The following is a 230,686-nucleotide window of genomic DNA, read 5'->3' on the forward strand; positions in this document are numbered from 1 at the left end:
GTGGAAGAAGTATTAGGTCTTCAAAGAATGCAGTTTACTACACAGATTGAACATTATGATTCATTAGCTGCCCATTTTGATGCATTAAAAAGAATCAATAATATTTTAATTGATTTATGCAGAGATATCTGGACCTATATCAGCATGGATTACTTTAAGCAACAAACCAAAAAAGGGGAAGTTGGATCTTCTGCGATGCCACATAAGGTAAACCCAATTGATTTTGAAAATGCAGAGGGTAATCTTGGGATTGCGAACGCTTTATTGGAACACTTAAGTGGTAAGTTACCTATAAGCAGATTACAAAGGGATTTAACAGATTCTACTGTTTTAAGAAATATGGGGGTGCCTATTGGACATATTAGTATTGCCATTGAATCATTAGAGAAAGGATTATCAAAACTCATATTAAATGAGCAAGCCATTAAAGCTGATTTAGAAAATAATTGGCCAGTTGTTGCTGAAGCCATACAAACGATCTTAAGAAGAGAAAACTATCCGAATCCTTACGAGGCATTAAAAGACTTGACTAGGGGTAAACAAAAGATAGATAAAGCGGCAATTCATCAATTCATCAATTCTCTTAAAATAAGTACGGCATTAAAAAAAGAACTAAAGCAAATCACCCCTTCCAACTATACAGGGGTTAATCCAGCCTATTAATCAAATGGATGGATTCATTTTTTTAATCAACTAATTTTATCACACTGGCAAAATTCTTTACCATATTAAGAAAGATTGTACTGATTCTATTAACAGTACTTATTTTACTTTTTCTAGCCATTCAAACAGATTGGGTACAGAATAAGTTGGTAAAATTTGCCACCAATAAAATTAGCAAGGCACTTGAAACTGAAGTCAGCATTAAACGAGTAAGTATTTCGTTTTTCAGCAAACTAAGTCTGGATGGCACCCTTATAAAAGACCTAAAAAAAGACACTGTTCTTTATGCTGGCAGTTTAAAAGTCAATATTACGGATTGGTTTTTCTTAAAAGAAAGGGCGGAACTAAAATATGTAGGATTAGAAAACGCCATAATCAAATTACAAAGGAGCGATTCAATTTGGAATTATCAATTTATTGCTGATTATTTTAGTACACCTTCAATTTCTAAAAAGAAAAAGAAATCATTTGAGTTGAATCTAAAAAAAGTTGACCTAAAGAATGTTCATTTTTTTCAAAACGATTTATGGATTGGCTCACAAAATACCATTAAAGTTGGGGCCTTAATAATTGACGCAGATAAAATAGATTTTATCAAGCATCAATATTTGATAAATGAAGTCATAATTACTAAACCATCTGTAATACTTCAAAATTTAGAAGGATTAAGGCCTTCTAAATTAAAGCGGATTACCCCTTACTACAATGGCAAGGAAATGTATTTTAACGAAGCAGGCATAGGTGTTAAAGTTAAAAGGATTCAAATCAAAAACGGGTCATTATTTATTGAAGGAAACACCAATCAAGCAAGAAAAGGATTTGACGAATCGCATATTGAGCTTTTTAATTTAGAAGGTGTAATGTCTTTTGAAATGCGCAAAGACACTATGTTATCTAAGGCCAATTTGAGCGTAAAAGACCGAAGTGGATTTGAATTGAAAAAATTAGCAGCTAATATTCGATTCACTCCACAAATAATGGAGTTTAGGAATTTAGACTTACAAACCAATAAAAGCAAGCTAGGCAATTACTATGCTATGCTCTACAAAGATTTCAACAAAGATTTTGCCGACTATATTAATAAGGTAAAAATGGTTGCGCAATTTTCGAATTCAAAAATCCATAGTGATGATATTGCCTATTTCGCCAATGAATTAAAAGGCTGGAATAAACAATTGCAATTAGGAGGAAATTTTGTTGGCACCGTTTCAGACTTTAAAGTTTCTGCTCTAAATGCAAGTATTGGAGCGAATACCCAACTGAATGGTAATTTAACCATGAAGGGATTACCCAATATTAATACCACACAGATTGATTTTAGTAATGGAACGCTATCAACCAATGCCTACGATTTAGGGATTTTTATTCCAGCAATGAAAGGTATCATTAATCCAGACTTAGCGGCATTAGGGAGTATCATTTATAGAGGAAATTTTAAGGGTAGCATTCAGAATTTCAATACCTCTGGTGTTTTTTCCACCAAATTAGGTGGAGTACAAACCAATATTAGTTTAGTCTTACCCAATAAAGGAGAGCCCAGTTTTGATGGCTTTATGAGTACGAAGCGATTTGATCTTGGAAAGTTTTTAAAAGTAGACTCATTAGGTTTAATCAATTTTAGTGGCAAATTAACAGGAAGTAGTTTTAATATAGACCGATTAAAGACCAAGTTTGATGGAGTGGTTCATTCTGTTGAGTACAATAATTATTTGTATTCGAATATTATTGCAAATGGAACCATTCAAAGAAAATCATTTAATGGGGAATTGGAGATTGACGATCCTAACTTAGGGTTTACCAGCAATGTAGAAGTAGATTTTAGTAAAGAAGAGCCTCTTTTTAATATTGTGGGAGACTTATCAAAAGCTGATTTACATGCACTAAAATTAATCAAAGATGAAATTAAAATAGCTGGACTGCTAGATGTTAATTTCACCGGTAGTAATGTTGACCAATTTATAGGCTCAGCTAAATTATTAAATGCCAGTATACAAAATCCCAATACGAGTATACAATTTGACTCACTAAATATAAGTTCATCTTATCGTGATTCAATTAAAACGATACATGTAGGCAGTAATGATTTTAATGCAACAATAGAAGGAAAATTTAATATTAAAGAGTTACCCTCCAGTTTTCAAGCTTTTTTACATAACTATTATCCTGCTTATGTAAAATCTCCATTAAATACCCCAAAAAATCAGCAATTCAATTTTAGCGTTAATAGCTTTTATATAGAACCATATTTTAAAATTTTCACCAATAGGATTAGTGGATTTAACGATGTTAATTTTAAAGGTTCAATTGATACCAGAAATGTTGCGTTGAGTGTTAGTGCCTATATCCCCTATGGAAAATACGACCAATATGCAGCAACAGGTTTTCAACTAGATGGCAAAGGCGACTTTGACTCTTTGGCTATTACAACCAACATTAAAAATATTGAAATCAGTGATAGTTTAAATTTACCTAATTCTGTTATTAATATTACGTCTGCTAATGACCATTCGATCGTATCAATTAATACTAGTGCCAATAGCACACTAGATGATGCAGCATTATTAGCCGACCTATATACTTTAGAAGATGGCGTTAGGGTTCAGTTTAAGCCTTCGAGTTTTGTATTAAATGAAAAACGCTGGTCTATTGAAGAAAAAGGAGAACTAATTGTTAGAAAAAATTTATTGCGTGCAAACAACCTTAAATTTTCTCAAGGAGACTTCCAAGAAATTGCGGTTGAAACCGAAGAAGAAGATGGGGGAAATACGAGCAACCTAATTGTAAAATTGAAAAATATAATTTTAGGAGATATTACTTCCCTTTTCATGAAAAAAGAGACTTTGGAAGGAGTAGTAAGCGGAGAGGTAAAATTGTCTGATTTTTTTGGCCAATTTATAGCAGACGCCAAATTAAAAGCAACTGAATTTACTTATGAACAAGACTCAATTGGAGTGGTAGAAATTGATGCTTCCTATGACAGCAAATCTGGTTTAATTCCATTTAAAGTAAAATCTCCAAATACCAACTATGATTTAATAGCAGATGGATCATACAACACTAAAGACACAACAGGAAATTCTTTCAATACGAATATTCAATTAAATGAAACTAAGATTGATATTATAGAAAGTTTACTTAGTGGCCTTTTCAGCAATTTAAGTGGTATTGCAAAAGGAAATTTGCAAATTAGTGGAGACTTGAACGCTCCCCAATTGATTGGAGATATAAGTTTAAGAAATGCAGGTCTTAAAGTCGAATTTACTCAAGTTGAATATAAAATAGATTCAGCAGAACTTAAGTTTAGAGATGATGGAATAGACTTTGGCAGATTCACAATTAAAGATATTTATGGGAACACTGGTTTGGTAAATGGCAAATTAATAGAAAAGGGATTTAAGAATATGGCTTTTGATTTTGATCTCAGAACAGATAAGTTATTGATGATTGATACCAAAGCTAAAGACAATGAACAGTTTTACGGAAAAGCAATTGGAAAAGCATCTTTAAGTTTTAAGGGTCCTGAGTCAGATTGCAGAATGACCATTATAGCAGAAGCCAATGACAGTTCACATATTACCATCCCAAATAAGCAAAGCAAAGAAAGTGGTTCAGCAGATTTTATTGTTTTTAAAACCTATGGAACAGAATTAGCATCAACAGGTAAAAAAAGCAATTTCAATTTAACAGTAGACCTTGATGTAACAGCAAATAACAAAGTATTAATAGATGTTGTTTTAGATGAAATCAACGGAGATATAATTAAAGCAGTTGGAAATGGGAGATTAATTATTAAAGCAGGAACGATTGAACCTTTAACTATAAAAGGAAGGTATAATATAGAAAGGGGTAATTATGATTTCAACTTTCAATCCTTATTAAAAAAACCATTTGAACTCTTACCCAATTCTAACAACTACATTGAATGGAATGGCGATCCTTTCAAAGCTTTTATGAGCATTGATGCCCAGTATACTGCGGAGAGAATTTCCTTATCCGATTTAATAGGGAACAATATTTTTAGCGGATCAGTTAAGGGATACAGAGGAGACGTATATGTAATTGCTGAATTAAGAAATCAATTGAGCAAACCCGACATTGGATTTAGATTAGATTTCCCTCAAGGAAGCCCGGTTAAAAACGACAATGAGTTCGCGGCATTCTTAAATAGAATACAAAGAGACGAGAATGAAATATTAAAACAAGTATCATTTCTAATTGTGTTTGGCACATTTGCCCCCCCAGGAGAGTTTAGCAATAGAAGTGGCAGTAATCCCTATAATATTAGTTCTTTAGGAATTAATACATTGTCACAGGTATTAACAAATGAAGTAAATAAAGCACTCTCTGGTTTATTATACAAATTAACGGGAGATAGAAGTTTACGTTTTGACCTAGGTGCTTCTTTGTACAATAGCTCTAGTATTTTTGGGACTACCGGAGGCAATGTTCAATCCAATAGTAGTGTATTAGATCGATCTAGGGTAAATTTCAAATTCGGTAAAAGTTTCTTAAATAATAATGTAACGGTCACTTTTGGTGGAGACCTAGACTTTAATTTAGGTGCAAGTTCAAGTGTTCAAAATGGTAATTTCCAATGGTTACCAGACTTGAATATTGAAATCGTTTTAACCAAAGACCGTAAACTAAGAGCAATTATTTTTAATAAGAATAGCTTAGATATTAGTGGCTCTAATTTTGGGAGACGTAATAGAACAGGGGCAAGTATATCTTACCGTAGAGATTTTGAAAAGCTATGGGGCAATAAGGAAAAAGAAATTATGATTCAATCACCCGTTCAAAAAAATTAATGGATTAATGGATTTGGAATTTTAATGCAGTCCTTCAACTGGTAAACATAAAAATACCTAACAACACCCCCACCCCTTTGCTGCAAAAGTTTTTCTGGTTTTTGAATGGTTTTAAAATAAGCTCCATAAGCATCCGTTACATTTAAAGGTAAATTAGAGGGAACAATTGCATAAGCATCCATTCCTAATCTTAATGTAGGTCGCTCTTTGTTTAACCAAGCAAACTGATGAAGGTCTTGTAACTGACCAATACCTATTAATGGCATATTCAATGGTCTAGAAATATAAAATTCTAAATGTCCCCCTGGAAACCATTTATTAGTAAGTAGCACCGCATTTTTATTCATCTCACCATTTTGAACATCATCTGTTACCATCAGCTTAAAGTTTTCACCCAAATTTTTCCAGCCTGAAAGATCAAGAGTAGGACAATACTCTCCATAAGACTCAGGAGACTTTGAGCCAAAATTGACAGGAGAAAATTGAACAGCCCCAATTGCAACAACTAAAACAGCAAATACCAACGCAAAAGCTATTTTAAAAATGAATGGAAAAAAGACTGGTTTACCTTGTTCAAACCAACAAGCAACAAAAAAATAGAGTGGAATATAGGCAGGCCCCGACCAGTGTGGTAATGTAGGATTAAATAAAGCAATGCCCCAAAAGATGAATAGCATGGGCAAACTCATACAAATTAACCAGGTACCAATTCGATTTAACTTAAATCTGAATTTTTTTAATAAAAAAAACACAACGGCAGTCCAAACCAATACAAATACAATTGGATTTTGGTAAAGTAATTCTCCCCCAATCTCCTGAAAAAATGAATCTATTTGAATACCCGTATTGCTGACTCTTTCAGAATGAAAACGATAGGTAATAAAGTCGTATTCAATGTTCCAATATAAAATGGGGGTTAAACATAAAATGGTTATTAAAGCAGCAATATATAAACGTGGATTACTCAACCAATCTCTTTTTTGAATCAGAATAAATAATCCAAAACCGGCCCATAAAAACAATGCATGTACTTTACAGAGCGCAGCTAATCCAATGACAAGACCCAATAATATCCATATACTCCAATTATTTTGATCAGCCTTTCGAAGTATTAAATGCCCCATAATATATAAAGCTCCAGTCCAGAAAGGCATTTGAGGAGAATCGGGCAAAACAAAAAAACCAGCTATAAAGCCAGTGTAAATGGATGCAGAATATAAAATAGCTGCATACCATCCCATTCGCTCACTTGATAAAAGCTTCCCTATTTTAAAAATGAACCAAGTTGAAATGGCGTATGAAATGATACTACCTAAGCGAAGAGATATCTCTGAAGCCCAAAAGCCATTAAGACTAAATAAACGCATCATCCATCCCACCATTGGAGGATGATCAAAATAATTCCAATCAGGTCTGAGCAAATAAGTCCAATAATATACTTCATCGTTGCCTAACTCTAAAAATGGAGCCAAGAACAATTTAATTATTATGTTTATACCTATCAGGTATAATACAGGCTTAGTATAAGATTTGGCCAACAGCATGGGAGGCTGGATAATTTAAGTACAAAAGTACATAAAAAAGAGGGGATCGGTTTTTAAGCCAATTGGTCCTGTAAAAACCAACTGATGGCTAAATCATACCCTTTCAATCCAAGTCCTGCGATAGTACCAACTGCTTTAGCAGAAATATGGGAGAGTTTTCTAAAATCTTCCCTCGCATGAATATTACTGATATGCACTTCAATAACAGGAACCGTAATAGCCGCAATAGCATCCCCGATAGCAACACTGGTATGCGTATAACCACCTGGATTGATAATAATTCCGTCTGAATTAAAACCGTATAATTGCAAAGCATCAATTAATTCTCCTTCAATATTCGATTGAAAATGCACTAATTGAATTGCAGGATATTTTGCTTGAAGTTGAGCAAAAAAAATATCGAATGATACATTTCCGTACACTTCAGGCTCCCGCTTACCCAGCAGATTTAAATTAGGTCCATTGATGATGGCTATTTTCATATATTGAATTTACTGCATCATTTCAACAAAACGATCAAATAAATATCGGCTATCATGAGGACCAGGCGTACTTTCAGGATGGTATTGAACACTAAAAGCAGGACGATCTTTCAATCTAATTCCTTCAATGGAGTCATCATTCAAATTCACGTGCGTGACTTCTACATTGGGATGATTTTTGACTGCAATAGGATCAACCCCAAAACCGTGGTTCTGGGTAGTTATTTCGCACTGACCTGTAATTATATTTTTTACTGGATGATTAAGACCTCTATGTCCGTGGTGCATTTTAAAGGTTGGAATATCATTAGCCAAGGCTAATAATTGATGCCCCAAACAAATACCAAAAACAGGCTTATTTTCGGCTAAAATAGCTTTGACTGTAGTAACCGCATAAGGCATAGCGGCAGGATCACCAGGACCGTTTGAAATAAAATAACCATTGGGATTAAACTCTTTCAGCCTACTGAAAGGAGTTTTAGCAGGATGCACTCGAATATGCGCTCCTCTATCAACTAAGCATTGTAAAATATGTTTTTTCACACCAAAGTCTAACACAGCTACTTTAACGGATGAACTTTCATCCCCCATTTCATATTCAACAGGTGTACTAACTGTGCTTGCCAGTTCTTGTCCATCCATATTGGGAACAGCTTTCAATTGTTCCTTCAACTGCTCAACTGAAATAGCTTCAGAAGAAATAATGCAATTCATTGCACCCTCTGTTCTAATATGTGCAACCAATGCCCTCGTATCGATCCCATCAATTGAAACAATATTATTATCTACTAAATAAGCATTCAAGTCTTGATTAGCTTGATGTCTACTAAATTGTTCTTCTAAATTTCTGGCAATTAAGCCGTGAATTTTAACTGAACTACTTTCTACATCTGTATCTTTTACTCCATAGTTCCCAATATGAACCGTATTCATAATAAGGACCTGACCTGTATAACTTGGATCAGTGAATACTTCTTGGTATCCAGTCATTCCTGTGTTAAAACAAATTTCGCCAGTTGCAGTACCTATTTTACCAAAGGATAAACCATGAAAAACATGACCGTCTGCGAGAACTAATATTGCGGGTTTTCTAGAAGTAGTAGACTGTGGCATAGTAGCTTTTATGAGTGCAAAAGAAAATCAATTTTATTAAAAAAACCAATGAAGTTGCTAACATTGATTTTATGAAAAAAGGCAAAACCGAAACGATTTTGCCTTTTATTTTTAATACCACTTCATATATTATTCAGCGGTTTTTTCTTCAGTTGAAGTAGCTTCTGGAGCAACTACAGTTTCTTCGTTTTCCGCTTTTTTAGGAGCGCGACTACGACGAGTTTTCTTAGCAGGCTCGGTTGCAGTAGCAACAGATTTACCGTAAATTTCATTGAAATCTACTAATTCAATCATTGCTTTTTCTGCGTTGTCACCCGGACGAATACCGAGTTTCAAAATACGAGTGTAACCACCCGGACGTGAAGCAACTTTAGGACCTACAACAGTAAAAAGTTCTTTCACTGCAGCTTTATCTTGTAACTCAGCAAATACTAAGCGGTGATTGTGACTGATCTGTGTTGCAGAATCATTCTTTTTAGTCTTAGTAATCAATGGCTCAACATAAGTTCTTAATGCTTTAGCTTTTGCTAAAGTAGTAACAATACGCTTATGCGTGATTAATTGGCTTGCAAGGTTTTGCAATAACGCTACTCTATGTGCCTTTTTACGGCCTAGGTTGTTGATTTTGTCTCCGTGACGCATGACATTTAAGTTTTATCTCCACACCGTGTCAGGATATGTGGAGGGTGTTCTTCCGAAAAATTCAGAAAAACGTGATGAATTAATTATCTAAATTATCTAGTCCAAGTTTACCAAGATCCATTCCGAAGCTTAGTCCTCTCTCTGTTAAAACTTGTTCAATTTCAGATAGAGATTTCTGACCAAAGTTTCTAAACTTCATCAAATCTTCTTGCTCATACTGAACCAATTCGCTCAAGCTGTTAATTTTAGCAGCTTTCAAGCAATTGAATGCACGTACAGAAAGATCTAAATCTTCTAGAGGAGTCTTTAATACTTTACGCAATTGTAACACGTGCTCATCTACTACATCTTCTTTCTTATCTTCTTTGTTGTCAAAAGTGATGTTTTCATCAGTAATGATCATCAAATGTTGAATAAGAATACGAGAAGCTTGCTTAACAGCATCTTCAGGATGAATAGTACCATCGGTAGCCACATCTAAGATTAATTTCTCGTAATCGGTTCTTTGTTCTACACGATAGTTCTCAATGGCGTATTTAACGTTCTTGATTGGTGTGTGAATAGAATCGATAGCGATATAACCAAATGGAGCATCTTTAACTTTATTTTCTTCAGCTGGAACATAGCCACGACCTCTTGCGATAGTCAATTCAATGTCTAGCTTAGCGGTAGGATCCATAGTACAGATCAACAAATCTGGATTCATTACTTGGAAACTAGGAGACTGCTCTCCTATCATTCCTGCAGTGAATTCGCTGCGACCTTTAATAGACAAGTTAATTTTTTCAGAAGTCAACTCAATTTCTGCGTTTCTTTTAAAACGAACCTGCTTTAGGTTAAGGATCATTTCAGTAACGTCTTCTGTGATGCCTTTGATAGTCGCAAATTCATGGTCTACACCATCAATTTTGATTCCTACAATAGCATAACCTTCTAATGAACTCAACAGTACTCTGCGAAGTGCATTACCAATGGTTAAACCGTATCCTGGCTCAAGAGGGCGAAATTCAAACTGACCTTCAAAATCAGTTGCTTTCTGAAGAACGATTTTGTCTGGCTTTTGGAAGCTTAATATTGCCATTTTAAAACGTGTTTTACTTATTAGGTGAATAGAAAAAATTACTTAGAGTACAATTCTACGATCAACTGCTCCTTAATGTTCTCAGGAACGTGCTCGCGCTCTGGCATAGTAATGAACGTACCTTTCTTCTCAGTTTCGTTCCAATCTAACCAGCCAAACTTAGGGTTCTTACCACGGGTTTTGCTAGTAATGCCAGAATTGTCAGCACTTTTAGGACGATAAGCAATAATATCCCCTGGCTTACAAGTGTAAGAAGGTACATTCATGATTTCGCCGTTAACAGTAATATGTTTATGGTTAACTAACTGACGCGCTTCAGGGCGACTAGCAGTTAATCCCATACGGAATACTGTATTATCTAAACGTGCTTCTAATAATTTAATCAGGTTTTCACCGGTAACACCTTTTAAACGCTGAGCTTCTTCAAAAGTCTTACGGAACTGGCGCTCCAATACACCATAAGTGTATTTAGCTTTTTGTTTTTCTCTTAACTGTAGTGCGTATTCGCCTAAAGTTTTGCGTTTGCGGGCAGCACCATGCTGTCCGGGAGGGTTTGAGTTTTTACCTAACCACTTTGCGTTTCCTAAAATAGGTTCGCCAAAGATTCTGGAGATTTTGGTCTTAGGACCTGTGTAACGTGCCATAGTTTAAATTTTCATTTCGATTTTTTTAGAATTCGTTGCTTCGATCGGTTAAAAATCGTAAAAAATGAATCGGGCAACCTTTTGATAAATGAAACCTTGTGGCTCAATATTATTTCCACTACCCCTATTGGGGCTTAGGGTTGTTATACTCTTCTTTGTTTTGGAGGACGACAACCATTGTGTGGCATAGGAGTAACGTCTTTAATAGAAGTAACTTCAATACCTGATTGTGCAATAGAGCGAATAGCTCCTTCACGTCCTGCACCTGGTCCTTTAACAAATACATCAACACGCTTTAAGCCCGCATCCAATGCAACTTTAGCAGCATCAGCAGCAGCCATTTGTGCAGCGTACGGAGTGTTCTTTTTAGAACCTTTGAAACCCATTTTACCAGCACTGCTCCAGCTAATTACTTGACCGGTTTTGTTGGTAAAACTGATAATGATGTTGTTGAAAGTAGCAGAGATTCTAACCTCACCGGCTGCATCTACTTTTACTACTCTTTTCTTGGCAGCAGCTTTTGCACTGTTCTGCGCTTTTTGTGGTTTAGCCATTTTTGCTTTTTTAGGTAGTCTTCCCCAAGGGGATGGTTAAAAAAAATCCGTTGTTACGGAACCTTTGCATCTCCCTCTCCTAATTAGAAGAGATCCAATACAAAGGATTTATTTATGTAAGAAAGCCCGAAGCGATTACTTCGGGCTAACTATTTATTTTTTAGCAGCTTTCTTTTTGCCAGCAACTGTTTTACGTTTACCTTTTCTTGTACGGCTATTAGTTTTGGTTCTTTGGCCACGAACAGGAAGTCCTTTACGATGACGTAATCCTCTGTAACAAGCAATATCTAACAAACGCTTGATACTCATAGACACTTCACTTCTAAGTGCACCTTCTACCTTAAACTCATTGTTAATGATATTACGGATAGCAGTCTGCTCTTCGTCGTTCCATTGGTTTACTTTCTTATCAAAGTCAATACCCGCTTTTTCAAGGATATACTGAGCTGTTGAACGTCCAATACCAAAAATGTAGGTTAAACCAATCTCACCTCTTTTGTTTTTTGGCAAATCAATACCGGCAATACGAGCCATATTATAGTTGTTTTATGCTGTTAATTTGATTAATCGAATTACCCTTGACGCTGCTTAAAGCGAGGATTCTTTTTGTTAATCACAAATAATTTACCCTTGCGCTTCACGATCTTACAATCGGCACTGCGTTTTTTAATGGAAGCTCTTACTTTCATTGTTTGGTTGTTTAACTGTTATATTCCTGTTACGTTCCGTTTCTTTAAATTATTCAGCTACTTATTTGTATCTGAAAATGATTCTTCCTCTACTCAAATCATAAGGGCTCATTTCAACCCCTACTTTATCCCCTGGCAAAATTCGGATATAGTGCATCCGCATCTTTCCTGAAATAGTGGCCAATATTTCATGACCGTTCTCTAATTTAACCCTGAACATAGCATTACTTAATGCTTCCAGAATTACTCCGTCTTGTTTAATCAATGGTTGTTTCGACATACTATTTTTGGGGCTGCAAAGATATTAGAATACAACCGAATTATGAAAAATAAGGGGAAAAAACTCTTGAAAATGTGGAAAAAAATTAAAAAAAATAGGTTTTCCACAGCCTTAAAGGCCAAATCTAACCATTTTCAACTGCAAAATTATGAAAAACGCCAGCAGTTGAGTGCCAGCGTTTAATTTTTTGATAGACTAAAATTGAATATTAAAATGACTATTTCAGCTGAATAGTTCACTTTTACATTGGATCCCTAGTTAAATGAATTTTTACCATATCATGGTATTGATTTTGTAACTGATGTACAAAGTGAACATTTGGATGATGCCTTCTGTCTTCTCTGTACCACATTTCAATAGAAGAAAAATCTCCTGCTTTTGGTGTTACCAGCCTAAAAGCGCCTTTAGAATACTTCACAGAGCCATCATCTGAACCCTGTTTAGAAAATTGAAGGTTTAGGAGCGCATTTTCATCCAAAGGAATAGGATGTAGATGATCAGTAGAAAACCAAAACTCTTGAACGGATGTAAGTAAACACACTTGCTTTTCATCCCCATTTAACCTGGTTACTTCTCCTTCCCATAGCTTGCCTTCAAACTCACCCATCATGTAATCTCCAATTTTGATGTCGTTGAATTTAATCATATAGCAATCGTTTAAGCCATAAGTTAAGGATTTTTTGGGATTATTCTGCCCAACTCATCGTATAACCTTGATTTTCGATTCGCAAAGCTTCTTCAGTTAATTGTAACGGATGAAAAGTATCTACCATCACTGCCAACTCATGGGTTTCCTTTTTCCCAATACTTTTTTCTACAGACCCGGGATGAGGCCCATGTGGAATACCTGCAGGATGAAGGGTAATCATCCCCCTCGTAACATTCTTCCGACTCATAAAATCTCCATCTACATAATACAATACTTCGTCACTATCAATATTACTATGATTATATGGAGCAGGAATTGCATTGGGGTGATAATCATATAAACGAGGACAAAAACTACATACAACAAAATTATGTGCATCAAATGTTTGATGAACAGGAGGAGGTTGATGAACACGACCAGTAATTGGTTCAAAATCATGAATACTAAAAATATAAGGGTAGCAGCATCCATCCCAACCTATTACATCAAAAGGATGTGTTCCGTAATGTAACCCGTATAAAACTCCTTTCTTTTTAGTTTTTATTAAGAAATCTCCTTTTTCATCTATAGTTACCAAATTCTCTGGCCCTCTAATATCACGTTCGCAATAAGGCGAGTGTTCCAATAATTGACCATGTCTACTTAAATATCTTTTAGGGTATCTAAATGGGCTAAAGCTTTCAACTATAAATAAACGGTTTTCAGGCGTATCAAAATGAATCTGATAAATTGTACCTCTAGGAATTACAATATAATCGCCGTAAGAAAAAGAAAGTTGACCATATTGGGTTAACAACTTGCCTGTTCCTTCATGAATAAAAATTAATTCGTCTGCATCCGCATTCTTATAAAAATAACTGGTTAAACTTTGCTGAGGTGCGGCCAGTACAATATGACAGTCGTTGTTAACCAGAACTGCCTTTCGACTATTTAAATAGTCTGCTTCAGGTATTACATTAAAACCTTCAAAGCTTCTATGCTTTAACATTTTCTCTTCCGCTACTTTAGGAGCAACTACAATTGGTTCATCAGTATGAATGATTTGAGTTGGCGGATGAATATGATATAACAAGCTATAATCGTCGTTAAACCCTTCTGTAGAAAACAATTGCTCAGAATACAAGCCTCCATCTGGCTTTCTAAACTGTGTATGACGCTTATGGGGAACTTCACCTAATTTAATATAATGAGGCATGATTTTTTATTTAAATCTTAACTGCAATTATGCACCTGGGAAAAGTGGTCTTCCAATAATTTCTCCACGGAAAGGCCAAGGAACGCCTGCCAACAATAATAAAGCAGCGATCAAGAAAAAATAAAATGCTTTTTTATATTTTACTTCATCTGCTACTGATTTCTTTGCCATTCCATGGGCAAGGGTAATAAAGAGGATAGCGCCAATCATTGTTATTGGGTGTTCCATCCAAAAGAAACGATAGAACTTATCTTTCATGAAAGAAGTTCCTTCTGGCAATGTAGTAGTAAAAATACCATACCTACCCAAAGCAACTTGATACAAACCCAATAGAAGGGTGATATGAGAAGCAATCATGGTAAATAACCATGTTTTTTTATCCCCTGCAGCAAATACTTTTTTTGATGTCCACCCGGTATATGCTTTTACTAATGAAATCAATAACAACACAACAATAACCCAACGAAGTAAATTATGAAGATGTACAAATCCTGTTTGCATAAAAAATATTTTAAGCAGCAAGATACAACAGAAATGGTTTACGCTTGCGCGTAAACCACTCTAACCAAACAAACAAACAAACAAATTTTCCTATTGCTTAACCCAATCTGCTACAAACAAATTGGTGTCTCGAGTACCCCCATTATTTCTGTTAGAACCAAATACAATTCGCTTCCCATTAGGACTTACCATAGGGAAAGCATCGAAACCTTGGTCTCTACTGATCTTTTGTTTATTATTCCCGTCTAGATCAACTAAATACATATTAAAGGGGAAACCTCTTTTATATTCATGATTACTAGAAATAATAATCCCTTTACTATCCGGAGTAAAATTGGGAGCCCAATTGGCTTGCCCCCAACTAGTGATTTGTTTGGCGTTTGATCCATCCGCATCAGCAACCCAAACTTCCATATTGGTAGGAGCCACCAAACCTTCTTTCAACAATTCTTTATATTCTTTTATTTCAGCATCCGTTTTAGGTCTGCTTGCACGCCAAACAATTTTCTTCCCATCAGGACTAAACCAAGCACCTCCATCATACCCTAAATCGGTTGTTATTTGTTTTTCTTTACCCGAAGCCAAGTCCATTATATATAATTCTAGATCACCACTTTTATCACTACAATAAATCATCTTTTTTCCATCATAAGAAAGTGTTGCTTCTGCATCATATCCTTTTGCATTCGTTAACTTTTTTACGATTTTCCCATTTAAATCGGCCATGTAAATATCGTAGCTACTATACAAGGGCCATATATACTTGTTGCCATATTTTGTTCTATCTGGTACTGGCGGACAATCGCTCCCTCCTTCATGCGTAGAAGCATAAATAATATGCTTCCCATCAGGCATAAAATAAGCACAGGTAGACCTTCCCTTTCCTGTTCCAACTAATTTATATTCAAATTTTTCTCCCAATTTGGTCGGAACTTTACCCACAAAAATTTGATCGCAATTAATCCCTTCTTTTGGATTCGTTCTTTGAAAAACAATATGCTTGCTATCAAAACTCCAATAAGCTTCCGCATTGTCTCCTCCAAAAGTCAACTGTTGTACATTTTTGAAATATTTTTCTCCTTCGAAACGAAGCGTATCTCCTGGTACAGTAGGCACAGAAGTCATAGCCGGTTGAGCCATCGCAGCTGAAGCCATTAAAAGACTGGAAAAGACAATGATAATTTTTTTCATATTTAAAGAATGATTCGCAAAATTAGTTTGAACGATGCTTAATTTTGTCAGGAAACTGTCACAGAATACAAGGTTTTTAGAAATTCCTTATAAAAGAATATACTTTTGCAACATCGGTAACAAGGCTCTAAAGATCAATTCATTTAAATTTAATTCATGCCCATAATAGCCCCTTCCCTCTTAAGTGCAAATTTTTTGAATTTAGCAGAAGACTGCGCCTTTTTAAATGAAAGCCAAGCAGATTGGTTTCATTTGGATGTGATGGATGGTAGATTCGTTCCTAATATTAGTTTTGGACTCCCAGTAATTAGTCATATTAGAACAGCCACTAAAAAAGTATGCGATGTGCATTTAATGATAGAAGAACCGGAAAAATATACTGTTGCTTTTAAAGAAGCAGGAGCAGATATTTTAACGGTTCATATTGAAGCTTGCAATCATTTACATAGAAATATTCAACAGATTAAATCATTAGGGATGAAAGCGGGTGTTGCAGTAAATCCGCATACTCCAGTGCATCTTTTACAAGATATTATTCAAGACCTAGACTTGGTTTGCTTAATGAGTGTGAATCCCGGTTTTGGTGGACAACATTTTATTCCACAAACCCTTGAAAAAATTAGGTCTTTAAAAAAATTAATTGTTGAAAAAAACAGCCATTGCCTCATTGAAATTGACGGCGGAGTGACCCTCGAAAATGCACCCAGTATTTTAGCAGCAGGCGCTGATGTATTAGTCGCTGGAAATACTGTCTTTAAGTCGAAAGACCCAGTTGCTACCATCGCCGCTTTGAAAGCCTTGTAAAGACAGATTAGGGAATCGTTAAACTTTATTCTTTCCACAACTGTTAATAAGAATCATTAGGATTTAAGTATTGCTATTTATTAAATTTGAGAAAGGCGATAATTAAATCCCCTGTTTTTAATTCTATCACTAAAACCGTAAAGATTGACAGAGACAATCATTAGCCTAGAGTCGGTAAACCCCATTGAATTTTTTGGCGTAAATAACGGCAAACTAGATTTACTTAAGAAAAAGTTCCCCTTACTAAAAATCTTATCGAGAGGCACTCAGTTAAAATTGAGCGGAGCACCCGAACAAATTGACACTGCCCGAGAAAAAATAGACTTAATTGTTCAGTATTTGCAGCGAAATGGACATTTAAGTGAAGGCTATTTTGAACAAATTTTAGGAGGAGATGATGCAGAAGCGGTAGATAATTTTATTGATCGTAATCCCAATGATATCTTGGTTTTTGGACCTAATGGAAAAACGGTTAGAGCAAGAACGCAAAATCAGAAAAAATTGGTACACGCTGCAGATAGAAACGATATTGTATTTGCAATAGGACCAGCGGGCACAGGTAAAACCTATACTGCTGTTGCATTAGCGGTAAGAGCACTTAAAAATAAAGTAGTTAAAAAAATCATTTTAACCCGACCTGCAGTAGAAGCTGGAGAAAGCTTAGGCTTCTTGCCTGGAGATTTAAAGGAAAAAATTGATCCATATTTAAGACCATTGTACGATGCACTAGACGATATGATACCAGCAGACAAATTGGGTTATTATATGAGTACTAGAACCATTGAAATAGCTCCATTAGCCTATATGAGAGGTAGAACATTAGACAATGCATTTATTATTTTAGATGAAGCCCAAAACACCAATGACCTCCAGTTAAAAATGTTCTTAACTAGAATTGGTGCGAATGCTAAAGCAATCATTACTGGAGACCCAACACAAATTGACTTACCAAGGAATATGCGCAGTGGATTAGATAAATCTACTCGAATCTTAAAGAATATAGATGGAATAGCGCATATAGAATTAACTGAAGAAGATGTAGTTAGACATCGATTGGTTAAAGCTATAATCAAGGCTTACGACAAAGAAAAAGAAAGGGAAGATGCTGAACATCCACCTCATCACAGATAAGTAAAAGGCGTCCAAGAGGGCGCCTTTTTAGTTCATCCCAAAAATCAGCACACTAATTTTGCAATAATTTCGTTATTAACTCGATCAAGCATTTTTTATATGAAAAGAGTTTTGCTACTTTCAGCCGCATTTTTGTTAGTTCATTTGACAGCAAAAGCACAAAGACCCACCACAAGCGGTAAACCCAAAACGGCAACAGCAACTGTTGATGAAAATGCAGCCGCTACAGGCGATAAACAAAATGTATTTCCCGAAGCAGGATTTGTTGGAATTGGCATTTTAAATCCTGGGGCACCATTGGAAATAAAAAAAGCAGCTGGCAATACCAGAAATAAGAATATTTTATTAAAATTAAGTAACGAGTGGGCATCAGGTGGACAAAACGAGCCCTCAATTATGTTCTCGAATGGGGATGTATCCAATCCTAAAAACTTAAGTTATTGGACCATTGGTGCAAGGGTTTCCGGAGACGAAGTACTTAAAACCCCACAGACATTTAAAATAAGTCATAAAGCAGGATCAGATGCAATAGAAAAAGAATTTTTCTCCATTGATTCATATGAAGGAAGGGTAAAAATAGGTGACGTTAATACACTAGTAGACGGCTATAAATTATATGTAGAACAAGGTATACTAACCGAGAAAGTAAAAGTAGCTATAAAAAGCTCAAAAGACTGGTATGACCATGTATTCCATAAGGATTATAAATTAATGCCTTTGAACGAATTGGATCAATACATTAAAACCAATCAACATTTACCTGAGGTACAAACCACCGATGAAGTAATGAAAGATGGCTTAGATCTTGGTAAAATGAATGCATTACTCTTAAAAAAAGTAGAAGAGCTTACGCTTTATACTATTCAATTGAAAAAAGAATTAGACGAAACAAAGCAATTGATTAAAAAGAGAAGAAAATAATCATTTATTCTCCTAAAATAGCATGGCCCAGTTTGTCTCTTTTGGTTTCTAAATATTTTTCATTGTGTGGATTAGGAGCTACTTCAATGGGAACAGTCTCAACAATTTCTAAACCATATCCTTTTAAACCAGCTCTTTTGCGGGGATTATTGCTCATCAATTTTAGTTTGGTTATCCCTAATGAACGAAGAATTTGAGCCCCCACCCCATAATCTCTTTCATCCATCCCAAAGCCTAATTTAATATTCGCTTCAACAGTATCCATTCCTTGTTCTTGCAATTGATACGCACGCAACTTGTTAATTAATCCAATGCCCCTGCCCTCTTGATTCATATATAGAATAACTCCTGCACCAGCAGCATCCACCATTCGCATAGCTTTATGCAATTGCTCACCACAATCACACCGCAAGCTTCCTAAAATGTCTCCAGTAAAACAACTGCTATGTACCCTAGTTAATACGGGCTCATCTTTTTTCCAAGAACCTTTTATTAAAGCAAGATGTTCCGCACCAGATAAATTTTCTTTAAAGGCTACCAATTCAAATTGACCAAATTTAGTAGGCATATTTACCCTTACTAATTCTTCAATTAAAGAATCAGAAGTTAAGCGGTAATCTATCAGGTCTTTAATGGAAATAATCTTCAACCCGAATTTTTTCGCAATTTCTAACAGTTGAGGTAAGCGCGCCATAGAACCATCTTCATTCATGACTTCAACCAAAACACCAGCAGGCTCCAATCCTGCTAATCTTGCTAAATCAACCGTAGCTTCAGTATGGCCACTTCTTCTCAAAACCCCACCAGATTTAGCTTTGAGAGGGAAAATATGCCCAGGCCTTCCAAAGTCAGCAGCTTTGGCATTAGGATTAACCAAAGCTTGAATTGTTTTGGAACGATCATGAGCAGAAATACCTGTAGTAGTTCCTTGACCAATTAAATCAATAGAAACCGTAAATGCGGTTTCATGTAATGAAGTATTGGAACTAACCATGGGCGTTAATGCTAACTCATTACAACGTTCTTCCGTTAAAGCTGCACAAATCAATCCACGGCCTTCCTTACTCATAAAATTAATCGCTTCAGGAGTTGCAAAACGGGCAGCCATAATAAAGTCACCTTCATTTTCACGGTCTTCGTCATCTACCACAATAACCATTTTCCCATTCCTGATATCTTCTATTGCAGCTACTATACTATCTAACATATAATGAATTGAGGTGCAAAATTACAAAAATCAACTCAAGCAACCGCTTTAAAACAATGTACAATGGTATAAATACGCATCAAATTAACAAATGATCGTAGTAGCATTGAATACAAATCATTAGAGATGAAATGGATTATGATTGTATGGGGCTTTATTTTGATTCCTATGGGATTAAAGTCGCAGCATACCACTGGCTCAATAAGCGGCAAAATCAGCTTTAACAATAAAGCCGCAATTGGGGCAGTTTTGATATTAACCGATCAGGGCACTAATCAACAAATAGAAACAATCAGTAATAAAAGCGGGGCTTATGGATTTTATCAAGTAAAACCAGCAAGTAATTACCAACTTAAAGTAATCTACCCATTAGCTGATACTATGCAAATTAATTTCATTACCGTTATTCTTGGTGAAGATGTATTAATTAATATTCCATTACAAGCTTCCATAAATTATTTAAAACCCATTCTAGTAAGCAGTTCTAGCAGAACAAATAATAATGGTCAACCTATTAATTTATTGGATCAAATGCCAATAAGAGGAAATGGACTAAGTGGTTTAATGATACACCAACCGCAAGCATATATAAAAAATGATCAAACTGGAGCAGTGTCATTTTCAAGTCAAAATTATCGATTCAATTCTTTTTATATAGATGGGGTTTTACAAAATGATTTATTCGGATTATCACCTACTGGAACAATCATGGGCGAAACAGGAATATTAGTTGCAGCACCGGAAAGTTTTGAGCAAATGCAATTATTAGTTTCGCCATATGATGCATCCTTAGGCAGTTTTACTGGAGCAGCATTGAACATGACTACTCGATCTGGGAAAAATAAAGCATCACAAGAAATATATACTACTAGCAGAAGTAATGCGCATCAATACTGGCACTCAGGAGTTAATATTAGCGGACCTATATCAACGAATAAATCATTTTATTTTATCAATATAGATCAAGTAAATGAAAGTATTACAAGACCTTTTAATACCAACGAATATATCGGTGAAACCAATCGCATAGAAAAACTTAACCGTTTTAGACAAACGATGAAAGATCGGTATGGCTATGATATTGGCAGTTTTGATCAAACAGAAAATAATAATTCGCAAAAAATAGCCCTTCGGCTGGATGTATTATTCAAGAAAAAACAAGCCATAACTATCAATGTAAAATGGTCCAATGGATTTCGTAGCAACAACCAATTAAGCTCTTCAGCCATCTTACAATTTTCTAATAATGGAAAAATTCAATCACACCAATATTTTGCTACAAGTGTTGAATGGAAAAAAAGCATCAACAACTTTAAGCAGCACAAATTACTCTTTGCATTTATTCACCATAGCACTGTTACAGAACCTAGATTACAGTCATTTCCAAGTTTAAGAATATTAGATGGAGAAGGCATGCTTATGTTGGGGGCGGGTGAAGAAACTTTCCAAAATTTTCTCACACAATCCAATTTTAATGTAACCAATCGCTGGAGCAAACTAAACAGCAGGCATTGGATTGAATGGGGATACGACGTTGATTATAGCATCCTAAATAACCGTTTTATAACCAACGGACACGGTCAATTTTTTTACTATAGCATCAGTAATTTTTTACAAAATAGAAATACAGTTGATTTCAGCATTAATCAAAGTAGGAACAGTCATGCAGCTAATGACCCATTAGCCCAATTAAAAATAATGAAGGCTGCTGCTTATTTTAATTATCATACTACGGTATTTAAAAATATTAACCTTTATGCAGGTATAAGGCTGAATGGAGAAAATTTTTTAAATGAAACAGAGGCGGATGCTTTCACCCAAGACACAGCACTACCTGTTTTACAACAGTATCATACTATATGGGGTGCACAATCAGGGAAGCTACCTAAACTAAGTTCTGCAGCTTCCCCTAGAATACATATCAAAACATTTATTCCATTAATCAATTCAACTATTAAAATTGGTACGGGCATTTTTTCTGGAAGAATACCCTACGCATGGCTATCTGGAATATTGAGCAATAATGGGAATAAAATACAACACCATTATGCGAATAATCAACAATTAAAGGGGTTTGTATTAAATACAATAAATAACAATGGCCAAACTGCATTCCCTTCTCAGTACAGTACTAATAAAGGAACGGTTTATGTAGGCGCTGAAAAAATAAAAATGCCCACTATTTGGAGAACAACATTAGAAACTGATACTAAGCTAAATGATTATAATAAAATAGGAACGAATTGGATGTACTTTCAAAACCTTAGTGAAATAGGATTTGAAAATATTAACATCAACCCCACACAAGTACAATTACAAGGAGTTGATCAGCGGTGGATTCAATCCCCCAATCAACCCTTGAATATACCAATCTTGCCAAATGGTTCTAATCCATATAATGAAATCATTCTAATTAAAAATATGGAACACCAAAATGGATATGGTTACAGCGCTAGTATCCATTGGGTAATGCAACACAAAAATAATAGGTGGTTAATGAATTATTCTTACAGTAACGCATTTTCTATATATGATGGAAATTTTTCCATCCCATTAAATCATTGGAAATTAAATGAACAAATCAACGGAAGAAATAATACTACCCTTGCCATTTCAGATTTTAGTAGAGGGCACTTAATTTATGCAGAATACCAGGTAAATAAAAAAAGCATAAAACAAAGACAATTCAATTGGTCTGTTCATTATACGGGTCAATCAGGCAGTCCATTCAGTTTTGTTTACGATGGAAATACATTATCAGGTGATGCACCCAATACGGGTGGTTACGATCTCATTTATATACCCTACCCCAATGAAATAGAAAATATGTATTTTATTCCGCTCAAAAAGAAAGATAGCTATTATACCATTGAACAACAAAAAGAAGCATTAGCCTACTTTATTGCAAACAATTCTTATCTACAAAATAGAAGAGGTCAATATGCAGAGCGAAATGGAAGCAGGTCTCCGTTTAGTCATCGATTTGATTTAAAATTTCATTTCCAATTCCCATTTAAAATTGCTACTCAATCGGTCAGGTGTTCACTTGCACTTGAATTACTGAATGCTGCCAATTTATTGAATAAAAATTGGGGAGAACAATTATTGGTTCCTGGAAATAGAAAACGACTAATAAAATTTGAAGGTTTTATAAACAACCAAACTTTGGTACCTACTTATTCATTTGATCCAGACATCTTAGATCAGCCTTTATTTGAGCTAAATCAACGCTTTAATCCTGCTAGAAGCAGTAATTGGATGTTGCAACTTGGATGTAGGTTAAGTTTTTATTAACAAACACTGGTTTACTAATGCCCTCTTAAAATCATCAATAACACGCATAATAATATGACTATCAAATACTTAAAAAATATTCACTTATAAAAATTCACTTGGTAATGTTCATAATTAGGCCAAAAAAAGGTCTTTATTTTAACAAGATTTTGGGTACATACGGCTTTAGTTGGATATTTGCCGCACAAAACCAAGATTATGAGAATTTTTAAACGAATTTCAATGATTATGGTTGCTGTCTTAGCAACTTTGATCACAACCGCCCAGGTTACTACAAGTAGTATCACAGGGGTTGTAAAAACTGCTGATGGGCAACCCATTGAAGGTGCCAGCCTTGTTGCTGTACACACCCCATCTGGTACTCAGTATTCTTCTTTAGCAAAAAAGGGTGGTGTTTTCACATTACCAGGTTTAAGAACTGGTGGCCCTTACACACTAAAGATCAGTTTTACTGGTTTAAAGGCCGAAACAATAAATGATATTTATCTTTTATTGGGTGAGCCTTATGTAATTAACCCTACCTTGATAGACGAGTCTAAGGTACTAAGTGAAGTAGTAGTTAATGCTTTGAAGAAAAAATCCAGCGGAGACAAGTCTGGCGGTGCTTCAACTGTTATTAACCAGCGTATGTTAAATACCATGCCTACTATTAGTCGTAGTATTAACGATTTTACCCGTGTAACACCTCAAGCAAACGGAACTAGTTTTGCTGGTAGAGATGGTAGATTTAACAATACCCAAGTTGATGGTGCAAATTTAAACAACAACTTTGGTTTAAGTTCTGATCCATTACCAGGCGGTGGTGCAAGCCCTATTTCAATTGATGCAATTGAAGAGGTTTCAGTAAACATTGCCCCTTTTGATGTAAGACAATCAGGTTTTACTGGTGCTGGTATTAACGCTGTTACCAAAAGCGGTACCAATACTCTAAGAGGATCTGTTTATGGATTATACAGAAACCAAGATTACAATGGTTTAAATGTAGGAGATACCAAATTACCTCCACTTGTTCAATCAAGCAATAAAATCTTTGGTGCTACTTTAGGTGGAGCAATCATTAAAAATAAATTATTCTTCTTTGCATCTTATGAAGAAGAAGAAGGTAACAGACCAGGTATCACATTCAGCCCAAGAGGCGGTTCTGGTGCTGGTAACGTGAGTAACACCAGTGTAGATTCATTAGCAAAATTTGCTAATCATTTAAGGACTGCTTACGGATATGATCCAGGTGCTTTTGATAACTTCCCGAACTTCCTTTCTAAGAACACTAAAATTTTGGCTAAGATTGATTGGAATATCAATAATAATCATAAGCTAACATTAAAGTATAGTGATTTAAGCAGCTTTAACGATCAGGCTTTAAACGGATCAAGTATCCCAAATAACCCATCGTTTACTCCTGCAGGAGGCGGTTCAATTTCACGTTTACCGAATAACCGTTTTAGCTTAAACTCAATGTCTTTTGCTAATTCTAACTACCAATTTAAAGATGTAGTAAGAACAGGTTCTATTGAATTAAACTCAAACTTCAATAGCAAATTCTCCAATCAGTTTATTGCTACCTTCTCTAAAATTCAAGCAACCCGTTCTGTTGCAGGTGGCATATTCCCAACCATCGATATCTTCAACAACAATGGACAAAACTATATGTCAGCTGGTTCTGATCCATTTACCAGAAACAACGATGTAAAGAATGATGTATTTACCATTACCAATAACTTCACTTACTATGCTGGAAAGCATACCATCACTGGTGGTGCTACTTATGAGTACCAAAGTGTAGGTAATATGTTTATGCCAGGATCTGCTAGTTACTATGCATTTAATTCATTAAATGATTTTATTACTAACAGACCTCCAGCAGCCTTCTCTTATACTTTCTCTTTAGACCCAGCTAAGCCTGCCGTATATGCAGCAGACTTAAAAGTTGGTCAATTGGGCATTTATGCTCAAGATGAGTTTAACGTGAACGAAAACTTTAAGTTAACTTATGGTTTACGTGTAGATAAAATAATGTTCCCGGAAGCACCATTAGAGAATCCAAACGTTTCTGCCTTAAGATTCCCTGATAGAAATGGGGTTCCAACTCAATACAAAACAAGCGAGTGGCCTACACAGAGCACTTTATACTTCTCTCCTAGAGTTGGATTCCGTTACAAGGTTGACAACGAAAATTTAGTAGTAAGAGGTGGAACAGGTTTATTCACTGGTAGAATTCCTTTTGTTTACTTGACTAATATGCCAAGTAATAGCCAAATGTACCAAGCAAGTCAGGCAGTTACCAGCCCTGCATTGTTAGGCAACTTCTTATTCAATCCAAATCCAGATGCGTATCGTGGAAGCTTTAGCCCAACCCCTGGTGTTTTAGGCAACAATGCGAACATCGTCATGATGGATCCTAATTTCAAATTCCCTCAAGTTTGGAGAACAAATATTGCTGTAGACAAGAAATTAGGTAATGGATGGAGTATTACTGCAGAAGCTTTGATTACCAAAGATATCAATGCAGTAATCATGAGAAACGCTAATGAGCGTGCCACTAATGCTGTATTGAATGGTGGTTTAGATGCAAGACCTCGTTTTGCGGCTGCTGCAGACAGAAGATTATACAGTAATTTAGGTTCTGCAATTATCTTAGAAAATGCGTCAAGAGGTAATAGTGGATCATTAACTTTACAAGTAACGAAGACTTCCACAAAAGGATTCTTTGGAACAATAGCATACACTAGAAGTTTTGCAAATGAATTAACTGCTAACCCTGGTAGCCAAGCAACTTCAACTTGGCAGAGTAATCCAACAACTGCTACGCAAAATGCTCAGCAGTTATTTAACTCAGCTTATGTTACTCCACACAGAGTCATCACTTCATTGTCTTACAAATTTGAGTATGCTAAAAACTTTGCAACTACCATTAGTTTATTTGGTGAAATTGCAAAAGGAAACAACTATAGCTACACTTACAATGGAGACTTAAACAATGATGGAAATAACGCATCTGATTTAATGTTCATTGATTATACTCCAAACTTTGTTGCACAAGCTGCATCTGGCGGAAACCCTGCAAGAACTGCTGCTGAGCAATTGGCTGCATGGCAACAATTTGTTGACGCAACTCCTTACTTAAGACAAAATATTGGTCAATATGCAGGACGTAACGAAGCTTATTTACCAATGGTAAGCCGCTTCGACTTAAGAGTTGTACAAGATATCTTTACAAATATTGGTGGTCGTAAGCATACTTTACAAATCACTGCTGATATCTTCAACTTTGGAAACATGTTGTTCAAGTCTTCTGGTTTAAGACAAATTACTACTACCAATCAGCCTTTGATCTTCAGAGGATATGATGGAACTGGTCGTCCAACCTTTAACTTACAACAGCAAAGTGGTCAGTTAGTAAACAAGCCTTGGGTAGATAACTTAAGCTTGGCTAGTACCTGGTCTATGCAATTAGGCGTACGTTATATTTTCTAATAACCTACTTAATACATAAAAAAAGGTCCCGAAAATTCGGGGCCTTTTTTTTAATAAGAAGCATCAAGGGTTCTATTGATTTTTATACCACAATCACAAGATTGATTTACTTACCCCACCCCCATTTTAAAAACTGAGGCATAGCTTTTTCCCATGTAGCAATATCATGCTTACCATCTTCTATCTGCAAATATTCAATATGTTGATGGGTATATCCTTTTGCTTTTAATGCAATAATTAAATCTAGCGCATCATCAATTGAATCAATGATGCCGTTTTTATTTCTATCAGCTGTTTCATCTAATGTGCCACACTCAATAAAAAATTGTAGCCAAGGATGAAAAGTTCCATTTCTTACTTGTAAGTGCATTAAACGATCTTGTTCATCATCATATCCATCATCATAGGCTTTTCTACGCCACCAAAGAGATGGACTAAATAAACCCACTTTTCTAAATTCACTAGCATGATTCCAAACAATATCCATTGCACTTAATGCCCCTAAAGAAAAACCTGCAAAAGACTTATCCTTGAAAGAAGGAGCACTGTATTTCTTTCTAATAAAAGGCAACAATTCATCAAAAATAAATTTGGTGTACAATCCTGCATGAGCTCCTCGCCCTTCAAAGTCTGCAGAAAATGCAGTACCATATTCCATTTTGCGTTGTGGTCCACAATGAATGCCAATACATACCAAAGGCTCAATTCGATCTTCGGTAATTAATTGTGAAAGTGTATTAGCAAAAGACATTTTTAATAAATCTTGTCCATCATTAATCAGCAGTATACTTACTTGATCTAAGTGAATAGTTTGATGAGGCAAGTAGATATCAATGGTTACGGGTCTTTCTAAATATTCAGAATGTACTTGAACTGATTCAACTTTTATATCAGCTGATAAAGGAGTGTTATTAAGACGCATAAGTTCAAAAATAGGGGAATGCCATAATAAAGTAGGCTGAAAATTAGATTATTTGAAACATATAGTATAAAAAATAATCAAGTAGATTTTTTTATTTATGCAAGGATAGCTTAAATTACAAATCAAGACTAAAATTTGTACTCATGAAAAAAATTGGTATCCTCTTTGGACAAGAAAGAAGTTTCCCCAATGCATTTATCGAAAGAATAAATAGTAAGCAAGTAAAAGGCATTACTGCCGAAGCTGTTAAAATTGACAAAGTAATTCAGGGAGAAAACAGCGGTTATGCTGTAATCATAGATCGTATAAGCCAAGACGTACCCTTTTATAGGGCGTATTTAAAAAATGCAGCCCTTTGTGGAACAGCAGTTATCAATAATCCATTCTGGTGGAGTGCAGATGAAAAGTTTTTTAATAATTGTTTGTCTACTAAAATTGATGTTCCTGTTCCTAAAACAGTAATACTTCCTTCTAAAGATTTACCTACTGATACAGCTGAATTATCTTTCAGTAATTTATCGTATCCATTAGATTGGGAGGGAATTTTTAATTATGTTGGATTTCCTGCTTATATGAAGCCTTTTGCTGGAGGTGGCTGGAAAAACGTTTACAAATTAACAGACATGAATGATTTCTTTGAAAAGCATGCTGAAACGGGACAGTTGGTTATGCTTTTACAAGAAGAAATAATTTTTGAAGAATATTATCGCTGTTATTGTATTGGAGGAAAGCATGTTCGTATTATGTCTTACGAGCCAAGAAATCCACATCATTTAAGATATGCAGCAGATTTTAAACCATCAGCGGAAAAAATAAAAATGATGACTGATATTGTCATCAAAATCAACCAGTATTTAGGGTACGATTTCAATACTGTAGAATTAGCATTAAGGGACGGAGTACCTTATGCAATCGATTTTTGCAATCCGGCACCAGATGCAGATATTAAAAGCGTAGGCCAAGAAAATTTTGATTGGGTAGTAGAAACAGCAGCCAATTATGCCATTGAGAAAGCATTAGCGCAAGAAGAAGGCAAGGACAATTTAACTTGGGGAGCGTATATCAAAAGAAGCGCAAACGGTCAGCCATTATATTAAAAGCCATCTCGAAAAATATATGTCTAAATTAAGTTACAAGCATTTTACTTTAGGAGTAGAAGAAGAATACATGGTGATAGATCCCATTTCTAGGGAGCTTAAGAGCCATGAACAAAAAATTGTACAGGTGGGTCAATTAACCATGAAAGACAAGGTTAAAGCAGAAATGCACCAAGCTGTGGTAGAAGTAGGAACAGATATTTGTAAGGATATTGATGAAGCTTTTAAAGATGTGGCCTCTTTAAGAGGCAATATTGCGCAAATAGCTGGAGACCTCGGATTATGGGTTGGGGCATCAGGCACGCATCCTTTCAGCCACTGGGAAAACCAATTAATTACCGACCATGTTAGGTACAATCAAATCGTAAATGAATTACAGGAAGCGGCAAGAAGTAATTTAATTTTTGGACTACATGTTCACGTAGGTATGGAAGACCGAAAAATGGCAAACCATATAGCTAATACAGCCCGTTATTTTTTACCCCATGTGTATGCATTAAGTACTAACTCCCCTTTTTGGGAATCTAGAGATACCGGATACAAATCTTTTAGAACCAAAGTATTTGATAAATTTCCCAGAACAGGAATCCCCGACCATTTTGAGAGTTTTGAAGCATATGAAAACTATGTTAACCTCTTAATCAAAACCAACTGTATAGACAACGCAAAAAAAATATGGTGGGATTTAAGAGTACACCCCTTCTTTAATACCGTGGAATTCAGAATCTGTGATGTCCCTATGAATATCATGGAAACCATGACTATTGCAGCGCTTTTTCAGGCAATCTGCGCCAAAATTTACAAGTTGCGCAACCAAAACTTGAATTTCATGATATACCAACGGTCGCTCATTAATGAGAACAAGTGGAGGGCAAGTAGATATGGAATAGACGGCAAACTAATTGATTTTGGTAAAGAAACAGAAGTTGATACTAAGGCACTCATTTATGAATTACTTGATTTTGTAGACGATGTGGTAGACGAGTTAGGAAGCAGGCATGTAGTAGAACATGTGGCCAAAATTTTTGAAGTAGGTACCGGGGCAGATCGCCAATTAAAAGTTTTCAAAGAAACTGGTAGTTTAGTCAGTGTGGTAGACTATATACACGACCAATTTTTAAGGTTGTAAATATTAAATATTTGATAAATTAAAGAAGCCCCTTAACATTTAGGGGCTTTTTTATTCAAATTTGACTTGTTCTAGATGATTAGGCAGCATTTTTGTCTTAGTTGTCGTCTATATATTGTCAACCCTAAATAACCCTCATTTGACAGAGCACGAGTTGATAAAAGGCTGTATTAAGCAGGACCCAATCTGCCAGCGTATGCTATTTGAGCAACATGCTGGTAAGATGATGGGCGTATGCCTTAGATATGCCAAAGACAATATGGAAGCAGAAGACATGCTTCAGGATGCATTTATAAAAGTTTTTCAATATATAAGCCAATTCAAATTTGAAGGCTCATTCGAAGGATGGATCAGAAGAATTGTGGTCAATACTGCCATCAGGCATTTAGAGCGAAAGAAAATGAGTTTCAAAGAAATTGATGACCATCACGCAGATTTACCATCCATCGATCCAAGTGCTTTTAATTATTTAGGGGAAGAAGATTTATTAAAACTAATTAGTGCTTTACCAGAAGGATATAGAATGGTTTTTAACCTAAGTGTAATTGAAGGGTATAGTCACGATGAAATAGCACAAATGTTGAACATTCAAGCAGGCACCAGCAGAAGTCAATTGGTGAAAGCAAGAAAAATGTTGCAGACACAAATCTTGCAACTACAAAAGATTGCAGTTTAATGACCAATAAGGAATTTGATATCATTTTTAACCAAAAACTACAGCAATATAGTAGCCCAGTGTCTACTACGACGTTATGGGATAAAATTGCTGCGCACGACTTATCTGAGCCACGCGAAGGTTTTGATGATTATATTCAAGATAAATTATATCACTATACTGCACCGGTTCCGTCTCATTTATGGAACAAAATAAAACCTGATGAAGAGGATAAAAGAAGAGTAATTGCATGGTTTCCCAAAAAATACATGGCTGCCGCTTCAATCCTATTACTCTTTTTTGTTGGATCTATAGCTGCTTATTTGTATTTACGTATTCCTGATATAAATACAACCCCAGCAGCTACAAAAACAACAGAACCAATTGTTGACGAAACTCCTGAGGCAGCCACAAAAGAGGGATTAATCAGGAATGAAAAAACAGGAATGGAAACTAAAACTCAATGGAAACTAAATCGTAAAAATATTACCCGCTCTTTTAAACAGGATCAATCCATATTTCCATTTGATCAAACTATCGAAAACAATAAAGCGGAAAATAATGCAGGCATCAATAGCAATAATATTATCATAGATTCTATAAATACAGAAGCAAGTTTTGAAGGCTATGAACTATCTGAAAAAGCTGGAAATGCATATATTAAACAGCAAAAAAAATGGAATACATTATTCACTAAAGAGGTCAATAAATACAATCATGCATCAAGTTTTAAAAATGTTGTGATTTGCCCTACTGATAGAAAAATGAGAAACCCCGATTGGGATTTAGAAGTGTTTTTTTCACCTGATATACCGTTTAAAACAGTTACGAATAATACAGCAAGTACTCAATTAATGAGCAGGAAAGACAGTAGTGAATCATTAAGACCAGGATTTACAGCAGGATTTAGAATTGTAAAACCGCTTAATGATCATTTCTCTATTAAAACTGGGCTTCAATATTCGCAAATTAATGAACGATTTACCTATAGAACAGAAAATGAAACCAGAACAACAACGGTAATATCAGTTAGGGCAATTATTAGAGCCCCAGGAGACACTTTATTGGTAAGAGATACTAGCACACTCACTCAAATTGGATTCAAAACTAATACTGTAACAAATAGGTATAGAAGTTTAGACATCCCTATTTTAGCTAGTTATCAAATGGGCAACGACGATTTGAGAATTGGGTTAACAGCAGGAGCAATAATTAATATTTCAAGCTGGTACCAAGGAGTAATGCTAGATAGTAGCTTATCTACTGTTGCACTGAATAAAGAAACGAATATGGCTTATAAAAGCAATATTGGGCTTGGTCTTTATGCTGGTATAAGCGTTACTAAGCGAATCAATTATACTACTCAATTATTTTTTGAACCCTACTTTAGATATAATTTATCGAATATGACCAGGCCCGAAGCTTCTTTTAATCAAAGATTTAGTATTGGAGGGTTGATGATGGGTTTAAGATTCAATTTAAACAAAAGATAGGCAACAATAAAACCAATACTAGTATCTAATTAAAAATGCGAATTAAAATCAGAAAATATGGACTTTTTGCAATGCTAGGTTTCATACTATTAGCATCATGTAAGAAAGAGATTTCTGAAGGTAATTTCACTTTATACTCGGGAACTGATATGAATGATACGAGTTGGTCTGCGTCTGTCCCAACCTATGCTGCCATCAATAGAATAATAGATTCTACAGCTGTTTATGAATATAAAGATAGTTTAATAGGGGCAGCAGGCAAGACCATCACATTCTCTGATCGACTAAAAATATTTTTTCCAGCCAATGCCTTTATCAATAGTACTGGAAATTTGATTCCGGGAAAAGTAGAAGTTAAGGTATTAGTGATGAGAGAAAAATCTGCTTTCATAAGAACACTAAAATCAACCCATAATAATACTGAATTACTAGAAACAGATATGGGCATTTGCATTCTCGCCTCTTCTAATGGCCAATCACTCGAAATTGCCCCTACTATTTCCTACGAAATAAGATTAGGCAATGAAGACAATAAGGTAATGCAACAAATGCGAATTTACAGAGGGGACGAATCTGGCGTTCTATCTACGCAATTACAAATGGATCCACTATTTAATTGGAATGAAGCAAGCTCTAATCAATTTCAATTAGCCATTTTTAAACAACCAGGAATCGGTGGATCAAAAGATATTGAACAATATGCTATAACTACCAATCAATTAAGATGGATTTTAATAGCACGACCCATGCAAAATATTGGCATCGTAGGCAAATTGAACGTCATTCTGCCACCTAACTTTACGAATAAAAACAGTTTGGTATTTATGACTACTGATGATTACAATTTGTCAATTGAATTAAAACCTGAACTCAATTCAAGAAGTTTCTCTTCCAATTTAGTACCACTTCAAAAAAAGGCCCATTTAATTAGTATCTCGTTAATTGGAAATCAATTTTATTACAGTGAAACAAATGTAAAAACACTATATAATACACCAGTGATTTCTCTGAAACCACAAAAGAAATCATTAAATCAAATATTAAATGAATTAAAGAAACTTTAATTTGTTACTAAGCATATCGGGGGATATGCTGGCCCTGTTTTAAACAGGGCCATTTTATTTCTTGATCTTTTTTATATGTAAAGCGTTGTACGCCCAAATTAAGCTACATAACATAAAAATTGCCCCTAATAAAAAAGAAGCACCGGGGAAGTAAAATGGAGCTGATTGACTCGTAAAATAAGCAAAAGAACCTGTCATAATAAGTGGTCCAATGATAGAAGTAGCACTAATTAAACTAGTTAAAGCACCTTGTAACTCGCCCTGTTCATTGGCAGGTACATTACCAGAAATAATTGATTGTAAAGCAGGACCAGCAATCCCTCCCAAACAGTAAGGAACTAAAAATAAAAACATCATCCAGCTTTGCGTTGCAAAAGCAAAAAACAGTAAACCAAGAGTATATAAAGTAAGTCCTAAATAAACACTTTTTTCATTCCCAATTTTGGGATTAATGACTCTAATTAATAACCCTTGAACTAAGGTCACTAAAAGGCCAACAATTCCTAAGGAAATACCAATCATTTTAGGAGACCATTTGAATTTTTCAATATTTACAAAACTCCAATTGCTTTGAACAGCATGAGCAGCTAAATAGATTAACACCAGCGAACCTATCAAACCAGCCACTGCGGGATATTTTTTTAACTGCAGCAAAGAACCTAAAGGGTTAGCCCGCTTCCATTCAAAAGGCCTGCGATGGGCTTTATCTAAAGATTCTGGTAAAACAAAATAACCATATAACCAATTGGCTAAAGCAAGTGCAGCTGCTACAAAAAAAGGAACCCTTGAACCATATTCTCCCAATAATCCGCCTATCATTGGACCAATAATAAAGCCTAATCCAAAAGCAGCTCCAATCATCCCAAAATTTTGTGCCCTATTTTCAGGAGTGCTTATATCAGCCATATAAGCTGAAGCTGTTGTAATGCTTGCACCAGTAATACCAGCAACAATTCTACCAACAAACAACCAAGTGATGGTAGGCGCAAAGGCAACAAATAAATAATCTAACCCAAACCCAAATAATGAAAATAATAGTATGGGCCTTCTACCATATTGATCACTTAAATTACCTAAGACAGGTGAAATTAAAAACTGCATAAATGCATATGAAAAAGTGAGCCATCCGCCATACTGTGCAGCTAAACTAGCACTATTATTATGCACCAATTCTTCAATCAGTTTAGGAACTACCGGAATAATCAAGCCAATGCCAATCACATCTATTAAGATCGTAATAAAGATAAACCCAACTGCTGCCTTTTTATTTGAAGCCATTATATACAATTAAACAACAAAGACCTACCTGCCTTTATCAATGCAATATTAATTGATGCTTCTGGTAACCCCATCAATTTCTAACACTAAATCTGCCCCATAACAAGCTGCAGGTGTTTGATAACCTGTTTTAAAATTTCCAGAAAGCACTTTTTGTGTGATGATCAGACTACTAATAGCAGTTAACGTATACCCCTCAGGCCCCTGAAGAGTAGCTACAAGGGTTTCATTTTGATCATTCCTAACTTCACCCCAAACCAAAGACTTTGCTTTTAAACGCATTTGCTCATCTGGTCCAGCGGGCATTTTTTTAATCTTCTTTTTATAATAATTTCTAACAATAGAAAGCTGGAGTAACCAATTAAACCATTTTTGCCATTTTAGTATGGAAAAAGTTTTGGGCGACGCGGCAGTATATGTTTCAATATTAGGAATTAAAGTAGTGGTATATGCGGTTGAAATATCCCCCCAAGGGATAGTCATCACAAACATTTTTTTCACACCAAAATCAACCCAAAAACCTTTATGACCGAGTGGCTTTCTAACAATTTTCCCATTTTCTCTAACAGCGCCACCCTCCCCCATTCCTTCAGCCATGGTGGTTGCAGTACCATGAGATAATTTGCCCCCAATCGTTGCAAAAGCTAATTTTAAATGAGTGGCATTGGGCATTTTATCATGTAAAAATTTAGCCATACAATCGGTGGGTACAACATCAAATCCAACACCGGGCATGATCATAATTCCTTTTTCCTTAGCAAGTCCATCCATTTTTTTTAATAACTCAAAAACAGCAATTTCACCAGTGATATCTAAATAATGAACACCTGTTGCTAAACAGGCTTTGGCCATTTTTTGTGCAGTAAATTTGAAAGGACCAGCTGCATGCAAAACCAGGGGAAAGTTTTTTAATGTTGATGCTAACATAGTAGCATCATCTAAATTGACTACTACAAATTCAAGCGAAAGTTCTAATGCCATTTCTTTTAAGGCAGTTGAATTTCTTCCAGCTAAAACAGGAATCAAATTGAATTGACTCGCCATTGAAGCAATCAATTTGCCAGTGTACCCATTAGCACCGTAGAGTAGAAATTTATTTTGCATAGCGTAAAATACAAAATCCCGACAACATAGTTGACGGGATTTGCATAATCGAGGGATTTATAAGGCAAATTATTTTTTGAGTGTAATTAAACCCAATTGTGCTTCTTTAGTTTTAGAAACTACTACATTCCGTATCGTAGTATCTGCATAACCGTTGGATGCATTTACAAAAACAGCATAATTACCGTCTTTTAGTCCACGAATTTTAAAAAATCCTTCATGATTAGGAAGAGCATATGCTGTATCGGTATTATTAAATACTGTGATGACCGCTTGCGCTTCTTTTGGGGTTACTTTTCCCGAAATACCCGCAGTTGATTTTACTGTAAAAAATTTAATATACGGTTTCAAATAAAATTGATTGTTCTTTTCTACAATAGATCTACTGATATCAAAATCTAACCAGAGTCTAGATTTATTAGGCAAATATTCATCCCATTCATTGCCTTTTAATTTGATTAACACGTAAGGTTTCTCATTAGAAGGAATATTTAAAGGATAACTAACACTATCCTTAATTAGCGAATGTGAAGTACCTAATTCAATTTTAATTAATCGAATGGCTCCTTTGTAAACAGTACTCGTAGCTAATAATGTATCTACTCCGTTGCGTAGCTTTAAGATATCATACACACCAGCTTTTACACCAAGGTCTTGCCATACCAATGATGAATCATTTTTAGCATGCCTTGAACTACCTATGCGATCCCAATCACAGGTATCTTTTCTACGAGTATCTTTACTCGTATCTATTAATAAGGAAACCGATTTGATATCAATAAAAACGTTATCAAAAACACCAGGAGCATCAGTTAATAAAACCGATACAGACTGCATTCCTACTGGTGTTTCTACAGACGAGGTTTTATTACAAGCTGTAAACACAATGGATACTGAAATTGCTAATAAAGCAATCAACTTAAAGGGGGTTGTTTTTTTCATGGTTGAAGGTTTTAGTGTAGCATTATTCCATTGATAACATTTTATACATAGATGCTACCAAATAACGTGCCGTTGCCTGTTAAATAAACTTTAACAAAAAGCCCCCCTTTACAATGCGGCTATTATGGAACTAATTTCTTGAACACTTAACCTTTTACTTTTTTTAAACTTTGGAAAAAGTTGAGCTGCTCTATCTATATCTTTTGGAAACAACTCTTCAAAAGATTTCCCTTTTATAGGATTAATAAGATTATTGTTGACATCTAAAAGAAAAAAATCATTGAATAATTGAAACGACAAATTAGTAGAAGATTTGCCGTAGTCATAATTCTCAACTACTTTTTTATGTATGCGATTAATCAAACTATAATTTAATCCCTTAGCTTTTACTTGATACAATAATGAATCATAAGCAACCAATTTGATGAATTGCGTAGAATCATCCCTACCCTCTTCGCTGTGATAAATGGTCACTTTTTTGATTGGTTCTGAAAATTCAAATTCCTTATTATTTTGAATGAAATTAATTTTTCCATTCACTAGGTTAACAAGTACACTTATATTTCGATGAATTCTACCATTAAATAACTCAACAGTTGCAGTACGCGATTCATCCTTCCACAGAGGGCTACCCTTTACACCTGGAACATTGCTACTTAAAAGTTTACCATGCTCATCGTATACTTCTATGAAATGGTGAGTTGGCCTAGCAACTGTCACGTTTTGTGCTATTAAAAAATTGCTGAAATTGGCAAGCAAACAACAGAGTATAAAACGCATACAATAGTTTTCTTAAAGTTACCAATTTCAGCAATTTTTTACAACTTTACCTCAAAGCTATTCATTTCTGAATACGACTAATCCGTCGAACACATCTACCAAAACAGGTTGAGATTTATCTATATCACCAGATAATATTTTTTTACTTAAAGCATTCACAATTAATTTTTGAATTAATCGCTTTAAAGGTCTTGCTCCTAACTGTGCATCAAATCCTTGTTCAATCAAGTAATCAACTAAGTAATCACTAAACTTTAAAGTAATATCGTTCTCTGCAACTAATTTTTTAAGTCCTTCTAATTGTATACCAACAATTCCTCGAAGCTGTGTTTTATTTAAAGGACTAAACATAATTATCTCATCAACCCTATTTAAAAACTCAGGTCTAATCGTTTGCTTTAAAAGTTGCATGACTTCTGACTTCGCTTTTTCGGTTGCCTCTTCAATTCCGGTTTCCATAACACCTTCAAAAGCATCCTGAATTAAATGACTACCAATATTACTTGTCATGATAATAATGGTATTCTTGAAATTGACCATTCGCCCTTTATTATCTGTTAAGCGACCATCATCTAATACTTGCAACATAACATTCCAAACATCTGGATGCGCTTTTTCAATTTCATCCAATAAAACAACACTATAAGGTTTTCTTCTTACTGCTTCTGTTAATTGACCACCCTCATCATAGCCAACATAACCTGGAGGCGCTCCTATTAAACGAGATACCGTATGTTTTTCTTGATACTCACTCATGTCTATTCGAGTCATCATCGTTTCATCGTCAAACAAATAATCAGCTAATGCTTTCGCTAATTCTGTTTTACCCACACCAGTGGTACCTAAAAAGATAAATGAACCAATTGGTTTTTTGGGATCCTGCAATCCTGCTCTACTTCTTCTGATGGCATCCGATACAGCGCTAATGGCTTCTTCTTGCCCTACCACACGACGATGCAATTCGTCTTCTAAGTGCAATAGTTTTTCTCTTTCGCCCTGTAACATTTTTGCAACTGGAATTCCAGTTGCTTTAGCAATACTCTCTGCAATATCTTCTGCATCTACTTCTTCTTTCAATAATCGCTTCTCAGAAGAATTCAATAATTGTTCTGTAACAGAAGTGATAATTGTTTCCTGCTCTTTTACTTTTCCGTAACGAATTTCTGCAACCTTACCATATTCTCCATTTCTTTCAGCTTGTTCAGCTTCCTGTTTTAATTGTTCAATTTGAGCTTTAGCTGTTTGCACTTTTTCTACCAGCTCCTTTTCTTGGGTCCACTTAGCTTTTAAAGTATCCCGTTCAACAGCCAAATTGCTTATCTCGATATTGAGTTCTTTTAATTTATCCTCGTCGTCTTCCCTTTTGATTGCTTCACGCTCAATTTCAAGTTGTCTAATTTGTCTTTCTAGCTTATCTAATTCTTCTGGCATCGAATTCATTTCGAGTCTCAGTTTAGCAGCACTCTCATCAATCAAGTCGATTGCTTTATCAGGTAAAAAACGATCGGTTACATAACGATTTGACAATTCAACAGCAGCAATAATCGCTTCATCTTTAATACGAACATGGTGATGTGTTTCGTAACGATCTTTTAATCCACGCAATATAGAAATGGCATCTTCAACAGTGGGTTCATCAATTACTACTTTCTGGAATCTTCTTTCTAAAGCTTTGTCTTTTTCAAAATATTTCTGGTATTCATTTAAAGTAGTTGCACCAATTGCTCTTAACTCTCCTCTTGCTAAAGCTGGCTTTAAAATATTAGCTGCATCCATTGCCCCTTCACCACCGCCTGCACCAATTAGGGTATGTATTTCATCAATAAACAGAATAATTTCTCCTTCACTAGAAGTAACTTCTTTAACCACTCCTTTTAGTCTTTCTTCAAACTCCCCCTTATATTTTGCACCAGCAATTAATTGACCCATATCTAAACCGTAAATCACTTTTGATTTTAGGTTTTCGGGAACATCGCCATTTACAATACGCATTGCCAAGCCTTCTACAATGGCCGTTTTACCTACACCAGGTTCTCCAACTAAAATAGGATTGTTCTTAGAACGTCTGGTCAAGATATGAAGGGTTCTTCTTATTTCTTCATCTCTACCAATTACAGGATCTAACTTACCCTGCCTTGCCATATCATTCAAGTTTTTGGCAAACTTGTTTAACATGTTTAGCTGAGTTTCTTGAGCCTGTGATTGAATAGTATCACCCTTTCGCAAATCTTTAATTGCAGTAGTTAATCCTTTCTCGGTTAATCCTGCACTTTTTAGCAACTTACCAGTAGCATCATTCATTTGAACCAATGCCATCAATAAATGCTCAGGCGTTATGAATTCATCCTTAAATAAACTCATTACAGCATTCGCTTTTAACAAGGCATTGCTAAAATCTCTACCAGCTGTTTGCGCTGGTTCTCCATCTTGAATTTTGGGCAGTTTGTTAATTTGCTCTAATAACTTTGCTTCTAAAAAAGTAGGATTCACATTATTCTTCTTTAATAGAAAATCAATTGCTGAATCCTTTTCGGCTAACAAGGCTTTTAACAAGTGATCTGTTTCAATAGATGGATTGCTATTGGAATATGCAACTTGTTGTGCTGCCTGAATAGCTTCTTGGGCTTTGATGGTATAATTGTTCAGATTCATATTTGTGTTGATTAACTTAACTTTATTGCATTAATCAAACTACAATCCAAGCCAATAATTCGGAAAATATGTCGCTAAAAAAAACAAAAACATGCGTAAAAGTCATTCTAGTTACGGCTTTCCTGCTAATATTACAGCATAGCAACGCACAATTTAATTTTCAAACCCTTGAAGCGGCAATAGCTGCTTCAAATAAAGAATTGGGTAAAGAGTTTGTTGTATTGGTATATAAAGACGGTAAAATTATTTTCTCGAAATCAGCGGGAGAGTTTACCCCGAAAACACAAGCGCCCATCGCAAGCAGCAGCAAATGGTTAACAGCGGCTTTAATTATGGCATTAGTTGATGAAGGCAAAATCTCTCTTGATGATAAAATCAGTAAACATCTTCCCATTTTTACTAAATATAGCAAAGGCTTTATTACGATTAGGCAATGTTTAAGTCACTTAACAGGTATAGAATCGGAACCCATTAAACTAGCCAATTTTGTTAAGCGAAATAAATACAATAGCCTAGAAGAAGAAATAGAAGAGTTTGCATCTAAAAGAGAAATAGTATCCAACCCTGGCTTAGAATTTAGGTACAGTAATGTTGGAATGAATATAGCAGGCAGATACATTGAAGTGGCACTAAGAAGAGGGTTTGAACAATTGATGCAAGAAAAAATTTTGAGACCTTTACAAATGAGAGGCACTAATTTTTCTAGCTTAAATGCGATTAACCCTTCGGGTGGAGCACAATCAACTGCAAATGATTTAATGAATTTTTGTTCGATGCTATTAAACAAAGGCATGTTTAATGGCAAGCGCGTTTTATCAGAAGAATCCGTAAAATTATTATTGCAAACACAAACTACTTCTTCTATGATTAAGTATGCACCAAAATCGGCAGAAGGATACAATTATGCGTTAGGTTCATGGGTTCTTCAAACAGACCAAAATGGAAATGCAACAGTATTAGCTAGCCCTGGTTTATTTGGAACATGGCCTATGATTGATTTGTGTAGAAATTATGCAGTGGTATTTTTTGCTAAAGAATTATTGTCTGAAGAAAAGAAAGAGCAGTATTTAAAATTGAAAAATATTATTGACGAACAAATAGTGGCTAACTGTAATTAATGTTGCAAATACAATCAAATACACAATTTGTAAAATCACTCGCATATGAGTTGGGATTTTCCTATTGTGGTATTGCTAAAGCAGCGCAACTTTCAGAAGATGCCAGAAAATTAGAGCAGTGGCTTAACAAGGGAATGCATGGCAAAATGCAATACATGGAAAACCATTTTGATCTTAGAACAGATCCGAGAAAATTGGTGCCAGGAGCCAAATCGGTTATTACATTATTGAAGAACTATTATCCCACCGAACAACAAAAACCATATGCACCACTTATTGCTAAATATGCTTGGGGAAAAGATTATCATGAAGTAATTAGAAATACGTTAAAAACATTTTTAGCATCCCTTCGGCAACAATTAGGAGATATCAATGGAAGAGGATTTGTAGACTCAGCACCCGTTTTAGAAAGAGCATGGGCAGTAAAATCTGGATTGGGATGGGTTGGCAAAAATGGGAATCTTATCCATAAAAATGCAGGCTCCTTTTTTTTTATTGCCACATTAATTGTAGATATATCCTTGGAATATGATGACCCAATTGTAAAAGATTATTGCGGCACTTGTACAAAATGCATAACAGCTTGCCCAACGGAAGCTATTTTACCCGACAAGCAAATTGATGGCAGTAAATGCATTAGTTATTACACCATTGAATTAAAAGACGCCATGCTAAATGAAGGCATGAAAGATCAATTTAAAAACTGGATATTTGGTTGTGATATCTGTCAGGATATTTGCCCATGGAATCGTTTTAGCAAGCCGCATCAAGAGCCGGCATTCGAACCAATTCCTGCAATATTGAATTTAAGTACCAGTGAATGGGAAGAACTAACAGAGGAAACTTTTAAAACCGTATTCAGAGATAGTCCTTTAAAAAGAGTAAAATTTAGCGGCATTAAAAGAAATCTTCGGATTATTCAGGCAGATTAAACCTAAAAGCAGCAGTTTTTTGCGGTTTTCCCCGAATTATTCACCGTTTATATAAACAAAAACAAGATATTCCCGCACATATTATATATTTATACTGTTTTTCAAAACCCAAAACGATACGCATATGAATGTTAACATTGGCAAGGCCAGTGTTTTATCGAAGTTGTGCTTCCTTCTCTTCGGTATTACATTGACAATTGGCTTGCAAGCCCAAACAACCATTAAAGGAAAAGTGACGGACAGCAAGGGACTTCCAGTACCTGGCGCATCAATCACTATCAAAAACTCTGGTGCTGGAACAGCTTCTGCTGTTGATGGTACTTATCAGTTTGTAGTTAACTTAAAGCAAGGTAAATATGAGGTAGTGATTTCTTCTGTTGGATTTAGGTCTGCAGAAAAGAGTTTAAGCATTACTTCTACCACTGGCAGCTTTAGTTTTGATGCTTCCTTAAAAGAGGACGCTACTGGATTAGATGAAGTAGTGGTAACTGGTACTTCTCAGGGTACCACTAAAAAGCAATTAGGAAACTTTATTGGTACTGTTAAAGGAAGTCAAATTAACAATGCAGGTTCTCCTAATGCAATTGCTTCTTTACAAGGTAAAGTTCCAGGAGCGCAAATCACTCAAAACTCTGGTGACCCAGCAGGTGGCATGAGTGTGAAACTGCGTGGTGTTAGCTCAATCTCTGGTTCTTCAGATCCTTTGTACATCATTGATGGAGTTATTTTAAACAACTCAAATGCAAGAGTAACCAATGCACAAAGTGACTATGACACTTATGGTAGTGTTGGTCAAAACAGAATGGTAGATATAAACCCAAATGATATTGATCGTATTGAAGTATTGAACGGTGCTGCAGCAGCTGCTATTTATGGTAGCCGAGCAAATGCAGGGGTTATTCAAATCTTTACTAAAAGAGGATCTACTGGCGCGCCAAAAATTACATTTAGTTCTAAGGTAAATACCAATTCATTGAGAAAGCGTTTGGTATTTAATAATGCTACTACCAAGTTTGGCGGACCTACAGATGGACCAGGTGCTTTAACACAAGATATCATAACAGCTCCTTTCCAAACCACTACTACTCCTGTTACTCGTTACGATTACCAAGATGATATTTTCAGAACAGGAATGGGTACCGATAACAATGTATCTATCACAGGTGGTCAAGATAAAATGCGCTATTTTGCTTCTTTAAACTACAATACCAATCAAGGTATTATTAGAGGAACAGACAATACTCGATTTGGTTTCAGATTAAACTTAGACAACAAAGTAAACAACTGGTTTAGTTGGAATGCGGGTATCAATTATACCAATAATGCAACCAATGAAAAACCAGACGGAAACAGCTTCTTCTCTCCTATTAACTCAATGACGATTATTGGAAACTTTCACAATATCCGTGCAAGAGACGTGAATGGTAATTTACTAGGAGTAGGTGAAAGAGGACGTGTAAATCCTTTAACAATTATCAACGATATCAAACAAAGAAACGTAACCAATAGAACCGTTTCTAATGTAGGATTTAAGTTGTTCCCAGTAAAGGGATTGGTAATAGACTATACAGCAGGTTTAGACAATATTGCACAAAACGGAACCACTTTTATTCCTCCATTTCCATACAATGCTAGTCCTGGATTTTATGGCGGCGGTGCAACATTAGACCCAACATTAAATGGTTATGCTAGTGCAGCAAGTTTTAATTCTACGTTCTTTAACCACGATTTAAACTTCACCTACACTACACAACTAACCAATAAATTGTCTTCTGTAACACAGTTTGGATATTCTGAGCAATATGAGAAAGCGCAATACATTTTAGCACAAAGCCGTGGATTATTACCAGGTATTTCTACAGCAACAGGTGGTAGCACTTTGTTGCCTAACTCAGATGGAAGAAGTGAAAGATCAATTCGTGGTTTCTTCTTACAGCAAAACTTCAAATTCAATAATCAATTATTTGTAACCGTTGCAGGTAGAATTGATGGATCATCTGTTTTTGACAAGAATAATAGAAACTTCTTCTACCCTAAAGTAAGTGGTAACTATATTATATCTGAAACAGAGTTCTTCAAAAATTCATCTTTGGCAAAAACAGTGGATGTTTTTAAGATTCGTGCAGCATATGGTGAAAGTGGAAACTTAACTGGTATTGGAGCGTACGATCGTTTCAATATCTACAATATCTCTCCTTTCTTAGGAAGAACAAGTTTAACTTCTCCTTCTGCAACAATTAGTTCTGATTTAAAACCAGAGCGTCAGAAGGAACTTGAAATTGGAACAGACATCGCTTTATTAGGCAACCGCTTACAAATTACTGTTAACTATTACAACAAAAAAGTAACAGATTTATTGGTACCGAATATTACCAATGCACCAAGTTCTGGTTTCCCTACAGCAACTAAGAATGTTGGATCTTTAAGCAACAAAGGTTTTGAAATTATGGTTACTGCAGTTCCTATTAAGAACAAAGACTTTTCATGGGAAATCACTGGTAACTTTAATAAGAACAAAAACAGAATTGAAAACTTAGGCGTTCCGTTCATTTCATTTGCAGCGCCAACAGGTGCAGTATTTGCATTGATTCCAGGATATGATGCCCCAGTATTTTATTCAACTTTCTTTGCAAGAAATGCAAATGGAACAGAAGTTAAAAATGCTGCAGGTATACCACAAACAGCAAGAGGTCCTATTGCGAATGGTCAACCATTTGGAACACCAACTTTAGACCCTGCAACAGGCTTGCCATATACTACAGGACCTAATTCTACTATTCTAAGATCTGTACTAGGTTCGCCTAACCCAACTTACACTGCAACTTTAATTAACAGCTTCACTTACAAAAAATGGAATTTTGGTTTCCAATTAGACAGAGTAGCTGGAGCAGAAGTATTTAATGCAGATTTCAGAACAAGACAAGGAGTTGGTAATGGTAGTGAATTTGCACAAAGAGAACATAAAGGAGAACTTCCAAGAGGCTATATCAGCGGAATTTATGGAATTGAAGAGTGGAGAGTAGACGATGGCTCTTTCACTAAATTACGCGAAGTATCTGTAGGTTATTCATTTGGCAAAGTGACCAATTTATTCACCAACTTAACCGTAACGCTAACAGGAAGAAACTTAATATCATGGGACAACTACAGAGGATACGATCCTGAAACCAACTCTACCGGACAAAGCAGTTTGTTCAGAGGGGTTGACTTTGGTAACGTACCTATTCCGAAGACTTTCCAATTCGGTGTTGTAGCAAATTTCTAAACCCATCAAACTAGTTAACATGAAAAAATTATTATTGATTATTTTATCCGGATTAAGTTTGGTTGGATGCAAGCAAGACTTTACCAACCCCGGAGCAATTGGCGATACAGATGCATTTTCTACGCCAAGAGGATTAGCAGGTGTTGCTGTTGGATTACAAAACGTTTACAGCAACGGAAGACTTAGTCCGGTATACAACGGTATTACAGCGGCTGGAGCACTTACCAACGAATTCAGGCTAATGAACGCAGGTAATACGGATGAGTTTCAATTATTCACCGGAGGTGCGGTAGTAGACAATTTAAATGGCATTGTAGGCAATATGTGGACTTGGAATAATAAGATCATTTATGATGCAGACAATGTGATTAATGGTGCTAATAAATTAGGAGATAAAGCATACGCAGCTGGCTTAATTGCTTATGCAAGTATTTTTAAAGCATTGGCAATAGGTAATTTATCTATGTTCTTTGAACAAATCCCTGCAGCTCCAGGAACACTTGCAACACCAGCAACATTCCAAAGCAGAGCAGATGGATTTAGAAGAGCAGTAAGCACTTTACGCGCTGCACAAACTGCATTAGGAGCCAATGCCCCAAATGCTGCATTTTATGCAAATGTTCCAACCACGGTAAATGCTGCATTCTTTAATAATACTATTAATGCGTTAATTGCACATTACAGTTTGTTTGCAGGAGATTTTGCGAGTGCAACAACTGCAGCAAATGCAGTAGACTTAAACTTTAATGGTGCTGTTTTAGGGTACGATGCCATTGTAACCAACCCTATATTTACCACAGCAACTGCAACCAATAACGTGTTTCAAATATTGGATTCAACCTTAGGTTTACCTACAGCGTTAGCACCAGATTTAAATGATCAGCGTATTCCATTTTATACAGCAATCAATCCTACTATACAACCACGCTATAGAATTAGGGGTTTCTTTAACGCACCTACACAGGCAATTCCTGTATATTTACCAGACGAAATGCGTTTGATTAGAGCAGAATGTTTTGTAAGACAATCAGCCCCTAATTTAACGGCAGCCGTTGCAGAAATAGACGCAGTAAGAACGCAGTTACCAAGTGCCGATCCTTTTGGCGTAGGTGGTGGATTAACTGCATACAGTGGACCAGTTACTACTGCTGCATTGATTGATGAAATTTATCGTCAACGCTGTATAGAGTTATGTATGAGTGGAATGAGATTAGAAGACAACCGAAGACTAGGCCGTCCTGCAGGAGAAAGAAAAAGAACCTTCTTCCCTTACCCTAGCAGAGAACGAGATAACAACCCGAATACACCGGCAGATCCTGCCAACTAATGATGTTGTATCCCAATTAGTTCGTAACAACAAAAAGCCCCGATCGATTTATCGATTCGGGGTTTTTTAATTAGAGTAACTTTTATTTTTCTAGATTCTTCTTAAGGGATTGTAAGTTCTGCTCCATCATTGTTCCCAAAATCTTATCGTTCATCATCGAAGAAAAACGTTCCCAAGGATACCATCCAATTTGTTGTACAAATTGCCATTGTACCACCACAAAGTCTTGACCTGGATTTCCCCCAATTAAGCGCATGGTACTTATTTGTTGCTGCCCATTTAAGCTAGTCCAAGAAGATACAACAGTAGAATCAGTGACTTGTGTTATTAGCACCAAAGAATTTCCCAATTTTGCTTTACTAGCAGATTCTATGGAAACTGAAGCGTCATTCATTCCATTTACCCACGAAGCCCATTGTTGAATATCAGTAATTTTATTCTTAACAGAATCCTTTGGGGCTTTAATATCCACCGCTCTTGAAACCAACACAGTAGATGGGAACAATAACCCAATGGAAGTAATTATTACGCCCAATACCAAAACACTAATCAATCCTAATTTTATTAATTTCATCTTACTCCCATTTAAAGGTTTTAAACGCAACGATATAAACAATTACAATCCAGATACCTAATACACCTAGTTCAAAACCACAGTCTTTTAAGCCAGCGCCTTCAAAAGCAATATTGCGCATGGCATTGTTAAAATGAGTTAACGGAAGCATGCGCGAAATGGGTTGCAACCATGTGGGAAAATTATCAATCGAGAAGAATGTACCCGCTAATAAAAACTGAGGCAAAGTAATCAGGTTGGCAAATGGAGGAATAGTGCTTTCACTCTTGGCAACACTACTAACAATAAATCCAAAGCCCATAAATAAAATCAAAGCAATAAAACTTAGGACCATGATTTCGGCAAACGTAACTAAGCCATTCACTAAAGTAAAATGAAACGCATAGTGCCCTACTAAAATAATGATAACAGCAGTTATCATTTGAAAAATAACCCTGCTCAATGCCTCCCCTAAAACAATATAAGAACGTTTGATGGGCGTAGCATAAAAACGCTTCAGCACCAGTTGTTGCCTTAAATTAAAGAACAAAAATGCCACCCCAAAAACACCCGCACTTAATAAGGAAAAACCCAATTGCCCAGGCAAAATAAAATCGATTGTTCTGTAAACTCTACCAGGTATTTTTTTAACTTCTTTATTAATGGTAGCAATTGTAGGGGTAGATGGAAACTGTTGTTGATTGATCCCACTTATTACCGCATTCAAAATGGATTGAAGCACTTGAATATTTTGTGGATTAGCTGCTTCAGAACTAGTTAATTGAATACTATAAGGCGGAACTGCACTAGTTGGTTGTTTTACTATATTTATGACAGCGGTTATTCTCCCTTTTTCTAAGTCTTCTTTTAAGGGGATGCCTTTTTTATTAGTTACTTTAATTCCCGAAATCTGTTTAAGACTTTGATAAATAGGATTTAAAGTATCAGAACCTTCGGCAAAAGCGATATTAACGTTTACCTTCCCTCCACTACCAATAAAACCAAACACCAAAATAAAAATCATGGGAAAAGCAATACTGAAAATTACTGCTGAAGGACTTCTGAAAATAGACCTTAAACTCCCTTTGGTAATGGCCATCATGGCCTGCAATTGGCTATACGGTTTACTCATCCTACTTGTTTTGGGCAAATCTATTGTATATTAACCATAAAGGGAATCCTTGCTTGAGGAATACCCACCATTTGCTTCACTTGTTTTAATTCATTCAGTATTGGTAAAACCGCAGGATCAATTTGTTCTTTCATTAATTGAGTAGATACCGACTTTTTGTATCCGCCCATTATTTGCTCTATGAAAGATTTTTTTTCGGGATACTCTTTTAATTTAATGTCGCTCTTTTTAATATCCGCCATGCGAGCAGCACAATCAATTGCATCTTGTAAACCTCCTACTCTATCTGTTAAGCCAATCTTTTTAGCGCTGGTACCAGTCCACACACGTCCTTGTGCAATGCTATCTACCGCTGCAATTCCTAAGTTTCTACCATCAGCAACCCTAGCTAAGAAAGTAGCATAAATACTGTCTACCGAAGACTGAAAATACCTTTTCTCATTATCGTTTAAAGGCTTACTAATATCACCCATATCAGCATATGGTGCAGTTTTAACTCCATCAAAAGTGACCCCAATTTTATTCTTAAAAAAAGATTGCATATTGGGCACCACACTGAAAACACCAATTGAACCCGTAATGGTATTTGCATTGGCAAATACAGAATCAGCATTACAAGCAATATAATAACCACCAGAAGCAGCCACATCACCCATACTTACCACTACTGGCTTTTCTTTTTTAATTAAAGAAATTTCTCTCCAAATCACTTCGCTGGCTAAAGAACTTCCACCCCCAGAATTGATTCTGAAAACAACCGCTTTGATAGATTTATCAAAACGAATTTTACGCAAAATATTTTTGTAACTATCACTTCCAATCATTTCATCATCCCCCTGGCCCGAAACAATATCTCCATTAGCAAAAACCACTGCGATTTTTTCACTACCTACAGATGCGTAATCAGCCGCTTGTGCATAGTCTGAAAGACTCACAAAATTGATCTTGGTTTTTATTTCCTGTCTTAATTTCTTGCTAATACCAGCTTTAATTTGATCATCATATTTTAAATCGTCTACCAAACCATATCGTTTAGCATCATGTGCGGTTTGTACTAACCCTTTTAAAGCCAGATTTCTTAATTCGGCCGTGTCTTTATTTCTAGACATAGCAGCAGCCTGCAAAAAATGGGTATATAATTCACCCAACCAAACACCAGTTTGTAATTTATTAGCCTCGGTCATTTTAGTTTCACGCAGTGGTTCAGTAGCACTCTTAAATTTACCTGCATAAAAAATTTGGGGTTGAATCTCTAGTTTATCCAACATCCCTTTTAAGAAAAATAAATTAGTAGAGAATCCACTCCAATCTACCCCACCTTGCGGATTACAATATAATTCGTTGGCAGCACTACCAATATAATATCCTTTTTGTGAAATCACTTCACCATGAGCAACTACAAATTTCCCACTGTTCTTAAAATCAACCACTGCTTTACGCAATTCTTCGCTTGCAGCAAAACCATTGGCATTATCAGCACATAGAATATATAATCCCTTCACAGCAGAATCTTTCTGTGCGTATTTCAATAATTGAATCACTTGAAACAAAGAGGGAGCTTCCTCTTCTCCTTCGTTAAGCAAGGTAGCAAAAGGATCTTCTTTAAATTGTTCCTTAAGTGGAACAGCGAGGTCTAATACAAGGACCGCTTTAGATCCAATAATGGGTTTATCTGAAGATGCAGCACTTGTAGCAATGCCGATTAAAACGAATACGCCAATAAGCGTAAAAAGTACCAACGCAATAAATGTTCCCAATACTATTTTTAAAAATCCTCTCATATTAATTGATTAACCGATTATTAATTAAAGATATTTGATGCTTAGTACACTACCAATTTATGCATATAGCCTATTTATTAATCGGAAGCAACTTAGGAGACAAATCAAGCTACCTAAAAAATGCCAGTTCATATATACAACAACAATGTGGGCAAATAGTTAAACAATCTGCTTATTATGAAACCGCCCCATGGGGATTTACGGATCAGCCAGGCTTCTTAAACCAAGCATTGATGCTAGAAACAGCGCTAGACCCAGGAGAATTAATGAGACGATTGCTAGCGATTGAAACAACTATGGGACGTACCAGAACCATCAAAATGGGGCCGCGCATTATAGACTTAGATATATTACAAATTGATCAAATGGTATTGGATACGCCCCTTTTACAATTACCACATCCCGCCATGCATCAACGAAGATTTGCCTTAATACCCCTGGTAGAAATAGCCTCCGAATTGGTGCATCCAGTTATACAAAAAACCATGGCTGAGTTATTACAAGAATGCCCTGACCAAGGGGATGTGCAAAAAAAAATGATATAAGGAACGCATCAGCGTTTAATTTTGACCGCTCAGTAGCAAATTCATGAAGCATCAGTTTATTACGATAGAGGGGAATATTGGAGCAGGCAAAACCACGTTGGCAAATATTCTAGCCAAGCAACTCAACGCAAGAATTATCCTAGAAGAATTTGCAGACAATCCATTTTTGTCTAAGTTTTACGATAATCCAGGGCAATATGCTTTTCCATTGGAATTGTTTTTTATGGCTGAACGCTATAAGCAATTGAAAGAATTAGTGCATACCAAAGATTTATTTCAAAGCATTACAATTTCAGATTATTTATTTACCAAATGCTTATTATTTGCCAAGGTTAATTTACCCGAGGAAGAATTTAGGTTATATCAAAAGCTATTTGATATAATACATCAACAATTGGTATTTCCAGACCTGTTAATTTACTTGCATGCACCCGTTAATAAGTTGCAACAAAATATAAAAAAAAGGAACCGGCCATTTGAGCAAGCCATCCCAGATGAGTATTTGTTTAATATACAAGAGACATATACCCATTATATAAAACAGCACCATATTAAAACCATTTTCATAGACGCAAGTAATGCAGACTTTATAGGAAACCCTGCACATGTGCAAGTGGTTTTAGATGCATTAGAAAAAGATTTAGACCACGGACAACATTATTTTACCCTACCCTAGAAAAATCCAATGCCCCCAGTAACAAAGCAACAAAACGAAACATTCAAGGTATTGGGGATACCCGAATTCAGGCATCTATTAACGGGACGATTTTTATTTATCATGGGGTTAAGAATGTTAGGCACATTAACTGGATGGTGGATATACGAATTAACGAATGAGCCATTTGCCATTGGATTGATTGGACTAGCCGAAGTAATACCAGCGGTATCATTGGCATTGTATGCAGGATATATTATTGATATAAGCGAAAAAAGAAAACTCTTACTCAGAGGAATATTATTCTATTTAAGCTGCGCCATTGCCCTGTTATTACTAAGTACCCATTATTCGTTGGAGCAATTGGGAAAAAATTGGGTAGCATTTTCCATTTACATCGTCATCTTTTGTACGGGAATTATCCGTGCATTCACCGGGCCTTTATTTGGAACCATGTTGGCAGCAATCGTACCAAGGGAACAATTGCAAAGTGCCACTACTTGGAATCAAGGCATTTGGTTATCGGCATCGGTAACAGGCCATGCAGTAGCAGGATTTTTAATTGCGGGTATTGGCAATACCGGCGCCCTACTCATCATAGTGAGTTTCATAGCAACCGGATTTATTTTTCTATACCAGCTCAAAGCCAAACCAGCATTGAATAAGAAAGGGGAAAAGACCGGATTAGAAAGTGTGAAAGAGGGCTTACAATTTGTATTTAAAACCAAGGAAGTATTGGGTGCTTTATCCCTAGATTTATTTGCTGTGTTTTTTGGTGGAGCAGTAGCCATGGTACCCGTATTTGCCAGAGATATTTTAGCAGTAGGCCCCATTGGATTTGGTTGGTTGAATGCAGCCACCGATATAGGTGCCATCTGTATTATTGTATTAGCAACCATCTTTCCATTAAGAACCAATCAAGGAAAAATATTGCTATGGGCCGTGGGAGGATTTGGCGCTTGCATCATTGTATTTGCGCTCTCCAAATTATTTTGGCTCTCTTTCTTTGCGCTCCTATTAAGCGGCATACTAGATGGCATTAGTGTAATCATCAGAGGAACAATAGTACAAATGAAAACACCCGACCATATGCGCGGAAGGGTCATGAGTGTAAACTCGATGTTCATCAACAGCAGCAATGAATTGGGCCAGTTTGAAAGTGGATTGGCAGCAAAAATAATGGGCGTAATACCATCGGTTGTTTTTGGAGGATCAATGACCATACTAGTGGTAGTAGCTACTTGGTTTAAAGCACCCGCACTTAGGAAAATGAAGTATTAGCAATAAGCCTATTTCACAATTGCCATTAAATTCTCCATAACATGATAAACGGCAGGACAGAAACTGGAATTTTTTAAAGTAATCAGCGGCCGCTTCAACAATACATCTTCATCGGTATAAGGGAAACGAGCACAATCAGAAGGTCGCTCATCATAAATGCTGCACATATTATCCTGCCCTAAAAATGGGCATGGTGTAGACTTAACTACATAATCTCCATCCGAATCTAGGTTGAGGTATTGATCAATAAAGGCCGTTTCCTTCATACCCAGGTACTTACTGATTCTTTTGATATCAGGCTGTTTAAACCTAGGAGAGTAATTCTTACAACAATTGGCACATTCCAAGCAATTGATTTGCTCAAAAGCCTTTTCATGCAAATCGGGCAGTACTTTTAATACTTTGTTCTTATTCGCTTTCTTTAAAAACTGCCCGTACTTTTTTTGGTGCTCGGCAGATTTTTTTTCCCAATTAATCATCAAGTCTTCCACAAGTATCCATTAAACATATTAAGAAATTAATCACAACGCAGTAAAATTATGCTATTCGCTCAACAAAGCAGTTAAATTGATGTTCATACTTATTACCTTTGCGCCACCAAAAAAGCCCGTTGAGTATGAATTTATTTGAGCAACAATCCACCGAATTTCAGAGAAGACATATTGGACCCAATGCATCAGATTTGAATGCAATGTTAAAAACCATTCAGGAGCCTAGTGTTGAGTCTTTAATTAGCAAAACCATACCAGATAGCATTAGAATTAAAGGGAACCTAAATGTACCTGCAGCTATTGGAGAGTTTGAGTACTTAGCAGCATTGAAGAAAGTAGCTGAAAAAAATAAATTATATAAAAACTTCATAGGGCAAGGATATTACGGCACTATTACACCAAGTGTTATCCTAAGAAATATTTTTGAAAATCCAGGATGGTATACCCAGTATACCCCTTATCAGGCAGAAATATCACAAGGCAGATTGGAAAGTCTATTGAACTTCCAAACCATGGTAACCGACCTAACCGGATTACCAATGGCCAATGCATCTTTATTAGATGAAGCAACAGCAGCAGCGGAAGCCATGGCGATGTTGTTTCATATTGCTAATAAAACAGATAATATTACCAAGCCCAAATTATTTGTAGACAACAATATATTTCCACAAACCAAGCAAGTATTAATCACGCGCGCGGAACCGATTCAAATAGAATTGGTATTTGGGGACTATCAGGCAGCAAGCATTGACGAAACCTATTTTGGCGCCATTCTACAATATCCGGCTAATAATGGTTCAGTAGAAGATTATAAAGCATTCATTCAAAACGTACATTCGGCCAATGCATATGTCATCATGGCCACCGATTTATTGGCGTTAACCGTACTAACTTCTCCAGGAGAATTAGGTGCAGACGTGGCCGTAGGATCGGCACAACGTTTTGGTGTACCAATGGGATACGGTGGACCACATGCTGCATTCTTTGCCACCAGCGACGAATTCAAAAGAGGTATGCCAGGAAGATTAATAGGCGTAAGTATTGATGCACAAGGAAATCGTGCCTTAAGAATGGCATTACAAACCAGGGAACAACATATCAAACGCGAAAAAGCGACTTCTAATATTTGTACCGCACAAGCATTGTTGGCTAATATGGCTGCTATGTATGCAGTGTACCATGGACCAGCAGGATTGAAAAATATTGCATCCAGGGTTCACCTATTAGCTAATGCAACAGCAAAAGCATTAACCAGCTTAGGCATACAACAAAATAATACCGCATTTTTTGATACCCTACATATTAGTGGAGTAGATGCAACGCAGTTAAAAACAACAGCAGAAAACGCAGGCATTAATTTCCGCTATTTTAATGATGGAACAGTAGGCATCAGTATAGATGAAACCACTACAGTAGCTGATGTACAAGCATTGGTACACGTATTTGAACAAGTAACCGGCAAAACGGCAACAGCATTAGATTTAAGCGCAAATAGCAGCGCATTGCCGAGCAGTTTAAGTAGAACCAGCCCTTATTTAACTCATCCCGTATTTAATACGCATCACAGCGAAAGCCAAATGATGCGTTACATCAAATCTTTGGAGAACAAAGATCTTTCGTTGAATACCAGCATGATCAGTTTAGGAAGCTGTACCATGAAATTAAATGCAGCAACAGAAATGATCCCAGTAAGCTGGCCATCATTTGGAGGCTTACATCCTTTTGTACCGATTGATCAAACAGCAGGATACCAACAAATATTAACCGAGCTGAATCAATATTTATGTGCAGTAACCGGATTTACTGCATGTAGTTTACAACCGAATAGCGGCGCACAAGGAGAATATGCTGGCTTATTAACGATTAGAGAATACCATAAAAGCCGCAATGAAGCACATAGAAATATTGTATTGATTCCAATTAGTGCACACGGTACTAACCCCGCAAGTGCAGTAATGGCGGGCTTTAAAGTGGTGGTAGTAAAATGTGACGAAGCGGGAAATATTGACGTAGCCGATTTAAAAGCAAAAGCAGAACAATACAAAGATACCCTAGGAGGCTTAATGGTTACTTACCCATCAACCCACGGAGTATTCGAAGAAACCATTAAAGAAATTTGTGCATTAATTCACGAGAATGGTGGATTGGTTTACATGGATGGAGCCAATATGAATGCACAAGTTGGATTAACTAGTCCAGGGATGATTGGAGCCGATGTTTGCCACTTGAATTTGCACAAAACATTTGCCATCCCGCATGGTGGTGGTGGCCCAGGAATGGGACCTATATGTGTGAATGATAAATTAGCCCCATTCTTACCAGGGCATTTATTAGGATATGAAAAAACAGGATTAGAAGTAAGTGCTGCCCCATTTGGATCAGCGAGTATTTTATTAATCAGCTACGCTTATATTAAAATGTTGGGCGCAGATGGTATTAGAATGAGCACGGAATATGCTATTTTAAATGCCAACTACATGAAAGCAAGGTTAGAAAACTACTACCCTATTTTATACACTGGAAAAAATGGAACCTGTGCCCATGAATTCATTGTAGACCTAAGACCATTCAAGCAATCAGCCGGCATAGAAGCAGAAGATGTGGCCAAGCGATTGATTGATTACGGCTTCCACGCTCCTACCATGAGTTTCCCAGTTGCTGGAACTATTATGATAGAACCAACAGAAAGCGAGGACAAAGCAGAATTAGATCGCTTCTGTGATGCATTAATTGCCATTCACGGAGAAATCAAAGACATAGAAACAGGAAAAGCAGACAAATTGAATAACCCGTTGAAGCATGCCCCACATACACAAGCCGTGGTTTGTGCCGATGAGTGGACACGACCATACAGCAGACAAGAAGCCGCTTTTCCATTGTATTATGTAACCTTAAATAAATTCTGGCCAAGTGTAGCAAGAGTAAATAATACACATGGAGATAGAAACTTGATTTGCACCTGCGAACCAGTTTCATCTTATGCAGAAGAGAATGCATAAAACAAAGCATAGATTAATATCAGCCAAAACTAAACTGCCAAAGCGCTCCTTTTTAAGGGGCGCTTTTTTTTGAGCAAATGAATCAATTCATTTTTATCGGCCAAAGATTTTTCGAGTAGGGCAATTTGTTCTTGCAACAATAATACCATGGCTGCATCAGGCTCTTCATCTACGGTATAAGGCAAAACCTGCCGAATCATTTTACCTTTCCCGGTAAGTAGCCAATGAATATTTAAATCGGTAAAACATTCTTGTATTTTAAGTAAGACCGCCGAGCCCATGGTACCCTTGGCACGGAACTGCTTACCCAAATAACCATTACTTAATTGGCAACGCTGTTCAAAAGCATAAGCGCTTAAAGCATGGAATTCTAAGTATTGATACAAACGGTCAATAATGCGCATAATAAATTTTTTTACGGTTGGATTGATACCACCGAAAATAAATAAGGGCCTATTACGGGACAATGCGGCAAATACGTAAATTTGTTATTTTATGACGGTTTGTTGCAACAAAATCGGAAAGCTTCTACCAACTGGTAGTGATTTTAACGGATTAAATTGAATTAAACGGCAGTAAATCAAGCTTTAACTAAAATATTCACTTAAAATATCGGAACTTGCTAAACAAATTAAAAACTAAAGATATGTCTCGTTCACTAACAGGCATCGTGATTATTGGATTAGGTTTACTTACTGGCTGTGCTGGTAGTGTAAACAGTGGTAGTAATACCAAAGGGTATTTGAAAAGTAGTGCACAACAAAATACACCAACCAATTTCAATGCGGGAACCAACCTAGGCAGCAATACCAATAGTGGTACCCTATATAATAACAGTGGTACATTATACAATAACCCACAGCTCAACAATAATCAACCGCTTAACAACATTCCACAGTACAATAATTCGCCTGTTAACATCCCCAATACAAACAACAAAAGCGAATACGTACCCTTCACGCGTGAATTGCAAATGAAGTTGATGGCGTATAATGTAGATATTAAAAGGGTACAATTTTATATAGATCAAAAGCTCACATTAACAAGGGCATTAGATAGTGCAAAAGCAGAAGTAGCTTCTGGAGGCGTACGCTTTATCAATGGCAAACTAATTAATGAAATTGTAATACCCGCATATACTCCAGGTATAGCAGAGTCTGGCGATATGAATGGCGTAAGAGTTAGCTTCGAGAATGGTAATTCTTTCCTTTTTGTTCCAGCAGAAAGCGAGGATAAATTTGTAATTGCAGGAAATAACTGGGACAATGGCACAGTAGAAATTCCTTACGATAGAAATATATACAGAGCATCTGCAGGAGACGGTAATGGCAATGTAGCCGATGTAAGGTTGGTGGTTAAATTAACTGATATCAATAAGATTGATAAAAAGACCAGGGTACTACCAGGAAGAAAATTAAATTAAGCCATTAATTACGCTTGAAGTCGAATAGCGTGGCAGTAAATATTGCCCTTTCACGCTTCTTAAAGATCACATCCCAATTTCCTTTGTAACGAAGTGTTTTGGGAACAATGAGATTATTGCCTAGGTTGGTCATTTCTACTTCCATGCTCACATCAAAATCATACACACCCGCTTTATAGCTTAATGCATAATTGCGCGCCAATACCGCCATGGTTTTCATATTAAACCAAGTAACCATTTGGTCTACCACAATGCGATCATTTTTAATGAACCCTAAATTGGCTTTAGGCATAATAGAAAATACATAACAGAGTTCCCCCTTGTATTCTTCGATATCTAAGCGATAATCGTAATATTTATGTGCGGTTTCGTCGTAGAGGTCTAGCTTGTCACCAATAAAAGGAATACCCGATATTTTTTTACCCGGGTTAAAGAACAACATTTTCAATTGTTCTTTGTGTTTCTCTATCCCTTTTTTACCCGCAACAGACCGCTTCTTACCTGCCACAATATTGTTTTCACCGCAAATAGTACCTTTGGTAAAAAACAGACTCGCGTACAATTCAGGAGTCATATAATTATATTCCCCAGAACGATCGTAAAAATCGCCCGTAACGGTTTCTTCTAACACGTCCATGGTTCTGCAACCGTTGATTCTATTTTGACGCGTTTTGCTAGACAAAGAAGCCACCACAGTGCCTTTCTTGTCTTTCATTTGAATATCGTTGTACGAGCTGAAACCCAGTATGCGTAAGTTCTTGAAGGCTTTGTAAAAAGTAGTGTCTTCCTTAATTTGCTCTAAGAGCATTTTATAATCGAGGTTATTTCTAACAACTACTTCCGATAAAGTGAAACGCTTTTCATCAATGATCAAGGTACTGTCTTGCGCCAATACCATTGAAGACAATTGCAAAAAGCAAAAGGAAAAAACCAATCCGAAAATCAGTGAAGGCCTCATTTGGCAAAGCTCATTTTATAATCCACTTTAATCTTGCCCTTACTGATATCATTGAGTTTACCCTGCAACATTTTCTTGCGCAAAGGCTTTAAATAATCAATGAATAATTTGCCTTCAATATGATCATACTCGTGTAAGATAACCCGAGCGGTAATACCAGAAAAAGTAGAACGGAACTGCTTAAAATTTTCGTCGTAATAAGTCATGGTAACCGCTTCGCCACGCATAATGTCTTCGCGAATTTTAGGAATGCTTAAACAACCTTCGTTGTAGGCCCATTCTTCGCCATGAATTTCTTCAATTTGCGCATTGATGAATACTTTCTTAATACCGGGCGCATCATTGTATTTGCCCTGCTCATCTTCTTCTAAGTTTTCAAAAATTTGCTCAGAGTCTACCACAAACAACCGAATATCACGGTTAATCTGTGGAGCAGCCAAACCAACGCCATTGCTCGAATACATGGTTTCCCACATATCTTCAATGAGTTTAGAAAGACCAGGATATTCATTGGTAATGGGTTGTGCTATCTTTCTTAACACAGGTGCACCATACGCTACAATAGGAAGAATCATGCTAATTTAATTATAATGGGGGCAAAAGTACCCCGAAACAACGAACCAACAAAGCCAGTTAACGGTTTTGCAAAAACTCTTGCAATAACATGGTAGCCGCAATCTGATCAATATTCCCTTTTTCGCGGCGGTCTTTTTTCTTCATGCCCATATCTACCATGGCTCGAACCGCCAGTTTAGAACTGTAACGTTCATCCACTGTTTGAATAGGAATAGCGGGAAAAGCTTTTGTTAAATCTTGAATGGCTTTCTTGACCAAGGGCGTACCATGGGTAGGGCTATCGTCTAAATTAAGCGGCTCCCCGATTAGGATTAATTCTACGGGTTCAGTAACCATATAATTTTTCAAAAAAGGAATCAGCTCTTTAGAAGGAATAGTGGTAAGTGCAGTGGCAATGATTTGCATAGGATCGGTTACTGCCAAGCCCGTGCGTTTACCACCATAATCAATACAAATAATTCTAGCCATAATTTTTAGTTATTGGGGGGATTATACCCGCCGCAGACTCAATCTGTACTCACCAGCCGTACTGCAAAAACAAAGCAGCGATGACAAAAATAGCAAATACCACAGAAGCAATACCGTTACTCGTCATGAAAGCCAGGTTCACTTTACTCAAATCATTGGGTTTTACTAAGCGATGTTGATTAATGAGCATGCCCACAAACACCCCATAACCGATAAAATACAACCAATGAAAACCACCATAGATCCCAGCAATGGTAACACAGGCAGCACTGCAAACATGCAACAAACGAGCTACCCATAACGCCCGCTCTTTACCCAATGCAGCAGGAATAGAATTCAATTGATGCGATTGATCAAAGTCTACATCTTGTAAAGCATAAATAATATCGAAACCACTCACCCAAAAAATAACGGCAAAAGAAAACAACAAAGGCAATAGAGCAAAACTGCCCGTAACAGCTAAGTAAGCCCCGATAGGAGCCAGTGATAATCCCACCCCTAATACCAAATGACATAAAGCTGTGAAACGCTTGGTATAACTGTAAAACAACACGACAAACAACGCCACAAAAGACAGATAAAAACAAAGCGGATTAATGAACCAAGTAGCAATTACAAAAACAATACTATTGCCAATCACAAAACGCAAAGCCGACTCCGCCGATAAAATGCCCGCAGGTATTTCACGAATAGCCGTGCGCGGATTGAGCGCATCAAAATGACGATCTAAATACCGATTAAACGCCATGGCCGCATTACGAGCCGTAACCATACAAACCAATACCAAACCAAATTTCTGCAACAAAATCGGCGACAATATACCAGACATGGTGCCCGGCATAATAATGCATCCACCAGAAGCAGTAAACATTGGAATGGCCAAAAAGAACCCAATAAAAGCAAAGGGCATGGCAAAAATGGTATGAGAAAATTTTACGAGGCTGAGGTATTTTTTAACAGTAGTCAAATTGAATTATTTTAAAACGGTGCGTTCGGTAATCGCCCAGATAATAATGCCCGCAGCCACCGAAATGTTTAGGGAATGTTTAGAACCCAGTTGCGGAATTTCAATACAACCATCGCAAATATCAAGCACTTCATCTGCGACCCCTTCAACTTCATTGCCCATCACGATGGCGATTTTTTGTGCGGGGAGATTAAACTGATCTAGGTACACAGCCCCCTCCGCTTGTTCAACAGCATACACTTTGTAGCCCTGTTCTTGCAATGCTTTCACTGCTTCTACAGTAGTTGGGGTATACTCCCAAGCAACGGTTTCCGTAGCACCTAAAGCAGTCTTATTGATATCTCTATGCGGCGGTTGGGGCGTATAGCCACATAAGTACATTTTTTCTACCAGAAAAGAATCGGCTGTTCTAAATACCGAACCCACATTGTGCATGCTTCGGATATTGTCTAATACCACTACCAGCGGGGTTTTAGGGGCTTCTTTAAAATCGGCAATCGACTTTCTCCCCAATTCTTGCATAGACCATTTGCGCATGGTGCAAAGGTAAACCCATCCATTCAAATAATCTTTAGCAGTTTGTTCTAGAAAAAAACTACATTAACAAACTCTTTTTAAACAAACCAATTTCACCAAACAGAAACAAAACAGGTATGAGAAAATTTGTTCAGCATTCCTTGCTATTAGCCCTAGCCAGCCCCATCATGGCTTTTGCCCAAAGCACCGAGCCAGTAGACCAGGCCGTGATCAATCGAATCCGCAAAGAAGGATTAGAAAATTCCAAAGTGATGGAGATTGCTTTTAACCTAACCGATATGAGTGGCCCAAGATTGGCCAATTCACCAGGCTATAGCAGAGCTGCCAATTATGCCATCAATACCCTAAAATCTTTCGGAGTAGAAAAAGCGGAATTAGATGCATGGGGTGAATTTGGAAAAGGTTGGGAATTAGAAAAATCTTATATGGCCATGACAGCGCCTTATTATAGACCCATCATGATTTATCCAAAAACTTGGACAGCGGGCAACAAAAAATTACAAAATGCAGAAGTATTGGTGATCAGCGCTAAAGACAGTGCAGATTTGATGAAATACAGTGGCCAGTTAAAAGGCAAAGTAATCATGATGGATCAATTGGTTACTTATAAGCATTCATTTAAAGCAGATGCGGTACGATATACCGATGAAGAATTGGCTAAAATGGAAGCCGCCACCATGGCTCCTCCAAGACCAGTAGATACAGCCGCACAAAGAAGACAAATGCAAGCCATGCAACAACAACGTGGTCCAGGCGGTGCAGCCCGTATGATGGCCATCTTAAAAGAAATGGCCAAGGCAGAAGGTGCAGTAGCGTTATTAAGTAGCGGAGGCCCTAGAAGCCATGATGGCACTGTGTTTGCGCAAGGTGGTGGTGCATACAAAGGAACCGATCCAGAAAACTTTTTAGACATTGCGGTAGGCATTGAAGACTACAACAGCATTTTACGTATTGCTAAAACAGGCACCCCTGTTAAATTAGACGTGGATGTAAAAACCAAGTTTCACACCAAGGATTTACAAGGCTATAATGTGATTGGAGAAATACCAGGCACAGACCCTGTATTGAAAAATGAAATCGTAATGATTGGTGCACACTTAGATTCATGGCAGGCAGGAACCGGTGCAACCGATAACGCATCAGGTTCAGCAGTGATGATGGAAGTAATGCGCATTTTAAAAGCCTTGAATATTTCAACTAAGCGCACCATCCGAATTGGATTATGGAGCGCAGAAGAACAAGGCCTTTGGGGATCTAGAGGTTATGTAAAAAAGACTTTTGCCGATCCAGCAGATATGAACTTATTACCAGAGCACGAAAAATTATCTGGCTATTACAATATCGACAATGGTACCGGAAAAATCAGGGGTATTTATTTACAGGGCAACGAAGCATGTAGAAATATTTTTAAAGCATGGTTAACCCCATTCAAAGATTTAGGTGCTGGAACCGTTACCATCAACAATACCGGTGGAACCGATCACCAATCATTTGATGGGGTGGGATTACCAGGGTTTCAATTTATTCAAGACCCCATTGAATACGATACCCGCACCCACCACAGCAATATGGATGTGTACGACCATTTAATTGAAGACGATTTAAAACAAATGGCTACCATCGTGGCGAGTTTTGTGTACCACACTGCACAGCGTGATGCCAAGCTTCCAAGAAAACCATTGCCAGCAGCAAGACCAGCTGTGAGAAGATAGGGCAAAAAATATACTACGGGTATCATTATATTTGTTGCCATGGCAAAATCAGGTAACGATACCCCATTGATGCAACAGCATCGGGCTATTAAGCAAAAATATCCCGATGCTGTTTTGTTATTTAGAGTAGGTGATTTCTATGAAACATTTGGAGAAGACGCCATTATTGCGTCTCGTGTATTGGGCATTACCCTTACCAAAAGAAACAATGGGGCTGCGGCTTCCAGCGAGCTCGCAGGGTTTCCGCATCATTCATTAGAAACTTACTTACACAAGTTGGTAAAAGCAGGCCATAGAGTTGCCATCTGTGATCAATTGGAAGACCCTAAAATGGTGAAGGGCATTGTGAAAAGAGGCGTAACCGAAATGGTAACACCGGGCATTGCCACCAGCGATAAAATGCTGGAAAATAAAAGCAATAATTTTTTAGCAGCCGTTCATTATACCGAACATAATACGGGCATTGCTTTATTAGATATTTCTACCGGAGAATTTTTTGCAGCAGAAGGAAATGAAGAATACATCGACAAATTGTTGCAGAGCATGCAACCTGCAGAAGTCATATTTGAACGCAGTTACCTCAAGAAATTTAAAGAGCAATATGGAACTAGGTTTTATACCTATACCATGGAGCGATGGATATTTGAAGAAGGATTTGCCAGAGAAAATTTAGTAAAGCAATTCAATACCCATTCCCTAAAGGGATTTGGGATAGATACCATGCCAGCAGCCATTATAGCGGCCAGTGCCATCTTGCATTATTTAAAAGACACCGAGCACCCGAACCTGCAACATATTACGCAGATACAACGCATTGAACGTGATCAGTTTTTGTGGATGGACCGATTCACTATTCGCAATTTAGAATTACTGCCCCTTCAATCAGAAGGACATACTTCTTTATTACAAGTGATCGACAATACCGTGAGTGCGATGGGTGCAAGACTTTTGAAAAGATGGTTGGTATTTCCACTGAAGAACAAACAACAAATTGAAGAACGCCTAGAAGCCGTTGAATACGGCATTATACAAACCGAACTAAGACAACAATTAGCCGCAGCCATTAAAGCATGTGGAGATATTGAAAGATTAGTAAGCAAGATTGCATTAAGAAAAATAGGCCCAAGAGAAGTAGTACAATTGGCCAGGGGATTAGAGCAGACAGCTATTGTAAAAGCCCTATTGAATAATAGCCCCAACCAATGGCTGGGCAAATTATCCAATCAGTTGGATGCTTGTGAAGCCATGCAAACCCGCATCAACAAAGAGATACAAGAAAACCCCGCAGTACTCATTAACAAAGGAGGGGTAATCGCAGCGGGCGTAAATGAAGAATTAGACCAGTTAAGAAATATTGCCAATGGTGGAAAAGAATTTTTGGTAAACATACAAGAAAGAGAAGCAGAAAGAACCGGAATCAATTCGCTCAAAATCAGTTTCAACAATGTGTTTGGTTATTATTTAGAAGTAACCAATTCGCATAAAAACAAAGTGCCAGCCGATTGGATCCGCAAACAAACCTTGACTAATGCAGAGCGATACATCACCCCAGAATTAAAAGAATACGAAGAGAAAATTATTGGCGCCGAAGACAAGATTTTAGCGATTGAGCAAGAATTGTACAATCAACTCATTACCGATTTACAAGACTATATCGCTCCTATTCAAGTAAACGGAAATATACTGGCCACCTTGGATTGTATTATTTGTTTTGCGGAAAACGCATTGCAATACCAATATAGAAAACCAGTGATCCATGAGGGATTGGAATTGCAGATTAAGGAAGGCCGCCACCCTGTGATAGAACGCAAGCTGGCATTGGATGAGCAATATGTATCGAACGATATTGAACTGAATAAAACCGATCAGCAAATCATTATTTTAACGGGTCCGAATATGAGTGGTAAGAGTGCGCTCCTGCGCCAAACTGCGATCATCACCTTGATGGCCCATATGGGATCTTTTGTACCCGCAGCGGCGGCTATGATCCCCCTAACCGATAAAATATTTACCCGTGTAGGTGCTTCTGATAATTTAAGTGGAGGCGAATCTACCTTCATGGTAGAGATGAATGAAACGGCCAGCATCATTAATAATATGAGTGAGCGCTCCTTGATATTACTCGATGAAATAGGAAGAGGCACAGCTACTTACGATGGCATTTCCATTGCATGGAGCATGGTGGAATACATACACAATAGCCCCTTTGCGCCGAAGACTTTGTTTGCAACGCATTACCATGAGTTGAATGAATTGGAAGAACATTTACCCCGCGTAAAAAACTACCATATCACGCACAAAGAGCTGAACAATAAAATTATTTTCTTGCGCAAAATGGCTACCGGCGGCAGCACGCATAGCTTTGGTATACAGGTAGCAAAAATGGCGGGCATGCCCACTGCATTAATTAACCGAGCAACAGCGATAATGGAGCAGTTAGAAAAAGAACATGTGCGAGAGGAAGCAGGTAACAATCTCGTAAGAGAGGCGGTGCAAAATGCATCCGTACCCAAAGTACAGTTGAGCATATTTGATGCACATACCGAAACCTTCGAAAGCATACGCGCTAAATTGAATGCGATTGATATTAATCAATTAACGCCTGTAGAAGCATTGATGAAACTAAATGATATCAAGGCTTTACTGAAATAAGGATTGATTAATCGAAATCAATTTATCAAGCCAAATTAATCGAGGCTCGCGTAGTCTTTTAAATACTCAAATTCATCGGTGAGTTTGCCTTTGTTTAAAATAGTGGCACGCTCAATAATGGCCGACCCGCCTTTGCGCATATCATCCAAAATATATTTGATGAGCTGTTCACCAAAATAACGACTGGCATCACGCGGCAATTCATTGGGCAGGTTACCCACGGCCATGATGTCTACCGAACTGGGCAAGTAAGGATCGGTTTTTTGACCAGAGATTTTATTCACCCCATACACCGGATCTTGAATGGTAGCATCGCCCAGGTTACAAGGAATAGACCCATGTTTATCATCGGTAATATCTGCAATGGTTTGAATCCTGAAATCGGGACGCTTCAAGGAATCCATCGAAAACAAGCGCGGCACATTTGGCCCCCAATAAATCCCATTCATGAGAATATCGGTATGCGCGCAATATTGTTCGAATAAACATTCATACTCCTCCGGATGCTCATGAAAATGATTGCGATTATAAGTATGATTGGTTTTGTGTTGATAAAGATTATTGCCCTTTAAGTGCACATACACGGGATAATCAAATTGATTGTTCAAATATTCATCAGGCTCCACTTCCTGCACATCCATCAGGTTCATGATTTCTAAAATACCATGGGCTACTCTCCCACTACCCGTTACGGCAATTTTAATGGGCGGCAATTTCAACCCAAAATAAGTATGGATGAGGGCGCGATAGTCTTTGATTTTATGCACCCTTTCTAATTTAAACGCACCCGTGCGATTGCCATAAGCCATGATACCATTGTGCGCCCCTACGATGCCGGCAAAAAAACCAAAGCCAATGATGCGCTGCCCATCTTTGTGTTCCAGGCATTCATAATCGATCAAGGTAATATTCTTTTGCACCATGGCCTGCATGAGGGCACGGTTATAAGGCTGCATTTTTTTGGTATGCGAAAAGAACATGTAACGCTTGTTCGGAATGAGTTGACTCACGGGCACTTCCTTAATACCCAACAACAAATTACAATCAGAAAGGTCATTGGTAATTTCCACCCCCGCCCGCGCATACTCTTCATCAGAATAACAACGATCCGGCGCCGACTCCACTTTCACTACCACATTCTCTACATTCTTAGTGAGAAATTTACACTGCGCCGGCGTTAACGCCACGCGATTATCCGCCGGAATTTTACCCTCTCTAATAAGACCAATAACAAGCATCGAACAATTTTGCACGAATTTAACTGATTGCCCCCTTTAATAACAATGATATTTATCATTTCTCGAAACCTTCATGAATGCTAAGGGCTTAAATTTGTTCCATGAATTATTTTGAATTATTCGGGATCGAACCCAGTTTCACCATCGACACCGCAACCATAAAGAAAAAATTTTACGAACTGAGCAGGGCCAATCACCCCGACTTTTTTGGCGGAGGTACACAGGAGGAACAAGATAGAGCGCTAGAGCAATCAGCAACAATTAATGATGCCTACAAAACCTTGCAGAACAAAGACCAATTGATTAAATATATATTGGGATTAAAGGGCTTGATACAAGAAGAAGAGAAATACCAATTACCCCCCGATTTTTTAATGGAAGTGATGGACTTGAACGAGCAAGTGATGGAACTAGACAAAGCCGACATCGCAGCAATAGCAGCCATTAAAGCCGCAGCCAATAACCTACAAAACGAAATATATGAAGCTATTGAGCCAGTTATGGCGAATTATACAGAAGATACTACTACCGAAAAAGAGTTGCTGCAAGTAAAAGACTATTACTTTAAAAAGAAGTATTTAGATAGAATTTTAGCCGGCCTGCAATAGAATATTTTGGAAATTATAAGTGGTTGGGCTAATATTGCACTCCAATTAAAGCCCAGATGGCGGAATTGGTAGACGCGCTAGACTCAAAATCTGGTTATCGCAAGGTAGTGCAGGTTCGATTCCTGTTCTGGGCACAAAAGCCTCCAACGAAGTTGGGGGCTTAATTATTTCTGAGGACGTCGCGAATTTATTCGCGAAAGGACGAAGAAATGATTAAGCAGCACCACCAAAGGTGGTGCGAGGCTTTTGGGTACGCCCCCCTCTTAGGAAGTCGGCGAAACGTAGTGAAGCCGACAGTCCTGCATTTGCTTGCGAATCCTGAGGCGCAACGCAGTGGAGCCGACAATCCTGCACTTCCATTCTAATGGAGAATATATTCCCACTAGTTATTATAATTATTTCGTCATATAATAATTTATTTATAACTTCCTAATCCCAATTTATTCCTCCCCCAATTGTTACGTTTTGTAAGTGTTTTACTGACACTGCAATTTTATGTCTGGGAGTCAGGGGGCAGTGCTTTGAAATAAATTTGGTTGACTAAAATTCGAAAAGATTTAATTAGTAAACTTATTATATCTTTTCAAAATGCAATAATATATTAACGCAAGAAAAAAATTTAAAAAGTAGAATAGTAAATACTTAAATTATTGCTTTTCTAAAATTGAAATTGAAGACTCCCCATTTTGAGTAGCGTATATTTAAGTGTTGGCAGCAAAATTTTAATATCAAAATCTTACAATGAACATGGGACCAAAAACCAAAGACTGTATCATAAGCATAATGCTGAATACAACAATTCTAGCATTCCCTTTTTTTATCTCGCTTGTTTACATGGAGCCCATACAAGAGAAAACATTAACTCTAGCGGTAGCTATGTTCCTAATGAGTGTCGCAATAGGCAGTACTGAAAAGATATTGTTTTACTTATTTTTCATTTTGGCGTTCTTTCTTGTTGCAACTTATGGTGCAATTCCTAATTCGAAAGTTGTGACAACTGTTTGGCGTTACCAGACTTTACTTGCTTTCTTTGGAATTATCGCACTATCGTTCGATAAATATGATATCCATGTTAGAAAAGGTCAACCATTAAATAATTTTTGATATGAAAGACTTTTTAGAGAATATAAATATTTTGACAATCCTATCAATTATCCTTGGATTTGTATCAACTTATATTTCTTATTATTTTTTTAATAGAAAACGGCAAGCAGATAAACGACTTGCGGACTTATTAAGAAAAGACGATAGTTTCAAAATAATACTTAGTAAAGAAATTGAAAAAATTAAATCCCTTAACACATCTTCACTTGACGAGTATAAGTCTAAAATTGACATTAGTTCAAACATTGAATTAAAATCAATTGAAATAAAAAAAATGCTACTTGAGAAAGAGTTGCAATTGATAAAACTCGAAATGTTAAAGGATAAATTTTCTGAATTAGCAAAGACCTTAAAAAGCAGTGACCAAAAAGAAATACTTGAAATAATTAATCAACTTACAAAAGAAAGTCAAACAAATTATATCAATAATATTTTGACACAATCTGGAAGTACTGAAAATATTCAACTTTTTAATGACAAATAATACTACTGCAAAGGTTTTGTGCAATTGGGTCTGGACGTTGAAACAATCATCCGCAGTTCGCTAATCAGCTTCGGTTTCGTCAGACAAATAAAGCCGAACAGTAAAATAAACAATGAGCTTTTGTATCTTTAATCTGTAGCTGCACTAAGCAAGCGTAATACAGAATAGCGCCACATCGCCAATGCTTTAACGTTAGCGACGACAATGGTAACAAATTAAAACTTATGAAATTTATTTTAACATGCTTCATATTTATATTCTCCTTGACTTCTTTTGCACAAAAGGGAAAGATTGACACTTTAAACTGTCGAGTTATTTCAATTGAAAATAAAATTGAACGTTTAGGAAAGGAAGTCAATAACATCAATGAACAAATCAGTTATTTAAAGGAGCAATCAAATAGTCAGGTAGGTATGCTAGATACGGCTTTCGATGGGGTGTCAAGCCAATTAGGCGCTTCCTCTAACTTTATAGCAATCTTTGCAATAATAATTGGGATAATTTCAATAGCACTTGGTGTGTATGTCTCCCGTATAGAAAGAAATATTAAAACAATCGCACAAGACAATGAAACGCTTTTGCTAAAAAATGTTCAGATAAAGCAGGACATTGAGAATCTAAGTAACAAGATTACGAGCGATCCAAAAGGGCTTTATCATATTCTAAGAAAAGAGGAGTCCGACCATCTAATTGAAAGGCTTCTACTTGTCCCTGATGACATTGTTAATCTAAATACTTTGCTATTATCAAGGGAGTTAGAACCAGCTCATTTCGAAAAAGTTAAAGAGGCTTTTACTCGTTCAGATACTGAGCACAAAGGGTCATATGATATTTTGTTTTTTCAACACTTCGTTAATCAGTCAATGCAAGATGAAATCATAAAAGACAGAATTTTAAATAATTTAGAAAGCCTTATTGCAGATTCATTCAAAAATGACATTATTAAATCTACCAGTGAATATTTTAATTATGTCCATTCAAAAGGAGTAGTTCAAAACAGGATTGAGGTAAATAAATTTGTACTTGCACTTTCAAATAGTAAATACAAGGATCTTGGTGATATTTACATTTCTATTTTTAATCAAATGTCAACTAGACAAGAAAAATTTCAATTATACGAATTAGTAGAAAAGACAGGCTCGACAAAGCAGTTCAGAAGTGAATATGGTAATTTTTTGCTAGATTATAAACAAAATGCGCCCTCTCCTATTGAAACCGGTATTCTTAATGAAATAGAAACACTAAACAAATTACCATGAGTGAAATAAGTATTGCTAGTAGAGCAGGTTTACTAACACACAACCTAAATAATTTACTAAATGGTGTTGCTGATATTGGTACAGCTAGTAAATTGGGAATTATTACTTCTTCTCTTCAAGAATTTTTGAATGGACGTGCTAATATGTCCATGGCATCAAAGCTAGGACTTCTAACAAGCGATTTACAGCTTTTGCTAAACAAAGTAGGAAAACAGGGAGCAATAGGATTAGTAATTGGAATATTAATCAATCAAAATTCAAAAAAAGTTTAACTTAACACCTTCATCAACATACGTTTGGCTCAATGGTGGTTGACGTAGTTAATTGAACATTCTATTGTCTAGTCCTGAAATAGGTTGATTAAAAAACAACCATTATGGACTTAAAAGATCAGATTATTCAAGCGTATTTAAGCCACGGCTGTGGCTATAGGATGCTACAAGCAAAGTATGGGATAAGCAGAACGACCATATGTAAATGGGTTCAAATTTACCAAGGGATTTATGGGATACCTAAGACCAAAAAGCAACAAAGTCATTACATTCGAGATATGAAGGATCCAGGAAAAAAAGAGTCCCCAAAAAGGATGTCACTTCAGAAGATTTATTAAAACGAATTTCGGCTTTGGAAAAGCAATTGGAATGGGAGAAACTTAGAGCTGATTCTTTAGACATTATGATTAATATAGCAGAAAAAAAGCTAAATATTCCAATTAGAAAAAAGTCTGGAAGCCAGCAGTTCAAGAAATAAAAAGGCAAATCCAACTGCAAGCCTGCAGAAAAATTGTCGGGTTTAATTTGAGCGATGATATGAAAGTCAGTAGCGGACTATTGGTACTTAAAAAGGAATTAGCGCAAAAGCCTATTGATGCAGTAGTTATTCATCATAGTGATCGGGGAATACAATATTGCAGTACTGCTTATACTGATATGCTTCAAAAAAGTAATTGCATGATTTCAATGACTGAGAATGGAGACCCTTATGAAAATGCCATAGCTGAAAGGGTAAATGGTATACTTAAAACTGAACTTATAAGTGATTATTATAGTGATGCAGATACAGCTTCAAGACATATAGCCCGCTGTATATCAATTTATAATTACAGAAGTCGTCATTCTAGTTTAAATTGGCAAATTCCACATGAGGTACATAATCAAAAAGGCCCTCAAACAAAACAGTGGAAAAACTATTATTATAAGCGAAAAACTAAAGAAGAATTAGATCAATCCAATTAAAACTAAGCATTCAAATAAATATTTATTAAAACTATGTGTAACTAAATTTAAAACTAAACCTATATCAAGATTAATTATCTTAGTAAACCAATACTAGTACTAATTAACTAAACTAATCAACTTTTTTCAGGACGGGCAGCTTTTTTAATTTGCTTCATTTGCAGGGCAGACACAGCAACAATTTCAGCCCTGCGGTAAGCCTTGGACGTTAAGTGCAAGAGACTAAGTAACCGACAATTCCATATCATAGAGACAATTAAAAACTTATGACAACCAGACAAAAGACAAGAAAACCAATCAAGATTAAACAGACCCTGCCGATAGTTTCGGGGGTTGACTTGTTTTGTGGCGTGGGTGGACTTACTCACGGACTTATAAAAGCAGGAATAAAAGTTAGAGCAGGAATAGACTTGGACACAAGCTGTAAATATGCTTATGAAGTAAACAACAAAGCTAAATTTATAGGAGCAGACATAACAGAAATTACAGGAAAACAAATCAAGGAATATTGGCAAGATGGCGAAGTGAAAATTTTGGTTGGCTGTGCACCTTGCCAGCCATTTTCAACACATGCAAACAAAGTAAAGGACAAAGAGCAAGGCGATAAATGGAACTTACTGAATGAATTTATTAGATTGGTTAAGGAGACAACTCCTGTTATTATTTCAATGGAAAATGTAACAAATCTATCTAATAAGCAGGTGTTTAAAGACTTTGTAGCAAAACTTGAAAGACTTAAATACAAAGTCAAATACAAAAATGTTTATTGCCCTGACTATGGTATTCCGCAGAAAAGGAGAAGACTTGTTTTGCTTGCTTCTCAACTTGGTGAAATTGATTTCATACCACCAACTCATAAAAAAGAAAAATACAAAACAGTGCGGGACGCAATAGGTCATTTAGAGCCAATTGAATGTGGTGAAATTAGCGAAAATGATAAATTACATTTTACAACTAAGTTGACAGAAATAAATCTAAGAAGAATCAAAGCATCAGTTCCAAATGGAACATGGGAAGATTGGGACAAAGAACTTATATTAGAATGTCATAAAAAGGATTCAGGGAAAACATATAAAGCTGTTTACGGAAGAATGTCGTGGAACGAGCCTGCTCCAACAATTACAACACAATTTTATAATTATGGAACAGGACGTTTTGGCCATCCAGAACAGGATAGAGCCTTAACCATCCGTGAAGGTTCAATTCTTCAAAGTTTTCCACCTAAATATAAATTCGTAGACAAAAAACACGATGTTCGCCTAACTCGTATAGGAACACATATCGGCAATGCAGTTCCAGTTAATCTTGGTTTCGCAATTGGTAAAAGCATACTCAAACATTTAACCAAAACCTACAATGGATAATTTTACTTTCAACATTTCGTTGAGCGTTCTCAATCACTTGGGGCGTAATCTTTACAGGAACTTTATCACGGTATTGGGTGAAGCAATTTCAAATTCTTGGGATGCTGATGCAAAGAACGTTTGGATTTATATTGATAGAGAAAACAATCATCTAATCATTAAAGATGATGGGGAAGGAATGACTTCTGAAGATTTTCAAAATAAGTTCTTGAAAATCGGTTATTCAAAAAGAAAGGACGGCTCAGATAAAACTAATTTAAACAGACCATTTATTGGACGTAAAGGGATTGGTAAACTAGCCTTGCTATCGTGTGCAAAAAGAATTCATGTACTAACGAAAACAAAAAATTCAGATTTTGTCGGTGGAATCATTGACAATTCAGGCTTAGACAACGCAATCAATGACGACCTAACTCCACAACAATATCCTTTAGAAAGTATTAATAAAGGACTTTTTGGCAATCATCTTGACAATGTAGAGCAAGGCACAATTATTTATTTTGAGAACATTAATGATGGAATAAGAAACAGGATAGAATACATCAGAAAACTTATTGCCTTATTTTTTAGATTTTCACTAATTGATGATTCGTTTAAAATTACTTTAAATTATGACCCAATTACGTTGAATGAATTAAATGATTTATCTCAAAGCACCCAATTCGTATGGCAAATTAACACCATCAATGACCCATACTTGAAGGACAAAATATCACCAACTCATGAGCATATTAAAAAGTTTGAAAAACTAAATTCATCTTTAGAAGGAATAAAAGGCTTTATTGCCTCTGTTGTTGAACCTAAGCACCTTAAAATAAGAAATACGCAAGAAAAAGTATCCCTTGACTTATACGTAAATGGTAGATTAAGAGAAAAAGACTTATTGAAGCATATTCCATCAGCTCGACTTGTTGAAAGCTACATATATGGTCAAATACATTTAGACCGTTTGGATGGCGATAAAGACCGTTTTACAAGTAGCCGTGAAGGCGTTATTTCAGACGACCCACTATTTCAAACACTTCTTTCAGAATTAAAAGAAATAATGAAAGTTATTACAGACGATTGGGATAAGTGGCGTGTAGAATTAAGACAAGATGGTGATTCAGAGAATACAACTCGAATCACAAAAAAAGAGAGAAAGTCAAAAGAACTTGTGAATACCATTTCTGATGAATTTGTTCCCAGCAAAGAATCTATCTACCGAAGCAAAGTGGACGAATGGCTTGAAAGTTTAAGTAGAGATGCAGAATACAATGTCACATGTTACGCCGAATGTTTTATCAGTGAAAACTTACTTCGTAAATACATAAATTATAAACCCATTCCTTTGTCAATGGAAGCTATAGCAGAAAGTAAAAAATGGCGAGAGAAAGAAGAGACTAACAAGAATACCGCCAACATAAGCTTTAATTTAAGACAATCAAAAGACGAACTTGTTTATTTGGATATGGACAACTTGGCCAATTTAATTGAAAAAGTTGACCCCGTTAAACAAGCTGGTTTATCTAGAGACGCAAAAGAGTATAAACCCATTCGTGATGCTATGGCTCATACTGCATTATTGACACAAAATGCCAAACAGCGGCTTAACTTGACCTATGAGAACATAAAAGCGAGAATTAAAAAAATAATCGGATAACAATAAGCACAGCACCTAAAATGAACTGTGCATAAAAACAAATAAAAAACTACCTTTTTAATGTAAAGTTGAACATTAATTAGGTTGATAAAGAGAATTTTTTTACTACAGCAAATACTTGTTTTAATAGCTTGTTCATAACGGCGATTAGTGCTTGTTTCCAAGTTTTCCCATTGGCTTTAAGTCTGTCAAAAAGCTGTTTACAAGCCTCATTAGTTTGTTTGGCATTCATGGCACACATGTATAAAACATCTCGAATTGGCTTACATCCTTTTTTATAAATTCGGTTACTTCCTTTAATGCTAGTTCCACTAGAATATTCAGTTGGACTTAACCCTGAAAAGCTGATTAATTGGCGATGATTGGTTGTGTGCTTAAAACCCTGAGTGAAGATGATTAGTAATGCAGTAGCTCGTTTGCCTAGACCTTTGATACTATTGATACATTTATATTGATCAGGCTGCCATTTCTTAAGAAGTACTTGAAGCTTAACTTCTAAATGATCCATCTCTTTTTCCAAGTAAGACTTCATTTTTTCAATTGATTTTATGGTTTCTTTACTTGGGAATGGAAGTAGTTTTAAACTGTGTAACTGGTTGTTAAATCCCTTTACTTGTTCAGCATATTCTCTGATAGTATTATAAATCTGTTTGCACTCAAAGTAAGCACTGTCCGGCATTTCCCAGAAGGGAGGGCGTTGTTCAATAGCATATTGACAGATCCATCTGCTATCTTTTTTATCAGTTTTATTTCGTTCTAAATGCATTTGAATATAACGTTTAATACTCATGGCATTTACAACACTCAACTTACAACCCAAACTGTCCAAGAAAAAGGCAAGCCTGATATAATAAACACCAGTGGCTTCCATAACGAAATGACAATTTTGACCAGTATGTTCAAGTAGTTTTTTAAAACCTGCATTGTTATTTCCAACCTGGAGATAAAAAAGCTCACCGAGGTTATTTTGGTAGGTAACATCTAATGTTAAGTGAGATACATCAATGCCACAACAAGATAATTTGTCTGTCATAATTTGTTTTTTAACCATTTAAAAATTAGATTAGTAGTAAGAAAAAAACAAAGGGAAGAACAATCTTACACTGTGCTATCTATCCTAATTCAAGCATTTTAAATTGCTTAATGAACTGTTCAGCATCTGGTAAGAGAAAGGGCGGTGACTGTCATGTTAGAATGGCTCTGGGCCAACGCGGTTTTACGGTCTTACTCCGCCCCTTGTTCTTTCTGAATTTGTTTGAATCCTTTAGTATAAATTTATTGAATTGTAAACATTGGAAGGGTTTTGCGTCAGCCGGGGTGACGTGCAAGTTTGGAGCTTTTGTGTGTCTAGTCCTGAAATAGGTTGACAGTTTTGTGCTCCGAAACCCGCCCAAACGCAAAGCCCGAAAACGTTACCTGCAAGGCTTGGGGACTGTGCTAACTTTAAAGTGACAATATAAAACAGACAATAATGACAGAAACAAGATACGCCATACTAATCGGAATGGACAATTATCCAGGTGACGAGTTACCCTATTGCGTAAAGGATGTAACAGACTTGAAGCAAACTCTAATTTCTCATTGTAGATTTAGCAAAGACAACATTTATAAAGTTACCGAAAGTAAGAAATCCGTTAAACAACAAATTGACGAGGCATATTCTGCGATAGAGCAAGAATTTAAACCTAAACAAGACTTGCTATTCTTTTACTTTTCTGGACATGGTGAGTATGACAAGGATGAAGGCAAATCCAAAATTTTATTTGAAGATGACACAGAACTTACAATAGAAGATATTTTACTTCGATACTTTGTGAAGATTACTCCCAAGAATCAGTATCTCCTTATTGACGCTTGTCATTCGGGTTCAAATGTTTTTTTCAAAGGAACAGATAACCCTGAGAAAGAAATTAGACGTCTTAACCATCATTCTTCAGAGTTATGTTTAATGTTTGCTACTGAAAGTAAAAAGAAAGCAATTCAAAGTAACGACATTAAAAATAGCTACTTCACATATTTTTTAATTGATGCTATTAAAAAGCAAACTCTCTATGACGAGGACGGCTTTCTTACTATTCAAGCAATAGACAATTACATTAAGAAAAAAGTTGTTGAAAAAAGTGACTTTCTTCAAATTCCTGTTAGTGAGATAAGAAGTTCTGGCTACAAAATATTCTCCTTTGATGAGAACACGATACAACAAAAAGTGAAAAGTCAACAAACTACAATAGCGAAGACCAAATCACCAGCAAAGAATAATGGCGAAGAATCAAGCGAATTAGCAACTCTTTCTTTTGAGGACAGTCTTCTGCCTGAACATAGGTCGAATGCACAAAAAAAGTACTCTGAATTAATTCAAAAATCATTTGACATTCTGATTGAAAAATTAAATTCATCGGACTTAGAAGTCGTTAATTCAAACCCTTTCCATGAGATTGAATATTCAGACCAACAGAAAATTTTCAAAAGGATTATCGAAAAGTCAAATGAAAATGGAATTGATGCCATAAGTGGGTTATTTGAGGTTCAGCAAAAAGAAAAAAGAAAATCCAAACTCGTTGGACTTGGCTCTATTATGGACTACCTATACGAGGAAGCAAAACCTGAATATGATTATAGAATTGATACTTATTCAGGTCAAATATTTACTGTTGGTTTATCGGTTAATGCTAAGAATGTTTATCAAGTTACAGGAGGGGTATTTGCTTTATTTTATCAAGCAAAATATGGTTTTGCTATTTGCATAGTTAAGTATCACTATAATTGGACAGGGATGAGTGAAAAAGAATTAAAATTTATTAATGTAATTATCAAACCCTATTTACTTAACGAGGACAACAATAAAGAAATTGGAACTTATCTAACCTCAAACATTGACAACTTCAGCGACACAATTAATATTTGGTGCGAACAACGTAAAAAAGAAATTTCGGATTTTAAATCAAAAGTAAGTTCGAGAAAGTGATGGCACAACTTCAATTGAAAAATAACACAGTAGGAAATAGGCGTTTGGCTCAATGACGAGTAAAGTGGTTAATTGAACATTCTGCCTAGCATCAACTTTTGCGGAGTATTGAAAGTTTAATGCTCCGAATTCCTCCACTGCGCCAAACTCCAAAACGTTAGCAGCAAGACTTGTTAAACACTCAATAATAAACTTTATCCCGTGTATCTTTCAAAAGTCAACATACAAAATTTTAAGGGTATCAAAAGTCAAGAATTCTCTTTTGACTCTAAAATAAATATCATAATTGGAGAAAACGGAAGTTGTAAGACAGCTTTGATAGATGCAATTAGATTGCTATACAATTTGGGAAGTCCTAAGAAGGACTATTATATCTCTAATGATGACTTTCACTTCGATAAAACTACCAACACTCTCAACAATAGGATAGAAATACGATATATTTTTGATGGGTTATCAAGTTCAGAAAAAGGAGCTTTATATGAATACCTGGTAATTGAACCAGCCACCGAATACGCCCAAATTACTTTGATATATGAATTGCGAGCAAACACTTTTCCGAAATTCTCATTTTATACTAGTGCAAATACAGAACAAAAAGCTGACTCAGGAACATTTGAAATCTTTCAACATTATTATTTAGGAGCCTTGAGAGACAGCACTACCGATTTATTAAACACAAAAACGAATATGCTTGGTTCTGTAATTAAAAGAATAGTGGAACGAGCACAAACAGAGGATGAGTTTAAAAAAATTATTCAAACCGCTAATACTGAACTTTTAAAGAGAGACGAAGTCACAAACACTAGGAATAGTGTAAATGAACATCTAGAAGATATTTTTAAAATATCAAAAGACAACCAAATTGGAATGAGGATTGAAGCCTCTTCAAAAATTGAAAGTATTGTCAATGTGATAAAACCATACCTGCCACACGACAAAACAAAACTTGACGATGAGGGATTTAATTTATGGCAAAATAGCTTGGGCTTCAATAACCTAATTTACATTGCGATAATTTTAGGGGATATTAAACAAAGAACTATTGACAATCCCAATCAACATTTCGTTCTATTGATAGAAGAACCGGAGGCTCATCTTCACCCCCAACTTCAATTAAATCTTTATAATTTTTTAAAAACAGCTAGTAATCCAAATAATTGTCAGCTCTTTATAACTTCTCATTCACCTACTTTGACCTCAAAAGCTAATCTTGACAATTTAATTCTTATAAATGAACGAGCAATAAATATTGGGACATGCTATAAAAACAGAGAAAGTGAAAATATTATAGAGGTCTCTACAAAAAAAATAACCCTAACCGACGATGATTTTTCTTCACGAAAGAAACAGCTTGAGAGATACTTAGATGTTACAAAAAGTCAACTATTTTTTGCAAGAGGCATACTATTCGTAGAAGGAATATCGGAAAAGCTACTGCTGAAAGCTTTCTCCGATATTTTAAACTCAAATCTTGAAGATTACAGGTGTGAGATAGTAAATATTGAAGGTATATCTTTTTATCCTTTCATTCATTTGTTTAACTCAAAAGATTCAAGTAAAAGGATTCCTCAAAAAGCCTCAATTATTACAGATGATGATAGATATTCAAGTGCAAAAAACAGTTTCAAAAACTTAACTTCTAAAACGTACTCCAAACTTAATGCTTTTCATAAAGGTTTATACTCAGCAAAAATTAATAACCGAATTTCAAATCTTAAATCAACTATTACTTATAGAAAAAATAAGGTCAAGATTTTTACAGCTTTTAAGACACTGGAATATGAAATAGCCTATTCAAACATAGCAAACAATAAAACAGACTTCAAAAAGAAATTTTTAATAAATTATTTAAGTACGGTTGACAATTCGAAGTATTTAATTGTGGAGAATTATGTTAACAGTCTGCCTAATGAAGTTTTTACAGAAGAAGAGAAAGAGAAAATTGCCATTCTAGTCTGGAAAGCATTACCATCCAAAGCTGAATTTGCTCAAAACCTTTCTTATGAAATTGAATTGGAGTTGAAAAAAGGCACACTTTTAAATTTTGTCGTTCCCGAGTATATCGAAAAGGCCATAAACCATGTAACATCGTAAGTATGAAATTTGAGATTAATCCAGAAAACGACAATTATATAAAAGCTAGAGGGAAAATTGTATTAAATGCATGCCCAGGAAGTGGAAAAACCTCAGCAGTTGCTTATAAACTAACTCTTTTGTTAAACGAGTTGGTTAAGCATTATGGTAAGTATTCAGGTATTGCATGCCTGTCTTTCACAAATGTTGCAAAAGATGAAATTTATACAAAATTCGAAAAACTTTCTTCTCAAACACTGTCATATCCAAATATCGTTTCAACCCTTGATGGTTTTATTAATAAATATTTGACACTACCCTTTTATCACTTATTAAGGTATAAATCTGAACGACCTTCAATTTTGAATTCAGTTGATTTTTTAGACAGCATGAATCTAGGATGGTTTCCAAATAAAAGAAATCAGCCGCTAAGCGTATCATATAAGCCCTCGTTATTAAAATTCGAAATTGATGGAACGATTACTTGGGATGGGAATCAACCAAATCCAGCAATTGTTGATCCTTCTGTTTTTGAAAGATTCGCAAAAAAATTCAAAGACTGGCAATTAGAAAATGGCTATTTAAACAATGATGACTCTTCATTTATTGCTTTACAATTACTACAAAATTTCCCTCAGATTGGGAAAAACTTAGTAGCGAGATTCCCTTATTTAATTATTGATGAGGCTCAGGACACCTCAGAACTTCAGTACAGAATATTTGATGAATTAATAAAAAACGGATTATCAAATATCGAATTTATTGGCGACCCATATCAGAGCCTTTATGAATTTCGGGAAGCAAGACCAGATTTATTTATTCAACGATATGAAGACAAAATAAATTGGAAAACTTATGAATTGTCCTCATGTAGACGCTCATCACAGAAAATTATTGACTTCTATCAAATTTTTAGAAGAGTGTCTGAAAAGCCAATCAAATCAGTTTGCAAGATCGGCACAGACTTGCCAGTCAAAATAATTAAATATAACGAAAACACTTTAGATTCTTTAGTATCCAAATACACTTTGAATATCGATACAACCTTACCATATCAAATATTAGTTAGAGGAAGTTCACATTTAGAAATGTTCGGTGTTAAACAAACGTATGAAAACCCATGGAAAAACGAAATAGCGAAAGCTATAATTCTTGCTACTTATAACTTTGAAATAGGAAAAATCAAAGATTGCATTAACACTCTCAGAAAGATATATGTGGAATTAAACTTTCCTGCTAAAGATTATAAAGAGAAATTAGTTGAGGAAAATAAGCTAAAGGAGGATTCTGCTTTAAATGTTAAACTTTATGATTTCATCAAAAACATTCCATCTACTAATGACACTTTATTGAATTGGACATCAAAATTAACAGCGTACATTAAAACTTTTTTTGGCGTAGAAATAGAATTGCAACTTAAAAAGAAAGGGAATGCATATGTTACACAAAATTTAAAAACCTTAATGTATCCTCAAACAGAATTGCAATACCCTATATCAACTATACATAAAGTAAAAGGAATGACTTTCAACTCCATTTTATTAGTTCTTAGCGCAAACAGCTCCGGCGAGAAAATATCAATATCTGATTTCGTTTCACCAGTAGACCTGCCAAATGAAAAACAAAGAATGATATATGTAGCTTTATCTCGACCCGAATCATTTGCTTGTATAGCTGTACCGAACATAGTAACTGACGCAGATATTATTGCAAAGTTTGGCAATATTGAAATAGTTAATGTGTAGAATTACGATAGCCCTGCAGCTAACAGCTGTTTGGCGCCGTGCTTAAATTCAAGTGAAGAGCTCCTAATGGGCTTTAGAAGTAGGATGACAGTGAAGTATCCGAAATCAAGCACGAACGTCAAGCAGCAAAACGTTAGCGGCTAGGATAAAACGACATACTCCCAATGGCAAAGAGTCAAAAAACCGAAACTCCAATAATAAATATACTGACCTATGGTCTACCATTTGACCTTGCTAATCAAATGTACAATGAGTATCAAAATAGACTAGCAGAAGTTAAATATATACTAGAAATTTCCGATTATTATAAATCTCTTAAAGTTGATTTTGAAGTTGTGGAACTTATACTTGCACTTAGTATATTTTACAAAAGGGTTGTATGTAATTTAAAAGCAGCAGTAAAATTTCACAATACCGTTTACAAATTTAGTTCTGCAGACATTATACAAATTGGAAAGTACAATTTTAATAATCAAGAAAAAAACTCCTTACTTTCTCTAATATTAAATTTCAACGAATTGACAACAAAGTATGGCATTACCGGTTATTATTTTGACTACTTTGAGACAAAGGAATTATTAAAAAAAGTAAGAGAGCTAAAGAATAGTTTTGAAAATGGCGAAACAAACAAAAACGACAATTCCAACTACACAAACGAGTTCGACCCAGATACTCTCCCCTTTTAAACAAAAGCAAAAATTTAAAAGTGACATTAAAGATTTTCTCAATCGTTACAAAACAGTTGTAGTTGGACAATCAAAACGACTTACAGACTATTTTGAAATGAATTGTTTTAATCTACTTATTAAATACTATTTGCATAATGGATATAAAGCAGAAGTAATGAACCTCCAAAACAAAAAATATCGTTACAAATGTTCCCCTTCAGGTCTCATTGAAAATTTCTCATACTTTACAATAAGCAAAACGGTTCATACTAAAAAGTACCAGTTTGATATTTTACACAACATTTCTGTTCAATCTTCACATTGCAATGAGATATATACAACTCCAGATATTTCTGTTATAAAAGTAGGCACAAGTAAAAAACGCACTGATTATTATGATACAAAAAGAGCATTGTGCTACGTCGAAAATAAAGACTTAATAACTTTTGGGGAAGTAAAAATGTTTGTCCCTTTTCCAGAATTATTATTCAATTTTATAGGAGTGGTAAATGAGTTAAAAAAGGATATTCTAACCAATAAAAGTAGAAGTTTAAAACCGATACACATTGCTCCTTCTTTATTGATTTCAGGAAAGGCAAATAAACCAGCTCAGCGAATAATTGACAAATTAGAAGAACGTTATTGCATTAACATAATTTGCGACTTACATAATACAGGATTAAGCACTTTTAATGCTTACAATGTAAAAAAACTAAAACAAACAGGAAGGAATCCCACCTGCTAACAGGGGTTTGCAATAGTGGGGCGACTGAACTTGTCCCCTCCCCTCAATGTAGTATTTCTGACTTAACTTCAGTAATTTGTCCGAACCAACAAAAAGTTACGGCCAAGCCAACGTTAGATTTCCTCCCCCCGCTTTCGTAAAGCCCAAACCGTTAGTAGATATTTTAAACATAGCACTACTTATAATGAAAGAGCAATTTCAAGAAATAATTAAATCAAAAGAATTAAAAGATATTTCAACCGAACTTGTTGAAAAGGTTTTGGATAATAAAATAACAGATGAAGTGGTTAAAGAAATTCCGATTCTTAAAACAATTATAGCAGTTAAAAACATATATAACACTTACACTGATAGGATTTTCATCAAGAAAGCTATGAGTGTTCTTCTTGAGCTTGGAGAATTAAACGAAGTCGAAAAAGATGCTTTTTTGGAAGATTTAGAGGATATAGATGAAACCGCAGTTGAGAAAATTTTAATGTCAGTTGATAAATTAGAGACATTAAAAAAATGCAAAGTGTTTGGCCGTCTATGTAAACTGAAAGCGCGAGGAGAGTTTTATGTAGATCAATTCTTAAGATTAACCAATCTTATCCAAAGAGCCTATCTTGACGACCTAATACTAGTAAAAAATTTCAATCGCTTAGAAAGAAAAGAAATTTATGAAGAAGAATACTATCCTCTAATTGCTTTGGGTTTAATATATCAAGAACGTCTAGAACAAACACCAATTGAAAGAAATCATCAATATGAGGAATATGATCCTGAATTTAAAGGTGGAAATATTAAGTTATACTATAGATTAACTGACCTTGGATCAACTCTGCATCTTTTCTATGATGAACTTTTTCCAAAAAATGAATAAAAAAACCTGATAACATGAACTGTGGGTAATCTCACCACAAAAATTTATTGTTAATTTCCTCAAAATAATACGAAAAAGATATTCACACCTAGTTAATTCCTAAAATTATTAACATTCTTTGCTAAATTTCTTGTCATTCCATATTTTTGGACAAAATACGTCCGAAAGATTAATTCAAAAATCATGGAAATTACATTTGGAGAATACATAAAGCAAAAGAGAACTGAACTTGGATACCCATTAAGAAAAGTAGCCGCTCAAATAGATTTAGATCCATCTACATTAGGGAAAATTGAAAAAGATGAAAGGTCTTTGCAAATTGAACAAATTGAAAATTTATGTAAAATTTTGAAAACCGATAAACAAACACTCCTTAATTTTCATTATTCTACAAAAATTGTTAACGAGCTAAAGGAGTATCCACAATATAAAGAAGTATTAAAAATCGTCAACGAACAACTTAATTTTTATGTTTCCTCACAACAAAAATTAAAATTTGAAAAGGACTGGAGGGATAATGAATTTTCAAATCCAAATGCTACAGTTAAAATCGGAACAATGTTCTCAGGCATTGGTGCAATTGAATATGCACTACAAAGATTAAATCTCAAAACGGAAATACAATTTGCATGCGACATTGATGAATTTGCGAAGCAAAGCTATTTTGCAAACTACGAAATAGCTCAAAGTGCATGGTATAAAGATGTTCACGACATTAAAGGTAAAAAGTATAAAGGAAAGTTAGATCTACTTGTAGGAGGAAGTCCTTGTCAATCATTCTCTATGGTAGGAAAACGAAGAGGCTTTGATGATACAAGAGGAACTTTGTTCTATGAATTTGCAAGAGTAGTGAAAGAAAGTCAGCCTAATGTTTTCATCTTTGAAAATGTAAAAGGTCTAATAAATCATGATAACGGAAATACATTTGAAACAATTAAAGCAACATTTGATGAGTTGGGTTATAAATATTTTTCTCAAGTATTAAATGCAAAAAATTATGGAATCCCTCAACATAGGGAAAGGATTTTTGTAGTTGGATTCAAAGATAAAAGCGTAAAGTTTGAATTTCCATCAGCAATACCCCTTGATCATAAAATGCAAGACTTTTTAGAAGACTTCACAGATAGCAAATATTATTTAAAAGAAAAAGGGGTGAAGTTTGTAACGAGTTCAAAAAATCGTAATAAACGCTATACACAAATTAATGGTGAAATAGCGTTATGTCAAAAAGCAAATCAACAATTCAATTGGCATGGCGACTTCATTTTTGAGCAAAAAAACAGTAAAGAATTTGATGAGTTTATTTTTGACGTAAATAAAGTTGAAGAAAAATATTATTTATCTGATAAAGTAAGAGATTATGTTTTGAGTAGTGGTACAAAGACATTTAAAACATCAATAAAAACTGATTTAGAAGTAGCAAGACCACTTTTGCAAAGTATGCACAAAATGCATCGTGCTGGAGTAGACAACTATGTCACTCACACAGGCAGAATAAGAAAACTAACTCCCAAGGAATGTTTGAGACTGATGGGCTTTCGAGACGACTTTAATCGTGTAGTTAGCGACACACAATTATATAGACAAGCGGGCAATAGTATTGTTGTTGATGTACTAATTGCACTATTAAAACAAATGGATATCACTAAATATGTAAAATAACTCCATGAATAATTTTCAAAAAATAATTATTGAGAATAAAGAGTATTATATAGTTGATTCAATACAAAATTTACGTGCAGAAGATAGCTTTATATATAGAAAGAACAAACTCAAAATGTACAAAGGAAATGGTGAAGCTAGAAAGTATGTTGGTAGTTATCTTGGATCAAGCGGTGATAGATTAAGTGATTTTTTTGAATATAAAGAATGGGGCAAAGGGCAAATCAACAATAAAAGAGTTTATTCCCCAATTCAAACTTCAAACTGTTTTTTTAGTAAATCTAATTTATTAAAATACATGTATGATGCGAGGATCGAATATCAAAATCAGGAGCAAATTTATAATTATGATATATCGAAATTATATGCAGAAAATCTAGCAAGTATATCCGAATTAGAGAGCGAAAAAATATTTTTTAGTATATATGATGTTTCTGATTTGACTTCTAATAGTTTAAGCAGAGGGTATATCCGCTCTGATGATCAAATTTGGGACATTTGGAGAAAACTAGTCCTACCCAAGATTAGCTATTTGTCTATATTAAAATTACTTCCAACAAATGGTGACAAATTAAATCAAAGTCCTTTATTTTACTTTAGAATTTTACTTGATTATCAGTTCAGATCAATTGTTCATCCGAGCCTGATAAGAACTACAACTGAATTCGAAACAATAGAAAAAATTAAGAAAGAACCACAAAAATCGGTAGGGAGACAAGGAGCTGACCTATATAGAAAGAAAGTAATAGAACATATGCCTCAGTGTCCATTTACAAAAATCTCTGATGATAAATTATTGATCGCAAGTCATATTAAACCTTATAGGATTTGTATCAAAGAAGGACGAGAAGATCAAGCCATAGATTATTTAAATGGTTTATCACTTACCCCAACTTATGATAAGCTTTTTGATCAAGGGTATATAACATTTAAAAACAATGGTGATTTAGTATGCGGTACACTGCTATCAAGCTACACATGGGAGAAATTAAATATTAATCCTAATGCGATAAACAATTTAAGGATTTATCCGGAAAACAGAACTGAGTATTTGGAATATCACCGGAACTATGTGTTCCAAGATGACATAAATGATTTCGTTTAATTAATAACATTTTTATTAATTTGAATTATTATTTAATAAAATATGGCAGATCCAATTTGCAGATGGAGAAATCCATTCCTAACAACAGTAACTGAGTTGATTGATTTATTACCCAAACAAGAGCTATCACAACAAGATGCGAGGGAATTAGTCAATTCAATGTCCACATATTCTGCAGACTTTTACACTACACCATACCAACTTGCATGCCAACTCGGTTTATATCATGAAACGAGTGGACGATATTTCCCGAAATTTACATTTGCGCCAAGCGAGGGTCAGGTGCTTTCATATTTACAGAATTGGATTATTCATTATTGTATCCCAAACCCATACACAAGAGGATTTGATAATATTGAACCATTCTCTATTCATGCAAAAATTTGTGAGATTCTATTTATAAATAATTCTCCAACAAGCTGGCAAACAATTTGTCAGGAGATATTTGGAATTGAAATTGGGAATCAAGATATACTTAAAAACTCAATCAAATTATATTCCCCAATTTTATTAATTGAAGACGATATAGTAATGATTAGTAGTGAAAAAAGTTATGAAGACTTGTTGGAATATATCAATGTTGACATTCTCTCAGATAGAAATAATAAAGAATATTTTTTTGACTTATTTCAAATTGACATATTTAACTCCAATAATTCTGAGACAAACAATTTATTACAAGATATTAGTAGTGAAGAAGTTTCATTAATCACAGAAATACAGAGGCTTCCTAATGTTTCTCAAACGGAAAAAAATCAAATTATAGCTGCACGAATCGGTCAAGGATATTTTAGAAGAACTTTAATACTAGAATGTAGATGTTGTCCTATTACTCAAGTTAATGACACGAGCTTATTAATTGCCAGTCATATTAAACCTTGGCGTATTAGCGAAAATAGTGAACGAATTAACCCCAAAAATGGTTTTCTCTTTACCCCTACTTATGATAAGCTTTTCGACAAAGGATTAATATCATTTACCAATGATAAAAGAATACTAGTGTCCTCAACTCTTACTTTGGAGAATCAACAATATTTGAATTTACAAGAGAATACTTCATATCCGTTATTGCCAATTGAAGGACGTGAATTATTCTTAGAATTTCACCGAGACGTCATTTTTAAGAATCAAGAATAACAAAAGGGATTATATAACTTCAAACATAAAAATCTTTAAACTACTAAAATCTTATGAGTATTTAAACTCAATTATTTTATTACTATTTGTTATTAAAAAACTACAATTAGAAATATCCTCTACCCCACCCTAACATAATACACCCCCAACTCATTCCGTTTAATATCCTCCACCCTTAACCCATCCCCTTCCAATCCTTCCTCAATTAAACTAAAAGTATCCCAATTATCAGGAACCCCACAGAAAACAAGCGTAAAACCAATCGATTCACCCAAACCCTTATAAAAATGCTTTTCCGGCGAAACAGGAACCCCAATCACATACTCCAAAGGAACTATCCCAATTGCACCTTGCTTCTTTAAATAGGTCTTAGGGCAAATATTAACCCAGCCACCATTAATATATTTTGGATTGGCATAGTGGGTGCAATGAATAATTATTTGGCTCTCTTCCTGAGGAATGCAGATCCAATCATTCTTAAATTGGGGAGAGATACCCTTTATGTATTGGTCACAACGTATTTCTTCTGCGATTGTCATACTTTTTTTTGCTAAATAAGGATGTATCTATATAACCTATTTACAAAGAGAAAAAATTCTTACATTATAAATAGATTACAAACAGCTTATGTTAATTGCATTTAGTCAATTCAAAAAGAACCATTTTATGCCTAAACGTACATTTCACTCAGGAGCAATTATTAACGGCAAACCAATAGAAGTAGAATGCATACCAATAATTAATAAAAATAAATGTGTGATATTATGTAAGAGTTATGGAATAACCATATTCGATATGCAGGATCATAGAATAATTTTCTCTAAACAAATTTTAGATGAAGGATATCGAAAATTTATACAGATAGCGGTAAGGATGTGGTTAAAGAACCCCAATTTTTTAAAAGGAAATAATAACTGAACTTCAATTAAGTAATATGCTAAAACAAAACAATAAAATCCAAGAAATCAATTTGTCCCTTTGCCAACAGATTTCAAAGCGAGATATAATGGAGATATTGAAAGTTAAGAAGCTAGACCGAAGCTATTATATTCTTAGAATGAACAAAATCAAAAAGATAGATGCAGAAGTTGCTAAACTTGTTGCAACCGGGAGTTTTAATGAAATAGAATTGAAATCATTAAATAAAATAGAAGACAAAGCACTAACTCACTTAGCGGGTATGAATTCAGCATTAGATCTTGGCCTCTCCAGCTTAAATATCACACAAGCAGAAATACTGCTAAACAACAAAGCAGCGCTGTTACTAAGTAATTTAAAGACTGTATCAATTGATGTTGCAAAAATCCTATCCAGATATCAAGGAAATATTTTGGAATTACCTAGTTTGAAAAATATTCATCCGAAAGCTTTTGAAAACTTAAACCAATTTAAAGGAGAATTTCTTGTATTAGGATTACTAAGACAAAAATGATTGCAATTTTAATGGATTTCATTTATTCACTTCAAAACGCAAAGCAAATGGCTCAACGATTGTTTGGTTTTCTCTCAGTTCTATTTTGACAAAAATATTGCTTAAACTATCCAAAGGAATACCCCTTTCAAATACATGCTTATCAACCAATTTATTAATTAGAAATAATGGCTGATTTTTATACGGATCATTGATCAAATGAATAAGACATGAATATGTAAAGTCTTGACCAAGAACATGAACCCATACTTCAAATTTTGATAATAAACGCTGCCATTCAACATGTGAATCCACCATTAACTTAACACTCTCAATATTCAGCCTAAAATCAGCAGAGCTAAATTCAAACTGTTTGAATGGCTTTTCCTTACTAAGCTCAAAAAAATTGGATGAAGCAATATCTAATATATTCATAAAAGAAAAAATTAAAAAATGAGTAGCTTATTTAAACTAAAAAGAATTGATCCTGAAATTGAGGACACTACGAAGATAACGCTGGCAAGATATGCCCATATTATTCCTTATTCAATATTTGAACAACATCAATATACAGCTCAAATAAAATTATACACTCCTACTTGTGATTTTATTAGCACACCAATGATGCTTTTAGCATGGACAATTACACCCAATAAAGAAATTATAAGAAAACAAACATATCAACAGTACCCTGGATTGAAGCCATGAATTTCAAGCAAACCAATTCAATTTATTGGCCGGATATACAACAAATCGATATCAAAGAATTTAAGTATGATGTACTTTTTGTTGTAAAGTACATCTCTACAGCAGTATCAAATGATATCTATTTACAAATAGAATAATTGTGAAAAGTATGACCAAATAGAATTCATAAACGGCTACAATAAAGACGCAAGAAGACTCATCACTGCATTTGAAGGCTTCACCACCAAAAACAATACCTACTGCATTAAAATCGGCAAGATCATAAAGTAACAGACTCTCCTTCCACTCTACAGCTATAATCCCCCTAACCCCACCTCTCTATAAATAGGTTACAGCCACGCTACCGTAATTGCAGTAAATTAAAATATTACCATTATGCCATTCATCCCCTGTCAATCATGTAAAAAACAATACGACCAAGCTTGGTCCTGGTACATCTGCAACGATTGTAATTTCAGAGTATGTTCACCATGCCTTTCAAAACATAGTGGTAAATACAGCAAAGGAGGTTTCAAATGCAGCCAATGTATGCATGGATATATGAAAGGACCCAAAAAATACAATCCATCATAAACTAGCGGCGGCTATAATCCCCCTATACACAAAGACCAATATCCCGAAAGCAATCAAAAATGGAGTGTTTTATTACCATGGGGAGCAATTGTGGGGGATATAGTAAATTCACCTATACTGCTTAATCATCTTCTCAATCTCTTCCTTTGGCAAACTATCATTAACAAGTTTTAGTTTTTCTAACAATAACACTGCAGTTGCTGGTTCAATGATATTCGACTCAACAAGAGTTTTAATTACCCATAAGGTGCCATTCACTTGCAAACCATGCTCTTCAGCTTCGTACCTTAAATTTTTGTCACCGGTAACTAATCTACATTTTAATTGCAGTGCTTTCCATAAAACAGATTTATCAGTTATTCTACCAAGACATTCGTATCCGTAACAATCAAATTCATACCAACTGTTGTAATTGTTTACGGAATTCACCAACAGTTTTTCCTGAAAAGAATGCAGCATCATTAACTGAAATAGCTTCTTTTGATAATCCCAAATAGATTAACCGCTCAAATCGAACTGGCTTTTCTCTACTTAAAAATCTTCCGGGTTCATTCAAATGAAACTTTCTTTCTCTGTAACCAATATTAAACTGCTTGTATACATAAGCATTAATAATACCTAATTGTTTAGCTCGATTGAAAACAGCTGAAAAGGAAATTCCCCAACGTTCTTTTATAAAGACCAATTCATTTTGATAAAACCGGAAACGATTTTTATGCATTTCTTTTCTTGCCATGTCTTCTGGATATAACACTGCACTAGCAAAAGCATGGCAAAGATTTTCTTCCTCTTTTTCAGATAAATTGTATGAAAATTTCAAAGAATGATGAGCCAATTCGTGAAGAGCAGTAAATCTTTTCCGAACAACATCTTCATTACTACTTTGACTTTTCCTTAAAACGATGACTTTTTTCCCATTTATATCCGCTTTCATTCCATCAAAACCATCTGGAGCATCAATTTCAATTACCTTATACCCTTTATCTTCTAACATTTCAACAACGTCTGGTATAGGATCATAGCCTAATTTCCATTTTTTCCTTAATTCTTTTGCGGCATCTTCTGCATCTTCAGCATTTTCAATAAGCTTGTCATAAATAAAGTACTCTAGTTTTTCATCAAAATTTAGCACTTCTTCAAGCTCTAAATAACGTTCAAAAGTTTCCTTTGCTTTCTCTTCTATTGCAATTTGTTCATTTTTAGAAATCTTAGATATAAATTTTCTATAACTAATATTGTCTAATTTAACTTCAATACCAGGACTTGAATAAAAATAATCAACCGGAACATCCAATACATTTGATAGCAAAATTGATACTTCACTATCAGGCTTCATTTTCCCCTGCTCATATTTATTAAGTGATTGCTTGGTAACAACATTCTTCATCTTGTCTGATAAATCTTGTAGCGACATACCAGCCATTTTACGAGCTGAAACAAGTCTATTCCCAAATAGATTTTCCATAATGACAAAAATTAAGATTTCGTAAATTGTTGACAAAATTAATAAATTAATTCTATTTGTCAACCTTTAATTTAAACCCAACAAAATCCTGAGCGACTGAATAAACCCTTTCGTGAGAGTCTTTAATCCCTTCAGCTATAATCCCCCAAACCCATGCTCCTAGTCGGAGGACTATGCAGATCATCAAAAGAAATCCATTACGATGAACAAACCAAACGATTCGATATATACAATGAAATAGACGACACCTATCAATCTAACCTAACAGAAAAGGCCTTACACACAAAGACCAATATTCCGGAAGCAATCAAAAATGGAGTCTTTTATTACCATGGGGAGCAATTGTGGGGTTTGTAAACTAACGTTAATTCACCTTACTTTCAGGTATAAATACCTAACAAACTAAACAGTCAAAAAGCTATTTTCAACTAAATAAATTTATTTTTAAAAGTTCACGAAAAGTGAACTTTTATGTACATTTACAATAGAATTAATGAAAATAAGGCTAATCAGTAAAAAGTCTATCCATGACTTTGCTGCCCAACACGCAAAGAGTCGAAGTGCATTAAAGCAGTGGTTAACACTTATAAAAATGGATGATTGGGATGAACCTAGTGATATATGTGAAACTTTTGCTTCAGCTGATTTGCTAGGCAATGGAAGTAATAGAGTTGTATTTGATATTGCAGGCAATAATTTCAGAATGATTTGTAAATATCATTTTGGAGAAAAGCAAATCTATTTATACGTAAAGTGGATTGGAACCCATGCTGAATATTCAAAAATTTGTAACAATAATAAACAATATACTATAACTGATTTTTAAATATTACCCAATGCCTCACTTACCATATACAATAATCAAGTCCGACACACAATACAAAAGGTATTGCAGCATTTTGGAAACACTAGTTGAAAGCAACAAAAAAAATAAGGCAATTCAAGATGAAATTGAATTACTCTATCTACTCATTGAAAAATATGATACAGAACATAATAATTTCGGTGATGCCGACCCCATTGAGCTAATCAAATATTTAATGAGCGATCATCAAATGAAAGCTGTTGATTTAGCAGCATTACTAAATGTAAGTGAAGGGCTAGTATCCGACATGCTGAATTACAAAAAGGGGCTATCAAAAGACACTATTCGCATCTTGTCGCAGAAATTCAAAATGAGTCAAGAAGCTTTTAACAGACCGTATAAACTCAAATCACTTATTCAACTAAAAAAAACCAAGCGCAAACCACTAAAGCGTGCTACTAAAATAGCAAAGGCTTTTTGATAACACGGCGGCCCCAATCCCCCCAACACCCCATATATCCAAACTATCTTATCTTTACAAAGGATATGACTACAAAGGATCAAATATTAACTAAACTAAAAGCCAATAAACCCGAATTCTCAAAATTTGGCATATCAGATATTGGGCTATTTGGTTCCTATTTGCGTGATCAACAGACACCAAATAGTGATATTGATCTATTGATTGACTTTGAGCCAGGCAAAGAAAATTTTGATAACCTAATGGCCGCATACGACCTTTTTGAAAATATCTTCATTGGAGAGAAGGTAGAAGTACTTACTAAGAATGGACTAAGCAAATACATAGGTCCTCAAATTTTACAAAACATTGTCTATGTCTAAGGATCCTATTGAGTTCTTAAAACATATTTATGACGAGTGCGGCTATCTAATTTCAATTAGTAGCAATCTATCCAAAGAGAAATTCATTTCTGACGAAACGCTAAAAAGAGCCGTTGTAAGAAGCTTAGAAATTATTGGAGAAGCAACAAAAAAAATCCCATCCGATTTTAAAGAAAATACTAGTGACATTGAATGGAAAAGCATGGCTGGCATGAGAGATAGGCTAATTCATGATTATATGGGTGTGAATTATTCAATAGTTTGGGATGTCTTATTAAGCAAAATTCCTGTGTTACACAATCAAGTAAAAGCGGTCTTAAACAAAGACTAATTTTACTGCCTTTCAGATATAGTGAGCCACTTCCCTACCCCACAGCCATACTCCCCTAACACCTCCAAACAACTCTCTAATGTAAATGGAAGAGCAGCGTTCTATAGACGACACCTTTCAATCTAACCTAACAGAAAAGGCCTTACACACAAAGACCAATATTCCGGAAGCAATCAAAAATGGAGTCTTTTATTTATTTCAGTAACTTTAATACAAGCATTATTGTATGAAATACGGAGAAATTAGCATTGACCCTGAAGTAATGAGTGGTGCGCCAGTATTTGCAGGAACCCGAGTTCAGATACAAACACTATTTGATTATATAGAAGGAGGTGAAGACTTAGCAGAGTTTCTAGACGACTTCCCCTCTGTTTCAAAAGAATCAGCTTTGGCAGTTTTAGAAATGGCAAAAAAAACAACATGAAATTTATAACCGCAAGTGATTTCGAGGGTCTATAAGGGATTCCTTCAAGTATACAAATACAGCCCTCAAAGATTCAGCAGTAACTGTTGGATAAGACTCAAGGATTTGTTTCTTCGTCCATCCAGCAGATAATAATTCCAATACCAACTTTACAGAAATCCTAGTATCCTTAATGGTAGGTTTTCCAAGTAAAACTTGATCTTTAGAAACGATATAATCTTGCCAATTCATAAAACAATTTACAAGATTTTAAAATTGCAACCATTAGACAAGATTAATACCAAAAAAAGATCAATCCAAGAAACTGAGCTTAATGAATTGTCAATTCAAGCTTTCTATTCAACCCTTGTTCAATTAGCCGATACAAAGTGGATAGTTGAATATCTGCCCTGCCATTTTCAATCCTAGAGATATAGCTTCTCTTCGTTCCAGTTCTTTCAGCCATTTCGGCTTGAGTTAAATTGGCTTTTTCTCTTTCATCTTTCAACAACTCACCTAAAATAAAAGTCTGTGATTTGGTTTCAAATTCTAAACGAGACGCTGTTCCACGAATACCATATTTTTTATCTAAATGCTTGTCCCATGAAACAACTTTATCTTTTGTTTTTTTTGTTAATTCCTTTTTCATTTTCTAGATTTAATTTTTTGTCGATAAAATATTGCTTCTTTAAATTCTTTGCAAAATCAAGCTCTGAATTTGGAGTTTTGTCCACATTTGAAGGTAACGAATTAGTGAACATTTCAAAAATAAATTACACCACACAAAGCCGCGACGGCTTTAATCCCCCCTTACCTCAACTCACCCAACTTCACTAAATGCTCCTCTGTGAGACCTATTAAAGGACTAGGCTGAACTAAATGCGCCTTCAGATAATCAGGGAGATCATTCAAAGAGGTATCATCATCAATAATGATAAACTTTTCTTCGGTATTATTGACTTTAAACCAATTAAGAATTTCATCTTTCCTATTTAAATGACTCGCATTCTCAGGAAGGCATTTAATTTTTTCTACTTTAATTCCTCTATTGTAGAAAATATTTTTCCATTCTTCAATATTAAAATTAGTCTTATGAGAAGTGGTAAGCATTATAGTATCATCTTCAGAAATCAACTGCTGTAGGGCAATAGTTGCCTTTGGACTAAACTCAGGAAATCCATCATTCAAGAGTTCAGGGCTTTTCCAACCTTTGGCTGGAACCATTACACCATCTATGTCTAAGAAGATTAACATAATATGCAAATTATTGAATTTAACCACTCAACCGCCCACTAAAACAGCAAAAGCTTTTTAATTACACGGCAACCCCACTCCCCCCAATCCTCAATAATTTCTCCGAAAAGTTTTTTAAATAATCGGCTTTTACATTTTCTCTTAAGAAAGACTTGTTAACCATCTCAACAACATTAGGTTGCTTGATAATAAATTGCGTCAATATTCTTTCTGCTCTTATGGGAAGGATAGAAAGTCGTTTAGCAAGTTCTAAAAAATTTGCTCGTCCATAATACCCGTATTTACCATAAAAGGTAGAATCATAATCCCCATCATATAGTTGTATGGCCGTATCAGATTCAGCTGGACTATGAATGACTGTACTTAATAAATCATAAGCAGGACTTAACTGGTATTCACCATCGGTATTGCAGATCAAAGAAAAATTCTTCAGATGGGCATCCCCGTTTGAAAAGACATAATTAAAAACCACCAGTGTGAACAAACGCTCACATGCGGTAATGGAAGCTGGTACGTATTGCTGAATCAGTTTTCCTATGTCTTCATAACTGCCCTCGTACTTAAAATTATCTCCATGGGTTCTTGAAGTCTTGCCGGATATTTGTGCAAAGTCTTCCTGTAAATATTTTGTGCCATCTGTAGCCAAATCAAATCGTTTAGTCAGATATGCAGGCGTCCCATCTTTAAAATATATAAGTACATTTTCGGCAGTAGGAATATTAAAAACCTGTTTAGCAATCTGCATCGTTAAATGCTCATTCTCTGGCACCTGATCAATTTGAGCCAACTGTTGGTAAGGTGGAATGGGTTTGAGTATATAAGTGCCTCCCCTTTCAGTCAGTACCAGTTCTTTATACTCTAACTTCAGCGAATACTTCAATTGCACCCCTGAAATAGATAAGCGTTTACTATGCGCTTGAAAGTACAGTAGGTTCTCATCTTTAGGGGCATCAAATGGCAAAACAGGAGAACTGCGTAACCCGGCAAACATGGTCTTCCGACAAGAAAGGCAATACCCCTCTTTTACTTCTTTATAACATCCCATGCATTGCATTAGTCAATCGGTTTAATAGTTATAGCACCAATCGTGTCTTCCCGGGCAGTTTGCAATAACCGAGTAAAATCATCTCTTTCATCTATTTTCAAGGTCCTACATTGGATATCCTTATTCACCCCTTCCGCCAAAAGCCCATGAAAAAAAGCGAATAAATGGTCTGATGTATATATGGGTTGGTTTTTAGGTAAAGTCAGACTGATAGCAGGTTGAGAATTATCCTGATAGTAAGTTGGATCATAACTGAAACTAAATTGACCCTCCGGATTTTTAGTTAAGTATCCGGCCAGTTTTCCATTGTTATAGACTTCTCCGGTCATGCATTAATTTTTTTAATAGTTACTACGATATCCAGTCCTAGTACCCCTAAAATTTTTGCTAGCGTTGAAAAGGAAGGATTGCCCTTACCGGATTCTAACTGGTAAATGGTCTTGATAGTAACACCAGCCAATTCAGATAAGTCCTCTTGCTTTAAAATAAGGTCTACCCTTCTTTTAGCGACCAACTGTCCAATTTCTGCTAGTTCCATCGGTATTATAATTCTTAATTACCCCAATATTAGGCAAAAATTTTCAAATACAAAGAATATAAGTATTATAATACTGATATAAAGCTCAAACTAAACAAACCGATTAATCAAATTCTCCAAATACTCTTGCCTACCACTAATTACAGCAGGCTCCCCAGCTTGAATAGCATAACTGCGTAAGTCTTCAAGTACCAAATTACCAGCAGCAAAATCCTTACCACGGCCTTCATCAAAAGACGCATAACGCTTTGTGCGGAAACTGCGATACTCAGATTGATTCAATATTTTCTCTGCAACAATTAATGCCCTGGCAAATGCGTCCATACCACCAATATGCGCATAAAAAAGATCAGCAGGATCGGTACTATTTCTACGAATCTTTGCATCAAAATTAATGCCACCACCAGCAAAACCTCCTGCTTCTACAATCACCAACATGGCTTCCACCAATTCATTAATATTCGTAGGGAATTGATCGGTATCCCAACCGTTTTGATAATCTCCCCTATTCGCATCCATACTACCCAATAAACCTGCATCGGCAGCAACTTGTAACTCATGCTGAAAAGTATGCCCAGCAAGGGTTGCGTGGTTCACTTCAATATTGAGTTTAAAATCATTCAACAATCCGTACTGACGTAAAAAGCCAATCACTGTTTCGCAATCATAATCATATTGATGCTTACTAGGCTCACAAGGTTTGGGCTCTATAAAAAATGTTCCCTTAAATCCATTCTTACGGGCGTAGTCTTTAGCCATATGCAAGAAGCGCGCAAGATGATCTTTCTCGCGTTTCATATTGGTATTGAGCAAACTCATATACCCTTCTCTACCACCCCAGAAAACATAATTTTCTCCACCCAATGTAATGGTTGCATCTAATGCCGCTTTCACTTGAGCACCTGCATGAGCAAGCACCTGAAAATCTGGATTCGTAGCAGCCCCATTCATATATCTTCTATTACTGAACAAATTAGCAGTGCCCCAAAGCAATTTCACGCCACTGGCATTTTGCTTCGCTTTAAAATAATCCGTAATAGCCCCTAAGCGGCGTTCATTCTCATGAATATCATTCGTATAATCCACTGCATCCACATCATGAAAACAATAATATGGAACACCTAGTTTGGTAATAAATTCAAAAGCCGCATCAGCTTTTTGTTTGGCTCTTTCAACTGCGTCTGTTGTACTATCCCATGGAAATATATGAGTGGGTTCACCAAAGGGATCAGCACCACTACCACAGAAGCTATGCCAATAAGCACATGCAAAACGCATCCACTCTTTCATCGTTTTTCCAGCCACCATGCGATCTTCATCATACCAACGAAACGCAAGCGGGTTATCACTCTCCAAGCCTTCAAAATTTATTTTTCCAATTCCTTTGAAGTATTCTTTTTCACCAAGTAAGACTGACATATTTCTTATTTTATTTTTTTGTTATTGTGGGATTATAGCTGTTGAATTGTTGAAGCTGTAGCTCCAATTGTTCCCTCCATCCTTGATAGCGTTCGTTATATGCTGCAGTATGTTTGGGTTCTGTGATAGAGATAGATTTCCGATTGCTAAACGCATCTTGCGAATCGGAATAGATACCCGCACCAATGCCGGCACCCAGTGCTGCACCGATGCTTCCATCCCCCTCATAAAATTCTACTGCCACATCATTCACTGATGCAAATGCTTGTGTAAATACATCGCTTAAAAAAAGATTGGCTTTACCTGCGCGAACAATCGAAGGATGAATTCCATTTTCGCGCATGATATCAAAACCATAACGCATCGCAAAAGCAATGCCTTCTTGCACCGAACGAACCATATGCGCCGTATCATGCAAATTAAAATCAAGACCAGTAAACTGACCACCAATTATTTGATTACCCAATATGCGTTCAGCTCCATTTCCAAAAGGCAAAGCATATAAACCATTCGCACCAATAGGAACAGCTGCCGCTAATTCATTCAATGCTGCATAACTATGTTGTGCACCAGAAATATTTTTTAGCCATCGATTAAAAATGCCCGTACCATTAATGCAAAGCAACACACCAATACGTGGATCTTCATCGTGATGGTTTACATGTGCAAAGCTGTTGATTCTTGATTGTTGATCGTATGCCAGTTTATTGCTGACTCCATAAATAACACCTGAAGTACCTGCCGTAGTAGCTACTTCACCTGGTTGCATTACTTGCAATGCCAATGCATTATTGGGCTGATCACCTGCTTTATAACTTACTGGTATCCCTTTACGTAACTGCAAGCGTTCTGCTACGCTTTCACTAATCGTACCATGTGAACTGAATACGGGTTGTATGGCAGGAAACAGCGATCGATCAAACCCAAAATAATTCAGCACATCGCTAGAAATTTGCTGAGCTTTAAAATCCCAGAAAATTCCTTCTGATAATGCCGAAACTGTAGTGGTAGTATTACCTGTTAATTTCATTGCAATAAAATCGCCCGGCAATAGCACTTGATGAATTTTTTCATAAACAGCTGGTTCATTTTGTTTTACCCAAGCCAGTTTACTCGCCGTAAAGTTTCCAGGAGAATTCAACAGATGTTCTAAACAATGCGTTGACCCAATTGCTTCAAAAGCTTGATTACCTATTTCAACAGCCCTACTATCGCACCAGATAATGGCATTCCTTAAAACATTCCCGGCTCGATCAACCAATACCAAACCATGCATTTGATAAGCAATACCGATAGCACCAATATCCTTGGGATCATAATTGGCCTTTATGTGACATTTTACAATCGCCTGCTGAACATATTCCCACCATTGGTTGGGGCTTTGTTCGGCCCAACCTGCATGAAGTGCAATGATTTCCGCTTCAGTCTCCGGGTAAGTAGCAGCCGATATAGCTTGTTGCGTAACTGCATCTACCACAGAAACTTTTACAGATGAAGTACCAATATCAATTCCTAATAAAAGCATTTCACTAATTTACATATTATATCAATGAAAATACATGAACACCCAACAAGCATACAATATCTGGTCGGAACAATACGACACCAATGAAAATAAAACCAGAGACCTGGAAGCCATTTCATTAAGAGAACATATCAAGGGGCAAGCATTTGAACATTGCTTAGAAATAGGATGCGGTACAGGAAAGAATACAGCATGGTTAATTACCCAAGCCAAAAAGGTTTTAGCAGTAGACCTTTCAGAAGAAATGCTGTCAAAAGCCAAACAGAAAATCAACGCTTCTAACGTAACATTTATACAAGCAGATATCACCAACGACTGGAGCTTCACCAATGGCCATCAATTTGATTTAGCCATATTCAGTTTAGTATTAGAGCATATTGAAGACCTAGAAGCAATCTTTGCACAACTCAACAAAGTCATGCAAACCAATGGCATTGTATACATAGGCGAATTACATCCCTTTAAACAATACAATGGATCAAAAGCCCGCTTTGAAACAAGTGAAGGTGTACAAGTAGTTACCTGCTTTAATCACCATATTACCGACTTTGTAAATGCTGCAAAAAACAATGATTTCGAACTCGTGAAGATCAACGAATATTTTGACGAGAACAATAAGAACAATATTCCAAGAATCTTAACGCTAGTATTCAAAAAAAACTAAATCATGCTTAAAAAAATACTTTTTTTCTGTTTTGTCTTTTTTTCAATTACTTATACAACTGCGCAAAATAACACTTCAGCTATTTCATTAGAAAAAGCAATTGAGGATTTTAATGCTGCCTTTAATTATACACCGTATGGTAATAGTGAATATCTTACTAAAATCAGTTTGAACGAAAAAAGGAATATCATCACATTACATTTCCAAAAGAGCAAACCACAAATTTTACTAGAACGCATCGACAAAATGGAATGTATAAAGTTTGGAAAAGACGATGCTAAAATAAGATTGAGTTCTAATAAAATTGGCTATTGTTATTGCAGTAGCGATAACGACTGTAGAGATTATTTTGAATTTGATAAGTTTAATCAGGCAGCACTAGATAAATTCTTTCTTCATTTTGGGAATATTATAGATGCATGGAAACAAGAAAATAAAATAAAAACTAAGGGGTTAACTTATGCAGAAAAAAATGCTAAGATGAGATCTCCTGACTTTCTTTGGGAAATAAAAGAAGGCAAATCGGTTCAAATCATTGATATACCAAAATCTGATTTCAATTACAAATCCGTTAAAAAAATTATTGGCACTACTGTTAAAGTAGGACGTATGGATTTAAATAATGATTTTGAAACATACAGAGGGTTAATTAAAACAGCTGAGAATGAATTAATGGCTATTGACAATGCTTCGATTATACCTATCAACAACAATATCCGCAATACTGGCACACAAACCATTGCAGCCAATTTATATGAAACTAGCGACCCGGCCATTTATGAGAACAAGTATTTCAATTTCAACAAAAAACTATACACTGTAAATAAAGGCGATAACAAAATTGAAGAAATTGATTTTGAATTTGGGAAAGCCAAAACAATAATAGAAAAAGATTTGAACGAAAAGATTATTGCCACAGCAACCAGTAATCGTTATGTCTATTTTGCAACAACAAATGGGAACAGGTATTCACTCTATTTTTATAACCCCGTTACTACTGAATCTAAAATGCTCTCGAATAAACAGACTGATTGGTTAACCTATTTAGAAAATGCTGCTACAGGGGAAAAATACGAGCTTTATCTTTCTAGCTTCAAAGATAGAATTGAAATCATTTATTCTGTAAATAAGATAAATAATTCTACAGGCTTCTCTGCTCAGAATAGAAAACACTATATCGTATTTGATGAAGACTTAATAGTCAGGGCTGTGCATACAAACTCAAGAATTAATTCGGCAACTGATCTATTAAAATTCAAGAACTACGGTATCACATATACTGGATTTGGTTTTACAAAGAATAAGCTATTGATGAATATTTACAAAGACGAAACAGGAAAATTCCATCAACTGGCAACAGCAACTTACAACCCTAAAACATTTTCATACGATAGTATAAAAACATACCTCCTAAAACCAGAAAGTATGACAACGGAAAAGATTTTTGAGGCAAAAGGGGAAGTTTTTGCTATAGTATCTTTCAAGGATGACACGTACTCAAAAACAAAGAGGAATCATCTTTATAAATTGAATGAGAAAGGTCAACTTATATCAATTGGGAATTTAGGAAAAGGAGAAGAAAATGATCTTGCATCCATTGCTATCATGGGGGATCATATCTATATAAAATCCTTTTCTGCATTTTATAAATACACCCTCTCATTAGATTACTTAAAAGAAATAATTAGTTATCCTGAAAATGTAATTATACCATCCGACTTATACCCTTCGAAAGATGGGCATCTAATTTTTCGAAAATTTGCAAAGAACCCGCTTGGCCCTTCGGAAAATATGATCTACAACTGGAAAACGGAAACAGTGACTCCCATTACCCAAATACTTAATTCAAATAAAGACTTTAAAGATACAGAAGACCCATTTTCAAAATGGATCAGCACAGAAAAGTTCAATTATGTAATTAAAAAAACTAATGAGAAATATGCTTTGTATAAAATTGATATCAATCAAAATTTAGCCGAACAAGTTCAAATTCCCAATTTAGATTATCTCAAGTTTAAAGAGATTATAACATATGCTTACTCCATTAACATAAACCATATTTTTCTTAAAGTTAAATACCTTGAAAAAAATAAAGAAGTTGAAAAATATTTAGTGTACAAGTGTGAATAAAAAGACAAACCAATTTAAATGCTCCAAATAACTCTAGTAACTCATTCAACCACGTATACCGAAGCCACCGCTTTAGCAAATACCTTACAATCAATTTTAGGCCCTTCAACAAATATTGTATCCATAAACCCCTATCCTAAATTCACAGACAGCTTTAGGGTTGATCTCGAAACGATTGTTCCACTCGATAATCCATCAGCTATAATCCACCAAGCTATAGACATAGCCGACCAAATAGTTTCTCCCTGGCTAACCTATTATGATAACGACCTAGAAAAAATCGAATTGATTTACAACGAAACAGAGAATACACAAAAAAGACACCCTGCTTTCAAAGCAATCAAATGGGCGCAGATAACCTATTAAAACAGAGTATATTTGATAGTATCATTTGATACTATCAACGACCACTCATGAAACAACTGCTCTCCTTAATTGCCCTTTGCTTGATTAACCAAGTTTTCGCACAATCGAATGAATTAAGCAGCATTCAAAAATATCGAGAAGCCAACACAGCTGCCATCATGAAGGAGTATGTATCCTTCCTCTCTATACCCAACACAGCCAATGATACCATTGGTTTAAGAAAGAATACCGACTTCATTCAACAAATGATGCAGCAAAGAGGCATTCAAAATATTCAACTGCTGTATGCCAATACACCCAATACTGCACCCGTTGTGTATGGTGAAGTGAATATACCTGGCGCAACCAAAACACTGATTTTTTATGCGCATTACGATGGACAACCTGTAAACCCAGCACAATGGGCAAAAGGATTACAACCCTTTGAACCGAAACTATACACCAATGCTTTAGATAAAAAAGGTGAACCAATTGAATTCCCCAACAACAATAACTACCAACCAGATTATCGTATTTATGCAAGAGGAGCATCCGATGACAAAGCAGGTGTAGCTGCTATTTTAAATGCTTATGCCGCAATTAAACAATCGAACCTACCATTACAATACAACCTAAAGTTTTTCTTTGAAGGTGAAGAAGAAGCGGGTTCTCCTCACTTAGACCAGATACTAAAAAAATATGCCCCGCTATTACAATCCGATTTATGGATTATCTGTGATGGACCAGTTCATCAATCAGGAAAAAAACAAATTGTATTTGGCGTTCGGGGTGATACCCATTTAGACTTAACAGTCTATGCTTCTAAGCGTCCATTGCACAGTGGGCACTATGGCAATTGGGCTCCTAACCCTGCGCTACAATTGGCTACTTTATTAGCTAGCATGAAAAACGAAAAAGGCAGGGTTACCATCAAAGGTTTTTATGATGATGTAACACCACTAACTCCAACTGAGAAAAAAGCTTTGCAAGAAGTACCACCCGTTGATGCACAAATGAAAGCAGAGTTGGGATTCAATACCGCTGAAATGCAAGGCCTATCACTGGGTGAATCCATCAACCTTCCTTCATTAAATATCAATGGAATTCAGAGTGGCAATGTAGGCAAATTGGCATCTAATCAAATTCCCACATTTGCCACTGCTGTATTAGACTTAAGATTGGTATTGGGCAACGACTGGAAAAGACAACAACAAAAAGTAATTAATCATATTAAGGCCCAAGGTTTCCATATAATCAATAATGAACCAACAGATGCAGAAAGAAAACAATATGCTAAACTGATTAAAATTGCACCTGGCGCAGATGGCATGAATGCACAACGTACGCCAATGGATTTACCCATGGCACAAAAAGTAATTAAAGCAGTGAAGTCTACCACTGCAGATCAAGTGGTATTACAACCTACCATGGGTGGCAGCCTTCCGCTCTATTTATTTGAACAAATTCTAAAAGCAAGAACCATCACTGTTCCAATTGCCAATCACGATAACAACCAACACGCCGAGAACGAAAATATTCGATTGAAGAATTTCTTTGAAGGAATTGAAACCATGGCAGCGTTGATGTTGATGGCTAAGTAAAACATACCGCTACCCCATCATTCGCCTTTGCATCAAGTCTACTATTCGCTTTGGAACACCATGAGACAAAGCAGATTTAACAAAGAATGGTATAGTATCTTGTATTTCTTGAATCACTTTTTTATACTGCTTAACAGCATATTTTTTAGCCACTGCTTCAACATCTTTCCAAAGAATATCAACACGCTTTCCATTGATAGATAAAGCGCGTGAATGATTCAAAAAATTAAGCTCAGGATTGAGTGAATAAGTCAAGTCATATGCAGGTCCAAGACGCCATGCGTCAGTATCAGAATTGTAAACGAAACTATGGTTTTTTAAATGATCATCGTGATTTGCAAATACTAAATTAAAGACCATTCTTCTGAATAGCTGCTCAACATCTTTGTGTGGACATTTCAGAAACAACATCAAATCAAAGATGTTTTCATAAGCCGAATCAGCTGGCTTGGTATAATCTAAGCCAGTTAATCCAGATACAGTTAAAGTATGAATTTTTGATCCGTTCATTCGATCAAATCGAAGTGTAGCAAAATGTTTGTTGTCAATCAATTTAGCATCCATCATGTCAATACCAACTGATTTAGCCGCAAGCCAATAGCAGTATTCTACTGCTTCTCTTGAATAACCTTTTTGATCACCAATATCTAGTTTTACTAAATAATGACGATGGTATATATCAGTCAACAAATCGCCTGGAACAATAGCGCCAGTTGCAATATTTTCAGATACAAGAATTTTTGGACGCATTCCGCCAGCAGAACTACCTATTTTAAAAATAGTCAACAGGGCTGCATGATTCATTGAATCTTCAAAAGTTGATTGCTTCTGCTCAAAAACTTGTTTTACTAAATGGGCCATTTCACTGATATCAATAGTAGCATCTAATGGCACTTTTTTGCTAGGATGATATTCAAGCGCCCCCATTCCCCTATTACCAATATATGCCAACTGCTCTAAAACTGAAATAGATTCAAAGTCTTTTGATGTTGTTTCCATCCAAGCTTTAAAAATGATGTTCCCAAACATATCTGGAAGTGAATCAGCAAAAAGAGGTGGTAATCCTCTGAAAGTATCAGAATGAAATTGACTAAATACCTGTGTGGGTTGAATTCGTCGAATGATCAAAGGAAATAAATTCAACCACTTATTGGTTTTTAAAAATGAAGGATTGTATTGAAAAGAAGATTTTTTTAAATTTTCATCATATCCAAGTAGGCCAATCTCTTCGCCTTCAAAAACAACAGTTAGCAATTGATTCTTTGCCATAGTTTAATATAAAGAGGGTTGTTGATGCAACAAGGTTTGTTCTTTGAAAAAATTATGAATCAACGCTAGTTGATCAAAATGTTGCAACACTTTTAATACAGTATCTAAGGTTGGATTTTTACCCGCTTCCATATTTTGTATGGTAAGGCGAGAAAGACCGAGCAGTTCAGCCAATTCAGCCTGTGTTAATCCCGCCTGATTTCTGAGTACTTTACAAAGTTCCCCAACCTGGGTTTTAACCTGATTGATGGTAATTAAGTGGAACATAAAAGCATATTATAATATGCAATTTAAGCTATTTAAAGCAAAATGTCAATTAAAATATACATTTAATTGCTGAAATTACCCAAGTCCTTGTCCCAATTATAATCATTAAATTGAATGGAATACGCTGAAAAATCGCGCAGAAACACTTTCTTTAGCAAGGCTTTAATCCCCTTGGTACCACCAAAATCGCCCTTAAACCAAGAGAGGATTTTGCTGACCGTCACCTGTTTTTTGTCATCATCAATGACCGACTCCCCTTTCATAAACGACATAGTAGCCATATCTAATTGCCGATCAATATTGGCATATCTGTAAAAAGCAATCGGAGGACAACTCTTAGCTCCACAGTTCAAAGCAAAATGAATGCGATAATCAATTGAATCAACTGCTAATTCTTTGATCGCTTTTTGAGGTAAAAACTGCGGTAAATAACCCATACTCCACTTCCAACGATATTTACGAAGAATACCGTGCTCAATATCATCAAGGCTCAAGCTTAACCCAGCCAATGGAATTAATTTTTCCGTAAATATTTTAGGCCTGGTCTTATTCAAACGAATCGCCAAAATTTGATACCATGCATTGTACATATTTACCCAAAAAGTTTTTTTAGCAGCATCATTGTTAAGCCCTTCTAATAGTTGGTTATAACTTAAATCAGACAATGCTTTTTCTTCAGCTTTGCTATCCGCTTTTATCTTCACTTTATACAACAACTCCTCAGATAGTTTCAACACGTATATTTTATTTTTTTAACTGCCTAAATTTAGAATTTCGTCTAATAATTATATCAAAATAAACTGATATTTTACGCAGTATTTAAGTTTCGTGGCTAATTCTCAGATACAGTTGTAAACAAAAGTGCTAGTTTCCAATATTAGTAAACTTTATCTAAAATGTTTGCAATATTTGTAAACTTTAATTATCTTTAATCCGATGACCATCAAAGAAACATCTTCAGGCAAAGATTTCCCAATAGAAATATTTCCTGTTGAAAAAGTGGACTATAAATTTTTAGTAAAAAGCCACTTTTTCTTTGATTGGAAAGACGAGCAAAATGAAGAAGTCTATAAGTTGGTTATTAAAGGGGAACAAACAATTTTAGGGCTAATCTCTTTAGAAAGAATCCCTACAGAATGGAGAGTGCACATTAGATTATTAACAGTCTCAAAAGAAAATAAAGGGAGTCAAAAGAAATATGATAAAATTGCCGCGAATTTAATAACCCATGCAGCCAAAATTGCGGTTGCAGAATACGGGGAATTTGCATGTATTTCGCTAAAACCCAAAACTGAATTAGCTCAACATTATATAGACAAATATGGAATGAATATAACAGGGGTTACATTAAGCTTAGAAGTACCAGAAATATTAGACTTAATCAATCAATTTGATAAAAATTCTTAAGAAAATATTATGACACATGATTTTGAATATGGGGTAGAGTCTAGATATAAAAATAAAATAGAACGAGAGGCTGATTCTATTTCTTTAATGCAAGCGCGTTTAGAAAGAATGAAAAATGTTCCAAAGGAGCAAATTGTAAGAGCCAAACTTCTGCAATTAAAATTGAAAATGGAAAATTACCTCATAGAGCAAAATAATAATGAGGATAACCAATTTACAAATTTTCTAAAAATGTATATTGATGCTATTTATTCTCAGCGAAATAAATTTGCTGAAGACATCAATGTTACTCCAGTTTTATTAAGCCAAGTCATCAATAACCACCGCGAACCTAAAGAAGAATTTCTGTTAAAACTAATGATCCATTCAGAAAAAGTTTTCAAGAACGTAGGTAATTTTCACAAGAAAACTTGGTATCAAGTATATTTTCAAGAAAAAATAGCTGATACAATGTTAAACCAAGAAAAGTGGAGACCAGGTATAGAAAAACAAATAAAAGTTAGTGAACCTGTATAATAAAAAAATCAAAACCGCTCCCCATGCGTCTGCTTCACAATAGCACGCACCAAAAAAGGAAAAGGCTTTAGCATCGCAACAAACAAATTGGTAATCCAAGTTTTACCAAAAAACCGTTGCACCAATCTTCCTACTTTTAATCGCTGGGCAAATGTTTTAGACCAAGCATTACTATACTCTTGCTCCATAGCCTCCCTACTAAGTTCATTGCGCAAAAACGGCGCAATGGCTTCATAAGCCAGCTTTGATCCATGCAATGCCATGCTCATTCCATTGCCACATAAGGGGGTAATCATACCCCCCGCATCGCCCACCATTAATACATGGTTTTCAATTAAAGACTTGCGCTCAAAAGAAATCTGAGCAATGGTCACTGGAGTTTCATACAAGTGCACTGCTTTATTCAAAATATCACGCAAATAAGGATTGGCTTTTAATACTGTTTGCTCCATTGCTTCAATAGAACCTCCATTCGTTTTTAAATTATTTGCAGTGGTTAAATAACATAAACAAGTTTTACCATCTTCAATATTAGAGATGCCACAATAGCCATCTTTAAAATTATGCAGTGCAATTAAATCGTTCGGCCAATCAATATCAATATGATATTTCACGCCAATAAAATTATCCAGTTGTTTTTGCTTCCCTAAAATAAACGGCCGCTTCCACTTTACATCTAGATTGCTGCGCTTACCAAAACTGCCCACTGCTATTCGCGATTGAATCATTCCAACTGAAGCATGCACCCTAAATATATCGGCTTCAAAAAAAATATCATCCACTTTTACGCCTGCTTCAACCCTCACTCCCAAGCCCTTTGCTAACTCATATAAAGATTGATCAATGGAATACCTACTTATACCAAAACCTCCTAAATCTAGCGAATGCTCAATCCTATTGCCGTTTGGCGCCGTTACCATTAACTTATTTACAATCGGCAATTGTAACTTACTTAAAGGGACACCTAAGTTTTCAACAAAATCCCAACTTTCTAAACTGATGTATTCTCCACATACTTTATGAAATGGATACTGCTCTTTCTCGAACAACACCACACTAAATCCAGCTTTAGCCGACTGTATAGACAATGCCAATCCTGCTAGCCCACCGCCAACTATGGCAATATCGTAAACCATATTATTTGCCATGACCGGGTTTATTAGTAATAGAGCAAATTAACCACCGAAATGCCCATTTCCATTGTATTTCATAATGTGTAATACCCGCTTCTACAAACATATTTTCTAACTCATCTTTACTGAATCCGCGCAAAACCGAAAGCGGTGCATCGTTTTTAACTAAATAACTATTAGAGAATGCACTGGTTAATAATTTAATGGAATGGTAAGCAAAATAATGTCTTTGCAAATCGTTGATAAAATGTCCCACCAATGAATGGGTATCGCACCACTGCAACATCTGTACAAATTGTTGTTTGTCTAAATGATGTCCAAATAAAGAAGAAAAAATAATATGCGGCTGCTGTTGAAATGTTGTATGCAAATAGTCGGAACAAACAAATTCAATTCCTTTATTCTCTTTTCTACTTTGCGCATAAGCAATACAATATGGGTTAATGTCTACTCCCATTAACTCCACTTCAATATGATATAACCTACACCAATCGCGAATTACGCGAAGATTATCTCCTCCCCCACAACCTATTTCACAAATACGAACAGGGATTCGAGTATTGGCATAATCCAATACATATTTTAATCCTGCAATCGTAATATCATGGCCGCCCAATAAAGTATTGATGCGATCCAGCTCTTTCATATTTTGCTGAATTGCTTCAAACGGAATATCATCCCGATCTAGTAACTCTTTTTGATATGATCGTTCGTTAAAATTAGGCATGGGTAGATGCAATAAAAGTTTCCATGGTTAACCCCGGGCCAAATGCTGCACCAAAAATATTGGCTGACTCACCTGACTGAAGGGTATCCATAATTTTCTTCAACACAAACAATACGGTTGGTGAAGACATATTGCCGTATTCTTTTAGTACTTCAAAACTTTGCGTTAGCTCTGGCCCATTAAAATCAAGGCTTTTCGAAATGGCATCGAGTATTCTTTTCCCGCCTGGATGTATGCACCAATATTGAATGTCTTCTTTTGTAATGCCCGCTTTGTCCATCGCTTTATTCATTAAGCTTTCAAAATCTGCTTGAATTAAGTCGGGAACATATCCGCTCAGGGTCATTAAAAATCCAGTGGATGCAATCACCCAACTCATATCGTCTTTTCCTTTGGGAACAATTTCTGAATAGAAACTTTTGAGGTACAATCCTTGCATATCAACGTCATCAGATACTACTAACACTGCTGCTGCGCCATCGCCAAATAATAAACTGGAAGCAATATTATCTGCACTCGCTACATCTTGAAAATGCAGCGTACACAATTCGGTGCATACAATCATGACTTTTGCATTGGCTTCAGCTTTACATATGGCGTTAGCCATTTTTAATGCATGAATAGCTGCATAACACCCCATAAAATTGATGCTGCTTCGATAAATATTTTTAGGCAGGTTCAATAATTCTATCAGCTCTAAATCTAAGCCTGGTGCGCTCATACCTGTGCAACTCACTGTGATCAAATGCGTAATTGAATCACATTCCATTCGATTGGCTAAACATTTTTCAATCGCTTCCTTTGCCATGGGCGCAGCTGCTGCACCATATAAATTCATTCGTTTTTCGATAGAAGGAATTGGATCAGCAGAACCCACTGGCGGAAAAAAATTCCAATCTGCAGCATCCTTACTAAAATCTGCAATGGCCGAATAGCGATAGTCGATTCCACTTTGCCTATATAAGAATTTTAATTTTCGAGCTTCTACTGCATCTAACCGATACACTTCTTGCATGAATGTTAATATGCGATTTTGCTTGTGTTGAAATGCAGGTACTGCGGTTCCTATGGATATGATTTTACTCAAAAAGATTCAAAATTAAAATAGTGATAAATGCTAAGTTAGTGCATACAGAAGCAATCAAATTCATTTGCATAGTATGCTTAAAATTAGCTGCTGCGATGTCTTTCCAAACCTTATTTGCCCAATAGAAGAAGTACAGTAAGGTAGGTATAAAAAACAGTTGCAACAAAACAAAGCCGGTTATTTGCAATGTACTTAAGAACCAATAGGCCAATAACCCGAAAGAAATAACATAAATGATTGCTGTAAAAATAAATGTACCTCTATAACCCAGCACATAACTAATGGTAGTTACGCCATCGGCTTTGTCGGCTTCGTGCTGGTATATTTGGGTAAGGGGATAAAACCCTCCGATTAAGCAGCTGGCCGCCAATATCGTTGGCCATGGTGCATTTGTAGCAAGGGTTTCACTACATCCATGGTATACCAGCCAATACGTTACTCCTCCTTGAAAAACCACCACCGTTAAAAATCCTATGATGGGATATTGCTTTAAGCGGATGCCTCTATAGCTATAAGCTCTAGAAACAAGAATGTACAAAAACACTCCAATAGAAAAATACCTACTCACCAACAAACTCAACAAAACCGCCAAGGAATCCATTACAACCGTTACGATAAATAATTGGCGGGTAGGTTGCATCGGCTGCTCTAATCCCCCAATTGGGGTATCATCTTGATCCATATATGAATTATATCCATTACTTGCAGGATATACCAATACATGTAATACGATGAACACGATTACCGCATTCAACCAATTGATGGTAGGCACCTGACTCAATGCAAACCAATAAATGGGCATTAAGAAAAAGGAAAAATGAAAGCGAAGCAGCTGAATGGTTGATTTTTGCATCTCAGTTTAAGATACGGCAATATTGTTAAAATGTTTCATCTATTAAAACAAATTTGGCATACCCTTGTAATGAGGTTGAACAGTCAACTTGATTTCAAACAACTGAATATATGATGCAAAAAATCTTCTTCGTCATTGGTCTTTGCTGCTTAAGCTATTTTTCAATGGCACAAAAATATACTCCCTCAGACTCTGAGAGCAAGGTTCAATTTGTGATTAAAAACTTTGGAATAAAAGTAGATGGTCATCTAAAGGGGATTAAAGGATCCATCAGCTTTGATCCATCCGAACTCAACAACAGCAATTTCAATGTATCGGTGAATGCCAATACCATCAATACCGATAACACTGCTAGAGACAAACATTTAAAAAAGGCCGACTACTTTCATGTGGAGCAATTTCCTTTGATCAGTTTTGTGAGTTCTAAAATAACGCAACGCGCAACAACAGGTCAATACAAAGTTGCTGGAAACCTTACTATTAAAGGAACTACAAAAGCTATCGAATTTGAATTTACGGCTAACCCTACTAGTAAGGGCTATCAATTTAAAGGCGCATTTACCATCAACCGACGAGAATTTAAAGTGGGTGGCAACAGCTTGCCTCTATCGGATAATTTAACTGTGAACTTAGACATTACTGCTAATAAAAATTAAACCAAATTTCATGAAATTATTTTACACTTTATTCTTGTTCACATTCATGTGCTTTTCTGCAAATGCACAAGAAGCTACCAAGAAAAAATCTGAACAACTGCTCGACGTTACGTTTGGTTTTGGTAGTGGGCAATCAACCATCTCCTTTGGATATTTCAAGAGCTGGGATTTAGGAAAAAAACAAGGCTTTTATATCGGAACAGGTGTACGATTGAGTAACGCTTTTGGTAAGAATCAAGTATTTACATCTGCTCCAGCAAGTCTTGCTGCTAATTCAGCAAATAAAGACAGTTTATTTAGCTCTGCAGCTAGCACTTATGCATTTAACATATTACTAAACTTAGGATACCATATTTCCCCAAAACTAGACCTTGGCTTTAATATTGATTTGATTGGTGCTTCATTTGGACCTTCAAGAATCAAGCTATTCAGCGGCAATGGAACCCTAGACGTTACCACAGCAGAACCAACCAGCATGAATGTATTATTGGTGGGCAATAATGACCGTGGCACATTAAACTCAGAATTCTATTTACGATATAAAGTCTATAAAAAAATAGGGGTGAAATTGGCTTACCAACATTTTTTCACAGAACTTACTACTATTGAGAAGGTTCAAACCGTTCCAGTTCAAAACGATCGATTCAGAAATATCACCAACTTATTTAGTGTGGGGCTGGCTTATCATTTTTAGAAATTGTTAAATAATTCGTAACTTATTGATCTAAATTGTTTAACAATGAAATCAATCAACAAGTTATTGGTAACATCCATTTTGATGTCCACTTTATTTTTCAGTTGCAAAGATGCATCAAGCGAAGAGCCAGCAAAAATTCCTTTTAACTTAGCAGTTGCGAAAACAGAAATTGAAGCAGCTAATCAACAAACAATGGACGCATTTGCCAAAAGTGATTCTGTAGCAATAGCAAATATGTATACAGAAGATGCAAAATTAATGTTCACTGGTATGCCCGCAGCTTCAGGAAAAGCAGCAATACAATCTGTTTTTGGAGGAATCATCAAATCAGGTGTAACCAAAATAGAGTTAAAAACAAGCGAGGTTTGGGGCAATGAAGATTTATTAGCTGAAGAAGGCGGGGTAAATATTTATGTAAAAGACCAAATAGTAGGTCAAGAAAAATTCATTGTGCTTTGGAAAAAAGTAAATGGACAATGGAAAGTATTCAGAGATATATCTAATTCAAATACACCAGCTCCGCCTCTAGAAAATAAATAAGTAAGTAACTACTTAAGATATACTTCTTGAAACAATCTCATGGATGGTAAAATCTAGTTCTTTTACCTCACTCAATAAAGTATCTAAGTGCTGAAGTTTTTCTTCGGCACTTAGATTATCCTCAAGCTTAATGAGATTGTACAGCCCCATAATATTAACAACATGTCTCCGCAATTCATGAGACTGTTGCCAAGTAATATGCTTTAATCGCTCGTCTTGCTGAACAATTTTTAATGCGTCTGTTTTACTTTTAGTAATATTGGTACTACTAAAAGTAAAACCAACCAATTTACCGTCAGGATCATAGGCAGGTAAATAGTTAACTTCTATCCATGCACTGGCATCACCAAAAAATATTTCTCTTTCTAAATGAATATATTCTCCATTCAAAGCACGCTTGGTATCGGCATAAAAATCGTCAAAATCATTGGGTAATATAAAATCATGCATAGCTGCACCAACTTCTAATGGTTTTCCAAAAACAACTTCGGCCTGCATGGCAGCCTGCTTATTATAAGAGATAATTTTGTAATCAGGACTAATCAAAAGATTGGCATCGGCTGTACTTTCTAACATCGCCCTTAATTTATTTTCAGAATGGCGTAGTTTTTTTACGATTCTTTGGGATTCTGTAATATCATTCCCAATACATATTACGCCTGCAGGATTTCCATTGACATCTTTAAAAAGAGAAAACTCCCAATGAGTCCAATGGAAATCGTGTTCATTATTGCTGGGTTTTCTAATGTCAATTGGGAAAACCTTATCTGGATTGGCAAAGCATTGGCGAACAATAGTAATTGCACTTTCTACATCTCCGGGATGCATTGCAACCTGGAAAGGCTTACCAATAAAATCCATACCTAGGAATGCGAACCTCTTATTAAACAAATCATTTACGTAGCTGTAATTACCCAATAAATCAGTTACCACTACTGAATAAGTAACAGAATTACATAGGAATGAAGGAATCAGCTTACAAATTTCTGTTTGCGTCATGAAAATTGGAGTTACCAAATATAGATATATATTTCTAAAGTGATTCAAACCCAATCAACTTGTCAAAATAAACAAACAAGCTATTTGCGCAATATATAAGCCCTATTAATTTTATCCAATTTGGGAAATTGCTTCATAAACAATGCAGGGTATTTCTGAAGGGTATCAAATTTAGCCATCGTAGTGCCTCCATACCCTGCATACAATGAATCAACAACTTCCATCCCGTTAATTACTTTTCCAAAAGGAGGATACCCTTTTACGCCATTAGCAACTACCGTATCTAATCGTTGATTGTCTTTTAAATTAATGAATAATGTACTGCCCCTGGTTTCTTTTCCGCTTCTCGCATAACTTAAATAGCCTCTTAAATTACTTTGAATAACAGGCTCATCAATTAATTTATAAGGACTCCATTTTCTAAAAACAGCGGTGTCATTATTGCCCCATTGTACTACAAAATTGGGCACCACCCTATAAAATAGGGTATTATTATAAAAGCGATGTTTTACTGTTTGATAAAACCGATCCGCAGCCAAAGGTGACCACTCTCTTGTTATTGCGACATCAAATATGCCTTTAGTAGTTTCAAATCGAGCAACATAGGTGGATGGAGCTTCTTGCGTTAACCACTTCGCTTTAAATACAGGTCTTGAGCATCCTATAAAGCATAAACTTAAAAGGAATGCTTGATAAAAATAAAAGGTATTTTGTTTCATATCCTATGCTTCACCAATACTCCTTTTAACAATGGCATGAACAACTTGATCAAGTTTCTTGGTCTCATTTAATAATTCATCTAATTGCATTTGTTTTTCAATATCAGACAATAGATTATTGTTTTTGATTAAATCATGCAAGCCCATAATATTCACAATATGCCTGCGAACTTCATGAGAATGTTGCCAAGTAATTTGTTTTAATCGCTCGTTTTGTTGCAAGATTTTAATTTCATTTTGCTTTCTTTCAGTAATATCTCTCACATTAATTGCAATGCCCACAATATGTTGAAAAATATCATAAACAGGAAATAAAGAAAATATCCACCAAATACCGCCATCCTCATTTTCAGCTCTTATTGACTCCCCATTCAATACGCGTTTAAAGTAACCTAAAAATTCTGCATGATTGAATGGATGAAAAAAATCAAAGATAGAATCACCAATAGCAGGCTCCCTTTTAAAAATCTCCAAACAATTGTTTTTAGCAAGTTGATTTAAAAATAAAAATTCAAAGTTGGGATTAATAAATGTACAGGCATCAGAAGTACTGTCATACATAGCTCTAAGTAAAGTTTCTGTTTGAGCTAATTTTTGATTGGTTTTTTCTTCCATAGAAGCTTCGTAACCAACACATAAAATTCCTACTGGATTTTGTTGTGCATCTTTAAATAGAGAGAATTCCCATTGTGTCCAATAAAAATCATTTTCTACTTCGCTAGGTTTTCTAATCTGAATAGGGAAGGATTGATCAGGATGTAAAAAACACTGCTGAACCACTTCATTGCATTTGACTATATCTTCAGGATGAATAGCAACCGAAACAGGATCACCAACAAAATGGGTTTTTAAAAATGAAAAGCGTTCATTAAACAAATCGTTTACATAGATATACTTCCCTTCTAAATCAGTGACGACTAATGAATAAATTTTAGAATTCACTAAAAAATTAGGCAGTAATTGAAGAATATCAGATTCGCTCATATTTTTACATTATGTGCTCAATTAAATATATTAATTTAAGTTCAGATTTTAAAATTAAAATGAAATTAAGAAGCCCTAAATTTTTGGTCATACGCTGCCTTTATTTTCATTTTTGCCATTGCATAAAAAAGCCCCGAGTCTAACTCGAGGCTTTGAAAATAACACAACTATTATTTATTTTAAATCAAAACGATCCAGGTTCATTACTTTGTTCCAAGCTGCAACAAAGTCTTTTACAAACTTCTCTTGTCCACCTGTATAAGTATACAATTCCGCTAATGCTCTTAATTCAGAATTTGAACCGAATACCAAATCAACTCGAGTTCCTGTCCATTTAACAGCACCAGTTTTACGATCCTTCGCTTCAAATAAATCTTTGTGATCATTCACAGGAGTCCATGTTTGACTCACATCTAATAAGTTCACAAAGAAATCATTGGTTAATACTTCTGGTTGATTGGTGAACACACCATGCTTGCTCTGATTTGAATTAGCATTCAATACACGCAATCCACCAACTAACACGGTCATTTCAGGTGCAGTTAATGTAAGCAATTGCGCTTTATCCACTAATAAATCTTCTGCAGAAACGGTATAACGTTTTTTAGCATAGTTGCGGAAACCATCAGCTATAGGCTCAAGCACTGCAAATGATTCAACATCTGTTTGCTCTTGAGAAGCATCTGTTCTACCGGCAGTAAAAGGAACAGTAATTGCATGACCAGCGGCCTTAGCTGCCTTTTCAATTGCTGCACATCCACCCAATACAATCAAGTCTGCCATTGAAACTTGCTTATCGCCAGCAGTTGCATTAAATGCTTTTTGAACTCCTTCTAATGCATCTAATACTTTAGACAATTGAGCTGGGTTATTGGCTTCCCAATATTTTTGAGGTGTTAAACGAATACGTCCACCATTTGCACCACCACGCTTATCTGATCCACGGAAAGTAGACGCAGAAGCCCATGCAGCAGAAACCAATTCAGACACAGATAACCCAGTTGCTAATATTTGTGCTTTTAATGCTTCAATATCAGCCGCATCAATGGTTTTATAAGTTGCAACAGGAATAGGATCTTGCCAAATTAATTCTTCAGTAGGAACTTCTGGCCCTAAATACAAAGACTTAGGCCCCATATCACGATGCGTTAATTTGAACCAAGCTCTAGCAAAAGCATCAGCAAATAAATCTGGGTTCTCATAGAACTTACGAGAGATTTTTTCATAAGCTGGATCAACTCTTAATGCAATATCAGAAGTTAGCATGAATGGTGCGTGCTTCTTATTTGGATTGTGTGCATCAGGCACTGTACCTGCTCCAGCATTGTTCTTTGGTTGCCATTGGTGTGCGCCAGCTGGGCTCTTCGTCAATTCCCACTCAAAGCCAAATAAGTTTTCAAAATAGTTATTGCTCCATTTGGTTGGAGTAGTGGTCCAAGCACCTTCTAATCCACTAGTGATAGTGTATTCACCATTACCAGTGCCGAAACTATTTTTCCATCCAAGTCCTTGCTCTTCTAAACCAGCAGCAGCAGGCTCTGGACCCACATACTTACTAGGATCAGCAGCACCATGGGTTTTACCAAATGTATGTCCACCTGCAATTAAGGCTACGGTTTCTTCGTCGTTCATTGCCATACGTGCAAATGTTTCGCGGATATCACGAGCCGATGCTAATGGATCAGGATTACCGTTAGGACCTTCAGGGTTTACATAAATCAATCCCATTTGAACGGCAGCCAATGGATTTTCTAATTCGCGGTCTCCAGTGTAACGCTTATCAGCTAACCACTCGCGCTCCGATCCCCAATAAATATCTTCTTCTGGCTCCCAAACATCTGCACGACCTCCACCAAACCCGAAGGTTTTAAAGCCCATAGATTCCAATGCCACATTACCAGTTAATACCATTAAATCGGCCCAAGATAATTTGTTGCCATATTTCTGCTTGATGGGCAATAATAACAATCTTGCCTTGTCTAAGTTGGTGTTATCGGGCCAGCTATTCAATGGGGCAAAACGCAATGTACCAGCACCTGCTCCTCCTCTACCGTCACCAGTTCTATAGGTACCCGCAGCATGCCATGCCATACGAATAAAGAATGGACCATAGTGTCCATAATCCGCTGGCCACCAATCTTGTGAATTGGTCATTAAATCGGTCAAATCTTTTTTTACTGCCGCTAAATCCAAAGTCTTGAATTCTGCTGCGTAATCAAAAGACGCATCCATTGGATTAGACAACATAGAATTTTGACGAAGAATATTCAACTTCAATTGATTGGGCCACCAGTCGCGATTTCTAGTACCTCCACCTGCTGTTTGTACAGACTTAGCGGTAGCGCCAGTAAATGGGCACTTACCTTCTGCCCCTGCATTCATTGGGTTATTTTCCATATATTGATTTGGGTTTTTACGGTTTAAAATGAGAGTGCAAAATTACACTGAATTGTGCATTTTATTAGTTTAATTTAATTGAAAAAATGGTTTTTTACATGCGTCAAATAATCTTCCTGATTCTGTTAAGCTTTTATTGCACAACCAACACAAATGCTCAACAAAAAACTCCTAAAATTGTTTTCGTAATTGCAGATGGCATCCCAGCAGAATTGATAGAAAAATCGTCAAAGCCAAATCTGAGTAAAATCATAACCAGCGGTTTTTACAAAAGAGCTTTTGTTGGGGGGATTAAAAATACCTACAATCAAACCCCCACTATTTCTGCACCAGGGTACAATAACTTAATTACAGGCACTTGGTCAAATAAACACCAAGTAGTAGACAACAATATCAAGAACCCCAATTACCAATATTATACCATTTTTCGATTTTTAAAAGAAGCCCATCCGCATAAAACAACAGCCGTATTTTCTACTTGGCAAGACAATCGGACCAAATTAGTCGGAGATGGCTTAAAAGAAACAGGTGGGTTTAAAGTAGACTATTCGTTTGATGGATATGAATTAGATACCCTTCAATTTCCGCACGATAAGCAAGCCAACTACACGCACTTAATTGATGAAAAAGTAATAGCCAAAGCCGATAGTACCATTCGTACAGATGCGCCAGATTTATCATGGATCTATTTGCAACACACCGATGATATAGGGCATCGATATGGCAATAGCCGGCAACTAGAAAAAGCCATTGATTATTTAGATGTACAAATGGGTAAAATATGGGAGGCCATTCAATACCGCGAAAAAAACTTTAAAGAAAATTGGTTAATCATTATTACCACCGATCATGGCAGAGATGCCGCAACAGGAAAAAACCATGGCGGTCAATCCGATGCAGAAAGAACTACATGGATAATTGCAAATCTAAAAAACACCAATACTTATTTTAAAAATAATACACCTGCCATAGTTGACTTGCTTCCAACTATGGCAAGATTTATCCCAATCAATCTTCCCAAGGCAAATGAATACGAATTAGATGGTGTTCCTTTAACTGGACCTGTGTCTTTATCAAATGCATCAGTAGAAAAAAAGGAAGACAGTTTAATTATTCGTTGGAAAGCCTATGAGAAAAAAAATCCAGTCAAAATTTTTATAAGCAAGACCAATTTATTTAAAATTGGACAAATGGATCATTATGAATTACTAGCAAATACGGCTGTTGATAAAGAACGTTTTGCCTTTAAAATAGATACAGAAAAAGCATTTTTAAAATTGGTATTAGTAGGCAAAAAAAATACCATTAATACACAATGGTTTAATCTAGCCTCCCCGAAATAAAAAAGCTGCATTGCTGCAGCTTTTTAGAAAATGATTGTGTAATTATTTCAGGTAAATTTTATCTGGACTTCTGTAACCAGAACCACTATTAGAATACCAATCTCTATAAGTGGTACCGCCAGATTTGGCCCATTCAAAAAAGCGCAAATAAGCCGTATTAATTGCAGACCCTTCTATAGGATACAAGAAACCATCTGCAAAATGTAAAGCCCATGGGTAATTGTCTTTTGATACATAATACCTATTAGAACTTGGTTTAGAGTCGTCATCTCCTGTTCCAAATAATTTATGATCGGCTAAATCGGTAGGGGCAAAACCAGGTAAATGTACTTCGTGCGTTCTGCGCTGATTACTGATTAAAAATGGATTAGCATTAGCTATATTTAATGTACTTGGTGAAATGGGAGAATTAAACTGAATGAATACAGAAACAGGAGTACCTGTTGCTTTTTCCATATCGGTTCGCGTATTTACAAAGAAAGCCCCATTTGAATATTTTAAAACAGCATAAATATTATCGATTGGAATGATTACTGCCTTACTTTGCCCTGCTTCAGTTCCATTGGCATTTAACTTTGCCAAACCTGTTGCTACATTTTGCCCAGTTGCCGATTTAATTAAGCTTGGAGCAAAAGGAAACTGAACACCAAATGCATTTTGATACGCTGCACCATTAGCAAGGGCTTTGTATTCGGCATTCATTTCAACAATATTATTCTGTGCATTCGAAATCATGGTGTATCGATAAGAGATCACCAAGTCGTTCATATCATAGTCTCCAGCACTTGGGAACAAATCTTCAAAAGCTAATGTTCCCCAATTGTTTTGAGATGGATAATAAGAGGTATATGCTTTTGTAGGATCAGTTGGAAACTGGTCTAATTCATCAATTACTCCATCTCCATCAGCATCTTTCACTACTTCTGCTTCCTCCACATCTTTTGTATCAATTGCAGTAATTGGATTAGATGTAGCATAGATAACCAAGTCATTAAAATCTTGATCACAACCTGATGCATCTCTGCGAATATCTTCAAAACCAATTAAGAAAAACTCTTTGTACTTCAATAACACATTGTGCTTCTTCAAATCATCTTTTGGTTCAGGATTAAGATGTTGATCAGAGAAAAAAGCAGTGGCACCAACAGAAACGTCTTTACCATTCCATGCATTTTGAAACAAAACTAATCCAATAGATGTGCCTGCTGTGAAAGTGCCAATTTTTACTTTATCACCCGATAACATTTCTCCACTACTGCCTTTTAAACTAGCATTTGGGAAAACAAATTTAATTTCTTTAATATCTGCTAGCGTTTTTGGAGGCGTTTTAGTATCATAAGTATAAAATCCTAAAGCATTCCTATATCCTGCCCCTTCGTGAACAAATGTAAGCCATACATCTGCATCTTCTTTTACGTTAATGCTTGTCATCGCATTGGTAGTAATGTATTCCGGATGTAGTTCAGGCACTTTTTTCTGTTCAGGTAAAGAAGCATTAATCGTGTTCAACATATCTAAACTAATCTCGTCTCCTGGAACCTCTAAATTATTGGGTCTGCCATTACTATTATAAGAATTCAAATAAGAGAACTTGGTATCCGTTTTCACTCCATTTATGTCCATGCTTACCATCCCGCCATTTGAAGCACTGGCAGAACGAATAATATTTGCCGCTTCAGCAGGACCACCATTGGATTGCAATACGCCTACTACATTACCAGCATAAGCCGTTGAACCACCAATGGTACAGTTCAATGTATTGTTGTTTACAGTAACTAAAACGTTTTGAATAAGACCTAAGTAATTAGCATCTACCACCACCGTATCCATATAAGCTGGCAAACTGGTCTTAGAAGTAATTAGCCCTTGTGCATTGGTTACTCCTTTAAACAATAAGGATCCTTTAACTCCATTTTGTATACTATAAACTTGCACTGGCACCCCTGTAATTGGCTTATTACGATTAGTCAATGCCGTAATGCTTACCGCAATCTCTTTTGTTGTGGTGTAATTGAACCCGTCAGGTGCTATTTTATTGACTGTTGTAGGCGGATTTACTGGATTGGTTTCAGCTAATTTCTTACAAGAAATAAAACTAAAAGCTGCCAATAATAAGAAAGTCGAACTGATTTTGTTGAACATATGGTTGGAATTGTATTGTATAAAACGGATAACTTTTATTTACAATACAAAGGTACACAGACCTAGCGAATACTCAGCAAATACTCACTCCCCACCTTACCATAATTATCGTTTAAATGAAGGGTAATTAAAGCATTAATTACACGCGGTTCTTTTTGTGAACTATACTTCCGAATTAGCGAAATCTGTTGATTTATCTCACTTAGCGGGGCTATCACTGGTACAAATTCTGCGAGTACATCATTCTTTAAAGCACCATACTCATAGTGCTGATAACAAAATTTTACTTTTTGTCCATTTACAAACTCGTTGGTATCCCCAAACACCGAAGAATTGAAATATATCCCCCTATCCGATGCTGGAATTTTACGAACAACCTCTACTCCGTTTTTAACCCATGATAAATAGAAAAAATTCTGAGAATCCAATTTATAAAATGGAATGATTTTCAAAGGCACTCCTGTAACCAACAAAACACGATAATTAGTTTCGGGTGAGTGAAAATAAGTACGGGGATTATAGCCTTCATATTTTAGCGGCCTTGAAATAATTCTAGACTCACTCTGTATAGAGCTGATTTGATCTTTCACCGTCAATCCCTTACCAGTAGACTTAGGAGTAATTTCTAACCTTCCTTTATTGGGGTGTATCAGCACCAATTTTGAATTGGCATCTTTTAAAACAATTTTATCAGTTGGCTTTAACATATCACCCATTCTAACTCCTCGATTACTTAATGTGTTAATAGCGCCACCCTTTATGTAAATAACATAGTAATTATCTTCTTGCATGAAACTCATGCTCAATAGCATGATGATTAGCCCTAAACTGATTTGCGTTAACTTTCGAAAATTCATTATTCTTTTTTTATTATCTTTTTGAATACTTTAGGTTAGCCAATATACCCTAACTCATCTCATGGTTGCAGTTCCCCCTCTATGAGGTTGACCAAACTGAAAAGCTTCCACTTTTGATTTACTTTCTGTTCCTATTTCAACCTTAAAGATATAATCATAATCATCATCATTCAACTGTTTAACAGGTCGTTGGCCCCCCAATGCTTCAATGGTTTCTAATACCGTATTGGAATGACCTACAATTAAGATTGTTTTGCCTTTTGATTTTTCACGTATTTGTACAGTTAATTCTGCAAGATTTTTGGGATTATATATTTCGATTGGCATTGCAAAATGAGCGGCTGTTTGTTTGGTTCGCTTCGTGTCAGTTGAATAAATCAAAGCGATTTTTACTTTCTTTAAATAATCGGCCAAATCCAATGCGCGTTGCTTCCCCTTTTCACTTAAATCAGGATTGGCTCTGTTTGCTTGTGCTGTGTCTTTTTCAGCATGCCGTACTATCCAGAGGGTAGTATTTTGTGCAACAGCTATACTCCCCCAGAGAATAACTAAAAGGCCGACTATGCTTTTCTTTAACATATATGCAGTTTTCGATTTATTTAATTAAAATTTCCCGCAAAACTCCGCAAAGTAAAATGTAATTCAATTTCTTACCCGCAAGTTCTTGCAAAACAGTGATTTATTCATTAAATATAATTAAACTTGCACCTAAACAAGTCATTTATTATGTGTGGAATTGTTGGTTACACTGGGCCAAGAGCGGCCTATCCTATTGTGTTAAAAGGGCTGAAAAGATTGGAATACCGCGGTTATGATAGTTCTGGGGTTGCTTTGTTGCACAATCATCATATAAACGTTTATAAGAAAAAAGGTAAGGTTGCTGAATTAGAAGAAGCCACCATTGGTCAAGATGTACAAGCGCATATTGGAATTGGTCATACCCGCTGGGCTACGCATGGTGAACCTAGTGATCGAAATGCTCACCCGCATCAATCTCAAAGTGGCGAATTGGCAATGATTCACAATGGCATTATTGAGAACTATACCCAAATTAAAAAAGAATTAGAGTCTAAGGGTTATCATTTTAAAAGTGATACCGATACAGAAGTACTGTTGAATTTTATTGAAGACATCAAGATTAACAACAACTGTACTTTAGAAGAAGCATTGCGCATTGCTTTAAAACGTGTGGTGGGTGCTTACTGCATTTTATTGATTTCTAAAGACGAACCTGATACCATTATTGCTGCACGTAAGGGTAGTCCTTTGGTTATTGGCATTGGTAAAGGCGAACATTTTTTAGCGAGTGATGCCTCTCCTATTATTGAATACACCAAAGAAGTGGTTTACGTAAACGATTATGAGATTGCTATTGTTAAACCCGATGAACTTATTCTAAAAAACTTAGGCAACGAAAAGCAAACGCCTTTCATTACTAAGCTAGACATGGAATTAGCTGCTATTGAAAAAGGTGGCTATGATCATTTCATGCTGAAAGAAATTCACGAACAACCGAATACCATTCACGATTGCTTGAGAGGTCGTTTATTACCGCAGAGTTTGCAAATCATGATGGGTGGCATCGAAAACAATATGGATGCATTTATTAATGCCAACCGTATTATGATTGTTGCTTGCGGAACCAGTTGGCACGCGGGTTTGGTAGCTGAATATTTAATTGAAGAATTTTGCAGAATACCTGTTGAAGTTGAATATGCTTCTGAATTCCGTTACAGAAATCCTGTGATTCATAAAGGCGATGTTATTATTGCCATTTCTCAAAGTGGTGAAACTGCAGATACCTTAGTTGCGCTAGAAAGTGCCAAAGAGAAAGGTGCATTTATTTTTGGTGTTGTAAACGCGGTTGGTAGCAGTATTGCACGTTTAAGCCATGCTGGTGCTTATACCCATAGCGGTCCTGAAATTGGAGTAGCTAGTACAAAAGCGTTCACTGGTCAATTAGCCGTTTTAATGATGATGGCGTTGAAAATTGGTTATGCTAAGGGAACTCTTCCTAAAGATCGTTATGTTCAATTAATGCACGACTTAGAATCAATCCCCGAAAAAATTAAAGAGATTTTAGCAGACACTTCTAATATTGAACGCATAGCAGAAAAATATAAAGACGCTGCTGACTTTTTATTCTTAGGTAGAGGATATAATTTCCCTGTGGCTTTAGAAGGTGCCCTTAAGCTAAAAGAGATTTCTTATATACATGCAGAAGGCTATCCTGCTGCTGAAATGAAACATGGTCCTATTGCATTGGTAGACGAGAATTTACCAGTTGTTTTTGTGGCCACCAAAGATTCTTATTACGAAAAAATAGTGTCGAACGTTCAGGAAATCAAAGCCAGAAAAGGTAAAGTGATTGCTGTTGCTACCGTTGGTGATGAAGTGATTCCTGGTATGGCAGACGATGTAATGTTTGTTCCCGATGCTGATGAAGCAATTGCCCCCCTATTAAGCGTAGTTCCCCTCCAACTACTAAGCTACTATGTTGGTCTTTATAAAGGATTAGATGTAGATAAGCCTAGAAATTTAGCTAAGAGTGTAACTGTAGAATAATAAAATATGGCGCAAAATAATATCACCAAGACCCCCCTTGATGCATTAGGTTACGGATTCATAAAAGACCATCATATTCCAAAGGGTAAGGATGAATATTATCTGCGCAATATGCAGATGAGGAATGGTATTCATTACAGAACCCTTACTGCTTACGAAATTGAGCAATTGGTAAGAAATGGTAATACCACCGATAACTGGAATCATATTCTAGTGTCGGATGCATTTAATCCAAACCTGGTAAAGAATTGTAAATTCCACGGTCTTGTTCGTATTGGAAAGTTAGAGCCCTTATGTTTAGGCTTTAGCGATCTAAAAACGCCTGTGGGCTTATATAATTCTACCATCATCAGTTGCGATTTTGGAGACAATGTGGTAGTGAATAATGTGAATTATCTTTCTCATTATATTATTGGTAGCGAAGCCATTATTACCAACGTAAATGAATTGGTAACTACCAATCATTCTAAATTTGGAAATGGCATTTTAAAAGTAGACGAAAAAGAAGAAGTTAGAATTTGGTTGGAATTGTGCAATGAAAATACGGGTCGTAAAGTATTGCCTTTTGATGGCATGTTGCCTGGAGATGCTTTTTTATGGAGCAGGTTTAGAGACGATAAAATCTTACAAGCAAAGTTGATTGAATTTACCGAAAAGAAATTCAATAACAAGCGGGGCTATTACGGTAAAGTAGGTGATAGAACCGTAATTAAGAATTGTAATATCATCAAAGATGTTTGGGTTGGTTCCGATGCTTATTTTAAAGGAGCCAACAAATTAAAAAACCTTACCGTAAATTCTGGTCCTGAAGGCAGAACGCAAATTGGTGAAGGTTGCGAAATGGTAAATGGAAATATTGGTTATGGCTGCAGAATTTTTTATGGAGTGAAAGCCGTTCGTTTTATTATGGCCGACCATTCGCAACTAAAATATGGTGCTCGATTAATCAACTCTTATTTAGGACAGAACGCTACCATTTCATGTTGTGAAGTATTAAACTCACTCATTTTTCCAGCTCATGAGCAACACCATAATAACTCTTTTTTATGTGCTGCGCTAGTAATGGGTCAAAGTAATATTGCTGCTGGTGCTACTATTGGATCGAACCACAATAGTAGAAGTGCAGATGGTGAAATCATTATGGGGCGTGGCTTTTGGCCTGGATTATGTGTAAGTTTGAAACACAATTCCATCTTTGCTTCTTTTACAATGATTAGCAAAGGAGACTACCCTGCCGAATTAAATATTCCAATTCCCTTTTGTTTAATCAGCAATGATGCTAAGCACGATCAGCTGACTATAATGCCTGCTTATTGGTTTTTATACAATATGTATGCATTGGCCAGAAATGCTTGGAAATACACCCATAGAGATAAACGCTCTGATAAAACGCAAGAACTCGAGTACAATTATTTGGCACCGGATAGCATCAACGAAATTTTTATCGCTTTAGAGAAACTAGAATTATATACAGGTAAAGCTTATTTACGTTCTGAGAAAAAACCAGACAATGATCATGATGAAGCATTATCTGTGGGAAAACTGCTGCTAAAGAGCAACAATAAATTGGTAGATAATTTATTGATTACTGCAGATGATATTGAAAATAGTAAACGTAAAACGGTATTGGTTAAAGTAAGGCAAGCTTATAAAGTTTTTGAAGACGTCTTATTATTTTATGGAGTAAAAGAATTAATTGGTTTTATTAAAACCAATCACCCTGCTGATTTAGCGGAATTGCGCAAACAATTACCTAGTAAGCTTTCCAGAGATAAGTGGATTAATTTAGGTGGTCAGTTAATGCCCGAAACAGACTTAGCCGATCTTCGTAAGAAAATCAATACAGGTAAAATAAAAGGCTGGGACGAGCTCCATGCACAGTATGCAGTAAAGGGCAGTTTATATGCCAATCAAAAATGTATGCATGGCTTGGCTACACTAAAAGAAATTACTGGTCTTCCGCTAAATAAATTAGATGAACACCAATTAAGTTATTTATTCAATAGTGCCATTGCTACAATGGAATGGATTACCAAAGGCATTCATGACTCTAGAGCAAAAGATTACAGCAATCCATTTAGAAAAATGGTCTACGAAAGCTTTGCCGAAATGAATGAGGTAGTGGGTAAATTGGAAGACAATAGTTTCATTAAGGAACAAATAATGGAACTGAAATCTTTCAAGAAAGAAATCAGTTCCTTAAAGAAACAATTGGGGGTTTAGCAATTATCCTTGAGCTTAGAATTTTAATCCTACGCCCAATTGTATTTGTTGATTGGTCCACTTTTGTTGGTCTGAAAAATCATTGATATTCTGCAGTCCAATATTGTATCGGCCATAAACCCGGAGTACTTTTAAATTTACTTGGGCACCCAATACCATTGAGAAGTCTCCAGACTTAAATGCCTGCTGACCATTTTGTAATAAGTTATCATTCTTATTAATCAACACACCAAACTGTGGACCTGCTACAAAACTTAAAAGCCCAATTGGGCTGTAACGCAATAAAACCGGCACCATCAAGTAATCCAGTTTTAAATTAGTAGGTAAGGTTGAATAAATAGCATCAATAGTAGTAGCTCGTTTGGTAGCTGTTTGGCTCCAAATCACTTCGGGTTGTATACCCCAGCGCTTGCTAAAATCTATTTCTGCAAATGCCCCTGCATGGTAGGAAAAATCAAAACCCTGATCAAATGATTGACCTTCAATTTTGTTTAGGTTGGCTCCCGCTTTTACACCTAATCTAAAGCCTTTTTGGGCATTCACTGTTGTTCCAGCTATTAATAAAGCTGCAAATAAAAAAATCGTACGCATAACACTTGGTTTAGTTAAACTATTCAATACTTATGCCATAGACGATTTTATTTGAACCAATGTTACACATGAAATGTTAAAAGAAAATGAATACACTTGAAGAAAAAGACAGAGACCGGATTATTGAAATGGCTTGGGAAGATCGGACCCCATTTGAAGCCATCCAATTTCAGTTTGGATTATCTGAAAAAGAAGTCATCGAATTCATGCGTCTTAATAGCAAAGCGTCTAGCTTTAGAATGTGGCGCAAGCGAATGAATGGGAGAACGACCAAACACCAAAATTTGCGCGAGAAGGGCATCAATCGTTTTAAATGCACCATGCAGCGAGCAATATCTATGAATAAAATTGCAAAGCGTTAAGCTTTTTTGAATTCTATTACCGTAATCTCAGGCATTATGCCTACCCTTCCTGGATAACCAATAAATCCAAAGCCGCGATTAACATATAATTTTTGCTTGCCATCTTCGTATAAACCTGCCCATTGCTTATACATCCATTTTACTGGACTCCATTTAAAATAAGGGTTCTCTAATCCAAACTGCATTCCATGGGTATGTCCTGAAAACATGATATCAATATCTGAATAACTGGTTTTTACTTGTGCATCCCAATGACTTGGATCGTGGCTCAACAACATTTTAAATGGAATTTGCTCCGTTCCTTTTATGGCTTCTTCCATTTTACCATACTTAGGGAATCTTCCTTTTGCGCCCCAGTTTTCTATGCCAAGCACTGCAATTTTTTCTCCGTCTTTTTCGATGATGCGATTTTCATTCATCAAAATATCCCATCCCATTTCTTTTTGTAGGTTGATTAAAGCCGCTAAATTTTCTTGCTTAGCCGCTGTATTGGGCCACTGTACATAGTCTCCATAATCATGGTTACCCAAAGTACTATATACTCCCATTGGTGCTTTAAGCCTTGCAAAAGAAGATTTAAGGGGTAATAGTTCTGTAGCTCGGTCGTTTACTAAATCTCCTGTGAAAAATATGATATCAGGATTTTGCTTTAAAATCAGGTCGATTCCTTTGTTTACCGCATTTACATCCTGCAAGCTACCACTGTGGACATCGCTAATTTGAACCAACTTTAATCCATCAAATGCCTTAGGCAAATTGGCAAATTGCAACTGCATTTTCTTCACCTGGTACTTATATTTATTTCTGAATCCAAAAACCATGGTGCCAAACAACGTAGACCCCAATCCCAATCCAATCCAACTTAAAAATACCGACCTAGACACCATTTGCCCATCGCCTAATATTTGACCGCCAGTGCTTTTGTATACTTTACTGATTGCCCACCACCCTGTTCTTCTGATATCGTCTATTAAAAAAATAGTGGCTGCAATCAATTTAGCAATAAATAGTCCAGCTAAAATGGCAAAAACATAATTCCTGAATAACTTAGATTGTTGTAGTGCGGGTACAAATGGGAATGCCATTAGTGAGAATACGGTTAAAACCGAAACAAGCCAAAAGCCTACATGAATGTACATTCTGACCCGCTCAGACAAGGGCTGGGTCACTGTTTTAACGGCCTGGTAAACGTAAAAATCGAGCAAAACCATGATGGCCGCTATAAAAAACAATGTCCCTGTACTGCGCATATTTTTATATAAAATGTAAAGATAACTACCCTTCCTTAACAGCTAATAGATAATATTGTTTGAGAGCTGTTACCGATGCCGTATTTTTGACAACCGAGAAAAGGAATAGCAATTATGGCAAGAATCATTGGCGTAGCCAATCAGAAAGGTGGAGTAGGTAAAACCACCACTGCAATTAATGTTGCAGCTAGTTTAGCTGTATTAGAATACAAGACCTTGCTGGTAGATGCAGACCCGCAAGCCAACAGCACCACTGGTGTTGGTTTCGATTTGCACAATGTAACGCATAGCTTGTACGATTGTATGGTGAATAATGTAACCGCAAACGATGTTATTCTCAAAAGTGATGTACCCAATTTAGACTTGATTCCTTCACATATTGACTTGGTTGGTGCAGAAATAGAAATGATTAATTACCCCAGCAGAGAAAATGTAATGAAGGGTATTTTAGACGCGGTTAGAGATCGCTACGATTTTATTATTATTGACTGCTCTCCTTCTTTGGGTTTAATTACCGTTAATTCCTTGGTTGCTTCTGATAGTGTGATTGTTCCTGTTCAGTGCGAGTTTTTTGCTTTAGAAGGCTTAGGTAAATTGCTAAACACCATTAAGATTGTTCAAAACAGATTGAATCCTGCTTTGCAAATTGAAGGTATATTAATGACCATGTACGATGGACGTTTACGATTATGTAACCAAGTGGTGAGCGAAGTTAGACGCCATTTTGACGATATGGTTTTTGCTACTATTATCCATAGAAATACCCGTTTAAGCGAAGCCCCTAGTGTTGGAAAGCCTGTTATTTTATACGATGCAGAAAGCAAGGGCTCTGTGAATTACTTGAATCTTTCTAAAGAAATTCTACAGAACAACGGAATGACAAAAATTTCTAACCAAGAAAGAATTATTGAATAATTTATGAGTACTTCAAAACCAAATAAAGACCTTATTGGTAAAGGTTTAAGGTCTTTGTTACAAAATATAGATCAAGACCTAAAAAATACCAGTGGTAATTTAAAGAACGAAATTGTAGAACAAGTTACTACCAGTGCTAGAATTCCTTTAGCTGATATTCAGATCAACCCGAAGAACCCTAGAAGAGATTTTGATGAGCTAGCATTACAAGAACTATCTACTTCAATTAAAATACATGATATTATTCAACCACTTACGGTAAGTAAATTACCCAATGGGAAGTATCAATTAATTGCAGGAGAAAGAAGGTTTCGTGCATCCAAATTAGCAGGTTTAAAAGACGTTCCTGCCTACATAAGACAAGCCAATGATCAACAACTATTGGAATTGGCTTTGCTTGAGAATATTCAACGCGAAAACCTTAATGCGATTGAGATGGCGCTAAGTTTTAAGCGGATGATGGAAGAGTTGAACTACACCCAAGAACAAGTGGCAGAAAGAATGGGTAAAGAAAGAAGTACAGTAACCAATTATATCCGTTTATTAAAACTTCCTCCAGATATACAAGCAGCGGTTAGAAACAATTCAATCAGCATGGGGCATGCAAGAGCATTGGTCAATATTGATACCATCGATAAGCAGCTCTATGTTTTTAAAGAGATTCAGCAAAAGCAATTGAGCGTAAGACAAACAGAGGAATTAGTAAGAAAATTATACAAGGGTGACAAGTCGGCTACAGGGGCTACTAGTATCAAAAGCGACCTCCCTCCAGCATACCAAAAGATACAAGACAACCTTGCTTCCCATTTTGGAACAAAAGTAAATATGACGCATAACAAAAAGGGGTATGGAAGTATCTCTATAGAATATTACTCTTTAGACGAGTTAAATAAGATTTTAGATTTGATGAATATAACGGTTGGTTAACTTTAGCATGCTCAAAAAAATATTGTTTGTTTTTTTGGTGATCCTTTCAGGATCAGTGGGCACATTTGCACAAACAGCTACTGATACTTCTGTAGCTAATGTTCAACCTATGCTGAGCCCCAAAGAACTTGCTAAAATAAAAAAGCAATTAAAAGATTCTAGCTGGTTGGCTACTCATATTCCACAAAAAGCAACTAGAAGGTCCGCATTAATTCCTGGATGGGGGCAAGCTTATAATAGAGAGTATTGGAAGCTTCCCTTGGTTTATGGTGTATTGGCAATACCTGCAGTTACTTATTTTTATAATACTTCATTTTATAAGAAAACCAAATTTGCCTACGAAGCAAGGTTTAAGGAGCAAACGGGCGATAGTTCTGATGTTGCCGCCATAGATCCCGAACTAAGGGGATTGAGCATTGCTTCCCTTCAAAATTATAGAAATGCATTTAGGCGTGACCGCGATTATTCTATTTTGTGGTTTATTTTGGCTTGGGGGCTACAAGTTGTGGATGCAACGGTATTTGGGCATTTACGTCATTTTGATGTGAGCAATAGCTTAAGTATGCAAATTCACCCTCAATTAAATCCAACTACCAGAACGCCTGCACTTACGCTTTCATTTAATATCAAGGAAAAAAGCAAAAAGCCATTGGCAATTGCTCGATAAATTTATACGCATGAAAATAGCATTAATTGGATATGGCAAAATGGGGAAAGCAATTGAAACAGTTGCCTTAGAACAACATCATGAAATTGTTTTAAAAATAGACCTTAACAATGCTACGGATTTTACTGCCGAAAATATTGCATTAGCCGATGTAGCTATTGAATTTACTGGGCCACATAGTGCCGTAGATAATATCCTTAAATGTTTGGAATACGGAATACCAGTCATAAGTGGATCAACTGGTTGGTTAGATCAATGGGATCGGGTTGTTAACTTTTGTAAAGAAAAAAATGGAACCCTTATTTATTCTAGTAATTACAGTATTGGAGTCAATCTATTTTTTGAAGTGAATCAATATTTGGCTCGATTAATGGAGCATTACCCTTCTTATGATGTACTGCTGAAAGAAATACACCATACACAGAAAAAAGACGCTCCCAGTGGTACGGCTATCACACTTGCAGAGCAAGTATTAACGGCCATTAGCAGAAAAAAAAATTGGACCAACGAACCCGTCCCTACTCAATCTAACTTATTAGAAATTATTTCAGAAAGAGTAGACCCAGCACCCGGCACCCACCACGTAAAATATACTTCTGCAATTGACGATATTGAAATTATTCATACAGCACATAATAGAACCGGATTTGCAGGTGGAGCTGTAACAGCTGCTCAATATGCAATCGGTAAAAAAGGCATTTACAATATGAAGCAGGTATTAGGACTTGTTTAAATCATAAAAAAATCATCCGATGCTGTCAAAAAAAACGCAATATGCATTTAAAGCCCTTACCTTTATGGCTGAACAAAAGCAGGTTGGCCCTTTTTTAATAGCCGAGATTGCAGAAAAAAAGAAAATTCCCCTCAAGTTTCTTGAATCTATTTTGTTAGAATTAAAAAAAGCCGGCATTCTCAATAGTAAAAAAGGCAAAGGCGGTGGTTATTATTTTAATATGGAACCATCAGAAATTAGTTTAGCATACGTGATGCGATTGATTGAAGGTCCTATTGCCCTATTGCCCTGTGTGAGTTTGAACTTTTATGAAAAATGTGCAGACTGTAACGAAAAGAAATGTGGACTAAATAAGATCATGGCAAAAGTAAGAGACAAAACATTGAATATCCTTGAAAACCAAACAATAGCAGATTTAGCAAACCAATAAATTAACCAAACAAACAATTACCATGAAAAAATTACTCTTATTGGCAATGTTATTGCCCGTTCTTCAAGCGGATGCACAAAAACTAATTGGTGGAAAAAATATCATTAAATGGAATGTAGGTTCAATGGCTGCAAGAAACCTACATTTTACTTACGAAAGAAGTTTAACCAAAAATATTTCTTTCTCACTGAGCTATAGAACAATGAGTAAGGGCGCATTACCATTTAAAGATCAGTTTCAAGAAGCAATCAATAGCAATGATATTAACTTAGATAATTTTCAAATTGGGAATTCTGCCATAACCCCAGAATTGCGTTTTTATTTAAGCTTAGGGAGAATGAAAGGTTTTTATATTGCTCCTTATGCAAGGTTTGCCACATTTGACTTAGGCGCCCCAATTAAGTTTACTGCTTCAACTAGCCCGTTAGTTGAAAAAGAAGCCCTTTTCAATGGAAAAATTAAAAGTACCAGTGCTGGTTTAATGATTGGTTACCAATTTCAAATTGCAACTAAATTGGTATTTGACTTTCAAATCATTGGTGGGCACTACGGTACTAGTAAAGGAGACTTAAATTTTGCTTCAACTTTAAATTCTTTTGAACAAACAGAATTAAAGAAAAGCCTTGACGATATTGATGCAAAGCCATTCAAATTCACTTCAACTGTTAACGGAAGTGGTGCTCAGATTAAATCAGATGGCCCTTGGGCAGGTATTAGAGCGGTTAATATTGGTATAGGGTTACGCTTTTAAAACTATTTGCCTAGGTTTTCTAACATATCTTTCGTCATTAAAGACAAATCGTATTGGGGCTTCCAGCCCCAATCTTTATTTGCAACACTGTCATCAATACTTTGTGGCCAACTATCGGCAATTTGCTGTCTTGAATCTGGCTTATACGACATGGTGAAATCTGGCATATGTTCCTGAATACTTGCACCAATTTCTTTTGGTGAAAAGCTCATACCCGAAACATTATAAGATGTTCTCACAGAAATTTGATCGGCTGGAGCATCCATCAATTCTAATGTTGCCCGAATAGCATCCGGCATATACATCATGGGCAAATAAGTATCTTCCGATAAAAAGCAAGTGTATTTTTGTTTCTCAATTGCTTCAATATAAATTTCAACTGCATAATCAGTTGTTCCACCACCTGGTGCAGATTTATAACTAATTAACCCCGGATAACGAATGCTTCTTACATCTACCCCGTATCGTTGGTGATAATAATTACACCAGAACTCACCTGCATATTTGCTAATTCCATAAACAGTAGTGGGCTCAATGATTGTTTGTTGAGGACATAGTTGTTTGGGAGAAGTTGGACCAAAAACGGCAATACTGCTTGGCCAATAAATTTTGTGTAATTTTTCTTCTCGGGCAATATCAAGCACATTTAATAATCCTTGCATATTTAGGTGCCAAGCCAAATTAGGATTCTTCTCTCCTGTTGCAGAAAGAATGGCTGCCAACAAATAAATCTGGGTTATATTTTGCCGAATCACTTGCACATGTAACATTTCTTTTTTCATCACATCCATGCTAACATAAGGCCCTGTACCTTTTAACAAAGGGTTTTCTTCCCTCAAGTCGGATGCAATCACATTATTGTTTCCAAATTGTTTTCTTAAAGCAAGTGTTAACTCTACTCCAATTTGTCCGCAAGCTCCTATTACTAATATTTTATCTTTTCTGTTAGGCATGGCAATCAATTGATGAGCAAAGAAACGAAAAAATGAATGACAATTCAGTTACTTTTGTTTTATCTAATCAAGTCCAAATTTTATTATATGTTGCCTACTTTTTTGCAAGAATTATTTAAAAATCAGCAATACAACCCTGAATCTTTTTTTTTGATTGCTGGACCATGCGTAGTTGAATCAGAAGAAATTGTAATGGAAATTGCTGATACTGTAAGTGCTACTTGTAAACAATTGGGCATACCTTATGTGTTTAAAGCAAGCTATAGAAAAGCGAATAGAACCAGTGCTAATTCTTTCACAGGAATTGGTGATGAAAATGGATTGTCATTAATCAAAAAAGTAGGCGAGAAATATGGTCTTCCTACTACTTCCGATATTCATGCACATGAAGAAGCAGCAATGGCTGCACCTTTTATTGATATATTACAAATCCCCGCTTTTTTATGCAGACAAACCGATTTATTAGAAGCTGCTGCAATGACTGGTAAAATTGTTAACGTAAAAAAAGGACAATTCTTAAGCGGCGCTTCAATGAAATTTGCAGTGGAAAAAATTCAGAAAGCAGGCAATCAACAAATTATGTTAACCGAAAGAGGTAATACGTTTGGCTATCAAGATTTAGTGGTAGACTATAGAAATATTCCTATTATGCAATCACATGGAACCCCTGTAGTAATGGATTGCACCCACTCATTGCAACAACCTAATCAAACCAGCGGAGTTACTGGAGGGAACCCTGCCATGATAGGAACCATTGCGAAAGCTGCAATTGCTACAGGAGCATTGGGTTTATTTATTGAAACGCATCCCAATCCTGCAGTTGCAAAAAGTGATGGAGCTAATATGCTGGCATTGAATTTGCTACCTGATTTATTAGCACAATTAGTAAAATTGCGCGAAGCGGTAGTTAAATTATAAAAAACATGAAAAAGACCTTCTTCTTCCTTCTCTTGGTTTTAGGTATTACTCCATTATTCTCACAACTGAATAATGAAATTGCCAATGGATTAAAACAAGCATTAACAATAGGTGCAGAAAAAGGTAGCGCCGCCTTATCACAAACAGATGGATTTTTTAAAAATGCCGCCATCAAAATATTATTACCACCAGAAGCTAAAAAAATTGAATCAACGTTAAGATCCATTGGAATGAATAAACAAGTGGATGACGCAATTTTAAGCATTAACAGGGCTGCAGAAGATGCTTGTAAAACAGCTGCACCCATTTTTGTTTCGGCAATTAAAGAAATGACGGTTACAGATGCTGTAAATATTTTAAAAGGTGCAGATACTGCTGCAACCAGTTACTTAAAAAGAACAACAAGTGGTCCTTTAACTTCTTCCTTTAAGCCAATCATAGAATCGTCTTTACAAAAAACGGATGCAACCAAACATTGGAACACATTGGTTACTACATACAATAAGTTCAGTATAAGAAAATTAAATCCATCGCTTAGCGATTATGTAACTCAAAAAGCATTGGATGGAATTTATACCCAAATAGCTAGTGAAGAAAAAAACATCAGACAAAACCCCGCGGCTAGGGCCACTGATTTATTGAAGAAAGTTTTTGGAAAAAACTAACCCTTAGAAAATATACCGTCTAAATTGTTAGTCTTTTTTACAATACTTCTGATTTGCATGTCTAGCTCGTTCGCACTCTGAATCAAATGGTCAAAAATTTCTTTGTTTTGCACAGAGTTGCTACTATTTAGCACTTCAATAACACCTAGAATATTGGCCAGTGGGCGTCTTACTTCGTGTGATTGTATAAATGCAATATCCCTTAATACTTTATTTTGGGTTTTCATTTTTTCTTGCACAGCTATATCATCTGTGATATCTCTGTTTGTTCCAATTAGTCGAATGGGGATGCCCTCAGCCGATTTTTGAACAATTGCGTGTGCTTCGATGTACCTAATATTCCCATTGGGCATATTGATTCTATATACAACAGAGTCTATTGATTTTTTACCCTCTGCTAATCCTCCTAAGACTTTCTTCATTAACTCCTTATCCTCTGGGTGCAAGGCTTTTTTAAATATTTTTAAGGGAGCAAAGAGGGTGTTCTTAGCAAACCCATATAAATCATACATTTTTTCGTCCCAGAAGGTAGTTCCATCCAAAATATCAACTTCCCAAACACCAATCTGAGCAGAGTCGGTTGCCAATGAAAGCCTTTGCAAAGTTTCTTGTTGTTCCTGCTCAGCATGCTTTCGCTTGGTAATATCATCTTCGTTTGCAATGAACCCGATATGCACATTAGCATCATCAAATAATGGTTTGCATGATATTTCTAACCAAATAGCTTTATCGCGATTATTCTTGATTTGTAATTGTTCTGTAAAAGCCAATTTGTTTTCAAGAGAATATTGAATCCTTTTCAAAATTTTAGGGTCTACTCCGTTTTGTTGTAAGTAAAAAAACAGATTTTTCCCTTTTATTTCCTCAGACTTATAGCCTAGAATTCTGGTGAAACCCGCATTTACCCAAATAATATTTTCTGCTTTATCTGCAATTACAACTGCATTGTTATCATTGTGCGCCACTAATGCCAAACGTGTTATTTCTTCATCAGAATAAATGGAAGACGCCGCATCAGCTACGTAAGCTCGACTGTTTAATAGTTCTGTAGTCTTATTATTATTCAATTCAGTAGTAGTTACATCATGTCCTACAGACATTGTTCCAATTACTTGACCTTGCTCATTTTTAATGGCAGAGATTTCCCAATGCGTCCAAAAAAATTCATCGCCCTCACAAGCTTTTCTTACAGTAATTGAAACAGGTTTTTCAGGATTACGAATACATTCCCTCGCGGCCTCATTGCATGGTTTTATATCTTCGGCATAAACCGTGTCTGCAAAATGGTGATTGGTTAATGTAGTGGATATATGAGAAAATTTTTGCTGAAACAATGGATTTACATACACAAATTTTCCTGTGAGGTCAGTAATGACCACAGAAAAAGTGAATGAATTCAATAATTGCTCTGGAAGCAACTCTTTTACTTTCAACAGACTCATATCGTTTGTAAATTATTGCCGAGTTGAGTAAGAGGGGTCTACTTATTGGCAAAATTATACATCAAGATACCAAGTATTCATCATAAAATAGCTAAAAAACAATAAATACCAACCAGTTGGTAGTACTGGTAGATATATAAAAAAAGTCCCAACTAAAGTATAGCTGGGACTAGTTATTAATTGATTATAACCGCCATTTGAACGGATATCACTAAATATCAATTGCTTCACCATAAGCAGCGGCAGTAGCTTCTTTCAAGCCTTCGCTCATGGTTGGATGCGGGTGTACTGCATTTAAAATTTCATGCGCAGTAGTTTCAAGTTTACGCGCAACAACAGCCTCAGCAATCATTTCGGTAACATTTGTTCCAATCATATGACAACCTAAAAATTCACCATATTTTGCGTCATAAATTACTTTTACAAAACCCTCCGTTGCACCAGCAGCACTTGCTTTACCGCTTGCCATGAATGGGAACTTACCTACTTTAATTTCATAACCAGCTTCTTTAGCTGCCTTTTCTGTATAGCCAACACTAGCTATTTCAGGAATACAATAAGTACAACCAGGAATATTGTTATAATCCATGGCTTCTGGTAAATGATGGAATTTCTTTTCAACGTAACCAATATGTTCAGCTGCATTAATTCCTTCTTTAGCTGCAACGTGTGCCAAAGCTTGTCCAGGTGAACAGTCGCCAATAGCATAAATTCCTGGGACAGATGTTTGTTGGAATTTATCTACAATAATTTTTCCTTTTTCGGTTTTGATGCCGTTTTCCTCTAAGCCAATATTTTCAATATTCGCTACAACACCCACAGCACTTAGCACTACATCTGCCTCTAGCACAATTAGAGAACCATCTTGTTTTTTTACGGTTGCTTTTACACCTGCACCTGATGTATCTAATGATTCCACAGATGCATTGGTCATGATTTCTATGCCTTGCTTTTTATATTGCTTTTCTAGTTCTTTAGAAATATCTTCATCCTCAACAGGAACAATTCTTGGCATAAATTCTACAATGGTTACTTTAGTTCCCATGCTATTGTATACATAAGCAAACTCAACTCCAATTGCACCACTTCCTACTACAATTAAAGATTTTGGTTGCTCTGGTAATACCATTGCTTCACGGTATCCAATTACTTTTTTACCATCTTGTGGAAGATTAGGTAATGCTCGGCTTCTACCACCAGTAGCAATCACTATATGCTTTCCTTCCACAATCTGTTTGCTTCCGTCTGCTGCAGTAACTTCAACCTGGCCTTTGGCTTTAATTTTACCATAGCCCATGATTACGTCAATCTTGTTCTTTTTCATTAGAAATTGAACGCCTTTACTCATTTTATCTGCAACCCCACGGCTTCTTTTAATAACTGCACCAAAATCGTGCTGTACGCCGGTAGCATTGATGCCATAACTGGCACTATGTTTCATGTAGTCGTATACCTGCGCGCTCTTGATTAACGCTTTGGTAGGGATACAACCCCAGTTTAAACAAACTCCACCTAAACTTTCTTTTTCAATGATGGCCACTTTAAATCCTAGCTGAGAAGCACGGATTGCTGCGGGGTATCCACCAGGACCACTTCCCAGAACAATTACATCATACGCCATGGTAACAGTATTAATTAAAATTGATAAATATTGGTTTTGCGGATGCGAAAATACTATGTTTATTCAAAGAATATGCGAATGGTCTGGTAAAACCATTTATTTCCATTAGAAACACCTGATTGTTGCATATGTTCATTGTAGCCTTGAAGCCCAAATAAGCCCGCCATATTGCCATTTCTCAAAGCAATTTCTAGGTATCCGGCCGAATTAAACCAGGCGATTTTACCATGTTCGGCTACTGAGGCATAGTTTCCACTAATCTTGTCAATCACTTCATTTCTTTTAAACATGATTTTAAACCTCCTTCCTTTGCCATGTTCTTCAAAATCCTTTCGGGTAATATTGATCACCACATTTTCAAAATTATCTATAAACAATATTTGTCCTTCAATCCAATTTTCACCAATGGTAGGCTTCAAAGGGTATTTCTCAACCATTTCTTGCGTAACGGTTCCCGCAGCTGTTACCCTTCCCTGTTTAAATATATTACTTACTGCAGCCACTAAGTCGGCTGTAATAGTTAATAAATCTGCATTAGGGGTAATGGGCACCCGGATAATTTGAGCTGGTTTAACACCCGTGATCATAGTAATCAACCCATTGTCTGCGCAAATAATGTTTTGTCCATTCCAATGTGCTATTAAAAAATGATTGGTCTCTGCCTCAAAAACATTTAGAAGAACTAAATGAAAAGTACCTGAGGGATAAAACTTAAAAGCATTCCCGCAGATATATGCTGCAAGCGGTAAATTAGTTTGTGATAAATAATGAGAAATATCTGCAATAGTTAAGTCGGGAATGGCTTGCAAAAACTGACCTTTTATGGCACCAACGATAAAGTCTCGCTGGCCAATATCAGAACTCAAAGTCAGTATAGGCATGGTATATTGCTAACGAAAAAAGCGCTAGATTATTTTACTAACTCTCCGTTTTTGAAGAAAAATTTTCGAACCAATCGATCGGTTAATGAGGGGAAAAATTTATTTAGTAAAACTGTACGTTTGCCTGTAAATGTTAGCACCAATGTTCGCTTTCTTTTTGCAATTGCGTTGGCAATATGCTCCGCACATTCATCTGCTGACATCATTTTATCTTCTGCCATTTTAGATTCTCCATTAGGATTACCCGATTTATCTAAAGCAGCGTTACGAATATTAGAAGTAGTAAATCCGGGACAAACCCACATTACATTGGTACCCGAATCTAATAATTCTGTTCTTAAACTTTCTAACCATCCGTTAACTGCATATTTTGAAGCAGAATAACCACTTCTTCCAGGCAGCCCTCTGTATCCTGCAATAGAAGATACCCCAACAATTGTCCCATTGTTTTTTAATATATAGGGCAATGCTAATTTGGTGCAGTAAACTGTCCCCCAAAAATTAATATCCATTACTTTTCTGATAGCGTCCATTTCAACATCTGCTACCAGAGAGCGCATAGATACTCCTGCATTATTAATTAATATATCAATCGTTCCAAACTGCTTAACCACTAATTGTATGAAATTAACGCAATCTTGTTCTTTACTAACGTCTGCAGTATGAATGAGCAATGGCTTACCTGAATAGGCAGATTGCAACTGGTACAATTTATCATAATTTCTTCCACAAGTAGCTACCTTAGCACCATAAGCCATAAATAAGGACACTAATGCCTTTCCAATTCCTTCTGACCCACCAGTGATTACAACCACTTTATCCTTAAATGCTTCCATGATTAGATTGTTTATTAGATTCAAAATTACATCAAAGAAAAATTTAACACTGAATAAAAATTGTAAAAAAAATCAATAAAAATTTGGCTGTAGTTTTATTTATCTTATTTTTGCAACCCAATTAAAGATAAAGGCAACGAAATCTTTAAGATTCTGTAGCTCAGTTGGTAGAGCAATACACTTTTAATGTATGGGTCCTGGGTTCGAGTCCCAGCGGGATCACAAAGCTCCGAAGCAATTCGGAGCTTTTTTTATGCGATGAACTCAAGTGAGCGGAAGAAATCGTAATGCAAGAGTGAAAGCGAGACAAGCTTGCTTGATTGAGCTTGAACGAATTGCCTTACAAGGAGCGAAGCGAAGCTGACAATCCCAGCGGGAATTTTCCTCAAAATCACAGACCTTTAATAGACAAGAAACAAATGAATGTATGCGAATGACGAGTTCAAAAGTAGGATTGGTTTTTCTACTCATTCTAAGCCTACAGTCATGTACAAAAGAAGTTAATCCACTAAGTGCCTCTTCTGCTTTCAATATCCCAAATTATTTCGTAGACAAAACATGTGAAGATGCAGATTCGATCAAGACACTTTTTTATACTTTGTCAAACCAGTATCATCAACAACGAGAAAAATTAGCATATAGCACTTTAGAAGAAACTTTTAACGCATTTAAGCAGTATCCAAAACAATCTTCATCTACAATTCAAATAACCCCATGGATTATTAAAGCTGGAATAAATGGCACTACCGATGCATTACTTCAAGCCATGTTTATTTATTTAAAAGATGATGACTGCCACTCGTTCGGAGCAGCTTTTGGCAAAGAGACATTTAATAGCGTACAAGTAGAAAATAGCGCAACACTAGGCTTGGTAAAATGGCATACCCCCTCTAAGAAGTTGGGCAAAGCTGGATTTAAAGGGATAATAAAGATACTTAATCCATTAATTGATGGAAAATATGGCGAAAGCAATTATACCCAAATGGGCTATGACTTTACACTTGGCTTCTTTGAAGATCTTGGTGGTACTGCGGGAGCTGAACTTCAGCCAATAGCTTCGCTACCTAAACTTGGCAAAGGCTTACTGTACAAGTATGGCATTCATTATAAAATAGTTACTAACTGGCTAGGGGGTGGATTACAGCTTATTAACAAAACGTATTTGCACAATGGTTATCCCATCACAGCTACCAGAATAATGAAAGGGTTTGGAGAGAAAAAAATTGCTGTAATCGGCAGAAGTATGAATGCGCGTGTTATTCCTTTTGCCACTTATTTGGCAGCAGAATTAGGCGTACCCGCTGTAACATGGACAAGCTACAATCCTTTATTAAGTGATGCACAAAACATTGCCAATAACCAAGCTTGGCTAAAACTATTGAAAGAAGAAGGGTACACCTTTTATGATATAGGATTAGATCCTTTTTACACAGCACAGGGCAACTTTGATGAGGGGCTCTATTATTCTATGGAACTAAATGAAATTTTCAGATGAAACAAGACTAAGGAACCATCCATCTAAAATCCCCAATAACATAATCAAAAAAAGCCCTTCGATGACCTGCATGATGCAACCATAACCAATCAATTGATTCTACCTGAACATCTACAATACCAAAATTTTGTTGTCCAACTTCACTCTCCTCAACTGTAAAATTTTCTTGTTCAACTTTTTCTGCCAATCCACTCGTAGGGATATCAGAAAAACTGGAAGGTGAATTGGTTGTTAAATAAGATCGTCTGCCAGACAAAGCTGTTTTTTGCCAAGCTTCGGCTGTAATTGCACTATCAAAATGCAAGACCGCTTTTCCTTTCACACGTAATTGAATTCGTGCAGCGGAATCATAAAACAATGCACTGATAGAATTATTCAATGCTAACTCGTTCCATTTTCTACTTCTAATATCAGTATGAAAACGCAAGACTTTTTCTATGGGCAAGGCTTTACGCAAAACCATGGTACGCATACTTACTTCTCCATTGCTAATGCTTCCAACACAAGGAGCGTGAAAAGCATCTTTACTTTTAACTGCTCCATTTACCAATCTATTCCAGCAATCTTTTTCTAACTGAGTTAGGTTGAAATAAATATTATTGATTATTATCCCTTCATTCGTATTCATCATACATAACCAACATTATAACTTAATGAATGTTGAGTAAAACTTATACTTTCCCCAACTCTTTCAAATAAGGCTGATTATATAACCGCTTTCCCGTTGCTTTGTACAAGGCATTTGCCACTGCAGCAAAAACTGGCGGAAAAGGTGGCTCACCCAATCCAGTTGGATCAATATTATTCTGTACAAAATGCACCTCAATTTTTTTCGGTGCTTCTCTATGTCTGATGATTCGATATGAATTTAAATTCTTTTGTACGGTGGCTCCTTTATCTAAATTAAGTTCTCCATACAATGCATTTCCAATTCCATCTACCACAGCACCTTCTACCATATTCTTCGCCCCTTCAGGATTGACCACAAAACCGCAGTCCATGGCTGTCACTACTTTTTCTACATAAGGTTGTCCATTCTTCATTGTTACATCTACCACATGAGCAGCATAAGATGCATGACAGAAATAAGCAGATACCCCTCGTTTCGCATTTTTAGTAGCAGGGCTTCCCCAATTTGATTTTTCCTTCAACAATTCTAATACTGCAATAAATCGACTGGCATCATAATCATTGAATTTTCCCACTGGTTTCGTTTTCGCTTTCTTCAACATTTCAATGCGAAAATCCAATGGATCTTTTCCAACGGCTTCCGCTAATTCATCTAAGAAAGATTGTTCAGCACTTGCATTAAAATTAGAACGAGGTGCTCTATATGCACCAATCGTAATATTGGAAGGCATATCCCAACTCTCCGCTAAATAATTATCGAAAACGCCTGCAGGAAAACGGTTTTCATGCAATGGACTCTCTGGTATTCCACCCCCTATGACATGAATTGCGGTTACGTTATTGTCTTTATCAATTGCTGCTTTATAGGTCATGATATAAGTAGGACGATAAATACCATTGGTTAAATCATCCTCTCTGGTATAAATTAATTTGACAGGAGCTTTTACTTTTTTTGAAATATGCCCGGCTTCTACAATATAATGTCCATAAGCCCTACGGCCAAAACCACCACCCATTCTAGCCAACTTCATTTCAATTTGCTCAGGCTTAATATCCAAATTGGAAACAATATTTTGTTTCATCATTTCAGGAATCTGAATAGGTGCTACAAAAAATGCTTTTTCATCCGTAATATGCGCAACACAACTAATTGGCTCCATAGGATTATGCGCCAAAAATGGAGCAGTATAGGTTCTTTCTAATACTTTCTTTGCATTTTTAAACGCAGTTTCAGGATCTCCATCTTTTCTAGCAACACGGGTAGGCTTTTTTTGCATCTCGTGCATCAATCGCAAATGGTTTTCAGTGCTCTCTAATCCTGCGGGAATAATTTCTTCTTTTTTACCGCCTCTTGCCATCAACATTTCCTTGGTATCTTGAATGGGCTCCCATTGGGCCACCACTTTCTTACGCGCATTCATCACTTCCCAAGTAGAATTACCCACCACTGCAATCAATTTATTAAAAGCACGTGTATCAAAACCTGCTTTTGCATACCCATCTTTATACACCTGAAAATCAAAAACAGCTTTTATACCAGGCATCTTCAATGCTTCTGTTGCATCAAAAGATTTGAGTTGCATGCCAAATGCAGGAGGATGTATAACCATGGCTATTAACATCCCTTCCATTGTATAATCGATGGTGAATAAAGATTCACCACCCACAATTTCCTTCCCCACTTTATTTTTCTGCGGAGTACCCAATAATGTAAAATCAGCAGTCTTTTTCAACTCTACTTTTTCAGGCTTGGGCAACTTGGCTGCCGCAGTGGCTAAAGCCCCATAATTCGCAGACTTATTAGAAGCTTTATGCATCACTACACCTTTAGAAACAGTGAGCTCAGACAAAGGCACCCCCCAATCATTGGCAGCAGCTTGCATCAATAGCAGTCTGGCAGTTGCACCTGCAGTTCTTAAAGGCTTCCAAGCCATGGCCATAGCTCTGCTCCCTCCAGTAAATTGACTCTTAAAACGAGGGGTATCATAATCCCCCATTTCTACAATTACTTTACTCCAATCTGCTTCTAATTCTTCATTTACCATCATAGGCAATGAAGTCATTACATTGGTGCCAAACTCTGGATTGGGATTAAATATTTTTACTTGGTTATCAGGAGTGATTTTAATAAATCCAGTTAGCTCCACCCAATCCATTTTATCAGTAGCTGCGGCTATTGCTTCATTAGGAATTAAATTAGCAAACCAACTAAATCCAATCATCATTCCACCTCCAGTTAAAGAAGTAACTTTTAGGAATGAACGTCTGCTTTGATTATTATTTGCGTTTTTCATTTGCTAAAAATTATTTTTTAGATGATTTAGCGACTTGTTGTATGGCCGCTTTGATTCTTAAATAAGTTCCACACCTGCAAATATTGCCTGTCATGGCAGATTCTATTTCAGCTTCTGTAGGATTGGGATTGCTTTTTAACAAAGCCACTGCAGACATGATTTGGCCGGTTTGACAATAACCACATTGAGCCACATCTAATTCTAGCCAGGCTTTTTGAACAGGATGCATTTCTTTTTCTGCACTTACAATTCCTTCAATGGTAGTAACTGCTTGTGCACCAACAGCCGAAACAGGCAATTGACAAGAGCGCATTGCTCTACCATTTAAATGCACTGTGCAAGCTCCACAAGCTCCTACCCCACATCCAAATTTAGTACCCACTAAATGCAACTGATCTCTTAAAACCCAAAGCAAAGGAGTAGATGGATCTGCATCTACTTGCAAGGGTTTACCATTTACTTTTAGTTGAAATTTTGCCATAAAAGAAATATTTAAAATTAATTCGTTTTCAATTTTACAGGTCTTGATAACTTAGAAAAAGTAAGTTGCACTAAGCTCCATTGACTTTTTTCTTTGACATACACTTCGGTTACCATAAATGAGTTAATAGCATCATTCCCTCCAACAACTGCAACCAAATCCATATCACTCAATAATACAGCTGTATTGCCTATAAACTTAACCGCATTACTATAAACTTCGGCTTTTTTGTACCAGATAAACCCTCCCTTAATGATATCAATTTCTCTTGCTTTACCCCAAGTTCCACCCATATGCACAAAATCACTTTTATCATGGAATAAAAGGCTTAGTGAATCTACGTTTTTATCTGACATCCATTGCCATTTTTTGGCAGAAAGTTGGATGATTTCATTTTCTGATTGTGCGGAAGCAGTACTAATGCATAATAAGGCAAAAGCCAGGTATAATATTTTTGTTTTCATTATACAAAGCTCTTCCATTACTTCCCAATTTTAGTATACAAATTACTGTTTTACCTACCATTTTTACCAATTAATGATAAGGTATGGGAACTGCTTCAATGCAATGACTATTTTTGTTAAACAAAATAAATTCATGGAATTCATTTACCCAATCAATAATATCAGCCAGTATAATGCAGATAACAATCATAAAACACTGCATCCATTAATAACGGTTATAGATTTCTCCAAAGCGAGTATGCGTGATTGGGGCAATGTAACAAGCATCAAATTCCAATACGGGATGTACTGTGTTTATTTAAAAGACGTAAAATGTGGAGATCTAAAATATGGACGTCATTTATATGACTACCAAGCAGGCACTTTGGCTTTTTTTGCTCCTGGACAAGTTATGGAAATGCAAAAACCGCCAGAACCTTATCAGCCCATGGGATTTGGACTTGTTTTTCATCCAGACTTTTTATTAGGCACTACCCTTGGCAAACGAATAGACGAGTACCAGTTTTTTGATTACGAAACCCACGAAGCCCTTCATTTATCGGAGGATGAAAGATCAATGATTCAATCTTCTTTTCAAAAAATTCAGTTTGAATTAAATCAACCAATAGATAAACACAGTAAAAAATTAATCGCAGCCAATATTGAATTGTTTCTAGACTATTGTCAACGTTTTTATGATCGCCAATTTATTACTAGGGACAATATTAACAAAGGACTCTTAGCGAAATTTGAGCAATTATTAAAAGACTATTTCAATTCCGAGCAACTGCATCAAATTGGCATACCTGCTGTGTCTTATTTTGCGCAACAATTAAATTTATCTGCCAATTACTTTGGAGACTTAATTAAAAAAGAAACAGGACAATCTGCCAAAGACTACTTACAAAACAAGACCATTGAAACTGCTAAGAAAAAGATGGTTGAGTCCGATAAAAATATCAATGAAATATCAATAGAATTGGGTTTTAAATACCCACAACATTTTACTCGTTTATTTAAACAAAAAGTAGGCATCACTCCCAACGAATACAGAAATCTAAACTAACGCGGCAAACAAGATCTCTACCGGATGCAATGCCATTTCTTTGGTGCCATCTTTAATCTGATGTCTGCAAGAAGTACCAGCTGCAGCAACAACAGTATCGTTGGCTTTATTACGCACTGCAGGAAACAAGACCAACTCACCTACTTTTTGCGAAACTTCATAATGCTCTTTTTCATATCCAAAAGAACCAGCCATTCCACAACATCCGGAAGGAATAATTTCAACGGTAAAGTTTTTAGGCAAAGACAATATTTGTTTACTGTAGTCTTGTGAAGACAATACTTTCTGATAACAATGACCATGTATAGCAATATGCTTTGTTTCTTGCGTAAATGCACTGGGTTGAATATTCCCTGCATCCATTTCACGAGCAATAAATTCTTCAATAGTAAAACTATGCTGGGCAAGGTCGATTGCAGCTGCCTTATTTTGAGGGCTTGCTAAATCTTTGTATTCATCTCGAAGGGTAAGCAAGGCCGATGGCTCAATACCCACAATTGGCATATCAGCAGAAACCAATGGAGACAATAACTGAATATTTTGATTGGCAATCGCTGCAGCTTTTCTTAATAACCCTTTTGATAAATAGGATCGTCCACTCTCTAGATGTTCTGGAATAATTACTTGATAACCCAACTGCTCCAATAATAAAATAGCTTTCTGCCCAATAGAACTATCTAAGAAATTGGTAAACTCATCACAGAAAAAATAGACTTTCTTTTGATGCTGAGTTGCGCGATTGCGATGCCACTGTTTAAGTTGAAATTTTCCCAATAAAGGCATAGATCGATCTGGATGAAATCCTACTAAGCGATTGGCTATTTTACGGAAAGCAGTCGTTCCAAAAACAAAATTATAAATGGGCCTAAACAGCGAAGCTAATTTCATTTGCACCGCAAAATTTCCAACCAATTTAGATCTGAATGGAGTGCCATTCGCATCGTAATACTGTTGTAAGAACTCAGCTTTCATTTTAGTGATATCAACACTTGATGGGCACTCAATTTTACAGCCCTTGCAACTCAAACATAAGTCCATTGCCTCCTTAATCTCCGCATGATTATAGGGTGTTGCATCATTGGGATCACTTAAGAATTGTCTCAGCACATTGGCCCTTGCCCTTGTGGTATTTTTTTCGCTTCGGGTGGCCATAAAACTAGGGCACATTAATCCCCCACTAATCTCAGACTTTCTACAATCGCCGGATCCTGAACATTTTTCTGCTAATCTTAATATCCCCTCATCTGCAGAAAAATCAAACAAGGTTTTACCCAAATTAATGGGCTGTTGTTGATTCATTCGCAAATGGGTATCCATTGCAGGGGTATTAGTTATTTTCCCTGCATTAAATACTCCTTTGGGATCAAATATGGTCTTAACCTGTTTAAATAAATCATATACTTCGTTGCCTACCATTGCAGGAATAAACTCACCACGCAATCTTCCATCTCCATGTTCTCCTGATAAAGACCCATTGTACTTTTTTACTAATGCAGCAGTGTCTTTGAGTATAGCTCTAAACTGTTGAACCCCTTCGCTAGATTTTAAATTAATAATAGGTTCTACATGCAATTCTCCTGCACCAGCATGTGCATAATAAGAGGCTTTGACGTTATGCTGCGCTAATAGTTGCTGTAATTCTTCAATATACAATGGTAGATCATTGGTAGATACTGCACAGTCTTCAATTAAGTTCACGGGTTGTGCATCTCCTCTTAAATTTCGCAACAAACCCAAACCTGCTTTACGAATATCCCAAGCAAACTTGGTATCCGAATTGTATAATACCGGAAATGCATAACCCAGTGAAGCAGCACTTAATGCTTGAATAGTTGCATTAATCTTTTGATTCAATTGTTCTTTGGTGTCTTCCATGAATTCGACCATCAACAATGCTGCCGGATCTTCTTCAATAAAAAATCGATTCTTTTGGTATTCAGGATGACCTATAGTAAAATCCATGATCATTTTATCTACCAATTCAGACGCCATGGGTCCATGCTTTAATGCTTCAATATTGGCATATAAGGATTGACTCAACGAATGACAATGTACCACTACTAACCCTACTTCTTTTGGGGGCAGCGGCAATAAATTCAATTTCAATTCGGTAATAAAAGCCAGTGTACCTTCTGATCCTGCTAGCAGTTTGCATAAATTAAATGGACTACCGTGTTCTGCAAACGGATGCATCTCTATTAAGGAATCCAATGCATATCCCGTATTTCTTCTGACTACTTCTTTGGAAGGAAAATTCGCTTGAATAAGTGCTTGATTTTGCTGGTGTTGCAAGAGCTCAAAAAGATGTTGATAGATGCTCCCTTCTAAACCATTTGCATGAACTGCATCTTGTAAATCAATATCCTTAAAAACAGCTGTAGAACCATCACTTAAAATAACCGAAGCCTCCAACAAATGATCGCGTGCTGATCCCCATACAATGCTATGCAAGCCACAGGAATTATTCCCCACCATTCCGCCAATCATGGCTCTATTAGCTGTTGAGGTTTCAGGTCCATACATCAGCCCAAATCCCTTTAGGTAATGGTTTAAATCGTCTCTAATAACACCGGGCTGCACCCTACACCAACGTTCTTCTATATTCACTTCAATCATTTGATTAAAGTGTTTCGAAATATCTACCACAATCCCATTACCCACCACTTGGCCCGCCAATGAAGTACCGGCCGCTCTAGGAATTATCGTAATGGAATGTTTATTGGCAAAGCCGATGATTGCTTTAATATCTTCATCATGTTGAGGTATCGCAACAGCCAATGGCTTCTCTTGATAAACTGAAGCGTCTGTTGAATAAGCCATCAACTGCATTTGGTGTTCTGCAGTTATATTAAAATATAATTCACCATTTAATTCCGAAGCAAGTTGTTCCAGCAGTTGTTTCATTAAAACCTAAATTGGGCAGAAATATACAAATTCCTTCCCATACCATTAATGCCACTTCCATGCATTCTATAATCTGCATTAAAAATATTCGTTAATCCTGTTCGTAACTGAACGCCTAGTAATTTTGTTGATACATGAAAATGAAAAATGCCAAACCCAGGAGTTCCTCCTTTAGGAATACGATTATCGTCTTTATCACCTTGTGCTAGTCGGTTTTGGGTTGTAGCATACATATATTCAAGACTGTATTGAATTTTAGGCCTCGTCCATTGAATAAACGTTCTTCCATTGAATGGGGGTATTCTTCGCATTGGCTCTGTCCTGGTAGTATTTTGTCCAAATGAATAAGCACCATTACTACTAATCAATAATTTTTTTGTGAACGCAAATTGGAAATCGTATTCAAAGCCTTTTATCAATGATTCTTGATTATTCTCTTTAATATATACATTATACCCAGCTACTTGTTGACCAACCAACTGTATGCGATTGATAATATTGGTTAAATGCATATAATAAAATGCCATAGACATTTGCAGTTTTTTAGTGTGGATTTTATACCCCAACTCTGTATTAAAGGTCTTCTCTGGCTTTAATCCATAAGCTGGTACTTCGTACCTAAAATCGACTAAACCCAGTGTTCCCATATCGTCAATATTAGGGGCTCTATATCCTGTACTATAAGACGCATATACCGATTGAGTTTTACTGATTTGATACAATAATGCAGCATTAAATACCAAGGAAGAAGGTTTCACTATTGCAGTATCCACTTCAATTTGCAATGCATTGTATCGAACTCCCGCTTCTACAGTAAACTTACCCAAAGCAAGATGATGCAAACTGTATAGTGAGAAGTTTTGCATACTGGCATTATTAGGATATAAGCCACGCTGATTAATCGTTGCCCCATTGGCAATAGCAATCTGCTGTTTTGCACTTGTTACCTGATCTGTATAATACTCTACACCAGAATTAGCGGTCCAATTAGGATTTACAACTGAAAAAATATCCGTGGTAAGTCCTACCGTATTCACCCGATCATCTTCAATAAATCGATTTGCATTTCGGTTTCTCCAATAGTTTCTGCGTTCTTTGTTTACCTGTGATGATGCAGTGAAACTTATTTTTGACAAAAGCGGGTTCCGCGTTTTGCCTTCCATTCTTAAATAGCTCAAACTTCTATTTTGTGGATCAAATTGGTAATACGCAAAATTTTCTAAAGCCACCCGATGATAGAGTGGTACATTATTTTGTTGCAATTGTTGATGTGCAGCGGTAAGTAACCATTGATTGTTTAATTGCCATTTAAATTTTATATCAAATGCATTTTCGTTATACCCACTAGGCTGTTGAATTCCAGTGGTATCACCACCCGGCAAGTCTCCAAATTTTCTTACTGTATACCCTACTTGGAATGCTGTTTTAGCATTACTGTAAACCAATTCTGCTCTCCCAGTATATTCAGCGTCATTACTCAATACCCTTCCAGTAATATTTCCAGCCCATTTAGCTTTTTCGGAAAAAGCGATGTCTTTAGTAAATACTTGAATCACTCCGCCCATGGCATCAGAACCATACTGCACAGATCCTGTACCCCTTGCAACTTCTATTGATCCAACAGAAAATAAATCAATGGTATTAAAGTATTGATTAGGCCCATATCGGTAGGTAGCATTATTCAAGCGAATTCCATCAATCATTAATAAATTTTGATTCCCAGTTAATGAACGAACAAACGGTGAGCCACCACCATGATTAGTCTTTTGAACAAACACGCCAGCAGTTCCAATTAATGCTTCAGGACTTGTTCTTGGTTGAAATTGTTGCAATCCTTGCATCGACAATTTGCTTACAGAGTAAGGACTTAATAAGCTAGTCTGTTTATTTCTTGTTGCAGTGACCATAACATCTTGCAACAAAATAGCAGTATCATTTTGAGCATAAGTTGAAATACTCACTGTAAATACTACAAACGTAAAAACTAATTTTCTCATCCGATTACTTTATTATGATGGCTTGTTTTTGTTGACGATAATGGTCGGCACGCATATCTTCTAGCTTATCCATTTCAGGCCCTTTGATAATTTTATTCCAATCAATGGTAGTCTTGTATTTTTTCATTGCTTTGTTTACGTCAAAAATACGTGTGTCGTGCATTTCTAATGTATACGGTGTAAAGTCTGGCTTATCGGTAAAAAAGTCTTGTAATAAAGTGGCAGTTACATCATATTGATTTACGTATGGTACTCCAGAAATATTGTAAATCGTTTTTAAAATAGAACCAAAATTCGCGTGTGTATTACTGATATGTCCTTTCTTAACATATGGGCCAGCCATCATTAAAATAGAGCGATGGGCATCTATATGATCTACCCCTCCCTGTGGATCATCTTCTGTAATAATCACCAACATGTTTTTCCAATATTTAGTTCTAGACAAGAAGTGGAGTATTCTACCCAATGCCAAGTCATTGTCTGCCATAAACGAATGCGCACTTGTATATCCATCTTCCGGTCTGGCTTTGGCAATATGATCATTGGGCAACTGAATGGTCATTAAACTAGGCATTTCAGCCTTGCCAGTAATCCACATGCGAGTGAATTCTTTTTCAAACTGATTAGCCCTGTACTGATCGGGTATATTGGTATTGTATCCGGGATAGTTTCTACTAGTTCTTGGGAATAATGCTTTTTGCATAGGCACCATCACACCATGCCCTGCTCCTGTTGCTGTATCATACCATTCTTCTCTAACATGGGCTGTTTCATTGGCTTCGCCAAAATTGTAGAACGATTTCTTCTTTCTCTCAAAAGCCTCCCAAATACCTCCTGCTTCTGCAAAGTCTTCTGGATCCATACTTCCAGTTGATCCTGGAAATCTTCTACCTGGTGCTGATGAAAATAACTTAGCCGTTTTACTTACACTAGAATTGGCTTCAACCCATTCATTGGGTATCACTCCCATCATCCAATGGTGTCCATGAATACTGGCATCACTATCACAATAAAAATTATCACTGAATGCAAACTGACGAGCAATTTTATGATGATTTGGAGAAACCCTCATTCCCTTGAATCTTTCTCGCTGATTAGCCAATAAAGTATAAGCATTGTCAACGCCAAATCTAGCTAAAGTACTATCACCCTTTGCTTGTTTAATTTGTCCAAATACTTCATCATAGGTCCTATTTTCTTTGGTGATGTAAACAATATACTTAATTGGGCTTTGATATGCATCAGGCAATGGAGGTAAAGGATTTTGATTGAGGGATACCGTTGATTTAAAGAACGTATTAGCCAATGCTGTAGCCGTGTATTTAGCAAGTTGAATAGAATCGGGCATCGGAACTTTATGAAATGAACCTAATTGCAAATCACTGATAAATGTCCCCTGTATGGGTTTCTTATAACCTGCCCCTCCATTAGGACCTGCCCCCAATCCTCTTGCAGTAATAATATATAATTCCTTTTCGTTCTTACCTAACATCACTCTAGAAGGTCCCCATCCGGTAGGAATTAATCCGATTGTTTTAGATGTTTCGATATCAATAACAGCCACCGCATTAAATCCTAATAAAGCAACAAATAATTTTTTCTCATCACTGCTTAATGTTAATCCAAAAGGCAACAACCCTCTATATCGATCAATTGTTGTACTCACTTTAATAGGAATATGACGAACAATTTTTTGAGTTGTGTAATCAATCACACTAATATTATCATTCGTAGCATTTGATATATATGCAAACTGTTTACCCACAGCTATTGAATTAGGACTTGCACCTCCTACCACTTCAATATCTTCAATTAATTCTCCAATTTGATGCCCCGTTTTTAATTTACTTAACACTTTATTGCTTTTCAAATCTATCACAAACACACTCATTGCCTCGGGTGAATTAGGACTGCCTACACCAGGAATTTTTTTCCCATCTATCACTGTTCCATTAATAGACTCTTTGGTATTATCACCATAAGGATGATGAGGAATTAATAAAGAGTCGTAGTTTTTTTCCGTCATCCCCTCAATCATTGGATAAGCATACATTCCCACATTGGCTACAAATGCATACCGTTTATCTGGGCTTAATGACAAACCAAAGGGAAGTCTTCCACATGGGATGGACGCTTCTATTTTTTTACTAGTAAGATTAAGGCGCACCAATCTAAAATTAGCTCGATCTAATACCAACAATTCATTTTTTTCTTCATTAAATAATAAATCGGAAGTAAAACTGTCTTCAAATAAATCCTTTCCGATTTTACCGTTTAATGAAATTGAATCCAACCTAATCATGGAATTGATATCATATACCAATACTGCGCCATTGTCTCCTCCACTCAAATAGACAATATTTGAAGTCTTGCCAAAATCAACACCTAAAAAAGAACCGTTCGAAAAAGGTGATGCAATCTTTTTATCATAAGATGGTACCCTTGTATGATTCAGGGTTTCTAAGTCAACGATGGTAAATACGCCATTATGCAGTGTCACTGCTTTTTTACCATCTAGCGAAACACGCATTCCAAATGGATCATGAGTAATTCTAATCATTTCCCCAGCGGGGCTGATATATCTTCCACTTGGCAACACGGAAACTCCTTTTTCTTGAACACGGGCATATTCAAATTTCCCAGGCACTTCTAAAATAGAAACCAATTGGGGTTGCTGTGCATTTATTTGTAGAACAGTACCCATCCATATCAATAAGAAGAAATAATACCGCATGTGATAAAGTTAATAGCAAAATGCTACTCAGCTGCTTTTAAAGCTTTATTTACCAAGACATCTTCTGCATTTGCCACCACGAAATAACCATTTGTTCTCCAGATTTGTCTGGCAATTAAAGCTTTAATTCTGTTTAAAATAAATGCTTTACTTCGGGCATCAATAACACCAAAGTTCAAGCCTTCTTTTGAGGCATATTGCACAAAACGTTTCCATTGATCATCTGAAATATTGAAATTCAAATTAAATTCTGTTGGCGATTTATAAGTAATGTATTGAGCGCGATTGCGAATAAAATCATAATAGGCAAAATCATTCAAGGTACTCGTCATGAGCACTTGTAACACAGCCCTTGTGTACAATGAAGAATCAAATAATACCGTGGTATCGGGTGTAATCCCCCCACCGCCAAAAACCATTTTACCCGCAGGCGTTTTGTATTTTTTTACAGACCTAGCTAAGGAATCTTTTTTAGCGCTTGAATCTGTTGGATGAAAACGGCCAAGTAATTCATCGTTATACTTATCAATTCCTTCAGCATAAGACTTTTGAATATTTCTTCCCAAGGGAGTAAAATACCTAGCTACTGTTAATCGCACAGCGGATCCATCACTCAACTGAAATTGTTGCTGCACTAAGCCTTTACCAAAAGAGCGACGCCCCATAATAGTAGCTCGGTCCCAATCTTGTAAAGCACCTGCTAAAATTTCACTAGCTGATGCAGATGACTCATCTATTAACACCACTAATTTCCCTTTCTCAAAAAGCCCCGGACGCTTAGCGGTGAATTCGGTTCTCGGGGTATTTTCTCCTTCTGTATAAACGATTAACTTATTATCTTCTAAAAATTCATCGGCCATATCAACAGCTTCTTTCATTAATCCACCTGTATTTCCTCTTAGGTCTAAAATCAGGCTTTCCATTTTTAGCGCCTGTAATTTTTCTAACTCAGTCATGAACTCTTCATACGTTCTTTCTGCAAATTTATTCAGTCGTATAAATCCCACTTTCGGAGCAATCATATAAGCTGCATCAACCGAACTTACAGGAATATTACCCCTAGTGATGGTTACGCTTTGCATTTTGCCCGCACGCAAAAACTTTACTTTAACTTTAGAATCTGCGGGGCCTCTAAATAGTTTTCTTATGGCATTTCCATCTAATTTTTTACCTGCAATTGAAATACTATCATTCACGAAAATTAATTGATCACCTACCATTAATCCCACTTTTTCTGCAGGGCCACCAGAAATAACACTCATCACATTTACGGTATCGTTCATTTGTCGAAACTCTATACCGATGCCTTGGAAATTCCCCATTATATCTTCATTGGCAGCAGAAAGGTCAGAAGAAGGAATATAAACTGAATGCGGATCTAAATGTTTTAATAATTCATTTGCTACTAATCCATTGATACTATCTTCTGAAACTTTATCAACGTATCGATTTTTAATCAATTCGGTCAACTCCTGAATGGAAGATCGAGTGGAACTTTTAAAGAATAAAGGAGACATGGTCTTTTCCTTTAATTGAAAGCCAATTAGCATTCCCACAATCATCACAACGGCAAATAAAACCGGCAACCAAACCTGAAGTTTCTTAGAACCCATAAATACACATTAAATTATACGTCATGTAAGCATGCAAATATCTATATTTATTGCTGAATTAAACCTTTCCTATGCCTGCCATATTAATTGCCGACAGTGGCTCTACCAAATGCGAGTGGTGTTTACTAGTAAACGGCAAGAAAAAAACCGTTCTAACTCCAGCTATGAGCCCCTATTTTGTAACTGGAGACGAAATGATTCAAATTTTATCTAAACAACTTTTACCCAAAATAAAAAACACTTCCATTGATCAGCTCCATTTTTATGGAACAGGGCTTGGAAATCCAGCCAATATAGATATCATGAAAAAGGTTTTTAAAACCCTTTTTCCAAAAACCAAAACAACTATCAATACAGATTTATTGGGTATTGCACGCGCTTCTTGTGGCCACGAAAAAGGGATTGCCTGCATTTTAGGCACAGGATCTAATGCATGCTATTATAATGGTAAGAAAATCGTTTCCATTAGCCCTGGCCTAGGATATGTTTTAGGCGATGAAGGATCTGGTGCTTATTTGGGTAAAAAAGTAATTCAGTATTATTTGTACAAAACATTTGATGAAGACTTAATGTCTAGGTTTCAAAAGCGTTTTGGAGAAACCCATGCCAGTATTCTCGAAAACATATATAAGAAGCCCTTGGCAAACCGTTATATGGCTTCTTTTGCAATTTTTTTAGCCGAAAATAGAGGTCATTTTATGATAGAAAATATCATTGAAGACGGCTTAAATGACTTTTTCTTCACTCATTTATATAAATTCAAGGAAAGCTGGACACAACCAATCCATTTTGTGGGCAGTGTTGGATTTGGTTTTAGAGATGTTTTAAAGGAACTTTGCAATAGTTACGAGTTAGAATTGGGTAAAGTTTTAAAGACCCCAATGCCCGGTTTGGTGGCATTTCATAAACAATAAGCAATATGGGTAATTTCATAAAAGTTACAGAACAGGCTTCTAGGTACAATGACCTAGAAAAAATGAGTATTCAAGAAATTTTAACCAATATCAATAAAGAGGATAAAACAGTACCAGATGCTGTTGAAAAAGCCATTCCACAAATTGAAAAATTGATTGCTGCTACGGCAGACAAAATGTTACAAGGTGGAAGATTATTTTATATGGGGGCTGGCACCAGTGGAAGACTAGGCATATTAGACGCAAGCGAGTGCCCACCTACTTATGGGGTTCCTTATGGTTTAGTCATCGGCTTGATTGCAGGTGGTGAAAAAGCCATTACGCAAGCAGTTGAATTTGCCGAAGACAGTGCAGATGAAGGTTGGAGTGATTTACAAAAACATTTCATCAACGACAAAGATGTAGTGATAGGACTTGCTGCAAGTGGAACAACGCCATATGTAATTGGTGCCTTAAAAGAATGTAGAAAAAGAGGTATTATTACAGGTAGTATCAGTTGTAATCCGAACTCGCCTATTTCTGAAGCAGCTGACTTCCCGGTTGAAGTTGTTGTAGGACCAGAATTTGTAACAGGTAGTACGCGCATGAAAAGTGGTACTGCCCAGAAATTAGTCTTGAACATGATTTCTACCGCCATCATGATTCAATTAGGTCGTGTTGAAGACAATAAAATGGTCAACATGCAATTGAGTAATATAAAACTGGTAGACCGCGGAGTAAAAATGGTTATGGACAATTTGGGATTAACCGATTATGAAAAAGCGAAAGATTTATTACTTAAATACGGAAGCGTAAAAAAAGCAGTTGAATCGGTAGGGAGCGAATAGTATGCATGAGATAGAACCTTTTTTTAACTGGAGACATATTTATGTAGCAGAAGAAGACAAAAGATCTCCTTTTTACGGACGAACGTACTCTGAGTTTGAATTTTCACAAACTGTTTATAATTATTTTATACATCCACAATGGGATGATTTTGGAAGTAGAACATTGTACCTTAAAATCATTTATGTAGACTACGAATTACATTTCTCTATCATTGAACTGATTGGAGAATGGAATGATGCTATTGAAAATGACATTATGGAACTCAAGCGGGAAATCATTGACTTATTGGAGAAGGAAGGGATTTATAAATTTATATTAATTGCCGAAAATGTATTAAATTTCCATAGCAGCGATAAAGAATATTACCAAGAATGGTTTGAGGAAGTAACGGATGAAAACGGCTGGATCGTAGCATTGAATATGCCTGCAGCCACCCAACAAGATTTCAGAGGTAAGAAACTGCATTATTATATTGAATTAATGGATTTACCTGAATGGAGGGTATATAAACCTTATCATCTATTTAAAAAAATTGACGACCAAATCAATCAACGCATTGCCCTATGAAGCAAGAAATAATTGACCTCTACGACGAGTATACCCACAAACCTTTAAGCAGACCAGAATTCATGAGTCGCTTAGCAATACTAACTGGTGGCATGGCGGCAGCATTAAGTATTTTACCTATGATTGAGGTCAATGCAGCCAAAGCTAATATTACGGCAGAAGACGATTTAGAAATAGAAACCATTACCTATGAAGGGGTGAATGGAACAATGAGTGCATACGTGGCAAAACCAAAGGGAAAGAAAAAATTAGCTGCAGTTGTTGTAATTCATGAAAACAGGGGATTAAACGCCCATATAGAAGACGTGACCAGAAGGGCGGCAAAAGCAGGCTATCTTGCTATTGCCCCCAATATACTTGCCCCATTAGGGGAGTTGCCTAAAAACGACGACGAACTAAGAGCAAAATTTGCAACACTCAAAGCAGAAGAGAGTTTGCAAAATTTCATTCGCGCTTTTACTTATTTGAGTACCCGAAAAGACTGCAATGGTCAAATGGGTTGTGTAGGATTTTGTTGGGGTGGAGCAATGGCTAATAATTTAGCAGTAAATGTTCCCAATTTAAAAGCAGCAGTAGCGTATTACGGTAGACAACCAGAAGCTTCCAAAGTATCCCAAATAAAGGCATCGGTGATGTTGCATTATGGTGGATTAGACACCCGAGTAAATGAAGGTATACCAGCTTATGAAGCAGCACTAAAGGAAAACAAAATCAATTACGAACTCTTTATTTACGAAAATGTAAACCACGCATTTCATAATGACACAGCAGGCGCTAGATACAACGAAGCTGCAGCAAAGCTTTCATGGGAAAGAACCCTTGGCTTTTTTGCAAAATATTTAAAGTAATAAATTATGCCCCAATTGGTGCAACTGTAATAAATACAATGTCTCCTGCATTAAACATAAATGTGGTGGTTCTTACTTTTATGATAAACTCATCCACCCATACTTCAATGATATAATAAGCGCCAAAGAATAAAACTTTTTGAACCACCCCTTCTACGAAATGGGGCTGATTAGGTTTGGTAACAGATATAGCCAATTGTTCTGGTCTAATTAAGGCTCGCTTCCCTCTAACTCCTTCCCCTAACAGTTGAAGAAATACTTCATGGGTTTTGGTATTAATTAAATTGTACTCTCCCATCAAAGCAGCTACATATTCATTAACAGGATGATGATATAGTTGCTTCGGTGTTCCTTGCTGTACTAGCTGACCATCTTGCATGATGATGATTCTATCGGCCCAAGATAATAAATCGGTTGCATCATGTGAAACCAATAAACAAGTTACTTTTAATGTATTACAAATATCGTCTATTACCGATCGAATCAATTCTTTATGTACCCGATCTAAATTAGAGAAGGGCTCGTCAAGTAATAATAACTTAGGGAAAGTAGTGAGTTGTTTTGCCAATGCAATACGCTGCTTTTCACCACCCGACAATTCATCAGACTTTCGCATCATTAAATGACTGATTCTACAAACATCAAATATTTGTTGAGCAGATCTTGCATCTAATTGATTCGTCATTTCGAGTAACTCATGCACTTTATAATTATTCCTTAATTCAAAATGCTGAGACAAGTAAGCAATTTTTGGATGACCAGGCAATAACTGTTCGTCAGGCCCTAATACACGAATGCCCTCAAAATAAATATTCCCTTGATCGGGTTGCAATAAGCCTGCAATCAATTTTAGAAAAGTTGATTTGCCTGAACCAGTTTCACCAGCAATAGCTACTTTTTCTCCCTCTTGCATGGTAAAATGCATGGGATGAAGCACTGTATTGCCTCTTTCAAACTTAGTAACCGCTTGCAAATCCAGAAAAACCATAGCACAATTTACAAAATTGTACCTTCAATTACTAAACTATCTAATTGGCTTGTTATGATTACCGAACAATTAAGAAATGAATTTTTAGTAAGAAAAGACCTTACTTTTTTAAACTTTGGCTCTTTTGGCGCATGCCCTAAAACTATATTTGAAAGGTATCAACAATATCAGTTAGAACTGGAGCAAGAACCAGTCTTATTTATTGTTAAAACAGGATTAACCTATCTAGAACATTCTAGAGAGGCATTGGGTAAATATTTAAATTGTTCAGCAGACGATTTGGTTTATCTGGTAAATCCATCTCATGCGGTTAACCTAGTTGCTAAGAATTTTCCATTGAAAGCTGGTGATGAAGTACTTACTACCAATCTAGAATATGGAGCCTGCGATAGAACTTGGGAATACTATTGTGCCCAAGCGGGAGCCTACTATAAAAAGCAACATATCAACTTGCCTTTAACTACCAGAGAAACATTTGTGGAAGAATTTTTTAAAGGAGTAAATAATAGAACCAAATTAATTTTCATTAGCCATATTACCAGCTCAACAGGATTAAGATTTCCGATAGAAGAAATATGCGCTAAAGCAAAGCAGATGGGTATTCCCACTTTTATTGATGGTGCACATGGGCCAGCACAAGCTCCTATTGATTTAAGTAGTTTAGGCGCAGATATTTTCACCGGTGCTTGCCATAAATGGATGATGACCCCAAAGGGAAGTACTTTTCTGTATGTAAACAAAGCCTATCAACGCATGTTAGATCCACTAGTTATTAGTTGGGGATTCAACAGCACTACTCCTTCTCACTCATCCTTTTTAGATTATCACCAAACACAGGGAACCAGAGATTTTTCTGCCTTTTTATGTATTCCAGAAGCAATTCAATTCATGGACAAATACAATTGGGATGCAGTTTCAAAAGAATGTAGAGACTTGGTCAAATTGAACGCAATGAAATTTTGCGAGTTGGTAAACAGCCAACCATTGGCTCCTCTAACGGATGATTTTATTCTACAACTATTCAGCATCCCCATTAAAACCAAAGACCCTGTTCAATTAAAAAATTGTTTGTTTGATCAGTATAAAATTGAAATACCGGTTATGCCACATGGTGATCGAGTGTTCTTAAGGTATTCTATCCAGGCTTTCAATACACAAGCAGATTTGGATAAACTGTATGAAGCTGTATCAGATATCATCAAAACAACCAACCTAATTGAAATAGATTAAAGTGTACTAATATAAAGGTCTTCTACTTTTTTTCGAGCCCATGGGGTCTTTCGCAAAAAAGTAAGCGAAGATTTAATGCTCGGATTATTTTTAAAACAATTGATATTAATCATTCTGGCAAGGTCTTCCCAACCAAAATGCTTTACTAAATAAGTAAGAATCCACTCCAGGGTTTTACCATGGAGTGGATCATTGGATACAAAGTTTTCAGACATGCTGCAATTTAATCATTGTTCCTGGTTGTGCCAGTACCATTTCTGTTTCCTCTACCACTATTTCCTGGCCTGGATTCGGGAGATGTACGTTGAGGGGGATTAGAACGCACTTCAGGACGATTCGTCTGATTTGGTAGAGCAGGTCTAGCTTCCGGGCGATTTCTATCATTCCAATCAGGTCTTGAATAAGGGCGATTTCTATCATTCCAATCAGGTCTTGAATAAAGACGGCGATCATTATAATTGGGCCTTGAAAAATTCACTGAAACTGGTCGACTATTCATAGGCAACCGATCTCTTGAAACCCTGTATCCTTCTTGAAAAGATCGTGGTCTGTTATAAGTATTTCTAAAATAGCCTTGTTGATATCGGTTAATGTATACTACCGACCTAGACCTCCATCCATTATTACCATAATGCCAATTATACCAATTACGGTTCCTATAAAAAGAACTTCTTGAGAAATATCCGAAATAGATATTGAAATTATTATAATGGTATCCAGAATACCAATGCCATGAATAAGGTCTCCAAGGTCTCCACCAATTGGGATAATTATTCCATCCCCAAATAGAAACCCAAGGACGGTAAGTAGGCACATAAATGTATTGCACAATTGGCCAACTGGCTACTTCTACATAAGAAATAGTTCTTCGTTCTGTAGGAGCATATTCATCATCAAAGTCTGAACGAAAACCAGGATTAGTTCTACCCTCAGTAGCATAGTTGGGTTCTATAATATAGTCTTTACCGTATAAATCTTCATCCCCCACCACCTGAATGTACACGCGATTATCAGATTCTTTTGTAACAACAAATACTGCAATGTCTTGCTGTTCGCTGCTATTGACCCCTACCCGCAAAGTAATACTATGCACATTTTCTTTAACCTTATCTATCACACTGATATAATCAATTTGATCATCTCCGTCTAAATCTAGGTTATTGATTTTTCGTTCTGGGTCATTAATGGTTTTCTCAAAATCTTCCAAAGTTTTAGATTCTTGAAAAACTTTAAGTGCAGCATATAAATTAAAATTATCGCCAGGCAAACCCAACTGTTTTGGTTGCTTAGACTGAGCTTGCATTTGTAAGGCAACTGCAATGAGGAAGACCAATAGTGTAAAAGTCTTTTTCATAATTATCCATTTAAGGAATATAAGACAAAATACATGCCATCTATATGGCTTTGTAAGAAAATTGGCATTTATTTGCGGTTCATGAGTTTACAAATTGCTTCTTTAAATTCTGGGTCAAACGGCAACTGTTATTACATAGGAAATAACACAGACGCGGTTTTGGTAGATATTGGTCTTTCCTTAAGAGAAACAGAAATCAGGATGAAACAACTGAATTTATCGGTAGAAAAACTTAGAGCCATTTTTATTTCACACGAACATACCGACCATATTAAGGGGCTTTCTACTTTTGCCAATAAATATAAACTTCCCATTTATATAACACCTGAAACCGCAAAAGGAGGACCTAAATTAATCAGGCACTTGTCTCAATCTTTTGAAGCCAATCAACCCATTTTCATTGGTAAAAATTATTGCCAGGCTGAAAATGCCTTAATGATTACTCCTTTTCGTAAAGAACACGATGCAGCAGATCCGCATAGTTTTATTGTAAGCTATCAGGGGATTCATGTAGGCGTGATTACCGATATTGGAATTGCATGCAATAACGTTACCCATTATTTTCAACAATGCCATGCTGCTTTTTTAGAGTCTAATTATGATGAAGTGCTTCTTAAAAATGGACGTTATTCGCAACCTTTAAAAGACAGAATAAGTAATGGAAAAGGGCATATTTCTAATAGACAGGCACTCGATCTATTTAAAAATTATCGACCTAAAAACATGAGCCATTTGTTACTCTCCCATTTATCAAAAGAGAACAACAATCCTGCATTAGCGCTAGAAACTTTTCAACCACATGCCAATCAAACACAAATATTAATTGCATCTAGGTACGAGCCAAGCCCTATAATTGAAGTTTCCCCCAGCAATAGATTTGACTTAGTATTACTGAAAAAACCTATAACTACAACTAAAGCAATTCAGGGAACTTTATTTGGTTAGCGGTTGATTAGCCATATATGGTATATTTGGTTTTAAATACCCCATCATGAAAAAGATACTGATTGCCTTTTGGTTATTTGCATTTACGACTGCATTAAACGCGCAACAAAAAAGCCCTTATACTTTATTTGATTCAAAAGGCAGAAAAGTTTCATACACAAAAATGATTCGCCAATTAAAAGAAAAAGACATTGTTCTATTTGGTGAATACCACAATAATGCCATAGCACATTGGCTTCAATTGTCTGTCACCAAAGACTTACATGCAAAAAGACAAATGGTATTGGGGGCAGAAATGTTTGAAGCAGACAATCAAGAAGCCTTAAACAATTACTTATCAGGAAAACTAAGTGCAAAAGGCTTAGACTCTAATGCCCGCCTTTGGAAAAATTATCCAACCGATTATGCACCATTGGTGAACTATGCAAAGGCAAATAATATCCCCTTTATTGCAACCAATATTCCAAGAAAATATGCAGCACTGGTAAACAAAGCAGGTTTTGGAAAATTAGATAGCCTTACCAGCGAAGAAAAAAAATGGATAGCTCCTTTACCCATGGCTTATGATGCGAGTTTACCTGGATATGTAAATATGATGAAAATGATGGGTGTACATGCAACCGAAAATATGCCCAAGGCACAAGCTAGCAAAGACGCCACTATGGCCCATTTTATATTAGCCAATCATACCAACGGCTCATTGTTTTTACACTACAATGGAGCTTATCATTCTGATTATTTTGACGGCATCAATTGGTATTTAAAGCAACAAAAACCAAATCTTAAAATAGGAACGATTTCAACAGTTAGTCAGACTAATATAAAAAGCCTGCTCGCCGAACATTTAGGCAAAGCAGACTTTATTATTTGCGTTGATACAGATATGACTAATACTTACTAGGGGTAGAGTAAATATTTCTTTCGCATAGTTTTGTATTCAGATAATCCAGGCTCCCAAGAAGCATAAATTTCTTCTACTGATTTTCCTTCTGCAACTTGCTTGCGAAATACATCATTCCCTATTAATTTATTGATATCTCCTATTTGGTTACTCTGTGACCGATCAAAGAATTGTTCCTTAGCAGGAAACTTGTTATAGAGATCAATCATCCATTGAATTTGAATGCGATTCTTCTTTTTCAATTCAGCAATATCCACCTTACGAAGATCTAATCCGTAACATTCTTTATTCATGTGCAAAGGAGTTTCTGCCATGCCTTTGATGCTAACAGGTGTAAATGAAAAATCATAAATACCTTTATACAAGGGACTTCCAAAAATGGTAAAAGGGAACATGGTGCCTCTTCCATGATTCAATACTGTTCCTTCGAACAAGCAGGTGGTAGGATACAACATTATACTTTGCTGTGTATTCAAATTGGGAGATGGCTTCACTGGTAAAGTATAGTCCATATCATGTGCATAATTGGCCACCTTAATGATTTTCAATTTGGCCTGCATTTTATTGGGCAACCATCCTTCCCCATTAATCATTTGAGCAAATTCAGCAATGGTCATACCATGCGCAATCGGAATAGGGAACATTCCAATTCCCGATTTGAATTTCATGTCTAAAATAGGACCATCCACTAAGTAACCGTTGGGATTGGGTCTGTCTAATATCAATAGTTCTTTTCCATTTTCTGCACAAGCTTCCATGATATGACTCAATACATTGATATAGGTATAAAAACGACAACCCACATCTTGTATATCAAAAATCATCAGGTCTACATCAGCCATGTCTTCCTTAGAAGGCTTGCGTTTAGGGCCATATAAAGACACCACTTTTACGCCACTTGTTGGGTCTACTTCGTCCGCTACTTTTATGCCTGCACTAGCATTGCCCCTGAATCCATGTTCAGGACCAAATACTTTTACAATATTTACGCCCAGCTTTAACATGCTGTCTACAAAATGCTTGTCTCCTACAATTGTGGTAGGATTAGCTAATAATGCCACTCGCTTACCTTTTAAATAAGACAAGTATTTATCCGTTTGATCTGCACCCGTTTTAATCGGCTTGTCTTTTATAGGTCTTTCTGCAAAAGCAAGAGTTGTAATCAACCCAACCAATAAAAAAGGCAATAATATTTTCTTCATAAATAAATAATAGACGTTAATACTTAATTATCATAACCACCCGCACGCTTGGCTTTGCCTTGTGTTGGCCACACTTGCGGACCACGAGGACCTGCAGGCAATTCTGCTTTATCGGTTGGCATACGCTCTGGATCTTCACAAGCCATATACACTAAAATAGCAGTTAAAATGGCATTGTTCCGTACATCATCAAATACGATTTTATCGTAAGTATCTCTATTGGTATGCCAGGTGTAATTTCCATAAGACCAACCCAAAGCACCTAAAGAAAATGCAGGTGCACCAACTGCAATAAACGATGCATTATCAGAGCCACCGCCAGCAGGTGAGCCAGGGAAACTAGTTCTTACCGTATCTCTAATATAAGAAGGGGCTGCTGCTAACCAACGGGTAATAAAATCCTTTGCATATTTAAATCCGGCTCCACCTAAATTCACAACACGACCAGTACCATTGTCTTGATTAAATAATGCTTGCAAATTTTTTACTACTTCAGGATGGTCTTCAACAAATGCACGTGACCCATTTAATCCTTGTTCTTCAGAACCCCAATGGCCTACTAAAATGGTTCTTTTAGGATTGGGATACACTGCTTTTAAAATGCGCATTGCTTCCATCATCACTAAGGTTCCTGTTCCATTATCAGTAGCACCTGTTCCACCATCCCAAGAATCAAAATGTGCAGATAACATAACATATTCATTCGGCTTTTCTGTGCCTTTCATTTCTGCCAAAGTATTGAATGTTGGAACTACGCCTAACTCTTTAGACTGAGCAAACACAGTAATCTTAGGAGCTTGACCAGATTCAGTTAAACGAAACAATAAAGCATAATCTTCTAAAGCAATATCAATTGTTGGAACTTTTTTGGTGTTGGCTGCAAAAATTTTGTTTACGCCAAAACCATTGCTCCATAAGCTTCCTACCACTCCAACGGCTCCTGCATTTTCTAAAGCTTGCGCTAATTTTGCAGCACTCAAACCAGTTTTGCTGATGCGTTTGCGCCAAGCATCGGTTGCATCAGCGCGTTCTTTTTTCATTTTGTCAATGGATGCTTTAGTTCCAAACTCTGCCCAGTTATAATCTGGACGTCCGGTTGGTTGAGGCATTGAAATCAATACAAATTTTCCTTTAACATTGGGCAACCATGCTTGAAATGCCAATGAGTCTGCTACATCAGCCAATACGATGGTTTCTGCAGTTACTGGCTTTTTAGTAGCTGGGCTAAATGCCAACTGAGTACCTTCTAAAGACCTTGTCCAAGGAGCTACCATATCGATATGCGTCACGCCTCTATCCCATCCTCGCCAAGTTCCATAGTTTTCTCTTTTAGCTTCTATCCCCCAATTTTTATATTGCGCAATTGCCCAATCACTTGCTTGAACCATTTTAGATGAACCCACTAAGCGAGGTCCTACTCCATCCATTAACTCATGCCCCAATCTTTGCAATTGAGAATTGGTATTGGCTTCTTTAATAATAGCTTCAACAGTAGGATTTAATTTCTCCTGTGCCACAACGGGCAAAGCAATTAATCCCAAACCCACTACTAGTAGGTTGAAAGATTTATTTAATTTTTGCGTCATATTTTTCATAAGGTAATAATACAAAACTTCTGTAAGAGTACCGTATGATTTGACTGGATTATGATGGATGGATGAATCTTAAAGCCCTAAATTAAATTGAGCTGCAGTTGCTTGGGCAATTTCATAACCTGCATCTGCATGCCTAATCACACCCATACCTGGATCATTGCGTAAAACCCTTGCCAGTCTTGTAGCAGCTTCATCTGTTCCATCTGCAACAATCACCATTCCTGCATGAATAGAATAACCCATCCCCACTCCACCGCCATGGTGTAAAGAAACCCAACTGGCACCTCCAGCAGTATTTACTAAAGCATTTAATACTGGCCAATCAGCTACTGCATCTGACCCATCTAACATAGCTTCTGTTTCCCTATTAGGAGAAGCCACTGAACCTGTATCTAAATGATCTCTCCCAATAACAATGGGCGCTTTTACTTTTCCTGTTTTGACCAATTCATTAAATGCCAAACCAGCAATTTCTCTTTCACCTTGCCCTAACCAACAAATTCTAGCAGGCAATCCTTGAAATGCAATTTTTTCTTTAGCCATTTTCATCCACCGTTGCATGCTTTTATTTTGGGGAAATAAGTTTTGTATTACTTCATCCGTTACTGCTATATCTGCAGGATCCCCACTTAAGGCAGCCCATCTAAACGGTCCCTTCCCTTCACAAAATAATGGGCGTATATAAGCGGGTACAAAGCCAGGAAAATCAAATGATCTTCCTACAACATAAGTTAATGCATTGCCTTTTGCTTGTTGCTGCTCTTCAAATTCTTTTGCCCTTGCTCTTATATTATTCCCGTAATCAAAAGTAATGGAACCCCTATCCATTAATTGCAGCATTAATTGCACATGTAAATACATGCTTTCATAACTTTTAGCAATATATCCTTCGGGATCAGACCCGCGCAAAGCAGTTGCTTCCTCGTTGCTCATTTGATGCGGGATATAACCAATTAAAGGATCATGTGCAGATGTTTGATCAGTTAAGGTATCAGGTATACAATTTCGATTTAACAATGCTTGTAATAAATCAATCGCATTACATAATACGCCAATACTTTTTGCTTCACCCGCAGCTTTGTACTTAAGCGCTTGGTCAATGGCTGCATCAATATCAATAAATTTTTCATCTAGGTATTTTGTTTCAACACGCTTATCAATTCTCCATTCTTCCACTTCAGCAATTAATGCAACCCCTTCGTTCATGGTAATAGCCAGCGGTTGTGCTCCACCCATACCCCCTAGCCCAGCTGTTACATTTAAGGTTCCTTTTAAAGTGCCGCCAAAATGTTTATCGGCAATGGCTGCATAGGTTTCAAAAGTTCCTTGCACAATTCCTTGCGATCCAATATAAATCCAACTGCCCGCAGTCATTTGACCATACATCATTAGGCCCTTCTGTTCTAATTCAGCAAAATGTTTCCAATTGGCCCAATTGGGCACCAACTGAGAATTGCTCAATAAAACCCTTGGCGCATCTTTATGGGTTTTCATAATACCCACTGGCTTGCCACTTTGAATCAACAGTGTTTCGTTTTCTTCCAATGATTTTAAGGAAGCAATTATTTTATCTAATGCATCAAAATTGCGCGCAGCTTTACCTCTTCCTCCATATACAATTAAGTCTTCGGGTCTTTCTGCTACAGCAGGATCAAGGTTGTTTAACAACATTCTTAATGCAGCTTCTTGCACCCACCCTTTACAATTCAATTGTGTCCCTGTTGGGGTCTTGTATTTTTGGTAATCGTAAGACATGATGGCAATTTTTTAGTATCGTTAATGGTTATGCTATTAGTAAACTAAATCTTCGTAGGCAGATTGCAATTCATTATAGGAATGCTGGTCTTTTGCAGCTTTTGCTGCTTCCATACCTTTCTCGTACCATTGAATGGCCGCAGAGGTTTCCCCTATTCTTTCAAGTAATTTGGCCAAATGGTAGTAAGAACCAATATAAGTTGGATTTTCTGTTAAGATGGCTTCAAACAATACTTTAGCTGCTTCATCATTTCCAATCTTGATCCACTCCAATGCTAATGCATGACGCAAAAAATAATCTGTGGGGTTGGATTGTAACATTTCTTGAATTCTGGCAATTCGATTCATGAGGCTAAAGTATGAAATTCCGTACTTTTACAAGGTGGAAAAAGACAATCAACATAATATGAATCAGGAGGAGGACAAGGAATTAGACAAAGCCCTCTCCAATGAAGCTTTATTGAAAATTGAAAATCCTTTAACCAAAGCCGAATTAGACAATTTGGCTGCATTTTTTGCTAAAGAAATGTCAAAGGAATCCAGCTCAGAAAAGCCTAAACCTTAAAGCTCGAAACTTTTTGGTTATTTTTTGGTTAAATACGAACAGTTGTTCATTTCTCACATTATATTTGCAATAGTTGCATAAACAACTATTTAATAGATAAACCATAACCATATGAAGATTTTAGTTTGTGTTAGCAAAACACCAGACACGACTTCTAAAATTGCCTTCACCGATGGCAATACCAAATTTGATGAAGCGGGTGTTCAATGGATTATTAATCCATACGACGAGTGGTATTCTTTGGTAAGAGCCATTGAATTAAAAGAAGCAAATCCGGCAGCTACCATTCACTTAGTAACCGTTGGCAATGCAGATGCAGAACCTATTATCAGAAAGGCATTAGCCTTGGGCGGAGACGAAGCCATCCGAGTAAATACCGACAATAGCGATGCGTATTATATTGCAGCGCAAATTGCAGAAGTAGCTAAGCAAGGTGGTTATGATATTATTTTTACAGGGAAAGAAACCATTGATTATAATGGATCTTCTATTGGTGGTATGATCGCAGAATTAGTAGATGCGCCGTATATTTCCTTAGCTACCAAATTTGATTTGAACGGAACAACGGCAACCGTTGTTCGTGAAATTGAAGGTGGGGAAGAAACAGCTGAAGTTGCCCTTCCTGTTGTGGTAAGTTGCCAAAAAGGAATGGCAGAACAAAGAATCCCCAATATGCGTGGAATTATGGCTGCAAGAACCAAGCCACTTAAAGTGGTTGAACCTGCTGCTGTAGATGCATTAACTAGTATTGCTAGCTTTGAATTACCTCCTGCAAAAGCTGGGGTTAAATTGGTGGCTCCCGATAATGTTGCTGAACTAGTCAGATTATTACACGAAGAAGCCAAAGCCATTTAATCTAGTGTTTGTTAAACAAACGATCATCACACAAAATAATTCAACATGTCAGTTTTAATATTTATCGACCAATCAGAAGGTCATGTAAAAAAATCTTCTTTAGAAGCACTTACTTATGGGGCAGATGTAGCCAAGCAATTGGGTACTACTGCTGAAGGTATTGTATTAGGTACAGTAAGCGATGACTTAGCAGCACTAGGAAAATATGGTGTGAGCAAAATACACCAAGTTAGCAATGCATTGCTAAACAATGTAGACGCACAAGTTTATGCAAGTGTAATCAGTGAAGCTGCTTCTACCAGTGGCGCTACAGTAATTGTATTTTCTCATAACCAAACAGGGAAAGCAGTGGCTGCAAGAGTAGCTGCTAAATTGAAAGCTGGCCTTGTAGCTGGGGCATGCGCATTGCCAGATACTAGTAATGGTTTTTCTGTAAAGAAAACAGTTTTCTCTGGTAAGGCTTATGCAAATGTGAATATCCTTTCAGCCATTAAAGTAGTTTCTTTAAATCCAAATGCTTACAAGACTGTTGCAACAGAAGGCACTGCTGCTGTTGAAGAATTAGCTGTAACTGTTAGCGAGCCTAAAGTAAAAGTAACTGCAGTGAATAAAATAACCGGAGAAGTTCCATTAACTGAGGCCGATATTGTGGTAAGTGGTGGTAGAGGTTTAAAAGGGCCAGAACATTGGGGTATTTTATTAGATCTTGCTAAAGAATTGGGCGCTGCAACAGCTTGTAGCCGACCAGTGGGAGATGCACATTGGAGACCACATCATGAACACGTAGGTCAAACCGGCGTTCAAGTTGCCCCTAACTTGTATATCGCTATTGGTATTTCTGGCGCTATTCAACACTTAGCAGGCGTAAATCGTTCTAAAGTAATTGTTGTAATCAACAAAGATCCTGAAGCACCCTTCTTTAAAGCAGCAGACTACGGTATTGTAGGAGATGCGTTTGAAGTAGTTCCACAATTAACCGCTGCGATTCAAAAAATGAAAGCAGGTGCTTAACCTAAATTGATTCCACCTTTTTCTCGATAGTCTTCACGCAATGGCGTGAAGACATCGAGTATAAAACAGTTGGTGATTGCTAGGCCGCTGTGCATCGTATTAGAGGGAATCACAAATACCTGCCCCGGTTCTAGTACATGTTTTACCCCATCTACGGTTAATTCAAAAGTTCCATCCAAAATATAGGAAACTTGCTCTTGGGGATGCGAGTGTGTTGGCAATACTGCGCCAGCAACAGCTTTCACGTGAGAATAAGTAGCGTTAGTAGTATGTATAAACTGTGCATCGTATCCTTCAATTAATTTACAAGAAGGAATTTCATGAATATTAAATTGGGGCATTTTAACGTATTTAGCAACACAATTTGCACATAAATTTTGGTAGTTTTGCAACTATGCAAAAATCAGCTGGGAAAGCATCAGGCTTATTTAGAACAATAGGTTATGCAGAAGGAATTTCTTTATTATTATTATTAGGCATTGCCATGCCATTGAAATATTTAGCTGGCTACCCATTGGCAGTAAAATACACTGGTTGGGCACACGGTCTTTTATTTGTTGCTTATTTGGCCCTAGCGCTATGGGTAAAAGAACAAGACAACTGGCCTTTTAAATACCTAATCTATGCCTTTTTAGCAGCCTTTTTTCCGTTTGGAACTTTCCTTTTCGACAAATGGTTGAAGAAACAAGGCAACGCATGATTCATTCGCATTTTTAAGTTAATTTAGCACACAATATGAAGAAGATTGAACTGGAAATTGTAGCGCTTTCTCACAGCATTACACAAACCCACTCTTATGCAGTAGTATTGGGTGAAATGAATGGCTTACGTAGACTCCCGATTGTAATTGGAGGGTTCGAGGCACAGGCAATTGCAGTAGCTTTAGAAAACATGCATCCCAGTCGTCCACTCACGCACGACTTGATGAAAAATTTCATGAATGCATTTGGGGTTGAATTGCAAGAAATCATCATCAACGATTTACAAGAAGGCATTTTCTATTCAAAATTAGTTTGCTATACCGATAACGATACCGTTGAAATAGATAGCCGCACCAGCGATGCATTGGCATTGGCGGTAAGATTTGGCTGTCCTATTTACACCTACGATAATATTTTAGAAAGCGCAGGCATTGCTATGGAAGAGGGTGGCGCTGCAAAACCCAAAATGGAAGCAGTAGGATCAGAAGAGCCTGCTGGCAGTAGCGAACGTTCAGACCTAAGCACCCTCAATATAGAAGAGCTCAATAATTTATTAAATGAAGTGCTAGAACAAGAAGATTATATCAGAGCCATCGCTATTCGTGATGAGTTGAAAAAAAGAAAATAGTGCTTTGCACTAAAGCCCATGGTCACTTTTCCCAACTGCAAAATTAATCTTGGATTACATATTACCGGAAAAAGACCGGATGGATTTCATGAATTGGAGACCGTATTTTATCCAGTACCATTAAAAGATGTATTGGAAGTAGTTACTGCAACCGACTTAGAATTTAGCGCTTCAGGCTTAGCTATTCCAGGAAATCCAGAAACGAATCTTTGTTTAAAAGCCTACCATTTATTAAAAAAAGATTTCCCTCAGCTGCCGAATGTGCACCTGCATTTACACAAAATCATTCCGATGGGAGCAGGACTGGGCGGAGGAAGTGCAGATGGTGCATTTGCATTGCAATTACTGAATGATAAATATTTGCTAGGGTTATCCCCTGAGCAATTAATACAATACGCCCTTCAACTAGGCAGTGATTGTCCATTTTTTATCCTTAACCAACCTTGTTATGCAACAGGAAGAGGCGAAGATTTAACTCCAATAAAATTGGATTTATCGGAGTATCGTTTTGTTTTAGTACACCCCGGCATTCATATCAATACCAAATGGGCTTTTGAACAAATTCAACCTGGGTTACCATCAAGATCAATTAAAGAGATCATTCAATTACCTATTCAGGATTGGAAGTATCATTTAAGCAATGATTTTGAATCCCCCATCATGCAGCATTATCCTGCAATTGAAGCAATCAAATTGGCACTCTATAATGACGGCGCTTTATATGCAAGTATGAGCGGCAGCGGCAGTGCGGTATTTGGCATCTATCCTACGAATGGAAATATTCGATTGAAGAAACAATTGAATTACCGTATAGATATTATTTAGTTAGTATCTTTTACCGAAAATTGATTTATATGAAATTGATTATTGCGGTAATACTTTCTTCATTATTAGGTCTGAACAGTTTTGGTCAAACAGCTCATAATACTTATTCCCATCTTTTAGCACTCAGTAAAGAATTAAGACAGTTAGAACGTACTGCTTTACCCAATGGGGTTCCTGACTATCGTATCCAAACAATTAGTAAAATTTATCAAAAATTACTTCACTATAAGAACAAGCATGCGAAAATTGATACATCGGGTTGGTCATTAGAAAATCGTGTAGACTATGTTTTACTGAAAGCAGAAATGAATGCCCTTGAATTTAATTGCCGCATTTTAAAGCCTTGGCAACGAGACCCTGCATTCTATGCAATTGTGTGGAATGAACAAAGTGATACCCCTGATCATGAGGGTCCAACTAGTTTTTCTGCGATTGAACTTTGGAAATATAATTTCCCACTATCCCCTATTGACGCAGCAAAGCTATCCACTTCTTTAAAAATTATTCCGCCACTTTACGAACAGGCAAAATTAAATTTAACAGGGAATGCGAGAGACCTGTGGAGCGCAGGAATTGGAAATATAAAAGAACAAGTAGTTATTTTAGTGGAACTAGCCAATAAAACAAACAATACTTCTGTTGAATTAACTCAATCTATTACAGCAGCTATAAATGCCAGTAATCAATTCATAGGATGGTTACAAAAACAACTCCCTTCTAAAAACGGGTCATCAGGAATTGGAAAAGAACAGTATAATTGGCATTTAAAAAATGTTTTGCTTGTTCCACTTACTTGGGATGACGAAGTAATGTTACTAAAAAGAGAATTAACAAGAGCCTATGCATCCTTGCAATTAGAAAGAGAAAGAAACAAAAATTTACCTCCATTAAATCCCATTAGCAATAAAGCAGAATATCTTCAAAAAACAGATGAAGCGGTAAATAAAATGATGCAATTTATTCAAGAGAAAAAAATACTGCCAGTTAAAGAATATATGGAGCCTGCGCTTCGAAAACACTTAGGTGATTTTGTACCTGAGCAAAACAGAAATTTCTTTTCAATTATAACGCATTTAGCCCCGGCTGTTTTATTCTCCCATTCTACCCATTGGTTTGAAGTAGAAGGGCTTGTTAAAGATCCAAACAAAAGCTTATTACGGAAAGATGCTTTGCCATATAATATGTGGATGATGAGAGATGAAGGGTTAGCAACCAGTATGGAAGAAATATTAATGCATGCAGGAATGTGGGATGAAAATCCAAGAGCAAGAGAATTAGTTTGGATTATGTTGGCTCAACGCTGCGCAAGAGGATTGGCTTCCCTTTATGCCCAGGCCAATATGATTAATTACGAACAAGCAAGAAAATTTCAGGTAGAATGTACTCCGAAAGGATGGACCGGGGACGAAAGTTTAGTAGGATTTGAACAACATTTATATTTACGTCAACCTGCTTATGGCACTTGTTATGTTACAGGCAAGTACCTGATTGAAAATTTATTAATGGACATGGGACGTTTGCATCAAGAAAATTTTACGCTTTATCAATTTTTTGAAAAATTTTATGCAGCAGGTATCATTCCTGTTTCTTTAGTGGGATGGCAACTAACAGGTAATGATAAAGAGATAAAAAGTTTATTAAAAAAATGAAACTAACTATCAAGTCTATTCAAATTTAAAATTAAGAAAATGGAACTGTTACAAAAGTTGGTAGTTATTAACCTCAACTATATTACAGTCGGCTTAATGGTGCTATTTTACAGCCTTGAACACTTAATGACCAACCAAATAAGTGTAAACAAAAAAACTTTTCACTGGGCCAATAATATGTTCTTTTTGATAGTATTTGTTTTGCTAAATTTTTTATGGTCCTTTGTTGTCGTGCACTGTATGGAGTGGTTAAGTAGCAGAAAGATTGGATTGTTTTACTTGATTGAAATACCGTATTGGCTGAAACTAATACTGGGTGTAGCCATGTTAGATTTTGTTATGTATTGGTTTCACCGACTAGGACATCTTGTACCTTTCTTATGGCGTTTTCACCGTGTTCATCATAGCGATACAAATATGGATGCATCAACCAATTTTCGGGGACATCCAATTGAAACATTTCTATGGTTTGGCGCTAGCAATATTTTAGCTGCTGGCATTTTCGGGATAGACCTACTTGCATTTGGATTATATTTCTTTATAATAACTCCGTTACTATTTCTTGAACATGCGAATCTGCGATTCCCAACATGGCTCGATAAAACAGTTGGCCTTGTATTCACTACACCGAATCTCCATAAAATTCACCACGACCAAAATCAACATTATACAGATTCCAACTTCGCCGATATCTTTATTTTATGGGATAGACTCTTTGGCACATTTACATATAAGCCTATTGAACAAGTAAAACCTGGATTAGAAGAATTTGATTCAGGAGAACCACAAAGTTTTTGGTATTTATTGAAAAGCCCATTCATCAATATTAAACGTAAAATATAAATGAAATAGACAATGACAGTTAACGATGAAACAGTACCAAAGCCATAATTGCCAGCATTGATTCAAACCATTCTTGATATTGACAAATCGAAATAGTCCTAGAAGCTTCTTATCGGAGATTTTTATATATTTTTGAAATATTTTAATATTTTTTATAATTATTTGAATAATATTTAAATAATTAAGTATTCACGATATATTTCTTTGAATTAACCGTTATTTATTGTATTTTAGTCAAGATTGCCGCCATTATTCACCCACGTTTAAACTGGACTAAATGTTTAGTAACCAAAACAATGGAGGCCTCTACGACGCTTCATTTGAACACGATGCTTGCGGCATTGGATTTGTAGCCAATATCTTCGGGCATAAAAGCCACCAACATATTTTAGATGCATTAACCGTATTAGAGAATATGGAACACCGCGGGGCTTGCGGTTGCGAAAACAATTCGGGTGATGGAGCAGGCATACTCATCCAAATTCCACATGAATTTTTCTTTGATGAGTGCTTACAATTAGGCAAACATTTACCCAATGCAGGTCGATATGGAGTGGGCATGATATTCTTTCCCAAATCGGTTGGGCTTCGCGAAGAGTGCAGAGACATTTTTAATCGCGCAGCAGAAAAACTAGGGCTAGAAATTATTGCATATAGAAAAGTACCCGTTAACAAATCAAACATCGGTCCAACAGCACTCTCCGTAGAGCCTTGTATGGAGCAGGTATTTGTTGCATGTCCTGATCATATTCAAGACCAGGAGGCATTTGAAAGAAAATTGTTTATCCTGCGAAATTATGCGTCGCATACCATCAACAATACCATCCGTAAAGATGATATAGGCTTTTACCTAGTGTCTCTTTCTTCTAGAACCATTATTTATAAAGGGCAACTAACCAGTAATCAAGTTCGCCATTACTTTACTGATTTGTCTAATAAACGAATGGTGTCTGCATTTGGCTTAGTACACTCCAGATTTGCCACTAATACATTCCCTTCATGGAAACTTGCACAACCTTTTAGATATATTGCCCATAACGGCGAAATAAACACTTTACAGGGCAATTTAAACTGGCTTCGATCTAGCGAAAAAGGATTCACTACACCTGCTTTTTCCAAAGAGGAATTAGACATGATTTTACCCATTGTAACGAATGGACAATCGGACTCTGCCTTTTTAGACAATATGATAGAATTACTGACTTTAACGGGTAGATCTTTACCGCATGTAATGATGATGTTGATTCCCGAAGCTTGGGATGGCAATGAGCAGATGGATCCTGTTAAAAAAGCATTTTACGAATACCATGCTTGCTTAATGGAACCTTGGGATGGACCCGCTTCTATTTCATTTACCAATGGTCAAATGATTGGGGCCACATTAGATAGAAACGGATTAAGGCCCTCTCGCTACACCATTACCCACGACAATAGAGTGATCATGGCTTCCGAAACAGGCGTGCTCCCCATAGACCCTGCGAATGTAAAAGAGAAAGGAAGGCTTCAACCTGGGAAAATGTTTGTAGTAGACATGAGTGAAGGAAGAATCATTTCAGATGAAGAACTCAAACAAAAAATCTGCTCTCAAAAACCGTATGCAGAATGGTTAAATAAATATAAAATTCGCTTAGAAGAATTGCCTGAGCCTCGGGTGATGTTTACACATTTAGAACACGACCAGGTATTTAAATACCAAAAAGCATTTGGTTACTCAACGGAAGATTTAGATATGATCATTGCACCAATGGCTGTTGATGGCAAGGAACCTATTGGCTCTATGGGGAATGATGCGCCATTAGCGGTGTTGAGTAATCAGCCACAACATTTGAGCGCCTACTTCAAACAATTATTTGCACAAGTAACCAATCCTCCAATTGATCCTATTCGTGAAAAAATGGTTATGTCTTTGGCCACTTTTGCGGGCAGCAATGGTAATTTATTAATTGAAGAACCTACTGCATGTCATAGCGTTGCATTACAGCATCCCATTCTTAACAATCACGAATTAGAAAAAATCAGGAGTATTGACACAGGCGTTTTTCAAGCCAAAACTTTACAACTCTATTTTAGAGCAGATGGGAAAGCAGGTTCTCTAAAAGATGGATTGGATAGACTTTGTAGATATGCAGTAGACGCAGTACAAGATGGATTTGAAGTCATCATCTTAACAGACCGCGCTATTGATTCTGACCACGCACCTATTCCGTCTTTATTAGCGACTGCAGCAGTTCACCATCACTTAATCAAAAAAGGATACAGAGGTCAGGTGGGATTAATTGTTGAAGCAGGCGATGTTTGGGAAACCCATCACTTTGCTTGCTTGATTGGATTTGGAGCTACTGCCATCAATCCTTATCTGGCATTGTCTTCTATCAGAGACATGAAAATATCTAATAAAATAGATAGCCCATTAGACATAGAACAGCTCAAGAAAAATTATATCAAGGCGGTGAATGATGGCTTGTTAAAAGTGTTTTCTAAAATGGGAATCTCTACTTTACAAAGCTATCAAGGTGCACAGATTTTTGAAATCATTGGTATTAATAGTGAAGTAGTCAATCAATATTTTACGGGCGCAACTTCAAGAATTGAAGGAATGGGATTAGATGAAATTGCCCGAGAAACATTGGCCAAACATTTTGTTGCTTTCAGTAAAAAAAATAAAGTGATTGATCGTTTACCAGTGGGCGGTGTATACCAATGGAAACGAACAGGAGAATTCCATTTATTTAATCCGCAAACCATTCACTTATTACAAGATGCCACCAAGCGTAATGATTATGCCACATTCAAAAAATATTCTGCATTGATAAATAATCAAAGTGAGCAGGCATGTACACTAAGAAGTCAATTGCAATTTGTGAGTAATAGACCGTCTATCACTTTAGATGAAGTGGAACCAGCTGAAAATATTTATAAACGTTTTGCTACTGGGGCGATGTCTTTTGGATCGGTCTCTTGGGAAGCACATACCACACTAGCTATTGCCATGAATCGATTGGGTGGAAAAAGCAATACAGGAGAAGGCGGAGAAGATGAAATTAGATACACTCCCCTACCTAATGGAGACAGCATGCGTTCGGCAATAAAACAAGTAGCGTCTGCAAGATTTGGGGTAACATCTTTGTACTTGACAGAAGCTGATGAAATTCAAATTAAAATGGCGCAGGGTGCCAAGCCTGGTGAAGGTGGTCAATTACCAGGACACAAAGTAGATGAATGGATTGGCAAAACAAGACATGCTACACCGGGTGTAGGATTGATCTCTCCTCCCCCCCATCATGATATTTATTCAATTGAAGATTTAGCTCAATTAATTTTTGATTTAAAAAATGCCAATCGTGCTGCACGCATTAACGTGAAGTTGGTTTCTAAAGCGGGTGTGGGTACCATTGCTGCAGGTGTAGCAAAAGCCAAAGCTGATGTGGTATTGATTGCAGGCCATGATGGAGGAACAGGCGCTTCTCCTATCAGTTCTGTAAAACATGCTGGCTTACCTTGGGAATTAGGATTAGCGGAAACGCATCAAACCTTGGTAAAAAACAAATTACGTTCAAGGGTAATTGTTCAAGCAGACGGGCAAATGAAAACAGGAAAAGATATTGCCATGGCTGCATTATTGGGCGCAGAAGAATGGGGCGTCGCTACCGCAGCTTTAATAGTAGAAGGCTGCATCATGATGCGCAAGTGCCATTTAAACACTTGCCCTGTTGGCGTTGCAACACAAGATGAAACATTGCGTAAAAGATTTACAGGAGACCCGAATCATGTAGTAAATTTTTTCAAATTCATTACACAGGAATTGCGCGAAATCATGGCGGAATTGGGCTTTAAAACAGTGAATGAAATGATTGGTCAAACCAATTTTTTACAACAGAGATCAACTATTTCGCATTGGAAATACAACCAATTAGATCTGTCAAAAATTTTATACAAAGAACCAGCTGATGAGGATACGGGCTTATTTGCACAAGAATTACAAAATCATGGGTTGGCTGCAGTACTCGATTGGAAATTATTGGCTGCTGCAAAACCCGCAATTGCAAATGGCGAAAAAGTATTTGGCGAATTTGCAATTGTTAATACAGACAGAACTGTAGGCACCATAGTATCTAATGAAATTACTAAGCTTTATAAGAGCAAGGGCTTGCCAGAAGACAGCATCCATTTTAAATTCAAAGGAACTGCAGGACAAAGCTTTGGGGCCTTCAATACCGTTGGATTAAAATTAGAATTAGAAGGTGATGCCAACGATTATTTTGGCAAGGGACTAAGTGGGGCTAAATTGATTGTTTACCCTGATGCTAATGCACAATTTATTGCAGAACAAAATAGCATAATTGGGAATGTGGCTTTATATGGAGCAACCAACGGCGAAGCTTATATTAGAGGAAAAGCAGGAGAACGTTTTGCAGTAAGAAATTCAGGCGCCAAAGTAGTGGTTGAAGGTATCGGCGATCATGGCTGCGAATACATGACAGGAGGCATTGCGGTGATTCTTGGCAACACAGGTAGAAATTTTGCAGCAGGCATGAGTGGTGGCATTGCCTACATCTATGATACCAACCATGAATTTGTAGCTAATTGTAATTTGGAAATGGTTGAATTAGATCCTTTAGATGAATATGACGCTAATGTATTAAAAGCATTGATTCAACAACATTTTAATTATACCAATAGCAGTGTTGCAGCTTTTATCTTGAAAGATTTTGATCATCAATTAGCCCACTTTATAAAAGTATTTCCTACTGACTATAAAAAAGCGCTCGCTAAAAAAAATCAACACAACACTGTTTTAAAATAATTACCATGGGTAAACCAACTGGATTTTTAGAATTTGAAAGGGCAACTCCTACTAAGCAACCAATTAGCGAAAGAGTGCTTCATTATAAAGAATTTGTTGCACCATTATCTACTCAAGAACTCAACCAACAAAGTGCTAGATGCATGAATTGTGGCGTTCCTTTTTGCCATAACGGCTGCCCTTTAGGAAATATTATTCCTGAATTTAACGATGCAGTGTACAAAAAAAATTGGGCTGAAGCTTATGAAATATTATCTGCCACCAATAACTTCCCTGAATTCACAGGAAGAATATGCCCTGCCCCATGTGAGTCTTCTTGCGTATTAGGCATCAATCAACCGCCAGTTGCTATTGAAGAAATAGAAAAGCATATCATTGAAATTGCGTTTGAAAAAGGGTTAGTCAAACCTTTCAAGCCACTTACCAGAACTGGCAAAACAGTTGCAGTGATTGGATCAGGACCCGCTGGGTTAGCAGCAGCAGCGCAATTAAATTATTCGGGCCATCAAGTAACCGTGTTTGAAAGAGATGATGCACCTGGAGGGTTATTAAGATATGGCATCCCCGACTTTAAATTAGAGAAATGGGTAATTGATAGAAGAATTCAATTAATGGAAGCCGAGGGAATTGTTTTTAAATGCAATGCCAATGTTGGCGTAACAATCAGTATCAACGATTTACTTCGTGAATACAGTGCCATCGTTTTAGCAGGTGGGGCTACCATTCCTAGAGACCTTACAATTGAAGGCCGGCATCTAAAAGGCGTCCATTTTGCGATGGATTTTTTAAAGCAACAAAATAAGCGTGTGGCCGAAATTAATGATGAATCAAACCCAATTATAGCCACCAATAAAAACGTGGTCGTTATCGGTGGAGGAGATACTGGCAGTGATTGTATCGGAACTGCTAATAGACAACAAGCAAAAAGCATTACACAATTAGAGTTAATGCCTAAACCTCCTGCATCTAGAACGCCCCATATGCCATGGCCACAGTATCCTTTTATACTGAAAACTACTTCTTCACATGAGGAGGGAGCCAACAGAGAATGGGCTATAGCTACTAAAAAGTTTATTGGAGACGAAAAAGGAAATTTAAAGGCATTGGTAACAGTGCAATTAGAATGGAAAATAACCGAAGACGGAAAGACTGCTGGCTTTGTAGAAATAGCTGGAACGGAAAAAGAAATTCCTTGCGAACTAGCATTATTAGCAATGGGATTTGTAAGTCCGCAAAAAGAGGGATTATTAGAAAAACTTGAAATTGAATTAGACGAAAGAGGAAATGTAAAAGCCAATGAAAAGCAATACCAAACCAATATTCAAAAAGTATTTGCTGCAGGTGATATGAGAAGAGGACAAAGCTTAGTTGTTTGGGCCATCAGTGAAGGGAGGGCTTGTGCTAGAAAAGTAGATGAATATTTTGGTGAAAGCCCAACTGTTTAATATCTTTTGCCCGCTATGGGATTTGTTAAAAAGATTGGCTTGTTTCTTTTCACGATATATGCACTAATTACATTTGTGTTAGTCATGTTAATCGTCTTCCCTTTTGCTATGTTATCTATCAGTGCTGGTAAAGTAAGGGGAGGAAATTTAGTATACCGTTGTTGCCGTATCTGGGCGCAATTATGGTACTATACCATTGGGGTTACGCATAAAGAGATATACGAGTATCCTCATGACACTAACAAGCAATATATTTTTGTTGCCAACCATATTTCCTACATGGATATCCCGCCTATTGTTTTAGCTATCCATCAACCCATAAGGGCTTTAGGTAAATATGAGATGGTCAAAGTACCCATTTTTGGATGGATATATAGGGCAGCAGTAATTTTAGTAAATAGAAAGAACGCCGACACAAGAGCAAAAAGTGTTCGAGCACTTAAAGCTGCAATTAAAAACCATATCTCCATTATTATTTTCCCAGAAGGAACCTTTAATGAAACCAAACAACCGCTAAAAAATTTCTTTGATGGCGCTTTTAGAATTGCTATTGAAACACAAACGCCCATTAAACCATTATTATTGGTAGATACGTTAAAACGAATGCACTATCGCTCGCTTTTTGAATTAAACCCCGGAGAAAATAGAGTGGTCTATTTAAATGAAGTGCCTGTGAATGGACTGACCATGAAAGATATCCCCCTATTAAAAGAAAAAGTATACCAAATCATGGAAGAGGGGCTAAAACGATATATCTCTTATCCCACTCCATAAACGTATTTTTGTTTAAAATCTCATTTTGTTTATTGAAGTAATTATACCATTGGCATTGCCAAAAAATTATACCTGGCAGGTTCCGGAGCAGATGCAATTGGGCATAGTTCCAGGGATTAGAGTGGAAGTTGCTTTACGAAAAAATAAAAAATACGCAGGGATTGTAAAAAGAATCGTCGGCGAGATCCCTGTAGGATTTACCCCATCCCCTATTTTAAATATTTTAGACAGTAGTCCTGTTGTAAATGAAACCCAATTAAAATTATGGGAATGGATAGCGCAATATTATATGTGCACCGAGGGAGAAGTTATGCAAGCTGCAATCCCCGCTAATCTAAAACTTTCGAGCGAAAGTGTTTTGCAATGGAACGAAGAAAGAACTTTAGATTTTAGTGACTTATCCGACTCAGAATTCATTATTGCAGAAGCACTAGAAATTAAAGGAGAACTCAAAATAAGTGAAGTACAGCAATTACTAGACATCAATAACACTTATCCCGTTATTAAAAAACTGGTAGAAAAAGGCGTCTGCTTTGTTTGGGAAGAACTAAAAGAAAAATACAAGCAAAAAACAGAAAATTACATTCTACTGCACCCCAAATATGCTCAAGAAGACCAACTTGAGCAATTATTAAATAATTGGAGCAGAGCCCCTAAACAAATGGAATTACTCTTAGCCTATTTACACTTAAAAAATACCATTGGCGTAGTAACTCAACCAGACCTATTAAAAAAAGCAAATGCTAATGCAGCACAATTAAAAGGCTTAATTGAAAAAGGAATAATAATTGTTGAAAAAAGAAATACCGACAGATTACCCAGTTTACCCAAAATACTCAGTTTAGATTTCACCCTTTCTGCAGTTCAAGAAAAAGCACTAGCTTCTATTAAAAATGCATTTGAATCAAAAACAGTTTGTCTGCTGCATGGAATCACTTCTAGTGGTAAAACACAAGTGTACATGAAACTGATTGAAGAGCAAATTCAACTAGGCAAACAAGTATTGTACTTACTTCCTGAAATTGCCCTAACAGCGCAAATGATTAGAAGGTTACAAAAAAGTTTGGGTGGCCATATTGCGATTTACCACTCAAAATTTAATCCCAACGAAAGAGTTGAAATTTGGAATAAAATAAATTCAGGCGAAACCAAAGTAGTATTAGGCGCAAGATCAGCATTGTTTTTACCATTCAATAATTTGGGTTTAATTATTTGTGATGAAGAACACGATGCTTCTTACAAACAGCAAGAACCATCACCGCGCTATCATAGTAGAGATGCTGCCATTTACTATGCATCCTTATTTAATGCAAAGGTTTTACTTGGATCAGCTACCCCTTCTATTGAAACCTATTTTAATGTTCAACAAAAAAAATATGGCTTAGTAGAATTATTGGAAAGATATGGAGAGGTTGCTATGCCCAGCATTGAATTAATTGACCTTAAACAAATACCGCCTAAAAAAAGAAGTGAAAATCCATTATCCCCTGCTTTACTAAAAGGAATTCAGGAAACTTTAGATGCCAAGAAACAAATCATTTTATTTCAAAATAGAAGAGGTTATGCTCCTTATATGATTTGCAATACTTGTGGATGGATTCCACATTGTAATCATTGTGATGTAACACTCACTTTTCATAAAGGAAAACAGAAATTGTCTTGTCATTATTGTGGTACAACCTATCCCATTTTGCAAACCTGTTTAGCATGTGGGAACCATCATTTTATTCAAAAGAATTTTGGAACAGAAAAAATAGAAGAATTGGTTGCCGATGCTTTCCCCCAAGCCATTATTGCCCGCATGGATTATGATAGCATAAAAGGCAAACACGATCATGACAACCTCATTAAAATATTTGAGCAACATCGGATTGATATTTTAGTGGGTACACAAATGGTGGTAAAAGGCTTAGATTTTGAAAAAGTAAGTTTAGTGGGGATAATAGACGCCGATGGTATTTTGAACTTCACAGACTTCAGGGTGAACGAAAGAGCTTACCAATTAATGGAACAAGTAAGTGGAAGAGCAGGTAGAAAAGATGGATTAGGCAAGGTAATGATACAAGTGAGTAATTTACAACACCCTGTGCTTCAATTTGTGCAGCAACATAATTACCAAGCATTGTATCAATTTGAAATAGAGAATAGGCAACAATTTCAATACCCACCCTTTACTAGATTAATTCAGGTTATTTTCAAACACAAAGACAAACATATTGCAGAGGAAGCAGCCAATATAATGCAGCAAGGACTTCTAAATCAATTTGGTTCATTTATTAATGGTCCATCCCAACCGATTGTAGACAGAATACGAAATCAATATATTTGGGAAATTTTATTAAAGCTACCAAAAGATAGCCGTACAGTAAATAATTGCAAAAGAGCTATTCATCAACAAATGGTCATTATTCAAAGTAATAAAAGATATCGATCCGTTCATATTATTCCTAATGCCGATCCAATTTATTAATGATTCAACTACAAGAAAATACTTCACTAAAACCCTTCAATAGCTTTGGCATTCATGTATTAGCTAAACAGTTTTGTACAGTTAGTTCATTGAATGAAATGCAAGAATTGTTAGAATGGAATAAAATAAATAATTATCCCCTACTGGTTCTTGGCGGAGGCAGCAACTTACTGTTTACTAAAAATTATGATGGACTTGTTTTACAAAATTTACTGAAAGGAATTTCCCTAGAAAAAGAAGACGAATCCTATTATTATGTAAAAGCAATGGCTGGTGAAAACTGGCATCAACTAGTAACTTATTGCGTTCATAAGCAATACCAAGGAATTGAAAACATGAGTTTAATTCCGGGCAATGTAGGGGCATCCCCCATGCAAAACATTGGCGCTTATGGAGTAGAAATAAAAGATGTATTTGAATCATTAGAAGCCATACAAATTAGTGATGGATCAATAGTCACTTTTAATAATACAGCATGTAAATTTGGATACAGGGAAAGTATATTTAAACATGAGTTACGAAACCAATTCATCATCCTCTCAGTAGTACTTAAATTGCGCAAAACACCAAAATATAATACCAGCTATGGAAATATTGAAGAGGAATTAATTAATATGAATGTTCAAGAACCCAATATACAATCCATTTCCGAAGCAGTGATACGTATTAGACAACGCAAATTACCCGACCCATCTAAAATAGGAAATGCAGGTAGTTTCTTTAAAAATCCAATCATTCCAACGGCATTATACAATCAACTTAAAAAAGATTACAAAGACATGCCAGGGTTTGCAGTTTCAGCAACAGCACTTACCAAAGTTCCTGCAGCATGGCTAATTGAGCAAACTGGATGGAAAGGTTTCAGAACAGGCGATGCAGGATGTTATCCATTACAGCCACTTGTTTTAGTTAACTATGGAACTGCCACTGGTGCTGAAATTTACAATTTAAGTACACAAATTATTGAAAAAGTTCAAGCGAGTTTTAGAATTCTACTAGAAAGAGAAGTCAATATTTATTAACCAAGTATTTTCAACTAAATATTGTTGCTACCACTGATTCTACTGATTCATTAGCCATATTAATCCATTTGAATTCAGGGTCTTTTTTAAACCAAGTCATTTGTCGTTTCGCATATTGGCGGGTATGGTGTTTAATTTGTAGTATGGCTTGTTCTTTTGAAATATTTCCATCTAAATAATCAAATACCTCTTTATATCCCACTGTTTGTAAAGCAGGTTTATTTCTATATTGAACTACTGATTGCACTTCTTCAATTAATCCATCTTGAATCATTTGATCTACTCGTAAATTTATTCGATTAGTCAATAGATCCATCGGCATTTCTAATCCAATTTTCACTATATTAAATGGACGTTGTTTTTTTTCAGCAGTTCTAAAATGGAGAATAGATTTACCTGTTGCATTTAATACTTCTAAAGCACGCATCAATCTTTGTGGATTCGATTGCTCAGCTGTTTCCCAAAATACTGGATCACGATGCTTTAATTCGGCTTGTAACCAAATTAAACCCTTTGAGGTATAATTGGCAATAATGGCTTCACGGATACTTGGATCTATTTGTGGCATTGGATCAATGCCCTCACAAAAAGCGCGAATATACAAACCCGTGCCACCCACCATAACCAAGTGGTCATTTTTAGCAAAAATGGTTTCAGCCTTTTCTAAAGCAAATTGCTCAAAATAACCTGCATTTATATCTGCTTGAACAGAATGATCGGCAATAAAATAATGCTGTACTGCAGCCAATTCAGCATCACTTGGTCTTGCAACACCAATGGACAATTCAGTAAAACATTGTCTTGAATCAGCAGAAATAATAGCTGTATTTAGTGCCTTGGCCAAGGCGATGGACACAGCTGTTTTACCCACAGCTGTTGGGCCTGCAAGAATATAAATAGTTGGTTTAATCTTCAAAATCATCTCTTTGTTCTTCACCACCAATTCCATCATCATCGCCGTCGGCTTCACTTTCAGCTTCTTCTCCTTCCTCACCAAAGCCCTCCGTAGCTTCATTTAAATCATATTTCTCTTCAATATCGGCAAACTTGTCACCCAACAAACTTTTTGTTCCATACTGCTGTGGTCCAATACCTTCTACCCTTGAAACAGTTGGATAAGTTAATTTTGGGTTAGATTCTTTACTTACGCTAATCAATGCCACTAAGAATACCCAGCCTTTGGCAAAATCATATTCGTAAATAAATTTTTGATTTACATCCTGTATTTCAGAACCAATGGTAGTTTCGGCCATTAACAAGGGTTCTACGCGATAAGGTTTATCATATTTTGCATAACTAATTTCCCTTCCGCGCAACCAATTATCATTGCTTCGAAAAAAAGTGGCTTGGTGCTTCGAATCAAATTCAAAGGATTTTAAAATAGCAAAATGCAAGTCCAAAAAGTTTTGGTTATGCTTTATAACGATATCGCGATAAACCGCGTCGTCTTCCTCTAAATAAATTCTAAACTTTAAAACAGCCATCCCGCCAAGATTTAATGATTGGGCTGCAAAATAGCGATTATTTAACGGGTTTTAAATTCAATTCTGCTCCTTTTTCTAACATATATTGATAAGCCAATTCATATTGGTTCGGAATGATCCCATCTAATATCGCTTCGCGTATCGCATCTTTAATTATTCCTACATTTCTACCTGGGGTTAATCCAAACACTTCCATAATTAATTCCCCACTGATAGGAGGCTGCCAATTCCTAAGCTGGTCTTGGGTTTCTACCTGTTGCATCCGCTCTTTAACCATTTCAAAGTTCTGCAAGTACCGGTTTACTTTCTGCTTATTCTTGCTGGTGATATCAGCTGCACACAGCGTCATTAAATCGTCAATATCTTCTCCTGCATCAAATAATAACCTTCTTACCGCACTATCCGTAATATTTTCTTTGGTCAAACTGATTGGTCGCAAATGCAATAGAACCAGCTTTTGAACATATTTCATGGGCTCATGCAAGGGCAATTTCAACTTAGAAAATATTTTAGGCACCATCCTAGCCCCCACTACTTCATGCCCATGAAATGTCCATCCATGCCCCTCTTCAAATTTTTTTGTAGCCGGCTTCCCTATATCGTGCAATAAAGCAGCCCATCGAAGCCACAAATTTTGTGTATTCGGAACAATATTATCTAATACTTGAAGGGTGTGGTAAAAATTATCTTTATGCCCTTTTCCTTCTATATATACCGCCCCATGCAAGTCTACCATTTGAGGGAAAATCAATTTAAGCAACCCCGATTTGTAGAGTAAGTCCCATCCAATAGAAGGCTTGGCGCATAGCATGATTTTATTCAACTCATCCGTTATCCTTTCTTGACTCACTATTTTCATTCGGTGCACATTCTCTCCGATTGCTTTAAAAGTATTTTCTTCTATAACAAAATTCAATTGAGCTGCAAATCGGATGGCCCTCAACATTCGCAATGGATCGTCACTAAAAGTTTGTACTGGTTCTAATGGTGTTTGAATTCTTTTATCCGCTATAGCTTGTATACCGTCAAAGGGGTCCAATAACTTTCCAAATTGTTCCTTATTCAAGCCAATTGCCAATGCATTAATAGTAAAATCTCTTCTATTTTGATCATCCGCTAATGTACCTTGCTCAACTTGGGGTTTCCTACTATTTTGCTGGTAACTCTCTTTTCTAGCACCAACAAATTCAATTTCAAACTCTTCCAGTTTAATTTGAGCAGTTCCAAAATTTTTAAAATAGGCCACAACCGGCTTGGGAGATAACTCATTTGCATAGGCATGTGCAAGTGCAATACCATCTCCTAAACAAACAATATCTGCATCTTTGGTATTTCTGCCAATGACTTTATCTCGTACAAAGCCGCCAATTAAAAAGCAGGGCATATTCAATGTATCGGCCACTGCACCTATTTGTTTAAATATAGCTTCTTCCTTATCGCTAAATTGGATGGTCATTGCTGCAAATGTAAGATTGTTTATTATGAAGCGGGCAAGCAACGCATTAATTGAGCTATTTCAATTTTATATCCACAATCAAAATGCCCTTCAGGACATTGACTCTTCCCATGTAGCCCACAGGGTCTACAAGTTAGTTCCCGATTAATTTGAACAATAAAACTTTTTGTGCTCAAAGGACCATATCCAAAACCTGGTATAGTGGAACAATAAATGGCCGTTACAGGCGCATTAACCGAAGAGCAAAAATGCATTGGCGCTGAATCATTCACATAATTCATTAATGCATCTTTCATTAATGCAGCAGATTGCAAAAAATTGCATTTGCCGGCTAAATTAATAGATTGAGAATGGCCACTTTGGTCAATAATTTCTTGACATAATGTAAAATCACTGGGGCCACCCAGTGCATATACTTGAATTGTTGAAGGCAATTGTTTTAAAAATGCAATCCATTTTTCTGGCGGAAACTGCTTGGTCATCCATACTGATGAAGGAGCAAAACAAATGTATTGTCCATGCTTAAATTGTTCAACAAAATGAAAATCCTTTTCGGTTGGATATAGTTTGGGCATACAAAGCTTGGGGGCGGGCCAATGCAACAACAATTGATTCCGCTCAATTTCATGCAACCCAGTACTGATACCCATTTGGTGTTGAATTACTTTAGTGAAAAAAAAGCTGAGTGGATTTTTATCAAACCCAATTTTTTCTTTTGCTCTCGAAAAAGCAGTCAAAAAGCCTGTTGCAGCATATCGTTGTAAATTGATTACTGCATCATATTTGTTTTTCCGAATCTGAGTTAAAACTTGCCAGAGATGCTTGTATTTGTCGTTTTGCTTATTCCAAACCAAAACATTGTGCAAGTAGGGATGTCCTGCAAATAAAGATTCATTTCCCTTACGAACCAATATATCTAATTCAGCCGTTGGATAAGCTTGATGCAAAGATTCTAACATTGCGCTTGCTAAAACCACATCCCCTATAAAAGCAGTTTGAATAATCAGCATCTTTTGCATTCAACAAAACTAAGGATATGCGTTAAATCATTCTCATTCAATTAAAAAAGCTAAATATTGTACTTTTGCTAAAATTTTATATATGCCGCAAGAATTAGTGTTAGCAGCCTGGAACAATAGAGAACTTTTGAAGGAGGCTAAGTATAGTGATGCAGTTAAACAAGTAATTGAAGCAGTAGATAAAGGTCAGCTAAGAGTTGCAAGCCCTGAAGCAGATGGATGGGTGGTGAATGAGTGGGTTAAAAAAGCCATTCTTTTATATTTCGGCATTCAACAAATGCAAACTTGGGAAATGCCTCCTTTTGAGTTTTATGATAAAATGCTATTAAAAACCAATTATAAAGAATTAGGGGTTAGAGCAGTTCCTCCAGCTACGGCCAGGTACGGTGCATATATTGCTAAAAATGTTGTTTTAATGCCTAGTTATGTAAATATTGGTGCTTATGTAGATGAGGGCACCATGGTAGATACTTGGGCTACTGTAGGAAGCTGTGCTCAAATAGGCAAGAACGTTCACTTAAGTGGAGGCGTAGGAATAGGTGGCGTACTAGAGCCTTTACAAGCTAGTCCAGTTATTATTGAGGACGGATGTTTTATTGGTAGTCGCTGTATAGTTGTAGAAGGGGTGATTGTTGAAAAGGAAGCGGTATTAGGTGCAAATGTAGTATTAACCCAATCAACCAAAATCATTGATGTGAGTGGATCAGAACCGATAGAAATGAAAGGCCGAGTTCCAGCTAGAAGTGTAGTAATACCTGGCAGTTATACCAAAAAATTTAATGCTGGTGAATATCAAGTTAGTTGTGCATTAATTATTGGGCAAAGAAAGCCCAGTACCGATTTAAAAACTAGTTTAAACGACGCCCTCAGAGACTTTAATGTGAGTGTATAACAATGAATGGGTCCAAACGCTCATCATTGTTTTTAACCGGCTTTTTGTTAAGCATTGGCGGAGCTATATTATTTTCAACCAAAGCGATTTGGGTAAAATTGGCGTTTCGCAACACTGGCGTAGATGCTTTAACCTTGCTAAGTTTAAGAATGTTCTTAGCCCTTCCATTCTATTTAGTAGCTGCCTGGTTATCTGGCAAAAAAGAATCTGCAGTTCCGCTACAAAAAAAAGATTGGCTTTGGATAATCACACTGGGGGTTCTGGGATATTATTTAAGCAGTTTTTTTGATTTTATAGGCTTACAATATATTTCCGCGGGATTAGAACGCTTGATTTTATTTCTGTACCCCACATTTGCAGTATTACTTAACACTTGGATTTTTAAAAGCAATATTTCAAAAATTCAATTGATTGCACTTGCAATCACTTATACAGGAATTGGTATTGCCTATTATGCCGAATTGGGTACCATTCAACAAAATGAACAATTTTACTTTGGGTCATTCATGGTTTTTTTATGCGCAGTAACGTATTCGTTTTATTTAGTTGGAACAGGTAAGATGGTTGTTAAAGTTGGTGCCACAAGATATACAGCTTATGCGATGCTATCTGCAACTGCTGGAGTATTTACACATTTTATTGTTCAGCAACAATGGAGCAATGTAAATATGTCTTCTCAACTTTGGTGGTACGGGGCAGCATTAGCTGTTATAGCAACAGTTATTCCTTCCTTTATGATGAGTAGTGGGATGAAAAAAATAGGAAGTAACAATGCCTCTATCGTTACAAGTATTGGTCCAGTTTCAACAATAATTCAAGCTGCCATTTTTTTGAATGAGCCCATTTTACTAGAACAAATTCTAGGAACTGTTTTAGTCATTATTGGGGTGGTATTAATAGGATGGCAAAATAGTAGACCCCTCCATTAATGAACCATCATATGCTCCATTTCACTAAGCTTTTCAAATTGTTCAATTGTGAGTGGTTTTGTAATGAAATGAGTTACATTCAAAAACTTCTTTGACCGTTCATAATCTATATGATCAATAGAAGATGTTAATATTACAACAGGCCATACATGACCCAACTTTTCATATTCATGCAAGAAGTCCCAACCGGATCTGCCTGAAAAATTAAGATCCAAAAATATCTTACGTTTTGTATTGGGATTATCTTTTACATATTGCAATGCATTATCTACATGGTCAAATGTATGTACTGGCATACTTGGCATTACATTTCGTATAATCAGCTCATTCAACTTATTCACTAAATGATCATCATCAACTAATATAATCTCTTCAATAGCTTGATTTAATAAATACTTATTCAGGGAGATACTACTTGAAGAAGCAAAATTAATTTGATCATTCAATTTAAAAATGGTGTCATTCATTAAATTTGCTGAATGTTCAATATCAGAAAATATCTGTGAATAAGTTGCTACATTATGATCTTGAAATTTAGCTGTTTGCAATAACTGTAAAATTTTAGAAAACTCATGGCGCAATTCATGTGAAGTGATAAATGAAATCTTCTTCAAATAATTCATTTGCTCCATAACTTCTTTTTCCGAAATTTTTTTCAATGTGATGTCTTTTTGAATAGTTATGTAACCAGTAATTGTTCCATCTTGATCAAATAGAGACTCAATCATTATATCTAACCAAACCTTTGAACCATTTTTGGTATAATACAAAATCTCGGTTCTAATCCCTTTACCTTGTTCAATCACTTTCTTTATCCGTTTCAACGTTTCCTTACTTGTTTCAGGACCTTTCAAGAAACTACCCGGAGTTTTACCAGAAGCTTCTTTTAAACTATAACCCGTTGTTTTTACGAAAGCATCATTAACCCAAGTAATTCGGTTATCTGCATTGCACATGATAATAATACTCCCAATTTTTTGTGCAATTTTTGTAAATTTTCCAAATTCAATTTTAGTACTTTCCATCAATTCTTGCTGTCGCCTAATTTGAATCTGAGCCTCTTTAACAGGCGTTATATCTAAGGTAATTCCAGTGTATCCTAAGAATTCCCCAGTTTCACTGTATATAGGGTTCCCTTTCATATTTACCCATCTAAAACTACCATCATACCGTTTAAATCGAAAGGTAATTGCATAAGCTGATTGAGTAGCAAACAAATGTTTTTGTTCTTCTATGAACCTTTCAATATCTTCTGGATGAATCCGCTTCATCCATCTATTACCTAATTCTTCTTCTCGTGAAGTACCACAAAAATTAATCCATGCTTGATTTACTTGAATAATTTGGTGCTGTTTATCTGTCAGCCACATTATTTCTGGCATAAAATCAGCCATGGTTTCAAAACAAATACCTGGATTGACTAAAGTTGAATTAACCATAGATACCTGTTTAGTATATTTTTCAACCGATGGCTTTGCATTAGAAGAAACACCCTTCAAAATAACCCCAATGATTTTCCCTTTCTTATCCAGATTAGGGAGCATAGTAAAATGCATATATTCATCTACACAATCAGAACCAGGTTTTTTAAAAGTCAACTTTTCTACACTATTGCTATTCTGTTTACATTGGATTAATGATTTCCTGTACAATCCTGCTTCCTTACTATTTAATATGGATTCAATAGACAAACCTGAAACAGGAACGCCCAATAATTTATATAAGCGTTGAAAAGAATCATTACAATAAATAATATTTCCATCTAAATCAGTGGCTAACAAAAACTGATCAATCATTTCGTTATTATGCGTTAAGGCATCATTTATTTCGAAATTGTACTGCATAAGTTTGAAATTAAAAGGTTAGGAATTGCCCTCGCATCTCTATTGATAATAAACTTGTCTATAATTTCTGGTAGCAATAAAAAATCTCTTGATTTATCTAAAAAGAAATGAGCACCTTTATTTAAACACTCAAACCGATAAGTTGAATGTGGCATATTGGTCAAAAATATAATCAATGGGCTTGAACCAGGATAATCAGCTTTTACCTTATTTAATAGCTCCAACCCACTAATACCAGGCAACTTAATGTCTAAAATGAGCACATCTGGAAATTGTTCATTCATTTTTTGCAAGCCCAATTCAGCACTTTCAGCAATTTGGATATTTAAAGAAGTTTGTTTGTCAGACAATAAATGAAATAACTGCTTTATGATGATTAAAGCATCTTCAACAATCAATATATTAAGGTTCTGAGGCATTGTAAATATTTACTTACCCAAATATACCTTTCACAAAAAGAAAGCTTTGTAGGGCTAGCCTACAAAGCTTTTGTAGTTTTGACACTACAACTGGTTTTTCAGGAAAATTGGATTTTAAACTAAGCTTGATAGCTTAATTCACAAAGTTAATAGATCCATTTTCTAATGAATGTAGTTGAACTGCATGTAAATAGCCTATAATTATACGACAGCTTGTAGTATAAACACTACAGTTAAGAGATTTTGTTCTCTATTGCATAACGGATTAAATCGGCATTACTCTTGAGTCCCATTTTGTCGAGAATTCGAGCCCTATAAGTACTAATTGTATTAATATTTAGAGAAAGCATTTCACTTATTTCAGAAACCGATTTCCCCTCTACTAATTTCTTTAAAACTTCAAACTCTCTATCGGATAAATTTTCATGAGGCAATTTATTCGTATCCATCTCAAGTGAACTAGCTAAAACCTCCGCAACGCGATTGGTTATATATTTTCTTCCACTTAAGATTTGCTGAACCGCAGTCACTAATTCGTAAGGGGCACTCTCCTTTGTTAAATATCCAGAAGCACCTGCTTTAATTGCTCTCACCGCATATTGTTCTGGGGAATGCATACTTAGCATTAGAACAGGGGTATTGGGAACATGCGTTTTAATTTGCTTTAAGATTTCAATACCTGAATAACCAGGCATACTAATATCAGAAATAATAATATCCCACTTCTCTTTTATTGATTTTTTAAAAAGCTCTGCCGAATCTGATACATCATGAATTTCAGCAAAAGGAAGTGACTCTAACAAAATTTTTTTTAATCCCTCCCTAATTAAACCATGATCATCTGCAATGAGTATTCGCATAATTCGTTACATACAGCTTTATAAACTATTAAATAAGTAATAAAGATAAGGAAACATATTAATACGTAGACCTACCGATTATCAAACTAATGAGTATTAAACTCTTCAAAAAAGGTTTTTATAAAATCGAAAGAGAGTGGCTTAGTTATATAATCAATAACTACATTATAACTTCGGGCTTTCTCCCTATCTCTATTATCAATAGAAGAAGATAAAACAATTACATTAGATGCATCCGAAAACCGCACATATTCATCTAAAAATTCCCATCCCCCTCTACCGGGGAAATTAATATCCAAGAAAATTAAAGTTTGTTTTAAATTGGTTTTTTCGCGAATCTCTGATAAGGCATCTTCAATATCAATAAAAACTTCAACTGGCATATCAGGCATATATGCTTCCACAATTTTCTTATTCAATACATTGGTTAATACATCGTCATCAATAAATATAATATGAGTATACTGCACAGGAGTTTTATTTATATCATAGTATTCATCATGCTGATTAAATGAAAGCTTATGATTCATTTTAAAAATGGATGTATTAATTAACTGTATTGATTTTTTTGCTTCGGCAATTAAATCAATACGTTCTGTATCTGAAATAAACCGATTATCCATGAGATTAACAATCGATTGAATTTTAGCATACTCATGTCGCATTTCATGAGAAGTTATAAAAGATAATTCGTGCAGTCTATTTTTTAATAATTGACTTTGTAACTCAACTCTTTTTCTCTCGGTAATATTTTGAGAAATTCCAATTAAATATAAAATGGCACCATCCCTCCTTTCAAAAACGGAAAGTCTAGTTTGAAAAAATTGGTATTGTTGATTTTGATCTATACATCTACATTCAATTTCTACATATTCTTGGTCTGTTTCACCCACTTTTTGCAAACCACTTTGAACCAATCGCCAATCTTCAGGATGTATTAATGACCTAAGAGAGATACAGTTAATTTCCATGTCTTTTAGATGCTCAAATCCTAGCATATTATCTAAGGCAGGATTTCTCATTACAAACTTCCGCTCTTTTACATCAAACAAAAAAACCATATCTGGCAACTTATTATAAATAGCTTCCAATAATGCAGCTTGGTTAAAAAATTGCGGAAACAAGTTAATAGCTGGATTTGCATGATTCATTGCACTATTTTCTTAAAAAATGATAAAAAACATGCCATCTTTTAACATCATAATAATCAACTAATTAGCATTTGCTTGTTATTTCAATATTTCAAATTTGAGACAAAATTTCCCTTTTTGGGATTCAAAACCAATTTTCAGGATAAAATATCAGTAAATTGTAATGCGTTAAACAAATCCAATGAAGCCTACTAAACCACTAAAAATCTTCATTTTAGAAGACGATCTCTGGTATGGAACCATGCTTGAGCATTATTTGTCTTTAAATCCAGATTATCAAGTTGAACGATTTGATTCAGAAAAAACATTTTTTCAAAAATTACCTGAACAACCTGATGTTGTAACATTGGATTATTCACTAGCTGTTGGAGAAGCAGATGGTAGTAAAATTCTTAAAAAAATAAAAGAGAGATATACTGATACTGCTGTGATAATTATTTCAGGACAAGAAGAAATTAATACAGCAGTGGAACTATTGAAACTCGGGGCATTTGACTATATAGTTAAAGACGAAGACACAAAAGATAGGCTATGGAATGCACTCCAACATTTGCAAGAAATTAAAGGATTAAAAAAAGAAGTTGAGGAACTAAAAAATGAATTGAAAAAAACCTATGATTTTTCAAAAGTAATTATTGGACAAAGTATTGCCATACAAAGGGTTTATGGATTAATTGATAAAGCAAGCAAAACAAATATCACTGTTTCAATAACAGGAGAAACTGGTACTGGCAAAGAAATGGTTGCCAAAGCCATTCATTATAATTCAATAAGACAAAAGTTCCCATTTGTAGCAATAAATGTTGCAGCGATTCCACCTGAACTATTAGAAAGCGAGCTATTCGGATATGAAAAAGGAGCATTTACCGGAGCTAATGCCAGACGAATAGGCAAATTTGAAGAAGCACATAAAGGAACCATTTTTTTAGATGAAATAGGAGAAATGGATCTTCATTTACAAGCAAAAATATTAAGGGTATTACAAGAGAGAGAAATAACAAGAATTGGGGGCAATCAAGTTATTCCATTAGATATTAGAATCATAGTTGCAACGAACAAAAATTTATTGAAAGGAGTAGAGAAAAAAGAGTTTAGAGAAGATCTTTATTATAGATTATTAGGAATGCCTATAGAACTACCCCCTTTAAGAGAAAGGGGAAATGATTTTATAATTTTGTCTAAACACTTCATTCAAAGCTTTTGCGCTGAAAACAGATTACCCGTAAAAACACTAACTCCAGAATCTATTGAAAAATTAAAACAGTACAACTTTCCCGGTAATATTAGAGAATTAAAATCAATAATCGAATTAGCGATTGTAATGTCAGAGAATAATATCATACAACCAGAAGATATTAATATCGAAAATATTTCACAGCTAGGCAATTTATTAAGCACCGAAACAAGCTTAAAAGAATATGAGAAAAAAATAATTCAGTTTTTTTTAAAAAAATACAACAATGATGTAATACTTGTTGCAAAAAAATTGGATATAGGGAAATCAACTATTTACAGAATGATGCAGAATGGGGAATTAATAAAGTAATACCAATGGCTTTAAAAAGCAATATATCTCCAAAACAACAGTTGATTTCTAAAGAATTAGAAATGGAAAAATCTGCACGACTAGCACTTGAAAAGAAATTACAAGAAAAAGAAAATGAAATAATCAAATTAAAACATCGATTACAAGAAAAGGAGTTAAATCACAGTACTTTAGGATGTATACAATTCTTAAATGCAATTATAGATCATTTACCAATAGGCATTGTAATAGAAAATGAAATTGGGCTTGTGATAAATATCAATAAATCATTCTGTGAGTTACTAAAAATAAACACCCCTATTGACGAATTAGTAGGAATTGATATAAATAACAGCCTTCATTTTATTCAAGAAGAATTTCTGGATACTTTAAGTTTTTTCCAAAGAACAAACGAAATATTAAATGATAGAACCCTAGTAAAATATGATATTATCGAATTGAAAAATGGTAATAAGTTAGAAAGAGATTTTATACCATTATTTGAAGGCTCAGAATATAAAGGTCATATCTGGCTTTATCATAACACCTCAATAAGGAATAAACTTGAAAAACAACTAGACAAACAAAAAGCAATTTATGAAAAAGTAATCAGTCATCTTCCAATAGATATTGCAGTATTAAAATCTGACTACGCAGAATTATTTTTAAACCCAATTGCAATTAAAGACATTGAATTAAGACAATGGACAATTGAATGGTTAATTAAACAAAAAAATAATCAACTCAACCAAAATAGCCATGACGTAAATGATATTACTTCCTACAAAAAGCTGTTTAATTATGTAACAACAACCAAATTAAGTGGATTTGTAGAAGAGGCTAAGAGAAAGGAGGATGGAGAACTACAGTATTTACTACGCGGATTAAATCCAATATTAGATGATACAGGAAATATTGAAATGCTGATTGGATACAACACGGATATAACTGATAGAGTTAGGGCCGAAAACGAATTGAAAAATGCGATAGAAATTACTGAAAAACTATCAGAAGCAAAAGACTTATTTCTTGCAACCGTTAGCCATGAAATAAGAACTCCAATGAGTGGAATTCTAGGTGTAGTAGACTTACTAGTAAAAACAAAGCTTAATCAGAAGCAATATAAGATGGCTTCAATGATTAAAGATGCTTCGAGTAATTTATTAGCAATTGTTAATGATATTTTACACCTTGAAAAAATCAATTCAGGCAAATTGGTGTTAGAATCAATTCCATTTTCAGTTGTTGAAAAAATAGGGTTAATAATAGATAGTTTTAAATTAAGGGTAAAGGAGAAGAAACTATACTTAAACTTTGAAAATAAATTAATTGATAACCCGATTATTGTTGGAGATCCATACAGATTAAGTCAAATACTCAATAATTTTTTAAGCAATGCAATCAAGTTTACAGATCAGGGAGGAATCACCATTGCATTAAGTGCAATCACTGAAACAGAAAATGAGATTTGGCTAAAAATTGAAATACAAGACACCGGAATTGGAATAGTTCCTGAAAAAATAGAGCAACTATTTGAACCATATATACAAGCAGATTCATCCACAACGAGAAAATATGGTGGAACAGGACTAGGACTTAGTATCTGTAAAACGCTAACAAAAATGCTAGGTGGCAGAATAGCAGTTGACAGTAAGCCAGGCATTGGTTCAACTTTTAGTTGTTTAATTCCTTTTAAAAAGGAATTGAATTTAAATCATAAAAATATTGTTGAAGATGATTATGAAAATCTAAGGGGCTGTAAAATTTTACTCGCTGAAGATGTAGAAATGAACCAGTTTATTGCTCGCTCTATTTTAGAAAATAAGCAGATGCAAATTAGCATTGCAAAAAATGGTAAAGAAGTAATTGAAAAGGTTCAGCAAACTGTTTATGATATTATATTGATGGATATCTCAATGCCTTATATAGACGGAATGCAGGCTACTTCAATTATAAGAAGTATGAAAAATCCCCTAAAAAACTCAATCCCGATTATTGCCGTTACAGCCAATGCGCTTAATGGCGATGAAAAAAAATACAAAGACGCTGGAATGAATGGATATATTAGCAAGCCATTTCAAGAAGACCAGTTATTGAGTGTAATTGCAAAAACACTTGCAACGAAAGACTTTATTTTATCCCCTGATCAAATTGAACCTATTGGATACCCCCAAAATAAATTATACAACGAAAATTTAATCATGGGTTGGGGAAAAAATAAAACAGCTTTTGTAGAAAAAATGATTGGCTTGTTTTTAAAGACTATGCCAACAGACATGGAACAATTATCACTTTCAGCCAGTAAACAAGATTGGAAAATGGTAGAAAAAACAGCCCACCGTATGAAATCAGCAATAAGGGGATTGGGTATAAAAATCGCAACAAAGCCAATTAAGCGAATAGAAGAAATTGCACAAACAATGCCATCAGACCCTCAGCTATTAGTTGAAATTAAATCCGTCACTCAACTGCTAAATCATGTTATTGAGCAAATAAATAGTGATTATCCGCATTTGAAAATCCATAAATGAAATTGAATTCCCAAAATTGGAACACCAAGCCACTATTCATTATTCCTAATTAAATGAAATTCAATAATTTATATAAGCAGATTGATTGGCATGAATTTGGAACTTTTTAACCCTAGAAAAGTTAAATGAATCAAAATGACCAAGGAATATCCTACAATTAGCTTAGTTAGAAAAAGAAATAAAGATGTGCCGGTTTTTGCCTACATGGGAGACTTCAATATAAAAACTTATGGATTAGACACAATCTTATGGGCTTTTGCTGACTATAAACACAAATACTTAGAGTCGGGTAGTTTATGGCTAATTGGAGATGGAAAAGATAAAGCAGCTTTAATTGAATTAATTAGCAAGTTAAATATTGAACAATCTGTTCATCTAATGCACTTACCTCAAGGAAAAGAAAAAATGAATCTACTCAATCAGATTGATTTATTCCTTAGACCTTCTAGATCTGAATTTTTTCCAACTGCAATAATAGAAGCTGCAGCTGCAGCTGTTCCTTCGATTGTTTCCGCAGAGACTACTATAAGTGAACAGGTAAAAGAATACAAAGCTGGATATGTGATGGAAGAAAATAACTACAAACATTTAGCCAAACTACTCTTAAAAACATTAAATGAAATTAAATACAATCATTGGTCTACTATGAGAAGAAATTCACTCAAAATGGCTCTTGACAAATTTCAATGGAATAAAATATTGAAAACACATGTACACTTATATGGAACGATGCATTCATGAAATAATTCAAACGAAAGATCATCAAATGTATCCTTTTCTGTATGGGAAATATGCACTAATGACAAGTGACGCTATCCCAGAAAATGACATACATATTGTTTTTGATTGCTTTAAGAAAATGAATGAATTTCCATTAGTAGCAATTACAAACTGGCAAGCTAACAATTATGCAAAAGCTATATATGCTAAATATTCAACCTGTAAGTTGATTCAATTATTTGATGCCAAAATAGAATTGAGACTGTTCAATATGCTTAGAAGTAATTGCTTCGTTTATATAGAAGCCAATCGTAAAAAAAACGATTTATCGCAATTACTAGAAGCAATGTATATGCAATTACCCATCATCTCATACGCTTCGTATGATAATCAAAAAACAACCAATCATCAAGGATGGTATTACAACAATGGTAATGAATTAAAATATATTTTAAAATCACTACACACTACAAATACCACAAAAAATGGTCTTTTAATGAAACGAATATTTAATTTCCAACAGGAGAAGCTTCATCTAATTCACTGAGCGATTCAAATTGAGGAACAGTAAGTGGCTTTGTTATAAAATGGGTTACATTAGAATACTTCTTCGACTTTTCATAATCATTATGATCGATTGAAGAAGTTAAAATGATAATTGGCCATGGCTGATTCATTTTCTCATACTCATCTAAAAAATCCCAGCCATTTCTACCCATAAAATTCAAGTCTAAGAATATCTTCCTTTTTAAAGTTGGATTCCCTTTTAAGTAAGTTATTGAATCCTCAATATTATCAAAAACAGTCACATTCATATTAGGAATTACTTTCCTAATAATCACTGTATTTAATTTATTAATCATATGGTCGTCATCCACCAAGACAATTTCTTCAATTGCTTGATTTAATAAAAACTTATTGAGTGCTATATTAGTATCAGAAGCGATACTAACCTCATCTGAAATTTTGTGTATGGCGTGATTCATCGTGTTTGCAGATGATTCAATATCTAAAAGTATCTGTTGTAATCCTTCAAGGGTATTTTGTTGAAATTTAGCTGTTTGAAGGATTTGCAGGATTTTAGAAAATTCATGACGTAATTCAAATGAAGCTATATCTGAGATTTGTTTAAGATGGGACATCTGTTCTTCCACATCTTTTTCTGTCATTTTCTTTTTAGTAATATCATTCTGAATAGTTAAATATCCAATCACATTACCTTGCTTATCAAACAAGGTTTCCATTTTTAAATCAAGCCATATTTTATTTCCATTTTTGGCATAAAAAATTATTTCAGTTCGCAAGCTTTTACCTTGATTAATGGCAGTATTTAATTTATTTAAAACTTCTGCAGCAGTGTCTTCACCTGATAAAACTGATTGAGGATTCTTCCCAGTAACTTCACGTAAAGGGTACCCAGTAAGCTTAACAAAACTATCATTTACCCAAGTAATGCGATATCCTGGATCACATAAAATAATGACAACATTTATCCTTTGGGCAATTTTGGTAAATTTTGCAAACTCCACTTTAGATATCTCCAACATTTCAGTTTGTCTGTTAAGTTGCAATTGGAGTTCTTTAATACTAGTAATATCCTTTAATGTACCAGCATAACCTACAAAATCTCCTAGATTAGTATACATTGGATCTGCCTGCATTTCCACCCATTTGAAATTACCATCATATTGTCTAAATCTAAATTGAATGGTATAGGAAGTCTTATTTGAAAATGCCGCTAGTTGAGCTTGTTTAACTTTGTATTTATCTTCTGAGTAAATTGCTTCAATCCATGCATCTCCTAATTCTGCATCCAATGAAACACCTCTAAATTTTAACCAAGATTTATTTACAAAAACTAAATGATGCTGGTGGTCAGTTAACCAAATCATTTCTTTCATAAAATCAGCAATCTCCCTAAACCACTCTCTATTTTGACCAGACAGACCACTGGAAGGAGAGGAAGCAACTGTTGTGCTTGTGCCAACAGCAATGGTAGTAGCAAAAATTCCAATAAACAAGAATGCAATTGGATGCATTCTTCTGTCATTAATTAAGTTAAACTCATACTGTATGATTGATCCTGTAGTATTTAAATTAGGATGTTTTAATTTTAATAAAATAGGTGTAGAGGATTTTGTTTGAAGAGTCTGGTGAATTGCAGATTTAAGTATGCCGGCATCGGCAGAATTAAATAAAGACTCAATATTTACCCCTTGAACTGACTCTCCTACAATCTGATATAGTTGTTGAAATGCATCATTACAATAGGTAATATTGCCTTCTAAATCAGTAGTAAATACAAAATGATTGTTGGATGCAAGCTGATCTAATAAAGTTTTATCTACACTATAAGGATACTGCATATTCACACTAATATTGGTAAGTTTAAAAATAATCAGCCAAACTGCTTCAACGTACCCAACCAGGTTTTAATATAATTATAAAGCCATAAAATCAGGTAAGCATATATAATCAATTTTAAAAGAAACCACTTAATATTATGGACAGAAAAAATTCTCCCCATCCAGTAAAGAAACTGCCCGGTGAATAATAATAAGTAAGCAGTAAATATTGATTTTGAAGTAATCGACTTCCACTGCATAGTAATTTCTTTAAATAAAATAAATATACTGTATTTTCATTCTGAATAATTTAAAATGCTGAATTTCTTATGGAAATAATACATCTTGTATTTACTAGAAATGCTAAGGCAAAATATAATTCACTGGTTGAAACAACTAACCAATTAGCAACTGAACAAGTGAAAATAGGGTATAATGTGACTCTATGGCAACTAGGATCGAAAGCAGTGGATATTTTCAAAAATAAGGCATATAAAACAAAGTATTTTAGTACTAACTTATTCATGTGGAACACAGTCCATAAAATGCTAAATGATATTGATGAAATAAAAAAAAATACGATTGTACATATACATGGAGGAATAATTCCAATTTATTACCCCATCATTTTTCATTTAAATAAAAGAAATATATCTTTTATCCTTTCGCCTCATGGAAGATATAATTCGTATGCGTTAGAACATAGCAGTTTTCTAAAAAGAAAACATTTTGACAACTTTGATGCAAATATTATACAATGGGCTAAAGCAATACATTTTAGAAGTGAATTTGAACGTACCCAATTAATTAGCTATTGCCAATTTGACTTGCAAAAATCTTATATAGTTCCTATTGGCTTAATTAATAACAATATTGATATCGCCCCTAAAATCATGAAGCATGATGAAATCATTTATTGCTATTATGGTGAATTGAATATTTCTGAAATGGGGATAGATATACTTTTACATGCTTTTGCGAAATTTAAAAAGCAGCAGTCTAACAATGCCATTCTATGGATTATGGGAAATGGTAGTGATAGAAATGCCATTTTAAAATTAATCAAAAAATTAAGTCTTCATAAATATGTGTTCCTGAAACCTGCAGTTTTTGGTGCTTTGAAATTTGAACAACTTAGCAAAATAGATATAATGGTCAGACCATCTCGTCTAGACTACGCTCCAACTGTTGTATTAGAGTCAGCTGCCATGTCAATACCATCCATAGTTTCTGAAAATACTTACCTAGTTGATCTTATTAAAAATGCAAATGCAGGTTACACACTTACAAAAAATACTTCGGATGAATTAATGAAAGTATTTATCGAAAGCATGGCAGAAATAGAAACGGTTCACTGGAATAGAAAAAAACTAAACGCCCGCCAAATGATTGTGGATTCCTGTTCTTGGAATAAAATTGCAAGAGAACATGTAGAAGTGTATAAAGGATTAGTTTAAACTACAAGTAAACTACAACCCCTAATATCGGAATGATCCATTCTACCCAAAACTTCAAAACTACCATCAGCATATACCCTGCCAATATCTTGCGTAGCAATAAATGAACAACTATAAATATTGGCAAGATCAATAATTTGAATAAGACCAGTTCCCTCTGTAAATATTTCAAACGGATCATCTTCTTTTCGCACATATACTTTCATCCATGGAGGGGATTGATACCGCCCATTTCCTTTTGAGTACGCCTGACTTAATAACTCTGTCATCCCATACTCTGCATGAATGTTTTTAACGCCAAATCGTTGGCTTAAAGTTTTATGTAGTTCCAAACGAGTCAACTCTCTACCCCTGCCTTTCATCCCTCCCGTTTCCATGACTACTGTATGGTTTAATTGAATTGGAAATTGTTCCGAAAAGTCTAATAAAGCAAAAGTTACTCCTAACAATAAGGTTTTTTGCCCCGCTGATTCTAATGACATTAACGTTTTTGCTAAATCATTGTAGTTATACAAATAAAACCCACTTTGCTTTGATTCACTCATTTGAATCATTTTATTGGCCATATAAACCAAGGAAGAATGATCCCGCTCTAAATAGGCAGGCAACAAAGCAAGTATACACCAGTCTTTTATAGCACCATATTGTAATTCAAAGCCCTTTATAAAACTTTTCTCATATATAGAAAGGTCTACAATATGATGTTGGCTAGTAATCACTCCTGTTGTTCCACTACTTTCAAATACTTTCTGAACCATATGTTCACCAGTGACAATTGAATGATTCTTAAAAAAAGAAATAGGCAACGCAGGTATATTTTGTGGTATCTTAAATGCAGCATTCGTTGGGTTGATTAAATCTACCCATTGCCTATAAACTTTATTGTATTCGTATTGTAATTGAAATACGGCATTACAGTATTGATCTAGTGAAGATTCACTTGCAGAAAAAATATTGTTAATATCAAAGGGTAGTACCAACCTTGTTTGTATTGTTTTAACTAAATTTGAATAGAAAGTATACTGATGAGAACAAAATTATTAATCCTGCTGACAATTACCGTCTTTTTTTACGGTTGTAAAAAAGACGAGTTCAATACCAAACCCACATTAACTTTCGGAGAAGTTAATACTACCGAGCTCAGACAGGGTAATTTGCTCATTTTTTCGTTGAATTTCACCGATAAAGAGGGGGACATTCAGGATACACTTTGGGTTCAAAAGATTTCGAGAACCTGCCCTACCACTCCGGGAGTTCAATTCATAAGCCCTAATAGAGTTCCAGATTTTACTGGAACCCCTAATCTAAAAGGAAAACTAGAAATTACATTTGTCTATAATGCCAATGTCCCTGGGACTCCTTCTATTGTCGGCTGTAATAATAGAAACGATACTGCTTTCTTTAGGTTTTGGCTAAAAGACAAAGCGAATAATCGCAGTGATACTGTAACTTCCCCGAATATTATCTTAATTAGATAATGAAGTTTAATCGACTAATAAAAGGATTTTTTTACGGTAATTTTTTTTACGGAACTTGTGCTGTTGCACTTGCTATTGAGTGCTCCATGCAGCTAAATTTACCACTCAATAGTTTTTTATTCTATTTGTTATTGTTTTCCTCAAGTGTACTTTATTACACGCATGCCTATTACGTTGAAGCTAAAAGAGCTCCCATACACATAAATGAAAGAACTGCTTGGTATTTAAGTAATCAAAACTGGGTTGAAAAATCACAACTATTGCTAACTGGGCTTGTCTTTCTTCTGCTGCTTTTAATGTTGAATGGATTACAGCCACATTTTTCAAAAATCAACCCCTTTAGCTGGATAATATTAATAATTTTTATATCCTTTGGTCTAGGATATTACAAGAACCTCTATCCAAAATGGGGTAATTGGGGGCTTAGGGGCAACGGATTAATTAAACCGCTAATAATCGGATTGGTATGGGCGGGTATGGTATCTTTTTCGCCAGTACTTTTTTATGATCTCAGCTTTCCTGGCACTAATCAAAGCTTAGAAAGGCTTACCTGGCTTTTACTAATTAAAAACTGGATATTCATTAGCATATTATCCATGCTTTTTGATTTTAAAGACTATGCAAATGACGCTAATCAACAACTAAAAACATGGGTAGTAAAATTTGGAATAAGGAAAACCCTGTTTTGGATCATTTTACCACTAAGCATATCAAGTATGACGGCATACTGGTTATTTGCTTTAGAACAATCTTTTAATTTGCACAGAATAATATTCAACAGTATCCCCTATGCATTGTTAATAACTGTTTGCTTATTAATGTACCAACGTAAAAGCATTCTCTATTATCTTGCAATCATTGACGGATTAATGCTAGCAAAAGCGATTTGTGGCATCATTGGCATGTATTGAATTTAAAATAAACTTTATGGCAAAGGCAAAAACAACTAAATCTAAAGTGGTTACCACAGATAAATCAATGGATTTTCTAAAAAAGTACATCAACACCCCCTCTCCTGTTGGATTTGAAAGCAAAGGGCAAAAAATATGGATGGAATATATAAAGCCTTACGTAGACACTATTTTTACTGACCCCTATGGAACTGCAGTGGGTGTTATTAATCCAACTGCTCCTTTTAAAATAGTTATTGAAGCGCATTGTGACGAAATAAGCTGGTTTGTAAATTATATCAATGATCAAGGGCTGATTTACTTAAAAAGAAATGGAGGAGTAGATCATCAGATTGCACCAGCTAAAAGGGTAATCATTCATGGTAAAAAAGGACCAGTTAAGGCAGTGTTTGGATGGCCAGCTATTCACACTCGCTTAAGCAACCCAGAACAAAAAGAACCTTCTCCTAAAATTGAAAATTTATGTCTTGATTGCGGGGCTAGAAATAAAAAAGAAGTAGAAGCACTTGGTATTCGAATAGGCTCTGTTGTTACATATGAAGAAGGATATGATGAATTGTCTTATGATTTTATTATTGGCCGTGCATTTGACAATAGAGTGGGCGGATTTATGATTGCCGAGGTAGTACGTCTATTAAAAGAAAATAAGAAGCAATTACCCTTTGGTCTTTATGTGGTAAATGCTGTACAGGAAGAAATTGGGTTAAGAGGTGCTGAAATGATAGCAAGAAGAATTAAACCCAATATTGCCATCATTACAGACGTAACACATGATACAAGTACGCCAATGATTAGTAAAATCATTGAAGGCGATATCCAATGTGGCAAAGGCCCTTCTCTTGCATTTGCCCCTGCTATTCATAATAAATTATTAGAAGTAGTAGAAACAGTTGCTGAAAAAAACAAAATACCTGTTCAAATGCGTACACTTAGCAGAAGTACAGGAACTGATACAGATAGTTTTGCTTATGCTAACGATGGGTGTCCATCCGTGTTAATTTCTATTCCGTTAAGATATATGCATACTACGGTAGAAATGATACATAAAAAAGATATTGAAGACACCATTAAGTTGATGTACGAAACCCTGCTCACATTAACTCCAAAGACCAATCTTAGTTATTTATAAGCATGGTAGCATTGCAAAAAAACATTTTAAAAGTAGCTATTTTAGACTTGTATGAAGGACAGGCCAACGAAGGCATGCGCTGTATTAGGGCTATTTTAGCGGAGTGGGGCAAAGCCAATGAATACGAAATTGCTGTTGATGAATTTAATGTTCGTCAGCAGAATGCAGTACCGTCTTTAGATTATGACCTGTATATTTCTAGTGGTGGCCCCGGATCCCCACTTGATACAATAGGATCAGACTGGGAAAAAGCATACTTTAATTGGCTTGATAAGTTAAGTCAATGGAATAACAAGGTTGAAAATTTCCCCAAAAAACATGCATTCTTTATTTGTCATAGTTTTCAATTATTGTGTAGATATTATGAAATAGGAAATGTCTGTAAAAGAAAATCAACTTCATTTGGCGTGTTTCCAGTACATATGATGGAAGATGGCCATTTTGAAAAAACATTTGCAGGATTAAACGACCCCTTTTACTGTGTAGATAGCCGGGATTTTCAAGTAATTGAACCCAACCACGAAAAGATTAGACAAATGGGTGGAGCTATATTAGCTATTGAAAAAAATAGACCGCATGTTCCATTTGAAAGAGCTATTATGTCTGTTCGTTTTAACGAATACTTTATGGGGACTCAATTTCACCCAGAAGCGGATGCAATAGGCATGTCAATGTATTTACAACGTGAAGACAAAAAGAAAATGGTCATTGAAACTCATGGGGAAGAAAAATGGCAAAGCATGGTTGAACAATTGATGGATCCTGGAAAAATATTATGGACCTATAGTCATATTCTTCCTAACTTCCTCACACACGCAGCAAACCAATTGGCAGTTTATTAAACGAATAAAATAGCGTCTATGGTCACTTCCATCAGAAAACAATTTAACGAATCATTTACTGAATTGAAGTATCAGGAATACCTGTCATCGTTAAATGAGAAATATAAAGGAGCTATTGAATTTAGGGTTGCAGAAACACCTGTCTTTATTGACAAACAATTCAAAGAAAAAATACTTTCAGCTTGTGAATCAATTGTTGATGTAATTGTAGCGCCTGATTTTAAAGAATTGACCAATCTAGCCATTCCTGAAAATGTAAAAGTACCAAATGAAAACGACCACACACATTTCATTGCATTCGATTTTGGTATTTGCGAAAATGAAAAAGGAGAATTAGAACCGCAGTTAATAGAAATGCAAGGATTCCCAACGCTTTTTGCTTATCAAATATGGCATGATCTAGCTAATCGCAAATGCTTTTCTATTCCTGATAATTATAGTACTTATTTTAGCAATTTAGACTCAAATAGCTACACTAAATTATTGCAAAAATTGATTGTTGGCAATCATTTACCCGAAGAAGTAATTTTATTAGAAATATTGCCTCATCAACAAAAAACAAAAATTGATTTTTATTTTACAGCAGAATATACTGGAATTTCTGTTGTTTGTTTAACAGAGCTAATACAGGAAGGTGAAAATTTGTACTACTATAAAGAGGATAAAAAAATACAAATCAAGCGCATCTATAATCGAATCATTTTTGATGATTTACAACAACAATCTTTGCCCATACAAGAGAAGGGAAAAATACTCTTTAGCAATTTAAATGTTGAATGGACCCCTCATCCAAATTGGTTTTATAGAATTAGTAAATATACCCTACCATTTATTCATCATCCCTATGTTCCAGCCACTTGGTTTTTAAATGAGCTCAAACAAATTCCTGCAGACTTAGAAAATTATGTGCTTAAACCACTTTTCTCATTTGCGGGGCAAGGGGTTATTATTGATGTAACTCCTAGCGATATTAAAGCCGTAAAGGATCCAGAAAATTGGATTTTACAAAGGAAAGTAAAATATGCAGCAGTTATTGAAACCCCTAACGAACCTGCTAAAGCAGAACTGCGAATTTTTTATTTTTGGAAAGAAGGAGATGCAAGACCTATTCCTGTCAACAATTTAGCTCGTTTAAGTAAAGGGAAAATGATTGGTGTAAGATATAACCAAGATAAAGATTGGGTTGGAGGAAGTCTTGCGTATTTTGAAAAATAACACTGAATCTATCATGACTGAAAATATTTCACAGCATACTAAAAATATTCTTGGTTTACAACTTCCAACAGACCCAAGATGGGTTAATCTAGCTAGTATCTCTTTAGAAGCTATTTTAACAGATCATGCTTATTGCGAGCAAAAAGCAGCTTTAACTTGTATATCTTATATCCAACGATATTCTGATCGAAAAGAATTAGTAGAAGCCCTTGCCCCAATTGTTACAGAGGAATGGGGACATTTTAGGGCAGTGCTTGCCGAATTAAATAAACGTGGCCTTTCTTTAGGTAAACAACGTAAAGATGAATATGTAAATCAATTATTGATTTTTCAACATAAAGGCGGCCATATTGAAGATCGGATGTTAGATCAGTTACTTACAATGGCTCTAATTGAAGCAAGAAGTTGTGAGCGATTTAAACGGTTAAGTGAAGGATTAGAAGATCCCTATCTTAGAAAATTTTATAGAAAATTCATGGAAAGTGAAGCAGGTCATTATACATTATTTATTACCCTTGCGGAACAATATATCCCCAAAGCAAAAGTCAGAGCAAGATGGAAAGAATGGCTTACACATGAAATTGAAATCATGAAACACCTTGAATTAAGAGGTGACAGAATTCACTAAAAGCTTGTGAACAAAAAATAGTCCTAAGACCGTCTATTTACTAAAAAATCCCAGCTAGTTTAACTAACCGGGATTTTTTAAAATCTGTCATCCTATTGAAGGACTAAACAGTTTAATATTTATTCTTGAACTTTAAATTCAACTCTTCTATTTAGTGCTTTTCCTTTTGCAGATTTATTATCAGCAATTGGTTGGCTACTTCCAAATCCTTCAGCAGTAAGTCTAGAAGCATCAACTTTCTTTCCTACTAAGTAAGACTTAACCGCTTCAGCACGCTTCATCGAAAGTGGTAAATTGATTTTGTCGCTACCAGAAGCATCAGTATGTCCTTCAACAAATAATTTTAAAGTTGGGTTTTCATTTAACGCTTTAAGCACTTTATTCAACTCAACTTGTGAAACTTTAGTAAGAACAGCTGAACCGGAAATAAACTGTACTTTCTTGTTATCAAAATTGTAAGCAGCTTTCAATTCAGGACAACCATTGTTCTCACGAGTTCCCTTAATGCTAGGACATTTGTCTTCTTCGTCATTAACACCATCACCATCTGTGTCTGGAATTGGACAACCTTGATAACGAGCTAAACCTGGAACTGAAGGACACTTATCTTCATCATCATTCACACCATCTTTATCAGCATCTGGTACTGGACATCCATTGTATTTAGCAAGTCCGGCTACAGTAGGACATTTATCATTTTCGTCGTTAATACCATCTTTATCTGTATCTGGTACAGGACAACCATTGTATTTAACAACACCAGCAACTGTAGGGCACTTATCTTCCTTGTCATTAATACCATCTTTATCTGTATCAACTGGAGCGGGAGGCGCTACTGGCATTGGTGGGGGTGGAGGTGTAACTAATACAGGGGCTGGCTTGTCTTTTAAAGGAGAAGCAATACCCAGTGTGTAAGCAGTATGATTAACCGCTAATCCAGAAATAGCAGGGCGGAATAAAATCTGGCTATTCACATATGTTTCACTACCTAAATTAAACTGCAAACCTAACCCAGTGTTGGCTTGAGCCGCAAAATAAGTACCATTGTACATTGATGCACCCACTCCAAAAGTCATATAAGGAACAAGAAAATACTTGTCGGTCAATAACTTCACATTAATATTAGCATCAGTTTCTAATAAAAACTGGTCTCTTATTGAAGGGGCTTTACCTGACTTAAAATAAAAAGGATACTTAGAAAAATTTCCTGAAACGGTAGCCATGAAATCTACATGCTCGGTTAATCCTTCAAAATACTGCAAAGCTATACCAAGAGACATCTCTTTCATTGGAGTCATTCCCTCTTTGGTTAAGACACGTGACAAGGAAGTTCTACTAATCTTATCAGCAGTATACATATCATTCAAGAAAACAGCCAAACCTAAGCTTGATCTTTTCTTGTAGCTAGTGGGCGCTTGGGCATATGTAGCAGTTGCCAAACCGATAACTATCAAAGAAAACAGAAATTTCTTCATAAACAGGTTTTTGTTAATTTAAAAACAAAAATACACGTTGAAATTGGTTTTCTAAAATTATGATAACTTTATCTTTTAATTATTTTTAACATCGGGAGGCAATACAACTTCTAGTTTTACTTTAGCTAATCCCTTTTTTAAATATTGTAATTTTTCGGCAGCAGATCTTGATAAATCGATAACTCTCCCTCTTTTTTTCATCTTAGGATGCATTTTGTCATTAATCCTAACGACAACATACTTGCCGTTTTTTATATTGGTCACTTTAACCCAGGTTCCTAAAGGCAAACTATTACTTGCACCTGTAAATAATTTATTAGAAAACCGATCCCCTGAAGCTGTTTTAATCCCTTCAAATTTGGCGCTGTAAAAACTGGCAGTACCAAGTATTACTTTTCCAGTATACACTAAATTAGCATCTGCCTTAAGTGAACTATCTATTGACCACAATAAACTATCTGGGAAACCAGGATTAAATAAAACTGAGTCAGTTTGGGTTTGAGCATGAGCAGAACCAGTTGTAATCAATCCTAGCAATAAAATAAGTATTAAACGCATCCAGTTTTTTTAAATGAATAATGGAAGACACCTTAAAGTACAAAATCTAATTAAGGTTTCAACGTTTAACCGCTTTAAGCCAAATAATATGCCGAAAATTAATTCAAATTATAAAAAATTAAATTCGTATATAAATAGACTGATTTTCAATAAGTTATGGCAAACTACAATTTTGTAACTGCCACTACTGCATCTAAATTAAGGGTTCCATGAATATGCGGAAACACTTCATTTATAGAACCTGCCAATTCAAAAACCAATGGTCGTTCTACTTTATCTTTTTTAATAGTTAACTGAATTAACCCTATTTGGCCTTGGTAATATCGCTCTAATACACCCGCTACTTGATCTGCAGTACTACAATGCATAAACCCCTCTACAGCTAAGGTATCTGCCTCATAAAATCCCTTATTCAATGCTTCTTCCCATTTAGCTTGGGTAGTAATATGATAAATTAATTCTCCGTTCATATTAATATACTCTTTTAAGTTGTTGTTCCAGTAACATTAAATCGGTTAATACAATAGCCGTTACTGCCTCTAAAATTACTGGTACCCGTAAAGCTATACACAAATCGTGCCTACCTTTAATTGAAAAATTTTCTTGCTGATTGGTTTCCCAGTTGTAGGAAAACTGTTCTTTTGGCGTAGATGAGGTAGGTTTTATAGCCACTCTAAAAATCAATTCATTACCATTAGTTATCCCCCCTACTATACCGCCAGCATGATTAGTTGTTGTATTTCCCTGGGCATTTTCTATTGCATCATTATGTGCTGAACCAAACATATTTGCGGCTGCAAAGCCCGCACCAAACTCAATGCCTTTAACTGCAGGTATTGCAAAAGCAGCATGACTGATGAGAGATTCAACTGAGTCAAAAAAATGTTCTCCCAAACCGATTGGCAAACCAGTTGCAGAACAAGCTACAATTCCACCAACGCTGTCTTTCGCATCAATTGCTTTTTGCAACCCTTTTTCTAAATCTGTTTCTCCCGCAATTGATTGTATTGTAGCGTGAATCTTTATTTGAGATTTTGCCAATAATTTTTTGGCTACTACACCTGCGCCAACCAAACATACAGTAAGTCTTCCACTAAAATGCCCCCCCCCTCTATAATCTTCGAACCCACCATATTTTTGGTGTGCAGTAAAATCTGCATGTCCTGGCCTTGGTATGGCCCTATGTTTTTCATAATCTTGGCTTCTGGTATTATTATTTTCAAATAAAATAGTTATTGGAGCACCTGTCGTTTTTCCATTGAATATCCCACTTTTGAAAATAGGCAAATCATCTTCCTTTCTCGGTGTAGTTCCTTTTTGTACTCCACCTTTTCTACGCTCGGTGTCTTCCACGAAATCTTCAACACATAGGGGAAGACCAGCAGGACAACCATCAATGATTAATCCAACGGAAGGGCCATGAGACTCGCCGAAAATTTGTATTCGAAATAGTTTTCCAAATGCATTCACGTTAATATATCAATTTAAAAGGACACTAAAATCTTGTTTCAACAATCACACCCAGTTTTTGCAAATGGTTATAAAAAGCAGGATAAGATTTATTAATTGCCTCGGCTGCTTCAATGGTTACAGCAGTTTCCGCTTTTAATGCTGCAATAGCCGCGGCCATTGCAATTCTATGGTCATGATGGGAATGAATGATTGCTTGTTTAATTTGCCCCATTGCTAATCCATTTCTCAACCCAGTAATAAGCATCAAATTATCTTGCAATTTTACTTCAACCCCCAATTTACTAAATTCTTTTTGCAAACTATCCCCCCTGTTACTTTCTTTGTGTGCTAGTCTATGAACACCTTCAATTACAGTGGTACCCTCACAAAACGCTGCTAAAGCAACCAATGGAGGAAATAAATCCGGGCAATCAGTTGCATTAAAATGGAATGCCTTTAATGGCAAAGACCTTACTTCAATTTGATGTTCTTGAACCGAAAGTCCAGCTCCTGCATCAGATAAAGCCTGCAATATTGCTTTATCTGCTTGAGTTGAAAATACATCCAACCCTTTAACCGTAATGTTACCTGCAACTGCTCCAGCTACTAATAAAAAAGCAGCTCCACTCCAATCCCCTTCTACTTGGTATTCAACAGTTGCTTTTTTCCTTTTTTGATCTGATTTAAAAAAACTAAATGAAGCATACTCATTATTTCGAACAATTGTTCCAAATGCTTCCATTACTTTCAATGTAAGGTCTATATAGGGTCTACTTTTTAAGTTATTTACAGCAATGGTAACTCCATCTGCCTCTGCTGCACCAAAAGCCATTAATAACCCTGTTAAAAACTGAGAACTTAATGAACCATCAATTAAAATATTGTTTGGCTTCAGTGGACCTTGTATTGTAATAGGTAAATAACCATTATCTGAGCTAACTTTAACACTTAACAAAGGCAGTACCTCATCAAAAAAATGCATGGGGCGTTTTAACAAACTACCTGTCCCATTGATTGCTAAACTTATATTACTCAATGCTGCAATAGGAGTAAACATTCTTATTCCCAAACCACTTTCCCCGCAGTTTAGTTGATGATCTATCGGCGTAACTCCTTTGGATTGAATAGTTAAACTTCCATCTGAATTGGATATAACTTTAGCCCCTAGTTTTTGAATCATATCTATCGCAGCTAAATCATCAAAACTATTCCCTGGATTCAAAATAGTCGTTTCCCCATGATGCAGTAATGCAGCTGCACATGCCCGCTGCATACAACTTTTACTAGCATTTGCGTGCAAAGCACCTTGTATATTTGATGGCTGAATAATAGCGATCATCAGTAGAAATTGAAAAATTAAAACTGTTTAAAAATTTCTTGTAGTTGAACCAACAATAAAGGTTGCACAACAGCCTTTCCTGTTTTTTGCAACAGAATATAGTTGATTGAATCGTCTTCTCTTTTCTTGTCTTTTAATAAAACATTAAATGCTTTTTTAGTATCAAAATCAGCAACAGTAGGCAAGCCATATTGATGCAATAATTGAATAACCCGCTCTGCTTCTTTATAAAATTTTAATTGCTGAGACATTAATGCAGCATAGGTCATACCAATACTAATAGCTTCTCCATGACTTAATTGATACATATTTTCAATTGCATGCCCTAAAGTATGTCCGAAATTCAAAAGCTTTCGATCAGCTTTCTCAAACTCATCTTTTTGGACTACTTTAATTTTTAGTAAAGCATTCCGTGTAATTAAATTTGCGAGTTGTTCAGGATTACGCCTATAAAATGTAATATTGTTCTGTTCTAACTCTTCAAACATTTTTAAATCCCTTATGCAAGCATGTTTAATGATTTCTGCAAAACCATTTCTCCATTCTGCCAAAGGCAATGTTTTTAATAAACTATAATCATAAATTAGAAAAGAGGGCTGTCTTATTAATCCAACCATATTTTTATATACACCTACATCAATACCGTTTTTACCGCCAATTGCAGCATCCACCATCGCAAGTAAAGAAGTAGGAATATAACCTACATTTATCCCTCGCATATAAATTCCTGCAACATATCCTGTAATATCAGTGATTACTCCCCCACCAAAACCTATTAAAGTGGTTTGCCTATCGGCACCTAATAAAATTAATTGGTCAATAATTACATCAACTGTTTGTTGAACTTTGTATTGCTCACCTGGCTTTAAAACAATGGTATTAAATCCTTTTAATTTTCGCTTATGTGCTTGAAACAAATTTTCATCTGTTACAATGATGACTTTATCTTTTGAAACAATTTTTTCAATTAAGCCAAATGCTGCATCAAAATAAAAGGTAGTCTCTTTTCCAGAGAATAAAAAGCGCTTCTTCTGCATATTATGAATTCATAATCTTATTTTGATGGTTGATACTTTCCATATGTACCGCATCAAAATACTTAGTGATAAATTCTTGACTAAGCCCAAGCTGCCCTCCTTTTACAAAGGCACGCTCTAAAATGGCATTCCAACGATTGGTTTGCAATATGGTAATATTATTGTCCTTTTTATATTGCCCAATCTTATCGGCCACTTTCATTCGTTGACCTAAGAGTTGTAGAAGCTCATCATCTAATTGATTAATTTGCGCACGCATTTTATCCATTTGAACGTGCAACTCCTCGGAAATAATATCTTCTTTACGCCAAATCATAGCATCTATCATAGATCCTAATACTGCAGGAGTGATTTGCTGTTTTGCATCACTCCATGCATTATCTGGATCAATATGACTTTCTACAATTAAGCCATCAAAATCTAAGTCAATTGCTTTTTGTGCAACTTCCTGTAAAATATCTCTTCTCCCACAAATATGAGAAGGATCGTTTATCATCAGCATTTCAGGAAACCTGCGCTTCATTTCAATGGCTAAGTGCCACATGGGTGCATTACGATACTCTGTATTTCCATAAGAACTGAATCCTCTATGGATTAATCCAATATGTTGAATACCTGCTTTCGCAACACGTTCTGCAGCCCCAATCCATAACTCTAAATCAGGATTAATTGGGTTTTTAATCAAAACAGGAACATCTACGCCCTTCAATGCATCAGCAACATCCTGAACGCTAAATGGATTCACCGTTGTTCTGGCTCCAATCCATAAAACATCCACTCCAAAATGCAAAGCATCTTCTACTTGTTTCCCAGTTGCTACTTCTACTGCTACTGGTAATCCAGTTAATTCTTTTGCCTTTTGCAACCAAGGTAACCCCTTTGTTCCAACGCCTTCAAAACTACCAGGTCTTGTTCTTGGTTTCCAAATTCCTGCACGCAAAATATCTACTTTGCCAGTTGCGGCAAGTTGACTGGCAGTTGCTAAAACTTGTTCTTCAGTTTCCGCGCTACATGGGCCGGAAATGATTAGGGGTCTTTTTGCAAGAACAGTATTGATGTTGGTTGCTTGCTGTAAGGTCTGTTCCATATTCGATTGATTGCTTATTAATAAAATTATCTGCGTCCTCCTCCACTGTCTGCATCGTTCATACGAATGCTTCTTCCTTTGTACTTTTTACCATCCAAAGCACGAATCATTTGCTGTGCTGCAGATTTCTCAATCTCAATCCAGCTATTCATGTCTTTCATATCAATACGACCCAATACTTCTTTCTTAAGATCGCTCATATCTAATACAAATTGTAAGAAGCTCGCCTTATAAAAACCATCTTTGGTTCCAAGGTTTACAAATAACCTACTATAACCTCCGCCTGATTTATACTCTTTTCTATTATCTCCACGGCCCGCATCTCTACCTGAGTCTCTTCCGCTTTCTCTGCGTGCAGACCGATTGTCTCCACGATCATTTGGATCTCTCTTTGCACTTCTATCACGCTCCCTAATATTTAAATCTTCAGAGTTTTCATAGTACTTCAAGAATCGGTCAAATTCCATCGCAGCTACTCGCTTTAACACATCTTCTTTGCTTACGTCAGCAAATTTTTCTGCTAACATAGGCACATAGGTTTCATAATCTCCATGACTAATATCCGCAGACAAAAGCTTGTCCATAAAAGAGAAGAATTGTTTTCTACAAACATCTTTTCCTGAAGGAATATCTAGCTTACTAAAATGACAATTATTGATTCTTTCAATCTGCTTCAGCTTATAAGTTTCTTTTGCATGCACAATTGAAATACAAATTCCGTGGTTGCCAGCTCTACCTGTACGACCACTTCTATGCGTATAAATTTCCACGTCATCAGGTAATTCAAAATTGATTACATGGGTTATCCCTTGCACATCAATACCTCTTGCAGCAACATCTGTTGCAATTAACAATTGGAGGCTTTTATCCCTGAACTGGCCCATTACTTTATCACGCTGACCTTGTGTAAGATCGCCGTGTAATGCATCAATATCGTACCCTTCCCTAGTTAATCTTTCTGAAATTTCTTGTGCATCTAATTTGGTTCTCGTGAAAATAATTCCATAAATACCTGGATTAAAATCGATGATGCGCTTGAGTGTTTCATAACGATGATGGGCAGTAGTAACGTAATATTGGTGATCAATACTCTTGTTTGCAGTATTTACTTTACCCACTGTTACTTCTTTGGGCTCTTTCATGTAACGCTTGCTCACTTTTCTAATTTCTGGTGGCATGGTTGCACTAAATAACCAAGTACTGTTTCGTTGAGGAGTGTTTTTTAAGATAAACTCAATATCATCTTGAAAGCCCATATTCAACATTTCATCGGCTTCATCTAATACTACATAACTGATTTGTTCTAGATTGATCGCTTTACGCTCAATCAAATCAATTAGTCTACCTGGAGTAGCTACAACAATTTGTACGCCTCTTTTTAAATCACGGATTTGTAATCCAATAGAAGCTCCGCCATAAACTGCAACAACCGAAATGCCGGTCATATATTTCTTAAACAGCTCAATCTCTTTCACAATCTGCAAACACAATTCGCGTGTTGGACAAACCACTAATGCTTGTGGGTACTTAGCTGCTGCGTCTATAATGTGTAACAAGGGTAATCCAAATGCTGCTGTTTTTCCCGTGCCGGTTTGCGCCAAACCGATAAAATCAGTCGTTCCGCTCAATAAGACCGGTATCGCCTGTTCCTGAATTGCCGTTGGGTTCACATACCCCAACTCTGTGGTTGCTTGAATTAAACGCTCGTCAATTCCCAACCCTTCAAATGTAATCATGTATTCTAAAATTTGTGCAAAGGTACTCTATATAGCCTGCTTTGCGGTGTTTTACTTAAGTATTCTCCTTATTCCATTCGCATTTTCAATCAATTCTTGTAAATATTCATAGTTCTCTTTTTCTAAACAAGACTTAAATTTTCTTAATTGACTAATATGCTCGTTTAATACGTCCAATACATTGTCTCTATTCTGCATAAAAATGGGCACCCACATGGCTGCATTACTCTTTGCAAGCCTTACCGTACTCTCAAATCCACCACTTGCTAGTTCAAAAATGGCATCTTCTTCGCGTTCTTTCTCTAAAACAGTATTGGCCAAAGCAAAAGAAGTAATATGCGATATATGACTAATGTAAGCCACATGCATATCATGTGCTGTTGATTCCATGTATAGAATATGCATTTCTAATAAATCATATATTTTCTCAACCATTTCTAAAGCGTCTTGATCGGAATGTGCTTTATCACAAATAACGGTGGCCTTTTTACTAAAAGCCCCTTTAATTGCTGCAGCTGGTCCACTATTTTCAGTTCCCCACATAGGATGTGTTGCAACAAACCTGCCCCTTTTAGGATGATTTTTAACCACTTCTACAATTTTTGATTTGGTAGAACCTACATCAAAGACCACTTGATTACTCACTTTATCTAAAATAGTGGGCAACACATTTTCTGCCGCATTAATGGGTGTTGCAATTACAATTAAAGATGATTTTTTAATTGCTTCAACTAATGGTAAGCATTCCTGCACCAATCCTAATTCAATCGCTTTGGCAGCATGTTCCGGGTTATTCTCTACCCCAATTACATGTGTTGCCAATCCCTTTTCTTGCAATGCTATAGAAAGTGAGCCCCCTATTAATCCTATTCCTACAATTGAAATAACCATACTCTTTTTTTATTTTTTCTTTTGCTCATTTATTCGTTGAATCGCTTCTTCAAATTTGTTGATGCTTCCACATAAACTTACCCTTATATATTGGTTACCCGCAGAACCAAAAATGCCACCTGGCGTAATAAAAACATTGCTATTATACAATACCTGATCGCTCAATTCATATCCATCTTTTAAGCCTACTGGAATTTTGGCCCATACAAACATCCCCACTTGATTGGCACTGTATTTACATTGCAGTGTATCTAATAATTCAAATACTTTTTCTCTTCGCTTTGCATAAACTTCATTAACAGAATCATACCACTGACTGCCTAAACTTAATGCAGCTGCTGCAGCGTGTTGAACAGGCAAAAACATTCCACTGTCCATATTGCTTTTAAAAACTAACACGTCATTTATTCTTTCTGCTGCACCACATAGCATCCCTACTCTCCATCCTGCCATATTTTGGCTCTTACTCAATGAATTTAATTCAATAGCGGTATCCATTGCACCTGCTATACTCAACAAACTCATTGGTTCATCATTTAAAATGAAACTATATGGATTGTCGTGGCATATTAAAATTTGGTGTTGCTTTCCGAATGCAATTAATTTTTCAAATAGTTCAATGCTTGGTTTTTTTCCTGTAGGCATTTGAGGATAATTCACCCACATCAATTTAACCTTACTTAAATCACTTGCTTCCAATGCCTCAAAATTGGGCTCCCAGTTATTTTCTTCTGTTAAATCAAAATAAAAAGGTGTACCACCTGCCAATTTTACCGCACTAGTATATGTAGGGTATCCAGGATTGGGAATCAATACTTGATCACCTTCATTTATATAAGTCATACAGATATGCATAATGCCTTCTTTACTTCCTAATAAAGGCAATATTTCAGTTTCGGGATTTAAACTAACTTGATAGTATTTTTCGTACCAACCGGCCATTGCATTTCTTAAAAAAGGAACTCCTTTATAAGATTGATAAGCATGTGTTGTGCTTAAAGCAGCTTGATCTTGTAAAGCTTTTATTACAGTTGGATGTGGAGGAAGATCGGGACTGCCTATTCCTAAATTGATAATATTTTTTCCCGCTTTATTTAGTTGTTCAATTTCTCTAAGCTTTTGAGAAAAATAGTATTCTCCAATCCCTTCTAACCTTTTTGACTTAGTAATTTGCATTGTTATCCTTTTACCAATTTTCCTTTTTTATAAATACCAAATACTTTAACATTATTGGTGAGCAATTCAATTTTTTTCATCATGTTCTCAAATTGCTTTATTTGATCAAACTCCATATCAGCATAGAATCCATATTTAAAATGACTACCTGGAATGGGCATACTTTGAAGCTTACTTAAATTCATTCCTGTTTTAGCCACTTCGGTTAATACTTTCGCTAAAATGCCTTTAGAATGATTGGTTTGAAAATAAATAGATGCTTTATTGGCTCCTTCAACTGGCTTTGCTTCTTTCGTGCGTTGCAAAATTAAAAAGCGCGTAATATTATTTTTTTGTGTTTGAATATCTGGCACTAAGACTTCTAAATCGTATAATTCAGCTGCCAGTTTACTCGCAATTGCAGCTATATGCTTGCACTTGTGTTGATATACATATTTAGCACTTAAAGCAGTATCTTCTGTTTCAATTAATTTATAAGGATGAGATTCTAAAAAATCAAGACATTGTAAAATCGCCATAGGATGACTATGCACTTCTTTTATGTCTCCCAAGCTTACCCCTTTATTAACTAATAAATTTTGGCTTATAGATAAATACACTTCACCTACTACTTTTAAGTTTGCCTTCTGCAATAAATTGTAATTAGGCAAAATACTTCCAGCAATAGAATTTTCAATAGCCATTACGGCTCCCCTTGAAGCAGTTTCATCTAAACTAATTTTAACTAATTGTCTAAATGAAGCACAAGGAATAACCGCTACATCTTTACCAAAAAAATGCCTAGCAGCCACTTGGTGAAAACTGCCTTCATATCCTTGAATACAAATACCTGTAGCTTTTGGATTCAAACTAATTTTTGGGATGGTATTTATTTCTTTTGTTTTGTTCATTGCTATATAGATAAAAAAAATCCCGGCTATTTGCCGGGACCTATATGTTGTTTAAAACTTTTTATGCTTTTGCAAACTAGACCCGGCTCCTTTTTGTAAAGAAGAAATAATAAAAAGAATAAAACCAGTTGTTAGTTGTTGTTTGCATGACATCTCAAATATAAGAATTGATTAGAAAGCAAAAAATTTATTTCAAAATTAATAAACTAGGGTTAGTTAGTTTTTCATCTCAGTTTTATAAAAAATAAGCCCCTCCGTGGAAACGGAGCGGCTTCTAACGATTGCTTGCCATATGAAACTTTTAAACCTATTGTACTTTCTGCAAGCTAGACCTCACCAATTCTCTTCACCAATAGGTTGTTCTAATTACTTCTTAGTGGTGTCAACAGCAGGAGCAGCAGTAGTATCTACAGTTGCAGCAGCAGTATCAACAGTTGCAGCAGCAGTGTCAACAGTTGTTGCAGTAGTGTCAGCAGCAGCTTCTTTGTTTTCTCCAGCGCAAGATGCGAATACGCCTAATGCTAATACGAATAACAATTTTTTCATTTTTTTTCTTTTTTAGTTTGAATGATTACTGATTAATACGCCAACGAGAAAAAGGTAACCCGGCGTTTCAAATTTTTTTTATAAAAATTTTTAGGGCTATTTTGGGTTACTTTTAAGCCTATAACTGTATTAAAGGAACAGATAGTGAAAGGAGATACGAACGAACAAGCATTATTGAAGGGACTGGCTCACAATGATTCTAAGTCTGTTGAAATCATATATAAAGATAATTTTAATATGATTCAGACTTTTATTTTGAATAACAATGGGAGCTATGATGAAGCAAGAGATATTTTTCAGGAAGCAATGATTGCTTTATATGAAAAATCTCAAACTGATTCATTTGTGCTGACTTGTCAAATTAAAACATATCTCTATTCTGTTTGCAGAAGGCTTTGGTTAAAAAGACTTCAGCAACTGGGAAGGTTTACAGGATCAGTTGATGGGTTTGAAGAAACAGTAGCCGTTGAAGAGGATTTAGAAACGCATGAAAAGAGGAATGCGGAGTTTGTTATCATGGATAGGGCTTTAAATAGTTTGGGAGAACCTTGCAAAAGTTTACTTCAAGGCTATTATCTTAAGAAAATGGATATGAATGCATTGGCAGCTGAATTTGGTTACACTAATGCTGACAACGCCAAAAACCAGAAATACAAATGTTTGATGCGATTAAAGAAATTATTCTTTTCGCAATATAATATTGGAGAATAAGTATATGGATGATATTTTATTATTAGATGCAATTGAAAGATACCTCAGCGGAGAAATGAGCCCTGAAGAGCGTGCTTATTTTGAGAATCTTCGCAATACTACCCCTGAAATTGATCAGATGGTGGTAGAGCATAATATGTTCTTGCATCAAATTGCAGATTATTCTGCCAATATTCAAATAAAGCAAACCTTACACGAGGTTCATCAAAATCTTTTAGAAAGAGGTGACTTAAACGAAGGGGGTGCATTAAGCCCTAAAGGAAAAGTAATTCAATTTTGGAACAAGTATAAAAGAGTTACGGCTATTGCTGCTTCTGTTGGAGGCGTTATAGCTTTATTCATCAGTGGTTTGGCCATGTATTTTTCAACTTCGGTGAATGACCCCAAATTAGAACAATTAGGTAAAGATTTAGAAGTAGTAAAGAAAAATCAACAATATCAAGGCAATATCATTAATGAAGTAACTTCTAAAATTCCGATGAATGCCCGTTTATTAAGTGGTGGTTCGGGTTTTTTAGTAGACGTTAAAGGGTATATAGTTACTAATGCCCATATTCTTAAAGGTACTGGGGCTATTGTGGTAAATAGCGAAGGAAAAGAATTCAAATCTTCTATCGTTTTAATTGATCATGTTAAAGACTTGGCCATCTTAAAAATTAACGATGATGAATATGAGCCCATCAAGTCTATTCCTTACATTATACAAAAAAACAATGCTGATTTAGGTGAAGAAATTTTCACACTAGGTTATCCAAGAAATGAAATTGTATACGGAATGGGATATTTAAGTGCTAAGTCTGGTTTTAATGGTGACTCATTATCTTACCAAATTCAAATTAGCGCTAACCCAGGAAACTCTGGCGGACCTGTTTTTAATAAGAATGGTGAAGTAATAGGCGTACTAAGTACAAAACAAGCACAAGCAGATGGAGTAGCATTTGCAGTTAAATCTAAAAATATTCATGCTATTATAGAAGATTTAAAGAAAAGCGATACTTCTTTCCTAAGAGTTAAACTTCCAAGCAAATCTTCTTTAAAAGGAGTTGAAAGAAAAGCACAAATCAATAAAGTAGAAGATTGTGTTTATTTTGTTAAGGCTTACGGAAAATAAAGTGTATTCAATTTAAAAAGGTCTCAGTTACATTATGCAGCTGAGACCTTTTCTTATTTAAAAACTATCTGAATATTTATTTCCATAAAGAAGCAGGGTAGATTTTATCCTCTACCAATTTACTAATGGCAGATTGAACCCCTGGAGCATCTTCTTTGTATGTCACTCCAAACCATTGAGCAGAAGTAGGAAGTACTTTTAATACCCCTTTACCAGATTGAATAAACTCATTGGCTGCATAAGGAATAAAAAATTCAGACTTTAATTCCTGTCCTTTTTCAGCAAGAAATTCAGTGAACATCCCTTCACACATGTCAATAAATTCTGGTGCAAAGCAAAAATAATTCATACTTACTAAGCTGGTACCTGGCAAAGGGGTTTTGCCATTTTCTTCTTCATAAATAATTTGCCCATTTTCACGATATATTTTAGTTCGTTCATTTATTTCAGTCAAATTATTATTTTCATCCGCAGTACAAACTCCTCGACTAACGCTTCCATTTTCACTTAATGTTTTCTGTAGTTCGTATCCTACCAAAGCAAACGTAGATGCATTACAAGCAGTAGTCAAAAAATCAAATGCCTTAATAAATGCATCTCTACCATAGTAATCGTCTGCATTAATTACTGCAAAAGGTTCATTCACTTTACCTTTGCAACACAATACAGCATGGGCAGTTCCCCATGGTTTTGCTCTTTCTGCAGGAATTGAATAACCATTCGTATATGCTTCCAAATGCTGATAAACATAGTCTGTTGCAATTTTGCCCGCTAACTTAGGTTCGAATATATTTTTAAACTGTTCGGCAAATTCTTCTCGAATGATAAATACAACTTTACCAAAACCAGCTTGAATGGCATCATAAATGGAGTAATCCATAATGGTTTCTCCATCAGGACCAAACGACTGAATTTGTTTCATGCTTCCATAGCGGCTAGCCATACCGGCGGCTAAAATCACAAGAGTTGGTTTCATAGCTTAATTTTACCATACAAAGTTAATTCATTTAGCATTGTAATAATTGATAATAATATGGATTTCGACATCAATAAAATTATTTTACAGCCACTCAAGACATTATCTAATTCAACTGTTGAAGTAAGCACACTTAGAACAGATCTAATTCATCCAATTGTTAGTGGCAATAAATGGTTTAAATTAAAGTACTATTTAGCAGAAGCAAAACAACTCAAATATAATACCGTTGCTAGCTTTGGCGGGGCTTACTCCAATCATATTGTGGCACTTGCGGCTGCATGTAAACTAAATGGTTTAAATGCAATTGGCTTTATAAGAGGTGAACCAGCAGATTCTCCCACCTTAAAAGAAGCTGTTTCAAGGGGAATGAAACTTTATTATTTATCCAGAGAAACATATAAAAATAAATTAGCAATAATGAATCAATATGCCAATGAAAACTGGTATTGGATTCAAGAGGGGGGGTATGGAGTGCCTGGAACTTTTGGTGCCGCTTCCATTTTAAGCACAAAAGATTGCGCTGCTTTTACCCATATTCTTTGCGCTTGTGGAACAGGAACCATGATGGCTGGACTAGTTGCGGGGTCAACTGCTATTCAACAAGTGATTGGTATTAGTGTACTTAAAAACAATTATGGTTTAGAAGAATCCATAAAAAACATTCTCCCACTTGAACTAACCAAAGATTTTACAACTTTTCATCACTATCATTTTGGGGGATATGCTAAACATCCGCCTGCATTAATCGACTATATGAACAATCTTTTTGAAAGAGAAGCGGTACCAACCGATTTAGTATACACTGCTAAACTTTTTTATGCCGTTGAAGATTTATTAGAGCAGCAATATTTTGGTCATCAAGCTTCTGTATTAATTATTCACAGCGGAGGCTTACAAGGCAATAGAAGTTTAACGAATAACCGCTTAATATTTTGACTTTAATAAATTTTAATATTTTTGTATTCTATGCGTTCATGTATTCTATTAAGTTTAGCTTTTCTATTTTCTAGTACTGTTGCTGCGCAAAAGAACACTAAAAAAGTAGCGCAAAAATCATCTATCCAACAAAAAATATTTATAAAGGGTACACTATTTAAAGAATTAAGTAAGGCAGACTATAACCGATTTAAAGATTCCATTTTTAAAAATACCAAAGACACTTTAATAAGAAAAAATAAGACAACCGTTATATTTTCGCCTGTACTCAAAATGGATATACAAGATAATTGGGTCCCATCAATTTATGTATTTACCAATTTAAAAGGCAACCTTGCCATTGAATTACCCAATACTCAATCTAAACGATACAGCCTTTTAATTTACGATGGCAAACAATTATTACACAATATTACCAACTTTCATGAAGATAAATGGATAGTTGAAAAGAGCAACTTTTATCACAGTGGATGGTATCATTTTGAGCTCTATTGCAATGGGGAATTGTTAGAAAGAAATAAATTTTACCTCCAATAATTCATTAGTCTCCAATCAATCTGCATTGAAAGAGCGTTTCAAAATGTTTTTTTACCCTATACTTTACTTCTTCCAAGTCAACTAAATGGCCTAATTCTTGCGCCAATGATGCTACTTTTTTATTCTGTATACCACATGGTACAATATGATCAAAATAACTCAAGTCGGTATTTACATTAAAGGCAAAACCATGCATGGTTATCCATCTGCTACACTTAATTCCCATCGCACAAATTTTTCTTTCTTTCCCTTTAATATGTGCATCCAACCAAACTCCTGTTTCTCCGGCACTTCGTTCTCCTTTTAAACCATAATCTGCCATGGTCAAAATAATCGCTTCTTCAAGTGTTCTTAAATACCACCCCAAATCAGTTTTAAAACGTTCAAGATCCAAAATGGGATATCCTACTAATTGTCCTGGTCCATGAAAAGTAATATCTCCCCCCCTATTAATATGAAAATATTCAATTCCTTTTTTTAGTCTTTCAGCTTCATTAATTAGTACATGTTCTTCCTTACCATTTTTACCTAACGTATACACTGGCGGATGCTCCACAAACAATAAATGATGTAAAGTAGGAATCTTATTAGGATCTAGCGACGGTTGGTTACCAAATTTAAAAGCCATTTTAATATCTGCATTTGCCTTTAGCAAAGACTCTTGTTGATCCCATACTTCCTTGTAACTCCTTTTACCCAAATCTTTGAATATGACTTCCTGCTCCATACCACAAAAATAAAGCTAATTTTGCCGCATGCAGATAGATACAGCATTAATTTCAGAAGAACAGACTGATGCCTTATATGAACGAAAGGTTTTTATTGTAGATAAAGGCCAGGAACCCTTCAGAATTGACAAATGGGTTCAAATGCATATGGAAGGGGCTACTAGAAACAAAGTTCAACAAGGAATTGAAGCAGGTTTTTTAACAGTTAATGGCAAAACAGTTAAAAGCAATTATAAAATTAAACCAGGTGACGAAATCATTTTAATGAGCCTGATTAATCCTGAACACACTGTATTAAAAGAGGAACCTATTCCGTTAAATATTGTTTATGAAGATGAATATTTAATGGTCATTAATAAGCCCCCAAATATGGTGGTTCATCCAGGAGTAGGCAATTTTAGTGGTACCCTTTTGAACGGAGTTGCCTACTATTTAAGACAACAAAACCCACAAGTAAACGAAGAAAGCTTACCCAGATTTGGATTAGTTCACCGTATTGATAAAAATACCACTGGATTAATTGTATTAGCTAAAACGGGTGAAGCCGCCGCGCATTTAGCCAAACAGTTTTACAATCATACTGTAAATAGACGTTATGTTGCATTGGTATGGGGCAATATAAAAGAAGATGAAGGAACCATCAATGCAC

At 35.9% G+C, this 230,686-nt stretch carries 218 protein-coding genes and 2 tRNA genes (2 of these 220 running past the window's edge); 114 read left to right on the forward strand and 106 right to left on the reverse strand.

The genetic code is table 11. The annotated features are described in order from the left end of the window. Both purB and ACTIEI_RS07590 read left to right on the forward strand, forming a co-directional pair. Positions 1-663, forward strand: partial view of an adenylosuccinate lyase gene (gene purB, locus ACTIEI_RS07585; RefSeq protein ID WP_439505692.1) — the final stretch only. The gene continues 684 nt to the left of window position 1, outside the view; 663 of the gene's 1,347 nt are visible here — the last part of the coding sequence; its start codon lies off the left edge, out of view; its stop codon occupies positions 661-663. Between the two features lie 146 nt (positions 664-809). After that, positions 810-5,471, forward strand: a complete 4,662-nt coding sequence (locus ACTIEI_RS07590) for a translocation/assembly module TamB domain-containing protein (RefSeq protein WP_439505693.1) — start codon at positions 810-812, stop codon at positions 5,469-5,471. Here the strand turns inward: ACTIEI_RS07590 and ACTIEI_RS07595 are convergent. The 14 genes from ACTIEI_RS07595 to ACTIEI_RS07660 all read right to left on the reverse strand — a co-directional run bounded on the left by ACTIEI_RS07595 (position 5,468) and on the right by ACTIEI_RS07660 (position 16,036). Then, entirely contained in the window at positions 5,468-6,943 is a 1,476-nt protein-coding gene (locus ACTIEI_RS07595) for a glycosyltransferase family 39 protein (protein WP_439505694.1), read from the reverse strand. The two genes, ACTIEI_RS07590 and ACTIEI_RS07595, sit on opposite strands and share 4 nt — an antisense overlap. 125 nt (positions 6,944-7,068) lie before the next feature. Continuing rightward, a complete protein-coding gene (gene aroQ, locus ACTIEI_RS07600; RefSeq protein ID WP_439505695.1) occupies positions 7,069-7,497 on the reverse strand; it encodes a type II 3-dehydroquinate dehydratase in 429 nt (142 codons plus the stop codon). 9 nt (positions 7,498-7,506) lie between these two features. Further along, positions 7,507-8,610, reverse strand: coding sequence for a glutamine-hydrolyzing carbamoyl-phosphate synthase small subunit (carA, locus tag ACTIEI_RS07605; RefSeq protein WP_439505696.1), 1,104 nt, complete (start codon positions 8,608-8,610; stop codon positions 7,507-7,509). A gap of 129 nt (positions 8,611-8,739) precedes the next feature. Continuing rightward, a complete protein-coding gene (rplQ, locus tag ACTIEI_RS07610) occupies positions 8,740-9,252 on the reverse strand; it encodes a 50S ribosomal protein L17 (RefSeq protein ID WP_439505697.1) in 513 nt (170 codons plus the stop codon). Positions 9,253-9,331: 79 nt separating this feature from the next. Then, positions 9,332-10,333 carry a DNA-directed RNA polymerase subunit alpha gene (locus ACTIEI_RS07615; protein ID WP_439505698.1) on the reverse strand — a complete coding sequence of 334 codons (1,002 nt, stop codon included), beginning with the start codon at positions 10,331-10,333 and terminating at the stop codon, positions 9,332-9,334. 38 nt (positions 10,334-10,371) lie between these two features. Beyond that, a complete protein-coding gene (gene rpsD, locus ACTIEI_RS07620; protein WP_295185610.1) occupies positions 10,372-10,977 on the reverse strand; it encodes a 30S ribosomal protein S4 in 606 nt (201 codons plus the stop codon). Positions 10,978-11,120: 143 nt separating this feature from the next. Then, the gene (gene rpsK, locus ACTIEI_RS07625) at positions 11,121-11,531 is read right to left on the reverse strand and encodes a 30S ribosomal protein S11 (RefSeq protein ID WP_439505699.1); all 411 of its coding nucleotides are present in this window, start codon (positions 11,529-11,531) and stop codon (positions 11,121-11,123) included. A 153-nt stretch (positions 11,532-11,684) separates the two neighbouring features. After that, positions 11,685-12,065, reverse strand: a complete 381-nt coding sequence (gene rpsM / locus ACTIEI_RS07630; protein ID WP_026752041.1) for a 30S ribosomal protein S13 — start codon at positions 12,063-12,065, stop codon at positions 11,685-11,687. 38 nt (positions 12,066-12,103) lie between these two features. Then, the gene (gene ykgO, locus ACTIEI_RS07635; protein WP_071790319.1) at positions 12,104-12,220 is read right to left on the reverse strand and encodes a type B 50S ribosomal protein L36; all 117 of its coding nucleotides are present in this window, start codon (positions 12,218-12,220) and stop codon (positions 12,104-12,106) included. 61 nt (positions 12,221-12,281) lie between these two features. Beyond that, on the reverse strand, positions 12,282-12,500 hold the full coding sequence (gene infA, locus ACTIEI_RS07640; RefSeq protein WP_026752042.1) for a translation initiation factor IF-1: 219 nt from the start codon (positions 12,498-12,500) through the stop codon (positions 12,282-12,284). Between the two features lie 241 nt (positions 12,501-12,741). Beyond that, positions 12,742-13,146 (reverse strand): hypothetical protein, encoded by a 405-nt coding sequence (locus ACTIEI_RS07645; protein WP_439505700.1) that lies wholly within the window; start codon positions 13,144-13,146, stop codon positions 12,742-12,744. Positions 13,147-13,186: 40 nt separating this feature from the next. Then, the gene (locus ACTIEI_RS07650; protein WP_439505701.1) at positions 13,187-14,344 is read right to left on the reverse strand and encodes a homogentisate 1,2-dioxygenase; all 1,158 of its coding nucleotides are present in this window, start codon (positions 14,342-14,344) and stop codon (positions 13,187-13,189) included. 27 nt (positions 14,345-14,371) lie between these two features. Then, complete coding sequence (locus ACTIEI_RS07655; RefSeq protein ID WP_439505702.1) at positions 14,372-14,845, reverse strand: hypothetical protein; 474 nt, start codon at positions 14,843-14,845, stop codon at positions 14,372-14,374. 90 nt (positions 14,846-14,935) lie between these two features. Then, positions 14,936-16,036: a TolB family protein gene (locus ACTIEI_RS07660; protein ID WP_439505703.1), complete on the reverse strand. Its 1,101-nt coding sequence runs from the start codon at positions 16,034-16,036 to the stop codon at positions 14,936-14,938. Between the two features lie 156 nt (positions 16,037-16,192). On the opposite strand from ACTIEI_RS07660, the gene rpe reads away from it, so the two are divergent. From rpe to ACTIEI_RS07675, 3 genes are all read left to right on the forward strand, one after another. Further along, complete coding sequence (gene rpe / locus ACTIEI_RS07665; RefSeq protein ID WP_439505704.1) at positions 16,193-16,840, forward strand: ribulose-phosphate 3-epimerase; 648 nt, start codon at positions 16,193-16,195, stop codon at positions 16,838-16,840. Between the two features lie 144 nt (positions 16,841-16,984). Further along, positions 16,985-17,971, forward strand: a complete 987-nt coding sequence (locus tag ACTIEI_RS07670) for a PhoH family protein (protein ID WP_439505705.1) — start codon at positions 16,985-16,987, stop codon at positions 17,969-17,971. A gap of 99 nt (positions 17,972-18,070) precedes the next feature. Continuing rightward, the gene (locus tag ACTIEI_RS07675) at positions 18,071-18,892 is read left to right on the forward strand and encodes a hypothetical protein (RefSeq protein ID WP_439505706.1); all 822 of its coding nucleotides are present in this window, start codon (positions 18,071-18,073) and stop codon (positions 18,890-18,892) included. Positions 18,893-18,896: 4 nt separating this feature from the next. On the opposite strand, the gene ACTIEI_RS07680 is transcribed toward ACTIEI_RS07675, so the two are convergent. Beyond that, positions 18,897-20,099, reverse strand: a complete 1,203-nt coding sequence (locus tag ACTIEI_RS07680; protein ID WP_439505707.1) for a bifunctional 3,4-dihydroxy-2-butanone-4-phosphate synthase/GTP cyclohydrolase II — start codon at positions 20,097-20,099, stop codon at positions 18,897-18,899. A 126-nt stretch (positions 20,100-20,225) separates the two neighbouring features. On the opposite strand from ACTIEI_RS07680, the gene ACTIEI_RS07685 reads away from it, so the two are divergent. Then, positions 20,226-23,393, forward strand: coding sequence for a hypothetical protein (locus tag ACTIEI_RS07685; protein WP_439505708.1), 3,168 nt, complete (start codon positions 20,226-20,228; stop codon positions 23,391-23,393). Positions 23,394-23,591: 198 nt separating this feature from the next. Next, the gene (locus ACTIEI_RS07690) at positions 23,592-26,867 is read left to right on the forward strand and encodes a TonB-dependent receptor (protein WP_439505709.1); all 3,276 of its coding nucleotides are present in this window, start codon (positions 23,592-23,594) and stop codon (positions 26,865-26,867) included. Positions 26,868-26,973: 106 nt separating this feature from the next. Here the strand turns inward: ACTIEI_RS07690 and ACTIEI_RS07695 are convergent, their stop codons facing one another. After that, positions 26,974-27,789 (reverse strand): alpha/beta hydrolase, encoded by an 816-nt coding sequence (locus ACTIEI_RS07695; protein WP_439505710.1) that lies wholly within the window; start codon positions 27,787-27,789, stop codon positions 26,974-26,976. Positions 27,790-27,932: 143 nt separating this feature from the next. Here ACTIEI_RS07695 and ACTIEI_RS07700 point away from each other — a divergent pair, with 143 nt between their 5' ends. From ACTIEI_RS07700 to ACTIEI_RS07720, 5 genes are all read left to right on the forward strand, one after another. Beyond that, a complete protein-coding gene (locus ACTIEI_RS07700) occupies positions 27,933-28,886 on the forward strand; it encodes an ATP-grasp domain-containing protein (RefSeq protein ID WP_439505711.1) in 954 nt (317 codons plus the stop codon). Positions 28,887-28,905: 19 nt separating this feature from the next. After that, complete coding sequence (locus tag ACTIEI_RS07705) at positions 28,906-30,015, forward strand: carboxylate-amine ligase (protein ID WP_439505712.1); 1,110 nt, start codon at positions 28,906-28,908, stop codon at positions 30,013-30,015. Between the two features lie 196 nt (positions 30,016-30,211). Further along, on the forward strand, positions 30,212-30,691 hold the full coding sequence (locus ACTIEI_RS07710) for an RNA polymerase sigma factor (RefSeq protein ID WP_439505713.1): 480 nt from the start codon (positions 30,212-30,214) through the stop codon (positions 30,689-30,691). Then, complete coding sequence (locus ACTIEI_RS07715; protein WP_439505714.1) at positions 30,691-32,163, forward strand: outer membrane beta-barrel protein; 1,473 nt, start codon at positions 30,691-30,693, stop codon at positions 32,161-32,163. Before ACTIEI_RS07710 ends, ACTIEI_RS07715 begins: the two co-directional genes overlap by 1 nt. Positions 32,164-32,198: 35 nt before the next feature. Further along, on the forward strand, positions 32,199-33,227 hold the full coding sequence (locus ACTIEI_RS07720) for a hypothetical protein (protein WP_439505715.1): 1,029 nt from the start codon (positions 32,199-32,201) through the stop codon (positions 33,225-33,227). 54 nt (positions 33,228-33,281) lie between these two features. On the opposite strand, the gene ACTIEI_RS07725 is transcribed toward ACTIEI_RS07720, so the two are convergent. The 5 genes from ACTIEI_RS07725 to clpB all read right to left on the reverse strand — a co-directional run bounded on the left by ACTIEI_RS07725 (position 33,282) and on the right by clpB (position 39,983). Continuing rightward, positions 33,282-34,505 (reverse strand): TCR/Tet family MFS transporter, encoded by a 1,224-nt coding sequence (locus ACTIEI_RS07725; protein WP_439505716.1) that lies wholly within the window; start codon positions 34,503-34,505, stop codon positions 33,282-33,284. Between the two features lie 48 nt (positions 34,506-34,553). Beyond that, entirely contained in the window at positions 34,554-35,609 is a 1,056-nt protein-coding gene (locus ACTIEI_RS07730) for a saccharopine dehydrogenase family protein (RefSeq protein ID WP_439505717.1), read from the reverse strand. A 69-nt stretch (positions 35,610-35,678) separates the two neighbouring features. Continuing rightward, positions 35,679-36,551 carry a DUF4382 domain-containing protein gene (locus ACTIEI_RS07735; protein WP_439505718.1) on the reverse strand — a complete coding sequence of 291 codons (873 nt, stop codon included), beginning with the start codon at positions 36,549-36,551 and terminating at the stop codon, positions 35,679-35,681. A 108-nt stretch (positions 36,552-36,659) separates the two neighbouring features. After that, the gene (locus ACTIEI_RS07740) at positions 36,660-37,331 is read right to left on the reverse strand and encodes a hypothetical protein (RefSeq protein ID WP_439505719.1); all 672 of its coding nucleotides are present in this window, start codon (positions 37,329-37,331) and stop codon (positions 36,660-36,662) included. 57 nt (positions 37,332-37,388) lie between these two features. Further along, the gene (gene clpB, locus ACTIEI_RS07745) at positions 37,389-39,983 is read right to left on the reverse strand and encodes an ATP-dependent chaperone ClpB (protein ID WP_439505720.1); all 2,595 of its coding nucleotides are present in this window, start codon (positions 39,981-39,983) and stop codon (positions 37,389-37,391) included. Positions 39,984-40,051: 68 nt separating this feature from the next. On the opposite strand from clpB, the gene ACTIEI_RS07750 reads away from it, so the two are divergent. The 4 genes from ACTIEI_RS07750 (at position 40,052) to ACTIEI_RS07765 (ending at position 46,625) form a co-directional block, all read left to right on the forward strand. Next, on the forward strand, positions 40,052-41,101 hold the full coding sequence (locus ACTIEI_RS07750; protein WP_439505721.1) for a serine hydrolase domain-containing protein: 1,050 nt from the start codon (positions 40,052-40,054) through the stop codon (positions 41,099-41,101). Beyond that, on the forward strand, positions 41,101-42,033 hold the full coding sequence (gene queG, locus ACTIEI_RS07755; protein WP_439505722.1) for a tRNA epoxyqueuosine(34) reductase QueG: 933 nt from the start codon (positions 41,101-41,103) through the stop codon (positions 42,031-42,033). The genes ACTIEI_RS07750 and queG overlap by 1 nt, the downstream gene beginning before the upstream one ends. 124 nt (positions 42,034-42,157) lie before the next feature. Continuing rightward, on the forward strand, positions 42,158-45,298 hold the full coding sequence (locus ACTIEI_RS07760) for a SusC/RagA family TonB-linked outer membrane protein (protein ID WP_439505723.1): 3,141 nt from the start codon (positions 42,158-42,160) through the stop codon (positions 45,296-45,298). A 19-nt stretch (positions 45,299-45,317) separates the two neighbouring features. Then, positions 45,318-46,625 carry a RagB/SusD family nutrient uptake outer membrane protein gene (locus tag ACTIEI_RS07765; protein ID WP_439505724.1) on the forward strand — a complete coding sequence of 436 codons (1,308 nt, stop codon included), beginning with the start codon at positions 45,318-45,320 and terminating at the stop codon, positions 46,623-46,625. Positions 46,626-46,707: 82 nt separating this feature from the next. Here the strand turns inward: ACTIEI_RS07765 and ACTIEI_RS07770 are convergent, their stop codons facing one another. Genes ACTIEI_RS07770 through sppA form a run of 3 tightly spaced genes read right to left on the reverse strand, consistent with a single transcriptional unit; the run spans position 46,708 to position 50,091 of the window. Further along, on the reverse strand, positions 46,708-47,199 hold the full coding sequence (locus tag ACTIEI_RS07770) for a hypothetical protein (protein WP_439505725.1): 492 nt from the start codon (positions 47,197-47,199) through the stop codon (positions 46,708-46,710). Position 47,200: 1 nt separating this feature from the next. Further along, positions 47,201-48,310: an ABC transporter permease gene (locus ACTIEI_RS07775; protein ID WP_439505726.1), complete on the reverse strand. Its 1,110-nt coding sequence runs from the start codon at positions 48,308-48,310 to the stop codon at positions 47,201-47,203. Positions 48,311-48,330: 20 nt separating this feature from the next. After that, a complete protein-coding gene (gene sppA, locus ACTIEI_RS07780) occupies positions 48,331-50,091 on the reverse strand; it encodes a signal peptide peptidase SppA (RefSeq protein ID WP_439505727.1) in 1,761 nt (586 codons plus the stop codon). 59 nt (positions 50,092-50,150) lie between these two features. On the opposite strand from sppA, the gene folK reads away from it, so the two are divergent. Genes folK through ACTIEI_RS07795 form a run of 3 tightly spaced genes read left to right on the forward strand, consistent with a single transcriptional unit; the run spans position 50,151 to position 52,572 of the window. Next, entirely contained in the window at positions 50,151-50,636 is a 486-nt protein-coding gene (gene folK, locus ACTIEI_RS07785; protein ID WP_439505728.1) for a 2-amino-4-hydroxy-6-hydroxymethyldihydropteridine diphosphokinase, read from the forward strand. Between the two features lie 43 nt (positions 50,637-50,679). Beyond that, the gene (locus ACTIEI_RS07790; RefSeq protein WP_439505729.1) at positions 50,680-51,312 is read left to right on the forward strand and encodes a deoxynucleoside kinase; all 633 of its coding nucleotides are present in this window, start codon (positions 50,680-50,682) and stop codon (positions 51,310-51,312) included. Positions 51,313-51,321: 9 nt separating this feature from the next. Then, the gene (locus ACTIEI_RS07795; RefSeq protein WP_439505730.1) at positions 51,322-52,572 is read left to right on the forward strand and encodes an MFS transporter; all 1,251 of its coding nucleotides are present in this window, start codon (positions 51,322-51,324) and stop codon (positions 52,570-52,572) included. Positions 52,573-52,580: 8 nt separating this feature from the next. Here the strand turns inward: ACTIEI_RS07795 and ACTIEI_RS07800 are convergent, their stop codons facing one another. Continuing rightward, complete coding sequence (locus ACTIEI_RS07800; protein ID WP_439505731.1) at positions 52,581-53,063, reverse strand: YkgJ family cysteine cluster protein; 483 nt, start codon at positions 53,061-53,063, stop codon at positions 52,581-52,583. Positions 53,064-53,188: 125 nt separating this feature from the next. On the opposite strand from ACTIEI_RS07800, the gene gcvP reads away from it, so the two are divergent. Then, positions 53,189-56,062: an aminomethyl-transferring glycine dehydrogenase gene (gcvP, locus tag ACTIEI_RS07805; RefSeq protein WP_439505732.1), complete on the forward strand. Its 2,874-nt coding sequence runs from the start codon at positions 53,189-53,191 to the stop codon at positions 56,060-56,062. A gap of 29 nt (positions 56,063-56,091) precedes the next feature. Here gcvP and ACTIEI_RS07810 read toward each other — a convergent pair whose 3' ends face one another. Further along, positions 56,092-56,466 (reverse strand): hypothetical protein, encoded by a 375-nt coding sequence (locus tag ACTIEI_RS07810; protein ID WP_439505733.1) that lies wholly within the window; start codon positions 56,464-56,466, stop codon positions 56,092-56,094. Positions 56,467-56,708: 242 nt separating this feature from the next. Here ACTIEI_RS07810 and ACTIEI_RS07815 point away from each other — a divergent pair, with 242 nt between their 5' ends. Beyond that, positions 56,709-57,485, forward strand: coding sequence for a hypothetical protein (locus ACTIEI_RS07815; protein WP_439505734.1), 777 nt, complete (start codon positions 56,709-56,711; stop codon positions 57,483-57,485). A 4-nt stretch (positions 57,486-57,489) separates the two neighbouring features. Here the strand turns inward: ACTIEI_RS07815 and ACTIEI_RS07820 are convergent, their stop codons facing one another. Genes ACTIEI_RS07820 through ACTIEI_RS07840 form a run of 5 tightly spaced genes read right to left on the reverse strand, consistent with a single transcriptional unit; the run spans position 57,490 to position 60,991 of the window. Next, positions 57,490-58,443, reverse strand: coding sequence for a hypothetical protein (locus tag ACTIEI_RS07820; protein ID WP_439505735.1), 954 nt, complete (start codon positions 58,441-58,443; stop codon positions 57,490-57,492). Further along, positions 58,440-59,018 (reverse strand): peptide deformylase, encoded by a 579-nt coding sequence (gene def, locus ACTIEI_RS07825; RefSeq protein WP_439505736.1) that lies wholly within the window; start codon positions 59,016-59,018, stop codon positions 58,440-58,442. Before def ends, ACTIEI_RS07820 begins: the two co-directional genes overlap by 4 nt. Before the next feature lie 58 nt (positions 59,019-59,076). After that, the gene (gene ruvX / locus ACTIEI_RS07830) at positions 59,077-59,487 is read right to left on the reverse strand and encodes a Holliday junction resolvase RuvX (RefSeq protein ID WP_439505737.1); all 411 of its coding nucleotides are present in this window, start codon (positions 59,485-59,487) and stop codon (positions 59,077-59,079) included. Positions 59,488-59,536: 49 nt separating this feature from the next. Next, positions 59,537-60,454 (reverse strand): UbiA-like polyprenyltransferase, encoded by a 918-nt coding sequence (locus ACTIEI_RS07835; RefSeq protein WP_439505738.1) that lies wholly within the window; start codon positions 60,452-60,454, stop codon positions 59,537-59,539. Between the two features lie 6 nt (positions 60,455-60,460). Continuing rightward, positions 60,461-60,991 (reverse strand): RNA methyltransferase, encoded by a 531-nt coding sequence (locus ACTIEI_RS07840; protein WP_439505739.1) that lies wholly within the window; start codon positions 60,989-60,991, stop codon positions 60,461-60,463. A 116-nt stretch (positions 60,992-61,107) separates the two neighbouring features. Between ACTIEI_RS07840 and ACTIEI_RS07845 the strand changes: the two genes are divergently transcribed. Then, positions 61,108-62,703 (forward strand): M20/M25/M40 family metallo-hydrolase, encoded by a 1,596-nt coding sequence (locus ACTIEI_RS07845; protein ID WP_439505740.1) that lies wholly within the window; start codon positions 61,108-61,110, stop codon positions 62,701-62,703. 39 nt (positions 62,704-62,742) lie between these two features. Next, the gene (gene mutS, locus ACTIEI_RS07850) at positions 62,743-65,355 is read left to right on the forward strand and encodes a DNA mismatch repair protein MutS (protein ID WP_439505741.1); all 2,613 of its coding nucleotides are present in this window, start codon (positions 62,743-62,745) and stop codon (positions 65,353-65,355) included. Between the two features lie 35 nt (positions 65,356-65,390). Here mutS and ACTIEI_RS07855 read toward each other — a convergent pair whose 3' ends face one another. Beyond that, on the reverse strand, positions 65,391-66,593 hold the full coding sequence (locus tag ACTIEI_RS07855) for an NAD(P)-dependent oxidoreductase (RefSeq protein ID WP_439505742.1): 1,203 nt from the start codon (positions 66,591-66,593) through the stop codon (positions 65,391-65,393). A 101-nt stretch (positions 66,594-66,694) separates the two neighbouring features. Here ACTIEI_RS07855 and hscB point away from each other — a divergent pair, with 101 nt between their 5' ends. The 11 genes from hscB (at position 66,695) to ACTIEI_RS07910 (ending at position 74,289) form a co-directional block, all read left to right on the forward strand. Beyond that, positions 66,695-67,201, forward strand: coding sequence for a Fe-S protein assembly co-chaperone HscB (hscB, locus tag ACTIEI_RS07860; RefSeq protein WP_439505743.1), 507 nt, complete (start codon positions 66,695-66,697; stop codon positions 67,199-67,201). Between the two features lie 50 nt (positions 67,202-67,251). Then, positions 67,252-67,335: transfer RNA gene (locus ACTIEI_RS07865), tRNA-Leu, on the forward strand. Positions 67,336-67,942: 607 nt separating this feature from the next. Further along, positions 67,943-68,305 carry a hypothetical protein gene (locus ACTIEI_RS07870; protein ID WP_439505744.1) on the forward strand — a complete coding sequence of 121 codons (363 nt, stop codon included), beginning with the start codon at positions 67,943-67,945 and terminating at the stop codon, positions 68,303-68,305. Position 68,306: 1 nt separating this feature from the next. Next, positions 68,307-68,789 carry a hypothetical protein gene (locus ACTIEI_RS07875; protein WP_439505745.1) on the forward strand — a complete coding sequence of 161 codons (483 nt, stop codon included), beginning with the start codon at positions 68,307-68,309 and terminating at the stop codon, positions 68,787-68,789. A gap of 224 nt (positions 68,790-69,013) precedes the next feature. Continuing rightward, complete coding sequence (locus ACTIEI_RS07880; protein WP_439505746.1) at positions 69,014-70,048, forward strand: hypothetical protein; 1,035 nt, start codon at positions 69,014-69,016, stop codon at positions 70,046-70,048. Beyond that, positions 70,045-70,320 carry a hypothetical protein gene (locus tag ACTIEI_RS07885; protein WP_439505747.1) on the forward strand — a complete coding sequence of 92 codons (276 nt, stop codon included), beginning with the start codon at positions 70,045-70,047 and terminating at the stop codon, positions 70,318-70,320. Before ACTIEI_RS07880 ends, ACTIEI_RS07885 begins: the two co-directional genes overlap by 4 nt. Positions 70,321-70,481: 161 nt before the next feature. Next, positions 70,482-70,658 carry a hypothetical protein gene (locus ACTIEI_RS07890; RefSeq protein WP_439506245.1) on the forward strand — a complete coding sequence of 59 codons (177 nt, stop codon included), beginning with the start codon at positions 70,482-70,484 and terminating at the stop codon, positions 70,656-70,658. Between the two features lie 14 nt (positions 70,659-70,672). Then, positions 70,673-70,798 carry a hypothetical protein gene (locus tag ACTIEI_RS07895; protein ID WP_439505748.1) on the forward strand — a complete coding sequence of 42 codons (126 nt, stop codon included), beginning with the start codon at positions 70,673-70,675 and terminating at the stop codon, positions 70,796-70,798. A 59-nt stretch (positions 70,799-70,857) separates the two neighbouring features. After that, entirely contained in the window at positions 70,858-71,283 is a 426-nt protein-coding gene (locus ACTIEI_RS07900) for a transposase (RefSeq protein WP_439505749.1), read from the forward strand. A gap of 266 nt (positions 71,284-71,549) precedes the next feature. Next, a complete protein-coding gene (locus ACTIEI_RS07905; protein ID WP_439505750.1) occupies positions 71,550-72,647 on the forward strand; it encodes a DNA cytosine methyltransferase in 1,098 nt (365 codons plus the stop codon). Positions 72,648-72,720: 73 nt separating this feature from the next. Then, entirely contained in the window at positions 72,721-74,289 is a 1,569-nt protein-coding gene (locus ACTIEI_RS07910; RefSeq protein ID WP_439505751.1) for an ATP-binding protein, read from the forward strand. 79 nt (positions 74,290-74,368) lie between these two features. On the opposite strand, the gene ACTIEI_RS07915 is transcribed toward ACTIEI_RS07910, so the two are convergent. After that, a complete protein-coding gene (locus ACTIEI_RS07915) occupies positions 74,369-75,322 on the reverse strand; it encodes an IS110 family transposase (protein ID WP_439505752.1) in 954 nt (317 codons plus the stop codon). 438 nt (positions 75,323-75,760) lie between these two features. Here ACTIEI_RS07915 and ACTIEI_RS07920 point away from each other — a divergent pair, with 438 nt between their 5' ends. The 9 genes from ACTIEI_RS07920 (at position 75,761) to ACTIEI_RS07960 (ending at position 87,254) form a co-directional block, all read left to right on the forward strand. Continuing rightward, a complete protein-coding gene (locus tag ACTIEI_RS07920; protein WP_439505753.1) occupies positions 75,761-77,254 on the forward strand; it encodes a caspase family protein in 1,494 nt (497 codons plus the stop codon). A gap of 201 nt (positions 77,255-77,455) precedes the next feature. Then, positions 77,456-79,351, forward strand: a complete 1,896-nt coding sequence (locus ACTIEI_RS07925; protein WP_439505754.1) for an ATP-dependent nuclease — start codon at positions 77,456-77,458, stop codon at positions 79,349-79,351. A 2-nt stretch (positions 79,352-79,353) separates the two neighbouring features. After that, the gene (locus tag ACTIEI_RS07930; RefSeq protein ID WP_439505755.1) at positions 79,354-81,075 is read left to right on the forward strand and encodes a UvrD-helicase domain-containing protein; all 1,722 of its coding nucleotides are present in this window, start codon (positions 79,354-79,356) and stop codon (positions 81,073-81,075) included. Positions 81,076-81,239: 164 nt separating this feature from the next. Continuing rightward, on the forward strand, positions 81,240-81,761 hold the full coding sequence (locus tag ACTIEI_RS07935; RefSeq protein ID WP_439505756.1) for a hypothetical protein: 522 nt from the start codon (positions 81,240-81,242) through the stop codon (positions 81,759-81,761). Continuing rightward, the gene (locus ACTIEI_RS07940) at positions 81,691-82,488 is read left to right on the forward strand and encodes a hypothetical protein (protein WP_439505757.1); all 798 of its coding nucleotides are present in this window, start codon (positions 81,691-81,693) and stop codon (positions 82,486-82,488) included. Before ACTIEI_RS07935 ends, ACTIEI_RS07940 begins: the two co-directional genes overlap by 71 nt. Positions 82,489-82,672: 184 nt before the next feature. Further along, positions 82,673-83,350 carry a hypothetical protein gene (locus ACTIEI_RS07945; RefSeq protein ID WP_439505758.1) on the forward strand — a complete coding sequence of 226 codons (678 nt, stop codon included), beginning with the start codon at positions 82,673-82,675 and terminating at the stop codon, positions 83,348-83,350. A 183-nt stretch (positions 83,351-83,533) separates the two neighbouring features. After that, positions 83,534-85,012, forward strand: a complete 1,479-nt coding sequence (gene dcm / locus ACTIEI_RS07950) for a DNA (cytosine-5-)-methyltransferase (protein WP_439505759.1) — start codon at positions 83,534-83,536, stop codon at positions 85,010-85,012. Positions 85,013-85,016: 4 nt separating this feature from the next. After that, complete coding sequence (locus ACTIEI_RS07955; RefSeq protein ID WP_439505760.1) at positions 85,017-86,117, forward strand: HNH endonuclease; 1,101 nt, start codon at positions 85,017-85,019, stop codon at positions 86,115-86,117. Positions 86,118-86,159: 42 nt separating this feature from the next. Beyond that, positions 86,160-87,254 (forward strand): HNH endonuclease, encoded by a 1,095-nt coding sequence (locus tag ACTIEI_RS07960; protein WP_439505761.1) that lies wholly within the window; start codon positions 86,160-86,162, stop codon positions 87,252-87,254. A 119-nt stretch (positions 87,255-87,373) separates the two neighbouring features. On the opposite strand, the gene ACTIEI_RS07965 is transcribed toward ACTIEI_RS07960, so the two are convergent. Beyond that, positions 87,374-87,793 carry a hypothetical protein gene (locus tag ACTIEI_RS07965; RefSeq protein WP_439505762.1) on the reverse strand — a complete coding sequence of 140 codons (420 nt, stop codon included), beginning with the start codon at positions 87,791-87,793 and terminating at the stop codon, positions 87,374-87,376. A gap of 127 nt (positions 87,794-87,920) precedes the next feature. On the opposite strand from ACTIEI_RS07965, the gene ACTIEI_RS07970 reads away from it, so the two are divergent. Then, the gene (locus ACTIEI_RS07970; RefSeq protein WP_439505763.1) at positions 87,921-88,172 is read left to right on the forward strand and encodes a hypothetical protein; all 252 of its coding nucleotides are present in this window, start codon (positions 87,921-87,923) and stop codon (positions 88,170-88,172) included. A gap of 16 nt (positions 88,173-88,188) precedes the next feature. Next, positions 88,189-88,686 (forward strand): hypothetical protein, encoded by a 498-nt coding sequence (locus ACTIEI_RS07975; protein ID WP_439505764.1) that lies wholly within the window; start codon positions 88,189-88,191, stop codon positions 88,684-88,686. A gap of 18 nt (positions 88,687-88,704) precedes the next feature. Here the strand turns inward: ACTIEI_RS07975 and ACTIEI_RS07980 are convergent, their stop codons facing one another. Next, the gene (locus tag ACTIEI_RS07980) at positions 88,705-89,100 is read right to left on the reverse strand and encodes a hypothetical protein (RefSeq protein WP_439505765.1); all 396 of its coding nucleotides are present in this window, start codon (positions 89,098-89,100) and stop codon (positions 88,705-88,707) included. 18 nt (positions 89,101-89,118) lie between these two features. Between ACTIEI_RS07980 and ACTIEI_RS07985 the strand changes: the two genes are divergently transcribed. Continuing rightward, positions 89,119-89,373: a hypothetical protein gene (locus tag ACTIEI_RS07985; RefSeq protein WP_439505766.1), complete on the forward strand. Its 255-nt coding sequence runs from the start codon at positions 89,119-89,121 to the stop codon at positions 89,371-89,373. 681 nt (positions 89,374-90,054) lie between these two features. On the opposite strand, the gene ACTIEI_RS07990 is transcribed toward ACTIEI_RS07985, so the two are convergent. Next, entirely contained in the window at positions 90,055-90,375 is a 321-nt protein-coding gene (locus ACTIEI_RS07990; RefSeq protein ID WP_439505767.1) for a hypothetical protein, read from the reverse strand. Next, entirely contained in the window at positions 90,341-91,474 is a 1,134-nt protein-coding gene (locus ACTIEI_RS07995) for a helix-turn-helix domain-containing protein (RefSeq protein ID WP_439505768.1), read from the reverse strand. The genes ACTIEI_RS07990 and ACTIEI_RS07995 overlap by 35 nt, the downstream gene beginning before the upstream one ends. A 90-nt stretch (positions 91,475-91,564) precedes the next feature. On the opposite strand from ACTIEI_RS07995, the gene ACTIEI_RS08000 reads away from it, so the two are divergent. From ACTIEI_RS08000 to ACTIEI_RS08025, 6 genes are all read left to right on the forward strand, one after another. Continuing rightward, the gene (locus ACTIEI_RS08000) at positions 91,565-91,768 is read left to right on the forward strand and encodes a hypothetical protein (protein ID WP_439505769.1); all 204 of its coding nucleotides are present in this window, start codon (positions 91,565-91,567) and stop codon (positions 91,766-91,768) included. A gap of 136 nt (positions 91,769-91,904) precedes the next feature. Then, on the forward strand, positions 91,905-92,237 hold the full coding sequence (locus tag ACTIEI_RS08005) for a type II toxin-antitoxin system HigB family toxin (RefSeq protein WP_439505770.1): 333 nt from the start codon (positions 91,905-91,907) through the stop codon (positions 92,235-92,237). A 10-nt stretch (positions 92,238-92,247) separates the two neighbouring features. Next, positions 92,248-92,697 carry a helix-turn-helix domain-containing protein gene (locus tag ACTIEI_RS08010; RefSeq protein ID WP_439505771.1) on the forward strand — a complete coding sequence of 150 codons (450 nt, stop codon included), beginning with the start codon at positions 92,248-92,250 and terminating at the stop codon, positions 92,695-92,697. A gap of 65 nt (positions 92,698-92,762) precedes the next feature. After that, the gene (locus tag ACTIEI_RS08015) at positions 92,763-93,059 is read left to right on the forward strand and encodes a nucleotidyltransferase family protein (protein WP_324484902.1); all 297 of its coding nucleotides are present in this window, start codon (positions 92,763-92,765) and stop codon (positions 93,057-93,059) included. Next, positions 93,052-93,390 (forward strand): HepT-like ribonuclease domain-containing protein, encoded by a 339-nt coding sequence (locus tag ACTIEI_RS08020; RefSeq protein WP_439505772.1) that lies wholly within the window; start codon positions 93,052-93,054, stop codon positions 93,388-93,390. The genes ACTIEI_RS08015 and ACTIEI_RS08020 overlap by 8 nt, the downstream gene beginning before the upstream one ends. A gap of 226 nt (positions 93,391-93,616) precedes the next feature. Further along, entirely contained in the window at positions 93,617-93,814 is a 198-nt protein-coding gene (locus tag ACTIEI_RS08025) for a DUF433 domain-containing protein (RefSeq protein ID WP_439505773.1), read from the forward strand. Between the two features lie 3 nt (positions 93,815-93,817). On the opposite strand, the gene ACTIEI_RS08030 is transcribed toward ACTIEI_RS08025, so the two are convergent. The 8 genes from ACTIEI_RS08030 to ACTIEI_RS08065 all read right to left on the reverse strand — a co-directional run bounded on the left by ACTIEI_RS08030 (position 93,818) and on the right by ACTIEI_RS08065 (position 99,574). Further along, on the reverse strand, positions 93,818-94,045 hold the full coding sequence (locus tag ACTIEI_RS08030) for a DUF433 domain-containing protein (protein ID WP_439505774.1): 228 nt from the start codon (positions 94,043-94,045) through the stop codon (positions 93,818-93,820). Between the two features lie 79 nt (positions 94,046-94,124). Continuing rightward, complete coding sequence (locus tag ACTIEI_RS08035) at positions 94,125-94,442, reverse strand: helix-turn-helix domain-containing protein (RefSeq protein ID WP_439505775.1); 318 nt, start codon at positions 94,440-94,442, stop codon at positions 94,125-94,127. Positions 94,443-94,603: 161 nt separating this feature from the next. After that, positions 94,604-95,047: an HAD domain-containing protein gene (locus ACTIEI_RS08040; RefSeq protein ID WP_439505776.1), complete on the reverse strand. Its 444-nt coding sequence runs from the start codon at positions 95,045-95,047 to the stop codon at positions 94,604-94,606. A 61-nt stretch (positions 95,048-95,108) separates the two neighbouring features. Next, the gene (locus ACTIEI_RS08045; RefSeq protein ID WP_439505777.1) at positions 95,109-96,092 is read right to left on the reverse strand and encodes a HipA domain-containing protein; all 984 of its coding nucleotides are present in this window, start codon (positions 96,090-96,092) and stop codon (positions 95,109-95,111) included. 8 nt (positions 96,093-96,100) lie between these two features. After that, a complete protein-coding gene (locus ACTIEI_RS08050; RefSeq protein ID WP_439505778.1) occupies positions 96,101-96,421 on the reverse strand; it encodes a HipA N-terminal domain-containing protein in 321 nt (106 codons plus the stop codon). After that, positions 96,418-96,630: a helix-turn-helix domain-containing protein gene (locus ACTIEI_RS08055; RefSeq protein WP_439505779.1), complete on the reverse strand. Its 213-nt coding sequence runs from the start codon at positions 96,628-96,630 to the stop codon at positions 96,418-96,420. Before ACTIEI_RS08055 ends, ACTIEI_RS08050 begins: the two co-directional genes overlap by 4 nt. 90 nt (positions 96,631-96,720) lie before the next feature. After that, the gene (gene xylA / locus ACTIEI_RS08060; RefSeq protein WP_439505780.1) at positions 96,721-98,049 is read right to left on the reverse strand and encodes a xylose isomerase; all 1,329 of its coding nucleotides are present in this window, start codon (positions 98,047-98,049) and stop codon (positions 96,721-96,723) included. A gap of 10 nt (positions 98,050-98,059) precedes the next feature. Continuing rightward, positions 98,060-99,574, reverse strand: a complete 1,515-nt coding sequence (locus ACTIEI_RS08065) for a xylulokinase (RefSeq protein ID WP_439505781.1) — start codon at positions 99,572-99,574, stop codon at positions 98,060-98,062. A gap of 34 nt (positions 99,575-99,608) precedes the next feature. On the opposite strand from ACTIEI_RS08065, the gene ACTIEI_RS08070 reads away from it, so the two are divergent. From ACTIEI_RS08070 to ACTIEI_RS08085, 4 genes are read left to right on the forward strand one after another with little or no spacing between them, the layout of a single operon-like run. Next, positions 99,609-100,238 (forward strand): class I SAM-dependent methyltransferase, encoded by a 630-nt coding sequence (locus tag ACTIEI_RS08070; RefSeq protein ID WP_439505782.1) that lies wholly within the window; start codon positions 99,609-99,611, stop codon positions 100,236-100,238. Between the two features lie 3 nt (positions 100,239-100,241). Beyond that, on the forward strand, positions 100,242-102,368 hold the full coding sequence (locus tag ACTIEI_RS08075; RefSeq protein ID WP_439505783.1) for a hypothetical protein: 2,127 nt from the start codon (positions 100,242-100,244) through the stop codon (positions 102,366-102,368). Positions 102,369-102,386: 18 nt separating this feature from the next. Next, complete coding sequence (locus ACTIEI_RS08080) at positions 102,387-102,734, forward strand: hypothetical protein (RefSeq protein ID WP_439505784.1); 348 nt, start codon at positions 102,387-102,389, stop codon at positions 102,732-102,734. A gap of 47 nt (positions 102,735-102,781) precedes the next feature. Continuing rightward, positions 102,782-104,314 (forward strand): M20/M25/M40 family metallo-hydrolase, encoded by a 1,533-nt coding sequence (locus tag ACTIEI_RS08085; protein ID WP_439505785.1) that lies wholly within the window; start codon positions 102,782-102,784, stop codon positions 104,312-104,314. A 9-nt stretch (positions 104,315-104,323) separates the two neighbouring features. Here the strand turns inward: ACTIEI_RS08085 and ACTIEI_RS08090 are convergent, their stop codons facing one another. The 3 genes from ACTIEI_RS08090 to ACTIEI_RS08100 all read right to left on the reverse strand — a co-directional run bounded on the left by ACTIEI_RS08090 (position 104,324) and on the right by ACTIEI_RS08100 (position 106,587). Further along, the gene (locus tag ACTIEI_RS08090) at positions 104,324-105,583 is read right to left on the reverse strand and encodes a type II toxin-antitoxin system HipA family toxin (RefSeq protein ID WP_439505786.1); all 1,260 of its coding nucleotides are present in this window, start codon (positions 105,581-105,583) and stop codon (positions 104,324-104,326) included. A gap of 3 nt (positions 105,584-105,586) precedes the next feature. Then, positions 105,587-105,850, reverse strand: a complete 264-nt coding sequence (locus ACTIEI_RS08095) for a helix-turn-helix transcriptional regulator (protein ID WP_439505787.1) — start codon at positions 105,848-105,850, stop codon at positions 105,587-105,589. 62 nt (positions 105,851-105,912) lie between these two features. Further along, a complete protein-coding gene (locus ACTIEI_RS08100; RefSeq protein ID WP_439505788.1) occupies positions 105,913-106,587 on the reverse strand; it encodes a DUF547 domain-containing protein in 675 nt (224 codons plus the stop codon). Between the two features lie 199 nt (positions 106,588-106,786). On the opposite strand from ACTIEI_RS08100, the gene ACTIEI_RS08105 reads away from it, so the two are divergent. Then, a complete protein-coding gene (locus ACTIEI_RS08105) occupies positions 106,787-107,257 on the forward strand; it encodes a hypothetical protein (protein WP_439505789.1) in 471 nt (156 codons plus the stop codon). Positions 107,258-107,266: 9 nt separating this feature from the next. Further along, positions 107,267-107,773 (forward strand): hypothetical protein, encoded by a 507-nt coding sequence (locus ACTIEI_RS08110; RefSeq protein ID WP_439505790.1) that lies wholly within the window; start codon positions 107,267-107,269, stop codon positions 107,771-107,773. 8 nt (positions 107,774-107,781) lie between these two features. Here ACTIEI_RS08110 and ACTIEI_RS08115 read toward each other — a convergent pair whose 3' ends face one another. The 4 genes from ACTIEI_RS08115 to ACTIEI_RS08130 are packed head-to-tail and all read right to left on the reverse strand — an operon-like array spanning position 107,782 to position 111,573. Further along, complete coding sequence (locus tag ACTIEI_RS08115) at positions 107,782-108,921, reverse strand: NAD(P)/FAD-dependent oxidoreductase (protein WP_439505791.1); 1,140 nt, start codon at positions 108,919-108,921, stop codon at positions 107,782-107,784. Next, positions 108,911-109,633, reverse strand: a complete 723-nt coding sequence (locus tag ACTIEI_RS08120) for a methyltransferase domain-containing protein (protein ID WP_439505792.1) — start codon at positions 109,631-109,633, stop codon at positions 108,911-108,913. The genes ACTIEI_RS08115 and ACTIEI_RS08120 overlap by 11 nt, the downstream gene beginning before the upstream one ends. Next, positions 109,626-110,720, reverse strand: a complete 1,095-nt coding sequence (locus ACTIEI_RS08125; RefSeq protein ID WP_439505793.1) for a type III polyketide synthase — start codon at positions 110,718-110,720, stop codon at positions 109,626-109,628. The genes ACTIEI_RS08120 and ACTIEI_RS08125 overlap by 8 nt, the downstream gene beginning before the upstream one ends. Further along, the gene (locus ACTIEI_RS08130) at positions 110,713-111,573 is read right to left on the reverse strand and encodes a UbiA family prenyltransferase (RefSeq protein ID WP_439505794.1); all 861 of its coding nucleotides are present in this window, start codon (positions 111,571-111,573) and stop codon (positions 110,713-110,715) included. The genes ACTIEI_RS08125 and ACTIEI_RS08130 overlap by 8 nt, the downstream gene beginning before the upstream one ends. Positions 111,574-111,737: 164 nt before the next feature. Here ACTIEI_RS08130 and ACTIEI_RS08135 point away from each other — a divergent pair, with 164 nt between their 5' ends. From ACTIEI_RS08135 to ACTIEI_RS08145, 3 genes are read left to right on the forward strand one after another with little or no spacing between them, the layout of a single operon-like run. Then, positions 111,738-112,229: a YceI family protein gene (locus ACTIEI_RS08135; protein WP_439505795.1), complete on the forward strand. Its 492-nt coding sequence runs from the start codon at positions 111,738-111,740 to the stop codon at positions 112,227-112,229. A 10-nt stretch (positions 112,230-112,239) separates the two neighbouring features. Next, the gene (locus ACTIEI_RS08140) at positions 112,240-112,923 is read left to right on the forward strand and encodes a hypothetical protein (RefSeq protein WP_439505796.1); all 684 of its coding nucleotides are present in this window, start codon (positions 112,240-112,242) and stop codon (positions 112,921-112,923) included. A 45-nt stretch (positions 112,924-112,968) separates the two neighbouring features. Continuing rightward, on the forward strand, positions 112,969-113,466 hold the full coding sequence (locus ACTIEI_RS08145) for a YybH family protein (protein WP_439505797.1): 498 nt from the start codon (positions 112,969-112,971) through the stop codon (positions 113,464-113,466). Positions 113,467-113,478: 12 nt separating this feature from the next. Here the strand turns inward: ACTIEI_RS08145 and ACTIEI_RS08150 are convergent, their stop codons facing one another. The 4 genes from ACTIEI_RS08150 to katG form a co-directional block, all read right to left on the reverse strand. After that, entirely contained in the window at positions 113,479-114,465 is a 987-nt protein-coding gene (locus tag ACTIEI_RS08150) for a PAS domain-containing protein (RefSeq protein WP_439505798.1), read from the reverse strand. An 80-nt stretch (positions 114,466-114,545) separates the two neighbouring features. Beyond that, positions 114,546-115,184, reverse strand: coding sequence for a peptidylprolyl isomerase (locus ACTIEI_RS08155; protein WP_439505799.1), 639 nt, complete (start codon positions 115,182-115,184; stop codon positions 114,546-114,548). A gap of 3 nt (positions 115,185-115,187) precedes the next feature. Continuing rightward, positions 115,188-116,168: a PAS domain-containing protein gene (locus ACTIEI_RS08160; RefSeq protein WP_439505800.1), complete on the reverse strand. Its 981-nt coding sequence runs from the start codon at positions 116,166-116,168 to the stop codon at positions 115,188-115,190. Positions 116,169-116,342: 174 nt separating this feature from the next. Continuing rightward, on the reverse strand, positions 116,343-118,565 hold the full coding sequence (gene katG / locus ACTIEI_RS08165; RefSeq protein ID WP_439505801.1) for a catalase/peroxidase HPI: 2,223 nt from the start codon (positions 118,563-118,565) through the stop codon (positions 116,343-116,345). A gap of 98 nt (positions 118,566-118,663) precedes the next feature. On the opposite strand from katG, the gene ACTIEI_RS08170 reads away from it, so the two are divergent. Next, positions 118,664-119,908 (forward strand): alkaline phosphatase family protein, encoded by a 1,245-nt coding sequence (locus tag ACTIEI_RS08170; RefSeq protein WP_439505802.1) that lies wholly within the window; start codon positions 118,664-118,666, stop codon positions 119,906-119,908. Between the two features lie 42 nt (positions 119,909-119,950). On the opposite strand, the gene ACTIEI_RS08175 is transcribed toward ACTIEI_RS08170, so the two are convergent. From ACTIEI_RS08175 to ACTIEI_RS08185, 3 genes are all read right to left on the reverse strand, one after another. Next, positions 119,951-122,050: an LruC domain-containing protein gene (locus ACTIEI_RS08175; protein WP_439505803.1), complete on the reverse strand. Its 2,100-nt coding sequence runs from the start codon at positions 122,048-122,050 to the stop codon at positions 119,951-119,953. A gap of 62 nt (positions 122,051-122,112) precedes the next feature. Beyond that, on the reverse strand, positions 122,113-122,907 hold the full coding sequence (locus ACTIEI_RS08180) for a hypothetical protein (RefSeq protein ID WP_439505804.1): 795 nt from the start codon (positions 122,905-122,907) through the stop codon (positions 122,113-122,115). A gap of 54 nt (positions 122,908-122,961) precedes the next feature. Beyond that, positions 122,962-123,486 carry a SixA phosphatase family protein gene (locus ACTIEI_RS08185; RefSeq protein WP_439505805.1) on the reverse strand — a complete coding sequence of 175 codons (525 nt, stop codon included), beginning with the start codon at positions 123,484-123,486 and terminating at the stop codon, positions 122,962-122,964. Between the two features lie 147 nt (positions 123,487-123,633). On the opposite strand from ACTIEI_RS08185, the gene glmS reads away from it, so the two are divergent. Then, positions 123,634-125,472, forward strand: a complete 1,839-nt coding sequence (gene glmS / locus ACTIEI_RS08190) for a glutamine--fructose-6-phosphate transaminase (isomerizing) (protein ID WP_439505806.1) — start codon at positions 123,634-123,636, stop codon at positions 125,470-125,472. 6 nt (positions 125,473-125,478) lie between these two features. Further along, on the forward strand, positions 125,479-127,695 hold the full coding sequence (locus ACTIEI_RS08195; RefSeq protein ID WP_439505807.1) for a DUF4954 family protein: 2,217 nt from the start codon (positions 125,479-125,481) through the stop codon (positions 127,693-127,695). 15 nt (positions 127,696-127,710) lie between these two features. On the opposite strand, the gene ACTIEI_RS08200 is transcribed toward ACTIEI_RS08195, so the two are convergent. Further along, complete coding sequence (locus ACTIEI_RS08200; protein WP_439505808.1) at positions 127,711-128,286, reverse strand: porin family protein; 576 nt, start codon at positions 128,284-128,286, stop codon at positions 127,711-127,713. A gap of 86 nt (positions 128,287-128,372) precedes the next feature. Here ACTIEI_RS08200 and ACTIEI_RS08205 point away from each other — a divergent pair, with 86 nt between their 5' ends. After that, entirely contained in the window at positions 128,373-128,648 is a 276-nt protein-coding gene (locus ACTIEI_RS08205; RefSeq protein WP_439505809.1) for a TIGR03643 family protein, read from the forward strand. Here ACTIEI_RS08205 and ACTIEI_RS08210 read toward each other — a convergent pair. After that, complete coding sequence (locus ACTIEI_RS08210) at positions 128,645-129,898, reverse strand: metallophosphoesterase (protein ID WP_439505810.1); 1,254 nt, start codon at positions 129,896-129,898, stop codon at positions 128,645-128,647. The two genes, ACTIEI_RS08205 and ACTIEI_RS08210, sit on opposite strands and share 4 nt — an antisense overlap. A gap of 114 nt (positions 129,899-130,012) precedes the next feature. Here ACTIEI_RS08210 and ACTIEI_RS08215 point away from each other — a divergent pair, with 114 nt between their 5' ends. From ACTIEI_RS08215 to ACTIEI_RS08240, 6 genes are read left to right on the forward strand one after another with little or no spacing between them, the layout of a single operon-like run. Further along, the gene (locus ACTIEI_RS08215) at positions 130,013-130,813 is read left to right on the forward strand and encodes a ParA family protein (RefSeq protein WP_439505811.1); all 801 of its coding nucleotides are present in this window, start codon (positions 130,013-130,015) and stop codon (positions 130,811-130,813) included. 3 nt (positions 130,814-130,816) lie between these two features. Next, on the forward strand, positions 130,817-131,740 hold the full coding sequence (locus ACTIEI_RS08220; RefSeq protein ID WP_439505812.1) for a ParB/RepB/Spo0J family partition protein: 924 nt from the start codon (positions 130,817-130,819) through the stop codon (positions 131,738-131,740). Between the two features lie 7 nt (positions 131,741-131,747). Then, on the forward strand, positions 131,748-132,407 hold the full coding sequence (locus ACTIEI_RS08225) for a DUF5683 domain-containing protein (RefSeq protein ID WP_439505813.1): 660 nt from the start codon (positions 131,748-131,750) through the stop codon (positions 132,405-132,407). A 10-nt stretch (positions 132,408-132,417) separates the two neighbouring features. Beyond that, positions 132,418-133,140: a 4-hydroxy-tetrahydrodipicolinate reductase gene (gene dapB, locus ACTIEI_RS08230; protein WP_439505814.1), complete on the forward strand. Its 723-nt coding sequence runs from the start codon at positions 132,418-132,420 to the stop codon at positions 133,138-133,140. A 19-nt stretch (positions 133,141-133,159) separates the two neighbouring features. Further along, complete coding sequence (locus ACTIEI_RS08235) at positions 133,160-133,570, forward strand: RrF2 family transcriptional regulator (RefSeq protein WP_439505815.1); 411 nt, start codon at positions 133,160-133,162, stop codon at positions 133,568-133,570. A 22-nt stretch (positions 133,571-133,592) separates the two neighbouring features. Continuing rightward, positions 133,593-134,321, forward strand: coding sequence for a DUF3575 domain-containing protein (locus tag ACTIEI_RS08240; RefSeq protein ID WP_439505816.1), 729 nt, complete (start codon positions 133,593-133,595; stop codon positions 134,319-134,321). 2 nt (positions 134,322-134,323) lie between these two features. Here the strand turns inward: ACTIEI_RS08240 and ACTIEI_RS08245 are convergent, their stop codons facing one another. Then, the gene (locus ACTIEI_RS08245; protein ID WP_439505817.1) at positions 134,324-135,274 is read right to left on the reverse strand and encodes an NAD-dependent epimerase/dehydratase family protein; all 951 of its coding nucleotides are present in this window, start codon (positions 135,272-135,274) and stop codon (positions 134,324-134,326) included. 87 nt (positions 135,275-135,361) lie between these two features. Between ACTIEI_RS08245 and kdsA the strand changes: the two genes are divergently transcribed. Both kdsA and ACTIEI_RS08255 read left to right on the forward strand, forming a co-directional pair. After that, positions 135,362-136,192 carry a 3-deoxy-8-phosphooctulonate synthase gene (gene kdsA, locus ACTIEI_RS08250; protein WP_439505818.1) on the forward strand — a complete coding sequence of 277 codons (831 nt, stop codon included), beginning with the start codon at positions 135,362-135,364 and terminating at the stop codon, positions 136,190-136,192. Between the two features lie 5 nt (positions 136,193-136,197). Continuing rightward, complete coding sequence (locus ACTIEI_RS08255; RefSeq protein WP_439505819.1) at positions 136,198-136,857, forward strand: DUF4197 domain-containing protein; 660 nt, start codon at positions 136,198-136,200, stop codon at positions 136,855-136,857. Here the strand turns inward: ACTIEI_RS08255 and ACTIEI_RS08260 are convergent. The 4 genes from ACTIEI_RS08260 to ACTIEI_RS08275 all read right to left on the reverse strand — a co-directional run bounded on the left by ACTIEI_RS08260 (position 136,854) and on the right by ACTIEI_RS08275 (position 141,637). Continuing rightward, positions 136,854-138,299, reverse strand: a complete 1,446-nt coding sequence (locus ACTIEI_RS08260) for a PAS domain S-box protein (RefSeq protein WP_439505820.1) — start codon at positions 138,297-138,299, stop codon at positions 136,854-136,856. The genes ACTIEI_RS08255 and ACTIEI_RS08260 overlap by 4 nt on opposite strands. Before the next feature lie 211 nt (positions 138,300-138,510). Continuing rightward, positions 138,511-139,920, reverse strand: coding sequence for a dihydrolipoyl dehydrogenase (gene lpdA, locus ACTIEI_RS08265; protein WP_439505821.1), 1,410 nt, complete (start codon positions 139,918-139,920; stop codon positions 138,511-138,513). Positions 139,921-139,979: 59 nt separating this feature from the next. Next, positions 139,980-140,801: an SAM hydrolase/SAM-dependent halogenase family protein gene (locus ACTIEI_RS08270; protein WP_439505822.1), complete on the reverse strand. Its 822-nt coding sequence runs from the start codon at positions 140,799-140,801 to the stop codon at positions 139,980-139,982. 29 nt (positions 140,802-140,830) lie between these two features. Then, positions 140,831-141,637 carry an SDR family oxidoreductase gene (locus ACTIEI_RS08275; protein ID WP_439505823.1) on the reverse strand — a complete coding sequence of 269 codons (807 nt, stop codon included), beginning with the start codon at positions 141,635-141,637 and terminating at the stop codon, positions 140,831-140,833. A 149-nt stretch (positions 141,638-141,786) separates the two neighbouring features. Here ACTIEI_RS08275 and ACTIEI_RS08280 point away from each other — a divergent pair. Together ACTIEI_RS08280 and ACTIEI_RS08285 are read left to right on the forward strand one after the other, a co-directional pair. After that, positions 141,787-141,859: transfer RNA gene (locus tag ACTIEI_RS08280), tRNA-Lys, on the forward strand. Positions 141,860-142,064: 205 nt separating this feature from the next. Further along, on the forward strand, positions 142,065-143,132 hold the full coding sequence (locus ACTIEI_RS08285) for a hypothetical protein (RefSeq protein WP_439505824.1): 1,068 nt from the start codon (positions 142,065-142,067) through the stop codon (positions 143,130-143,132). 7 nt (positions 143,133-143,139) lie between these two features. Here ACTIEI_RS08285 and ACTIEI_RS08290 read toward each other — a convergent pair whose 3' ends face one another. From ACTIEI_RS08290 to ACTIEI_RS08305, 4 genes are read right to left on the reverse strand one after another with little or no spacing between them, the layout of a single operon-like run. After that, complete coding sequence (locus ACTIEI_RS08290; RefSeq protein ID WP_439505825.1) at positions 143,140-143,763, reverse strand: hypothetical protein; 624 nt, start codon at positions 143,761-143,763, stop codon at positions 143,140-143,142. A 40-nt stretch (positions 143,764-143,803) separates the two neighbouring features. Then, positions 143,804-146,056 (reverse strand): molybdopterin cofactor-binding domain-containing protein, encoded by a 2,253-nt coding sequence (locus tag ACTIEI_RS08295; RefSeq protein WP_439505826.1) that lies wholly within the window; start codon positions 146,054-146,056, stop codon positions 143,804-143,806. Positions 146,057-146,066: 10 nt separating this feature from the next. Then, positions 146,067-146,537: a (2Fe-2S)-binding protein gene (locus ACTIEI_RS08300; protein WP_439505827.1), complete on the reverse strand. Its 471-nt coding sequence runs from the start codon at positions 146,535-146,537 to the stop codon at positions 146,067-146,069. A gap of 17 nt (positions 146,538-146,554) precedes the next feature. After that, positions 146,555-147,001, reverse strand: a complete 447-nt coding sequence (locus tag ACTIEI_RS08305) for a nuclear transport factor 2 family protein (protein WP_439505828.1) — start codon at positions 146,999-147,001, stop codon at positions 146,555-146,557. 133 nt (positions 147,002-147,134) lie between these two features. On the opposite strand from ACTIEI_RS08305, the gene ACTIEI_RS08310 reads away from it, so the two are divergent. After that, positions 147,135-148,046 carry a helix-turn-helix domain-containing protein gene (locus tag ACTIEI_RS08310; RefSeq protein WP_439505829.1) on the forward strand — a complete coding sequence of 304 codons (912 nt, stop codon included), beginning with the start codon at positions 147,135-147,137 and terminating at the stop codon, positions 148,044-148,046. On the opposite strand, the gene ACTIEI_RS08315 is transcribed toward ACTIEI_RS08310, so the two are convergent. Genes ACTIEI_RS08315 through ACTIEI_RS08330 form a run of 4 tightly spaced genes read right to left on the reverse strand, consistent with a single transcriptional unit; the run spans position 148,038 to position 157,294 of the window. Beyond that, positions 148,038-150,950, reverse strand: a complete 2,913-nt coding sequence (locus ACTIEI_RS08315) for an FAD-binding and (Fe-S)-binding domain-containing protein (RefSeq protein WP_439505830.1) — start codon at positions 150,948-150,950, stop codon at positions 148,038-148,040. The two genes, ACTIEI_RS08310 and ACTIEI_RS08315, sit on opposite strands and share 9 nt — an antisense overlap. After that, positions 150,950-152,947 (reverse strand): TonB-dependent receptor plug domain-containing protein, encoded by a 1,998-nt coding sequence (locus tag ACTIEI_RS08320; protein WP_439505831.1) that lies wholly within the window; start codon positions 152,945-152,947, stop codon positions 150,950-150,952. Before ACTIEI_RS08320 ends, ACTIEI_RS08315 begins: the two co-directional genes overlap by 1 nt. Before the next feature lie 4 nt (positions 152,948-152,951). Further along, positions 152,952-155,681 carry a bifunctional YncE family protein/alkaline phosphatase family protein gene (locus ACTIEI_RS08325; RefSeq protein ID WP_439505832.1) on the reverse strand — a complete coding sequence of 910 codons (2,730 nt, stop codon included), beginning with the start codon at positions 155,679-155,681 and terminating at the stop codon, positions 152,952-152,954. Between the two features lie 23 nt (positions 155,682-155,704). Beyond that, complete coding sequence (locus tag ACTIEI_RS08330; RefSeq protein ID WP_439505833.1) at positions 155,705-157,294, reverse strand: S41 family peptidase; 1,590 nt, start codon at positions 157,292-157,294, stop codon at positions 155,705-155,707. A 71-nt stretch (positions 157,295-157,365) separates the two neighbouring features. On the opposite strand from ACTIEI_RS08330, the gene ACTIEI_RS08335 reads away from it, so the two are divergent. Genes ACTIEI_RS08335 through ACTIEI_RS08350 form a run of 4 tightly spaced genes read left to right on the forward strand, consistent with a single transcriptional unit; the run spans position 157,366 to position 160,451 of the window. Beyond that, a complete protein-coding gene (locus ACTIEI_RS08335; RefSeq protein WP_439505834.1) occupies positions 157,366-158,208 on the forward strand; it encodes an N-acetylglucosamine kinase in 843 nt (280 codons plus the stop codon). A 5-nt stretch (positions 158,209-158,213) separates the two neighbouring features. Further along, a complete protein-coding gene (gene murQ / locus ACTIEI_RS08340) occupies positions 158,214-159,035 on the forward strand; it encodes an N-acetylmuramic acid 6-phosphate etherase (protein ID WP_439505835.1) in 822 nt (273 codons plus the stop codon). 1 nt (position 159,036) lies between these two features. Further along, entirely contained in the window at positions 159,037-159,603 is a 567-nt protein-coding gene (locus tag ACTIEI_RS08345; RefSeq protein WP_439505836.1) for a hypothetical protein, read from the forward strand. After that, entirely contained in the window at positions 159,600-160,451 is an 852-nt protein-coding gene (locus ACTIEI_RS08350; protein ID WP_439505837.1) for a dienelactone hydrolase family protein, read from the forward strand. The genes ACTIEI_RS08345 and ACTIEI_RS08350 overlap by 4 nt, the downstream gene beginning before the upstream one ends. A gap of 4 nt (positions 160,452-160,455) precedes the next feature. Here the strand turns inward: ACTIEI_RS08350 and ACTIEI_RS08355 are convergent, their stop codons facing one another. After that, on the reverse strand, positions 160,456-161,439 hold the full coding sequence (locus tag ACTIEI_RS08355) for an ABC transporter ATP-binding protein (RefSeq protein ID WP_439505838.1): 984 nt from the start codon (positions 161,437-161,439) through the stop codon (positions 160,456-160,458). A 54-nt stretch (positions 161,440-161,493) separates the two neighbouring features. Here ACTIEI_RS08355 and ACTIEI_RS08360 point away from each other — a divergent pair, with 54 nt between their 5' ends. Further along, positions 161,494-162,669, forward strand: coding sequence for an aminotransferase class V-fold PLP-dependent enzyme (locus ACTIEI_RS08360; protein WP_439505839.1), 1,176 nt, complete (start codon positions 161,494-161,496; stop codon positions 162,667-162,669). On the opposite strand, the gene ACTIEI_RS08365 is transcribed toward ACTIEI_RS08360, so the two are convergent. Both ACTIEI_RS08365 and ACTIEI_RS08370 read right to left on the reverse strand, forming a co-directional pair. Next, positions 162,666-162,884 (reverse strand): VF530 family DNA-binding protein, encoded by a 219-nt coding sequence (locus ACTIEI_RS08365; protein WP_439505840.1) that lies wholly within the window; start codon positions 162,882-162,884, stop codon positions 162,666-162,668. The two genes, ACTIEI_RS08360 and ACTIEI_RS08365, sit on opposite strands and share 4 nt — an antisense overlap. Positions 162,885-162,892: 8 nt before the next feature. Then, positions 162,893-164,023: a hypothetical protein gene (locus ACTIEI_RS08370; RefSeq protein WP_439505841.1), complete on the reverse strand. Its 1,131-nt coding sequence runs from the start codon at positions 164,021-164,023 to the stop codon at positions 162,893-162,895. An 81-nt stretch (positions 164,024-164,104) separates the two neighbouring features. Between ACTIEI_RS08370 and ACTIEI_RS08375 the strand changes: the two genes are divergently transcribed. Beyond that, positions 164,105-164,968 carry an MBL fold metallo-hydrolase gene (locus tag ACTIEI_RS08375; protein ID WP_439505842.1) on the forward strand — a complete coding sequence of 288 codons (864 nt, stop codon included), beginning with the start codon at positions 164,105-164,107 and terminating at the stop codon, positions 164,966-164,968. Positions 164,969-165,014: 46 nt separating this feature from the next. After that, positions 165,015-165,869: a ChaN family lipoprotein gene (locus ACTIEI_RS08380; protein ID WP_439505843.1), complete on the forward strand. Its 855-nt coding sequence runs from the start codon at positions 165,015-165,017 to the stop codon at positions 165,867-165,869. Here ACTIEI_RS08380 and ACTIEI_RS08385 read toward each other — a convergent pair. From ACTIEI_RS08385 to ACTIEI_RS08400, 4 genes are all read right to left on the reverse strand, one after another. Beyond that, positions 165,866-167,071 (reverse strand): exo-beta-N-acetylmuramidase NamZ family protein, encoded by a 1,206-nt coding sequence (locus tag ACTIEI_RS08385; protein WP_439505844.1) that lies wholly within the window; start codon positions 167,069-167,071, stop codon positions 165,866-165,868. The genes ACTIEI_RS08380 and ACTIEI_RS08385 overlap by 4 nt on opposite strands. 23 nt (positions 167,072-167,094) lie before the next feature. Continuing rightward, the gene (locus tag ACTIEI_RS08390) at positions 167,095-168,666 is read right to left on the reverse strand and encodes a M20/M25/M40 family metallo-hydrolase (protein WP_439505845.1); all 1,572 of its coding nucleotides are present in this window, start codon (positions 168,664-168,666) and stop codon (positions 167,095-167,097) included. A 69-nt stretch (positions 168,667-168,735) separates the two neighbouring features. Beyond that, positions 168,736-170,421, reverse strand: a complete 1,686-nt coding sequence (hutU, locus tag ACTIEI_RS08395) for a urocanate hydratase (protein ID WP_439505846.1) — start codon at positions 170,419-170,421, stop codon at positions 168,736-168,738. Between the two features lie 36 nt (positions 170,422-170,457). Beyond that, positions 170,458-170,769 (reverse strand): hypothetical protein, encoded by a 312-nt coding sequence (locus ACTIEI_RS08400; RefSeq protein ID WP_439505847.1) that lies wholly within the window; start codon positions 170,767-170,769, stop codon positions 170,458-170,460. Here ACTIEI_RS08400 and ACTIEI_RS08405 point away from each other — a divergent pair. The 3 genes from ACTIEI_RS08405 (at position 170,768) to ACTIEI_RS08415 (ending at position 172,852) form a co-directional block, all read left to right on the forward strand. Then, the gene (locus tag ACTIEI_RS08405; protein WP_439505848.1) at positions 170,768-170,986 is read left to right on the forward strand and encodes a hypothetical protein; all 219 of its coding nucleotides are present in this window, start codon (positions 170,768-170,770) and stop codon (positions 170,984-170,986) included. The two genes, ACTIEI_RS08400 and ACTIEI_RS08405, sit on opposite strands and share 2 nt — an antisense overlap. Before the next feature lie 111 nt (positions 170,987-171,097). Beyond that, complete coding sequence (locus tag ACTIEI_RS08410) at positions 171,098-171,841, forward strand: electron transfer flavoprotein subunit beta/FixA family protein (protein ID WP_439505849.1); 744 nt, start codon at positions 171,098-171,100, stop codon at positions 171,839-171,841. Positions 171,842-171,886: 45 nt separating this feature from the next. Beyond that, positions 171,887-172,852 carry an electron transfer flavoprotein subunit alpha/FixB family protein gene (locus tag ACTIEI_RS08415; protein ID WP_439505850.1) on the forward strand — a complete coding sequence of 322 codons (966 nt, stop codon included), beginning with the start codon at positions 171,887-171,889 and terminating at the stop codon, positions 172,850-172,852. Here ACTIEI_RS08415 and ACTIEI_RS08420 read toward each other — a convergent pair. Continuing rightward, a complete protein-coding gene (locus tag ACTIEI_RS08420; protein ID WP_439505851.1) occupies positions 172,849-173,193 on the reverse strand; it encodes a cupin domain-containing protein in 345 nt (114 codons plus the stop codon). The two genes, ACTIEI_RS08415 and ACTIEI_RS08420, sit on opposite strands and share 4 nt — an antisense overlap. Positions 173,194-173,246: 53 nt before the next feature. On the opposite strand from ACTIEI_RS08420, the gene ACTIEI_RS08425 reads away from it, so the two are divergent. The 10 genes from ACTIEI_RS08425 to murB all read left to right on the forward strand — a co-directional run bounded on the left by ACTIEI_RS08425 (position 173,247) and on the right by murB (position 188,013). Then, on the forward strand, positions 173,247-173,552 hold the full coding sequence (locus ACTIEI_RS08425) for a DUF3817 domain-containing protein (RefSeq protein WP_439505852.1): 306 nt from the start codon (positions 173,247-173,249) through the stop codon (positions 173,550-173,552). Positions 173,553-173,587: 35 nt separating this feature from the next. Beyond that, positions 173,588-174,181, forward strand: coding sequence for a bifunctional nuclease family protein (locus ACTIEI_RS08430; protein WP_439505853.1), 594 nt, complete (start codon positions 173,588-173,590; stop codon positions 174,179-174,181). An 18-nt stretch (positions 174,182-174,199) separates the two neighbouring features. Further along, entirely contained in the window at positions 174,200-175,006 is an 807-nt protein-coding gene (ispE, locus tag ACTIEI_RS08435) for a 4-(cytidine 5'-diphospho)-2-C-methyl-D-erythritol kinase (protein WP_439505854.1), read from the forward strand. A 29-nt stretch (positions 175,007-175,035) separates the two neighbouring features. After that, positions 175,036-176,655, forward strand: a complete 1,620-nt coding sequence (locus ACTIEI_RS08440) for a hypothetical protein (protein ID WP_439505855.1) — start codon at positions 175,036-175,038, stop codon at positions 176,653-176,655. 39 nt (positions 176,656-176,694) lie between these two features. Beyond that, positions 176,695-177,498 (forward strand): sterol desaturase family protein, encoded by an 804-nt coding sequence (locus ACTIEI_RS08445; protein WP_439505856.1) that lies wholly within the window; start codon positions 176,695-176,697, stop codon positions 177,496-177,498. A 277-nt stretch (positions 177,499-177,775) separates the two neighbouring features. After that, the gene (gene gltB / locus ACTIEI_RS08450; RefSeq protein ID WP_439505857.1) at positions 177,776-182,302 is read left to right on the forward strand and encodes a glutamate synthase large subunit; all 4,527 of its coding nucleotides are present in this window, start codon (positions 177,776-177,778) and stop codon (positions 182,300-182,302) included. A 5-nt stretch (positions 182,303-182,307) separates the two neighbouring features. Then, the gene (locus ACTIEI_RS08455) at positions 182,308-183,747 is read left to right on the forward strand and encodes a glutamate synthase subunit beta (RefSeq protein ID WP_439505858.1); all 1,440 of its coding nucleotides are present in this window, start codon (positions 182,308-182,310) and stop codon (positions 183,745-183,747) included. Between the two features lie 84 nt (positions 183,748-183,831). Continuing rightward, positions 183,832-184,521, forward strand: coding sequence for a lysophospholipid acyltransferase family protein (locus ACTIEI_RS08460; RefSeq protein WP_439506246.1), 690 nt, complete (start codon positions 183,832-183,834; stop codon positions 184,519-184,521). Between the two features lie 25 nt (positions 184,522-184,546). Beyond that, entirely contained in the window at positions 184,547-186,991 is a 2,445-nt protein-coding gene (priA, locus tag ACTIEI_RS08465; protein WP_439505859.1) for a replication restart helicase PriA, read from the forward strand. Next, entirely contained in the window at positions 186,991-188,013 is a 1,023-nt protein-coding gene (murB, locus tag ACTIEI_RS08470) for a UDP-N-acetylmuramate dehydrogenase (RefSeq protein ID WP_439505860.1), read from the forward strand. The genes priA and murB overlap by 1 nt, the downstream gene beginning before the upstream one ends. Positions 188,014-188,023: 10 nt before the next feature. On the opposite strand, the gene miaA is transcribed toward murB, so the two are convergent. From miaA to ACTIEI_RS08490, 4 genes are read right to left on the reverse strand one after another with little or no spacing between them, the layout of a single operon-like run. After that, entirely contained in the window at positions 188,024-188,983 is a 960-nt protein-coding gene (gene miaA / locus ACTIEI_RS08475; protein ID WP_439505861.1) for a tRNA (adenosine(37)-N6)-dimethylallyltransferase MiaA, read from the reverse strand. After that, a complete protein-coding gene (locus ACTIEI_RS08480) occupies positions 188,919-189,497 on the reverse strand; it encodes an IS1096 element passenger TnpR family protein (protein WP_439505862.1) in 579 nt (192 codons plus the stop codon). Before ACTIEI_RS08480 ends, miaA begins: the two co-directional genes overlap by 65 nt. A 37-nt stretch (positions 189,498-189,534) precedes the next feature. Then, a complete protein-coding gene (locus tag ACTIEI_RS08485; protein WP_439505863.1) occupies positions 189,535-190,953 on the reverse strand; it encodes a CCA tRNA nucleotidyltransferase in 1,419 nt (472 codons plus the stop codon). A gap of 23 nt (positions 190,954-190,976) precedes the next feature. Then, positions 190,977-191,972: a glycosyltransferase family 9 protein gene (locus tag ACTIEI_RS08490; protein ID WP_439505864.1), complete on the reverse strand. Its 996-nt coding sequence runs from the start codon at positions 191,970-191,972 to the stop codon at positions 190,977-190,979. Positions 191,973-192,054: 82 nt separating this feature from the next. Between ACTIEI_RS08490 and ACTIEI_RS08495 the strand changes: the two genes are divergently transcribed. Continuing rightward, positions 192,055-192,864 (forward strand): 2,3,4,5-tetrahydropyridine-2,6-dicarboxylate N-succinyltransferase, encoded by an 810-nt coding sequence (locus ACTIEI_RS08495; RefSeq protein WP_439505865.1) that lies wholly within the window; start codon positions 192,055-192,057, stop codon positions 192,862-192,864. Positions 192,865-192,866: 2 nt separating this feature from the next. Then, entirely contained in the window at positions 192,867-193,793 is a 927-nt protein-coding gene (locus ACTIEI_RS08500) for a DMT family transporter (RefSeq protein WP_439505866.1), read from the forward strand. Here the strand turns inward: ACTIEI_RS08500 and ACTIEI_RS08505 are convergent. From ACTIEI_RS08505 to ACTIEI_RS08520, 4 genes are all read right to left on the reverse strand, one after another. Beyond that, positions 193,790-195,637 (reverse strand): PAS domain-containing protein, encoded by a 1,848-nt coding sequence (locus ACTIEI_RS08505; protein ID WP_439505867.1) that lies wholly within the window; start codon positions 195,635-195,637, stop codon positions 193,790-193,792. The genes ACTIEI_RS08500 and ACTIEI_RS08505 overlap by 4 nt on opposite strands. Continuing rightward, on the reverse strand, positions 195,616-196,056 hold the full coding sequence (locus ACTIEI_RS08510) for a response regulator transcription factor (RefSeq protein WP_439505868.1): 441 nt from the start codon (positions 196,054-196,056) through the stop codon (positions 195,616-195,618). The genes ACTIEI_RS08505 and ACTIEI_RS08510 overlap by 22 nt, the downstream gene beginning before the upstream one ends. Before the next feature lie 233 nt (positions 196,057-196,289). Then, positions 196,290-196,916: a response regulator gene (locus ACTIEI_RS08515; RefSeq protein WP_439505869.1), complete on the reverse strand. Its 627-nt coding sequence runs from the start codon at positions 196,914-196,916 to the stop codon at positions 196,290-196,292. Positions 196,917-197,002: 86 nt separating this feature from the next. Next, complete coding sequence (locus tag ACTIEI_RS08520; RefSeq protein WP_439505870.1) at positions 197,003-198,067, reverse strand: response regulator; 1,065 nt, start codon at positions 198,065-198,067, stop codon at positions 197,003-197,005. 181 nt (positions 198,068-198,248) lie between these two features. On the opposite strand from ACTIEI_RS08520, the gene ACTIEI_RS08525 reads away from it, so the two are divergent. From ACTIEI_RS08525 to ACTIEI_RS08540, 4 genes are all read left to right on the forward strand, one after another. Then, on the forward strand, positions 198,249-199,613 hold the full coding sequence (locus ACTIEI_RS08525) for a sigma-54-dependent transcriptional regulator (RefSeq protein ID WP_439505871.1): 1,365 nt from the start codon (positions 198,249-198,251) through the stop codon (positions 199,611-199,613). 5 nt (positions 199,614-199,618) lie between these two features. Then, on the forward strand, positions 199,619-202,123 hold the full coding sequence (locus ACTIEI_RS08530) for an ATP-binding protein (protein ID WP_439505872.1): 2,505 nt from the start codon (positions 199,619-199,621) through the stop codon (positions 202,121-202,123). Positions 202,124-202,258: 135 nt separating this feature from the next. Beyond that, positions 202,259-202,864, forward strand: coding sequence for a glycosyltransferase (locus ACTIEI_RS08535; protein ID WP_439505873.1), 606 nt, complete (start codon positions 202,259-202,261; stop codon positions 202,862-202,864). Next, entirely contained in the window at positions 202,845-203,390 is a 546-nt protein-coding gene (locus ACTIEI_RS08540; protein ID WP_439505874.1) for a hypothetical protein, read from the forward strand. The genes ACTIEI_RS08535 and ACTIEI_RS08540 overlap by 20 nt, the downstream gene beginning before the upstream one ends. On the opposite strand, the gene ACTIEI_RS08545 is transcribed toward ACTIEI_RS08540, so the two are convergent. Next, positions 203,353-205,209: a PAS domain S-box protein gene (locus ACTIEI_RS08545; RefSeq protein WP_439505875.1), complete on the reverse strand. Its 1,857-nt coding sequence runs from the start codon at positions 205,207-205,209 to the stop codon at positions 203,353-203,355. The two genes, ACTIEI_RS08540 and ACTIEI_RS08545, sit on opposite strands and share 38 nt — an antisense overlap. 308 nt (positions 205,210-205,517) lie before the next feature. On the opposite strand from ACTIEI_RS08545, the gene ACTIEI_RS08550 reads away from it, so the two are divergent. Next, positions 205,518-206,645, forward strand: a complete 1,128-nt coding sequence (locus ACTIEI_RS08550) for a glycosyltransferase family 4 protein (RefSeq protein ID WP_439505876.1) — start codon at positions 205,518-205,520, stop codon at positions 206,643-206,645. On the opposite strand, the gene ACTIEI_RS08555 is transcribed toward ACTIEI_RS08550, so the two are convergent. Continuing rightward, on the reverse strand, positions 206,642-207,625 hold the full coding sequence (locus ACTIEI_RS08555) for a LuxE/PaaK family acyltransferase (RefSeq protein ID WP_439505877.1): 984 nt from the start codon (positions 207,623-207,625) through the stop codon (positions 206,642-206,644). The genes ACTIEI_RS08550 and ACTIEI_RS08555 overlap by 4 nt on opposite strands. A gap of 45 nt (positions 207,626-207,670) precedes the next feature. Between ACTIEI_RS08555 and ACTIEI_RS08560 the strand changes: the two genes are divergently transcribed. From ACTIEI_RS08560 to ACTIEI_RS08585, 6 genes are all read left to right on the forward strand, one after another. Further along, on the forward strand, positions 207,671-208,123 hold the full coding sequence (locus ACTIEI_RS08560) for a hypothetical protein (RefSeq protein ID WP_439505878.1): 453 nt from the start codon (positions 207,671-207,673) through the stop codon (positions 208,121-208,123). Between the two features lie 86 nt (positions 208,124-208,209). Next, entirely contained in the window at positions 208,210-209,034 is an 825-nt protein-coding gene (locus ACTIEI_RS08565; protein WP_439505879.1) for a hypothetical protein, read from the forward strand. A 16-nt stretch (positions 209,035-209,050) separates the two neighbouring features. After that, complete coding sequence (locus ACTIEI_RS08570) at positions 209,051-210,163, forward strand: M42 family metallopeptidase (RefSeq protein WP_439505880.1); 1,113 nt, start codon at positions 209,051-209,053, stop codon at positions 210,161-210,163. 2 nt (positions 210,164-210,165) lie between these two features. Continuing rightward, positions 210,166-211,005 (forward strand): type 1 glutamine amidotransferase, encoded by an 840-nt coding sequence (locus tag ACTIEI_RS08575; protein WP_439505881.1) that lies wholly within the window; start codon positions 210,166-210,168, stop codon positions 211,003-211,005. A gap of 18 nt (positions 211,006-211,023) precedes the next feature. Continuing rightward, positions 211,024-212,220, forward strand: coding sequence for a hypothetical protein (locus ACTIEI_RS08580; protein ID WP_439505882.1), 1,197 nt, complete (start codon positions 211,024-211,026; stop codon positions 212,218-212,220). Positions 212,221-212,233: 13 nt separating this feature from the next. Next, positions 212,234-212,848 (forward strand): tRNA-(ms[2]io[6]A)-hydroxylase, encoded by a 615-nt coding sequence (locus tag ACTIEI_RS08585; RefSeq protein WP_439505883.1) that lies wholly within the window; start codon positions 212,234-212,236, stop codon positions 212,846-212,848. Between the two features lie 119 nt (positions 212,849-212,967). Here ACTIEI_RS08585 and ACTIEI_RS08590 read toward each other — a convergent pair whose 3' ends face one another. From ACTIEI_RS08590 to ACTIEI_RS08645, 12 genes are all read right to left on the reverse strand, one after another. After that, the gene (locus ACTIEI_RS08590; RefSeq protein ID WP_439505884.1) at positions 212,968-214,323 is read right to left on the reverse strand and encodes an OmpA family protein; all 1,356 of its coding nucleotides are present in this window, start codon (positions 214,321-214,323) and stop codon (positions 212,968-212,970) included. Positions 214,324-214,398: 75 nt separating this feature from the next. Then, positions 214,399-214,881 (reverse strand): septal ring lytic transglycosylase RlpA family protein, encoded by a 483-nt coding sequence (locus ACTIEI_RS08595; protein WP_439505885.1) that lies wholly within the window; start codon positions 214,879-214,881, stop codon positions 214,399-214,401. A 164-nt stretch (positions 214,882-215,045) separates the two neighbouring features. After that, positions 215,046-215,351, reverse strand: a complete 306-nt coding sequence (locus tag ACTIEI_RS08600) for a DUF952 domain-containing protein (RefSeq protein WP_439505886.1) — start codon at positions 215,349-215,351, stop codon at positions 215,046-215,048. A 1-nt stretch (position 215,352) separates the two neighbouring features. Next, complete coding sequence (locus tag ACTIEI_RS08605; protein ID WP_439505887.1) at positions 215,353-216,351, reverse strand: chorismate synthase; 999 nt, start codon at positions 216,349-216,351, stop codon at positions 215,353-215,355. A gap of 25 nt (positions 216,352-216,376) precedes the next feature. Next, positions 216,377-217,672, reverse strand: coding sequence for a 3-phosphoshikimate 1-carboxyvinyltransferase (aroA, locus tag ACTIEI_RS08610; protein WP_439505888.1), 1,296 nt, complete (start codon positions 217,670-217,672; stop codon positions 216,377-216,379). A 17-nt stretch (positions 217,673-217,689) separates the two neighbouring features. Further along, the gene (gene aroB, locus ACTIEI_RS08615; protein WP_439505889.1) at positions 217,690-218,709 is read right to left on the reverse strand and encodes a 3-dehydroquinate synthase; all 1,020 of its coding nucleotides are present in this window, start codon (positions 218,707-218,709) and stop codon (positions 217,690-217,692) included. A gap of 1 nt (position 218,710) precedes the next feature. Continuing rightward, positions 218,711-219,796 (reverse strand): chorismate mutase, encoded by a 1,086-nt coding sequence (locus tag ACTIEI_RS08620; protein WP_439505890.1) that lies wholly within the window; start codon positions 219,794-219,796, stop codon positions 218,711-218,713. 26 nt (positions 219,797-219,822) lie between these two features. Further along, complete coding sequence (locus ACTIEI_RS08625; protein WP_439505891.1) at positions 219,823-221,532, reverse strand: DEAD/DEAH box helicase; 1,710 nt, start codon at positions 221,530-221,532, stop codon at positions 219,823-219,825. A gap of 51 nt (positions 221,533-221,583) precedes the next feature. After that, on the reverse strand, positions 221,584-222,423 hold the full coding sequence (locus ACTIEI_RS08630; RefSeq protein ID WP_439505892.1) for a prephenate dehydrogenase: 840 nt from the start codon (positions 222,421-222,423) through the stop codon (positions 221,584-221,586). Between the two features lie 9 nt (positions 222,424-222,432). Further along, a complete protein-coding gene (locus ACTIEI_RS08635; RefSeq protein ID WP_439505893.1) occupies positions 222,433-223,599 on the reverse strand; it encodes a pyridoxal phosphate-dependent aminotransferase in 1,167 nt (388 codons plus the stop codon). Positions 223,600-223,601: 2 nt separating this feature from the next. Continuing rightward, positions 223,602-224,489, reverse strand: a complete 888-nt coding sequence (locus ACTIEI_RS08640; RefSeq protein ID WP_439505894.1) for a prephenate dehydratase — start codon at positions 224,487-224,489, stop codon at positions 223,602-223,604. Between the two features lie 366 nt (positions 224,490-224,855). Next, positions 224,856-225,035 (reverse strand): hypothetical protein, encoded by a 180-nt coding sequence (locus ACTIEI_RS08645; protein WP_295185970.1) that lies wholly within the window; start codon positions 225,033-225,035, stop codon positions 224,856-224,858. Between the two features lie 144 nt (positions 225,036-225,179). On the opposite strand from ACTIEI_RS08645, the gene ACTIEI_RS08650 reads away from it, so the two are divergent. After that, complete coding sequence (locus tag ACTIEI_RS08650) at positions 225,180-225,746, forward strand: RNA polymerase sigma factor (protein ID WP_439505895.1); 567 nt, start codon at positions 225,180-225,182, stop codon at positions 225,744-225,746. Between the two features lie 4 nt (positions 225,747-225,750). Next, positions 225,751-226,857, forward strand: coding sequence for a S1C family serine protease (locus tag ACTIEI_RS08655; RefSeq protein ID WP_439505896.1), 1,107 nt, complete (start codon positions 225,751-225,753; stop codon positions 226,855-226,857). A 76-nt stretch (positions 226,858-226,933) separates the two neighbouring features. Here the strand turns inward: ACTIEI_RS08655 and ACTIEI_RS08660 are convergent, their stop codons facing one another. Then, positions 226,934-227,833, reverse strand: a complete 900-nt coding sequence (locus ACTIEI_RS08660; RefSeq protein WP_439505897.1) for a sugar phosphate nucleotidyltransferase — start codon at positions 227,831-227,833, stop codon at positions 226,934-226,936. A gap of 57 nt (positions 227,834-227,890) precedes the next feature. Between ACTIEI_RS08660 and ACTIEI_RS08665 the strand changes: the two genes are divergently transcribed. Together ACTIEI_RS08665 and ACTIEI_RS08670 are read left to right on the forward strand one after the other, a co-directional pair. Next, positions 227,891-228,772 carry a 1-aminocyclopropane-1-carboxylate deaminase/D-cysteine desulfhydrase gene (locus tag ACTIEI_RS08665; RefSeq protein WP_439505898.1) on the forward strand — a complete coding sequence of 294 codons (882 nt, stop codon included), beginning with the start codon at positions 227,891-227,893 and terminating at the stop codon, positions 228,770-228,772. A gap of 30 nt (positions 228,773-228,802) precedes the next feature. After that, the gene (locus ACTIEI_RS08670) at positions 228,803-229,309 is read left to right on the forward strand and encodes a hypothetical protein (RefSeq protein WP_439505899.1); all 507 of its coding nucleotides are present in this window, start codon (positions 228,803-228,805) and stop codon (positions 229,307-229,309) included. A gap of 4 nt (positions 229,310-229,313) precedes the next feature. On the opposite strand, the gene lipB is transcribed toward ACTIEI_RS08670, so the two are convergent. Then, positions 229,314-230,036 (reverse strand): lipoyl(octanoyl) transferase LipB, encoded by a 723-nt coding sequence (gene lipB / locus ACTIEI_RS08675; protein ID WP_439505900.1) that lies wholly within the window; start codon positions 230,034-230,036, stop codon positions 229,314-229,316. Between the two features lie 28 nt (positions 230,037-230,064). On the opposite strand from lipB, the gene ACTIEI_RS08680 reads away from it, so the two are divergent. After that, positions 230,065-230,686: the 5' portion of an RluA family pseudouridine synthase gene (locus ACTIEI_RS08680; protein WP_439505901.1), read on the forward strand. The gene runs 416 nt beyond the window's last position; 622 of the gene's 1,038 nt are visible here — the first part of the coding sequence; it begins with the start codon at positions 230,065-230,067; its stop codon lies off the right edge, out of view.

Source organism: Sediminibacterium sp. (assembly GCF_051860225.1).
GTDB lineage: Bacteria > Bacteroidota > Bacteroidia > Chitinophagales > Chitinophagaceae > Sediminibacterium.

Coding starts and splice junctions, on each gene's coding strand:
- aroQ (WP_439505695.1), bottom strand. CDS start 7,497: ATGAAAATAGCCATCATCAATGGACCTAATTTAAATCTGCTGGGTAAG.
- carA (WP_439505696.1), bottom strand. CDS start 8,610: ATGCCACAGTCTACTACTTCTAGAAAACCCGCAATATTAGTTCTCGCA.
- rplQ (WP_439505697.1), bottom strand. CDS start 9,252: ATGCGTCACGGAGACAAAATCAACAACCTAGGCCGTAAAAAGGCACAT.
- ACTIEI_RS07615 (WP_439505698.1), bottom strand. CDS start 10,333: ATGGCAATATTAAGCTTCCAAAAGCCAGACAAAATCGTTCTTCAGAAA.
- rpsD (WP_295185610.1), bottom strand. CDS start 10,977: ATGGCACGTTACACAGGTCCTAAGACCAAAATCTCCAGAATCTTTGGC.
- rpsK (WP_439505699.1), bottom strand. CDS start 11,531: ATGGCTAAACCACAAAAAGCGCAGAACAGTGCAAAAGCTGCTGCCAAG.
- rpsM (WP_026752041.1), bottom strand. CDS start 12,065: ATGGCTCGTATTGCCGGTATTGATTTGCCAAAAAACAAAAGAGGTGAG.
- ykgO (WP_071790319.1), bottom strand. CDS start 12,220: ATGAAAGTAAGAGCTTCCATTAAAAAACGCAGTGCCGATTGTAAGATC.
- infA (WP_026752042.1), bottom strand. CDS start 12,500: ATGTCGAAACAACCATTGATTAAACAAGACGGAGTAATTCTGGAAGCA.
- ACTIEI_RS07645 (WP_439505700.1), bottom strand. CDS start 13,146: ATGATTAAATTCAACGACATCAAAATTGGAGATTACATGATGGGTGAG.
- ACTIEI_RS07650 (WP_439505701.1), bottom strand. CDS start 14,344: ATGCCTCATTATATTAAATTAGGTGAAGTTCCCCATAAGCGTCATACA.
- ACTIEI_RS07655 (WP_439505702.1), bottom strand. CDS start 14,845: ATGCAAACAGGATTTGTACATCTTCATAATTTACTTCGTTGGGTTATT.
- ACTIEI_RS07660 (WP_439505703.1), bottom strand. CDS start 16,036: ATGAAAAAAATTATCATTGTCTTTTCCAGTCTTTTAATGGCTTCAGCT.
- rpe (WP_439505704.1), top strand. CDS start 16,193: ATGCCCATAATAGCCCCTTCCCTCTTAAGTGCAAATTTTTTGAATTTA.
- ACTIEI_RS07675 (WP_439505706.1), top strand. CDS start 18,071: ATGAAAAGAGTTTTGCTACTTTCAGCCGCATTTTTGTTAGTTCATTTG.
- ACTIEI_RS07680 (WP_439505707.1), bottom strand. CDS start 20,099: ATGTTAGATAGTATAGTAGCTGCAATAGAAGATATCAGGAATGGGAAA.
- ACTIEI_RS07685 (WP_439505708.1), top strand. CDS start 20,226: ATGAAATGGATTATGATTGTATGGGGCTTTATTTTGATTCCTATGGGA.
- ACTIEI_RS07690 (WP_439505709.1), top strand. CDS start 23,592: ATGAGAATTTTTAAACGAATTTCAATGATTATGGTTGCTGTCTTAGCA.
- ACTIEI_RS07695 (WP_439505710.1), bottom strand. CDS start 27,789: ATGCGTCTTAATAACACTCCTTTATCAGCTGATATAAAAGTTGAATCA.
- ACTIEI_RS07700 (WP_439505711.1), top strand. CDS start 27,933: ATGAAAAAAATTGGTATCCTCTTTGGACAAGAAAGAAGTTTCCCCAAT.
- ACTIEI_RS07705 (WP_439505712.1), top strand. CDS start 28,906: ATGTCTAAATTAAGTTACAAGCATTTTACTTTAGGAGTAGAAGAAGAA.
- ACTIEI_RS07710 (WP_439505713.1), top strand. CDS start 30,212: ATGCTATTTGAGCAACATGCTGGTAAGATGATGGGCGTATGCCTTAGA.
- ACTIEI_RS07715 (WP_439505714.1), top strand. CDS start 30,691: ATGACCAATAAGGAATTTGATATCATTTTTAACCAAAAACTACAGCAA.
- ACTIEI_RS07720 (WP_439505715.1), top strand. CDS start 32,199: ATGCGAATTAAAATCAGAAAATATGGACTTTTTGCAATGCTAGGTTTC.
- ACTIEI_RS07725 (WP_439505716.1), bottom strand. CDS start 34,505: ATGGCTTCAAATAAAAAGGCAGCAGTTGGGTTTATCTTTATTACGATC.
- ACTIEI_RS07730 (WP_439505717.1), bottom strand. CDS start 35,609: ATGCAAAATAAATTTCTACTCTACGGTGCTAATGGGTACACTGGCAAA.
- ACTIEI_RS07735 (WP_439505718.1), bottom strand. CDS start 36,551: ATGAAAAAAACAACCCCCTTTAAGTTGATTGCTTTATTAGCAATTTCA.
- ACTIEI_RS07740 (WP_439505719.1), bottom strand. CDS start 37,331: ATGCGTTTTATACTCTGTTGTTTGCTTGCCAATTTCAGCAATTTTTTA.
- clpB (WP_439505720.1), bottom strand. CDS start 39,983: ATGAATCTGAACAATTATACCATCAAAGCCCAAGAAGCTATTCAGGCA.
- ACTIEI_RS07750 (WP_439505721.1), top strand. CDS start 40,052: ATGTCGCTAAAAAAAACAAAAACATGCGTAAAAGTCATTCTAGTTACG.
- queG (WP_439505722.1), top strand. CDS start 41,101: ATGTTGCAAATACAATCAAATACACAATTTGTAAAATCACTCGCATAT.
- ACTIEI_RS07760 (WP_439505723.1), top strand. CDS start 42,158: ATGAATGTTAACATTGGCAAGGCCAGTGTTTTATCGAAGTTGTGCTTC.
- ACTIEI_RS07765 (WP_439505724.1), top strand. CDS start 45,318: ATGAAAAAATTATTATTGATTATTTTATCCGGATTAAGTTTGGTTGGA.
- ACTIEI_RS07770 (WP_439505725.1), bottom strand. CDS start 47,199: ATGAAATTAATAAAATTAGGATTGATTAGTGTTTTGGTATTGGGCGTA.
- ACTIEI_RS07775 (WP_439505726.1), bottom strand. CDS start 48,310: ATGAGTAAACCGTATAGCCAATTGCAGGCCATGATGGCCATTACCAAA.
- sppA (WP_439505727.1), bottom strand. CDS start 50,091: ATGAGAGGATTTTTAAAAATAGTATTGGGAACATTTATTGCGTTGGTA.
- folK (WP_439505728.1), top strand. CDS start 50,151: ATGCATATAGCCTATTTATTAATCGGAAGCAACTTAGGAGACAAATCA.
- ACTIEI_RS07790 (WP_439505729.1), top strand. CDS start 50,680: ATGAAGCATCAGTTTATTACGATAGAGGGGAATATTGGAGCAGGCAAA.
- ACTIEI_RS07795 (WP_439505730.1), top strand. CDS start 51,322: ATGCCCCCAGTAACAAAGCAACAAAACGAAACATTCAAGGTATTGGGG.
- gcvP (WP_439505732.1), top strand. CDS start 53,189: ATGAATTTATTTGAGCAACAATCCACCGAATTTCAGAGAAGACATATT.
- ACTIEI_RS07810 (WP_439505733.1), bottom strand. CDS start 56,466: ATGCGCATTATTGACCGTTTGTATCAATACTTAGAATTCCATGCTTTA.
- ACTIEI_RS07815 (WP_439505734.1), top strand. CDS start 56,709: ATGTCTCGTTCACTAACAGGCATCGTGATTATTGGATTAGGTTTACTT.
- ACTIEI_RS07820 (WP_439505735.1), bottom strand. CDS start 58,443: ATGAGGCCTTCACTGATTTTCGGATTGGTTTTTTCCTTTTGCTTTTTG.
- def (WP_439505736.1), bottom strand. CDS start 59,018: ATGATTCTTCCTATTGTAGCGTATGGTGCACCTGTGTTAAGAAAGATA.
- ruvX (WP_439505737.1), bottom strand. CDS start 59,487: ATGGCTAGAATTATTTGTATTGATTATGGTGGTAAACGCACGGGCTTG.
- ACTIEI_RS07840 (WP_439505739.1), bottom strand. CDS start 60,991: ATGCGCAAATGGTCTATGCAAGAATTGGGGAGAAAGTCGATTGCCGAT.
- ACTIEI_RS07845 (WP_439505740.1), top strand. CDS start 61,108: ATGAGAAAATTTGTTCAGCATTCCTTGCTATTAGCCCTAGCCAGCCCC.
- mutS (WP_439505741.1), top strand. CDS start 62,743: ATGGCAAAATCAGGTAACGATACCCCATTGATGCAACAGCATCGGGCT.
- ACTIEI_RS07855 (WP_439505742.1), bottom strand. CDS start 66,593: ATGCTTGTTATTGGTCTTATTAGAGAGGGTAAAATTCCGGCGGATAAT.
- hscB (WP_439505743.1), top strand. CDS start 66,695: ATGAATTATTTTGAATTATTCGGGATCGAACCCAGTTTCACCATCGAC.
- ACTIEI_RS07870 (WP_439505744.1), top strand. CDS start 67,943: ATGAACATGGGACCAAAAACCAAAGACTGTATCATAAGCATAATGCTG.
- ACTIEI_RS07875 (WP_439505745.1), top strand. CDS start 68,307: ATGAAAGACTTTTTAGAGAATATAAATATTTTGACAATCCTATCAATT.
- ACTIEI_RS07880 (WP_439505746.1), top strand. CDS start 69,014: ATGAAATTTATTTTAACATGCTTCATATTTATATTCTCCTTGACTTCT.
- ACTIEI_RS07885 (WP_439505747.1), top strand. CDS start 70,045: ATGAGTGAAATAAGTATTGCTAGTAGAGCAGGTTTACTAACACACAAC.
- ACTIEI_RS07890 (WP_439506245.1), top strand. CDS start 70,482: ATGCTACAAGCAAAGTATGGGATAAGCAGAACGACCATATGTAAATGG.
- ACTIEI_RS07900 (WP_439505749.1), top strand. CDS start 70,858: ATGAAAGTCAGTAGCGGACTATTGGTACTTAAAAAGGAATTAGCGCAA.
- ACTIEI_RS07905 (WP_439505750.1), top strand. CDS start 71,550: ATGACAACCAGACAAAAGACAAGAAAACCAATCAAGATTAAACAGACC.
- ACTIEI_RS07915 (WP_439505752.1), bottom strand. CDS start 75,322: ATGACAGACAAATTATCTTGTTGTGGCATTGATGTATCTCACTTAACA.
- ACTIEI_RS07920 (WP_439505753.1), top strand. CDS start 75,761: ATGACAGAAACAAGATACGCCATACTAATCGGAATGGACAATTATCCA.
- ACTIEI_RS07930 (WP_439505755.1), top strand. CDS start 79,354: ATGAAATTTGAGATTAATCCAGAAAACGACAATTATATAAAAGCTAGA.
- ACTIEI_RS07935 (WP_439505756.1), top strand. CDS start 81,240: ATGGCAAAGAGTCAAAAAACCGAAACTCCAATAATAAATATACTGACC.
- ACTIEI_RS07940 (WP_439505757.1), top strand. CDS start 81,691: ATGGCGAAACAAACAAAAACGACAATTCCAACTACACAAACGAGTTCG.
- ACTIEI_RS07945 (WP_439505758.1), top strand. CDS start 82,673: ATGAAAGAGCAATTTCAAGAAATAATTAAATCAAAAGAATTAAAAGAT.
- dcm (WP_439505759.1), top strand. CDS start 83,534: ATGGAAATTACATTTGGAGAATACATAAAGCAAAAGAGAACTGAACTT.
- ACTIEI_RS07955 (WP_439505760.1), top strand. CDS start 85,017: ATGAATAATTTTCAAAAAATAATTATTGAGAATAAAGAGTATTATATA.
- ACTIEI_RS07960 (WP_439505761.1), top strand. CDS start 86,160: ATGGCAGATCCAATTTGCAGATGGAGAAATCCATTCCTAACAACAGTA.
- ACTIEI_RS07965 (WP_439505762.1), bottom strand. CDS start 87,793: ATGACAATCGCAGAAGAAATACGTTGTGACCAATACATAAAGGGTATC.
- ACTIEI_RS07970 (WP_439505763.1), top strand. CDS start 87,921: ATGCCTAAACGTACATTTCACTCAGGAGCAATTATTAACGGCAAACCA.
- ACTIEI_RS07975 (WP_439505764.1), top strand. CDS start 88,189: ATGCTAAAACAAAACAATAAAATCCAAGAAATCAATTTGTCCCTTTGC.
- ACTIEI_RS07980 (WP_439505765.1), bottom strand. CDS start 89,100: ATGAATATATTAGATATTGCTTCATCCAATTTTTTTGAGCTTAGTAAG.
- ACTIEI_RS07985 (WP_439505766.1), top strand. CDS start 89,119: ATGAGTAGCTTATTTAAACTAAAAAGAATTGATCCTGAAATTGAGGAC.
- ACTIEI_RS08000 (WP_439505769.1), top strand. CDS start 91,565: ATGCTCCTAGTCGGAGGACTATGCAGATCATCAAAAGAAATCCATTAC.
- ACTIEI_RS08005 (WP_439505770.1), top strand. CDS start 91,905: ATGAAAATAAGGCTAATCAGTAAAAAGTCTATCCATGACTTTGCTGCC.
- ACTIEI_RS08010 (WP_439505771.1), top strand. CDS start 92,248: ATGCCTCACTTACCATATACAATAATCAAGTCCGACACACAATACAAA.
- ACTIEI_RS08015 (WP_324484902.1), top strand. CDS start 92,763: ATGACTACAAAGGATCAAATATTAACTAAACTAAAAGCCAATAAACCC.
- ACTIEI_RS08020 (WP_439505772.1), top strand. CDS start 93,052: ATGTCTAAGGATCCTATTGAGTTCTTAAAACATATTTATGACGAGTGC.
- ACTIEI_RS08025 (WP_439505773.1), top strand. CDS start 93,617: ATGAAATACGGAGAAATTAGCATTGACCCTGAAGTAATGAGTGGTGCG.
- ACTIEI_RS08030 (WP_439505774.1), bottom strand. CDS start 94,045: ATGAATTGGCAAGATTATATCGTTTCTAAAGATCAAGTTTTACTTGGA.
- ACTIEI_RS08035 (WP_439505775.1), bottom strand. CDS start 94,442: ATGAAAAAGGAATTAACAAAAAAAACAAAAGATAAAGTTGTTTCATGG.
- ACTIEI_RS08040 (WP_439505776.1), bottom strand. CDS start 95,047: ATGTTAATCTTCTTAGACATAGATGGTGTAATGGTTCCAGCCAAAGGT.
- ACTIEI_RS08045 (WP_439505777.1), bottom strand. CDS start 96,092: ATGGGATGTTATAAAGAAGTAAAAGAGGGGTATTGCCTTTCTTGTCGG.
- ACTIEI_RS08050 (WP_439505778.1), bottom strand. CDS start 96,421: ATGACCGGAGAAGTCTATAACAATGGAAAACTGGCCGGATACTTAACT.
- ACTIEI_RS08055 (WP_439505779.1), bottom strand. CDS start 96,630: ATGGAACTAGCAGAAATTGGACAGTTGGTCGCTAAAAGAAGGGTAGAC.
- xylA (WP_439505780.1), bottom strand. CDS start 98,049: ATGTCAGTCTTACTTGGTGAAAAAGAATACTTCAAAGGAATTGGAAAA.
- ACTIEI_RS08065 (WP_439505781.1), bottom strand. CDS start 99,574: ATGCTTTTATTAGGAATTGATATTGGTACTTCATCTGTAAAAGTTTCT.
- ACTIEI_RS08070 (WP_439505782.1), top strand. CDS start 99,609: ATGAACACCCAACAAGCATACAATATCTGGTCGGAACAATACGACACC.
- ACTIEI_RS08075 (WP_439505783.1), top strand. CDS start 100,242: ATGCTTAAAAAAATACTTTTTTTCTGTTTTGTCTTTTTTTCAATTACT.
- ACTIEI_RS08080 (WP_439505784.1), top strand. CDS start 102,387: ATGCTCCAAATAACTCTAGTAACTCATTCAACCACGTATACCGAAGCC.
- ACTIEI_RS08085 (WP_439505785.1), top strand. CDS start 102,782: ATGAAACAACTGCTCTCCTTAATTGCCCTTTGCTTGATTAACCAAGTT.
- ACTIEI_RS08090 (WP_439505786.1), bottom strand. CDS start 105,583: ATGGCAAAGAATCAATTGCTAACTGTTGTTTTTGAAGGCGAAGAGATT.
- ACTIEI_RS08095 (WP_439505787.1), bottom strand. CDS start 105,850: ATGTTCCACTTAATTACCATCAATCAGGTTAAAACCCAGGTTGGGGAA.
- ACTIEI_RS08105 (WP_439505789.1), top strand. CDS start 106,787: ATGACCATCAAAGAAACATCTTCAGGCAAAGATTTCCCAATAGAAATA.
- ACTIEI_RS08110 (WP_439505790.1), top strand. CDS start 107,267: ATGACACATGATTTTGAATATGGGGTAGAGTCTAGATATAAAAATAAA.
- ACTIEI_RS08115 (WP_439505791.1), bottom strand. CDS start 108,921: ATGGCAAATAATATGGTTTACGATATTGCCATAGTTGGCGGTGGGCTA.
- ACTIEI_RS08120 (WP_439505792.1), bottom strand. CDS start 109,633: ATGCCTAATTTTAACGAACGATCATATCAAAAAGAGTTACTAGATCGG.
- ACTIEI_RS08130 (WP_439505794.1), bottom strand. CDS start 111,573: ATGCAAAAATCAACCATTCAGCTGCTTCGCTTTCATTTTTCCTTTTTC.
- ACTIEI_RS08135 (WP_439505795.1), top strand. CDS start 111,738: ATGGCACAAAAATATACTCCCTCAGACTCTGAGAGCAAGGTTCAATTT.
- ACTIEI_RS08140 (WP_439505796.1), top strand. CDS start 112,240: ATGAAATTATTTTACACTTTATTCTTGTTCACATTCATGTGCTTTTCT.
- ACTIEI_RS08145 (WP_439505797.1), top strand. CDS start 112,969: ATGAAATCAATCAACAAGTTATTGGTAACATCCATTTTGATGTCCACT.
- ACTIEI_RS08150 (WP_439505798.1), bottom strand. CDS start 114,465: ATGACGCAAACAGAAATTTGTAAGCTGATTCCTTCATTCCTATGTAAT.
- ACTIEI_RS08155 (WP_439505799.1), bottom strand. CDS start 115,184: ATGAAACAAAATACCTTTTATTTTTATCAAGCATTCCTTTTAAGTTTA.
- ACTIEI_RS08160 (WP_439505800.1), bottom strand. CDS start 116,168: ATGAGCGAATCTGATATTCTTCAATTACTGCCTAATTTTTTAGTGAAT.
- katG (WP_439505801.1), bottom strand. CDS start 118,565: ATGGAAAATAACCCAATGAATGCAGGGGCAGAAGGTAAGTGCCCATTT.
- ACTIEI_RS08170 (WP_439505802.1), top strand. CDS start 118,664: ATGCGTCAAATAATCTTCCTGATTCTGTTAAGCTTTTATTGCACAACC.
- ACTIEI_RS08175 (WP_439505803.1), bottom strand. CDS start 122,050: ATGTTCAACAAAATCAGTTCGACTTTCTTATTATTGGCAGCTTTTAGT.
- ACTIEI_RS08180 (WP_439505804.1), bottom strand. CDS start 122,907: ATGAATTTTCGAAAGTTAACGCAAATCAGTTTAGGGCTAATCATCATG.
- ACTIEI_RS08185 (WP_439505805.1), bottom strand. CDS start 123,486: ATGTTAAAGAAAAGCATAGTCGGCCTTTTAGTTATTCTCTGGGGGAGT.
- glmS (WP_439505806.1), top strand. CDS start 123,634: ATGTGTGGAATTGTTGGTTACACTGGGCCAAGAGCGGCCTATCCTATT.
- ACTIEI_RS08195 (WP_439505807.1), top strand. CDS start 125,479: ATGGCGCAAAATAATATCACCAAGACCCCCCTTGATGCATTAGGTTAC.
- ACTIEI_RS08200 (WP_439505808.1), bottom strand. CDS start 128,286: ATGCGTACGATTTTTTTATTTGCAGCTTTATTAATAGCTGGAACAACA.
- ACTIEI_RS08205 (WP_439505809.1), top strand. CDS start 128,373: ATGAATACACTTGAAGAAAAAGACAGAGACCGGATTATTGAAATGGCT.
- ACTIEI_RS08210 (WP_439505810.1), bottom strand. CDS start 129,898: ATGCGCAGTACAGGGACATTGTTTTTTATAGCGGCCATCATGGTTTTG.
- ACTIEI_RS08215 (WP_439505811.1), top strand. CDS start 130,013: ATGGCAAGAATCATTGGCGTAGCCAATCAGAAAGGTGGAGTAGGTAAA.
- ACTIEI_RS08220 (WP_439505812.1), top strand. CDS start 130,817: ATGAGTACTTCAAAACCAAATAAAGACCTTATTGGTAAAGGTTTAAGG.
- ACTIEI_RS08225 (WP_439505813.1), top strand. CDS start 131,748: ATGCTCAAAAAAATATTGTTTGTTTTTTTGGTGATCCTTTCAGGATCA.
- dapB (WP_439505814.1), top strand. CDS start 132,418: ATGAAAATAGCATTAATTGGATATGGCAAAATGGGGAAAGCAATTGAA.
- ACTIEI_RS08235 (WP_439505815.1), top strand. CDS start 133,160: ATGCTGTCAAAAAAAACGCAATATGCATTTAAAGCCCTTACCTTTATG.
- ACTIEI_RS08240 (WP_439505816.1), top strand. CDS start 133,593: ATGAAAAAATTACTCTTATTGGCAATGTTATTGCCCGTTCTTCAAGCG.
- ACTIEI_RS08245 (WP_439505817.1), bottom strand. CDS start 135,274: ATGCCTAACAGAAAAGATAAAATATTAGTAATAGGAGCTTGCGGACAA.
- kdsA (WP_439505818.1), top strand. CDS start 135,362: ATGTTGCCTACTTTTTTGCAAGAATTATTTAAAAATCAGCAATACAAC.
- ACTIEI_RS08255 (WP_439505819.1), top strand. CDS start 136,198: ATGAAAAAGACCTTCTTCTTCCTTCTCTTGGTTTTAGGTATTACTCCA.
- ACTIEI_RS08260 (WP_439505820.1), bottom strand. CDS start 138,299: ATGAGTCTGTTGAAAGTAAAAGAGTTGCTTCCAGAGCAATTATTGAAT.
- lpdA (WP_439505821.1), bottom strand. CDS start 139,920: ATGGCGTATGATGTAATTGTTCTGGGAAGTGGTCCTGGTGGATACCCC.
- ACTIEI_RS08270 (WP_439505822.1), bottom strand. CDS start 140,801: ATGCCTATACTGACTTTGAGTTCTGATATTGGCCAGCGAGACTTTATC.
- ACTIEI_RS08275 (WP_439505823.1), bottom strand. CDS start 141,637: ATGGAAGCATTTAAGGATAAAGTGGTTGTAATCACTGGTGGGTCAGAA.
- ACTIEI_RS08285 (WP_439505824.1), top strand. CDS start 142,065: ATGCGAATGACGAGTTCAAAAGTAGGATTGGTTTTTCTACTCATTCTA.
- ACTIEI_RS08290 (WP_439505825.1), bottom strand. CDS start 143,763: ATGATGAATACGAATGAAGGGATAATAATCAATAATATTTATTTCAAC.
- ACTIEI_RS08295 (WP_439505826.1), bottom strand. CDS start 146,056: ATGAAAAACGCAAATAATAATCAAAGCAGACGTTCATTCCTAAAAGTT.
- ACTIEI_RS08300 (WP_439505827.1), bottom strand. CDS start 146,537: ATGGCAAAATTTCAACTAAAAGTAAATGGTAAACCCTTGCAAGTAGAT.
- ACTIEI_RS08305 (WP_439505828.1), bottom strand. CDS start 147,001: ATGAAAACAAAAATATTATACCTGGCTTTTGCCTTATTATGCATTAGT.
- ACTIEI_RS08310 (WP_439505829.1), top strand. CDS start 147,135: ATGGAATTCATTTACCCAATCAATAATATCAGCCAGTATAATGCAGAT.
- ACTIEI_RS08315 (WP_439505830.1), bottom strand. CDS start 150,950: ATGAAACAACTGCTGGAACAACTTGCTTCGGAATTAAATGGTGAATTA.
- ACTIEI_RS08320 (WP_439505831.1), bottom strand. CDS start 152,947: ATGAGAAAATTAGTTTTTACGTTTGTAGTATTTACAGTGAGTATTTCA.
- ACTIEI_RS08325 (WP_439505832.1), bottom strand. CDS start 155,681: ATGCGGTATTATTTCTTCTTATTGATATGGATGGGTACTGTTCTACAA.
- ACTIEI_RS08330 (WP_439505833.1), bottom strand. CDS start 157,294: ATGGGTTCTAAGAAACTTCAGGTTTGGTTGCCGGTTTTATTTGCCGTT.
- ACTIEI_RS08335 (WP_439505834.1), top strand. CDS start 157,366: ATGCCTGCCATATTAATTGCCGACAGTGGCTCTACCAAATGCGAGTGG.
- murQ (WP_439505835.1), top strand. CDS start 158,214: ATGGGTAATTTCATAAAAGTTACAGAACAGGCTTCTAGGTACAATGAC.
- ACTIEI_RS08345 (WP_439505836.1), top strand. CDS start 159,037: ATGCATGAGATAGAACCTTTTTTTAACTGGAGACATATTTATGTAGCA.
- ACTIEI_RS08350 (WP_439505837.1), top strand. CDS start 159,600: ATGAAGCAAGAAATAATTGACCTCTACGACGAGTATACCCACAAACCT.
- ACTIEI_RS08355 (WP_439505838.1), bottom strand. CDS start 161,439: ATGGTTTTTCTGGATTTGCAAGCGGTTACTAAGTTTGAAAGAGGCAAT.
- ACTIEI_RS08360 (WP_439505839.1), top strand. CDS start 161,494: ATGATTACCGAACAATTAAGAAATGAATTTTTAGTAAGAAAAGACCTT.
- ACTIEI_RS08365 (WP_439505840.1), bottom strand. CDS start 162,884: ATGTCTGAAAACTTTGTATCCAATGATCCACTCCATGGTAAAACCCTG.
- ACTIEI_RS08370 (WP_439505841.1), bottom strand. CDS start 164,023: ATGAAAAAGACTTTTACACTATTGGTCTTCCTCATTGCAGTTGCCTTA.
- ACTIEI_RS08375 (WP_439505842.1), top strand. CDS start 164,105: ATGAGTTTACAAATTGCTTCTTTAAATTCTGGGTCAAACGGCAACTGT.
- ACTIEI_RS08380 (WP_439505843.1), top strand. CDS start 165,015: ATGAAAAAGATACTGATTGCCTTTTGGTTATTTGCATTTACGACTGCA.
- ACTIEI_RS08385 (WP_439505844.1), bottom strand. CDS start 167,071: ATGAAGAAAATATTATTGCCTTTTTTATTGGTTGGGTTGATTACAACT.
- ACTIEI_RS08390 (WP_439505845.1), bottom strand. CDS start 168,666: ATGAAAAATATGACGCAAAAATTAAATAAATCTTTCAACCTACTAGTA.
- hutU (WP_439505846.1), bottom strand. CDS start 170,421: ATGTCTTACGATTACCAAAAATACAAGACCCCAACAGGGACACAATTG.
- ACTIEI_RS08405 (WP_439505848.1), top strand. CDS start 170,768: ATGAGGCTAAAGTATGAAATTCCGTACTTTTACAAGGTGGAAAAAGAC.
- ACTIEI_RS08400 (WP_439505847.1), bottom strand. CDS start 170,769: ATGAATCGAATTGCCAGAATTCAAGAAATGTTACAATCCAACCCCACA.
- ACTIEI_RS08410 (WP_439505849.1), top strand. CDS start 171,098: ATGAAGATTTTAGTTTGTGTTAGCAAAACACCAGACACGACTTCTAAA.
- ACTIEI_RS08415 (WP_439505850.1), top strand. CDS start 171,887: ATGTCAGTTTTAATATTTATCGACCAATCAGAAGGTCATGTAAAAAAA.
- ACTIEI_RS08420 (WP_439505851.1), bottom strand. CDS start 173,193: ATGCCCCAATTTAATATTCATGAAATTCCTTCTTGTAAATTAATTGAA.
- ACTIEI_RS08425 (WP_439505852.1), top strand. CDS start 173,247: ATGCAAAAATCAGCTGGGAAAGCATCAGGCTTATTTAGAACAATAGGT.
- ACTIEI_RS08430 (WP_439505853.1), top strand. CDS start 173,588: ATGAAGAAGATTGAACTGGAAATTGTAGCGCTTTCTCACAGCATTACA.
- ispE (WP_439505854.1), top strand. CDS start 174,200: ATGGTCACTTTTCCCAACTGCAAAATTAATCTTGGATTACATATTACC.
- ACTIEI_RS08440 (WP_439505855.1), top strand. CDS start 175,036: ATGAAATTGATTATTGCGGTAATACTTTCTTCATTATTAGGTCTGAAC.
- ACTIEI_RS08445 (WP_439505856.1), top strand. CDS start 176,695: ATGGAACTGTTACAAAAGTTGGTAGTTATTAACCTCAACTATATTACA.
- gltB (WP_439505857.1), top strand. CDS start 177,776: ATGTTTAGTAACCAAAACAATGGAGGCCTCTACGACGCTTCATTTGAA.
- ACTIEI_RS08455 (WP_439505858.1), top strand. CDS start 182,308: ATGGGTAAACCAACTGGATTTTTAGAATTTGAAAGGGCAACTCCTACT.
- ACTIEI_RS08460 (WP_439506246.1), top strand. CDS start 183,832: ATGTTAATCGTCTTCCCTTTTGCTATGTTATCTATCAGTGCTGGTAAA.
- murB (WP_439505860.1), top strand. CDS start 186,991: ATGATTCAACTACAAGAAAATACTTCACTAAAACCCTTCAATAGCTTT.
- ACTIEI_RS08480 (WP_439505862.1), bottom strand. CDS start 189,497: ATGGCTGTTTTAAAGTTTAGAATTTATTTAGAGGAAGACGACGCGGTT.
- ACTIEI_RS08485 (WP_439505863.1), bottom strand. CDS start 190,953: ATGACCATCCAATTTAGCGATAAGGAAGAAGCTATATTTAAACAAATA.
- ACTIEI_RS08490 (WP_439505864.1), bottom strand. CDS start 191,972: ATGCAAAAGATGCTGATTATTCAAACTGCTTTTATAGGGGATGTGGTT.
- ACTIEI_RS08495 (WP_439505865.1), top strand. CDS start 192,055: ATGCCGCAAGAATTAGTGTTAGCAGCCTGGAACAATAGAGAACTTTTG.
- ACTIEI_RS08500 (WP_439505866.1), top strand. CDS start 192,867: ATGAATGGGTCCAAACGCTCATCATTGTTTTTAACCGGCTTTTTGTTA.
- ACTIEI_RS08505 (WP_439505867.1), bottom strand. CDS start 195,637: ATGCAGTACAATTTCGAAATAAATGATGCCTTAACGCATAATAACGAA.
- ACTIEI_RS08510 (WP_439505868.1), bottom strand. CDS start 196,056: ATGCCTCAGAACCTTAATATATTGATTGTTGAAGATGCTTTAATCATC.
- ACTIEI_RS08515 (WP_439505869.1), bottom strand. CDS start 196,916: ATGCGAATACTCATTGCAGATGATCATGGTTTAATTAGGGAGGGATTA.
- ACTIEI_RS08520 (WP_439505870.1), bottom strand. CDS start 198,067: ATGAATCATGCAAATCCAGCTATTAACTTGTTTCCGCAATTTTTTAAC.
- ACTIEI_RS08525 (WP_439505871.1), top strand. CDS start 198,249: ATGAAGCCTACTAAACCACTAAAAATCTTCATTTTAGAAGACGATCTC.
- ACTIEI_RS08530 (WP_439505872.1), top strand. CDS start 199,619: ATGGCTTTAAAAAGCAATATATCTCCAAAACAACAGTTGATTTCTAAA.
- ACTIEI_RS08535 (WP_439505873.1), top strand. CDS start 202,259: ATGACCAAGGAATATCCTACAATTAGCTTAGTTAGAAAAAGAAATAAA.
- ACTIEI_RS08540 (WP_439505874.1), top strand. CDS start 202,845: ATGGAACGATGCATTCATGAAATAATTCAAACGAAAGATCATCAAATG.
- ACTIEI_RS08545 (WP_439505875.1), bottom strand. CDS start 205,209: ATGCAGTATCCTTATAGTGTAGATAAAACTTTATTAGATCAGCTTGCA.
- ACTIEI_RS08550 (WP_439505876.1), top strand. CDS start 205,518: ATGGAAATAATACATCTTGTATTTACTAGAAATGCTAAGGCAAAATAT.
- ACTIEI_RS08560 (WP_439505878.1), top strand. CDS start 207,671: ATGAGAACAAAATTATTAATCCTGCTGACAATTACCGTCTTTTTTTAC.
- ACTIEI_RS08565 (WP_439505879.1), top strand. CDS start 208,210: ATGCAGCTAAATTTACCACTCAATAGTTTTTTATTCTATTTGTTATTG.
- ACTIEI_RS08570 (WP_439505880.1), top strand. CDS start 209,051: ATGGCAAAGGCAAAAACAACTAAATCTAAAGTGGTTACCACAGATAAA.
- ACTIEI_RS08575 (WP_439505881.1), top strand. CDS start 210,166: ATGGTAGCATTGCAAAAAAACATTTTAAAAGTAGCTATTTTAGACTTG.
- ACTIEI_RS08580 (WP_439505882.1), top strand. CDS start 211,024: ATGGTCACTTCCATCAGAAAACAATTTAACGAATCATTTACTGAATTG.
- ACTIEI_RS08585 (WP_439505883.1), top strand. CDS start 212,234: ATGACTGAAAATATTTCACAGCATACTAAAAATATTCTTGGTTTACAA.
- ACTIEI_RS08590 (WP_439505884.1), bottom strand. CDS start 214,323: ATGAAGAAATTTCTGTTTTCTTTGATAGTTATCGGTTTGGCAACTGCT.
- ACTIEI_RS08595 (WP_439505885.1), bottom strand. CDS start 214,881: ATGCGTTTAATACTTATTTTATTGCTAGGATTGATTACAACTGGTTCT.
- ACTIEI_RS08600 (WP_439505886.1), bottom strand. CDS start 215,351: ATGAACGGAGAATTAATTTATCATATTACTACCCAAGCTAAATGGGAA.
- aroA (WP_439505888.1), bottom strand. CDS start 217,672: ATGATCGCTATTATTCAGCCATCAAATATACAAGGTGCTTTGCACGCA.
- aroB (WP_439505889.1), bottom strand. CDS start 218,709: ATGCAGAAGAAGCGCTTTTTATTCTCTGGAAAAGAGACTACCTTTTAT.
- ACTIEI_RS08620 (WP_439505890.1), bottom strand. CDS start 219,796: ATGGAACAGACCTTACAGCAAGCAACCAACATCAATACTGTTCTTGCA.
- ACTIEI_RS08625 (WP_439505891.1), bottom strand. CDS start 221,532: ATGATTACATTTGAAGGGTTGGGAATTGACGAGCGTTTAATTCAAGCA.
- ACTIEI_RS08630 (WP_439505892.1), bottom strand. CDS start 222,423: ATGGTTATTTCAATTGTAGGAATAGGATTAATAGGGGGCTCACTTTCT.
- ACTIEI_RS08635 (WP_439505893.1), bottom strand. CDS start 223,599: ATGCAAATTACTAAGTCAAAAAGGTTAGAAGGGATTGGAGAATACTAT.
- ACTIEI_RS08640 (WP_439505894.1), bottom strand. CDS start 224,489: ATGAACAAAACAAAAGAAATAAATACCATCCCAAAAATTAGTTTGAAT.
- ACTIEI_RS08645 (WP_295185970.1), bottom strand. CDS start 225,035: ATGAAAAAATTGTTATTCGTATTAGCATTAGGCGTATTCGCATCTTGC.
- ACTIEI_RS08655 (WP_439505896.1), top strand. CDS start 225,751: ATGGATGATATTTTATTATTAGATGCAATTGAAAGATACCTCAGCGGA.
- ACTIEI_RS08660 (WP_439505897.1), bottom strand. CDS start 227,833: ATGAAACCAACTCTTGTGATTTTAGCCGCCGGTATGGCTAGCCGCTAT.
- ACTIEI_RS08665 (WP_439505898.1), top strand. CDS start 227,891: ATGGATTTCGACATCAATAAAATTATTTTACAGCCACTCAAGACATTA.
- ACTIEI_RS08670 (WP_439505899.1), top strand. CDS start 228,803: ATGCGTTCATGTATTCTATTAAGTTTAGCTTTTCTATTTTCTAGTACT.
- lipB (WP_439505900.1), bottom strand. CDS start 230,036: ATGGAGCAGGAAGTCATATTCAAAGATTTGGGTAAAAGGAGTTACAAG.